Here is a 230,686-nt window from a genome sequence, read left to right on the forward strand (position 1 = left end):
TGCGCCCAGGCGACGCGAACGAGGTCGCATACGCGTGGCTCGAGTTGCTCAAGCGTCGAGGCGGCCCCACGGGAATCGCCCTCACACGCCAGAACATCGCGGTGTTCGAGCGCGGCGACGGCGAGGCATCCGGCGACACGTTCGCCTCGGCCGCGAACGTGTCGAAGGGCGGATACGTGCTGGCCGAGGCGCCGAACGGCACGCCAGACGTCATCATCATCGCGACAGGCTCCGAGGTGCAGCTTGCCGTGAATGCGCGCGAAGCACTCAAGGCCGACGGCGTCAACGCCCGTGTCGTCTCCATGCCGAGCCAGGAGTGGTTCGAGGAGCAGAGCGCCGAGTACAAGGAGTCGGTGCTGCCGGCATCCGTGACGGCCCGCGTCTCTGTGGAGGCCGGCCGGTCGCTCACCTGGCGTCCGTACGTCGGAGACAAGGGCAGGAGCGTCTCGATCGAGCACTTCGGCGCATCGGCCGACTACAAGACGCTGTTCCAGAAGTTCGGCATCACGACGGAGGCCGTCGTGAACGCTGCCAAGGAGACGCTCGCCGCCCAGTAGGCGCGAGCGGACGGCAGACGAGAAGAAAAGCCAGAGAAGAAGAGGCGAGAGAAATGACCGAATCCAGCACCGCACGTCTCGCGGCTGAGGGCGTGAGCATCTGGCTCGACGACCTGTCGCGCCAGCGCATCGCATCGGGTGGCCTGCAGAAGCTGATCGACACCCGCGACGTCGTCGGCGTCACGACGAACCCCACGATCTTCGCAACAGCGCTCTCCAAGGGTGAGGCGTACGACGAGCAGGTGCGCCAGCTCGCCGCCGAGGGCAAAGACGTGCACGACGCCGTCTTCGAGATCACGACAACGGATGTCCGCAACGCGGCAGACGTGTTCGCTCCCGTCTACGAGGCATCCGGCGGGCAGGACGGCCGGGTGTCGATCGAGGTCGAGCCCGGACTCGCGCACGATGCGGCCGGAACCACCGAGGAGGCCAAGCGCCTCTGGGCCAAGGTGGACAAGCCCAACGCGATGATAAAGATTCCGGCGACCGTCGAGGGTCTCGAGGCCATCGCGGCGGCCACGGCGGTGGGCATCAGCGTCAACGTCACGCTGATCTTCAGCCTCGAGCGCTACCGCCAGGTCATCAACGCGTACCTGACCGGTCTCGAGCAGGCGAAGTCGGCGGGCATCGACCTGTCGACGATCCGCTCCGTCGCTTCGTTCTTCGTCTCGCGTGTCGACACCGAGATCGACAAGCGACTCTCGGCGCTTGGCACGGAAGAGGCGAACACGCTCAAGGGCAGGGCCGCCGTCGCCAACGCCCGGCTGGCCTACCAGGCCTTCGAGCAGGCGTTCGACTCGGAGCGCGCCAAGGTGCTGCTGAACGCGGGCGCCAACAAGCAGCGCCCGTTGTGGGCGTCGACCGGTGTGAAGGACCCGTCGTACTCGGACACCATGTACGTCACCTCGCTCGTTGCGCCCGACGTCGTGAACACGATGCCTGAGAAGACTCTCGAGGCGACGTTCGACCATGGCGAGATCACGGGCAACACGATCGCCGGCACGTACGACGAGGCCAACGAGGTGCTCGACAAGATCGCCGCCGTCGGAATCTCGTACGACGACGTCACGCAGACGCTTGAAGACGAGGGCCTCGAGAAGTTCAACGTGTCGTGGAAGGAACTGCTCGACACCGTGACCACCGCGCTCGAACAGGCCGGCGCGAAGGAGACCGTGCAGTGAGCTTCAGGATCCACGTAACGGGCGAGGCGGAAGCAGCCGTCAAGGCGGTCGTTCCGGGCCTCGTCAAGGATCTCGTGGCCTCAGGCATCACCGCGCAGGACGCGGCGCTCTGGGGGCCAGACGCGGAGTCCGAGGCGGGCATCCGTCTCGGATGGACGGAAGCGGTCTCGATCTCGCGCCCGCTCGTTCCGCAGATCGTCGCACTTCGCGAGAAGTTCCTCGCCGCCGGCGTCGACCACTTCGTGCTCGGCGGCATGGGCGGTTCGTCGCTCGCCCCCGAGGTGATCACGCGCACCGGCAACCTCGAGCTGACCATTCTCGACACGACCGACCCCGGCCAGGTGCTCGCCGCACTGAACGACCGGCTCGAGACCAGCGTGCTCATCGTCTCGTCCAAGTCGGGTTCGACCGTGGAGACCGACAGCCACCGCCGCACCTACGAGAAGGCGTTCCGCGACGTCGGCATCGACCCCGCCGAGCGCATCGTTGTCGTCACCGACCCGGGCTCGCCGCTGGACAAGTCCGCTCGCGAAGCCGGTTACACGGTGTTCAACGCGGACCCGAATGTGGGCGGCCGCTATTCGGCCCTGACCGCGTTCGGACTCGTGCCTTCCGGGCTCGCCGGATTCGACATCGAGGAGCTGTTGCAGGAGGCCGAGACGATCTCGCTCGAGCTCGCCATCGACGACGAGACCAATCCCGGTCTCATCCTTGGTGCGGCAATCGCGGGCACCAAGCCGTTGCGCGACAAGCTCGGCATCATCGCCGACGGCACCCACATCGTCGGGTTCGCCGACTGGGCCGAGCAGCTGATCGCCGAATCGACGGGCAAGGAGGGTAAGGGACTCCTCCCCGTCGTGCTCGACACGACATCGCCCGAGCTGGAGGAGAAGCTCCCCGACCTGCAGGTCGTGCGCCTCGTGGACAACGCGGGCGCCCACCACCTCTTCCCTGCCGATCGCCACAAAGGCGAGATCCTGGTGTCCGGTTCGCTTGGGGCGATGTTCCTGGTGTGGGAGTACGCGGTAGCGGTCGCCGGCCGCGTCCTCGGGATCAACCCGTTCGACCAGCCCGACGTGGAGTCCGCGAAGAACGCGGCCCGTGGTCTGCTCGACGCCCGACCGGAGCCGACGGAGCCGGCATTCGTCGACGGAGGCATCGAGGTGCGCGGCGACGCAGCACTGCTCGGCGACGCGACGACGGTCGACGCCGCAATCGGGAAGCTCCTGGCGCAGCTGCCGAGCGACGGCTATGTGGCCGTGCAGGCCTACGTGAACCGGGTGGCGCTGCCGCAGCTTGCAGGCATCCGCGACCTTCTGGCGGCTCGCTCGAAGCGGCCCGTCACGTTCGGCTGGGGACCCCGCTTCCTGCACTCGACCGGCCAGTTCCACAAGGGCGGACCCGCCGTCGGCGTGTTCCTCCAGATTCTGGCGCGCGAGTCTGACGACCTCCAGGTACCCGACCGCCCATTCACGTTCGGCCAGCTGATCAATGCTCAGGCGAACGGGGATGCCGCGGTGCTCGCCGATCACGGACGTCCGGTTCTCACGCTCACGCTCACCGACCCCGCCGCGGACATCGAGACGCTGTTCGGCGACGTGGACGACTGAACCGACACGAGGAGATTCATGTCACCGGTGGAGATCACCAAAGACTCCAATCCGCTCAGGGTGCCGGAAGATCGCCGGCTCAACCGCATTGCCGGCCCGAGCAGCCTCATCATCTTCGGCGTAACGGGCGACCTGTCGCGCAAGAAGCTGATGCCGGCGGTCTACGACCTTGCCAACCGTGGCCTTCTTCCCCCCGGGTTCGCCCTCGTGGGCTTCGCCAGGCGCGACTGGGAGGACCAGGACTTCGAGAAGGTCGTCTACGACGCCGTGAAGGAGTACGCCCGCACTGAGTTCCGTGACGAGGTGTGGCGTCAGCTTGCGCAGGGCATCCGCTTCGTTCCGGGCGAGTTCGACGACGACGCTGCGTTCCAGCGGCTCAAGGACACGGTCGACACGCTCGACAAGGAACGCGGAACCATGGGAAACCACGCGTTCTACCTGTCGATCCCGCCGAAGGCCTTCCCGCTCGTGACCGAGCAGCTGCGTCGCTCGGGCCTGGCCGATCAGGACCACGGGTGGCGACGCGTCGTCATCGAGAAGCCATTCGGAAGCGACCTGAAGACGGCGCGCGAGCTGAACAAGGTGGTCGAGACGGTCTTCCCGGCCGACTCCGTGTTCCGCATCGACCACTATCTCGGCAAAGAGACGGTGCAGAACATCCTGGCGCTGCGCTTCGCCAACGAGCTTTACGAGCCGATCTGGAACGCGAACTACGTCGACCATGTGCAGATCACGATGGCCGAGGACATCGGCGTCGGCGGTCGGGCCGGCTACTACGACGGCATCGGAGCGGCCCGCGACGTCATCCAGAACCACCTGCTGCAGCTGCTCGCCCTGACCGCGATGGAGGAGCCGGTCTCGTTCGACGCCGCCGACCTTCGCGCCGAGAAGGAGAAGGTGCTGAAGGCCGTCCGCGTGCCGAAGGACCTGTCCACCGCCACTGCGCGCGGACAGTACTCCAGCGGTTGGCAGGGCGGTCAGAAGGTGGTCGGCTTCCTCCAGGAAGACGGCATGAACCCGCAGTCCACGACCGAGACGTATGCCGCCATCAAGCTGGGCATCGGAACGCGTCGCTGGGCAGGAGTTCCCTTCTACCTGCGGGCGGGCAAGCGACTGGGCCGTCGGGTCACCGAGATCGCGGTGGTGTTCAAGCGCGCACCCCAGCAGCTCTTCGCCGAGTCTCAGACGAGTGCACTGGGGCAGAACGCTCTGGTCATCCGCGTGCAGCCCGACGAGGGCGTGACGATCAGGTTCGGCTCGAAGGTGCCCGGCGCAGGCATGCAGGTGCGCGACGTGAGCATGGACTTCGGTTACGGCCACGCCTTCACCGAGGCGAGCCCCGAGGCGTACGAGCGACTTATCCTCGACGTGCTGCTCGGCGATCCGCCGCTGTTCCCGCGGCACGAAGAGGTGGAGTTGTCCTGGAAGATCCTCGATCCGATCGAGGAGTACTGGGCATCCCACGGCGCCCCGGAGCAGTACCGTCCGGGAACGTGGGGTCCGACATCCGCTGACGAACTACTCGCCCGCGACGGACGCACCTGGCGGCGCCCATGATCTGGAGAACACTGTGATCGTCGATCTTCCCGACACAACCACCAGCAACGTCTCGAAGACGCTCATCAAGATCCGCGAGGAAGGCGGGGCGGTGGCGCTCGGCCGCGTGCTGACGCTGATCATCGCCACCAGGCTCGGCCAGGAGGAAGAGGTCATCGAGGCGGCGAACGAGGCGTCGCGCGAGCATCCGATGCGCGTCATCGTCGTCTCGACGGCCGACCCCGATCATCCGCATGCTGACGCAGACAGCCGACTGGATGCACAGATCCGGGTCGGCGGCGACGCCGGTGCGAGCGAGGTCATCGTCTTGCGCGCCTACGGAGAGACGGCCAGCGACGAGGAGGGCCTGGTCACCGCGCTCCTCCTGCCGGATGCGCCCGTCGTGGTCTGGTGGCCGGGTACAGCGCCCGACGTGGTCTCGACCTCGGCGCTTGGCCGGATCGCCACGCGCCGCATCACCGACTCGTCGTCCGCCGGCGACCCTCACGAGGCACTTCTGCACCTCGCTGAGACGTACGCCCCTGGCGACACGGACTTCGCGTGGACACGTCTCACGCTGTGGCGCGCGCAGCTCGCCGCGGTGCTCGACCAGCCGCCGTATGAGTCCGTCGATTCCGTCGAGGTGTCAGGCGCTCCCGATTCGCCGTCGACCGTACTGCTCGCCGCCTGGCTGCGGCTGCAGCTGGATGCCCCCGTTCAGCACGATCTCACGGCACGTCAGCGGGCGCTGAGCGGCATTCACGGTGTGGAGCTGCGCAGGGCGACGGGCACCATCAAGCTCGTGCGCGACATGCCCGATCTGGCTACGCTGTCGCAGCCGAACCAGCCGATGCACGATCTCGCGCTGCCGCGCCGGAACCTCCGCGACTGTCTGGCGGAGGAGCTGCGCAGACTCGACCCGGACGAGCTGTACGGCAAGGTGCTGACGAAGGGACTCCCGCTGCTCGAGTCGGAGGAACGGGAAGCCGTTCGATGACCGGCGAACGACGGGTGCTCGTCTACCCGGAGCGTGACGCCCTGGTGGCATCGGTCGCGCGTCGCTTCCTCACCAAGACGGCCGATGTCGTCTCCGACAAGGGCCGCGCGCACGTGTGCCTGACCGGCGGCACGGTCGGGATCGCCGTGCTCGCCGCGGCGGGCCAGGCGGCCGGCCACGAGTCCATCGACTGGTCGAAGGTGCATTTCTGGTGGGGTGACGAGCGCTGGGTGCCGAGCGACTCGGACGACCGCAACGACAAGCCAGCTCGCGAGGCTCTTCTCGACCGCCTCGATCTCCCTGCATCGAACGTGCACGCATTCCCGGCATCCGATTCGGGCCTCGAGCTGGATGAGGCCGCGGATGCCTACGCCCGAGAGCTGGCACGCTTCCCGTCGAAGGAAACCGAGTTCCCGCGTTTCGACATCACGTTCCTCGGAGTGGGTCCTGACGGCCACATCGCCTCGCTGTTCCCGGATCGTGCGGGCATCAGGGAGAGCGAACGCACGGTGATCGCGGTGCGGGACTCCCCCAAGCCGCCTCCTGAGCGTCTGAGCCTCACCAGGCCGGTACTCAACGCGTCCGCTCGCATCTGGCTCGTGTTGGCCGGCGCCGATAAGGCGTCCGCACTCGGACTCGCCCTCGCCGGCGCCAGCTATACGGAGGTGCCGGCGGCGGGAGCCAAAGGCAGGAAGCGCACAGTGTTCTTCGTGGACCGCGACGCGTCGGCGGAAGTGCCGGAGAACCTCATCGCACCTGAGTACTGATCACGTGCTGCGCCGCCCCGGGAGCGAACGCGGAGGTAGCGGCACGAACAAAGGGCGGGACCGAACGATCGTGTTCGGTCCCGCCCTTTTCGCTTGGACTGTGGACGGCTCGGCCGCCTCTGTCGTCAGTTGGTGGCGGTGAGGCGGCCCCGGCGCTCCCGGAGCTGCCGCAGGGCCTCCTCGAGGAGCTGCGCTGCCTCCTCTTCGGTGCGGCGTTCCTTGACGTAGGCAAGGTGCGTCTTGTACGGCTCGAGCTTGGCCACCGCCGGCGGGTTCTCCTTGTCCCGGCCGGCGGGAAGACCCGACGTCGGGCAGTCGATGATATCCGGGATCTCCTCGTCGGGGAGGTTCGCCGCGAAGTAGCGAACGGTCTCGTTGCCGAGCGCATCCCAGTACCGCACCGCGATGCGGTCGGCGTGGTAGCCGTGATCCTGCTCCCCCATGGGGCCGGACCCGACGCGGGATCCCCTGATCGCGCTGCCGCCAGATGACATGAATCCTCCTAGATAGCGCCGCAGTGGCGACGGTGCGCTGCTACGCGCTGAACTTCGTGATGAGTCCGAGCACCACGATGCACGCGATCCAGATGAGACCGAGAATGATCGTGATGCGGTTGAGGTTGCGCTCGGCCACACCCGACGCCCCGAGGTTGGACGTCATGCCGCCTCCGAACATGTCGGAGAGGCCGCCGCCACGTCCCTTGTGCAGCAGGATGAGGAGGGTCAGCAGGAGGCTCGTGATGCCGAGCAGCACCTGGAGAACGACCGTGAGAATCTGCACGAGGTAGAAGCCTTTCGGGGTTGTTGTCCGGTAGGGCGAACGGGTCGCGGGACCGAGGATCAGTATATCGGTACCGCGCGGCCTGGCCACGAGTCGTGCTCACCGACCATCGCATCAGGTCGAAACGCTCCACGTCGCGGCGCGTGTACCGCGCGGCGGATGGCTTCAGAGGGGCAGGTTCAAACGCCGACGTGCTTCTGGTAGCGCACGATGGCCGAGAAGCCTTCCACGTCGAGGCTGGCGCCGCCCACGAGCGCGCCGTCGACATCCGGCTGGCGCATGAAGCTCGCGATGTTGTCCGCCTTCACCGAGCCCCCGTAGAGGATGCGTGTGGCCGCGGCCGCCTCATCGCCCAGCCGCGCAGCGATGGCGCCGCGCAGAGCGGCGGCGACCTGCTGCGCCTGATCCGGCGTCGCGGCCTGCCCCGACCCGATTGCCCACACGGGCTCGTATGCGACCACGAAGTCGGAACCCTTGGGAATGGACTCCAGCACCACGTTCAGCTGCGAAACGGGCACGGCGCTGGCGCCGTGCGTCTCAAGGTCTTCGGCGGTCTCGCCGACGCAGATCAACGGAACCAGTCCGGCAGCGATGGCGGTAGCGGTCTTCGCGGCCACGACGTCATCGCTCTCGGCGTGCAGCGTGCGGCGTTCGGAGTGACCGATGACCACGTACGAGCAGTCCAGCTGGGTGAGGAAGGAGGCCGCGATCTCGCCGGTGAACGCCCCGGGTGCGTGCGCGCTGACATCCTGTGCGCCGTAGACGATCGGCAGCTTGTCCCCAGCCACGAGCGTCTGCACGCTTCGCAGGTCGGTGAAGGGCGGGAAGACGGCGACCTCCACGGCGCCGAAGTCGTGACCGGCATCCTTCAAGCTCCAGGCGAGCTTCTGCACGAATGCGATGGCCTGCAGGTGGTCGAGGTTCATCTTCCAGTTGCCTGCGATGAGCGGGCGGCGTCCGGAAAGGGCCGCCCCGCCGTTCTTGGCCGTCATGCCTGCCATCCGAGTACCTCCAGGCCGGGTAGAGACTTTCCTTCAAGGAACTCGAGGCTCGCTCCCCCGCCGGTCGAGATGTGACCGAACTGGTCATCGTCGAAACCGAGGGCGCGCACTGCGGCAGCCGAGTCCCCACCGCCGACCACGCTCAGACCACGTGTTTCGGTGAGAGCCTCGGCGACGGCGCGCGTGCCCGCCGCGAACGGCGCAAGCTCGAACACGCCCATCGGACCGTTCCAGAACACCGTCACAGACTCCCTGATGACCTCGGCGAACTCGGCCGCGGTGTCCGGACCGATGTCGAGGCCGAGGCCCGACGATCCCCAGGGCGAATCCTCGATGGAGTCGGCTGGGCGCACCTCGTGCTCTGCGTCGGCGCCGAACTTGGACGCGACGACGACGTCGGTGGGCAGGATGATCTCAACTCCGAGTTCGTGCGCCTTCTGCAGGTAACCCTTGACGGTCTCGATCTGATCTTCCTCGAGCAGGCTGGAGCCCACCTTGTGGCCCTGTGCGGCGAGGAACGTGAACAGCATCCCGCCGCCGATCAGCAGCGTGTTGACGCGCGGAAGCAGGTGGCCGATGACACCCAGCTTGTCCGACACCTTCGAGCCGCCGAGTACCACGGTGTATGGCCGCTCGGGAGTGTCGGTGAGACGCTCGAGCACGTCGAGTTCGGCGGCGATCAGGAGGCCTGCGGCGCTGGGGAGCGCCTTGGCCAGCTCGTAGACGCTCGCCTGCTTGCGGTGCACGACGCCGAACCCGTCCGAGACGAACGCATCTCCGAGCGACGCGAGCTTCGCGGCGAACGCGGCACGCTCGTCCTCCGACTTGCTGGTCTCCTCCGGATTGAAGCGGAGGTTCTCGAGCACCGCCACGTCGCCGTCGGCGAGGGATGCTACGGCATCCTTCGCCTCGTCGCCGACCGTGTCGGCCGCGAAGCGCACCGGCTTGTCGAGCAGCTCGCCCAGCCTGGCGGCAACGGGCGCGAGACTGTACTTCGGGTCCGGAGCGCCGTCCGGGCGCCCGAGGTGCGAGACGACGACGATGCGGGCTCCCTGCTCGATGAGGGCGCGCAGGGTGGGCAGCGACGCGCGGACACGGCCGTCGTCGGTGATCTCGCCGTCCTTCAGGGGGACGTTGAGATCACAGCGGACGACGACCGTGCGACCGGCGAGCGAACCCAGTGAGTCGAGAGTGCGAAACGTCAACCGAGTTCCTCCGCCCGGGTCAGAGACGCTCGGCGACGTACTCGGCGAGGTCGACCAGGCGGTTCGAGTAGCCCCACTCGTTGTCGTACCAGCTCGACACCTTCACGAGGTTGCCGATGACGTTGGTCAGACCCGAGTCGAAGATCGACGAGTACGGGTTCTGCTTGATGTCGCTGGAGACGATCGGGTCTTCGGTGTACTGCAGGATGCCCTGGAGACGACCCTCTGAGGCGGCAGCCTTGTATGCGGCGTTGATCTCATCGACCGTCAGGCCTTCACGGGTGACGACGGTGAGGTCGACGATCGACCCGGTGGGAACCGGCACGCGGTACGAGGTGCCGTCGAGCTTGCCCTTGAGCTCCGGCAGCACGAGGCCGATCGCCTTCGCTGCGCCTGTGGACGTGGGCACGATGTTGATGGCGGCGGCGCGGGCGCGACGCAGGTCTTTGTGCGGGCCGTCCTGCAGGTTCTGATCTGCGGTGTAGGCGTGCGCGGTCATCATGAAGCCGCGCTCGATGCCGAACGTGTCGTTGAAGACCTTGGCCAGCGGTGCGAGGCAGTTCGTCGTGCACGACGCATTGGACAGGATGTCCATGGTCGCCGGGTCGTACGTGTCTTCGTTCACGCCGATCACGAACGTGCCGTCTTCGCCCGTGGCGGGAGCGGAGATGATGACCTTCTTGGCGCCGGCCTCGATGTGCTTGCGCGCGTCGTTGGCGTTGGTGAAGCGTCCGGTGGACTCGATGACGATGTCGACGCCCAGGTCGCCCCAGCCGAGGTTGGCCGGGTCGCGCTCCTCGAGAACCTTGATGGGCTTGCCGTTCACGACGATGCTGTCGCCCTCGAGCTCGACGGTCGCATCCAGCGGCCCGCCGACGGAGTCGTACTTCAGAAGCTGCGCGAGGCTCGCGTTGTCGGTGAGGTCGTTCACGGCGACGATCTCGAGGTCGCTGCCCTTGGCAAGCGCTGCGCGGAAGTAGTTGCGGCCGATGCGGCCGAACCCGTTGATGCCGATCTTCACGGACACGAAAGGACTCCTGTTACTGGGGCGCCGTTCGGCGCTGAATTGCGATGAAGGGAACGAACGGACGACGGTGTCCCGGGCGGATCCCGTCCGGGACACCGGCCCGATTACGACAGTAGCAGCAGGCCAGAGGTCTTCTCGCGCGCCCTCGTGAAGCGCTCCTGCACGTCTGCCCAGTTGGTGATGTTCCAGAACGCCTTGACGTAGTCGGCCTTCACATTCTGGTAGTCGAGGTAGAAGGCGTGCTCCCACATGTCGAGCAGCAGCACCGGGACCGTCGCGGCCGCCAGATTGCCCTGGTGGTCGTAGAGCTGCTCGATGATCAGCTTCTGCCCGAGCGAATCCCAGGCCAGAATCGACCAGCCGGAGCCCTGGATGCCCAGTGCCGAGGCGGTGAAGTGTGCGCGGAACTTGTCGAACGATCCGAAGAACTCGTCGATCGCGGCCGCCAGTTCGCCCGTGGGCTTGTCTCCCCCGTCCGGCGAGAGGTTGTTCCAGAAGACCGTGTGGTTCACGTGCCCGGCGAGGTTGAACGCCAGGTCCTTCTCGAGCTTGTTCACATAGGTCAGGTCGTCGGCGTCGCGCGCTTCCTGGAGCTTGGCGATGGCGGTGTTCGCCCCGTCGACGTATGCCTTGTGGTGCTTGTCGTGGTGGAGCTCCATGATCCTCCCGCTGATGCTCGGCTCGAGCGCCGAGTAATCGTAGGGAAGTTCAGCGAGCGTGTAGTCAGCCATTCACTCTCTCCTCGTGATCGAGCCGCGACGCGACGGCCGCACCGCGGTCTGAGCAACCCTTCCACTCTACTGAGGCGGCACGGGATGCGAGGCCGAGGACCTACAGGTCGAGGTCGGCGGGAAGGCTGGCCTCTGTACCGGGGATGCCGAGCTCGGAGGCGCGCTTGTCGGCCATGGCGAGGAGGCGGCGGATGCGCCCTGCGACGGCATCCTTCGTCATGGGCGGGTCTGCGTGGTGACCGAGCTCGTCGAGGCTGGCGTCCCGGTGAGCCAGTCGTAGCTCGCCTGCGTAGCGCAGGTGCTCGGGAATGGTGGGGCCGAGGATCTCCATCGCACGCTCGACTCTGGCGCACGCTGCGACGGCGGCCTGGGCGGATCTGCGCAGGTTGGCGTCGTCGAAGTTGACGAGGCGGTTCGCTGTGGCGCGCACCTCGCGGCGCTGCCGCAGCTCCTCCCAGGTGCGAACGGTGCCTGTGGCCCCCATGCGGCTGAGCATGGCACTGATGGCCTCGCCGTCGCGCACCACCACCCTGTGCACCCCGCGCACCTCGCGGGCTTTCGCCGGGATGCCGAGCCGGCCGGCGGCGCCGACCAAAGCCATCGCCGACTCGTTGCCAGGGCACGTGATCTCGAGTGCGGCCGAACGGCCGGGGTCTGTGAGCGATCCGTGAGCGAGGAACGCGCCGCGCCATACCGCAGCGAGGTCTTCCTTCGAGCCTGTGGTCAAGCGATTCGGCAGACCCCTGATGGGCCTGCGATGCTGGTCGAGGAGGCCGGTCTGGCGTGCCAGGGTCTCTCCACCGTCGACGACACGCACCGTGTAGACGGTGTTCTTGCGGATGCCGCCAGCCGACGTCACCGACACCTCGCTACGTACGCCGTAGAGCTCGGCGAGAGCCTTGCGCACGTGCCTTGCGAGTTCCGGCGAATCCAGCTCCGCCTCTACGGCGATCCGTCCCGAGATCAGGTGCAGTCCCCCGGCCAGGCGCAGGATCGTGGCCAGTTCGGCCGCGCGCACGGTGTTCTTGCCCGCCTCGACGCCGAGGAGCTCTTCTTTGACGTCAGCGGTCAGTGCCAATCCCGTTGTTCCGTTTCTGTGTCGATCGTGTGCTGCCCGACGGGGAAGCACAGCGGCAAGGAGCGCAATGCGTCATTCCCGACCGAGGTCACGGTGCTTGATCGCCACCGCAACGCCTGGAGCATCGCGAAGACGAGCGGCAAGCGCTTCCGCGATGGCCACTGAGCGATGCTTGCCCCCAGTGCAGCCTACCGCGATGGTGGCGTGGCGCTTGTTCTCGCGCCGGTAGCCCTCGAGCACCGGGCGCAGCGCTTTCGAGTATCCGTCGACGAATTCCGTTGCTCCCGGCTGGTCGAACACGAACTCCCGCACCTCGGGGTCGAGCCCGGTCAGCGGCCTCAGTTCAGGCTGCCAGAACGGATTCGGAAGGAACCGGGCGTCTGCGACCAGATCCGCGTCGGGCGGCAGGCCGTACTTGAAGCCGAAGCTCATCAGCGTGAGCTGGATGTCTGCAGAGTCTTCACCCGCGAAGATCTCGTTGATCTCGACGGCGAGCTGGTGGATGTTCAGGTCGGACGTGTCGATGATGATGTCGGCCGACTCGCGCAGCTCCCTCACGCGGCCCCGTTCGGCCGTGATGCCGTCGAGGATGGTGCCGGTGCCCTGCAGCGGGTGCGGCCGGCGCACGGATTCGAAGCGGCGCACGAGTGCGGCATCCGTTGCATCGAGGAAGATCACACGCACCTGCACGCCACTGCGGAGCGACTGGATCATCTCCTGCAGGTCGGAGAAGAGCCCGCGCCCGCGCACGTCGACGACGGCGGCGATCCGCGGCAGGCGGGATCCGGCGCGACCTGCGAGGTCGATCAGCGGCCGCAGCATCTGCGGCGGCAGGTTGTCGACGACGTACCAGTCCAGGTCTTCCAGAGCATTGGCGACGGTGGAGCGCCCGGCACCTGACATGCCAGTGACGATCAGCAGCTCCTGGTGCTGGTTGTCTTCCTCGGGTTGTGGGTCGGACATCCTTCGCCTCGGGTCGTGGGTGTGCTGAAACCCCAGCCTATGGGGTAGCCGGTTCTTCGGCCGTGTCTGCGCCCGCCTCTGCACTGCCGGCCTCTGCGCTCCCGGCTTCAGCAATGCCGGCTTCAGCGCCGCCGACTTCAGCTCCACCGGCCTCAGTGCCACCGGCCTCTGGGCTTCCCTCAGCGTGCAGCGCGGAGTAGACGGCTTCGGCCAGGGACGGCCCGATGCCCTTCACCTCAGCGATGACCGTGGGATCGGCCTGCCGCAGGCGGGCTACCGATCCGAAGTGCTTCAGCAGTTCTCGAACGCGTGCCGGACCCAGGCCAGGGATGTCCGCCAGCGTCGACGAGATGTCGCGGCGGCGCTTGGCGCGCTGGTAGGTGATCGCGAAGCGGTGCGCTTCGTCGCGGATGCGTTGCACGAGAAACAGCGCGTCGCTGTTGCGCGGCAGGATGACCGGGAAGTCGGAGTCGGGAAGCCACAGCTCCTCCAGGCGCTTGGCGATGCCTGCGAGTTGGATGCCCGTCACGCCCGATTCCTCGAGCGCTCTGCGTGCCGCCGCCACCTGCGGCTGCCCCCCGTCCACCAGCAGCAACTGCGGCGGGTAGGAGAACTTGCGCGGCCGCTGCGCCACCTCGATCTCGTCGCCCACGCCGTTCTGCGGCGCCGTGGCATCCGTACCGGCGTGGTCTTGGGAATGTGCGGCACGGTCCACGTCGGTGTCACCGACTGCTTCGTGGTCGCCTGTGCCTGAGCGGAGGTAGGCGAGGCGGCGGGTCAGAACCTGGTAGATCGACTCGGTGTCGTCTGTTGAGGCCGGGATGCTGAACCTGCGGTACTGGTCTTTGCGCGGCAGGCCGTCTTCGAACACCACCATCGAGGCGACGATGTTCGTGCCGGAGAGGTGCGAGACGTCGTAGCACTCCATGCGCAGCGGCGCCTCCGACATGCCCAGCGCGTCTCTGATGTCTTCGAGTGCCTGGGACCGCGCCACGAAGTCGGCGCTCCGCCTCGTCTTGTACAGCATGAGGGCGTTCTTGGCGTTGGTCTCGGCGGTCTGCGCCAGTGCAGCCTTCTCACCGCGCTGCGCGACGCGAAGGTGCACCCTTGACGGTGCCACTCCTCTGCTGCGGACTCCCTCGGCGCCCTGCGTACGGCGCGTGCCGAGCCAGCGCTCGAGCTCGGCGGCGTCCTCCGGCAGAACGGGAACGAGGATCTCGCGTGGCGGAGGGAACTCCCCGTCGTATGCGTTCTCGAGGACGGTCTCGATGAGCTCAGCCACGTCGACGTCGAGCTCCTTGTCGACCACCCAGCTGCGGGTTCCGCGGATGCGTCCGCCGCGCACGATGAACTGGTGAACGGCCGCGGCGAGTTCGTCATCCGCAATGCCGAAGACGTCTGTGTCGACGTCGTCGGAGAACACGACGGCCGTCTTCTCCATGACGGCTCGCATGGCCTGGATGCTGTCGCGGTAACGGGCCGCCGCCTCGTACTCCTGTGCCTCTGCTGCTTCGCGCATCCGTTGCTCGAGCGCACGGACGTACCTGGTGTCGTTGCCCGCCATGAACGACACGAAGTCGTCGGCGACCTGACGGTGCTCGTCGAGCGTCACCCTCCCGACGCACGGCGCGACGCACTTGCCGATGTCGCCGAGCAGACAGGGCCGGCCGGTCAGCTCGGCTCGGTGGTAGACCCCGTCCGAGCAGCTGCGCATCGGGAAGGCCTTGAGCATGAGGTCGAGCGTCTCGCGGATAGCCCAGACCTTCGTGTACGGGCCGAAGTAGCGGGCGCCCTTCATGGTGTGGTTGCGCGTCACCATGGCTCTCGGCACCTCGTCGGCCAGCGTTACCGCGAGATAGGGATACGTCTTGTCGTCGCGGAACTGCACGTTGAAGGGAGGGTTGAACTCCTTGATCCACGTGTACTCGAGCTGGAGCGCCTCGAACTCGTTCGCGACGACCGTCCACTCGACGCTCGCCGCCGTGGTGACCATGCGCCTCGTGCGTTCGTGCAGGTTGCGCAGCGGCTGGAAGTAGTTGCTCAGGCGGGCGCGCAGATTCTTCGCCTTGCCGACGTAGAGAACGCGCTTCTTCGCATCCCGGAATCGGTATACCCCTGGCCCGGTTGGGATCTCGCTGGTTTTCGGACGGTACGCGACGGTGTCGGCCATCGCGCGTCAGGCGCTCTTCTGCTCGGCGGGCGCCTCGGCATCCAGAATCTCACTCAGGAACACGCCCGTGTGGCTGCCCTTCACCCTGGCCACCTTCTCGGGAGTTCCCGTCGCGACGATCCGGCCGCCGCCCGAGCCGCCCTCGGGTCCGAGATCGATGATCCAGTCCGCCGATTTGACCACATCGAGGTTGTGCTCGATGACGATCACGGTGTTGCCCTTGTCGACCAGACCGTTCAGCACCTCGAGCAGCTTGCGCACGTCTTCGAAGTGCAGGCCGGTCGTCGGCTCATCGAGCACATAGACGCTGCGCCCGTTGCTGCGGCGCTGGAGCTCGGTCGCGAGCTTGACGCGCTGCGCCTCGCCGCCCGAGAGCGTGGTCGCGCTCTGTCCGAGCCGCACGTAGCCGAGGCCCACATCGACCAAGGTCTGCAGGTAGCGGTGGATCGCAGAGATGGGCCTGAAGAACTCGGCAGCCTCCTCGATCGGCATGTCGAGCACCTCGGCGATGTTCTTGCCCTTGTAGTGCACCTGAAGCGTGTCCCGGTTGTAGCGCGCTCCCCCGCACACCTCGCACGCGACGTAGACGTCTGGCAGGAAGTTCATCTCGATCTTGATCGTGCCGTCGCCTGAGCACGCCTCGCATCGACCGCCCTTGACGTTGAAGCTGAATCGTCCGGGCAGGTAGCCGCGAGCCTTCGCCTCTCCGGTCTCGGCGAACAGCGTGCGGATGCGGTCGAACACGCCGGTATACGTGGCGGGGTTGGACCGCGGAGTGCGGCCGATGGGCGCCTGGTCGACGTGCACCACCTTGTCGAGCTGCTCGGTTCCGGTAACGCGGCTGTGCTTGCCCGCGACCTTACGTGCACCGTTCAACCTGTTGGCGAGCACTCGGTAGAGGATGTCGTTGACCAGGGATGACTTGCCCGAGCCGCTCACACCCGTGACGGCCACGAACACCCCGAGCGGGAAGTCGACCGTGAGGTTGTGCAGGTTGTTGGCGTTCGCGCCCACCACGCGGAGCATGCGTTCCGGGTCGATCGCCCTGCGTCGCGCCGGCGTCTCGATCGCACGACGTCCCGCCAGGTAGTCACCGGTCAGCGACTCCCGATTGGCCAGGAGCTCGTCGTATGTGCCCGAGTGCACGACCCGGCCGCCGCCCTCGCCCGCGCCCGGGCCGATGTCGACGATCCAGTCTGCGGTACGAATCGTGTCTTCGTCGTGCTCGACGACGATCAGCGTGTTGCCCAGGTTACGCAGCGCCACGAGCGTGTCGATGAGGCGACGATTGTCGCGCTGATGCAGTCCGATGCTCGGCTCGTCGAGCACGTACAGTACGCCGGTGAGGCCGGAACCGATCTGGGTGGCCAGCCTGATGCGCTGCGCCTCGCCGCCGGAGAGCGTCGCCGCGGCCCGGCCCATGCTCAGGTAGTTGAGACCCACCTGGATGAGGAAGTCGAGGCGTACCTTGATCTCGCGCAGCACCTGAGCAGCGATGGTCTGCTCGCGATCGGTGAGCTCGAGTTTGTTCATGAAGGATCTCGCGTCGGCAAGGCTCAGGTCGGCGACGTCGGCGATGCTGTGCCCGTGGATCAGCACGGCGAGCACTTCGGGCTTGAGACGCTTGCCCTGGCACACCTGGCACGGAACCTCACGAAGATACTCGGACCAGCGCTGACGCTGCGTGTCGGACTCCGCTTGCAGATACTGGCGCTCGATGTACGGCACGACGCCCTCGAAGCCAGACGTGTAGCTGAGCTCGCGGCCGTACCTGTTGCGCCACTTGACCTTGACCTTGAAGTCCTTGCCGCGCAGGATCGCCTCCCGCACCGAACGTGGCAGCTCGTCCCAGGGCGTCTCGAGGTCGAAGTCGAGATCGCGTGAGAGACCGTCGAGCAGCTTGTCGTAGTACTGGTACAGGCCCTTGCCCTGGGTGCTCCAGGGCAGGATGACGCCCTCCGAGATGCTCTGCGAAGTGTCGCCGAGCAGCAGTTCCTCGTCCACCGACATGCGTGTTCCGAGGCCCGAGCACTCGGGGCATGCACCGAACGGGGCGTTGAAGGAGAAGGTGCGGGGCTCGATCTCGGTGAGCTGGATGGGATGCCCGTTCGGGCACGCGAGCTTCTCGCTGAAGTTGCGCGTGGCATCCGGTCCCGACTCGTCCACGAAGTTGATCGTGACGAGGCCGTCGGTGAGGCGCAACGCCGTCTCGAGCGAGTCGGTGAGGCGGGTGAGGATGTCGGGCCCGGCCACCAGCCTGTCGACGACGACGGAGATGTCGTGCTTGTACTGCTTCTTCAGGATGGGCGGGCTGGACAGCTGGATCTGCTCGCCGTCGACCTGCGCGCGGGAGTAGCCGGATGCCGAGAGTTCGGCGAAGAGGTCGACGAACTCGCCCTTCTTCTGCTTCACAACCGGGCTGAGCACCAGGTACCTGGTGCCGGGCTCGAGCTCCATGAGCTGGTCGGCGATCTGCTGCACCGTCTGACGTTGGATCATCTCGCCGCACACCGGACAGTGCGGAATGCCGATGCGTGCCCACAACAGACGCATGTAGTCGAAGATCTCCGTGATGGTGCCGACGGTCGACCGTGGGTTGCGGTTCGTGGACTTCTGATCGATGGAGACGGCGGGGCTAAGGCCCTCGATGAAATCGACGTCTGGACGATCGACCTGTCCGAGGAACTGCCTCGCATATGCGGACAGCGACTCGACGTAACGGCGCTGCCCTTCGGCGAAGATCGTGTCGAACGCGAGCGACGATTTGCCCGATCCGGAAAGGCCCGTGAACACGACGAGAGAGTCGCGAGGGATCTCCACGTCGACGTTGCGGAGGTTGTGCACGCGGGCACCGCGAACGCTCAGTTTGGAGTGGGCTTCCACTTTCGAGATCGACACCCGAAAAGTCTAGGTAAACCCCCTGACAAACGAGTGAGGTGAGAGCGATGGATGCTTGCATCCATCGCCGAGGCGATTGAGTTTGTCGCAGCGGCGAAGCCGCGACCACAAACGAGTGAGGTGAGAGCGATGGATGCGTGCATCCATCGCCGAGGCGATTGAGTTTGTCGCAGCGGCAGGGCCGCGACCACAAACGAGTGCGCCCAGAGCGATCAGGTCTCCGCCCCGCGATTCAGTGTCGGAGGGTCGCACTACCGTTGCCACATGGCAGCGATGGCGGATGACGGGTTGCGCATCGACGAGGATGCCTACGACGCAGAGGTGGAGCTCCACGGCGGCAACATGACGGCCGTGCATCGGCGGGGCGATGTCGTGCTCAGGCAAGCCGGCCCGTGGACCGAGACCGTGCAGGAGGTGATGCGGCGCGCACGCGAGGCGGGAGTCGCAGGCATCCCTGAGCCCCTCGGGTTGGCAGAGGACGGTCGTGAGGTCGTCGCCTTCGTTCCGGGCGAGGTGCCGCAGTATCCGATGCCGTCGTGGGTATGGCACGAGACAGTGCTGCGGCAGGCGGCTCGCCTGCTGAGGGCATGGCACGACGCGACGGCGGACGTGCGGCCGGTCGACCCGGTCTGGCGGCTCCCCGCACACGAGCCGGAGGAGGTGGTCTGCCACAACGACTTCGCGCCGTACAACCTCGTGTTCGACGCCGCGGCGGATCCGCCGCGCCTCCTCGGAGTCATCGACTTCGACACGATGTCGCCCGGCCCGCGCATCTGGGACCTCGCCTACCTCGCTTACCGCCTTGTGCCGTACCTCGACGAGAAGGATGATGAGGCGCCTGCGGCGGAACATCGGGATGCCAGGCTCGATCTGCTCATGGATGCCTACGGTGCGGACTTCGCGCGCCGCGACCTGTTCACGGCGATGTCGCGCAGGCTCGTGGAGCTGGCGGACGCGAGCGAGGAGCAGGCGGAGCGGATGGGAAGGAACGAACTCGTCTCAGACGCCCGGATGTATCGGGAGGACGCCGAGCGGGTGAGCGCACTCGCACTCACCTCCTCCGGATGACGAGCACGACGAGTGCCGCAACGCACAGCGCCGCGATCGCGGCGAAGATCCCGGGAAGCGGCAGGTGCGGCGCGCCCGATCCGGCGACGAGGAGCGCGGCGGCCAGCACGCACTGCGCGGGAAGCTGAATCGCCGCCCAGCGGAGCAGTGGCCTACGCAGCGCCCGCAACTGTAAGACGCCTCCTGGTTCGACCACGATTGCGAGAGCCCCGAGCACATGCAGCAGGTGTGCAACAGCGAGCATCAGATACGGGTGCCAGTCCGTGACGGACGGCGACCTGGCCAATTGCGCCAGCACGATCACGAGGGCGCAGCCCCACGCGCCCAGCGTGCCTGGGAAGAGCGCTCCGAGGATTGCCAGCGCAACGCCGACGTAGCCGAAGGGTCCTGGTACGAGCGTGAGCGCCGCGGAGCATCCGATCAGGGCGACGGCGAGTCGCGGCGCGAATCCCGGGATGCAGACACCGGCCGAAACTGTTGCGTGCAGGCGTTCGCTCATGGCCGCCTCACCCGGGTGAGCGAACGCAGATCGGCGGCGAGCTCCGACGGAGCGCGATGCCACGCCACGACGTCGGCTCCCACGGCGCGCAGATCCTGCAGCCGCTCTTCGCGGTGTCCGAGCACCACACGCAAAGCGAGTTGCTGACGGCGGTTCAGAGCGCCGCTGTCTGGCGCCGGGAGCGTGTCGACGACGAGCACGCGGTGGCCGGCCGCCCGCCACAGCGTTGCCAGGCGCACCGGGTCGGAATCAAGAAAGGCGGACAGCAGCACGATCATCGCGCCAGGTGCCACCAGGGGTGTGCGTGCCCGCGTGAGGAACCGCGGATGCGGTGCTGTCCGCGCGATGGCTGCACGCAAGCGCTCCCGCTGTCTGCCGCCCGAGCCGCGTGGCACAGCACCGCCCGCCCTCGACAGCACCTGGAACGACACCGAATCACCCGCGTCGAGATAGGCGGAAGCGAGGCTCCAAGCAGCGTCGCGGGCGACATCCATCGACGTGGTGCCGCTGAGCGTCGGATCGCCGAGGGGCCACTCCGCGACGGACTCGCCGACGTCGTCGGCGTCGTCGAACACGATGGCGACGTCGACGTCCGAGGTTGCGTACGTGCGCCGTACGTACAGGTCGCCGGGCTGCCTGGCCAGGCGTGCCGTAGCCTTCCAATCCACTCGGCGCAGCCGGTCGCCCGTCGCGAACGGGTGGATGTCCCTGAACTCACCGCCGTCTCCCGGCCGTGCCGACTGGTGCCCGCCGGTGAGGCCACGCAGGCGCCCCGGAACGGGAAGGTAACGGATGGGCGCGAGTTGCGGATCGACCATCACCCGCAAGGATGCCCGTGGCCCGGCGTCGGAGACGAACGAAGCGTCGCTCGCGACTCCGCGCTGCTCCACGGCGATGAGTTCCTGCTCGCCCGAGTGCGCCAGCGGCACGCGAACGGTCAACGTCGCAGGGGGACGGACCGCGAGCTGCTGCACCTCGAAACCCAGAGCCGTCACCCTCAGCAGAACGGCGTCGACGTCGTCGGCGGCCGTCACCGATAGGCGAACCGGTGCAGGCGAGCGGTCGCCTTCTTCCGCACGCTCTTCGGCCAGCGCCACCTGCACGGCATCACCGGCTTTCGGCCTCCTCATTCCCACGGCGACGGCGACGAAAAGTGCGACGCCGACGATGGCCACATCCGCGCGTCCGAACACCACCGCGGCCGCGCACACGATGAGCGCGAACAGTGTTCCTGCTGCCGGAACGGCGGTGCGGCGCCAGACTGTCACGGACGGGTCCCACTGCGCGCGACCGTTGGGGGTCCTGGCACGATGTCGACGAGCGCGGCGACGATGCGAGCCGCGTCCGTGCCCGCCGCCCAGGCGGCCGGTGTGAGCGTGAGCCGGTGTGCCAGTGCCGGAACGGCGACGCGCTTCACGTCGTCGGGCGTCACGTAGTCCCTGCCTTCCATCACCGCGAGGGAACGCGCCACGAGCATCAGAGCCTGGGAACCGCGAGGAGAAGCGCCCACTTCGACCGAGCGTTCGGCACGCGTGGAGGCCGCCAGGTCGACGCAGTAGCGCAGGATGTCGGCATCCACGTGCACGCGCTCAACGCCGGCCTGCATGGCCAGCAGACCAGCGGCATCCGTGACGGGGTCGACACTTGCCACCTCCGTGCGTCGTGCCAGCCGGTTGGCGAGCACGCGCTCCTCCTCTCCGCGATCCGGGTACCCGACGCTCAGACGCACCAGGAAGCGGTCGAGCTGCGCCTCTGGCAACGCATAGGTGCCCTCGTATTCGATCGGGTTGGCCGTAGCGATGACATGGAACGGCGCGGGCAGTGCGAAGCTCATGCCCTCGACGGTGACCTGGGCCTCTGCCATGGCCTCCAGGAGCGCCGACTGGGTCTTCGGAGCGGTGCGGTTGAGCTCGTCGGCGAGCAGGAGCCCGGTGAAGACGGGCCCGGGGCGGAACACGAAATCTCCACTGGAGGGCGCATAGACGTATGAGCCTGTGATGTCGGCAGGCAACAGGTCGGGCGTGCACTGCAGCCGCCGGAACGGCAGTCCCATGGCCGATGCGAGGCTCCGGGCGGCTAGCGTCTTTCCGAGCCCTGGTACGTCTTCGAAGAGCACGTGGCCGCCGGCGAGGATGCTCGCCATGGCGATGCGCAGCGGCTCCCCCTGGCCGATCACTACGCTCTCGACCGCCGAGAGCACAGCGGCCGATGTCTCAGCGATCGCCGAGATGCCAGCGGGCTCGACCGCCGCCCGTGCTGCGGCCGCGCGCTCGGCGCTCACTGAGCGGGGGGCGGGTTCGACGGAATCGCGGGGCGTTACGGCATCGTGTGTCACGTTCGGTCGCGTCCTTTCGGTTCTGCGGTGATCGGGGCGATGGTGGGGGCGGAGGAGATGGTGTGCGATTTCGGGAGCCGGTCGAGGGTATCCAGGCACAGTTGCAGCTGCTGCGACGACGGCAGGATGCCGCTGGCCGGGTTGAGCGCGGCGTACGCCTGCTCCCCGATCAGGGCGACGACCGAGGCTCTGTCGCCCGCGGACGAAAGATCGAGACCGAACCTGGCGAGGCGCAACACCGCCAGCTCGCGCACAGCCTTGAACGCCGGCTCCCGCACTGAGCCCCTGTGCATCTGGAAGGCCCACGCCAGTCGCGCCACGTCGGAGCGGGCTCCCGGACGTGGCGCAGGACGCTCAAGCGGCCAACGCACGGCGCTCGGGCCGCTGTAAGCGGCCCAGGCGAGGCCGATGGCGACCGCAAGCACACCGACCGCGCAGGCGAATCCGAGATCCACTCCGAAGTACCACAGGAGGGCCGCGATGATGACCCCGGCTACCGCCGATGCTGTTGCGCGCCCGCCCGTGACTCCACGTTGGCTGGCCGAGCTGCTCATCGGGTACTGCCTTGGTCTGTGCGCTGCGCTGCCTCGTCGTGCCAGGAATCGCGCAGCCTGGCCAGGCACGAGCGTGCGAGGTCGACGGTGTTGCGGTCGGCGGGATGCCCGCCGAAGCGCACTCCCTGATACAGGTCGAGGAGGGTTCTGGCCGCGTCACGATCGGTGCCGAACCTGGCGACGATCCTGGCCGTGTACTCACCTGGCGTCTCCGCGGGCCGTCTGCCTGCGCCCGAGGCCTGAGCCGCCTCTTGGAGGCCCAGCCACGCTCTCACGATCGCGTCGTGCGGTTCTCTGGCCTCGTCGAGAAGACGGATCGCCTTGGCGATCCCGCTCGCCATGACGGGCGCCACCGGGTCATCCGTGCGGGCAGGCGGGGCGGTGGCTCCGACGGCCGACATCGCGCCATCGCGCTCTTCGGACAGCAGCCGCGAACGTCGGAGCAGGCGGCGGAGCAGGTACACGAGGATGCCCGCGGCGACGACAGCGACGAGCGCGGCCCACAGCAACCATTGCTGCAGTTGCGCCGGAGAAAAGTGCTCCTGCGGGAGGGGCGCAGGCGTCGCGGTTTGGACCGGACCTGGCAGGGCCGGGCGCGGGATGCCTCTGCCTGCCGTAGGGAGCCAGAGCGGGCTTCCAGCGCGAAGCGGGCCGGAGACCATGGTGCCGACGACGAGCGCGAGCCCGAGCACCGCGACGGTGACGACCAGACCGACCGTCGACCGCCGACGAGCATCGCCGCCCTTGTCCATTGGTTCACGCTAGCGCCAAGGCGCGACAGGTGGTGACGACCCAACGGCACGCGAAGGACACGCTTTCCCGCGTCCCGCGGAGTCCCGGAGCACGAACGCCGCGGAGGTGCCGAGGCCGACCCTCAGGCGTGTCCGGCCTTCTCCATCTGACGAAGGTCGCGCTTCAGGTCTGCCAGTTCGTCGCGCAGACGGGCCGCCAGCTCGAACTTGAGCTCCCCGGCGGCAGCGAGCATCTGGTCGTTCAGGTCGGCGATGATCGATTCGAGTTCGGCAGCGCCCTCGGCGGCTATGCCATCGCGACGCAGGTTGGGTGTCGGCGACTTCTTCTTGGAGGAGGCGTCTCGCTTTGCCAGAAGCTTCTGGGTATCCGCGCCCTCTCTTGCCAGCACATCGGTGATGTCGGCGATGCGCTTGCGCAGCGGCTGAGGGTCGATGCCGTTCGCCGTGTTGTACTCGATCTGCCGATCGCGACGTCGGTTGGTCTCCTCGATCGCCTGCTTCATGGAGTCGGTGAGCACATCGGCGTACATATGCACCTCACCGGAGACGTTGCGGGCCGCGCGCCCGATGGTCTGGATGAGCGAGGTCGACGACCGCAGGAATCCTTCTTTGTCGGCGTCAAGGATGGCCACGAGCGATACCTCGGGCAGGTCGAGGCCCTCTCTCAGCAGGTTGATGCCCACGAGCACGTCGTAAACGCCCTGCCGGAGCTCGGTCAGCAGCTCCACGCGTCGCAGGGTGTCGACATCGGAGTGCAGGTAGCGAACACGCACCCCGGCCTCCGCGAGGTAGTCGGTGAGCTCCTCCGCCATCTTCTTGGTCAGCGTGGTCACGAGCACGCGCTCGTCCCGCTCGACCCGCACCCGGATCTCCTCCAGCAGATCGTCGATCTGGCCCTTCGTGGGCTTGACGACGACCTGCGGGTCGACGAGCCCGGTCGGGCGGATGATCTGCTCGACGATGCCGTCGGCGATCCCGAGTTCGTACCGCCCAGGCGTCGCGGACATGTAGACGGCCTGGCCGATGCGCTGCGTGAACTCCTCCCACTTGAGAGGACGGTTGTCGAGCGCGCTCGGCAGCCGGAAGCCGTGCTCCACGAGCGTGCGCTTTCGCGAGGCATCCCCCTCGTACATCGCGCCGATCTGCGGCACCGTCACGTGCGACTCGTCGATGATGAGCAGGAAGTCCTCTGGGAAGTAGTCGAGCAGGCAGTGCGGCGCCTCACCGGGTGCGCGTCCGTCGATGTGCCGCGAGTAGTTCTCGATGCCCGAGCAGAAGCCGATCTGTTCCATCATCTCGATGTCGAACGTGGTGCGCATGCGCAGACGCTGGGCCTCGAGCAGCTTGCCCTGGCGCTCGAGCTCTTCGAGTCTTTCTGCAAGCTCGATCTTGATCGTTCCGATGGCACGCTGCATGGTCGCCGGGCTCGCCGCGTAGTGGGTGGCAGGGAACACCGATACCGAGTCGAGCTGCTTGATGACCTCGCCCGTGAGCGGATGCAGTGAGTACAGCGCTTCGACCTCGTCGCCGAACAGCTCGATGCGGATGGCGTGCTCTTCGTACATCGGGATGATCTCGATGGTGTCGCCACGAACCCGGAACTTGCCACGCGAGAAGTCGATGTCGTTGCGCTGGTACTGCATGTTGACGAACATGCGGATGAGGTTGTCGCGCCCGATCTGCTGGCCGACCTGCACGGCGGCCATCGCATCCAGGTACTCCTCGGCGGCACCGAGGCCGTAGATGCACGAGACGGTGGACACCACGACCACGTCGCGGCGGCTCAGCAGGGAGTTGGTCGTGGAGTGCCGCAGCCGCTCGACCTCGGAGTTGATGGACGAGTCCTTCTCGATGAAGGTGTCCGTCTGCGGCACGTAGGCCTCTGGCTGGTAGTAGTCGTAGTACGAGACGAAGTACTCGACGGCGTTGTGGGGCATGAGCTCACGGAACTCGTTGGCGAGCTGTGCTGCGAGGGTCTTGTTGTGCGAGAGCACGAGCGTCGGCCGCTGCACCTGCTCGACGAGCCATGCGGCTGTTGCCGATTTTCCGGTGCCGGTGGCACCGAGCAGCACGACGTCGGTCTCCCCCGCGTTGATGCGTGCGGCCAGCTCCTTGATCGCCTGCGGCTGGTCGCCGCTTGGCACATACTCGCTGACGACCTGGAACGGCCGGACGACACGGGTGGGTTGCATGCGTTCAAGTGTAGGAACGGCGTACGACACTCGCGCGCCGACGACGAGCCCCCGACGCCAGATGGTCGGGTCTTCCAGTGGGCCGCGACCTCCGCCTGACCTCAGGCGACGCGGGCCATGGTCGTGACGCCCAGCTCGACGACATGCTCCGCACCTTCGGCTTCCGCGGCGTCGTGCGTGACCAGCACGGTCGTACGGTCGCGAAGAGCGACGCGCAGGTCGGCCATGAGCCGGGCGGATGCCTGCTCGTCGAGCTGCGCCGTCGGCTCGTCGAGCAGCACGACGTCGCCCCCGGCCAGAAGCGTTCGCGCAACCGCCACGCGCTGGCGCTGCCCACCCGAGAGCCGCTCCCCCGCCGAACCGATCCGGGTGTCCAGGCCGAGCGGGAGGGTGGCGACGAGAGGCGCGAGGCCGACGCGCGCGAGGGCATCCATCAGTTCGCCGTCCGTCGGAGCCGCCGAGCGTGGCCGGGCGATCACGAGGTTCGCGCGCAGCGTCGAGTCGAACAGGTGGCCCTCCTGAGGGCACCATGCCACGCGGGTGCGGAGGGCGTGCGGCGATATCTCGCGGGCATCCAGTGAACGACCGGACTCGTCGAGCAGATAGCGTCCCGAGTCCGGGTCGGTGAATCGCAGAAGAAGGGCGAGCAGCGTCGACTTACCGGATCCGCTCGGTCCGGTGACGGCGAGCCATTGCCCGCTGCGCACGTCGGCCTGGACCTGCGAGAACACCGGTCTTGGCGCATCCGGATACCTGAACGCGGCGTTCTCGAGTCGGAGCCCTACGATCGCGCCCGGCTCGTCGGGTCCCGGACCGGGGAGACCCTGCTCTGAGACTCCCGGAGCGATGTCCGTCGCAGCTCTCACATCGTCGAGCACCCCCAGCAGGGCCGGAGCCCGCGACGCTGCCGTGACGGCATCCAGAAGCGGCTCGGTGAGCGCAAGCGGTACGAGCGCGAGCACCGCGACCAGCTCGGGCCTCAGCGCGCCGGATGCCACGGCGCCGCCCGCGAGGGCGAGCATCGCGACGCTCGCGCAGCAGCACGCGAACACCACGAGTGCCGATGCCGCGCCCTCTGCGTACGAGGTGCGACGCTCCCCGCGCGCGGCCTCGGCTCCCGCCAGATCGATGCGACCGATGATCCGATGGGATGCCGCCGGGGTGAGATCGTCCCTGGCCACGAGCAGGTCGGTGAACGAGGTGAGCACGTCAGCCCGCGCCGTCTCCGAGCGCCGTGCGGCGCGGCGTCCGGCGAGGAAGGCGATCGCAGGGGCCAGAAGCAGTGCGATGGCGGCGATGCACGCCACGACGGCGGCAGCCTGCGGGCGGATGAGTTCGAGCGCTACCGTCGCTCCGGCGAGGAGTGTCGCTGCTACCGCGGGAGGCTGTACGACGCGGGGAACGAGATCGCGCACCCGGTCGGCCGAATGCACGAGCGTGGAGAGCGCGCTCGCCGGGGAGAGCGCATGTCGACCGGCGGGCCCCGCGTTCGAGAGCCCGCTCCAGAGCCGGAGCCTGAGTGACGTGGTCGCGCGGAACACCGCGTCGTGGGTCATGAGCCGTTCGGCATACCTGAGCACCGAACGACCGATGCCGAAGAACCGTACGCCCACGATCGCGACCAGCAGGTACATGATGGCCGGCTCCTGGCTGGCGCGCACGATGAGCCATCCCGACAACACCGTCAGGGCGATGGCGAACGAACTCGACAGCATTCCGAGGAGCACGGCCGCCGTCATCCGCCAGCGAATCGGCCGCAGGACGGCCCTCAGTTCGAGGAGTGGATGTCCGGCCGCCTGCGGTGAGTCTGCGCGCCGAGGCAGCGCCCGGGTTTCCGGCTGTCCGTCCGCGTCTGCGTCGGGAGTGCCGTCACCTGCCGATGTTCCCTGGCCCTGCACGACTCCGGGTCGGACGCGCCCGTCGTCGACGGGGCGCTCGAAAGGCTCCGACTGCGACCCGGCTGTCGTGACGGCGACGACCCGGTCGGCGAGCGTTCGCAGCTGCGCGTCGTGCGATGCCACCACGACGGTCACCCGCTCCCGCAGCCGTGCGATCTCGCGCCGGATGCCCGCGGCGGAGTCTGCATCGAGGTGCGCCGTCGGTTCGTCGAGGAGTACCAGCCGGGCACCCGCGTCGACCGCGGCGAGCACGCGAGCGAATGCCAAGCGGCGCGCTTCGCCCGGACTGAGCTCCGCTGGGTCGGTCATGGCGAGCCGCCTCAGGCCCACCCGATCGAGCACCGTGAGGACACGGCCGTGCGGCGATGTCGCTGACGTCGCCATCGACTGGTGCGGCGGCTCCTGCGGCGCTGCCGCGTCGTAGGTCTCCACCTCGTCGTGCACGGTGCGCGACGAGAAGTGCGGATGCTGCGGCATCCAAGCCACGTGCGGCGCTGGGGGTGTCACGATGCCCCCGGTACACGCGGCGTCGGCGTCGAGGAGGGCGCCGCGCCCGGCAAGCACGGCGAGGACGCTGGACTTGCCTGCACCGCTCTCGCCGGTGAGGAGCGTGACACCGCGTTCCGGTGCACGGAACGACAGTCCTGCCACGGCCGGCCGCGTGCGGCCCTGGTAGCGGATCGTCAGGTCGTGCACCACGACGCTCCTGCCCTCGCGTCGACGCAGGCCGGGCGCGACGGGGGCTCCCGCCAGCGCCCGTCTGACCCGCCGCAGCGCCTCCCTGCCGGTATCGGAGGCATGGAACGCCGCGCCCACCTCGCGCAGCGGCGCGTAGCATTCCGGCGCGAGGATGAGCGCCACCAGTCCGGCGTGCAGCCCCAGCTCTCCGTGCAACAAGCGGATCCCGATGATCACGGCGACGACGGCGACCGAGACGCTGGCGAGCAGATCGAGTGCGAGCGACGACAGGAAGGCGACGCGCAGCGCTGTCATGCTGCGCAGACGGTGGGCGTCGGAGATCTCCTCGAGCGCCTTTGCCTGCTCCCGGTCTCGGCCGAGGCCGACCAGCACGGGCAGTCCTCGTGCGAGTTCCACGAGATGGTCGGAAAGTCGGCCGAGTGCATCGAGCGACGCTGCGACGCGGCTCGATGTGTGCATGCCGATGAGCGCCATGAAGAACGGGATGAGCGGAACCGTCGCCACGATCACTGCCGCGCTGACCCAGTCGGCAGCAAGGATGCGCGCACCCACGAGCAGCGGAACCGTCGCGGCACTCACCAGTGACGGAAGGTACGACGTGTAGTACGCGTCGAGCTCGTCGAGTCCGGTGGCGGCGAGCGAGGCATCCGCACCCACCGCTCCGCCGGTTCGCCGCAGATAAGAACGGGCGAGACGGATCCGCAACTGCTGTTTGACCCCGGCCGCTGCGGACTGCGACCCGACGCGCAGCCCCCACACCGCCAGCGCCCGTACGAGGGCGCCCGCGAACCCCTCCGCGACGAACGGACCGGTGTCGGCATGTGCGATCACGGCGACGACACCCGCGGCCAAGGCATCTGCGACGAGCACGAGCCCAAGCGCCTTGAGCGCTCCGAAGAGTCCGAGCAGCATCAGTCGCCGCTTTCCGACCTCGCCGAGACCCTCCACCGTGCCTGCCCTCCGGACCGTGCGCACCTCGGCTTCACCGCCGCCCCTCACCTCGGCTTTACCGCCGCGCCTCACCTCGGCTTCACCGCCGCCGCGATGGGGTGCGCCGCGGGGATGCCGCTACTCGCGATCCGCTTGCGGAACACCCAGTACGTCCAGCCCTGATAGGCGAGCACGAGCGGTATGCCGAAAGCGGCGACCACGCTCATGACTCCGAGGGTGTACGGCGAGCTCGACGCGTTCGAGACCGTCAAGTCGAATGCGTGGTCGATCGTCGACGGCAGCACAACGGGGTACACATTGGCGAAGATCGACGCCGCGCAGAGCACGAGGAAGCACCCCAGGCCCGCGAAGGCGCGCCCTTCACTGCCACGCCTGGCGGCCCGCCAGCCCCACACTCCCGCCACGACGGCTGCGATGACGATGGGCCACGTGTATGCCTTGCCGTGCATGTACTGCACCGACACCGCCCATGCCAGGAGGGGAAGCAGGAGAACCGGCATCCAGTGCGACGCGAATCGCCCTGCGCGGTTCCTCACGTCGCCGTCGGTCTTGAGGGCGAGGAAGGCGGCGGCGTGTACCAGGCAGAATCCAACGACCGCCAGGCCGCCGACCACGGCCCAGCCCGTGAGCCAGCCGAACGCGCCCGCCGCACCGTCGCCGTTGGCGTCGAGGGGAAGCCCCGTGGTCGTGAGACCCAGCAGTGCGCCGACACCGAACGCGGTGACCAACGAGCCGAGAGCGAGGGCGAGGTCCCAGCCCCTCCTCCATCGGCGGGTGTGGCCCTTGCCCCGGTATTCGATGGCCACTGCGCGGAAGATGAGACCGAGCAGCACGACGATGAGCGGTAGGTACATCGTCGAGAGAAGCGATGCATACCAGAACGGGAATGCCGCGAACGTCGCGCCGGCGGCCGTGATGAGCCACACCTCGTTGCCGTCCCAGACGGGGCCGATGGTGTTGAGCATCACGCGGCGGTCGGTCTCCGAACGCGCCGAGACGAGCACGTGCATGCCCACGCCTAGATCGAAACCCTCGAGAAAGAGGTATCCCGTCCAGAGCACGGCGATCAGGATGAACCACAGTGTGGGAAGGAAGTCCATGGTCGTACCTCGGTTCTTACAACGACGGTGGGCGGGTCAGTAGGCGAACGCGAGCACGTCGTCATCAGCAGGGGCATCCGGGTCCTTCGGCTTCTCCGCCAGCTCGGGAACCGCGCTCGCCACTCCACCCCTGATGTACTTCGTCAGGAGCCGCACCTCGACCACCATGAGAGCGGCGTACACGAGCGTGAACGAGCAGAGCGAGAACAGGATCTCGCCGAAGCTCACACCTGGAGATACCGCGGCGGCGGTGAACATGAAGACGCCGTCGACGCCGCCGGGCGTCGGGTTGGGTGCCACCACGAACGGCTGACGTCCCATCTCGGTGAAGATCCAGCCGGCCGAGTTGGCGGCGAAGGGCGAAAGGATGCCTGCCACAGCGAGCCACATCACCCACCTGAACCTCGGAACGGTCCCCCGCCTGGTCAGCCACAGGGCGACAGCCGACGCGAAGGCGGCAAGCGACCCGAACAGGATCATGAGCCGGAAGCCCCAATAGGTGACGGCCATGATCGGCACGTAGTTGATCGCCTGACCGGCACGAGAACCGAGCTTGGGGTCGTCTGGAAGGTGCGTGCCGTACTTCTGCTGGTACTCGGGAACCAACTCGTTCACACCCTTGACGGGAGTGTTGAAGTCGCCATTGGCGAGGAATCCGAGTACGCCGGGCACCTCGAACACGCCGACGACGCCCTTGCAGTCCTTCGAGCCTGGATCGCCGATCGAGAGCACCGAGAAGCTCGTACCCGTGTGGCAGGCCGCCTCCGCGGCCGCCATCTTCATGGGCTGCTGCACGAACATGAGCCGGGCCTGCGCGTCGCCGGTGATCGCGACCCCGGCGAACGCGATCATGGCCGTGACCGCGCCGATCCGAAGCGAGGTCAGCCAGACCTTGTGGTCGGCCTTGTCCCGTCCCGGCAGCTCCGGTGCCTCGCCGACGATCACCCGCTTGTCGGCTCCCACCGTGTCGATGCCGTCACGGCGACGCTGCCACAGGTGGTACCAGGCGACGCCGAGCAGGATCGCGCCGCCGACCGACAGCGCGCCGAACATCGTGTGGCTGAAGGCGGCGACCGCCGTGTTGTTGCCGAGCACCGCCCAGACATCAGTCATGACCGGCCTGCCATGGAGGAGCTTCACCCCGACCGGATGCTGCATCCACGAGTTGGCAGCGATGATGAAGTACGCAGACACCACCGACCCGAGCACGGCGAGCCACAGACATGCGAGATGGATGCGCCGCGGCAGCTTGCCCCAGCCGAAGATCCAGGCGCCGAGGAACGTCGACTCGACGAAGAACGCGAGCAGCGCCTCCATTGCGAGCGGGGCTCCGAAGACATCCCCGACGAATCGGCTGTACTCGCTCCACGCCAGCCCGAACTGGAACTCCTGGACGATGCCGGTCGCAACGCCCATGATGAAGTTGATCAGGTAGATCTTTCCCCAGAACTTCGTCATGCGGTAATACCGGTCGTTGCCGGTGCGAAGCCACAGCGTCTGCATCAGCGCGACCAACGGGCCGAGGCCTATCGTGAGCGGGACCATCCAGAAGTGGTAGACGGTCGTGATGCCGAATTGCCAGCGGGCGATCAGGAGCGGATCCAGCTCGGTCGCGATATGCACGTCCCCTCGATTCCCTTCTACGCTGCGTAGAATTCTACGCGCTGTAGAAAGTTCTAGCACTGTCGCCCGAAGTTTTCTACACGCGGTAGAATCGGGTCATGGCAAGCCGCACTGTCGTCAAACTCGGGGAGCTCGAACGCGCGATCATGGACGTCGTGTGGGATGCTCCTGCCCCCATTGCGGCGACCGACCTGCGCGACGCGCTGAAGGCATCCGGACCCGCAGACAAGGATCCCGCGATCACAACCGTCATGACGGTGTTGTCGCGCCTGGAGGCCAAGGGCTTCGTCGTGCGCGACAGGGATGCCCGTCCGCACCTCTACAGGGCCGCCATGAGCCGCGAAGACCACGTGGCCGAACTGATGCACGAGGTGCTCGGATCGGCGTCGGACCGTGACGCCGTGCTGGCTCGCTTCGTCGGTCAGGTCACGCCGCACGATGCGGAGAGACTGCGCAAGCTACTGGAGGCGTAGGCGACATGCTCGCCGTCGCTGCATCGTTGGCGCTGCTGGCCTTCGCCCTGGCGTGGCCGGTGCCGGTGGCGCTGGCGAGGGCGGCGTGGCCTAGGCGGATGCCAGGTGCGGCCCTCGTTCTCTGGCAGGCCATTGCTCTGGCCGGCGGCCTTTCGATGATCGGTGCTCTGCTCGTTTTCGGGCTGATCCCGTTCGGAGAGGATCTGCCGCACGCTGCAGGCTCGTTCGGCGCGGACATCCTGGCCGGGCGGCTCCCACCGCACGCGAACTTCTTCCAGATGTTCGCCCTCGCAGGTGCTGTGCTGCTCGGCGTGCACCTGCTGCTGAACCTGGTGCGCACATCGTGGCGTGCCGAGCGTCAGCGCCGCCACCACGTGCAACTGCTGCGTCTGCTGTCCGATCCGATTCCGGAACGTCCGGACATGCGTCTGATCGACCACGCTATCCCTGTGGCGTACTGCCTGCCGGGAGCTCCTCGCGCCACGACGGTGTTGTCGGCCGGTTTGCTCGAGCTGCTCAGCGACGAGGAGCTCGCGGCCGTCGTGGCGCACGAGCGCGCCCACGTCACGCAGCGCCACCACGTGCTGCTCGTGGCGTTCAGCGCGTGGCGCAGCGCGCTTCCCTGGTTCCCCATCGCGACGAGGGCGTTCGAGGCCGTCGGGTTGCTCATCGAGCTGCTGGCGGACGATCAGGCCAGGCGCACGGTCTCCGAGCGCAACCTCTCCCGTGCTGTCGCACGTGTCGCCCTCGCGGGGGCCGCGTCGTCGGACGAACGCTCGGTGCAGCTGACCGCTGTCGGGCTGCCCGGCTCCCCCGGCCCATCGGCCGATTGGGCGGATGCCCGGCTCGCGCGCCTCACCGATCTCGCCGCCCCCGTCGCACCGGCCTTCCGCGTCGCGGTGCTCGGCGGTGCGCTGGCTCTCGTGGTCGTGCCGACGCTTCTGCTCCTCGGCCCCGGGTTTCACTGACGGAGCTTCGGCTCGACGGCCGGGCGCTACGTCTAACGCGACGAAGCGGCCGAAGCCGTCGATGCTCGCTAGGCCCACACGGTCATTGCGCGCGCAGGTTCTGCCAGAGCTCGTCGACCCGTCGAAGCAGGTCTTCTCTGCTGCCGTTGTTGTCGAGCACGACATCCGCGACCGCCCTGCGCTGGTCGTCGTGGGCCTGCGCACCGATCCTGCGAACGGCATCCTCTTCGCTCATGCCTCGCTCGGCGACGAGCCGCCGGATCCGCTCAGCCCTGTCGGCTTCCACGACGACCACGCGATCGAACTTCAACGGCCGATCGGCCGAGGCCTCGACCAGCAGCGGCACGTCGTAGACGACGATCGAGCCCGGGTCGGATGCCTGAGCCTGCCAGAACCGCTCCGTCGCCGCTCGCCAGACGGCGGGGTGGGTGATGGAGTTGAGGTCGGCGAGCGCGGCGCGGTCGCTGAAGACGATGCTGCCAAGCGCCTGACGGTCAAGTGATCCATCGTCCGCGATCACGGCGTCGCCGAACCGCTCCCGGATGGCAGCGAGGCCGGGGGTGCCAGGCTCGACCACTTCGCGAGCAAGCCTGTCGGCATCCACGATCACTGCGCCGAGCTCGGCAAGCCTGCTCGACACGGTCGACTTACCGGAGGCGATGCCTCCCGTGAGGGCGATGATCTGCACCGTGCGAGCCTATCGGCGCTGCTGGAACTCGGTGCCTCCGCGGCGGCAGTCCGCGGCGCGCCGGCATCGGTTGCTAGACCGGCTGAAGGCCGACCTGTTCTCCGCTTGGCAGCTCGACACGGATCGGGTCGCCTGGACGAACGGTTCCCCCTGCGATCACGACGGACATCACACCGGTCTTTCGCACGACCGTGCCGTCGGGCTTGCGCTGCACCATCTCCTTCAACAGCTGCGGGGCGAGGCCGTTGATCTGATCGCACGGATTCCGCAAGCCGGTCACGCGCACCTGCGCGCTCTCACCGATGTGCAGAACGGTGTCGGCAGGCAGCGTGAGAAGATCAAGGCCCGTCGTCGTGATGTTCTCCCCCAGCTCTCCTGGGCGCACCGTGAAGCCGTGCTCGTGCACGTCGTCGAACAACTCGGCGTGGATGAGATGCACCTGACGCAGGTTGGGCTGCGAGGGGTCGCGCGCCACCCGCGAACGGTGCTGCACGGTGACTCCGGCGTGAGAGTCTCCCTCGACGCCCCAGCCCTCGATCAGTCGGATCTCCTGGACGGGTGGCTTGCTGAACCGGTGTCCGTCGTCACGACTTACGGAGACCACTTTGGGGGTTTCGGTGGAACTGGCTCGACTCACGCTCACCATTCTGCATCGATGCCGCTGCAGATACGACGAAGCGGCCGGGCCCCCATGGACCCGGCCGCTTCGTGTTGCGACTTCAATCAGCTGTGTTCGCGCTTCGCGCTCAACAGCTTCAATCGGCTCGGCCGAGCGAGCTTTCTCGCTCTACCGAGGCTCAATCAGCTGTGTTCGCACTTCGCGCTCAACAGCTTCAATCGGCTCGGCCGAGCGAGCAAGCTCGCTCGGCTCTCGCCTCAATCAGCTGTTGCTGGAGAGCTTCTCGCGCAGAGCTGCGAGCGAAGCGTCGTCGGCGAGCGTGCCGCCGGCGTTCGAGTCGCTCGAGTAGGTCGGGGCGCCCTGAGCGGCGGCCTCGGTCTGCGTCGACTCCTCTTCGAGACCCTTGGCCACCTGGCGCTTGTGCGCCTCCCAGCGTGCCTGAGCCTCGGCGTACTCCTGCTCCCACTTCTCGCGCTGAGCGTCGGACCCCTCGGTCCACTCGCCCGTCTCGGGGTCGAAGCCCTCGGGGTACTTGTAGTTACCCTGCTCGTCGTACTCCGTGAGCATGCCGTAGAGGGCCGGGTCGAACTCGGTTCCCTCCGGGTCGACGCCCTCGTTCGCCTGCTTCAGCGAAAGCGAGATGCGGCGACGCTCGAGGTCGATGTCAATGACCTTGACGAACACCTCGTCGCCGACCGACACGACCTGCTCGGCGAGCTCGACGTGCTTGCCCGACAGCTCGGAGATGTGCACGAGCCCCTCGATGCCGTCTGCCACGCGCACGAACGCACCGAACGGCACGAGCTTCGTGACCTTGCCCGGCGCGAACTGGCCGATGGCATGCGTGCGGGCGAAGACCTGCCACGGGTCCTCCTGCGTCGCCTTGAGCGACAGGGAGACGCGCTCGCGGTCGAGCTCGACGGAGAGCACCTCGACGGTGACCTCCTGGCCGACCTCGACGACCTCGCTGGCGTGCTCGATGTGCTTCCAGGACAGCTCGGAGACGTGAACCAGACCGTCGACGCCACCGAGGTCGACGAACGCGCCGAAGTTGACGATGGACGAGACGACGCCCTTGCGCACCTGACCGGGGTGGAGGTTTGCGAGGAAGGTCGAACGGCTCTCGGACTGCGTCTGCTCGAGCAGTGCGCGACGCGACAGCACGACGTTGTTGCGGTTCTTGTCGAGCTCGAGGATCTTCGCCTCGATCTCCTGACCCAGGTAGGGCGTGAGGTCGCGCACACGGCGCAACTCGATCAGGGATGCCGGCAGGAAGCCGCGCAGTCCGATGTCGACGATCAGGCCGCCCTTGACGACCTCGATGACCGAACCGGTCACCACGCCATCGGCTTCCTTGATCTTCTCCACGTCGCCCCATGCGCGCTCGTACTGCGCACGCTTCTTGGACAGGATGAGGCGGCCTTCCTTGTCCTCCTTCTGGAGAACGAGCGCCTCGACGGTGTCGCCGACCTTGACGACCTCGCTGGGGTCGACATCGTGCTTGATGGAAAGTTCGCGGGAGGGGATAACACCCTCGGTCTTGTAACCGACGTCGAGGAGCACCTCGTCGCGGTCGATCTTCACCACGGTGCCTTCGATGAGGTCACCATCGTTGAAGAACTTCAGAGTCTTCTCGACCGCGGCAAGAAAGTCGTCAGCAGAGCCGATGTCGTTGATCGCGACCTGCTTGGGTGCCTTGTCGGTCGTTACGGTTGTCATTGAGTGGGTACTCCAGATATGGACATGAATCAGGCCCGGAGCTTTGCTTCAGTTGGATTTGCCGCCGGGCAGACGGATAGGAACGTCACAAAAGTGACTCTCCAGACTACCGTCGCACGGCAGCCTCATGCAACAACGCCAGGTGTGTGAGCGGTATTCCTGTCGCTGCCACACAAGGACCGGTCCTCCGCGCTCACTCGGCCTCTGCTGCAACGGGCAGCGCGGCGAGGGCATCCGGGCGCCGGGGCGGGTACACCCAGGTCACCAGAACGACCGAGATGATCATGAGCAGAAACCACGAGACGAGCTTCACGGGTGACACCGGATGCCACGCGGACACCTGGTCGGGATAGGTCCAGGCGTGCGAATACGTGGCGATGTTCTCCGCCAGCCAGATGAAGAACGCCACGAGCGCGAAGGCGGCGACGAGGGGCATCCGCAGGGTGTGCCGGAACACGCGGAAATGCATGCCGGTGGCACCGAAGGCGAGCAGCACGCCTGCCAGAAGCACCCACCGAAGGTCGACGATGAAGTGCTGTGTGAAGAAGTTGACGTAGATGGCGGTGGCGACGATCGCGGTCAGCCAGAGCGGCGGATAGCGGGTGAATCTCAGGTCGAACAGCCGGTAGACGCGCACCATGTAGGAGCCGACCGCGCCATACATGAAGCCAGTGAACAACGGCACGCTCAGGATGCGAAGCACGCCGCCCGGATCGTAACTCCACGAGCCCACATCGGTCTTGAACAGCTCCATGCCCGTGCCGACGACGTGGAAGACGACGATGACGCGAAGCTCGCTCCAGGTCTCCAGGCGCCCCCAGACCATGGCGATCTGGATGACGATGGCAGCGATGGTGAGCGCGTCGTTGCGTGCCAGCGCCGCATCCTGGGGATACCAGAGCCGTGCCGCGACGATGACGGCGAGCAGGGCGGCGCCGAAGACGCAGGCCCATGCCTGCTTGGCTCCGAACACGAGGAACTCGACGACGCCGCTCCAGATCCGGCTGCCTGGAGCTCGGTCCAGGAGCCGGCGGGCGGCGTCGTCGAGCCGGCGCTCGACCGACGTGAGGTCAGGACGGCGCGCCATCAGGAACGGGGCTTGTCCCTGCTCGGTTCGGCTGACACGGCTGGAAACGCTGCTAGCCGAGGAGCGCCGTCTTCAGCGTGTCGAGGCCGACGCCTCCGATGTCCAGTGCCTTCTTGTGGAACGCCTTGATATCGAATGCCTCACCCTCGCGACGCTTGTACTCGTCGCGGATCTGCTCCCAGATGCGCTGGCCGATCTTGTACGACGGCGCCTGTCCGGGCCAGCCGAGGTAGCGGTTCACCTCGAACCGCACGAAGGGCTCGTTCATGTTGACGTTCGACTTCAGGAAGTCGAATGCGTAGTCACCCGTCCACTGTCCCTGGCCGTCCGGGCGCTGCTTGCCGAGGTGCACGCCGATGTCGAGCACGACGCGGGCCGCGCGCATCCGCTGGCCGTCGAGCATCCCGAGCCGGTCCGCCGGGTCGTCGAGATAGCCGAGCTGCTCCATGAGCCGCTCCGCGTACAGCGCCCAGCCCTCGGCGTGACCGGACGTGCCCGCCACGCGCCGCCAGCTGTTCAGCTGCGCCTTGTTGTACGTGGCGGTGGCGATCTGCAGGTGGTGTCCTGGTACCCCCTCGTGGTAGACCGTGGTCAGTTCGCGCCACGTGTCGAACTCGGTCACGCCCTCCGGCACGCTCCACCACATGCGTCCCGGTCGCGAGAAGTCGTCAGCGGGGCCGGTGTAGTAGATGCCACCCTCCTGCGTGGGGGCGATCATGCACTGCAGCTGCCTGATGGGCTCTGGGATGTCGAAGTGCGTGCGACCGAGCTCTTCCACGGCACGATCACTGGTCTCCTGCATCCAGCGCTGCAAGGCATCGGTACCGTGCAGCTTGCGTGAGGCGTCGCCGTCGAGGAATTCGATCGCCTCGCCGACCGATGCGCCCGGCTTTATTTCGCGGGCGATGGCCTCCTGTTCGTCCACCATGCGCCGCAACTCCTCGACACCCCACTCGTAGGTCTCGTCGAGATCGACGGTGGCGCCGAGGAAGCTGCGGGACGCGAGCGCGTAGATTTCGCGGCCGACGGCATCCTGCTCCGAAGCGTGGGCGGCGAGTTCGTCTTCGAGGAAGACCGCCAACTCGCCGTACGCCGCTGCCGCTTCGGCTGCGCCCTTCTGCAGGTCGTTCTTCAGCGACTCCGGCAGCTCGCCGTTCTCGGCCTTCGCGTCGCGCGCCAGCCCGAAGAAGAAGCCGTTGCCGCCGACCTGCTTGTTCGCCTGAGCGACGCCTTCGCGCACCTGACGGATGGCAGGAACGTTGCCTGCCTGGATGCCCGTGCGCAGCGTGGCGATGTAGCCCCGCATCGCGTCTGGCAGGTTGTGGAGACGCTTGGCGATCGCCTCCCAGTTCTCGACGGTGGTCGTGGGCTCCAGATCGAAGATGTCGCGAAGCTCCTGCTCGGGCGATGCGATCACATTCAGGTTGCGCTGGGCGAACCCGGCCTCGTGCTTCTCCAACTCGAGCTCCAGCTCTCGGGCCAGGTCGAGCTTGGTGACCACGTCGACATCGTCGACGGGCTCGGTCGCCTGCACCCGGCGCAGCATGTCTGCCTGCGCTTCAGCGACGCGCTCGTGACCCTCGGGCGAGAGATCGCTGTATTCGCCTTCGCGACCCGGCCGTCCGAGCCAGACGTGCCACTCCGGCATGAGCTCGAGCTGCGTGTCGACCCACTCTTCGGCGAGTGCGTCGATGGGCGTTGGGGTTCTCTGCTGTTGCTGCTCAGTCATGCTCGCCAGCCTATGGGCGATTGAGGGTTGGAGACGCGAGCTCGCTCGCGTCTCCGAGCCGATTGAGCCCGTGAGCAGCGCCAGCCGCAAAGCGGCGGGTACGCGTCACCTTGCGCGCTAGTTTGGGCGCGTGGGTGAGTGTATCGAGAAGTTCCTCGACAATCTGGCGGCGCCGGGACCATTCGGCGGTGGGGGCAAGGATCTTCGAGCCCTATGGAACGCTGTCCCGCACGTCGAAGACCCGAAGCATTCCGAAGACAAGGACTGGTCCACGAGCGAACCGGATCCCGAAGCGCCGTAGCGACGAACGAGGCCCCGCCTCAGTGCGCGGCCGCGTCCCAGTTCTCGCCTCGGCCGAGCTGCACGGTGAGCGGAACGCGAAGTTCCGCGGCGGTGGACATACGACGCGAGACGATCTCGGCGACGGCATCCCACTCCCCCGAACTCACCTCGAAGATGAGTTCGTCGTGCACCTGCAACAGCATGCGGGAAGACAGCTGCTCGGCCCGCATGTCGGCATCGATGCCGATCATCGCGATCTTCATGATGTCGGCCGCAGACCCCTGGATCGGGGCGTTGAGCGCAGCGCGTTCCGCGTTGTCGCGCAGCACGCGGTTGGTGCTTGTGAGGTCGGGGAACGGGCGGCGGCGCCCGAAGATGGTCTCGGTGAAGCCGTCGACCCGCGCCTTCTCGACCACATCACGTAGGTAGTCGCGCACGGCACCGAACCTTGCGAAGTAGTCGGTCATCAGCTGACGGGCCTCTGCCGTTTCGATGCGAAGCTGCTTCGACAAGCCGAACGCGCTGAGACCGTATGCCAGACCGTACGACATGGCCTTCACCTTGGTGCGCATGATCGGAGTCACGTCTTCCGGTGCGACGCCGAAAATGCGGGCACCCACGAAGCGGTGCAGGTCTTCACCTGCGTTGAACGCCTCGATCAGGCCGGCGTCTTCGCTCAGGTGCGCCATGATGCGCATCTCGATCTGCGAGTAGTCCGCTGTGAGCAGCGTCTCGTAGCCTTCGCCGCGCACGAACGCCGAACGGATCTGCTTGCCCACCTCGGTGCGCACCGGGATGTTCTGCAGGTTCGGGTCGTTGGAGGAGATGCGACCCGTGGAGGTGCCGGTCTGGTCATAGGTGGTGTGGATGCGAGCATCCGCTCCCACAGACTTCTCCAGCGTCTCGATGATCTGCTTGAGCTTCGTGGCGTCGCGATGCTGCAGAAGCAGGTCGAGGAACGGATGCGGGTTCTTCTCCTGCAGGTCGGCGAGGGATCCGGCATCCGTCGAGTAGCCGGTCTTCGTCGACCTGGTCTTTGGCATGCCGAGCTCGTCGAAGAGCACCTGCTGCAGCTGTTTGGGTGAACCGAGGTTCACCTCGTGGCCGATCTCCGTGTAGGCGGCTTGGGCAAGGCCGTCAGCGCGCACCGTCAGCTCCTCGCGCTGGGTGCGGAGTATGTCTCGGTCGATCGCGACCCCGTTGCGCTCCATACGGGCGAGCACTCCGGTGATGGGCAACTCGATCGTCTCCAGCACCCGTCGCGTGTTCTCTTCCAGCGCGACGGACACCGCGTCGGCGACCCGGTGTACGTACCACGCCTCCGTGCCGGCGCCCACCGGCTCGACCTCGGGAACGAGTTGCGCGGGGTCCGACTGCGGCATCTGCTCGCCCAGCACCTCGTATACCTGGTCCGCGAGCCCGGAGGGTGTGCGGTTGGGGTTCACGAGCCAGATCGCCACGCGCGCATCGCAAGCGAGCCCGCCCACCTGGATGCCTGCGGCATGCAGGGCCTTGAGCTGATTCTTCGCGTCGTAGAACCACTTGGGCGATTCGGATGCCAACCACTCGGTGAGCGCGCCGTCGAGCGCGTGGTTCTCCCCGGCCTTGACGTACGCAGAGGCATCGTCGGTGGAAAGGCCGACGCCGGCAAGCCAAGGGCCCGCGAGGTCGAGCTGCACCGCGATGGCACGTGACCCATCCGCGGATGCTTGCGACAGCCATCCGCGCAGCTTCTCCCCCTCGAGCTCCTGCGGTTCGGGCGTCACGATCGTGCCCAGCTGTGCGCCGGTGACCGCTCCCGTGTCGGATCCGTCGCCCTCGATCAGCTTGAACACTCGCTCCAGCAGGGTTCGGAACTCGAGCCGCGCGAACACGTCTCGCACGGCTTGCTCGTTCATCGGACGACGGGCCAGATCGGAAGGGCCGACCGGAAGCTCCACGTCGCGCACCAGTTCGTTGAGTCGCCGGTTGCGCAGGGCGTTTTCTTTCTGGTCGCGGAGGTTCTGCCCGACGACGCCTTTGATCTCGTCCGCGTGCGCAAGAAGGTTCTCGACGTCGCCATACTGCAGCACCCATTTGACTGCGGTTTTCTCGCCGACCTTGTCGATGCCAGGCAGGTTGTCGCTCGTTTCGCCGACGAGGGCAGCGACCTCGGGATATTTCTCGGGTGGAATGCCGTACCTGTCGAACACGGCCTGCTTGTCGTACCGCTTCAGTTCGGAGACGCCCCGCACGTTGGGGTACAGCAGGGTGGTGTCGTCGTTGACGAGTTGGATCGTGTCGCGATCGCCGGAGACCACGAGCACTCGATAGCCCTGCGCAGCTCCCTGTGTCGCGAGCGTTGCGAGAATGTCGTCTGCCTCGTAGTCATCCTTCTCGAGAATCGGGATGTTCATGGCGACGAGCGCCTCCTGCAGGAGGGGCACCTGGCCGGAGAACTCGGGCGGCGTCACCCCGCGCGTTCCCTTGTAGTCGGCGTACTCCTTCGTGCGGAACGAGTATCTGGAGACGTCGAATGCGACGGCCAGGTGGCTCGGCCGCTCGTTCTGCAGAAGGAGGAGCAGCATCGAAAGGAAGCCGTGGATGGCGTTCGTGTGCTGGCCGTCACGCGTCGTGAAACTGTCCACGGGCAGCGCGTAGAAGGCCCGGAAAGCCAGCGAATGGCCGTCGACGATGAGAAGGGTAGGCTTTTCCGAGTCCGACACGCCTGCCAGCCTACAAGCGGCCACAGACACCCGATTGAGGCTCCGACACGGATGCTTGCATCCGCGGTGGGGCCGATTGAGGGTGTCGAGCGGCGCGACGCGAACACACCCGATTGAGGCTCCGACACGGATGCTTGCATCCGCGGTAGGGCCGATTGAGGGTGTCGAGCGGCGCGACGCGAACACACCCCTAGATCCCGCCGAGCATGACCAGGAGCATCATGTCGCAGACCCACGGAATGGATGCCGCAGCCGACGCTCTCGCCTACGTCACGGAGCGCGGAATGGGAGCCCTTGCCGCCAAGATGGGCATCGAGATGATCGAGTTCTCGATCGATCGGGCGGTGGCGACGATGCCGGTGGATGGCAACACGCAGCCGGCGAATCTCCTGCACGGCGGCGCCTACGTGGTGCTCGGCGAAAGTCTGGGATCCATGTCGGCGAACCTCTGGGCGGGCGAAGGCAGGCTGGCAGTGGGTATCGAGATCAACGCGACGCACACGCGGTCGGCGACGAGCGGCATCGTCACCGGTGTGTGCACGCCCATCCACCTCGGACGAACCCTCACGACCCACGAGATCGCCGTCTCGGATGACCGCGGTCGGCGCTGCTCGACCATCCGGATCACGAATCTGATCAAAGACCTGGGCTAAGCCTCAAGTCTCAACGCTTCGCATTGAGCTCTCCAGCGGAGATCTCGACCGCTGCACCTGCGGTGCGGCTGCTCGATCTGAGTCCTCCGAGCTCAACGCTTCGCATTGAGCTCTCCGGACTCACTTCTTGGGGGCGAGCTGGTCGATGATGGCTTTCGCGACGTCATGCATGGTGAGTCTGCGGTCCATGGATGCCTTCTGGATCCAGCGGAACGCCTCCGGCTCCGTGAGCCCCATCTTCTCGTTGAGCAGACCCTTGGCCCGGTCGACGAGCTTGCGTGTCTCGAAGCGTTCGTTCAGGTCGGCGACCTCGGACTCGAGGGCGATGATCTGCGCGTAACGTGCCAGCGCGATCTCGATCGCTGGCAACAGGTCGTTGGGCGTGAAGGGCTTCACCACGTAGGCGAGTGCGCCTGCCTCGGTCGCACGCTCGACGAGTTCCTTCTGGCTGAATGCCGTCAGCAGCACGACCGGCGCGATGTGGTTCTTGGAGAGGCGCTCGGCGGCGGAGATGCCATCGAGCTGCGGCATCTTGACGTCCATGATGACGAGGTCAGGGCGCAGCTCGGTGGCGAGGGCGACGGCCGTCTCGCCATCGCCGGCTTCGCCGACCACCTCGAACCCGTTGTCTCGCAGAATCTCCACGATGTCGAGACGGATCAGCGACTCGTCTTCCGCGACGACGACTCGGCGCGGTGCAGCGGTGTTCTCAGTGTCGGTCACGGTGAACAAGCCTACGGTATGGGCGATTGAGGTTCGGTGCTCCGGGCCCGCTCTCGTCTTCGAACGCAATGGGCCGATCAGCGGAGAAGCCGCGGTGTGGGCGATCGAGCGGATGAGCGGCGAAACCCGGACCGCGGCGGAGCGAGACGCTCGGGCTCACGTCGCGTCGCGCGAGAGCATCCACCTGCGCAATTCAGGAGGACAGGCGGTTCGACCGCATACTCGGGTCGAACCCGGGCTGGTCCTGAATTGCGTCGGAGGTGGCGCGGAGGTGGCGTTGCTGAACATCCCGGCCTCGGGGTGTTCGAGGCCATGGGGCTAGGATCATTGGCTCGATACGACAAGGGGCTGGGCCGCGATAAGGTGAACAACGGCAGTCGCGCCGGTGTGGCGGAATGGCAGACGCGGAGCACTCAAAATGCTTTGTCCGAAAGGGCGTGTGGGTTCGAGTCCCACCACCGGCACTGCGATGTGGGGAGCGCCTGAGGGCGCTCCCCACATCGCATATGCGACGGAGCGGGACTCGAACCGCGCGCGGCGCGCGCGAGTTCGATGCGGCGAGGTCGCGAACACGCGCGATTGAGGCGAGAGCGGCCCGAGCTCGCTCTGGTTGCTGCCAGACCCCTGCTCCCCCGCCGCCCGGCTCAGATGAGCAAAGCTGGCGAACGGTTCTGGCGATCGGCGCATCCCGTCGATACGGTGCACGGAGGCCCCCGTAAGGGGTGTATCAGCGGCAGAGGGCGGCCTTGCTGCACAAGGCCTGGCACGAGGGGTGTGCGATGCAATCCGATCACGACGTGATCACGACGAGGCGGCGCGGGAATCGCGTCGCAGGCAGGATGCTCGCGGGGGCGGCAGCGATCGCCGTTGCTGTCGGGGTGGCGCTGGCCGGAGCGGCTCCGGCGCAAGCATGGGACGGTGGCGGCTGGGGCAACGGCACCCAGCTCGCGCCTCGCACCCAGTTCACGATGGCGCCTGACGGGTCGAGCGGCGCGACACAGGGTGGCGACGGCATCCCGAACATCGATTCGGTGAAGAAGACCATCTACACCTACTACGGGGACCCAGGCGCTGGCATCGCGAACAAGAATGCCTCCCCCTACATCACCGAACTGCAGGGCATCGTCGCCAAGGCGACCGCCCAGTTGAAGCCCGCGTATGACGCCGCGGTTGCCAAGGGCGAGAAGCCCGCCGTCGTCTTCGACGCCGACGACACCACGCTGTGGACGTACGACATGGAAGTCGGCGACATGCACTTCAACTACAACCCTGCCGAGCAGGATGTCTGGGTGCAGGGCCAGCGCTTCCCCGCGGTTCCAGGCATGGTCGCTTTCGTGAACGCGGCGGCGGCCGTCGGATACACGGTGTTCGGCCTGACCGGACGCAACGACGACCAGAAGGCGGCGACGCTCGGCAACCTCGCCAAGGTCGGGTACACGGCCTTCACGTCCGACGACTCCTTCACCAAATGGACGGGCAAGGGCGCTTCGCAGCAGCCGCCGTACGTCACCTGTGCAACCACCAGTTGCACCACCGTCGAGTACAAGGCGCTCACGCGCAAGCACATCGAGCAGGACCTGGGCTACACGATCACGCTCAACGTGGGCGACCAGTGGTCCGACCTGCAGGGCGGATTCGCCGACAGCATCCTCAAGCTGCCCAACCCCACCTACTACCTGCCATCCCCCGACCTGCCAGGAGTCTCGGAGCCCAAGCTCGCGCCGCGCACGCACTTCACCATGAAGCCGGACGGCTCGAGCGGAGCAACGGAAGGCGGTGAAGGCATTCCGAACATCGACTCGGTGAAGAAGACCATCGCCACCTACTACGGCGACCCCGGAACGGGCATCGCGAACAAGGACTCCTCGCCGTACATCTCCGAGATGCGTCGCATCGTGGCTCTACAGACGCCTGTCGTGGCCGCGCAGTGCTTCATCGAGAAGAAGCTGCACAGGAACCCGGCCATCGTGCTCGACGCCGACGACACCACGCTGTGGACGTACGACATGGAAGTCGGCGACATGCACTTCAACTACAACCCCGCCGAACAGGATGTCTGGGTGCAGGGCCAGCGCTTCCCCGCCGTTCCAGGCATGGTCGCGCTGCAACGCGCCGCGCAGAAGGCCGGCTGCACGGTCATCGGCCTCACGGGTCGAAACGACAACCAGAAGGATGCAACGCTCGGCAACCTGGCGAAGGTGGGTTACACGGGCTTCACGGCCGCGAACTACTACACGAAGTGGACGGGGCAGGGCGCCTCGCAGCAGCCCTCGTACATCCATTGCGCCGCGGCGAGTTGCACGACCATCGAGTACAAGTCGCAGACCAGAGCGCACGTGGAGTCCTCGGCTGGCGGCAAGTACGACGTCGTCGCCAACTTCGGTGACCAGTTCAGCGACCTCATCGGTGGCCACGCCGACCGCACCATCAAGCTCCCGAACCCGACCTACTACCTGCCGTAAGGCACTCGCGGCGTGGAGGCCGCTACCCGAACCCGACGGCCCGGTGCATTCCTCGCACCGGGCCGTCGGCGTGTGCGCGGACGGGCGCGACGCCGATGCGTCACGCTGGTCGCGACCGACGACAAGGAGACCACGTGGACTGGCCAGTCTTAGCAGATTTCGGCACCGCGATCGGAACGCTCGTTCTGGCAGTGGCCACGTTCGTCTCGACGCGGTCGGCGAACCGGTCGGCACGGCTTGCGGAGCGGGCGCTTCTCGAGGGCCTGCGGCCACTACTGCTGCCCTCCAGCTTCACCGATGACCGGCAGAAGGTTCGTTTCATGGACGGACGGTGGCTCGTCGTCGAGGGCGGGCGCGCAAGCATGGAGGTCGACGCGTCGGTGGTCGCGCTCGTGATGTCGGTGCGCAACGTCGGCTCGGGCATCGCGGTGCTGCACGGCTGGAGCATTCCGGAAGGCCCGTCTGCGCCGCCCGCCTCGCCTTCGGACTTCCACCGGCTGACGCGCGACATCTACGTTCCCACGCAGTACGCGGGGTTCGTGCAGGTGGCCATCCGCGACCCGCAGTCGGAGGCGTATCGCCGCGTGGCCGAGCGCGTGCGGGCAGACGACTTCGTGCTGGTCGATGTGCTCTACGGCGATGCCGAAGGCACCCAGCGCGTCATCAGCAGGTTCAGTGTGATGAAAGGCCCGGCAGAGCACGATTCGTCACTGGAGGAGTACTTCGTCACGGTGTCGCGGCACTGGAACATCGATCTTCCCGCGCCGCGCTGACGAGCGCAGAGCCGGTACGGCTTCGGCGCCGCGATAGTCTGCCGAGCATGTCAGAAGTCCGCACTTCTTCCACCTCGCCTGCCCGGGTAGAGCCCGCGCAGGCATCCGCTCATCCGACCGCGAAACCGGCCAACCTGCCGCTGTCGAAGCGGCCGATCGACATCTTCTTCCTGGTCATCTTCTCCGCGTTCATCGTGACCTGCATCATCAGCGACTCGGTCGAGGGCCTCGGGCTGGACCAGGTGAAAGACTCCCCCAACATCCTCGTGCAGTGGAACTACTGGTATGCGTCGAACTTCGATCCGCTGTACCAATCGCATCCGGTGTGGCTGCGTTTCATCAGCGGCACCTCGGCGTTCATCTACGTCGCGTTCTATGTGCTGCTGATCATCGCCATCGCGCGCAGGTGGAACTGGATCCAGCTTCCGAGCGTCATCTACGCCACCATGATCATCTCGCTGACCGGCATCCCGATCTTCGGCGTGGAGTTCTTCGGCTCGGCGGCCGAGCGTACTCCCAACCCTGCGGTCTTCCTCGCGTTCAACCTCCCGTACATCGTGGTCCCGCTGCTTCTGCTCATCCGCATGCGCAAACCGCTGCCGTTCACCAGGCGCTTCTGACCGCACACGCCGCAGACGACACGACCCGGATGCCCACTGCAGGCACCCGGGTCGCTCGCGTTACGAGGCTGCGTATCAGGCGAAGACCTTCACACCGTTGGCCAGCTTGAACGTGGGAGCGATCAAGACGGCGAAGAACGGGACGGCGATGCGCAGGAAGTAGACGAGCGGCACGATGTGGCCGAAGTCTCCGAGCGCGAAGCCGGCTACGGCGATCAGCGCGAACAGGAGCGCAAGCCCGAACCCCTTCACCGTGCTCAGGAAGGGTGCCGCCACGCCGACGCTCGCTATCACGATGCCGATGTCGACGATGAACGGCTGCCACGCGCCCGCGTTGCCGAGGGCCGTGCCCGCGACGATCCAGGCCGCGATGGCGACGATCCAGAACAGCACGAACACAGCGCCGGCGATGCGCTTGTCGAGTTCACCCTTCGGGGGCCGAGCGATCATCTTCGAGTATTCCTTCCGAGGGCTTTGAGAAGCGGGTGGTCAGATGTTGGTCTACGGGCAGGGCCGGCCGGGCGAAAGCGTCCGCCCTGAGATCCTCTCGATAGTACCGCCGGGTGGCGCTCGTGCCGGTGGGTCCCATGAGCGCGGATACGGTTGAGACATGTTCACCAGCTTCGTCGCGATCGGAGACAGCTTCACCGAGGGTGTAGGGGACGAACTGCCGGACGGCAGGGTTCGCGGCTGGGCGGACCTCGTGGCTGCCGGCCTGGCTGAGGCTGCCGGAGAGCCCGTGCTCTACGCGAACCTCGCCATCCGCGGTCGCAAGCTCGACTCGATCGTCGGAGAGCAGCTGGATGCCGCGATCGGCATGCATCCACAACTCATCAGCATCAACGGGGGCGGGAACGACATCATGCGTCCCCGTGTCTCGGTCGATGACGTGGCGGCTCGCACAGCAGACGCGGTGCAGAAGGCCGCGGCGGCCGGGATCCACGTTCTTCTGCTGAGCGGAGCGAACCCGAGCGACAACCTGCCCGGCGGCCGCACGGTGCAGCGCAGGGGCGATCTGCTCGCAGAGCGCGTTCGCGCATTCGTGCACGACAGCGCGACGGATGACGCGCGGGTCACGTTCGTCGACAACTTCGCCGACCCCGTTCTGCGTGATCTACGCTACTGGTCGCTGGACCGTCTGCACCTCAACGCCTTCGGCCATGCCCGCGTCGCCTCGAATGTTCTGACGGCACTTCGCGCACCCGTCCCGCCCGAGTGGCGCGTCGACGAGGTCGCGTCGCAGCAGCCGATCGGGAGGCGCAGGCCGTCGCTCGGCTACTACCGGGAGTACGTACTGCCCTGGATCGGTCGCCGGCTCACGGGGAGGTCGTCGGGAGACGGTCGTACGGCCAAGTTCCCCACGCTGACCTCGGTGGCTCCCGACCTCGGATAGCACGACCTGGCCCGTTGCGGAAGCGCAGTGCAAGGGGTTGAAGTGCGCATTGCGCTGCTCGTAGCGTCACGGCTGTCTGCCGAGGAGGACGCATGACCGCACACGAGCTGAGAACGATCCGCACGAGCATCCCATCCAGAATGGACCGGCTGCCGTGGTCGAAGTGGCACTGGATGGTCGTGGTCGGCCTCGGCACGGTGTGGATCCTGGACGGACTGGAGGTGACCATAGTCGGTGCCATCGGCAGCCGGCTCACCGAGAAGTCCAGCGGCCTGGGTCTGACCCCGGGCGACATCGGACTCGCCGCAGCGATCTACGTCGCCGGGGCGTGCGTCGGAGCGCTGGTGTTCGGCTACCTGACGGACAGGTTCGGGCGCAAGAAGCTGTTCATGATCACGCTCGGCGTGTATCTGGTCGCCACCGTGGCGACGGCGTTCTCGTTTTCACCGGTGTGGTTCTTCGCCTGCCGCTTCTTCACGGGTGCCGGCATCGGCGGGGAGTATTCGGCGATCAACTCGGCGATCGACGAGCTGATCCCGGCGAAGCGGCGGGGCGTCGTCGATCTCGCCATCAACGGGTCGTACTGGCTGGGCACCGCGTTCGGTGCGATGCTCACGGTGCTCCTGTTGAACACCTCGATCTTCGCTCCCGAGCTGGGCTGGCGCCTCGCGTTCGGGCTCGGAGCCGTGCTGGGGCTCACCATCCTGCTGGTGCGGCGCAACGTTCCGGAATCGCCCAGATGGATGTTCATCCACGGGTTGGACCGCGAGGCCGACACCGAGGTGGCCGACATCGAGAAGCAGGTCGAAGAGGACACCGGCGAGAAGCTGCCCGACGTCGCCGGCGACGAGACGATCGAGATCAAACAACGCAAGTCGACCGGGTTCGGCGAGATCGCCCGCGTGGCGGCCACGAAGTATCCGAAGCGGTTCGTGCTCGGCCTTTCGTTGTTCATCGGACAAGCGTTCCTCTACAACGCGGTCTTCTTCACCTACGCGCTCGTTCTGACGAAGCTCTTGCACGTTCCCGACGATGTGGCACCGTGGGCTCTGGTACCGATCGCGGTCGGAAACTTCCTCGGACCGCTGTTGCTCGGCAGGCTGTTCGACTCCGTCGGCCGCAAGGTGATGATCTCGCTGTCGTACATCGGCAGCGGCGTGCTGCTCGTCGCCACGGGCATCCTGTTCGACGCCCGGATCCTGGATGCGACGTGGCTCACCGTCTGCTGGGTCGTCGTGTTCTTCTTCGCTTCGGCGGGCGCGAGCGCCGCCTACCTCACGGTGAGCGAGATCTTCCCGATGGAGACGAGGGCCATGGCGATCGCATTCTTCTACGCGGTCGGCACAGGCCTTGGCGGAATCGTAGGTCCGCTCTTGTTCGGCCAGTTCGTCTCTATGGGGATCAGCGCCGTCGCCCTTGGATACTTCATCGGCGCCGGACTCATGATCGCCGCTGGCCTCGTCGAAGTCTTCCTCGGGGTGAAAGCCGAGAACAGGTCTCTGGAGGACATCGCCGATCCGCTCTCCAAGACCGGATCGCCGCAAGAGGCTCGCGCTTCATGACCGTTGCCGTCCAGTCGGCGGCAACGCGAGGGAGTTGGCATGATCTTCCAGGACCGACTGGATGCCGGACGCAGGCTTGCGACTGCCTGCCTGCCGTACCGCGAGGCATGGCAGGGAACGGTCGTTCTCGGAATTCCCCGGGGAGGAGTTCCCGTCGCCGCGCCCGTTGCCGAGGCGCTAGGAGTTCCGCTGGACGTGATCCTGGTGCGCAAACTCGGCCTGCCACGCAACGAGGAAGTCGCGATGGGTGCGATCGGCGAGGGCGTTCGCGTACTCGACCAGACGCTCATCCGCGTCATGGGCGTGACGGACGAGCAGCTGGCTCGGGTCGAGCAGCGCGAGCGTGCCGAGCTGGAACGGCGCGTGCACAGGTACCGGGAGGGCAGGCATCCGGTCGAGCTGCGCGGCACCACGGCCGTCGTCGTCGACGACGGCCTGGCGACGGGAGCGACCGCCCGCGCTGCGTGCGCAGTCGCACGAGCGCACGGCGCGGCATCCGTCGTGCTTGCGGTTCCCGTCGCTCCCCCGGACTGGCAGCCGCGACCCGGCGTCGACGCGGACGCCGTCGTGTGCGTCGCACGGCCACCGGGCTTCTTCGCGATCGGCCAGTGGTACCGCGACTTCACTCAGACGACGGATGCCGAGGTGCGCAAGCTCCTCGGGCTGCCGAACGACTAAGCGGTTACCTCAGAGCGGCGTATGCCGGCGCGGCCTCGTTGTGCACGTCGCCGACGACATGCACGCGCACGTCGTTGGTCGAGCCGGAGATTCCGGGAGGCGAACCGGAGATCACCACGACCTTGTCGCCGACCTGTGCAAGGTTCTTGCCGATGAGCACGTCGTCGACCTGCCCCATCATCTGATCCGTGTGCGTCACCCGGTCGACGAGGAACGACTCGATTCCCCAGGTGAGTGCCAGCCGGCGGCGGATGCTCTCGTTGGTCGTGAACGCCTTCATGGGGATCTTCGAGCGCAGGCGTGACATGCGGCGCGCCGAGTCGCCGGACTCGGTGAAGACGCAGAGGTACTTGGCTCCGACGAAGTCGGCGACCTCGGCAGCGGCGAGCGTGATGGCGCCGCCCTGTGTGCGCGGAGTGGTGCCGAGCGGCGGGATGCGCTCCAGCCCGTGCTCCTCCGTCGACTCGATGATGCGTGCCATGGTCTGCACGGTCACCACCGGGTACTCCCCCACGCTGGTCTCGCCCGAGAGCATGACGGCGTCGGTGCCGTCGAGCACGGCGTTGGCGCAGTCGGATGCCTCAGCACGCGTCGGCCGCGGGCTCGTGATCATCGACTCGAGCACCTGCGTCGCGACGATGACCGGCTTGGCCATGCGGCGAGAGATCTCGACGGCGCGCTTCTGCACGATCGGCACGGCCTCGAGGGGAAGCTCCACACCGAGGTCGCCACGGGCCACCATGATGGCATCGAACGCGTCGACGATCTCTTCGAGCGCGTCGACCGCCTGCGGCTTCTCGATCTTGGCGATGACGGGCACGCGGCGGCCCTCCTCGTCCATGATCTCGTGCACGCGCTCGATGTCGCCCGCGTTGCGCACGAACGACAGAGCGATGTAGTCGGTTCCGAGTCGGAGTCCCCACCGCAGGTCGGCCTCGTCCTTGTCGCTGAGCGCGGGAACGTTCACGGCGACGCCAGGCAGGTTGATGCCCTTGTTGTTCGAGACGGGGCCGGGCACGACCACCTGGGTCTTCACGCGTGGCCCGTCCACCTCGAGCACGCGCAGCGTCACTTTGCCGTCGTCGATGAGGAGGGGGTCGCCCGCCTTCACGTCGTTCGGCAGGCCCTTGAACGTGGTCGACGAGGTCTGCTGGTCACCGACGATGTCGTCGGTCGTGATCGTGAAGATGTCGCCCTCTGCCAGCTCGTAGGGTCCCCCCTCGAACTTGCCGAGGCGGATCTTCGGACCCTGCAGGTCGACCATGACGGCCACAGCTCGCCCTGAGTCCTCCGCTGCCCGCCGCACGTTGGCGTAGACGGCCTCGTGCACGTCGTAGCTGCCGTGGCTGAGGTTCATGCGGGCGACGTCGACGCCGGCATCGATGATGGCACGGATGTTCTCGTAGCTGGATGTCGCAGGACCCAGCGTGGCGACGATCTTGGCTCGTCTCATTGGCTTTCTTCGTACTCCTGAGTTTTGTGCGCGTGCGTGAGTGATCACGCCCTGAAGGCAGGGAATGGACGCGAGCGCTAGATCGTGATGCCGCGGTCCGTCGGCCTGACGGGCGAAGGGAGCGCGGTCTCTCCTTCAAGATACCGGTCGACCGCGGCAGCCGCAGCCCGGCCCTCGGCGATCGCCCAGACGATGAGGGACTGGCCGCGGCCGGCGTCGCCCGCCACGAACACTCCAGGCTCCTGCGTCTGGTAGTCGCCGTCGCGACCCACATTGCCTCGCTGGTCGAACGGCACGGCGAGCTGGCCAGACAGCGTGTCCTGCTCGGGGCCGGTGAAACCCAGCGCAAGCAGCACGAGGTCCGCGGGGATCTCGCGCTCGGTGCCCGCCTTCGGCACGCGCCGGCCGTCGAGGTATTCGGTCTCGGCCACGCGGATCGCGATGACCTCGCCGACGTCGTTTCCGACGAACTCGACGGTGGAGGCGAGGTATTCGCGTCGCCCGCCCTCCTCGTGCGCCGTCTGCACCTCGAACAGCGTCGGGGTGGTCGGCCATGGCTGGTGCGCGGGCCGCTCGTTCGGCGGTTGCTTGCCGATCGCGAGGTTGGTGACGGATGCCGCCTTCTGCCTGTGCGCGGTACCGATGCAGTCCGCACCGGTGTCGCCTCCGCCCAAGACGACGACGTGCTTGCCCTCAGCGGAGATCTGCATGGGAACCGAGTCCCCGGCGCCGACACGGTTCTGCTGCACGAGATATTCCATGGCGAAGTGCACGCCGGCGAGATCGCGCCCAGGGATGGGGAGATCGCGCGGAACCATCGCACCCGTCGCGACGACGACGGCGTCGTACCGGGCCTTGAGGTCGGACCAGCTGATGTCGACACCGATGTTGACGCCGGCGCGGAATCTGGTTCCCTCCGCCGTCATCTGCGCCAAGCGCGCCTCGATGTGCTTCTTCTCCATCTTGAAGTCCGGGATGCCGTACCGCAGCAGACCGCCGATGCGGTCGTCGCGCTCGTACACCGCGACGGTGTGTCCGGCCCTGGTGAGCTGCTGGGCGGCGGCGAGACCGGCAGGGCCGGAGCCCACAACCGCGACGGTCTTGCCGGTCAGCCGCTGAGGCGGGTGCGGCTGCACCCAGCCGTTCGACCACGCTTGGTCGATGATGGTCTGCTCGACCTGCTTGATGGTCACGGCCGGCTGATTGATGCCCAGAACGCACGAGTCCTCGCAGGGCGCAGGGCACAGCCGCCCGGTGAACTCCGGGAAGTTGTTCGTGGCATGCAGCCGCTCGATCGCCTGGCGGCCCTCGCCGCGCCACATGAGGTCGTTCCACTCGGGAATGAGGTTGCCCAGCGGGCAGCCTTGGTGGCAGAACGGGATGCCGCAATCCATGCAGCGTCCAGCCTGCTTGCGCAGTGTCGCGGAGTCGCCGGCCTCGTAGACCTCTTTCCAGTCCATGAGGCGCACCGACACCGGCCGGCGCTTGGGCACTTCACGTTCCGTGACCTTGAGGAAGCCCTTGGGGTCAGCCACCGGTCACCTCCAAGATTCTGTTCCACACGATGTCGCCGTCGGGGTCGAGCCCCTCGTCGACGGCGTTCTTACGGGTCTCGAGCACTGCCGCGTAGTCCCGCGGCAGCACCTTGGTGAAGCGAGCGGATGCCGCTTCGAGGTCGGTCAACAGCCCCTTCGCCACGGCCGAGTCGGTCTCGGCGACGTGCTGTTCGAGTAGGTCGCGCACGATCTCGATGTCGCCACTGCCCAGGGCCGACAGCTCGAGCTCGCCGCTGGTCAGCGCGTCGCGGTTCACGCGCTCCTCTCGCAGGTCGAGCACATACGCGGTGCCGCCCGACATCCCGGCGCCGAGGTTGCGTCCCGTGGTGCCGAGAATGAGTGCGAGACCGCCCGTCATGTATTCGAGTGCGTGATCACCGACACCCTCGACGACGGCCGTTGCTCCCGAGTTGCGCACCAGGAAACGTTCACCCACTGTTCCGCGGATGAACATGCTGCCCTGCGTGGCTCCGTATCCGATGACGTTGCCCGCGATGACGTTGCGCTCCGCGGGGAACACGCTCGTGCGGTCGGGCCGAACGACGATGCGTCCGCCGGAGAGGCCCTTGCCGACGTAGTCGTTCGAGTCGCCCTCCAGTCGCAGGGTGATGCCGCTAGGCAGGAACGCACCGAGGGACTGGCCGGCCGAACCGGTCAGAGTCACGTCGATCGAGCCGTCAGGCAGCCCGTGCTCGCCGTGGCGCACCGTCACCTCGTGACCGAGCAGGGTGCCGACGGCACGCTCGGTGTTGCGGATCGGGAGGGAGATCTCCAGGCGCCCGCCGTGCTCGAGCACGCTCGCCGCACGCTCGATGAGCTGGTTGTCGAAGTGCTTCTCGATCTCGTGGTTCTGGTTTCTACGGTGGCTGCGCGGGGCATCCTCAGGGAACTCAGGTCCGTGCAGCACGGGCGCGAGGTCGAGCCCCGAGGCCTTCCAGTGCTCGATCGCACGGTCCGCATCGAGAAGCTCGGCGTGGCCGACGGCTTCTTCGATCGAACGGAATCCGAGTTCGGCCAGGTACTCTCGCACCTCTTCCGCGATGAATTCGAAGAAGTTGACGACGAACTCCGGCTTGCCGCTGAACCTGCTGCGCAGCACGGGGTTCTGGGTCGCCACGCCGACCGGGCACGTGTCGAGGTGGCAGACGCGCATCATGACGCACCCAGAGACCACGAGTGGCGCCGTGGCGAAGCCGAACTCCTCTGCGCCAAGAAGAGCGCCGACGATCACGTCGCGTCCGGTCTTGAGCTGGCCGTCGACCTGCACGACGACCCGGTCGCGCATACCGTTGAGCATGAGCGTCTGCTGCGTCTCTGCGAGACCCAGCTCCCATGGCGTTCCGGCGTGCTTCAGCGAGTTGAGGGGGCTCGCGCCCGTTCCGCCGTCGTGTCCGGAGACCAGGATGACGTCGGCCAGAGCCTTCGCAGTACCCGCGGCGACCGCACCGATGCCCGTCTCGCTCACGAGCTTGACGTGCACCCGTGCTTCAGGGTTGGCCCGCTTGAGGTCGTAGATGAGCTGTTTCAGATCTTCGATCGAGTAGATGTCGTGGTGCGGGGGCGGCGAGATCAGTCCGACGCCCGCCGTCGCATGCCTGGTCCGCGCAACCCACGGGTACACCTTGGTGGGTGGCAGCTGGCCGCCCTCGCCGGGCTTCGCGCCCTGCGCGAGCTTGATCTGCAGGTCGGTCGCGTGCGTCAGGTACATGCTCGTCACACCGAAACGTCCAGACGCCACCTGCTTGATGGCGCTGCGTCGTTCGGGGTCGAGCAGGCGGTCGATGTCCTCGCCGCCCTCACCCGTGTTCGACTTGCCGCCGAGCCGGTTCATCGCGATGGCCAGCGTCTCGTGCGCCTCCCGCGAGATGGAGCCGTAGCTCATCGCACCCGTGGAGAACCGCTTCACGATCGATGAGACCGGCTCGACCTCGTCGAGCGGCACGGGCGGACGGATGCCCTTGCGCAGCGCGAACATGCCTCGCAGCGTCATGAGCTGCTCGGCCTGGTCGTCCACGAGCTTCGTGTACTGCCGGAAGACGTCGTACCTGCGCGTGCGCGTCGAATGCTGCAGCCGGAACACGGTCTCCGGGTTGAACAGGTGCGGTGCGCCGTCGCGACGGTACTGGTACTCGCCGCCCGTCGCCAGGCGCTCGTGCGCAAGTGCTGCGCCTTCCTCCGGGTACGCCGCACGGTGCCGAGCGCGGCTCTCGGCCGAGATGACCTCGATGCCGACGCCGCCCAGCTTCGAGCTGGTGCCCGTGAAGTACTTGTCGACGAATCCCTGCGACAGCCCGATCGCCTCGAACGCCTGAGCGCCCGCGTACGACGACACCGTCGAGATGCCCATCTTCGACATGATCTTCAGCACGCCCTTGCCGAGAGCCTTGATCAGATTCCGCACGGCCTTTTCGCTCGAGATGCCCGTGATCATGCCGCTGCGCACGAGGTCTTCGCACGTCTCCATGGCCAGGTACGGGTTCACGGCGCTCGCGCCGTAGCCGATCAGCAGCGCGACGTGGTGCACCTCGCGCACGTCGCCCGCCTCGACCACGATGCCGACCTTGAGGCGGTCCTCGGTGCGGATGAGGTGGTGGTGCACGGCTGAGAGCATCAGCAGAGAAGGAATGGGAGCGAGCTCGCGCGTCGAGTCCCTGTCGCTGAGCACGATGAACTTCGCACCCTCGGCGATCGCCTGGCTCACCTCGTCGCACATGGCTTCGAGGCGGCGCTCCATGGCGTCCTCGCCCGCATCGGCCCGGTACAGTCCGTGGACGGTCACGGTCGTACGGCTGCCTGGCAGCGGGTCGACGTGTTGGATCTTCGCCAGCTCGTCGTTGTCGATGACCGGAAAGTCCAGCACGACCTGATGCGTGTGCTCAGGCGTCGGCTCCAGGAGGTTGCGCTCAGGGCCCAGGCCCAGGCTCAAGGAGGTGACGACCTCCTCGCGGATGGAATCCAGCGGCGGGTTCGTCACCTGGGCGAACTGCTGGGTGAAGTAGTCGAAGAGCAGGCGCGGCCGCTTGGACAGCACCGCGATGGGCGTGTCCGATCCCATGGCTCCGAGCGGCTCAGCACCGGTCTTCGCCATCGGAGTGAGCAGGATGCGCACCTCTTCTTCCGTGTAGCCGAACGTGCGCTGACGCCTGGTCACGGAGGCCGGAGTGTGCACGATGTGCTCGCGCTCCGGGAGGTCCTTGAGGTTGATGCGGCCGGCATCCAGCCATTCGCCGTACGGCTCGGCGGCGGCCAGCGACGACTTGATCTCGTCGTCTTCGATGAGACGGCCCTCGACGGTGTCGACGAGGAACATCTTGCCTGGACGCAGCCGTCCCTTGCGCACGACATGGCTCGGGTCGATATCGAGCACTCCGGTCTCGCTGCCCAGTACAACGAGGCCGTCGTCGGTGATCAGGTAGCGGCCGGGGCGCAGGCCGTTGCGGTCCAGCGTGGCGCCGACGAGCGAGCCGTCGGTGAACACGAGTGCGGCCGGGCCGTCCCACGGCTCCATGAGCATCGAGTGGTACTCGTAGAACGCGCGCCTGGCCGGGTCGATCTCGGTCTGCTTCTCCCACGCCTCCGGCACCATCATCATGACGGCGTGCGGGAGCGACCGGCCGCTGAGCGTGAGCAACTCGACGACTTCGTCGAAGGATGCCGAGTCGCTGGCTCCGGGCGTGACGATCGGGTAGAGCGGCTTCAGGTCGCCGAGCAACTCGCTGTGCAACTGGGACTGCCGTGCGCGCATCCAGTTGCGGTTGCCCTGCACGGTGTTGATCTCGCCGTTGTGCGCGATCATGCGGAACGGCTGAGCGAGCGGCCACGACGGGAACGTGTTCGTCGAGTACCTGGAGTGCACGAGAGCGAGCTTCGAGGCGAACCGCTCGTCGGAGAGGTCCGGGTAGAACGGCTCGAGCTGGAGCGTCGTCACCATGCCCTTGTAGACGAGCGTGCGCGCGGACAGCGACGCGAAGTACACGTCGAGCTCCCGTTCGACACGCTTGCGCAGCCGGAACGTGAGCCGGTCGAGGGCGATACCCGAAAGGGGTGCTCCGTTCTCGCCTGTGCGCTCGGTGTCGACGTAGAGCTGCTCGATGGCGGGCATTGCGTCGCGTGCGAGCGTGCCGATCTCGTCCGGGCGCACCGGTACGGCGCGCCAACCGAGAACCCGGAGGCCTTCTTCATCAGCGATCTGCTCGATGACCGACTTCACGGATGCCCGCTGCGGCTCGTCGAGCGGAAGGAACGCGTTGCCGACGGCGTACCTTCCCACCTGCGGGAGCGGGAAGTCCACGACCTCGCGCAGGAAGGCATCCGGGATCTGGGTGAGGATGCCGGCACCGTCGCCTGTGCCTGCGTCGGAGCCGACCGCTCCCCTGTGCTCGAGATGACGGAGAGCGCCGAGCGCGTTGTCGATGATGTCGTGACCGGCGGTGCCGCGCAGCGTCGCCACCATGGCGAGACCGCACGCGTCGCGCTCGGCGCTCGGGTCATAGAGGCCCTGGGCTTGCGGAACGCTGCTGAAGCGGGAGAACGGAGAGCTGTTCTTGGCGCGCTCGGGCGCCACACCGCGCTGCGTCGTTCCAGCGCCCTGTGGTGACTTCGGGCTCGGTGCCATGGGTACCGTCCTCACATCGATCGGGGAGCGGGACGACGTCGGCCCGTGGACAGGGAGGGATTCTATTGTCGTCCGCCTGATGGTGGGGAGACGTACGAAGAACGTGAACTGCCGAGTGTGCCGTGATGCGGCGGGAGTCAGTTGCTGGACTGGTGTTCAGGCCCGGCCGGCAGAGCTTGTGGCTTCGGCCTCGGCTTCACTCGATTCGCTCGTCATGGAGGCGTCGTCATCGACGTTGCCCTCGTCATCCGAATCGGTGTCGAACGATTCTACCGCGTCATCCGAGCGCTTCCATTCACGGCCGGGGAGGTACACGCTCGTCTCGACGCCCGGGTGTCTGCGCGACTGAACGACGAACAGCACGACTCCGAGCACGAATGCCAGGATCGCCGCCCAGACGTTGAACGGGATGCCGACGATCGAGTACTCGCTCGGGTCGATTCGGATCGACTCGAGATAGCTGCGGCCGAGTCCGTACCACATGAGATATCCGGCGAACATCTTGCCCCAGCGCCAGCCGAACCGCTTCTCGAGCGTGACGAGCACGATCACGCCGATCACGTTCCAGATGATCTCGTAGAGGAAGAGCGGCTGGAACACGGTGCCGTCCGGAAGTCCCGTCGGATAGGCGGCGTTAGTGCTCTCGATCTGCAGGCCCCACGGCAGATTCGTCGGCAGGCCGTACAGCTCGTGGTTCACGTAGTTGCCGAGGCGGCCGATGGCCTGCGCGAGCAGGAGGCCGGGGGCCAGGGCATCGGCGAACGAGAGGAAGCGCACGCCCGTCTGCCTGCTGGCGAAGTAGGCACCGATCGCACCGCCGAGGAGCGACCCGAAGATGGCGTTGCCGCCCTCCCAGATGAACAGCACGCGCCACGGGTTCGCGCCCGGGTAGAAGAAGTCGTTCGGGTGCGTCACGACGTGGTACAGGCGCGCACCGATGAGGCCGAGAACGACACCCCAGATCAGGAAGTCGATGGCGACACCCGGCTCGCCCCCGCGCTTCGTGAGGCGGCGGGACGTCCACAGGGTGGCGATGATGATGCCGACCAGGATGATCAGCGCGTAGGTGCGGATGTCCCAGTGCAGACCGAAGAGGTCGATCGGGATCGACTGCCATGCCGGCGGCGGGCTCGGAATGCTGAGCGGTGCGATCACCTGTCGGGTTCCCTTTCGTTCAGACGACGTGCGTCGTCCGTTGCACATGCGCGCGGCCGCGCTCTGGGCGGCACGGCCAACCTAGTCTAAGAGATCGTGTGCCCTGCGCCGGTTCGCCGGCTCAGGCCGCAGCACCCTCGGCGAGGCTCCGCGCCGTGGCGGCGACTCCTGCCACTCCGCCGTCGGCGAGGGCGTGTACGAGCGCCGACCCGACGATGGCGCCGTCGGCGTAACCGAGCACCTCCTGCACCTGGTCACCGGTGGAAATGCCGATGCCGACGCACGCCACTTCCGCCCCCGCCGCGCGCAGCCGGGAGACGAGCGTGCGCGCCGCCGCGTCCACGTCGGCCCGCTCCCCCGTGATGCCCATGGTCGAAACCGCGTAGACGAAGCCGCGCGAGGCATCCGCTGCCATGCGCAGACGCTCGTCGGTGGACGTGGGAGCTGCGAGGAACACGCGGTCGAGACCTGTGCGATCGCTGGCGGTGATCCAGGCCGCCGCGGAGTCGGGCGTGATGTCGGGCGTGATGAGGCCGCTCCCACCCGCCGCGGCCAGCTCGTCTGCGAACCGGTCGACGCCGAACTGCACGACGGGGTTCCAGTAGGTCATGACGAGAGCAGGCACGTCGACCCGCGACCGGATCTCGCGCACGGCTGCGAAGACGTCGCGCACCCGGAATCCGTTCTGCAGCGCCGTCTGCGTCGCTGCCTGGATGACCGGCCCATCCATCACTGGATCGGAGTACGGCAGGCCGAGCTCGAGCACGTCGGCGCCGTTCTCGGCGAGAGCGACCGCCGCGTCGATGCTCGTCGCAAGGTCGGGGAAGCCGACCGGCAGGTATCCGATCAGGGCGCCTCGTCGTTGGGACGCGGCGGTCGCGATGGCCGTGCCGGCGTGCGGAACTGCCGACTCGTCGCTCACTTCTGCCGGCCGTTCTGCTCCAGCAGGCCGAAGTACGCGCCAGCGGTCTCGACGTCCTTGTCGCCGCGACCTGACAGGTTCACCAGGATGAGGGCATCCGGACCCAGGCGCTTGCCGAGGTCGAGCGCGCCGGCGAGGGCGTGCGCGGATTCGATGGCGGGCAGGATGCCTTCTGTGCGGCTGAGCAGCCGGAACGCCTGCATCGCTTCGTCGTCCGTAATCGGCAGGTAGGTGGCGCGCCCGATGTCGCGCAGCCAGGCGTGCTCCGGCCCGACCCCCGGGTAGTCCAGCCCCGCCGAGATCGAGTGCGACTCCATGGTCTGGCCGTCTTCGTCCTGCAGCACGTACGTCTTCGTGCCGTGCAGGATGCCCGGTGTGCCCTGGCTCAGCGTCGCCCCGTGCTCGCCGCTCGCGATGCCGTGACCGCCCGGTTCGAAACCGTAGAGTGCCACGTCGGTGTCGTCGAGGAATGCGTGGAAGATTCCGATGGCGTTCGAGCCGCCGCCCACGCACGCGGCGACGGCGTCCGGCAGGCGCCCGGTGAGGTCGAGCACCTGCTGCCTTGCCTCCTCGCCGATGACCTTGTGGAAGTTGCGCACCATGGTCGGGAACGGATGCGGACCGTTGACCGTGCCGAGGAGGTAGTGCGTGGTGTCTGCGTTGGCGACCCAGTCGCGGAATGCCTCGTTGATGGCATCCTTCAGCGTGCGCGAACCCGTGGGGACGGGAATGACCTCGGCGCCGAGCAACCGCATGCGAGCAACGTTGAGCGCCTGCCGCTTGGTGTCGACCTCGCCCATGTAGATGGTGCACTGCATGCCGAAGAGGGCAGCGGCGGTGGCCGTGGCGACGCCGTGCTGACCCGCCCCGGTCTCGGCGATCAGCCGCGTCTTGCCGAGCCTGCGAACCAGCAGCGCCTGCCCCAGCACGTTGTTGATCTTGTGGGATCCGGTGTGGTTGAGGTCCTCCCGCTTGAGGATGACGCGGGCGCCCCCCGCGTGCTCGGCGAAGCGCGGCACCTCGGTGATGATGGACGGCCTGCCGGTGTAGGTGGCGTGCAGGCTCGCGAGCTCCTCGGCGAAGCCCGGGTCCTGTTGTGCCGCCTCATACTCGGCAGACAGCTCGTCGAGCGTCGCGATGAGGGACTCCGGCATGTATCTGCCGCCGTAGTCGCCGAAGTCGGGACCGATCTGGTCGCGTAGGGCCATGGTCACTTCCCTTGTGGGATGGGCCGGTCTGACGACCGGCGGAATCGTTGTCTGGCCGTTCTCACACGGCGAGGAACTCGGCCAGCCGTGCCGTCGGATCGCCCGTGACGAGCGCCTCGCCGACGAGCACGACGTCTGCGCCGGCCTCGCGGTAGTGCGCGACGTCTGCTGGGCCGAGCACCGCGGACTCCGCCACCCGCGTAACGCCGGCGGGGATGCCGTCGGCAAGCGTGCCGAACAGGTCGCGGTCGAGCTCGAAGGTGTCGAGGTTGCGTGCGTTCACGCCCACGACGCTCGCCCCCGCATCGAGCGCCCGTGAGACTTCTTCTGCGGAGTGCGTCTCGACGAGGGCCGCCATGCCGAGTTGCGTGGCGAGCGTGTGCAGCGAGACGAGAGTCTGCTGGTCGAGCGCGGCGACGATGAGCAGCACGATGTCCGCTCCCGCCGCCCGTGCTTCGTACACCTGGTACGGATCGGCGATGAAGTCCTTGCGCAGCACCGGGATGCCGACGGCCTCCCGCACCGCGCGCAGATCGTCGAGAGACCCGAGGAACCTGCGCTGCTCGGTCAGCACGCTGATCGCACTTGCACCGCCCTGTTCGTACAGCGAAGCGAGCGCTGCCGGATCGGGGATCTCGGCAAGCCTGCCGCGCGACGGGCTTGCGCGCTTCACCTCCGCGATGATCTTCACTCGCTCGGCGGGCGCCAGTGCTGCGCGCGCAGCGAGCGGAGGCGCCGCCTGTTGCGCGGCCGCGGCGACGCGGTCGAGAGGCGTCGTCGCTGCGCGGGCACGGGCATCCTCGAGGGCGCCGCCGACGAGTTCGGCGAGCAGCACGCGCTCAGTGACCCTTCGGGCGGTACTTCGGGCCGTTGGCGCCGTAACCGGCCTTGGACATGATCGCGCCCACGATGGGTCCGATGATGACGACCACGGCACTGCCCACGACCACCCACGGCTGGTCGAACCAGAAGGCGAAAGCGCCGATGACGACGCCGATCAGCATGATGACCACAGCCGTCCATGCTGCAGGCGAATGACCGTGGCCCGGCTCCGAGGACTCAGCGCTCATGACTCTCTTTCGGTTCTTGCTGGTGGGATGCCTCAAGTCTATCTATCGCGCGGTCGGGTCGTCGCCGCGGCTCAGGTCGTCCCAGTCATCGATCGCGGCATCGCGCGCGCGTGCCCGCTCGTCCACGGCCGAGGCCTGCTCTTCGCCCGGCGCGGCCTCCGCATCTCCCGGGGCTCGCGCCGCCGGGTCCGCTGCCGTCGCATCGGCCGTCGCAGCGTAGCGACGGGACGTCGCGGGCCAGAGGTGCGACGTCGCAGCGACCAGCAACGCGGAGAGCGCGAGCGCGATGCCGCCGGCCAGCGCTATGTCGGGCCAAGGCGTGGCATCCGTGCGGGCGACGATGGCGCGCACACTGCTGTCGCCCGCGATGCCTGTCGCCTTGCTGATCACGGTGATGCCGGTGCCCACCGGGTCGGCGATGGCCGTGGCTGCAGAGCCGATGATGCCGATGGCCAGCACGAGCCCGAGAACGGCGAGTACGTAGCGCAACACCCGCCCAGCAAGGGCCAGGGCGCCGGCGAACGCAACTCCGGCCAGCGAGAGCGCCGCTATGGCCGGAGCGGCGGCTGAGCCGGTGACGGCAGGGGCTCCGGAGTGCCCTGCCGTCGTGGCGAGGTGCAGTGTGTACCAGGTCTGTGTGGATGCCGTCAGCACGAGGCCGCTCGCGAGCACCGCGAGAAGGATGGCCGAGTACTTGAGGCGGCCGCTGAGCGGGGAGGTGGTCGCCATGCTCAGACCACGCGTTCCAGTGCGTTGGCGATGGCGACGGCGCGCAATGGAGCGGCGGCCTTGTTCTGCGACTCGATAAACTCGCTCTCCGGCACCGAATCGGCCACCAGCCCGCCACCGGCTTGAACCCTCGCGACGCCGTCCATGATGGTGGCCGTGCGAATGGCGATGGCGAGGTCGGCGTCGCCACCGAATCCGAAGTAGCCCACCACTCCCCCGTACACGCCGCGCTGAGCCGGTTCGAGCTCGTCGATGATCTCGAGCGCACGCGGTTTCGGTGCTCCCGACAGTGTTCCGGCGGGGAACGTGGCACGGAACACATCGACGGCCGTGGCGTCGGGGCTGAGGTCGCCCTCGACCGACGAGACGATGTGCATGATGTGGCTGAACCGCTCGACGCGCATGAACTCGGTCACTTCTACGCTTCCGGCGACGCACACGCGTGCCAGGTCGTTGCGCGCGAGGTCGACGAGCATCAGGTGCTCTGCACGTTCCTTGTCGTCGGCGAGCAGCTCGGTCTCGAGCTCCGCGTCGTCCTCGGGCGTCGCGCCTCTCGGCCTCGAGCCGGCGATGGGATGCGTGTACGCACGCCTCTCCTGCACCTTCACGAGTGCCTCTGGGGACGACCCGACGACCGTGTACGGTTCGCCGTCTGCCCGCTCGAGTTGCAGCAGATACATGTACGGGCTCGGGTTGAGGCTGCGCAGCACCCGGTAGACGTCGAGAGGATCGGCCGTCGTCGGCAACTCGAAGCGCTGCGAGATGACGACCTGGAAGATGTCGCCCGCCCGGATGCGTTCCTTCGCCGTCTCGACCGACGCCAGGAAGTCCTCCCGCTTCGTGCGGGAGACCGCCGCAGGCTCCACCGTGAAGTCCGCTCGCTCGAGGTGGGCGTCTGCAGGCTTGGAGAGACCGGCCTGCATGCGATCCAGGCGCGCTTGGGCATCCGCCCACTGCGCGTCGGCATCAATCCCATTGCCGGAGAGCACATTGGCGATGAGCTGCACCGTGCCGAACCTGTGGTCGACGGCGACGAGGTCCGAGACGAAGCACAGGGCCTGGCCCGGCACGTCGAACTCGGCAGGCGGTTGATCGACCAGCCGCTCCAACTGCCTGATGGCCTCCCAGCCGATGAACCCGACGAGTCCTCCCGTGAGCGGCGGAAGGCCCTCGACCGGGTCGGAACGCCAGCGCTCGTACAAAAGTGCCAACAGGTCGAGCGAAGGCTTGGCGGCGAGCCGTGCTGCGGCATCCTGCCCGAACGCTCCCACCGCGTCCAGGCCGTAGTCGAGCCACAGCGACTCGTCGTGCCTCTGCGTCAGCACGCCGAACGCTGCGACCCCGACGAACGAATACCTGGAGAAGATGCCGCCCTGCTCTGCGGACTCGAGGAGGAACGTGCCAGGCCGGCCGCCGGCGAGTTTGCGGTAGATGCCGACCGGTGTCTCTCCGTCCGCGAAGAGCTCGCGAGCGACGGGGATGACCCTGCGTGTGCCGAGCAGCGCGTCGAACTGTTCTCGCGTGGTGGTTCCGGCGGTCACGTCGTTCCCCCGGCATCGATCACGACGGGGTTCAGCAGGTCGGCGTCGAAGCACGTGCGCGTGCCGGTGTGGCATGCTGCCCCGATCTGCTCGACGCGCACCAGCAGGGTGTCGCCGTCGCAGTCGAGGGCCGCGCCGCGCACGTACTGCACGTGGCCGGACGTGTCGCCCTTGCGCCAGTACTCCTGCCGCGAACGGGACCAGAACGTCACACGCCCCTCCGTCATGGTGCGAGTGAACGCCTCGGCGTCCATCCAGCCCACCATGAGCACCTCCTTGCTGTCCCACTCTTGGATGACAGCCGTGAGCAGACCCTTCTCGTCGAACCTCACCCGGTCGAGGATGCCGGATGCGGCTTCCCGGGTGAGCGCACCGCTCGCGAACGCACCGGTCGCGCCCGTCTGCGCAGGAGTCTTCGCATCGATGCCGTCACCGCTCGCACTCATCGCCTTACCTCCTCGCCCGCCGACTGGAGGGCATCCTTCACGTCGCCTATCGTCATCAACCCGTCATGGAACACGCTGGCCGCGAGCACGGCGTCCGCGCCGGCCTCGACGGCAGGTGCGAAGTGATCGAGCGCACCCGCACCGCCCGACGCGATGACCGGCACCGTTCCCGCCTCCCGCATCAGCCGGATGAGCTCGAGGTCGAAGCCCTGCTTGGTGCCGTCCGCGTCGATCGAGTTGACGAGGAGTTCTCCGGCACCGAGCTCGACCGCCTGTACCGCCCATGCGACGGCGTCGAGGTCGGTCTCGGTGCGGCCCCCGTGCGTCGTCACCACGAAACCGGACTCGGTGCGGGGCGACCGCTTGACGTCGAGTGAGAGCACGAGCACCTGGGCGCCGAAGCGGTCGGCGATCTCCGCAATGAGCGGTGGTCTGGCGATGGCTGCGCTGTTGACGCCCACCTTGTCCGCCCCGCTCGCGAGCAGCAGTGCGACATCGTCGACGCTGCGTACGCCTCCACCCACGGTGAGCGGGATGAAGACCTGCTCGGCAGTGCGCCGGACGACCTCGTAGGTCGTGGCGCGGCCCTCGACCGTGGCGGTCACGTCGAGGAAGGTGATTTCGTCTGCGCCCTGCTCGTAGTAGCAGGCGGCCAACTCGACCGGGTCACCTGCGTCGCGCAGATCGCGGAAGTTGACGCCCTTCACCACGCGGCCGGCGGCCACGTCGAGACACGGGATGACGCGGATCGCGAGCGACATGTCGGCTCCTCGTCCTCTCAGAGTCTCGCGGCGTGGATCGGCGTGACGAGGATGGCGCGGGCACCGAGCTCGTACAGGTCGTCCATGATGCGGTTCGTGCTCGTTCTCGGCACCATCGCCCGCACGGCGACCCACCCGGAGTCGCGCAGCGGAGAGATCGTGGGCGACTCGACACCCGGTGTCAACGCGACCGCCTGCTCGATGAGGTGCGAAGGAAGGTCATAGTCGATGAGCACGTACTGCCGTGCAACCATGACGCCCTGCAGCCTGCGGTGCAGGGTGCCGAGCCCCGGGTGACCGTCCCCGTCGCGGGCATCCGTCGGCGCGCCGATCAGCACGGCCTGGGACTGCAGGATGACGGGTCCGAAGATGTCCAGTCCCTGCTTGCGCAGAGTGGAGCCCGTCTCGACGACGTCGGCGACGGCATCCGCGACGCCGAGCCGCACGGCGGACTCAACGGCGCCGTCGAGCCTCACGAGCGTGACGGAGACACCCGCGTCGCGCAGGTACGCCCCGACGAGTCCGTCGTAGCTGGTGGCCACCCGGTGGCCCTCGAGGTCGCCGACCGCCGAGAACCGGCCGGCCGGGCCAGCGAAGCGAAAGGTCGATGCCGCGAAGCCGAGCTCGTCGATCTCCTCGGCGGGCGAGCCCGAGTCGAGCAGCAGGTCGCGTCCCGTGATGCCGACGTCGAGTGCGCCGCTTCCGACGTACGTGGCGATGTCGCGCGGGCGCAGGTAGAAGAACTCGACGTCGTTCGCGGGGTCGGCGACGATGAGTTCTTTGGGGTCTTTGCGCCCGTTGTAGCCGGCCTCTGCCAGCATCTGGGCTGCGGTCTCGGAGAGCGAGCCCTTGTTGGGCACGGCGATCTTCAGCATGGTGTGCAGGTCTTCCTCGTGGTGTCGTGACGTCGGTGCCGGTGGGTTCCGATCACAGATGTCGGTACACGTCCTGCAGCGCGATGCCCTTGGCGAGCATGAGCACCTGGAGGTGGTAGAGCAGCTGGGAGATCTCTTCAGCAGTCTCGTCGTCGCTCTGGTACTCGGCGGCCATCCACACCTCGGCGGCCTCTTCGACGATCTTCTTGCCGATGGCGTGGATGCCCGCATCGAGCTCGCCCACAGTGCCTGATCCCGCCGGACGGGTCTCGGCCTTCTGCTGCAGCTCGGCGAACAGGTCGTCGAAGGTCTTCACCCCACCAGGTTAGTGGCGATTGAGATGAGAGCCGCGCGAGCCTGCTCGCGGGGGCCGAGCCGATTGAGCCATTGAGTGGCGCGGCCGCGATAGTGGCAGCGATACGTGTGCTTGCTGCCGGTGCTCAGTGCACGTGACTGCTCGCCCTGTCGCGCAGCAACGCGATCTGGGCGGCAGGATCTTCGGCCTTGAACACACTGGAGCCGGCGACGAAGGTGTCCGCGCCGGCATCCGACGCCGTGACGATGGTCTCCTCGGTGATGCCGCCGTCCACCTGAAGCCAGACGTCCAGCCCCCGCGCGGTCACGGCATCCCTCAGCCGCCGGAGCTTCGGCATGGTCTCGTGCATGAAACTCTGCCCGCCGAAGCCCGGCTCCACCGTCATCACGAGCACCTGATCGAACTCCTCGAGAAGCTCGAGGTAGGCATCCGGCTGCGTCGCAGGCTTGAGTGCGATGCCTGCCCGTGCGCCCATGTCGCGCAACCGCCTAGCGAGCGAGACCGGGTCGGCCGCGGCCTCGGCGTGGAACGTCACCGAATAGGCGCCGAGTTCTGCGTAGCCGGGTGCCCATCGATCCGGGTCGTCGATCATGAGATGCACGTCGAGCGGGATCGGCGAAACGTCTTGGATGCGCCCCACCATCTGCGGCCCGAACGTGAGGTTCGGCACGAAATGGTTGTCCATCACGTCGACGTGCACCAGGTCGGCTGATGAGATGCGCTCGATGTCGCGCTGCATGTTCACGAAGTCTGCGGCGAGGATGCTCGGATTGATTCGTGGCATGCGTTCCACGGTATCGGTGCCGTCACACCTTCTCGAGCAGGGCGATGAACATGGCATCCGTGCCGTGCCTGTTCGGCCACAACTGAACCTGCGCGGGATCGCCCGCGAGTTCGAGCTGGTTCACGGCGAAGTCCTGCACGACGTCCTGGGTCGGCAGCTCCCGCAGTTCGCCGGGATGCCGCTTCAGCGCGTCGCTGACCTGCACGCGCGTCTCCGCCAGATGCGGCGAACACGTCACGTAGCACAGCAGTCCGCCGGGCCGCAGCGACTTCACCGCGGAGTCGATCAGCGCGGCCTGCAGCCTCGCGAGCTCTGGCACATCCCCTGGCATCTTGCGCCAGCGGGCCTCGGGTCGCCTCCGCAGGGCGCCGAGACCCGTGCACGGTGCGTCCAGGAGGACCCGGTCGTACCTGGCGGGCTGGGCGTCTCCGATGGTCGTGCCGTCGCGTTCGGTGAACTCGACCACGGATGCCGCCGCGACCACTGCGCGCCGCACGAGCTCCAGCCTCGCCGGCACGATCTCGTTCGCCACCAGCCGTGCACCGGATGACTTCGCCGCGGCCGCGAGGATGGCCGCCTTGCCGCCGGGGCCTGCGCACAGGTCGAGCCAGAGCTCACCCTCCGTCACCCGGCGCGCGTGCACCAGGGTCTGCGCGGCGAGCTGTGAGCCTTCGTCCTGCACGCGAACGGCGCCGTCCGTCGCCCTCACGATCGACGTGGGGTCGCCGCCTTTCCATGCGAATCCGATCGGCGAATACCTGTCGAGCTCGGAACCCTCCGGTCGCTGTGCGAGGCCGGGCAGTGCGGCGAGGTTCACCCTCGGGGCCTCGTTGTCGGCTTCGAGGAGGGCTTCGAGCTCGTCTTCGCGGTTCTCGGCCGCCAGTGCATGCCTGAACGCCCGCACGATCCATGCCGGGTGGGAGTGCAGTACGGACAGCCGCGCGTCTTCGGTCTTCGCGGTCTCGGCGACCCTCTGCTGCCAGACGTCTGGCCTGGTGCGGCCTATGGTGCGCAGCACGCCGTTGGCGAAGCCCACCGCGGAGCGCGAGGCCGATCGCCGCACGAGCTCGACGGTCTCGTTGACGGCGGCATGGCCTGGTGTGCGCAGGGTGAGCAGTTGGTGGCAGCCCAGGCGGAGGGCGTCGAGCACGGGGTCGTCGATGCGGTCGGTGGGTCTGCCGGCGGCGAGTTCGATCACGCGGTCGTAGTACCCGCGCATCCGCAACGTTCCGTAGGTCAGCTCGGTGGCCAGGGCCGCGTCGGAGTGCGAAAGGCGCGCGCGCTCGAGGCGGGTGGGGAGCAACAGGTTCGCGTAGGCATCCGACTCGGCGACCGCTCGCAGCACGTCGAATGCGACGGAGCGGGCGGATGCCTGCCCGCCCTGTGCGCGTTCGCTCACGACGCGCGCTCCGCGGTCTCGTCGTCCGCTGCTCGGCCGGTGTCTCCACTGGCTCCGGCCGGCAGCCCGCGCAGCCAGTCGGCGGCCGGCATCTGGCGCTTGCCCGCGGGCTGAACAGTGACGAGTTCGAGCGGGGCTGTTCCCGTTCCGAGGTAGGCGTGGGCGCCGTTGAGCCTGAGCGTGCCGGGCGGGACCGGTTCGGCGGCTGACCGAGCGGCCCGAAGCACCTTGACCCTTACCCCGCCGACGGTGATGAAGGCGCCCGGCTCCGGAGTGACGCCGCGCAGCCGCGCGTAGACGGTTCGTGCGGTCTGTGCGAGATCGAGACGGGCGTCCTCGATCGTCAGCTTCGGAGCGAGCGTGGGCTGCCCGTGCTGTGGCGAGGCGGCCGCCGTGCCGTTTGCTACGCCGTCGACGACCCTGGCAACCAGTTGCGAGCCCTCGACCGCGAGCGACTCCAGCAGCTCCCCGGCCGTCTCGTCCGGGCCGATCGCACGCTCGACGACGTCGTACACGTCTCCAGCGTCGAGCTCGGGCACGAGCCGGAACACCGCCGCGCCGGTTCGTTCGTCGCCGGCTATCAGCGCTCGTTGTACGGGCGCAGCTCCCCGCCACCTGGGCAGAAGAGAGAAGTGCAGGTTGATCCAGCCGTTCGCGGGGGCGGACAGGAGCGGCTCGCGCACGAGCGCACCGTACGCCACGACAACACCGAGTTCCGGTTCCGCGGCCAGGATGCGCTCTGTCGCCTCGTCATCGAGCCGCGCGGTCTTAAGCACCTCGATTCCCAGCTCGGTAGCAGCTTGCGCAACCGGAGACGGCGTCAGCACGCGCTTGCGACCGAGCGGGGCATCCGGTCTGGTCACAGCCATGACCACCTCGTGGGGTCCGTCGGCGAGTGCACGCAGTGTGGGCACCGCGGCGTTCGGCGTTCCGGCGAACACGATCCTCATGCGGCGCTCTCCTTCGCGGTTCGGCGTTGTGCTCCGGCGCCTTCTAGCGGAAGCCGCGGCCGGATCACGAGACTTCGGGGTCGTCGAGTCTGACTTTGAGTGTAGGCGGGGGCCGGTAGCCGCGATCGCCCCTCGGGCGCCTGCCCTTTGCGGCCGCGCGAACCACGGCGGAGCGCAGGGCGGAGGCGACCTGAGCTCCGTGGGCGTAGTCGAAGCGCACGATCGCGCGCACGGCATCGGGATGGATGCCGGCAGCGCGCCTTGCCCCAGACCGCTCGCCGTTCTGCGAAGCCTCGACGGGTGTGGGTCCGAGCACATCGATGAAGGCACCCGGCTCGAGCGATGCCGTCGCGTCGGCCACCGCCTTCGCGGTTCCCGTGACGGTTGCGATGCGCACGGCCGGCGGAAACCGCAGGGCACGGCGGTCGGCGAGCTGCTCGGCTGCGTAGGCCGGCTGACGCCACGTGGCCAGTGTCTGAGCCAGGTTGCCTGCGACGCCGACGAGCACGACCGGAGCGCCTGGCGCGGCAAGAGACGCCGCGTTCGACCACCAGCGGAGGCAGTCCTGCGCGACGTTGAGGGACTCGCGTGCGAGCATCCGGTCGCCGTCGAGCAGCAGCACCGCACGGTACCCGCCAGGGACGATCGGCTCGGCTCCCCTGGTGGCGACGACGAGCGCTGGCCTGTCGTCGAGGGAAGTGACTCTGCGCTCTCCGTCTGAGATGACGACTCGTGCACCGGGAAACGCCCTGCCGAGCTCTTCAGCCGTGCGGGAGCTCCCCCTGCTGACGAGCCGTACCTTGGTTCCGCCGCAGTGTGAGCACGCCCAGCCGGTGGCTATTGCGCCGCACCAGCGGCAGGACGGCGCGGCGCCGGCCCTGTCGAGCCCGAGCGGGCCTCCGCAGCGTGCACAGCGCGCGGCCTCCCGGCACGTGGCGCACGCGACAACCGGCGCATAGCCAGGGCGAGCCACCTGCACGAGCACAGGACCCTGAGCGAGGCCGTCCTTCGCCGCGCGCCACGCGCCCTCGGGAACACGGGAAGGCGCGCCGTCACCCGCTTGCGTGGCAGTCACGACGACCTTGGGCGTCACTCGCGGCTGCGGTGCGTGAGCGTCGAGCCAGCCCAGCTCGACCAGGCGCTGCACCTCCAGACTGCGAGTGTGAGACAGGAATGCCAGGCCGCAGTGTTCCTCCTCGGCCCGCACGAGCGCGACGTCGCGTGCGTGCGCATAGGGCGCGAGTGGCTCGGCGTGCAGCGGGTCGGAGTCGTCCCAGAGTGCGATCAGGCCGAGGCGATGCGCGGGGGCGTACACGGCAGAGCGGTTTCCGATCACCACGACTGGCCGGGGTTCGAGGCAGCGCAGGAAGGCCCGGTAACGGTCCTGGTTCGGCTGCGCCGCATCCAGCCGCGCGACGGCATCCGGGTCGACGACGCCGGCGAGTGCGGCCTGCAACTGGTCCAGGTCGCGATAGTCGGGAACGGCGATGATGCTGCTGCGCCCGGATGCCAGGCTGCGCGCCGCGAGCTCGGCCAGCGTCACGGCCCACGCACCGACCCATTCCCCGCCGGCCGTGCGAACGAGCCGCGGCACGGCATCCACGGCGACGCGCCCCCCGTCGTCCACTGCTCTTCCAAGGCTCTCGGGATAGCCGCCAACAGGCGAAGGCTCACGCTCGGTGGGCGCGGGAGCAGGATGCTCGGTGGGCGCGGGAGCCGGATGCTCGGCCGCGAGCCACGCCTTCTCCACCCGCACCATGCGTGGCGGTATCGCCAGGCGCAGCACGTCGCTCGCGCTGCCTGCAGCACGGTCGGCGACGCGCCTGGCCAGCCGCGCCACCTGGGGTGTGAGAATGCGGGCGGCGGAGACGACCGAGTCGAGTTCGCTGAGCTCTCCCTCGAAGTCGGCGTGGTCGGTGACCTCCACCAGGTAGCCGTCGGCCAGCCTGCCGACGGACCTGAGCGGAACGGTCACCCGCACGCCGGGAACCGCCGCGTCGCGCATGCGCTCCGGAATGGCGTAGTCGAACAGGCGGTCCAGCTGCGGGAGCGGCGTATCGACGATGATGCGTGCGATTCGTGCCTCGGCCATCAGCTAACCGAACCGATCATGGCCGGTACCGTCAGAGGCCGGCGGCAGACCGCAGGTCGTCGACGCGGTCCAGCCGCTCCCAGGTGAAGTCCGGCAACTCGCGGCCGAAGTGACCGTATGTGGCCGTCTTCGCGTAGATCGGTCGGAGCAGGTCGAGATCGCGGATGATCGCAGCAGGACGCAGATCGAACACCTCGCGTACCGCCGCGGTGATGCGCTCATCGGGCACGTGCCCAGTGCCGAACGTCTCGACGTACAGTCCAACGGGCGAGGCCGTTCCGATCGCGTACGCGACCTGCACCTCCAAGCGGTCGGCAAGCCCGGCCGCGACCGCATTCTTCGCGACCCAGCGCATGGCATAGGCGCCGGAGCGGTCGACCTTCGACGGATCCTTTCCGCTGAACGCTCCCCCGCCGTGCCGTGAAGCGCCGCCGTAGGTGTCGATGATGATCTTGCGCCCCGTGAGACCCGCGTCACCCTGCGGTCCGCCGATTTCGAACCGCCCCGTGGGATTGATGAGCAGTTTCACGTCGCGTGAGTCCAGTTCGACCCGCTCGAGCAACGGGCGGATGATGTGCTCGGCCACCTCGGCTCGCAACCGCTCGGTGGGGACGGCAGGAGAATGCTGCGTGGACAGCACGACCGTGTCGATGGTTCGCGGGGTGATGCCCTCGTATCCGATGGTCACCTGGGTCTTGCCGTCCGGACGCAGATAGTCGAGCTCGCCGTCTTTGCGTGCCTCGGCGAGGCGTTCGGCAAGGCGGTGGGCGATCCAGATCGGAACGGGCATGAGCTCAGGGGTCTCGGTCGTGGCGTAACCGAACATGATGCCCTGGTCGCCGGCCCCCTGACGGTCGAGCAGGTCGACGGATGCCCCTTCGCGCGTCTCGTATGCGGTGTCGACGCCCTGCGCGATGTCGGGCGACTGACCACCGATCGACACGGAGACGCCACAGGATCGCCCGTCGAACCACACGTCGGAAGAGGTGTATCCGATCGACGTGATGGTGTCACGCACGATCGCGGGGATCTCGACATAACCGCTCGTGCTCACCTCGCCGGCGACATGCACGAGGCCGGTCGTAACGAGCGTCTCCACGGCAACGCGACTGTACGGGTCGACCGTGAGCAGGGCATCCAGGATGCCATCGGAGACCTGGTCGCAGATCTTGTCCGGGTGTCCCTCTGTCACTGACTCGGACGTGAAAAGACGCAGAGAACTCAAGGATGCTCCATCGGTTGGAAGCCCGTTCCATGGGTGTCTGGCGCCGTTCGGGCCGGGCTCGGTGTGCTCGACGCGTGCCTCGTCAGGCGGGAGTGATGACGTCGAGAATACGGTCGGCCACCGACGCTTTCGTGCCTGAGGCCTCCATCACGATATCGCCGCCTCCGTCGAGCACGACGACCTCGTTGTCATCTGCGGAAAACCCGGTGTGCCATCCCACGTTGTTGATGACCAGGTAGTCGCATCCCTTGCGAGCGAGCTTCCGTCTGCCCAGCTCGATGAGTTCCTGGGGGTCGTTCTCGGTCTCGGCCGCGAAGCCCACCACGGTCTGGTCGGCTCGCTTGCCGGCAGAGAGTTCGGCGAGGATGTCTGGATTCGCGACGAGGGACAGCTCGAGAGCGTCGCCCACCTTCTCCTTCTTGATCTTCGCCTCGCTCGGGGCGGTCGGGCGGAAGTCGGCCACAGCCGCTGCCATGATCACGACGTCCGCCTCCGCGGCAGCTTCGGTCACGGCATGCTGCAGTTCGAGCGTGGTGGACGCCGTGCGCGTCTCGACGCCGTCGGGCGCCGGCACGTCGAGGTGCGCGGCGATGAGCACGACATCGGCACCGCGGTCACGGGCTGCGACCGCCAGGGCGACGCCCTGCTTGCCGCTCGACCGGTTGCCGAGGTACCGCACCGGATCGAGCGGCTCGCGTGTGCCGCCTGCCGTGATCACGAAGCGTCGCCCGGAGAGATCGCGGCGCGCGGCATCCCCTTGCGCGCGCGTGGAGGCGGGCCTGTCGCGTCGAGCGGTCTGGCGCGCAGCCAGGGCCAGCGCCGTCGTCACGATCTTGTCCGGCTCTTCCATGCGGCCGGGTCCGGAATCGGTGCCGGTGAGCGCTCCGACACCAGGACCCACGATCGCGACGCCGCGTGATCGCAGCGTCTGCACGTTGGCCCGCGTGGCTGGATGCTGCCACATCTCCGTGTGCATAGCCGGCGCGAGGAGTACGGGGGCCGTGGTCGCGAGCACGGTGTTGGTGAGCAGGTCGTCGGCCAGCCCGTTGGCGAGCTTGGCGATCGTGTTCGCCGTCGCCGGTGCGATCACCACGAGGTCGGCGCGCTTGCCGATGCCGACGTGTCGAACCTCGGAGACACCCTCATAAAGGTCTGTGTTGAGCGGGTTGCGGCTGATCGCCTCGAAGGTGGGCGCTCCCACGAAGCGCAGCGCGGCATCCGTCGCGATCACGTGCACATCGTGCCCTTGAAGCACGAGCGCGCGGATGACCGAAACGGCCTTGTACGCGGCAATGCCGCCGGTCACGCCCACGACGATCGTCATTGGCGTGCTCACGGCGGCACTCTCGCTGGTCGTCACTCGTCGATAGGACGGACGACGAGCTTGTCTTCGTTGATCTCGTGCAGGGCGACGGACAGCGGCTTGTCGTCGATGGTGGAGTCCACCAGCGGGCCGACGTTGTCGAAGAGGCTTCCTTCGTGCAGGTCTGCGTAGTAGTCGTTGATCTGGCGTGCTCGCTTGGACGCGAAGATCACGAGTGCGTACTTCGACTCGACTCGTGAAAGCAGCTCGTCGATCGGCGGGTCGATGATGCCCTTGGCTGCGGTTGACATGAATGCTCCTTATGTTGCGGCCGCCGGGCGCCTGGCCGTGCGAAATTGCTGCGTTCGCCGGCGGCGAGGAAGGCTGACCTCGACGTTCAGCGACCGGATGACGTGGCGGCGCGGCGCGGACGGCGCGCCTGCACCTCCATCAAGTCTACGACCTCGCGCGCAGCCTCGGCCACGGTGCTGTTCACCACGCGTGCATCGAACTCGTCCTGTGCCGCCAACTCCACCTTCGCGGTGGCCAGCCTGCGGTGCTGTTCCTCCTGCGACTCGGTACCGCGGCCGACGAGCCGTCTCACGAGTTCTTCCCAGCTCGGCGGTGCCAGGAACACGAGCACGGCGTCGGGCATTGCCGCGCGCACCTGCCGCGCGCCCTGCAGGTCGATCTCGAGCAGCACGTTCCTGCCTTCGGCGAGGGCGCGCTCGATGGGTGCGCGCGGCGTGCCGTAGCGATGGCTGTTGTGCACCTTCGCCCATTCGAGCAGCTCGTGGTCGGCGATCATGCGATCGAACTCCGCGTCGTCGACGAAGTAGTAGTCGACGCCGTGCACCTCGCCTGGCCGCGCGGGTCGCGTGGTGGCCGACACCGACAGCATCACTGCCGGGTAGTTCTCCCTGATGTACCGCGCGACAGTGCCCTTGCCAACGGCGGTCGGCCCTGCGAGCACGGTGAGCCTGGTGCGTCGGCCGCCCGCCGGACGCTCGAACCGTTCGATCAGGAATTCGCGCAGGCGGGTGCGCTGATGCTTGCCGAGCCCGCCGAGTCGCTTCACCGGCGCTATTTCGAGGCGCGACAGGATGTCAGCGGTCTTGGTCGCACCGATGGCCTTGAGACTCATGAGGAAGTCGGTGACGCGCAGGGTGCCTTCCGGCCCTGTGGGATCGGCGGCCGCGGCATCCAGAACCTCGACGGGTGAGCGTGCGCCGGCCGTGATGGCGGCCTTGACCGCTGCGCGGGCGCGCCTGGCGGCCACGGCCGCGCGGGATGCGGCGACGCGGTCGACTTCGGGCGGGCGGATGCTTTTGATACGAGTCTCTGAGTCGGGCATGGCGTCTAAGGGGGCGGCGGTGCGGGCGAGCCGCGCCGGATGATCAGACAAGGTCGGTTGATACCTCAGCGGTGCGAGAGGGAACGGTGTCGACGATATTCGTTTGCGCGCGCGGAGACGGCATCGGCGATCCCGTCTCGACCGGCCGACAGGATGCTGCGGCTCTCGCTGGCGACGACCCACGGCTCGGCCCGGCCGAAACGGCCGAGATCCGCGATGTCGGCGCCTTGGTGGCCGAACCCGGGGGCGAGGATGGGAGCGGGTGGCGAGTACGCCTCGAGGCCAGCATCCGCCAAGTCTACGGTCCCTCCGATGACGAATCCGAGACTCGCCCACTCGCCCGCAGGGGTGTGTTCGGCGTTGCGGGCGGATACCTCGGCCACGATGTGGGCCGAGACCGTGCTGCCGTCTGCGAGGCGGGCGCGCTGACCGGCCAGGGCATCCGGATTGCTCGTCGCGGCGAGCACGAAGACACCCTTGTCGTGGGCCTCGGCGAGCTCGAATGTGTGCGTCAGCGCGCCGGTGCCCAGGAACGGGTTGGCCGTCATGGCGTCCGCCTCGAGGGGCGAGCCGGGGGTGAGCCAGGCGTCGGCGTATGCATCCATCGTCGTGCCGATGTCGCCGCGTTTGGCGTCGGCGATCACGAGCAGCCCGGCGGCTCGGGCAGCCGCCAGCACCTCCTCGAGGGCCGCGTAGCCCGCCGATCCGTATCGCTCGTAGAAGGAGACCTGCGGTTTCACGATCCCCGTCGACGGTGCGACGGCTTCCACCACGCGCAGTCCGAACTCGCGGGCACCCGACGCGGAGGCATCCAGTCCCCATTGCCCGAGAAGGGCGACGTGCGGGTCGATGCCGACGCAGAGCGGCCCTCTGTCGTCGAGCACCGCCCTGACGCGTTCACCGAACCGTGTCACAGGCGCCCCGCCCGGTCGATGGCGTACTCCTGCAGCGACCTCACGTCGAAGCCCTCGCGAATCGCGTCGATGGATGCCACCGCCGCGCTGAGCTCGGCGATCGTGGTGAACAATGCGATGTCCGCAGCGACCGCCGCGGCCCTGATCTCGTACCCGTCGGCACGTGCCGAACGTCCGCTCGGCGTGTTCACGACGATGTCGATCTCACCCGCGTTGATCAGGTCGACGATGCTGGGCTCGTCGCCCGATGGCGCGTCGCTGTACTTGCGCACGGTCTCCGCCGCGATGCCGTTGCGTGCCAGCACCTCTGCGGTGCCCTCGGTGGCGACCAGCCGGTAGCCCTGCTGCGCGAGCCGGAGCGCCGGGAGCACAATGGACCTCTTGTCGCGGTCGCTGACCGACACGAAGACCGTGCCGGAGAGCGGCATGCCGCCGTACGCAGCGGTCTGGCTCTTCGCGAACGCGCGCGGGAAGTCGCGATCGATGCCCATGACCTCACCGGTCGAGCGCATCTCGGGGCCGAGCACCGAATCCACCATCTGCCCGTCCTTGGTGCGGAACCGCTTGAAGGGCAGCACCGCCTCCTTGACCGAGATGGGGGCGTCGAGCGGCACGACCGAGCCGTCGTCTGCTGGCAGCAGGCCGGCATCCTTGAGGTCGGCGATCGACTCGCCCACCATGATGCGGCTGGCAGCCTTGGCCAGGGGGATGCCGAGCGCCTTGGACACGAACGGAACCGTGCGGCTGGCCCGCGGGTTCGCCTCGAGCACGTAGAGCACGCCTGCGGCGACGGCGAACTGCACGTTGAGCAGTCCTCGAACGCCGATGCCCTCGGCGATCTTCACCGTGGCCACGCGCACGCGGTCGATCTCCGCCCTGCCGAGCGTCACGGGCGGCAGCGTGCAGCTGGAGTCGCCGGAGTGGATGCCAGCCTCCTCGATGTGCTCCATCACTCCGCCGATGTAGAGCTCCGTGCCGTCGTACAGCGCGTCGACGTCGATCTCGGTCGCGTCGTCGAGGAACCGGTCGACGAGCAGCGGATGCCCCGGCCCGATGATCGCCTGGTCTGCAACCCGCTCGAAGTAGTCCTCCAGAGACGGTGAGTCGTACACGATCTCCATGCCGCGCCCGCCGAGCACATAGCTCGGCCGCACGAGCACGGGGAAGCCGATCTCGGCCGCGACGGCCTGCGCTCCCGCCACGTCGTAGGCGGTCCCGTTACGCGGGGCGAGCAGCCCGGCGTTGTCGAGGATGCCGGCGAACAGCCCGCGCTCCTCCGCGAGGTCGATCGCACTCGGCGACGTGCCGAGGATGGGCACGCCCGCCGCCTCCAGGCCCTTGGCCAGGCCGAGCGCCGTCTGCCCGCCGAGCTGAACCACAACGCCGACGAGCTCGCCGGACTGCGATTCCGCATGGATCACCTCGAGAACGTCCTCGAGCGTGAGCGGCTCGAAGTAGAGCCGGTCGCTCGTGTCGTAGTCGGTGGAGACCGTCTCGGGGTTGCAGTTGATCATGATGGTCTCGAACCCCGCGTCGTGCAGGGCGAACGAGGCGTGCACGCACGAGTAGTCGAACTCGACGCCCTGTCCGATGCGGTTTGGTCCGGAACCGAGGATGACAACCTTGCGCTTGTCGCTCGGCTCGACCTCGGTCTCCGCGTCGTAGCTCGAGTAGTGGTACGGGGTGAGTGCCGGGAACTCCCCCGCGCACGTGTCGACGGTCTTGTACACCGGACGCACGCCGAGGATGTGGCGCACCTCGCGCACCTCCGCCTCGCCGAAGCCGCGCAGTTGGCCGATCTGGGCATCCGAGAACCCGTGGTCCTTGGCGAGCCGCATGGTCTCGGTGTCGAGCATGCCCGCATTCGCGATCTCGTCCGCCACCTCGTTGATGAGCACGATCTGGTCGAGGAACCAGGGGTCGATGCCTGTCGCCGTGTAGACGTCGTCGATGCTCGCACCCTTGCGCAGCGCCTGCTGCACCGTGACGATTCGGCCGTCGGTGGGCGTGACGGATGCCTGCACCAGCTCGTCGACGCTGCGCGCCTCGTCGCCCCAGTGGAACGACGAGCCGTTCTTCTCCAGCGATCGCAGAGCCTTCTGCAGGGCACTCGTGAAGCTGCGGCCGATCGCCATGGCCTCGCCGACGGACTTCATGGTCGTGGTCAGCGTGGGATCGGCTGCCGGGAACTTCTCGAACGCGAACCGCGGCACCTTCACGACGACGTAGTCGAGCGTCGGCTCGAAGCTCGCAGGCGTGACCTTGGTGATGTCGTTCGGGATCTCGTCGAGCCGGTACCCGATGGCCAGCTTCGCCGCGATCTTCGCGATCGGGAAGCCCGTGGCCTTGGACGCAAGCGCGCTCGATCGTGAGACGCGCGGGTTCATCTCGATCACGATCACCCTGCCGGTCTCCGGGTTCACGGCGAACTGGATGTTGCATCCGCCCGTGTCGACGCCGACGGCCCTGATGATGTCGATGCCGATGTCGCGCAGCCGCTGGTACTCGCGGTCGGTGAGAGTGAGCGCAGGGGCGACGGTGATCGAGTCGCCTGTGTGCACACCGACAGGGTCGACGTTCTCGATCGAGCAGACGACGACCGTGTTGTCGGCCGTGTCGCGCATCAGTTCGAGCTCGTACTCCTTCCAGCCCAGGATCGACTCCTCGAGCAGCACTTCGTGCGTCGGCGAATCGTGCAGGCCGGCACCGGCGATGCGACGCAGGTCGTTCTCGTCGTAGGCGAATCCGGAGCCGAGGCCGCCCATGGTGAAGCTGGGGCGCACGACGAGCGGGTAGCCGAGCTCGGCCGCGCCCGCCAGCACCTCGTCCATGGTGTGGCAGATGCGGGATGCCGCGACATCCGCTCCGCACTCGATGACGAGTTCCTTGAAGACCTGGCGGTTCTCGCCCTTCTCGATCGCCTCCACGTTCGCGCCGATGAGCTCGACGCCGTACTTGTCGAGCGTGCCCGCCTTGAACAGCGCCATCGCGGCGTTCAGCGCGGTCTGGCCGCCGAGCGTGGGCAGGATGGCATCCGGCCGCTCTTTCGCGATGATGGTCTCGATGACCTCTGGCGTGATCGGTTCGATGTAGGTGGCATCGGCGAAGTCGGGGTCGGTCATGATCGTCGCCGGGTTGGAGTTGACGAGGATGACCCGCACGCCGTCCTCGCGCAGCACTCGACACGCCTGCGTGCCCGAGTAGTCGAACTCGCACGCCTGGCCGATCACGATCGGACCGGACCCGATCACGAGAACGCTGGAGATGTCTTCTCTTTTCGGCATGACTCAGGCTTCTCCGCTCTCGTCGTTCTCGCTGTCTGGCCCCGGGTCTGAATTCGCGGCTTCACCGCCACCCGACGTGCGTCGCTCGTGCTCCCGCACGAGCTCGGCGAACCTGTCGAACAGGTAGTTCGCGTCGTGCGGTCCGGCAGCCGACTCTGGGTGGTACTGCACGCTGAACGCGGGGATGTCCAGGCAGTTCAGGCCCTCCACGACGTTGTCGTTGAGGTCGTAGTGGCTCACCTCGACGCGCCCGAAGCCTGCAGCGGACTCGCTCACCGAGTCGATCGGCGCGTCGACGGCGAACCCATGGTTGTGCGCCGTGATCTCCACCCTTCCGGTCGACCGGTCGAGCACGGGCTGGTTGATGCCCCGGTGCCCGAAGGGCAACTTGTAGGTCCCGTACCCGAGCGCACGGCCGAGCAGCTGGTTTCCGAAGCAGATGCCGAAGTACGGCACCTCGTTGCGCAGCACGGTGCGAAGCAGCTCGACGTGCTGATCTGACGCGGCGGGGTCGCCCGGCCCGTTCGAGTAGAACAGCGCGCTGGGCTTGAGGGCCATGATGTCGTCTGCGGTCGCCGTCTCCGGAACGACGATCACGTCGAAGCCCCGTTCCGCCAGGTAGTTCAGCGTGCTCGTCTTCACACCGAGGTCGAGAACCGCGACCGAGCCGACCCGCTCCCCGTTCGCCGGAATCGTATACTGCTCGGGCGTGGACACGACCGAGGACAGGTTCAGCCCGCGCATGTCCGCGCTGCCGCGCACGGCATCCAGCTGCTCGGAGTGGCTGAGCGAGGCATCCTGCCCGGAGAAGATGCCTGCGCGCATCGCGCCGGCCGAGCGCAGATGACGTGTCACGGCTCGCGTGTCGATGCCGCTGATCCCGACGACGCCGTTATCGGCCAGGTCGTCGTCGAGGCTGCGCTGCGAACGGAAGTTGGAGACGATCCGGGCTGGCTCGCGCACGGCGAAGCCTGCCACCCAGATTCGCTTCGATTCCATGTCGGTGTCGTTCATGCCCGTGTTGCCGATGTGCGGCGCCGTCATGAGCACGATCTGGCCGGCGTACGAGGGGTCGGTCAGCGTCTCCTGGTACCCCGTCATGCCCGTGGCGAAGACGGCCTCACCGAGCGTGTGGCCGAGCGCGCCGTAGCCGCGGCCCTCGTACCGTGTGCCGTCTTCCAGCACCAGAACGGCGGGCTCGCGGCGCGAGGCGATGGCACCGGCCGATGGAGTTGCGACCTCGACCCGCGGGGCGCTCGGGGCTTCGACGGGAGTGGTAGCGGCAGCCTGGTCCTGGGGCTCCTGCCCGGTGCCCTGGTCGCCGTTCTCCTGCTCGCCGTTCTCCTGCTGGCCGTGCTCCTGCTGGTCGTTCTCCTGCTGGTCTGGGGTCTGCTCCTGGGCGAATTCGTCGTCTGACATCTCAGGCCTCGCTTCCGGTGGTCGTATCGGTGGCGACGTCGTCGGCGCCGGTTGTGTCGTTGGGTGCTTGCGTCATCGAGCGGATGGCCGCAACGAGCCTGCCTTGCTCTGCGGCGTCGGCAAGGCGCAGGTAGGTGTCGAGTGCGGCGGCAGCGGGATCCGTGCCGCCTGCGGCTGCCTCGGTGTGCCAGGCGACGAGCACCAGTCCGTCGCGCTCCACCGAGCGATCGATGGTCCAGGTCGCGGTGCCCGCTCCGAGGATGGCGCATGCCGAGATCGCAACGCTGGTTTCGCCCGGAGCAGTGAGAGTCACTCCCCCGGTCGACACGGTGACAGTGGCGTTGGCCCGGAACGCCAGCCCGGGCACCACAACGCGATCGAGCGGTCGCTCGTGGTGCGTCGTGGCGACATGCACGGCCTGCGTCGTCAGGATCGTCTCACCGGGTGCCCGGAGCACCGACGGCACGACCAGCCCTGAGTCCCGTCTCGCACGTCGTCTCCAGCCCCACCACATGCCGACGAAGACGAGGGCGAGGATGACGATGATGAGCACGGTGGGCCAGAACTTATCCATTGAGCACCTGCTCTCTTACCGCCTCGGCGGCCAACGTCGCGGCCTCGTCGACAGCGATCAGCGCACCGTCGCGGAGCGTCGCGGTTCCGCTGTGGAACGTCCATGCAACACGCCCTGGCAGTTGGCGCCCCAGGTAGGGCGAATTCACACCCTTGCCCGCGAGGCGGTCCGCGTCGAACACGCCTTTCGTGTTCGCGTCGTAGAGCGCCAGGTCGGCGCGCGACCCCGTTCGTACCCCCGCACCGCGCGGTACGCGTCCGATCCTCGCGGGCGCCTCGCTCATCACGCGCGCGACGTCCGCCCAGTCAAGGAGACCAGTGGCGACGACGGCCTGGTGCACGACGCTCAGAGCCGATTCGAGGCCGACCATGCCATTGGCTGCCGCGTCCCACTCGCAGTCCTTGGCTTCGATCGGATGCGGCGCGTGATCGGTGGCGACGATGTCGATGGTGCCGTCCGCCAGCGCGGCGCGGAGCGCGAGCACATCCTCCTCGCGTCGCAGAGGCGGGTTGACCTTGAACCGCGCGTCGTAGCCGGAGACGAGCTCCTCGGTCAGGAGCAGATGGTGCGGGGTCACCTCCGCCGTCACGTCGATGCCGCGCGCCTTTGCCCACCTGATGATGTCGACGGACCCCGCGGTCGAGACGTGGCACACGTGCAGGCGGCTGCCGACGTGTTCTGCCAGCAGTACGTCTCGGGCGATGATCGACTCCTCCGCGACGGCCGGCCAGCCCGCAAGCCCGAGCGTTCCAGAGAGCGCACCCTCGTTCATCTGCGCTCCGACCGTGAGCCGCGGCTCCTGGGCGTGCTGTGCGATGACGCCGTCGAAGGCCTTGACGTACTCGAGTGCCCTGCGCATGAGCAGTGGGTCGGCGACGCACAGTCCGTCGTCGGAGAATACCCGGACCCGTGCGCGCGAGGATGCCATGGCGCCCAGCTCGGCGAGCCGCTCCCCCGCGAGACCCACGGTCACCGCACCGATGGGCTGCACGGTCGCGTAGCCCGCGATCTGGCCGAGAGTCAGTTCCTGTTCCACGACACCGGCTGTATCGGCCACCGGTGACGTGTTGGCCATGGCGAAGACGGTGGTGTAGCCGCCGGCCGCGGCCGCGCGCGTGCCGGTGAGCACGGTCTCGCTCTGCTCGTAGCCGGGCTCGCGCAGGTGGGTGTGCAGGTCGACCAGGCCGGGCAGGGCGATGAGTCCAGAGGCGTCGATGTGCGTGGCATCCTTGGCTCCGTCTCGCGCGTCATCGCCGACCGTAAGTCGGCCGTCGGCGACGAGGATGTCGGTTGCCGAGCCGTCGACGAGTGTCGCGCCCTCGATGAAGAAACGTTCGCTTGACACCTAACCGACCTCCCGATCGCCTGACAGCAGCAGATAGAGCGCAGCCATGCGCACGGAAACGCCGCTGGCGACCTGGTCGCGCACCAGCGAGCGCGGCGAATCGGCGGCTGCGGCGGAGATCTCCAGACCTCGGATCATCGGGCCCGGATGCATGACCATCGTATCCGGACGCAACCTGCTCGAACGCTCAGCGTCGAGCCCCCAGGTGCGGGAGTACTCTCGCGCGTTCGGGAAGAAGGCGGCGTTCATGCGTTCGGCCTGGATACGCAGCATCATGACCACGTCCGGGTCATCTGCGATGGCGGTGTCGAGGTCGTAGCCGATGGCAGCCGGCCATGACGTGGTGTCCACAGGCAGCAGGGTCGGTGGTGCGATGAGCGTGACGTTGGCACCGAGCGTGTCGAGAAGCCAGACGTTCGACCGGGCGACCCGAGAATGCAGGATGTCGCCCACGATCACGACGCGCAGACCGGAGAGATCCCTGCCGCGACTCGCGTCGCCGTGCAGGCGTTTCCGCATGGTGAACGCGTCGAGCAGCGCCTGCGTCGGGTGTTCGTGCGTGCCGTCGCCGGCGTTCAGGATGCCTGCGTCGATCCAGCCGCTGGAGGCTAGCGTGTGCGGGGCACCCGATGCCGAGTGGCGCACGACAACGGCGTCGGCGCCCATTGCGGCGAGCGTCTGTGCCGTGTCCTTGAGGCTCTCGCCCTTCGATACACTCGACCCCTTGGCGCTGAAGTTGATGACGTCGGCCGAGAGGCGCTTGGCCGCTGCTTCGAACGAGATGCGGGTGCGTGTCGAGTCTTCGAAGAACAGATTGACCACGGTCTTGCCGCGCAGGGTCGGGAGCTTCTTCACCTCGCGAGTGGCGACATCCGCCATGTCTTCGGCCACATCGAGAATGCCGACCGCGGTGGCGCGGTCCAGGTCACGAGTGGAGAGCAGGTGGCGCATCAGTTCTCGCCTCCGTCGATCGTGACGGCATCCTCGTCGTCGACCTCGGTCACGCGCACATTGATGCGTTCCCGCGTCGAGCTCGGCAGGTTCTTGCCGACGAAGTCGGCGCGGATCGGGAACTCGCGGTGCCCTCGATCCACGAGCACGGCGAGGCGCACAGCCCTCGCCCTCCCCAGGTCACTCAGAGCGTCGAGTGCGGCGCGGATGGTGCGTCCGGAGAACAGCACGTCGTCGACGAGCACCACGGTCTTCCCGTCGATCGACACGGGAACGCTCGTGGGCGAAGGCGCCCGAGTGGGATGCTTCGCGAGATCGTCGCGGTACATCGTCACGTCGAGCGATCCCACCGGCGGTGTTGCGCCGTCTTCGATGCGTGCGATCGCGGCTCCGATGCGGTGCGCGAGCGCGACTCCGCGTGTGGGGATGCCCAGGAGCACGAGATCGGCGGATCCCCGGTTGGACTCCAGGATCTCGTGAGAGATCCGAGTCAACGCCCGGGCGATGTCAGCCTGGTGCAGCACGGTGCGTGCCGTCATGCCGACCCCCTTCCCCGCCTCACAGGACGGCCCTTAAAGGTTGCCAAACTCGCACAAGCCTATCAGGCACGCGGATGTGCTCGTGTGCAGGGTGGCGGCTTCTCTCCGCTCGGTTCTCCGCGCCCATTTCCGTAACCAGCCTTCTCTACCGCTTCGGTTTCCGCAGTCGGCAGTTCTGGCCGCCTCGTTTCCATTCTTTCCGTCGCTGTCCCTCTTCTTGCGCTCGGTTCTTCCGCTGCTGCGTTTCTTCGCGGCCCGGTTGTGCATGGGGGCGCCGGTGTGTCGGTGGTGGGGCGTAGGTTCGAAGGTATGTACGAACCCGATGTGATTGTTTCCGCGGAGGTTGAGGAGGTGCCGTGGTGGGAGGATCCGGAGTTGCCGTCTTCGGCCGCGGAGATGGCGTGTTCTGCTGCGCTTGTGTCTGCGGAGGTGGTGTTGGGGTTCGTGTTGGGTGATGCGGTGGGGTCGCAGACGGTGGTGTATCAGCAGGCGGCCAGGCAGGTGTTCGCGATCCGGGACGCGTTTCAGATTGCCCGGCAGAATCCGCGCATTTATGTGCCGGTCGGCATGAGGGATCGGGATCCGCGGGTGGATGAGGTGGATTTCGCGCAACGGTCGGTCGCGTTCGATCTGGCGCAACGGTTGCAGGTGAGTGAGAACGTGGTGCGTTCGATGGCGTTCCAGGGCGAGGTGTTGTCGGCCTCTTTGCCCGGTCTGTGCGGGCTGTTCATGGCTGGTCTCATCTCGCCGCAGCATGCCAGGGCTGCGGTGGAAGCCTCGGTCGGGCTTCCGGATCGGGCGGCGTTTGAGGCGTTTGACGCGAAGCTGACCGGGATCGCGGAACGGGTAAGGGCAGGTGAGTTCGCCCGTCGCTGCCGGTTGTTGCGGGAACGGTTGTGTGCTGACACGGTGCAGGAACGGCATCAGGAAGCGGTGCGGTGCCGCCGGGTGGTGGTGGAGCCGGCCGAGGATGCCATGGCCTGGCTGCACCTGTACGGGCCGATCGTGCAGATCGCGCAAGCCGAAGCCGCACTCACCGCCGCAGCACGCCGCCTCCACGCGAGGGAGGGTGAGTCGCGCACCCTTGATCAGTTGCGGGCCGACCTCGCCCTGCACTTCCTCACCGCCAACGGCGGCGCAGGTGCCGGTAGCACGGGCGGCACGGGCAGCAGCGCTGGTGTCAGCGGCCGGAGCGGCACGGGCGGGTCTGCCGGTAACGGTGTGCAGCCGGTGGTGTTGATGGATGCTGACGGCCGGTTCGCGGAACTCCTCGGCTACGGGCCGATCCCAGCCCAGACCGCGGGTCGCGTGTTACGGGATGCTCCCGCGTTCCGCAAAGTGGTCGCTGATCCGGGCTCCCCGGCCGGGTTGAACCTGGATGCCAGACGGTACCGGCCAACCCCTGACCAGAAACGGTGGCTGACGATCAGGTACGGGCTCGACGACGACGCCGCACCCTACCTGGCTACCGGGGTCACCAGCGGGGGTGAGATCGACCATGTCGTCGAATGGCAACACGGTGGCACCACCGAGGTGACCAACCTGGTCCCACTGAAACCACGACTGCACCGACTCAAAACCGTCACCCGGATCCGCATCGACCCCAAACCCGACGGCGGCATCCGAGTGCGAACACCCACCGGCCACGACACCGACCCACCACCCTTCTAACAGCGGCCTACGCTGCACGCGCTCTTCGCTGCACGAGCTTTACGCTGGCCGAATGCATGCTGCAGTGAGACTGGCGGATTCCGGCGACCGAGACCTGCTCGATCGCATGATGCAGTCCTATCTGCGCGGCTTCTCCGCGGTCGATGGCCGAGTTCCCGACGCGGACGGGCGCTATCCATATCCGTGGCTGGATGCCTATTGGAGCGACGAAGACCGCCGCCCCTACCTCATCGACGTCGATGCGGTCCGCCGGATTCGCGCTCGTGCGTCTGACCCGTCCCATCGAGATGGCGGAATTCTTCATCGACCCGGCGCGGAGGCGGGAGGGCGTTGGCCGCTGTGCGGTAGAACGCTTGTTCGCGCTTCACCCCGGCGAATGGCGGGTGTCGCAGATGAGGGAGAACGAGGGCGCCGCTGCGTTCTGGCGGGCGGTCATCCCCGTCCCATTCGAGGAGAGCGTGCTATCGGATGGCAGGACCGAGCAGCGCTTCCGGGTGCCCGCTACTACTTGCCACCCGAGGCGATGAAGGCAAGCAGAGCCTTCGTGTCGGTGATGTCGCCCGAGTAGGAGTGCCCATTCACGAGAACCGTCGGAGTGCCCTTGATCGACTTGATGTCGGCTCCGGGAATCGGCCCGTTCAGCGCATTCTCCGTGTTCCTGGTCAGCCAGCCGGCATACTTATGCGACTTGATGCACGAGTCGACGGATGTCGCACCGACACCGTGCGCGAGCGAGACGAGCTTGGCGTCGGTGAGGCCGGACGACTGCTCCCCCGGCTGGTTCGCATAGAGCGCCGAGAGGTAGGTCAGCGTGGCCTTCGGATCGGATGCCGCCACGCACGTAAGCGCACTCCCGGCGCGCGACGAGTAGTTCGTGCCCTGCGAGTTGGGGTCGAGGAAGTTGAGCGGATGCACCCGCAGGGTGATGGTGCCGTCGTTCACCTTGCCGGCAAGCGCACGGCCGTTGGCACGCTCGAACTGTCCGCAGTACGGGCACATCGGGTCGATGTAGGTGTCGACCGTCGTCTTGCCGTCGCCGACGACGAGCGCGCCCTTGTCGAAGTCCGCGGCGCCCGTCACGCCCTTCGGAATCGCCGCCGAACCGTGGCCACCGCCCGTGGTGGTGGTCGGCGCGGCCGTGCAGGCGGCGAGGACCACCGCGACGGCTGCGGTGAGAAGGGCGGTGACGATGGTGCGCGTGAGGGGGCGTCTCATGACTGAAGGCTTCCAGGAGTCGAGGGTGGGGTGACCGTCTCGTCAGTGCGCGACAGCGGAGCCGATCTTCGCGAGCAGGCCGTTCACGAACTTCGCCGAATCATCCGTCGACAGGATCGTGGCCTGCTCGACGGCCTCCGAGATCGCGACACCGTCGGGGATCGCGGGGTTGAAGAGCAGCTCCCACACGCCCATCCGCAGGATCGCACGGTCCACCGCGGGCATCCGTTCCAGGGTCCAACCCTGCGCGTACGTCTGGATGAGCTCATCGATCTCGTCGCCGTTGTCGATGACACCGTCGACGATCTCGCGAGCGTAGAGCCAGGACGCCTCACGTGCAGGCTCGTTCGCCGCGCGCTGCGCCTCGTCCGCGAGAGCCCGCGCGAACGGGATGCCCCGCAGGTCGGCGCTGTAGAGGATGTCGATGGCGCGCTTGCGTGCCTTGCTTCTGGCGCTCACTAGTTGACGCGGCCGAGGTACTCGCCCGTGCGGGTGTCGACCTTGACCTTCGTACCGGTCTCGAGGAACAGCGGCACCTGGATCTGGTAGCCCGTCTCGACCGTTGCGGGCTTCGTTCCTCCGGTGGAGCGGTCGCCCTGCAGTCCCGGCTCGGTGTAGGTGATCTCCAGCACGACGGATGCCGGCAACTCCACGTAGAGCGGGTTGCCGTTGTTCATGGCGATGGTGACGTTCTGGTTCTCGAGCATGAAGTTCGCAGCATCGCCCACGATCGTTCCAGGCACGGTGAACTGGTCGTAGTCGCTCGTGTCCATGAACACGAACCCGTCGCCGTCGCTGTACAGGTACTGGTACTCGCGACGGTCGACGTTCTCGAACTCGAGCTTGGTGCCCGCGTTGTACGTGCGGTCGACGACCTTGCCGCTGACGACGTTCTTGAGCTTGGTGCGCACGAACGCGCCGCCCTTGCCCGGCTTGACGTGCTGGAACTCGATCACTGTCCAGAGCTGGCCGTCGATGTTGAGGACGGCGCCATTGCGAATGTCGGCGGTGTCGGATGCCATGCGTGAAGATCCTTAAGTAACGATGGGGAAGTCGAGTGGTCACCACGCGCCCGCGCGGACCATCGAGACATTCTACCGGGAGCGGGCGGTGAACTCGCAGAACGTCAGCCGTCTGTTCGACCGGCGATGACCTCGATCAGCTTCGATACGGCCGTCGCGTACCCCGCGACGCCTTCCCCGATCACGTGCACGACGGCGACGTCGCGCACGTAGGAGAAGTGCCTGAAGTCCTCGCGTTTCGTCACATCCGAGATGTGCACCTCCGCGACCGGCAGCGCGACGCCGGAGAGGGCATCCCGCAACACGACGGACGTGTGTGTGAGGCCGCCGGGGTTGATGACGATGCCCGCGCAGTCGAGCCTTGCCTCGTGGATGGCGTCGATGAGCACGCCTTCGTGGTTCGACTGCAGAGCGCGAACCTCGAACCCCCACACTGCCGCGGTCTTCGCGGTGAGGGCTTCCACGTCTGCGAGCGTCTCGTGTCCGTAGATCTCCGGTTCCCGCACGCCGAGCAGGTTGAGGTTCGGTCCGTTGACGAGGAGAAGCCGGCGAGATGGCGGCGGCTCGGTCACGATGCGACCTCCTGATAGGCGGCGAACAAGAGGCTGGGGTCGGGCGCAGGCATCACAGTGGGACGCGCGATGTCGTCGAGCACGATGAACCGCAACGTGTTTCCCCTCGTCTTCTTGTCGCGCTGCATCGCAGCGAGAAGGGTCTGCCACCTGCCGGCCGGGTAGCTGACGGGCAGCGTGAGCGACGTCAGGATGCTTCTGTGCCTGTCTGCGACGTCGTCGCGCAGACGCCCGCTCAGCCTGGCCAGCTCGGCCGCGAACACCATGCCAACCGAGACCGCCGCGCCGTGGCGCCACTGGTAGCGCTCGGTGTGCTCGATCGCGTGCCCGAGCGTATGGCCGTAGTTGAGGATCTCCCGAAGCCCGGCCTCACGGAAGTCCTCGCTCACCACCTTCGCCTTCATGTCGATGGCGAGTTCCATGTTGCGCCGGAACACCGGGCTGTGCGTGTCGGTGGCGGCCTCCTGGTCCGACTCGATGTTGTCGAGGATCTCGGGCGCCCAGATGAAGCCCGCCTTGACCACCTCCGCGTAGCCCGCGAGCAGGTCGTTGCGCGGCAGCGCGTCGAGCGTGTCGAGGTCGCAGAGCACTCCGGCCGGTGCATAGAAGGCTCCGACCAGGTTCTTGCCCTCAGCGGTGTTGATTCCGGTCTTGCCGCCGATGGCGGCATCCACCATGCCGAGCACGGTTGTGGGGATCTGCACCAGCTTCACTCCGCGCAACCACGTGGCCGCAACGAACCCGGCGAGGTCGGTCGCCGCTCCGCCGCCGAAGCCGATCACGGCATCGCTCCGGGTGAAGTCCGCCTGCCCCATGATCTGCCAGCAGAACGCAGCAACCTCGATGCGTTTGGCCGCCTCGGCGTCGGGTATCTCGGCCAGCAGCACCTCGTAGCGGTCGGTCAGGCTTTCTCGGAGCTCGGCGGCCGCCGCCGCCAGCGTGGGCTGATGAACGATGAGCACACGCCGCACCTCTGGGCCGAGCAGCTCGCCCGCATCGAAGCGGATGCCTCGCCCGACCCGGATGCCGTACGCGTTCGCCCCCGAGACCCGCAGCTCGGTCGTCTCCTCGCTCATGCATCCTCCTCTTCCTGCTGCTGCAGCCACTCCGCGATCTCTTCAACGATCGTGGAGATCGGACGCCGCGACGTGTCCGCACGGTAGTCGGCGAGCGACTCGTAGAGCGGCATCCGTTTCGCCACCAGCTGCAGCCACGATTCGATCCCCTGCACGAGCGGTCGTTTACCGTCGTCGATGCGAGCCGCAACGGCCTCAGGGCTCACGGTGAGCAGCACGACACGCGCGCGCTTCAGGTCCGCCTGGGTGCGCGGATCGAGCACGGCTCCCCCGCCGACCGAAACGATGCCGTGCGTCGCCAGCGCCGTCACGACGGCTTCCCGCTCCAGTGCCCGGAATGCGGGCTCGCCTTGTTCCGCGAAGATCTGGGAGATGGGTCCGTGGTCGCGCACGATGACCGCGTCAGTGTCGGTGAAGGGCAGGTCGAGCCGGCGCGCGAGACGCCTGCCGACCCTGCTCTTGCCTGCGGCGGGCGGCCCGATGAGCACGACCGTCACGCGCGCGCTGTCTCGGTGTGCAGCGCAGACGGCATGGCATCCAGGTAGCCGCGCAGATTGCGCTGCGTCTCGGCAAGCGAATCTCCACCGAACTTCTCCAGCACCGCGTCGGCGAGCACAAGCGCGACCATCGCTTCGGCGACGACACCCGCCGCGGGAACGGCGCAAACGTCCGAGCGCTGATGGTGGGCTGGTGCGACGTCGCCTGTTGCGACGTCGACGGTGCGCAGCGCGTGGGGAACCGTGGCGATGGGTTTCATGCCCGCCCGAACGCGAAGCAGTGAACCGGTCGTCATGCCGCCCTCCGTGCCGCCGGCCTTGTCACTCGTTCGCGAGATCGCGTCCCCGTCGATGACGAGCTCGTCGTGCGCCTCGGAGCCGCGCCTGCGGGTGGTCTCGAAGCCATCGCCGACCTCGACGCCCTTGATGGCCTGGATGCTCATGAGCGCTTGCGCAAGCCGCCCGTCGATCCGGCGGTCCCAGTGCACGTGCGAACCCAGGCCCACCGGCACCCCGTACGCGAGCACCTCGACCACGCCGCCGAGCGTGTCGCCGTCTTTGTGCGCGGCATCCACCTCGGCCACCATGAGCGCGGAGGTGGCAGCGTCGAAGCACCGGAGCGGGTCGGCGTCGAGCGCGTCGACATCCGATGGCCTCGGTAGCGCCGTCCCATCGGGGACGCGCACCGGCCCGATGGCAAGCGTGTGACTCACGAGCTCGACCCCGAGCTCTGCGAGGAAGGCCTTGGCGACCGCGCCGAGCGCGACCCGCGCCGCGGTCTCGCGCGCGCTGGCCCGCTCGAGCACGGGCCGTGCCTCATCGAAGCCGTATTTCTGCATGCCGACGAGGTCCGCGTGTCCCGGCCGCGGGCGAGTCAGCGGCGCTCCCCTTCCGGTGGCGAGCTTCTCGGGATCGACCGGCTCCGGATTCATCACTTCGACCCACTTGGGCCATTCCGTGTTTCCGATCCGCAGCGCGATCGGGCTGCCCATGCTGAACCCGTGGCGGACGCCGCCGGAGAGCGCCAGCTCGTCCTGCTCGAACTTCATTCGCGCCCCGCGGCCGTAGCCGAGCTTGCGGCGCGCGAGGTCCGCGCGCACGGCATCCAGTGAAACGGGGACCCCTGCGGGCAGCCCCTCCAGGATCGCCACGAGTTCAGGGCCGTGCGATTCCCCTGCGGTGAGCCAACGAAGCATGCGTCAATTCTGGCATGCAGCGACGGGGCGTCCCGATGCGTCGAGCCCGACGGCGGTGAGCATGGCGGCGAGTACGGACTCCTCGTGCGGCAGCTCCAGCTCCGGATCGCCGAAGACGAAGATCCGCACCTGCAAGAGAGCCTGATGCACAAGCATCGCGAGTCCGGAAAGCACGTTGGACCGTGCGCCTGCCTGCCCGGCCATGGCGCTCCATGCGCTCACGATCTCGGTCGGCCACGGGTCGTATGCGACGTCGAGCAGAAGGATGCCTTCGGCAGCGGCCCGCGCGACCCCCTCCCCCTGCAGAATGCCGCGGCTCGCGCCGGCGGCTAATGCCGTTCCGGGCAGCGTGCTGATGACGAGGTCGGGCCGGTCGACGACGGGTTCGCCGAACGTGCGGATGCCCACCCGCAGGCCGACCGCGTGCCCGAGTTCGGTCAGATGCGCTGCCCGAGAGGGCTCGCGCACCTGCACGATCACGTCGTGAGCGCCAAGCTCTGCCGCGGCGACCACGGCAGACGCTGCGGTGGCACCGCCGCCCCAGATCAGCACAGACCGCGCCGAGCCGGTTCCTGCGGCGGACAGGGCACGCACGATGCCAGGCACGTCCGTGTTGAACCCGCGCAGCACAGGCCCGCCCGCGCTGTCCGAGTCGAACAGGATCGTGTTCGCAGCTCCGGTCAACCGCGCGAGCTCGTCGAGAGTGGAGACCAGCGGCAGCACCGATTGTTTGAGCGGCATCGTCAAAGACAGACCGCGCCAGGCATCCGGTCTGCTGAGCACGAAGCCCTCTAGGGCATCCGGCGTCAGCTCTTGGCGCCCATAGCGCCACGGCAACCCGAGCACGGAGTACGCGGCCTCGTGCAGAACTGGCGATTTGGAGTGCGCAATGGGCGAGCCGAGCACGGCCAGCTCGCGCTCACCGTCACTTGCAGTAAGCATCGTTCTCGGGGCTCGCATTGCACCAGTCCTGCAACTGCTGAACGGCCTGGTCGTGTTCCTCAGCCGTCTGCGAGAACACGGTCGTGCCGTTCTTGAGGTCGACCGTCACGAAGTAGAGCCACCCACCTGGCGTGGGGTTGAGGGCTGCCTTGATGGCGTCGTCGCCAGGGTTCGAGATCGGGCCGACGGGCAGACCCTGGTGAACGTAGGTGTTGTAGGGATTCGACGCGTCTCCGCGCTGGGCGTCCGTCGTGAACACGGTCTTCACCCCTGCCCCGTACGCGACGGTGGCGTCAGACTGCAGGTCCATTCCCTGGTCGAGACGGTTCTGGAACACTCTCGCGACCTTGCCCATGTCGTCGACGCTGCCCGCCTCCTTCTGCACGATGGATGCCAGCACCACGGTGTTGTACCGCTTGTCGGCGGGCACGCCGGCCTGGTCGAGCGATTGGAACGCGCGGTCGACGAGCGTCTTGATCACCGTCTTGGCGTCGACGCCTGGGTCGAACGTGTAGGTGGCGGGGAATAGGAATCCCTCAAGGCTCGGCGCCTGGGCGGGCACGCCGTAGTCGGCCGGCTTCGCGGCAGCGGCCTGCAGGTCGGCCAGCGGAACGCCCGTGGTCTTGGCGAGCGCCTGCAGGATGTCCGCCTCGGTGTCACCCTCGGGGATCGTGAGCGTGCGCGCCAGCTTGTTCTTCGGATCCTGCAGCGCCGTCAGCGCAGACTTCGCGCTCATCTGCTTCTTCAGCTTGTACACGCCGGGCTGGAACACGGGGTCGGGCTTCGTCTGCAGCAGGAGTGTGTAGAACGCGTCGGAGGTCTTCACCACGCCGGCCTTCGCGAGCGTGGACGCGACGTCGGACCCGTTGTCGCCCTCGTGGATCGTGATGTCGACGGGAGTCGTGCCCGAGCCTGTGTAGTCGGTGGGTTCGTTGATGGCCAGCAGCTTGCGCACCTCCGGCTGGAACGCGTTCCAGACGTAGGCACCTGCACCACCGAGCAGGCCGAGGATGACCACGGTCACGATGGTGGCGACCAGCCAGCGGCGCCTTTTCCTCGGTCTCGGCTCGCGGCGCGGCGTCTCCTCCTGGAGAGTGGACCACGCGTGCGGTGGGCGGCGGCCGCCCGCCCTCTCCCCTGCACCGCGGTCAGCGGTTGCATCGTCAGCGGGTTCCCGGTCGGAGTTCAGCGCACCCCAGAACGATTCCTCGACGGAGGGTGCCTCGCCACCGTCGAGCGCCTCAGACGTGGGCTCGGAGTTCGGCGGCTGTCCGTTCGCCTGCTGCCCGTTGGTTCGTTCCCCTTCGGCCCTCTCCCGGGCCTCTCTCTCCCTGGCCTCTCTGCGGGTGAGTGGGGGTCGCTCGCCATCGAGCGAAGAGTCCGGTCGCGACGAACCGGGCGGGAAGGGCTGGGTCACGTGGGGGTCCTTATCAGGTGGCGAGCTCGCCGGGAGGCCTGCCGCTGGAGCGCTCGGCGTCGAGCGCGTGTTGCAAAATTACCGTGGCAGCCGCCTGATCCACGACAGAACGGGAGTTCCGAGTGGTTCGGCCCGAGGCGTGGAGGGCCGACTGCGCCGACACAGTCGACAGCCGTTCGTCCACGAGCCGCACGGGGATGCCGCACGTGGTCGCAATCCGGGAGGCGAATTCCACGGCGTCGTCCGTCGAGGCGGTATGCGCACCGGAAAGCGACAACGGGAGTCCGACGATAGCCTCGACGGCTCCGAATTCCGTGACAAGTGCCTGGATGCGAGCGATGTCGCTGCCGTCCTCCGCGCGTTGCACGGTCTCGACAGGCAGCGCGAGCATTCCGTCCGGGTCGCTGCGGCTCACGCCGATGCGCACTCGTCCGACGTCGACGCCGAGGCGGACCCCCGATCGCACGCGGGCTATCCGATCGCGGCGCGCACGGATGCCAGTGCGGCGTCGATTGCGGATGCGTCGGAGCCGCCGCCCTGGGCCAGGTCGTCCTTGCCGCCTCCTCCGCCGCCGAGCACGGATGCCGCACGCTTCGCCAGCGGGCCCGCCTTGACGCCCGCCTCACGCGCACGCTGGTTGGTTGCCACGATCACGACAGGCCGCTCGCCGACGACTGCGGCCAGGGCTACGACGGCAGGGTCGGAACCGAGGCGCTCGCGCAGGGTCGTTGCGAGCATCCTCACGTCGTCGGCCGAGCCGAGCGAGCCTGCGTTCTGAGCGAGGACCCGAACGTCGCCGACGCGTTCCGCGCTCTCCAGCAGCCCGGGCACGCGGTCGAGCACCGCGCGTGTTTCGAAAGCGGCGATCCTCTTCTCCGCGGCCTTGAGGCTGGACACCAGGTCGTCGATGCGCTGCGGCAACTGTTCCCTCGGGGTCTTCAGCATGCCGCTCAACTGCGAAACGATCGTGCGCTCGGCGGCTAGATCCTTGAATGCCTCCAAGCCCACCAGGGACTCGACACGGCGGTTCGTCGACCCGACCGATGACTCGCTGATCAGATTGATGAGGCCGATCTCGGAGCTCGACGAGACGTGGGTGCCCGCGCAGAGCTCACGAGACCAGGGGCCGCCGATGTCGACCATGCGCACCACGTCGCCGTACTTCTCGCCGAACAGCGCCATGGCGCCCATTTCGCGCGCCTGGTCGAGCGGCAGCTCGCGCGTGACCACCTCGAGGTCGTCGCGGATCGCGTTATTGGCGATCTCCTCGACCTCGGTGCGGGTCTCGGGCGACAACGCCTGATTCCAGGAGAAGTCAAGGCGCAGGTAGCCGGCCTTGTTGTACGAACCGGACTGGTGGGCGTTGGGGCCGAGCACCTGACGCAGAGCCGCGTGGATGATGTGCGTTCCGGAGTGCGCCTGACGCGCGCCGCGACGATAGTCGGCGTCCACGACACTCGTTGCCGGGGCATCCAGCCCCACCTCGCCGTTCGTGACCTGCACGGTGTGGCTGATGAGGCCCTTGACGGGCTTCTGCACGTCCAGAACCTCGAGTTCGTAACCGGGGCCGACGATGACGCCCTGGTCGGCGTCCTGACCGCCGGACTCGGCGTAGAGCGCGGTCTCGGCCAGGATGACCTCGGCGATCTGACCCTGCGACGCCCGCGGCACCGAGACCCCGTCGACGATGATGCCGAGCACTCGTGACTCGGTCTGCAGGTCGGTGTAGCCGGTGAAGACGGTCTCGCCCTTGCCGCGCAACTCGCTGTACACCGACAGATCGGCAAGCGCCCGCTTCTTCGCCTTGGCGTCGGCTTTCGCGCGCGCCTTCTGCTGGGCCATGAGCGAGTCGAACGCCGACCGGTCGACCGTGAGGCCGGCCTCCTCAGCCATCTCGAGGGTGAGGTCGATGGGGAACCCGTAGGTGTCGTGCAACAGGAACGCCGTGTCGCCGGCGAGCTGCTTCTTGCCAGAGGCGCGAGTGTTCTCGACGGCGGTGTCGAGGATCGTCGTTCCGCTCACAAGCGTGCGGAGGAAGGTGTCCTCCTCGGCGAACGCCAGGTGCGAGATGCGGTCGTAGTCCCTCTCCACCTCGGGATACGTGGACTTCATCGCGTCCCGCGACGCCGCGAACAGCGTGGGGAACGTCGCGGCCTCGACTCCGAGCAGCCGCATGGAGCGCACGGTGCGGCGCAGCAGCCTGCGCAGGATGTAGCCCCGCCCTTCGTTCGACGGCGTCACGCCGTCGGACATGAGCATGAGCGCGCTGCGTACGTGATCGGCGACCACGCGCATCCGCACGTCGTCCTCATGGTCTGCGCCATAGGTCTTGCCGGAGAGCTGCGCAGCCTGGTCGAGGACCGGCCGGATCTGATCGATCTCGTAGATGTTCTCGACGCCCTGCTTGAGGAAGGCGACGCGCTCGAGCCCCATCCCAGTGTCGATGTTCTTCTTCGGCAACTCACCGAGGATCTCGAAGTCCGCCTTGCCTGTGCCCTCGCCACGCAGGTACTGCATGAACACGAGGTTCCAGATCTCAACATACCTGTCGTCGTCGGTGGCAGGACCCCCGTCCACGCCGTAGGCGGGACCGCGGTCGAAGAAGATCTCAGAGCACGGTCCCGCCGGCCCCGGCACCCCGGTCGACCAGTAGTTGGTGTCCATGCCGAGGCCCTGGATGCGCTCGTCCGGAAGTCCGGCGACCTCTTTCCAATAGCCGCGCGCCTCGTCATCGTCTTTGTAGACGGTGACCCAGAGGTCTTCCGGGTCGAAGCCGAGGCCGCCCTGGTCCTCCGGGCTCGTGAGCAGTTCCCACGCGTACTGGATGGCCTCACGCTTGAAGTAGTCGCCGAAAGACCAGTTGCCGAGCATCTGGAAGAACGTTCCATGCCGAGGGGTCTTGCCGACCTCGTCGATGTCGAGCGTGCGGATGCACTTCTGGGAATCGGCGGCACGCGGGTACGGCGGCGGAACGAGACCGGTGAGGTACGGGACGAAGGGAACCATGCCGGCGATCGTGAACAGCAGAGTGGGGTCGTCGCTGACGAGCGAAGCCGACGGAACGATGGTGTGTCCGCGCGCGGCGAAGTAGTCGAGGAAGCGGCGGCGGATCTCCGCTGTCGTCATGGGGGCGGTCTGCATGGTTCCGTTCGTTCAGGGGTCGTGTGACGCCGCGATGGCGTTCGGCGGGTCGGTCAGGACAGGTCGGAGATGGTGTCTTCGGCCCGGTCGATCGCTTCACGCAGCTCGGCTTCGCGCTTGTGGTAGCCATCGCTGACGGCCGCGCCGAAGTCATGTGCCTTGCGGTCGAGTTCACCGAAGAACTGCTTGCCCTGCTCGGTCTTGTTCAACTGGTGAGCGATAGCGAAGCCGCCGACGATGCCTGCGACGAACCAGAGGAAGCTCTTCATGGCGGATCTCCTAATGGTCGTGAGCGTGGTGGATGGGGGGAGAGTTTAGTGCCGCATGCCGAGCCGCGTCTCCGCTCACTCGCTGTCTGAGGGCTTACGTGGCCGGCCGAAGCGGAAGGCCGCCCGAACGGCGGCACTGAAACCCGCGAGCTTGATGAGCGGGCCGCCTACCGTGGCGGCGAACAACGCCACGAGGGCCGAGACGTTTCCCGTGACGTCCTGCACGTTGCGGGTGATGGCATCCACTCGGCCGAGCTGCTTGTTCGTCTCGCGAAGTGTCTCGGTGGTCTCCTCCAGGATCGGCGTGATCCCGTCGCTCACCTCTTTGATCGACTCGGTCGTCTGATCGAACACTTTGCCCAGCTTGACGAGCGGAACCGCCAGCAGCGCGACGAGCACAGCGAAAACGCCTGCGGCGATCAGCCCGGCGATGTCTCCACCAGTCACGGCGCACCATCCATTCCTTGAGGGGAATACGTCGAAGGGCGGGCCGTTGAACGACCCGCCCTCCAGCGTATCGGTATGCCTACCGAGTGATGCTCTTTATCGAGCTGCGTAGGCTCTGCCCACGGCCGCTTCGCGGCTGTACTCCGCGGCGCTAGCGCGCTGCGTAGGCTCTGCCCACGGCCGCTTCGCGGCTGTACTCCGCGGCGCTAGCGCGCTGCGTAGGCTCTGCCCACGGCCGCTTCGCGGCTGTACTCCGCGGCGCTAGCGCGCTGCGTAGTACTCCACGACGAGCTGCACGTCACAGGTCACGGGGACCTCCGCGCGCTTCGGACGACGCACCAGGCGGGCCTGGAGCTTGTCGAGCTCGACGTCGAGGTAGACCGGAGTCTTGGCAAGCACATCGGAGTGCGCGCCGGCAGCCGCGACCTGGAAGGGCTCGCTGCCCTCGGAGCGCGCCTTGACGTGCACGAGCTGCCCGGGCTTCACCCGGAACGAGGGACGGTCGACGATCCTGCCGTCGACGAGGATGTGGCGGTGCACCACGAACTGGCGGGCCTGTGCCATGGTGCGGGCGAAGCCGGAGCGCAGCACGAGAGCGTCGAGACGCATCTCGAGCAGCTCGACCAGGTTCTCACCCGTCAGACCCTGCGTGCGGCGGGCCTCCGCGAACGCGATCCGGAGCTGCTTCTCGCGGATGCCGTACTGTGCGCGCAGGCGCTGCTTCTCACGCAGACGCACGGCGTAGTCGCTGTCGGCCTTGCGCTTGGTGCGGCCGTGCTCGCCGGGGGCGTACGGACGCTTCTCCATGATGCGAGCGGCCTTCGGGGTCAGTGCGACGCCGAGGGACCGCGAGAGGCGGGTCTTGCTGCGGGAACGTGAAGCCACGTCTTTCCTTTCGTAGGTTCTTCTCACTTGTGCTGCCCCTGCCCGTTGAACCCGGGTGGGCAGCCATTGACTGATCCGGCGACGCGCACCATGGGGGCACGCACGGTGTCTTGCCATTCGGCATGACACCGCCACTGTCGCTTTCGCAATGGGAGGGATTGGCCGGGGATGCTCGGCTAAAGAGCACTTCCCTCTCGATCGGATGCCCGCAGCCGCACGGAATCCAGATCTCGGCCCACCAATCCTAGCAGAGCGCGATGGCCGATCCTGCCGGCTACTCGCCCCTGGTGATCCGCCGCAGCTTCGCCAGCCGCGTTGCGATGTCTCGCTCGTTCCCGTGCTCAGTGGGCGTGTAGTACGTGGCCTTCTTGAGCGCGTCGGGCAGGTACTGCTGACGCACGACGCCCAGGTCGTCGTCGTGCGGATAGACGTACCCCTTGCCGTGCCCGAGGCGCTTGGCGCCCGGGTAATGCGCGTCGCGCAGGTGCTTGGGAACCCGGCCGATCTTGCCGGCCCGAACATCGGCGATCGCGGCATCGAGTGCCATGTACGCCGCATTCGACTTCGGAGCGGTGGCCAAGTGCACGACGGCCTGGGCGAGTGGGATGCGGCCCTCGGGCATCCCTATGTACTGCACGGCGTCCGCAGCGGCCACGGCAACGCCCAACGCCGTCGGATCCGCCATGCCGATGTCCTCGGAGGCCAGCACGATGATGCGTCTGGCGATGAACCGCGGGTCTTCGCCCGCCTCGATCATGCGTGCCAGATAGTGCAGTGCTGCGTCCACGTCCGAGCCGCGCACCGATTTGATGAAGGCGCTGATCACGTCGTAGTGCTCGTCACCGTTGCGGTCGTAGCGCAGCAGGGCGCGGTCGACGGCGGATGCCACGAGCTCGGCGGTCACGACCGGCTTCGCCTCGGCGCCGTCTGCCTCACGCTCTGCGTCCTCGCTCGCCAGCGCGTTGTCGAAAGCGGAGTTGGCGGCCGCCTCGAGCGCGGTGAGGGCACGCCGCGCGTCGCCGGACGCGAGTCGGATGAGAGCTGCGCGCGCTTCGGGCGCAACCGAGACGGCGTCCTTCAATCCGCGCTCGTCGTGCACGGCGCGATCGATGAGCGTGCCGAGATCGTCGTCCGACAGCGGCTCGAGGGTCAGCAGGAGCGACCGCGAAAGCAGCGGCGAGATCACCGAGAACGACGGGTTCTCGGTCGTCGCTGCCACGAGGATGACCCAGCCGTTCTCGACACCCGGCAGCAGGGCATCCTGTTGCGCCTTGGTGAAGCGATGGATCTCGTCGAGGAACAACACAGTCGAAAGGCCGTAAAGATCGCGGGTGGACTGCGCCTCCTCCATGACGGCGCGAACGTCTCTGACGCCCGCCGTCACCGCCGACAGTTCGACGAAGCGGCGACCGGAGGAATGCGCGATGACCTGGGCGAGCGTGGTCTTGCCCGTGCCAGGCGGACCCCACAGGATGACGGACACCGAGCCGCGCTCCCCCGTTTTGTCCGCCGCGAGCGTGACGAGCGGAGACCCCGGGGTCAGGAGATGACGCTGCCCTGCGATCTCGTCGAGCCGGCGAGGACGCATCCGCACAGCCAGCGGAGTGGCGCCCGCGCGCAGACCCTGCTGTGTGCTCGGCATGCCGTCCAGGATAGAAGGTAGGTCCGACACTAAGGGTGCTCGTCTCCGCTCGCTTTCGCGACCGAACCGGTTGAGCTTCTTAGCGGCGAAGCCGCGATAGAGTTCGTAGCTGGGATCGGCCCGGCCTCGGTCCCGGGCCCAGATCGGCCCCCGAACACCCTGACTCGGCGCATGCACGTGCCGAAGTGGAGGATGCCTGTGTCCGCGAAGAAGCAGAACGACCGAGAGGCGCGCGAAGCGCGCGAACGGCTCCGCGCCTACCAGGCGCGGCAGGCCGTGCACGAGCACGGCAAGAAGCGACGTGTTCGCGACAACGTGATCGCGGGAATCGTCGTGGCCGTTGTGCTTGCGCTTGCCGTCGTTCTGCAGCTCACGTACTTCACCGGCGGGCCGGGCAAGCCCGTCGCCTCGCCCAAAGCGTCCGCCACGGCGACACCGACCCCTGCTGCGACCGGTCAGAACCAGGGCGACGTGCCGTCGAAGTCGCTGGCAGGCGGGCGCACATGGACGGGTGCGCTGGACATCAACGGAATCTCCCTCGGCGTATCGCTCGACGGTGCGAAGGCGCCCCAGGCCGTCTCGTCCATGATCTCGTTGACCAAGAAGAAGTTCTTCGATGGCACGGCATGCCACCGTCTCACCACAGGGGCGACGTTCAAGGTGCTGCAGTGCGGCGATCCCAAGGGCGACGGAACGGGTGGACCGGGCTACAGCTTCGGTCCGATCGAGAACGCGCCTTCCGACGGCAAGTACGCAGCAGGAACCATCGCCATGGCCAGGCAGAGCGGAAACGCGTACAGCAACGGCAGCCAGTTCTTCATCGTCTACGGCGACACGACCATTCCGAACGACAGTGCGGGCGGCTACACGGTCATCGGCAAGGTCACGAGCGGGCTCGACAAGCTCGTGTCCGAGGTCGCCGACAAGGGGGTCCAGGGCGGCGCAGACGACGGCAAGCCCGTGGTGACGCCCAAGATCGAATCCTTCACCCTCAAGTGACCTGACGCCGCTGTCGGCCGAACGGGCGGCGGGCGGTGCAATAGGCTTTGTAGTCAGCAAACGACGGCCCTTCTCGGGGCGTCTTCGAACAGGTGAGGCTCGTGTCAACTACTGATCAGCATCCGTGGGGTCGTGTCGACGAAACCGGTGCCGTCTACGTCCGCACGCCGGACGGCGAGCGCGTCGTCGGCGAGTATCCGGATGCCACGCCCGAGGAGGCTCTCGCCTACTTCGAGCGCAAGTACGCGGACCTAGCCGGCCAGGTCGGCCTGCTCGAACAGCGTGTTCGCCGCGGCGCTCCGGCCGCCGATGTCGCCAAGGCTGTCGCGTCGTTGCGCCAGTCCGTGGCGTCAGCCAACGCCGTGGGCGATCTAGCTGCTCTCGACGCCAGGCTCGCGAAGCTCGGCGGAACGGTCGAGGAGCTCACCGAGCAGCAGGTCGCCGAGGCGAAAGCGGCGGTGGAGCAGGCCATCGCCGAGCGCACCGCCATCGTCGAGCAGGTCGAGGCGCTTGCGGCGGAGGACCCGGCCAAGACGCAGTGGAAGCAGGCGGGCGCCCGGCTCGACGAGTTGTTCTCTGCCTGGCAGAAGCACCAGCACGAGGGCCCCCGCATCCCGAAGAACGAGGCCAATGAGCTGTGGAAGCGGTTCAGGGCGGCGCGGACGACCATCGAGCGCAACCGCAAGGCCTTCTTCGCGGAGCTGGACTCGCAGCACAGAGACGTGCGCACGCGCAAGACGGAGCTGATCGAGCAGGCCGAGGCGCTCTCTTCGCTCGGAGCCGACGGCGTGCAGCAGTACCGTGCCCTTCTCGACGAGTGGAAGCGCGCGGGACGTGCAGGCAAGCGCACCGACGACGCCCTGTGGGCCAGGTTCAAGGCCGCCGGTGACGTGCTGTACGCGGCGAAGGCAGAGACCGACGCCGTGGAGAACGCGGAATACCAGCACAATCTCGAGCAGAAGCTGGCCCTTCTCGAGGAGGCCGAGCCTCTGCTGAAGGAGAAGGACCGCAACACGGCGCGTTCGGCACTGCTCTCGATCCAGACGAGGTGGGACGCGATCGGCAAGGTTCCGCGTGACCAGGTGAAGTTGATCGAGGAGCGCCTGCGCAAGGTGGAGACGGCAGTGCGCAGGCTCGATGACGAGCACTGGGAACGCAGCAATCCCGAGAAGAAGGCGCGTTCCGAAGGACTCGCGGCACAGCTGGCTGATGCCATCGCGAAGCTCGAGGACGAGCTCGAGGCGGCGAAGGCATCCGGCGACGCGAAGGCCATCAAACAGGCACAGGAAGCCCTGGACGCCCGAAAGGCGTGGCTGTCCGCCATCCGCTGACGCGCTTCGCTCTGCTCGGTTCCGGTTCCTGACCGAGTTGTCCACCGTTCGCCCTTCAGAGGTCTTGTCCACCGATCACGTCCATGCGAACGGATGCCGTCACCTTGCGCGCGACCATGGGGACATGACGCACGCGATGGCATCCGTACTCGGCCCGGGCGCGCTGGCGCTTGCCGAGCTGTACGCCGCGCGGCTCGATGGGGAACTGTTCAGCATCGACGAGCGCTTCTCCCCCGTCGACGAGGCCGATACGATCTGGCTGCGCGCGACCGCACTGCGCAGCATCGCCGGCATCCGGATGATCGCGGAACTCGACAGCGCGCTCTGGGTGCACGGCCTGTTCGCGTTTCCGCCCCGCGTGCACACCATGTGCGTCGCACGCTCCGATCGCGTGAAGTTCCCGCCATCACCGCGCTTCTCACTGAGGGAGGTCACGCACGCGGCGGGTGACACGGCTGAGATCGCGGGCCTGAGGGTCACGGCGCCCGCACGCATTCTGCATGACCTGGCCTTCCGCGAGCAGCGCGGGACGGCAGAGGCTGCACGGCGCATCCTTGCCAGGTGGCCGCAGCTTGCCGAGTCCTGCTCCCGGCGTATCGCCGACGCGGCCAACCTGCCCGGCAAAGGGCTGGCGTTGCAGAGGATCGCAACCTGGTCGTCGTCGGTCGGCGACGTGGATCCTCGGCCCTCGCCGGCGCTTGAGCCCGCGCTGGCGTCTCAGCCCGCGCCGACCCCTCAGCCCGCGCTGACGCGGTACACGTCGTAGACCGCGTCGATGCGGCGCACGGCGTTGAGCACGCGATCCAGGTGGGTGGTGTCCCCCATCTCGAACACGAACCGGCTCAAGGCCAGGCGGTCGCTCGAGGTCGACACGGTGGCGGAAAGGATGTTCACGTGGTGCTCGGAGAGCACGCGGGTGACGTCGGAGAGCAGGCCGGCCCGATCGAGCGCCTCGACCTGGATCTGCACCAGGAACACGCTCTTCGACGACGGCGCCCACTCCACGTCGATCATGCGCTCCGGCTCGCGCATGAGGTCTTGCACGTTATGGCAGGTGGCCTGGTGCACGCTCACGCCCGAACCGCGCGTGATGAAGCCGACGATCGGATCGCCGGGAACCGGTGTGCAGCACTTGGCGAGCTTGACCAGGATGTCTGGGGCGCCGCGCACGAGCACGCCCGAGTCGCTGTTGCTGAGGCGATGACCGCGTACGCGTGCGGGCGGCGGGAGCTCGGTGACGTCGCTCTCGGTCTCGGATTGCAGCGATGCGACGACCTTCTCCAGCACGGACTGCGTGCTGACGTGGCCCTCGCCGATCGCCGCATACAACGCCGAGACGTCGTCGTACTTCATCTGCGCCGCGACTTCGCCGAGGGAGTCCTGCGTCATCAGCCGCTGCAGCGGGAGGTTCTGCTTGCGCATGGCTCGAGCGATGGCATCCTTGCCCTGCTCGATCGCCTCGTCCCGACGTTCTTTCGTGAACCACTGCCGGATCTTGTTACGCGCCCTCGGGCTCTGGACGAAATTCAGCCAGTCCTGGCTTGGGCCCGAATCCGGGTTCTTCGAGGTGAAGACCTCGACCACATCGCCTGTCGACAATGGGGACTCCAGCGGCACCAGGCGGCCGTTGACCTTCGCTCCCATGGTGCGGTGTCCCACCTCGGTGTGCACCGCATATGCGAAGTCGACGGGCGTTGCCCCGGAGGGCAGGCCGATCACCCTTCCCTTCGGGGTGAAGACGTACACCTCTTTGGCGCCGATCTCGAACCGCAGCGAATCGAGGAACTCGCTGGGGTCGGCGGTCTCCGCCTGCCAATCCGAGATGTGGGCGAGCCACGCCATGTCGGTGTCGACCTTGCCGACATCGTCCGACTTACCACCCGCTACGCGTTCCTTGTACTTCCAGTGCGCCGCCACGCCGAACTCGGCCCGCTGGTGCATCTCGTCGGTGCGGATCTGGATCTCGACCGCGCGGCCCTCCGGCCCGATCACGGTGGTGTGGAGCGACTGGTACAGGTTGAACTTGGGCGTGGCGATGTAGTCCTTGAACCTGCCGGGCATAGGCGTCCACCTGGCGTGGATCTGCCCGAGCACCGCGTAACAGTCGCGCACCGAGTTCACGATCACCCGGATGCCCACCAGGTCGTAGATCTCGTCGAACTCACGTCCGCGCACGACCATCTTCTGGTAGATCGAGTAGTACTGCTTCGGTCGCCCGACGACCCTTCCGCGGATTTTGGCCGACTTCAGGTCGTCGTTGATGGCATCCGTCACCTGCTGCACGACGCGCTCGCGCTCCGGAGAGCGCTGCTTGACCAGGTTCTCGATCTCCACGTAGAGCTTCGGGTAGAGCACGGCGAACGAGAGGTCTTCCAGCTCCCATTTGATCGCCTGGATCCCGAGCCGGTGCGCGAGCGGCGCGTAGATCTCGAGGGTCTCCGTTGCCTTGCGGGTTGCTGTCGCGGCCGGGACGAAGCCCCAGGTGCGGGCGTTGTGCAGCCTGTCGGCGAGCTTGATGATGAGCACGCGGATGTCTTTCGACATCGCGACGATCATCTTGCGCACCGTTTCGGCCTGTGCGCTTTCGCCGTACTTGACCTTGTCGAGCTTGGTGACGCCGTCCACCAGCATGGCGATCTCGTCGCCGAAGTCCGCCCTGAGCTCGTCGAGCGAGTACTCCGTGTCTTCGACGGTGTCGTGCAGCAGCGCGGCCGCGATCGCCTTCGAACCGATCCCGAGATCGGCGAGGATCTGCGCGACGGCCACCGGATGGGTGATGTAGGGCTCGCCGCTGCGCCTCGTCTGGCCCGAGTGCGCCCGTTCGGCTGCCGCGTACGCGCGCTCGATCAGCGCCAGGTCGGCCTTGGGATGATGCATCCGCACGGTCTTCAAGAGGGTGTCGACGGCGCCGGCGGGCTGCTGGGCACGGGAGAAGATGCGCGGCACCAGTCGGCGCAGCGAAGCGGTCTGCTGTGTTGTGGTATCGACCATCAGCATCCCCTCCCGGATCTCATTATCGCGGTTGGGGTGCAGCCCCGTCGCGCGGTCCGCTCACAGCGCACCAGGCGGCTACCCGGCCCGGCCGGAGTCGTCCGGCACGACGACCATGCCGCCCGACGCCTGCCAAGCAACCATGCCGCCCGCAACATCGACCGCGTCGTATTCGGCACCGACGAGTGCATCGGTGACCATGCGCGATCGTTGCCCGAGGTGGCAGATCACAGCGATCCTGACGTCTTCGGGCAGCTCATGCTGCCGGAGCCCGAGTTCCCCGAGCGGTATGTGGTGTGCGGCCGGAGCGTGCCCGGTGTTCCACTCGTACGCCTCGCGCACATCGAGAAGCCAGAGCGCGCCGGACTCGACGAGCGGAACGGCTTCGCCCGCAGGAATCGACTGCCCTGGCTCGTGCGTCACTCGGCGGCGACCGCCTCGGCAGCCGGCGCCTTCGACCTGGCCGCAAGTACCTTTCTGTCGTGCTTGACGATCTCCTTCTCGCCGCGCCGGAAGTCCGCGTAGAGCGGGGCGGCGATGAAGATTGTCGAGTAGGTGCCGATCAGGATGCCGATGAACAGCGCGAGCGAGATGTCTCGCAGAGTGTCGGCGCCCAGCACGAAGGCTCCGATGAACAGGATGGCCGCGACGGGAAGCGCGGCGACCACCGCGGTGTTGATGGAGCGGACGAGCGTCTGGTTCACCGCGAGGTTCACGGACTCCGCGAAGGTGTGCTTGACGGCATCCTTGTCTTGGCGTGTGTTCTCGCGGATCTTGTCGAAGACCACGACGGTGTCGTAAAGCGAGTAGCCAAGGATCGTGAGGAATCCGATCATGGTCGCCGGGGTGATCTCGAAGCCGACCAGCGCGTACACGCCCGCGGTGATGATCAGGTCGTGGAAGAGCGAGACTATCGCTGCGGCGGACATCTTCCACGTGCGGAAGTACAACGCCATGGCGACGAACGCGAGCAGCAGGAAGACGACGAGACCCTGGATGGCCTGCCTCGAGACGTCGGCACCCCAGCTCGGGCCGATGTAGGTGGACGCCACGTTGCTCTGCGACACCCCGTATGCCGACGCGAGGTTTGCGGCAACGGTCTTGGTCTGGTCGGTGGTCAACTGATCCGTCTGCACGCGCACGCCCTGGCCGCCTGTGCCGTTGGTGACGCTGACCTGAACCACGGCGTTGGGCTTGGCGGCGTGCACTGCCTTCTCGGCCAGCGACTGGTCGGTCGTCTTGACGTCCGAGACCGTGAACTGCGATCCGCCGCGGAAGTCGATGCCGAAGTTGAAGCCGCCCTTGGCGATCGGGATGATCACGGCTGCGATGATGAGCACCGCAGCGATGATGTACCAGATGCGTCGCTTGCCGACGAAGTCGATCGATCGTGCACCGGTGTAGAGGTCGTTTCCGAACCTCTGGAAGCGTGTGGCGGCCATCAGGACTCCTTCTCGTCCTTCTCGGTCTTGCTGCCGCCGGCGGCGACGAGCTCCGCCTGCTTGCGCTCGGCGATGGTCTGGCGCTTGGCCGCCTCACGGCTGCTCGATGCTCGCTTCGACTCGCTGACGGATGCCGCCGTGCGGAACTGCGCGCCGCCTCGGTATACCGCGCCAAGCGCCTGAGGATCGAGCCCGGACCACGGGTTCCCACTGGAGAAGAATCGCGTGCGCGCCAGCAGTTGCAGCGTGGGATGCGTGAACATGATCACGATCAGCACGTCGAGCACTGTCGTGACACCCAGAGTGAAGGCGAAGCCCTGCACGTTTCCGACCGCGAGCACGTACAGCACGATCGCGGCGAGCAGGTTCGTCGACTTCGAGGCGTAGATGGTTCTGCGTGCTCGCTTCCAACCGGCCTCCACGGCGGATTCGAGACTCCTCCCGTCTCGCAGTTCGTCGCGTATTCGCTCGAAGTACACGATGAACGAGTCTGCGGTGAAGCCGATGGCCACGATGAGGCCGGCGACGCCGGCGAGCGACAGGCGGTAGTCGATGCGCCAGGACAGGATGGTGATCACCAGATAGGTGAGCAGCGCGGCGACGACGAGCGAGGTGATGGTGACGAATCCGAGCAGCCGGTACTGGAACAGGGTGTAGATCACCACGAGGAGCAGACCGATGGCACCCGCGATGAGTCCGCTCAGCAGCTGGGCGGATCCGAGGGTCGCCGAGATGGTGTCCGAACTCTGCACCTTGAAGCTGACCGGCAGCGCTCCGAACTTCAGCGAGTCGGCGAGCGATTGGGCGCTCTTCTGGTCGAAGTTACCCGTGATCTGCGGCTTGCCGTCCGTGATCGCGCCCTGCATCGCCGGAGCCGAGAGCACCTTGCCGTCGAGCACGAAGGCGAACCGCGCCTTCGGGTCGCTCGAGTCCTTGCTGTAGAGCCCGTAGAGCCGCTCGCTGACCTTGGCGAAGTCCTTGGTGCCCTGGCCGTTGAAGACCAGGTTGACGGCCCACTGTCCCGTCGAGTTTCCACTCGAGTCCGTGACGATGCCCGCTGTCGCGTTCGAGATGTCCGAGCCCTGGACCTCGACCGGGCCCAGCAGGTATTTGGCCGTCAGGCCGTCGTCGCACGTGATGAGCGGCTTGTCTGCTGCGGCGACGTTCGTCGTGCTGTTCTTCAGCGACGAGCAGTCGAAGGCGTTGTACTGCGCCTGCAGAGCAGGTGTGAGCCAGGCGCTGTCGCTGCCGTTCGACGGTTTCGCGGTGGGCGTGGACTGCAGCGTCGGTGCCGGCGACGGGTATGGCGTGGTCTTGCCGTTCGAACCGACGAAGGTGTTCGTCGGCGAGCCGGTGAGGAGCACCGGTCGCAGGTCCATTTTCGACGACGACTTGATGCGATTGAGGGTGGACTGGTCCGGCTGTCCCGGGATGGACACGACGATGTTGTCGCTGCCCTGCGTGCTCACCTGTGCCTCTGACACGCCAGAGGCGTCGACTCGCTCGCGGATGATCGACACGGCCTGGTTGAGCTCGTCGCTGCTGATCGTCTGGTTCCCCTGCAACTGCGGGGTGAGGATGATCTCCGTTCCGCCCTCGAGATCAAGACCGAGCTTGGGCACCCAGCTGGCATTCGAGAACAGCACGCCTCCGCCCAGAACGAGCACCAGCGCGACGACGATGACGCCGAGCCAGATCAGCGAGCGCGACGCACTCTGGGCGGGAGACGACTTTGCCACGGAAGAACTCAGCTTTCTATGCTCGTGGGGCGACCGTCATCGGTCACCCCACGGAGGGAATGACTACTCGTCTGTCTTCTTCGAGGGGGTGGTGTTCGAAGCCGGACCGGCATCCTCGATGCGCTCCCCGAACTGGGGCTTCTCGTCGACGGTGTCGGTCGTGGTCTCGGACGCGTCAGCCGTCGTGGTCGAGGGCTCCGCAACCTCGGGCGACGTCTCCACGCGGCCGATGGTCTGACGGTGCACGGTGAGGATGTGACCCGGGCTGGTCTCGAGCTCGACCTTGTTGGTCTCCTCGTCGATGGAGACGATGGTGCCGTAGACGCCGAAGTTCGTCATGACGGTCGCGCCAGGCACGACCTGCTTCTGGAGGTCTGCCTGCTGCTTCTGCCGGCGGCGGCTGCTGCGGAACATGAAGAAGATGAGGACCGCCAGAATGACGACCATGACGATGGTCAGGATGTTCTGATCCAAGGGGAAAGACCTTCCGAAATGAGGGGGTGTGACGACAACCACCTCATGGTGCATGGGGGCTGCAGGCTGAACAAGAATTATAAGTCATCCGAGAAGAGCGCTTGCTGCGCTGCAGCCGTGCTCTTCCTCGGTATTCCAAGGTGATCCCACGCCATCGGGGTGGCGACGCGTCCGCGCGGTGTGCGTGAGAGGAGTCCGATGCGCACGAGGAACGGCTCGACGACCGACTCGATGGTATCGGCCTCCTCCCCCACGGAGACGGCGAGGGTGTTGAGCCCGACTGGGCCGCCGTCGAACCTCGTGAGGATGGTCTGCATCACGGCGCGGTCGATGCGATCGAGCCCGAGCTCGTCTACGTCGTAGAGCTCGAGCGCGGCACGCACGGCTCTGCGATCCGCTCTGTCGCCGTGCACGAGCGCATAGTCGCGCACGCGGCGCAGCAGCCTGTTCGCGATGCGAGGAGTGCCGCGGCAGCGTCCTGCGATCTCGGCGATGGCATCCCTGTCGACCTCGAAATCGAGCAGCGCAGCTGCCCGCACGAGTACCTGTTCGAGCTCGGGCTCGTCGTAGAACTCCAGGTGCGCGGTGAAGCCGAAGCGGTCGCGCAGCGGGTTGGGCAGGAGACCCGAGCGGGTGGTGGCGCCCACGAGCGTGAAGGGCGCGAGATCGAGGGGAATGGAGGTGGCTCCAGCCCCCTTGCCCACCATGATGTCGATCCGGAAGTCCTCCATCGCGAGGTAGAGCATCTCCTCGGCCGAGCGGGCCATGCGGTGGATCTCGTCGATGAATAGCACTTCACCTGGCACCAGCGACGACAGCAGAGCCGCGAGATCCCCGGCGTGCTGGATGGCCGGTCCGCTCGACAGGCGCAACGTGCGGCCGCTTTCGTGCGCCACGATCATCGCCAGCGTGGTCTTGCCGAGCCCTGGAGGACCGGCGAGCAGGATGTGGTCGGGCGTGCGTTCCTGCATCCTGGCTGCGGTCAGCAGCAACTGCAACTGTCCGCGCACCTTGGACTGCCCGACGAACTCGGCGAGGGATTTCGGTCGCAACGCGCCCTCGAACGCGAGCTCCGCCTCCGACTGAGCATCCGGGGCGGTGAGGTCGTCGGTCATGCCTGCTGCCTCGCTGTGGGCCCGAGCCGGCCAAGCGCGAGCCGCAGCAGCGCCTGCACCGTCTCACGCTCGGATTCCGGATGCTCGTCCACCAGTTCCCGAACGACCTCCGTCGCGGTCTTCTCGGCCCAGCCGAGCCCGACGAGCGCAATGACGACGCTGTCGGAGACATCCGTGCGTGGGATCTGCGCCACCGTCTGCACTGGCTTGGCGGGCGCGAAGAGCTTGCCGGTGAGGGAGACGACGATGAGTTTCGCGGTCTTGGGCCCTATTCCGCTCACCTTGCGGAACGCCGCGTCGTCGTCGGATGCGACGGCGAGGGCGATCTCGTCGGGAGACAGCGCGGCAAGAACTCCGAGCGCCGACTTCGGGCCGACGCCGGACACACCGATCAGCGACTCAAAGACCCCGAGGTGTTCGCGACCGGGGAATCCGAACAGGGCGACCGATTCCTGGCGCACCACCATGGCGGTGTGCACCCTGGCCTCCTCTCCGACCCGCAGGCTGCGTGCGTGATCGGGTGTGACCTGCACCGCGTATCCGACGCCGCCGACATCGATGACGGCGAGGCCGTCGGATGCCTGCAGCACGGTTCCGCGGAGAGAAGAGATCACCTCGCAAGCCTAGGGGCGATTGAGGCGAGAGACGTTGAGGGCTTGCCCTCAACGGCCGAGCCGATTGAGTCCGTGAGCGGCGTGGCCGCGATAGGGGCGATTGAGGCGAGAGACGTTGAGGGCTTGCCCTCAACGGCCGAGCCGATTGAGTCCGTGAGCGGTGTTGGCGGCGATACGGGCGATGGGCGACGTACCCCTGGACTTCTCGGCGGCGCGCCACGCCTGCTGAGCGGGTGTGAGGGCGGATGAGTCGGCATCCTTCGATGCGAAGGGTGTGCGCCATGCGTGGCAGATCGCGATGGCGAGGGCATCTGCGGCGTCCGCGGGCTTCGGGATCTCTTCGAGACCCAGCACCCTGGCCACCATGTTCTGCACCTGGCGCTTCTCGGCAGTGCCGTAACCCGTTATGGCGGCCTTCACCTCGCTCGGGGTGTGCAGCCCGACCCGCAGCCCGCGCGAGGCGGCGGCGTGCAGAGCGACCCCGCTGATCTGGGCGACGCCCATCACGGTGCGGACGTTGTGTTGCGCGAAGACGCGTTCGATCGCGATCGCGTCCGGCCGGTGTTCGTCCATGAGCGCTGCGATGCCGTCCCCGATGGTCAGAAGTCTGCGCTCGAGCGCTACGTCGGGCTCCGTGCGGATGACGGTCACGGCCACGAGAGTCGCCCGCCTATCCGCGGCGACGTCGACGACACCCACGCCGCAGCGCGTCAGTCCTGGGTCTATCCCGAGTACCCGCACCGCGCCCCCGTTCCGAAGCCGCCTCGCGGCCCCGCTCTACTCGTCGTCTTCGAGTTCGGCCTGCACCTCAGGGCTGAGGTCGAGGTTGGTGTAGACGTTCTGCACGTCGTCGGAGTCTTCGAGCGCATCGATGAGTCGGAAGACCCTTCGTGCGGTCTCCGCCTCGACCTCGACCTTGACCTGCGGCACGAACTCGACGTCTGCCGAGTCGTAGTCGATGCCTGAGTCCTGGAGGGCCGTACGCGTTGCGACAAGGTCGCTCGGCTCGGTGAGCACCTCGAACGTGTCGCCCTGCTGGTTCACCTCTTCTGCGCCGGCGTCGAGTACGGCGGCGAGGACGTCGTCTTCGGTGGTGGACTCCGCCGGTACGACGATGACTCCCTTGCGGTGGAAGTTGTAGGACACCGAGCCAGGGTCGGCCATGGTGCCACCGTTACGCGTCATGGCTGTGCGAACGTCTGCCGCCGCCCGGTTCTTGTTGTCCGTGAGGCACTCGATGAGCAGGGCGACACCGTTCGGACCGTAGCCCTCGTACATGATCGTCGTGTACTCGACTGTCTCGCCGGTGAGTCCAGCACCGCGCTTGATCGCGCGGTCGATGTTGTCGTTCGGCACGGAGGTCTTCTTGGCCTTCTGAACCGCATCGACCAGGGTTGGATTGCCCGAGAGATCGGCACCGCCGATCTTTGCGGCGACCTCGATGTTCTTGATCAGCTTCGCGAACGACTTGGCACGGCGCGCATCGATGACCGCCTTCTTGTGCTTCGTGGTCGCCCACTTGGAATGCCCTGACACTGTGCTCCCTGCTTCGTGAAAAGATCCCGTTCATTCTAGAACAGGCGATCGGGCGGGCTCGGTCCGGCCGCCGACGCGCCGACACGGCCAGCCGCGCTCCCGGCGTAACACGTCGGCGTTTGCCATTGTTGGACCAGGCGCGCATCTCCGACCGGCGCACTGAGCGGGGTTCTGCGTGCAGCCTCCGGGCGACATGCGGGCGTGGAGGGGGAACAGGCGGACATGCAGGACGACCGATTCCGGGTGCTCGTGGTCGACGACGACCCTGATGTTGCGCTTTTCGTGACGACAGTCCTCAGGAAGCGGGGCGGACTCGAGGTCCTCTACGTCCCAGATCCTCTGTCCGTCGAGGAGACGGTCGGCCGGTTCTCGCCCGATGTCGTCGTCGCCGACATCGAGATGCCCGGTATGAGCGGTCTGGAGTTGGCAAGCAGACTCAAGCACGCACATCCCGAGCTGCCCGTCGTGATCATGACGGCTCACGTCTCCGTCGACTACGCGGTCGCGGCCCTGCGTAGGCAAGCGGACGAGTTCCTCACCAAACCCATCGCCTCCGCGGAGCTCGTCGCCGTTGTGACGCGCCTCGCCATGGCCCACCGTGAACGCGTCGCGGCCAGCAAGGCCTCCTGCGTGCTCGCCATCGGCGCTCACCCCGACGACGTCGAGATCGGGGTCGGCGGCACGCTGTCGGCGCACCGCTCCGCAGGAGACGACATCGTGATCCTCACGATGTCGCGCGGGTCGAGGGGCGGCGCAGCAGACGACCGCCAGAACGAGTCGCTGGCCGCCGCCGAACTGCTCGGCGCAAGGTTGTTCCTCGAAGATCTCACCGACACCGAGATCACGGCGACGGGCGACACCATCGGGATCATCGAGCGCGTCATCGGCGAAGTCGGCCCCTCCATCGTGTACACGCATAGCGCCAATGACCGGCACCAGGACCACCGCGCCGTGCACCAAGCCACCACGGTCGCGGCACGTGGCGTCGACATGGTCGCCTGCTACCAGAGCCCTTCCGCCACCATCGATTTCCGGCCGACCCGATTCGTATCGATCGACGGCTATCTCGAGGCCAAACTCGAGCTGCTGTCGCAGTTCCGCTCTCAGGCCGGCATCCGCCGTTATCTGGAGCCGGAGATCGTCGCCGCCACAGCCCGCTACTGGTCACGGTTCTCCTCGGCCAGCGATACGTGCGAGCCGTTGGAGATGGTCAGGGACGACGCTGATCTGACTCCGGGCGGCCGCAGAACGTCGACCGCCGCGGAAGACGACCGGATGAGGAGATCGCGATGACGAGAGTACTGGTGACCGGGGCCGGCGGACCGGCGGGAGTCGCGGTCATCAGATCGCTCTTGCGCAGGAGCGACGTCCAGCTCTTCGCGAGCGACATGGATGGGTGGGCGAGCGGCCTCTACCTGGTGCCGCAGAACCGCAGAAGGCTGGTGCCGCCCGCCGCCTCCGACGAGTTCTTCGACGAGGTCGACTCGCTCTGCAGGGCCGACGGCGTCGATGTGCTCATCTCGACCGTCGATGCCGAACTGCCGTCCCTGACGCGTCGGCGTTCCGAGCTCTCGGCCGTGCTCGCCGCGCCCGCGGCCGACACGATCGACGTCGCGCTCGACAAGTGGCAGCTGGTCCAACGCTGCGCCGGATCACTCGCCGTCCCGCGCACTCGCCTTCTCGACGCCGAGGTCGTCGACGCGGAGTGGGACTTCCCCGTGATCGTGAAGCCGCGCAGGGGCGCCGGCTCCCGTGGAGTCCGCGTCGTGACCTCCCGCGCTGCTCTGGCCGCTCTGGGTACCGATCACGACCTCATCGTTCAGGAGTTCTTGCCTGGAGACGAATACTCGGTCGATGTGCTTGCGGATGCCCGCGGGCACGTGGTCGCGGCCGTTCCGCGCACTCGCACCAGGGTCGACTCTGGCGTTTCGATCGCGGGTCGTACCGTGCGCGACGAGCACCTCGAGAGCGCGGCGGCCGCTGCTGCCGTGGCCATCGGCCTCACGGGCGTCGCCAACGTCCAGCTGCGCCGCGCGACCGACGGCACGCCGAGCCTGCTGGAGATCAATCCCCGTTTCCCTGGCGCGTTGCCCCTGACAATCGCAGCGGGAGTCGACATGCCGTCCCTCGTGCTCGATCTCGCGCTCGGCCTGCCGCTTCCCGACAGCGTTCCCTTCCGCGAGGTGGCGAACGTGCGCTTCCTCGAGGATGTCTTCATCGAACCCGCCGAGGTGCTTCAGTCCCCGTACGCTGCGCACCAGGACGAGGTCGTGAGCGCGTGAACGACCACCATCCGAGGCTCTCCGGCGACTTCCACGTGCACTCGACGTTCTCGGACGACGCCGTCAGTTCACTCGAGGAGAACGTCGCAGCTGCCGTCGCGGCCGGACTGACAGACATCCGCTTCTGCGACCACGTGCGCGTCGACACGGCCTGGGTGCCGGATTATCTCGACGCCTTGGCCGCCCTGCCGGTACCTGACGGGCTCTTGGTCACCAGGGCGGTGGAGACCAAGATGCTGGATGCCTCCGGTCGGCTGGACCTGCCGCCAGGGCTACATGTCGGCCCCGGCGGCCTGGACGCCGTCGTGATCGCCGATCATCGCTTTCCCGGCACCGACGGCGCTTGGACGCCAGACGAGACGAAGCAACGACTCGCCGATGGGCTCGGTACCGCCGACGCACTGGACCTGCTGATCGGAGCGCTTGTCGGTGCCATGAACTCCGTGGATGGCGGCCAGTTGGCGCACTGCTTCTCGATACTGCCCAAGGTCGGCCTCTCGGAAGACGATCTGACCGACGAGCAGCTGCGCGCGTGGGCGGGCGAGGCCGCCAGAACCGGTACGGTCGTCGAGGTCAATGAGAAATGGGGCTGCCCGGGGCCGCGTGCCGTACGGGCCGCGGTGGAGGCCGGTGCGCGAGTCGTGGCAGCCAGCGACAGCCATAGGGCAGCAGATGTCGGCCGTTACGAGCGCGTGGTGCGCATCCTGAAAGAGGCCGGAGTATGACGGGCGCAGACTGGTCCGCGACGTTCGAGACGGTGCTCATCGTTGTTCTCCTCGTCTTCTGCGCGACGGGCATCATCCCTGTGCTCGCGGCAGCGGTGTCGTTCCTCGCCATCCCCTTCCACGCCTTCTCTAATCACTACACGCAGGCGAAGCCGCACCTGCCACGTGTCGTCGTCGTCGTACCCGCGTGGAACGAGGCTGCGGTGATCGGGGCATCCGTCGACCGGCTCATGGCGCTCGACTATCCGGCCGATCGGCTGCGGATCTTCGTCGTGGACGACGCCAGCACGGATGCGACGCCCCTCGTCGTGCAGGAGAAGGAGCGCCAGTATCCGGGTGCAGTTCGCCATCTGCGGCGCGAGCAGGGCGGACAGGGAAAGGCGCACACGCTCAACCACGGCATCGATGAGGCCATGCGCGACGACTGGATGGAAGCGCTGCTCATCATGGATGCGGACGTCATCTACCGACCCGATTCGCTGCGGAAGATGACCCGTCATCTCGCCGATCCGGCCGTGGGCGCCGTCTCCGCCTACATCAGGGAGGGTAGTCGCGACAAGAACTACCTGACGCGCTTCATCGGACTCGAGTACGTGCTTTCGCAGCCGGCGGCGAGGCGGGCGCAGAACGTTCTGGGTGCTCAGGCCTGCCTGGCTGGGGGCGCTCAGCTGCACAGCCGGGAGAACCTTGACGCACTTGGAGGGCGGGTCGACACGTCGACTCTTGCCGAAGACACGATCACCACTTTCGAGACCCAGTTGCGCGGCAGAACGGTCATCTTCGAGCCGCACGCCGTGGTGCTGGCGGAGGAGCCACGCACGATCGATGCGCTCTGGAAGCAGCGTCTGCGGTGGGCGCGCGGGAACGTGTCGGTGACGGGCAGGTACGCCCGCATCTGGTTCCGCCCGTGGAAGAGCTCATCTCTCGGATCGCTCGCCTTCGGCATCGTCTGGTTCAGCCTCTGGCTGTTGCCCGTTGCGATGGTGCTGTCTTCGATCGGTCTGATCGGGCTGCTCCTTCTCGGGTCGCCGCTGGCGACGGACGCGTTCCGCGTGCTGTGGATCGCCGCCGCACTGACCTTCGTCTTCACGCTCGCACTCGGCGCGCAACTCGACGGCCCGCTCACCATCCGGGCCTGGCGTGAGCTCCTGACGTTTCCGGGCATCCTCTCGATGGTGGTGATGGTCACAGCGTTGTTCCCCCGGCTCGTCGAAGTCGACCTGCCTCGGCTGTTTGGAGCAACGCTTTCGGATACAGCCTTGTTCTGGCTGACGCTGGCGGTGTACCTATGGATTCCGGTATCCATGCTCGGTGCGTGGCTCGCAAGGAGCGTGGAGCGAACGTGGGCGGGACGAGTGCTCGCCCCCGCACTGCTCTACCTCGTCGGTTACGGCTCGCTTCTGTGCGCCATCACGTTCGACTCGTACGTGAAAGAGCTCAGACACGCGGAAGCGCGATGGGACAAGACGGTGAAAACGGGAAGGGTGTCGTCATGACGGATGCCGAGCACGCTCAGCTCGCTGAGCTGGAGGTCGACCGCGTCGTGCGGGATTCGGCGGCGGAGACCGAATTGGATCGTCGCTCGGAGTATCGGCTGATCTACAAGACCCTGATCGCGTTCGCGATCGTCGCGGCGATCGTGGTCGTCCGACAGGCGTTCTTCGCATGACAGGCACGAGCGAGCGTGCCCAGGTGCTGGTGGTCGAGGACGACGAGGACCAACTCGCCCTCATGACGGCGATGCTCGAGCGAGCCGGGTGCGACGTGCTTGGGCTGCGGACGGCCGAGGATGCCATCGAGGAGCTGCGCAGACGAGAACCGGATGTCGCCATCGTCGACTTGCTCCTGCCGGGGATCGACGGCTGGGAGCTGGTGAGCACCATGCGCGACGCGGTGCCGGAGTGCCCGGTCGTCATAGTGTCCGTGCTCGAAGAGCGGCGGTTCCCGCCCGGAGTGCCGAGCCTGCCGAAGCCCTTCACGCGCGACCAGTTGCTGGCCGCGCTCGAACAGGCTGTGCCCGGCCGGAGGTGGTCGTAGATGCGCGCCGTGATCGCCGACGATGATGACGACATCCGTACGCTCGTGCGGATCGCGGCAGGCAGGGCCGGAGTGGACGTCATCGCCGACGTCGCGGACGGCACCTCGGCATGGGAGGCCATGGAGTCCTTGACCCCGGACCTGGCGATCCTCGACGCCGCCATGCCGGGAATGAGCGGGCTGGAGCTGTGCCGCAAGGCTCGTCAGCACCCCGTCTTGCGCGACATTCGCCTCGTGCTGCTCACCGCTGCGGCCGAGGCGCCGGCGAGGGAACGCGGGCTTGCCGCCGGAGCCGACGAGTACCTCACAAAACCGTTCAGTCCTCGTGAACTCGTGAGCGCCATCGCGGCGCAGGAGTTCTCGCGATGACGGGCCATCCGAAGACGTGGTTGCGTAGCCTGGTCGCCGACGAGCCGTCACCGCTCGTGAAGCAGGCGCCAACGGGCGCGTTCTTCGTGCTCGCACTGCTCGTCGTTCTGTTGGTTCCGCCGCTCGAGTTCACGAACGACGTGCTCGCCGTAGTGAGCGGCGTGCTGTTCGCGGGTGCAACCGGGCTCGCGTGGGCGCTCGGACGACGACCGGCCGCGACCGGCTGGGTGATCGCCGTGCCCCTGCTCGATTTCGTCGCCATCGGAGCCTTCCGGACCGCGACCGGCGGCGGATCCTCCATCTTCGGCGCCATCATCGTTCTGCCCGTGCTCTGGGTCGCCGCGGAACCGGGTCGTATCCACATCCTGCTGGCGGCGGCCGGAACCTCTCTTGCGCTCTTCTTCCCGTATCTGCTCGGCGCAGGCGTCCCCGACTCGGGAGTGGAGGCGATCCGTGCGATCTTCGCTCCCCTGGTCTATGCCTGCGCTGCGGCGATCATCAACGAGCTTGCGAGGCAGTTGCGGTCGAGGCTGGCGGTGGTGAAGAAGATGGGTGAGGAGCAGCAGCGCATGCTCGACCTCTCGACCGAGCACACCGCGCAGCTGGAGGCCAGCGAGGCGGCATACCGTGAGGCGATTCGCATGTTCCGCGGCGTGTGGGATGCCGTGACCGAGCAGGCCGTCATCGGCACCGACGTTCACGGTCTGATCGACGCCTGGAATCCAGGAGCGCAACGGATGCTCGGGCGCAGCGCACACGAAACGGAGGACTCAGCGAAGGTTACGGACTTCCTGCTCGCAGAGGAGCTCGAGGCCAGAGCGGGTGCGATGGATATGGCGAGCGACGCGGCGGACCGCGGATTCATGGCCCTCGTCGCCCGAGCCAAGGACGGGGTCGCCGATACCGCGGAGTGGACGTATGTACGTCTCGACGGCAGCACGTTCCCGGGCGAGGTGACCGTGACCCCGCGCCTCGCGGAGGACGGCTCGATAGTCGGGTATCTCTTCGTGACCACCGACGCCACCAAGGCGCACGAGGCGGCACGGCTCAAGGATGAATTCGTCGGGTTGGTCTCGCATGAGCTGCGCACGCCGCTGTCGTCCATCCTCGGTTACCTGGAATTGATCAGGGACGACGAGGACGAGCCGCTCTCCGAGGAGAAGCTGCACTATCTGCAGGTTGCCGAACGCAACGCGCACCGTCTGCTGAGGCTCGTGGGTGAGCTGCTGTTCACGGCACAGGTCGAGTCGGGCAAGGTGCCCATCGAGGTTCGCGAGGTCGACCTCGAGGAGGTGGTCAGGGCATCCGTGGAATCCGCCAGGCCGGTGTCGTCGACGGCTGGCGTGCGGCTCGAGAGCAGCCTTCAGCACGGCGTGACGCTCAAGGGCGACGCGTCGAGGATCGGACAGGCGTGCGACAACTTGATCTCGAATGCCGTCAAGTTCACGCCTCGCGGTGGCACGGTGACCGTCGAACTCAGCATCGAGGCCGACCACGCAGTACTCGAGGTTCAGGACACGGGCATCGGCATTCCCGCTGCAGAGCTCGACCGCCTCTTCTCCCGGTTCTTCCGGGCGTCCAGCGCGACGCGCAACGCCGTGCCGGGCGTCGGTCTTGGGTTGACCATCACGCGTGCCATCGTCACAGCGCACGGCGGCAGCATGACGGTCGAAAGCGAAGAGGGGGTGGGCACCCGATTCGCGATGTCACTGCCTCTCGCCGGCCCCGAGGGCGGCCTTGTCCTGTCGAAGGGCCTCCCTGTGGACGTGGCAAGATCGAGCGGGTGAAGGTTCTCTCCATCCAGTCAGCCGTCGCGTATGGTCACGTCGGCAACTCGGCCGCCGTCTTCCCGCTCCAGCGCATCGGAGTCGAGGTGCTGCCCGTATACACGGTCAACTTCTCGAACCACACCGGGTACGGTGCATGGCGAGGTCCGCTCATCCCTCCCGTAGACGTTGCCGAGGTGATCACGGGCATCGAGGAACGCGGAGTCTTCTCCGAGATCGACGTCGTGCTCTCCGGCTACCAGGGAAGCGACGGAATCGGAGACGTCATCCTCGACGCCGTCGCTCGCGTCAAGGCCGCGAACCCCGACGCCGTGTATGCCTGCGACCCGGTCATGGGGAATGCGAAATCCGGATGCTTCGTCGCACCCGAGATTCCCGTACTGCTGCGCGATCGCGTGGTGCCATCGGCCGACATCGTCACGCCCAACCAGTTCGAGCTCGGCTATCTCACCGACACACAGCCCGACACGCTCGAGTCGACGCTGGCATCGGTCGATGCGCTGCGCGCCACCGGACCGGACATCGTACTCGTCACAAGCGTCGAGCGTCCCGATCGTGAGCCGGACAGCATCGAGATGCTGGCGGTCGATTCCGAGGGCGCATGGATCGTACAGACTCCCCTGCTGCCCATGAAGGCCAACGGGTCGGGCGACGTGACGGCCGCGCTCTTCACGGCCCACCGCCGCTTGAGCGGGAGTTCTTCTGACGCCCTTGCCCGCACCGTGTCGAGCGTCTACGACCTTCTCGCTCGCACGCACGAACTCGGTTCCCGCGAGCTACTGCTCGTGGAGTCGCAGGAGTTCTACGCCCACCCACGCCTGCAGTTCGCGGTGCAGCAGGTGCGCTGACGCGCACTTCGGCGGGAACGGGACTACCTGGGCCACGCATCCGCTATGGCCTGCCGTACCTCGCCGAGCAGCTGAGGCAGCGCTTTGGTCTTGGCGATGATGGGCAGGAAGTTGGCGTCGGCTCGCCACCTGGGAACGACGTGCTGATGCAGATGCGAGGCGATGCCAGCACCCGCGATCTCCCCCTGGTTCATGCCGATGTTGAATCCGTCGTTGCGTGAGACGGAACGGATGACGCGCATGGCCGTCTGCGTGATCGAGGCGATCTCGTCGGTCTCCTTCACCGTCGCTTCGTCGTACAGCGAGACGTGACGGTAGGGGCAGACCAGCAGGTGCCCGCTGTTGTACGGGAACAGGTTGAGCAGCGCGTAGGCGTCGGCGCCGCGATGCACGATGAGCGACTGCTCGTCGGAGAGTGTCGGCGCTATGCAGAACGGGCAGTCGTCGCCGTGCGGCGCCTGCTGGCCCTGTTCGATGTACACCATGCGGTGCGGCGTCCAGAGTCGCTGGAACTCATCGGGCACCCCGGCGAGGTGCGAGGGATCGTCGATCTCCACGCGCTGGGACTCAGGCCCGTCGACCGGGTCGTAGGAGTCCAGACTCAGGCGGGCCATGCCGTGTCGACCTGCTCGTGCTCGCGGATCGACACGAGGATGCGTTCCACGGCGTCGTCTATCGGCACTCCGTTGAGCTGCGAGCCATCGCGGAAGCGGAAGCTCACGGTGCCTGCCGTGCGGTCCTGCTCCCCCACGATCAGCTGGAACGGGACCTTCTGAGTCGTGGCGTTTCGGATCTTCTTCTGCATGCGGTCGTCCGACCGATCCACCTCGACCCGCACGTCATGACTGCGAAGCCGGCGTGCGACCTCTTCGAGGTACGGCGCGTACTCGTCGGCGACAGGGATGCCGACGACCTGCACGGGGGCGAGCCAAACCGGGAAGGCGCCGGCGTAGTGCTCGAGCAGGATGGCGAAGAACCGCTCGATGGAGCCAAGCAGCGCGCGGTGGATCATCACGGGACGCTTGCGGGTGCCGTCGGCGGCCGTGTACTCCAGCTCGAAGAGTTCCGGTTCGAAGAAATCGAGCTGAACCGTGGAAAGCTGCCAGGTGCGGCCGATGGCGTCCCTCGCCTGCACCGAGATCTTGGGGCCGTAGAACGCCGCCCCGCCCGGGTCGTCGACGAGCTCGAGACCCGACTCGAGGGCCACCTGACGCAGCGTTTCGGTCGCGTCCTCCCACACGTCGTCGTCGCCGACGTACTTCTCCGGGTCCTTGGTCGACAGCTCGAGGTAGAAGTCGCTGAGGCCGTAACCGCGCAGAGTCTCAAGCACGAGCTCGAGTTGCGTGGCGATCTCCGCCTTGACCTGCTCAGGGGTGACGTAGGCGTGCGCATCGTCCTGGGTCAGGCCGCGAACCCGGGTGAGGCCGGACAGGGTTCCGCTCTTCTCGTAGCGGTAGACCGTGCCGAACTCGGCGAGGCGAAGCGGCAGTTCCCGGTAGCTGCGTCCCCTGGCTCTGAAGATCAGGTTGTGCATGGGGCAGTTCATCGGCTTCAGGTAATAGTCCTGGCCGGCTCTGACCACATTGCCGTCGGCATCCGTCTCTTCGTCGACGTGCATGGGCGGGAACATGCCCTCGGCGTACCACTCGAGGTGCTTGCTGATCTCGTACAGGTGCGCCTTGGTGATGTGCGGCGTGTTGACAAGCTCGTACCCGTTGCGCAGCAGCTGCGAGCGGAGGTAGTCCTCGATCTCGTAGCGCACGATGCCGCCCTTGGGGTGGAACACCGCTAGCCCTGAGCCGATCTCATCGGGGAACGAGAACAGGTCGAGCTCTGCGCCGAGTTTTCTGTGGTCTCGCCTGGCTGCTTCGGCCATGCGCTCCTGGTAGGCGCGCAACTCGTCTTTGGTCGGCCACGCTGTGCCGTAGACGCGCTGCAGCTGAGGATTCTTCTCGCTGCCGCGCCAATAGGCGGCCGCGACCCTCGTGAGCGCGAACCCGTTGCCGATCAGACGCGTGTTCGGCAGGTGCGGGCCGCGGCAGAGGTCTTTCCAGACGACCTCGCCGGTCCTCGGGTCGACGTTGTCGTAGATGGTGAGCTCGCCGCCTCCGACCTCGACGTTCTCGTTGTCCTGCCCGAGAGCATCCGCCGACGCGGACCCGCCCTTGAGCCCGATCAGCTCGAGCTTGTACGGTTCGTCGGCCAGTTCTGCTCGTGCCTCCGCGTCGGTGACCACGCGTCGCACGAAGCGCTGTCCCTGGCGCACGATGCGGTCCATGGCCTTCTGCAGCGACTTAAGATCTTCAGGCGTGAACGGCTGCGCCACGTCGAAGTCGTAGTAAAAGCCGTCGGTCACCGGCGGGCCGATGCCCAGCTTCGCCTCCGGGTTGATCGACTGCACGGCCTGTGCGAGCACGTGCGCCGTTGAATGACGCAGGATGTTCAGCCCGTCCGGTGAATCGATGGTGATCGGCACGACATCGTCGTCGGCCGTGATCGTGGTCGCGAGGTCCTTCAACTCGCCGTTGACGCGCATGGCGACAACGGAACGCTCGGGGAAGAGCTCGAAACCGTCCGGCACTGTCCACTCCTGAGTCGGTGGGGGTGAAAGGGATGCCGTTCCACCTTAGTGCGCGCCGGAAGCGCTCACCGACGGGTGGGAGGTCGCGAGGCCGAGCACCTGGGCCAGCTGCGCGAAGCCTTCTGTCAGCCCCGCAGAGAGGTTCTTGCCGACGTGTGCGACGCCCGGGATGGTCAGCAACGACACGTGCATGCCCGCCGCCCTCGCCGCGCCGGCGAGAGACCTCGTCGCCGGCCCGAATGCGGTGTCGAGCGCGCCGGTCGTTATGACCGCGTTCACGCCGGAGTACGAACCGGAGTGGTCCGCGAGGATCGTTTCGGGCTTGTCCGCTTCCCAGGATGAGCGGTCGCCCCCGTAGACCGTCTGGATGACGGTCTGGGAGTAGTGCATGCCCGGGTATTGCTCGGGCGAGACCGAGAGCACGTTTCCGAAGGCTTTCGGGTCCTGCGCAGCGAACTTGACGGCGCACGTCGCGCCATTGGAATAGCCGGCGATCACGACGTAGCGCGGATCCCGGATGATATGCAGATGCGCTTTCGCCCAGTCGAGCACGTCCGTCTTGATGTAGGTGGCGGCGTGACCGAGCTTCGCGGAGTCCGCACACGCGGGGTCACCGTGCTGGCCTATCTGGTCCGCGACGACGACGATCGGGGCGAGACCTTGGTGCTCGCTCGCGAACTTGTTCATCACGGCGGAGATGGGCGCGGGGTTCGGTGTTCCGGGATATCCCATCATCATGATGACGAGCGGCAGCGCCGGTGGGTTCTTGACCAGGGCAGCAGGAGGCAGATACAGCCCGGCGGGCCGCGCCGAGAACTTCGAGACGGTGGCCGGGATGGTGACAGTGCCGACACGGCCGGTCGAGGGCATGTTGGCCGGGGCGACCCAGGTCGCCGCAAGGGGCTGCCCGTCCGTCGGCGCGGCCGTGGCATGCGCCTTCGGGAGTGTGATCGGATGCCGCACCACGACGCCCAGCAGGTCGCCCACGGTCGGATTCAGGTCGAACACCGCGTTGACCTGAACGACGCCGGTGATGGCGAAGACGACTATGCCGACCGCCGCCAGCAGCTTGCGCCGCCAGCGCGACTTCCACAGGCTCGCGATGGCAAGCCCGACGGCAGCGAAGGTTGCGATGCTCCACGCCGCCACCTCGATTGGCAGCGGGATCTCGAACATCGCGGTGGCATCCGCGATCAGCACGAACACGAGCGCCACCAGAGCGCCAGACAGGATGCCTGCCGCGGAGGCGATCATCCAGCGAGGGCTCGGCTTGCGCAGCAGGAGCAGCAGAGCGCACACGGCAGAGAGGGCGCAGAGTATCCACGGAACGGGGCCGCCGATGATCTGCATCGTCAGCAGTGCGTCCATGTGTCCCCCTCGTTGTTCCCGGTCACGCTATGCGATGAGGGTCAACCAGGGCTGCGCAGGCAGGGCTTCGCGGCTGAGAGTTCCATCATCGTGAGCCATGGGCCACCGGTGCGTGGGAGACGAGCAGCCGCAGCCGCTGAAGCAGAAAGCCCCCGGCGTTCACCGGGGGCTTTCGAGTGGTGCGCGATACTGGGATCGAACCAGTGACCTCTTCCGTGTCAGGGAAGCGCGCTACCGCTGCGCCAATCGCGCCTGTCAAGGCTGTTGCTTTATCCGACCGAGGTCGAGAGTGGAGGTGGCGACGGGATTCGAACCCGTGTATACGGCTTTGCAGGCCGCTGCCTCGCCTCTCGGCCACGCCACCGTGTGGGGTTCGAGTGTGGCTTCCCACATTCTGAGTTTTCCACAGCACAGCATCTGCATGCCGTGCGCCGGCTTTGCTGCCGACTCACACTCGAGCGGATGACGAGACTCGAACTCGCGACCCTCACCTTGGCAAGGTGATGCGCTACCAACTGCGCCACATCCGCATTTGCTTCGCATTTCTGCGTGCCTTGAAACTGTAGCCGATCATCCATCCGATGTTCAAACCGGCCTACTGCCGTGTCGGCACCCGCGCGTGTCGGCAAAATGGGACGCGCCCGGGCCCGCTCATCGATGTGCGTGGGGGCGCTCACGTCGGCTAGTATCGGTACCCGCGGTAGTCGAGCAATCGGATGCCCGCGGGCGATTGGCGCAGTTGGTAGCGCGCTTCCTTCACACGGAAGAGGTCATCAGTTCGAGTCTGGTATCGCCCACCAAGATCAGACGAAGCAAGACCTAACGAAGAAGGGGCGCCGCATTCGCGGCGCCCCTTCTTCGCTATAGGAGGTCAGGCGTTCTCGAGCGCGTAGCCTTCCTCGCCGTGAACAATCGTGTCGACGCCGGCGATCTCGTCCTCTGTCTTGATGCGGAAGCCGATGGTCTTCTGGATGACCCAGCCGATGGCGTATGCCAGCACGAACGAGTAGATCATTACGCCGAATGCTCCGACAGCCTGAGCACCCAGTTGCTGGAAGCTGCCGCCATACAGCAGGCTGGTGAACTTGCCGTCGACCTTCGTGAAGCCGAAGATGCCGATGTACAGGGTTCCAATGAGGCCGCCGATGAGGTGAATTCCCACCACGTCGAGCGAGTCGTCGAACCCGAGCTTGAACTTGAGATCGATGGCCACTGCACAGACGGCCCCGGTGATGAGCCCGAGCACGATAGCCCACCCGGGGGTGAGGATGTTACACGCCGGTGTGATGGCGACCAGGCCCGCGACTGCTCCGGAAGCCGCACCGATCGACGTCGGCTTGCCGTCTTTGATCCGCTCGACGACGAGCCAGCCGATGGTGGCAGCAGCGGGAGCGGCCAAGGTGTTGATCCATGCGATCGCCGCGACGCCGTCGACCGCAGCCTCGGAGCCGGCGTTGAAGCCGAACCAGCCGAACCAGAGCAGCGCGGCGCCGAGAAGGGTGAGCGGCACGTTGTGCGGCTTGCTCATCCCCTTCTGGAATCCGACGCGCTTGCCCAGCACCAGCGCGAGTGCGAGACCTGCTGCTCCTGCGTTGATGTGAACCGCCGTGCCGCCGGCGAAGTCATTGACGTGTAGAAGCGACGCCGACCATCCGTCGCTGAGGTTGAACACCCAGTACGCGACCGGGAAGTAGACGACAGTGACCCACACGGCGGCGAAGATCATCCAGGCGCCGAACCGTGCGCGGTCTGCGATTGCGCCGGAGATGAGCGCGACAGTGATGATGGCGAACGTGGCCTGGAAACCGGCGAACGCGAGACCGTTCAAGTCGGGCGTCATTCCGTCTTTGCCGAGAAGGCTTGAGAGCCCCCAGTCGGGCACGCCGAGCCAATGCGGGATCAACGGCTTGCCGAACGAAAGTCCGTAGCCGTACAACACCCACAGCACGGCGACGATGGCGATAGCGCCGAAGCTCATCATCATCATGCTGATGACGCTCTTCGCCTTGACCATTCCGCCGTAGAAGAACGCCACGCCGGGCGTCATGAGCAGTACGAGTGCCGCAGCGACGAGCAGCCACAGCGAGTTCACGCTGCCCTGTGCGTCGTAGGCGGCCGCTGCATGCAAGAACATAGGGGTCTCCCTCTCAGAGTGCCGGTGTCGCCATCACCGCCGGGCTCGGGTGCCGGATATCCAGGTGAGGTTCCGTCAGTCTGCTGCCGACAGATTTCGCCGGGGAGGTTCACGTGTTTCGCGACTGTTACAGGGATCCGCCTCGTGTAAACAGCGTGTTTCGAGCGGCGGGGAGGATGCCGTCGGTTCCTCAGCAGGATGCCGGGCACGGGCATCCCCCGCGGCTCAGTCGTGCGGCGGCAACTCGCCAGAGGTCAGCGCGATCAAGCGGGAAAGAGCTCTCAGGTATTTCTTGCGGTACCCGCCCTGCAGCATCTCGGCGTCGAAGACCTCGCTCAACGGCTCACCAGTCGCCACGATCGGAATCTCCGCGTCGTACACGCGGTCGACGAACGCGACGAATCGCAGCGCCTCCATCTGGTCGTGCAGCTGCTCGACGTCGACGAGGGCGATCACGTCGACGCCCGCGATGAGCTTGATGTACTTCGACGGGTGCACGGTGGCCAGGTGGTCGACGACGTCGCGGAACCGGTCGGCCGTGACGCGTTCACCCCTGGACTCCATGGCTTCGACGACCCGCTCGAGCGTCTGCTCGTCCACGGTTGCGGCGAGTCCGGACACATCGCGTCTGCGGTAGTCGAGGCCGTCGATCCGCAGCGTCTCGAAGTGCGACGACAACGACTGGATCTCCCGGAGAAAGTCTGATGCCGCGAACCTCCCCTCGCCGAGGGCTTGCGGCGGCGTGTTGGACGTGGCCGCGATGCGAGTGCCGCTGTCCACCAGGGCAGACAGCAGTCGGGTCATCATCATGGTGTCGCCCGGGTCGTCGAGTTCGAACTCGTCGATGCAGATGAGCTTCGACCCACGCAACAGGTCGATGGTGGGCTGAAAGCCGAGCGCGCCGACGAGCGCCGTGTACTCGATGAACGTGCCGAAGTACTTGGGCCCGGGTGCCACGTGCCACAACGCAGCGAGCAGGTGCGTCTTGCCGACTCCGAAGCCGCCGTCGAGGTACACCCCGGGCTTGTGCTCCGGCTGCTTCTTGCGTCCCCACCCGAAGAAGCCGCCGGGCTGCGGTGGTTCCCACGTCGTGGCGAATGAGCGGAGGGTCTGCACGGCAGACGCTTGCGAAGGGAAATCCCGATCGGGCCGATACGACTCGAACGTGGCAGTGTGGAACTGAGGCGGCGGAACGAGTTCGGCTGCGATCTCGCGACCCGTGATCGACGGCGTCACATCGGTGAGGCGATCGGCTGCAGGAAGCGCGTGCGCTGTCATGTGTTCCTTTGTGTCGAAGTCTTACAGTGCCCCTGCGATGGTCAGCAGGCCATGCGTAAGTTCGCGTGAGGGACAGGCGACAAGCCTAGAGGCGATTGAGGTGAGAGTGACGCGAGATTGCACGCATCACCCAGCCGATTGAGCCTTTGAGCGGCGCAGCCGCGATAGTCCGAGGGTCTTCCGCCCCAACCGCCGCGTAGTACCCAACCGAGGAGGAAACCATGAGCGTGGGATTCGATGATTCCGCGAAGTTCGCCGAGTACGCACATCCGGAAAAGTTGGTGAGCACGGAGTGGCTCGCCGAGCACCTCGGCGACGACGGTCTTGCCGTCGTGGAGTCCGACGAAGACGTGCTGCTCTACGAGACGGGACACATTCCCACGGCCGTCAAGATCGACTGGCACACGGATCTGAACGACCCCGTGCTTCGGGACTTCGTCTCGGGCGATCGCTTCGCGCGGCTTCTCGGGCAGAAGGGCATCTCGCGCGACACGACCGTGGTGATCTACGGCGACAAGAACAACTGGTGGGCCGCATACGCGCTGTGGGTGTTCACGCTCTTCGGCCACGAAGACGTTCGCCTGCTCGATGGCGGCCGCGACAAGTGGATTGCGGAGGGCCGCGAGGTGACCACCGATGTTCCCTCGCCCACGGCGGTCGAATATCCGGCGGTCGAGCGCGACGACTCGAAGGTCCGCGCGTTCAAGGAGGACGTGCTGACCCACCTCGGGCACGGACCGCTCATCGATGTGCGGTCGCCTGAGGAGTACAGCGGCGAGCGCACCGAGATCCCCGGCTACCCCACCGAGAGCGCCTTGCGCCCAGGACACATCCCTTCCGCAGCCTCCGTTCCCTGGGCTCGCGCGGCGGCACCGGATGCGACATTCAAGACGCGCGAGGAGCTCGAGGCCATCTACAAGGGCGAGGCCGGGCTGAAGGACGGCGACGACGTGATCGCCTACTGCCGCATCGGCGAGCGTTCCAGCCACACGTGGTTCGTGCTCACGCACCTGCTTGGTTTCGGGAACGTTCGCAACTACGACGGATCGTGGACAGAGTGGGGCAGCGCGGTGCGTGTGCCGATCGTAAAGGGATCTGAGCGCGGAGAGCTACCTGCTGCCTGAGCGGGTGAAGACGAGTTGCGCGGCCGCAGGGCTTTCGTCCTGCGGCCGCGGCCGTCTTGAGCGACCGCCGGCAAGGACCACGTGAGAAAATGGATGCCTGATGACGACAGACACACTCCCCGCCAACCTGCAGGAGATCAAGGACGAGTTCCTCGCTCTCGAGCTCCCCGATCGGCTGCAACTTCTTCTCGAGTTCTCCAACGAGCTGCCCGAGTTGCCTGAGCGCTACCTGGAGCATCCCGACCTGTTCGAACGTGTCGTGGAGTGCCAGTCCCCCGTCTTCATCTTCGTGGAGGTCGATGACGACGACATCGTGCACCTCTACGCCACCGCACCGCGGGAGTCGCCCACCACGCGAGGATTCGCCTCCATCCTTGTCCAGGGCCTGGCCGGCTTGACCGCCGATGAGGTGCTTGCGGTTCCAGACGATTACCCGCAGGAGCTCGGGCTCACCGAGGCGGTGTCCCCGCTGCGGGTACGCGGCATGACCGCGCTGCTCGGACGCACCAAGCACCAGGTGACGCTCAAGCGACACTGAAGCGCTTGCTTCCGATCGCGTCGGCGAACTCGTGCATCCCGACGGCAGCGGTCTCTGCAGCGGGTCAGACCGATTCTGCTGGGACCGAGAAAGACGGTTCCAGCGCGTCGAGCCAGCCGCAGATCGCGGAGGTCCAACGCTCGGCGTCGAAGTTCCACAGCTTCGTGTGCTTCGCCTCGCGGAAGGGCACGAACGTGACGATGTCCGGTCGGCGGGCGGCAAGGCGATGGGATGCCCCCGCGGGCACATACCCATCGTCGTCGCTGTGCATGAGAAGGACGGGCGCGTTCAGTTCGTGGGCGCGCAGGGTGAAGTCGAGACCCGCGAATCCGATGGGCGCGTCCTGCCCGACCAGGCTCGTTGCCCATCCGGAGTCGAGCAGCATGAGCGCTCCCTCTGTGACGCGCCGCGGCAGTCGCAGCAGTCGGGCCTGGAAGTCGAGCGTCTCCTTCCAATCGATGACGGGAGAGTCGAGCACGACGCCGCACACGGCATCCGCACGAGGCGATCGCACCGCGGTCTGGAGCACGATCGCACCCCCCATGGACCACCCCACGAGAACGATGCGCCTGGCACCGTTGCGGAGCGCGTAGGCGATGGCGGCATCGACGTCGCGCCATTCCGTGGAGCCGAGTGCGTATCGGCCGTCCGAGCTGGCGGGTGCGTCGCCGTCGTTGCGATAGCTGGCGACGAGACTCGTGTAGCCCTTCTCGTGGAACGAAGGGATCGCCCTCAGCGCCTCCTGGCGCTTCGTTCCCCTGCCGTGCACGTGGATGGCCCACTTCTCGCTCGCCTCGGCTGCGGGGAAGAGCCAGGCGGGTGCACGCCCGCCGTCCACGGGCACGTCAACACTCTGAACCGGCAGGCCGAGGTCGCTCGGCGACGTGTAGTACCAGCCGCTGAGCCGACCGTGCCTCGCCGTCGAAAGGTCTCCCCACACGACACCCTCGACGGCCCTCGTCACGGCTCCGTCGCTTTCGACGCTGAGGATGTCCCCGATGCGTGCGTATCCCCGGTCCTCGGAGAACCAGAGGCCATAGTGCCCTGGAACGTGGAGTGCGTCGCCTTTGCCCGTGAGGGTGATGGCCGACAGGTCATCCGCAACCGATCGGATGTCGACATCTTGCCTCGTGCGTCTGGGCGGCGTCACGACCATCCTCGCGACGGTGGTGGCCGCCGCGGCGAAGCCCGCGGCCGCACTGGCGGCGACCGCGCCGACCACCGCGAGTGGAATCATTACCCTGGCGACGCGGCCCACCGCAACTCCCCTCGTGCCGAGGCACCATCCGGCGCGGCGTGCCTTCTGTGAACTCCCGAGCCGAAACTCTAGTCTGCCAACGTGTCCCCTACACCCGCGGCTCCCGGCATCCCTGCGGAGTTCGCGGCGGCGGCCGAATCCGTTCGGCGAGCCGCCATGCGCCAAGAGCTGAGCGTCGACGAGATTCCGGCGCCAACGGGTCTGGCCCCGTACGCGGTCGCCATGGCCGCGGACGTGACGCCCGCCAGGCACGGGCGAGACTCCGACCTCGGCACCGGCCGATTCGTTCTTCTGTACGATCCGTCGGCGCCAGAGGAATGGGGCGGTCGCTTCCGCGTCGTGTGCTTCGCCCAGGCTCCCCTCGAGACCGACATCGGCCTTGACCCCTTTCTCGCCGACGTCACCTGGTCATGGCTCGTCGACGCCCTGGATGAGCGCGGTGCCGAGTACGCATCCGCGTCGGGCACGGCCACGAAGGTGATCTCGACGGGCTTCGGGGAACTGGCACGTCAGGGCGACGGCGCGCAGATCGAACTCCGGGCCTCGTGGACGCCCACCGGCGCAGACCTGGGCGCGCACGTGGCGGCGTGGGGCGACCTCTTGTGCATGCTGGCAGGCATCCCACCTCTACCTGAGGGTGTTCGACTGCTCAGCCAGCGGAGAGCACCGCGTGACTGAGTACGAGGTAGTCGATTCCCTTTCCCAGTACACGGCCGCGGTCGATGCATTACGTGGCGGCACGGGGCCGGTGGGTGTCGATGCCGAGCGTGCTTCGGGCTTCCGCTATTCGCAGCGTGCATACCTCATTCAGATGTTCCGGCGCGATGCAGGCGTCTTCCTCTTCGACCCTCCCGCACTCGGGGGCGAGTTGCCGGCGCTTCAGGATGCCGTCGGCGACGTGCCATGGATCCTGCACGCCGCCAGCCAGGACCTCGCATGCCTACGCGAGGTGGGGTTGGAGCCGTCGACGATCTTCGACACCGAACTCGGCGCACGGCTGCTCGGCTTTCCGCGCGTCGGGCTGGCCACAATCGTGGAGGAGCTCCTCGGCATCCATCTGGCCAAGGAGCACTCAGCCGCCGACTGGTCGACCCGGCCGCTTCCCGCGTCGTGGCTCACCTATGCTGCGCTCGACGTCGAGCTGCTCGTCGACCTCATGGAGGCGGAGCAGAAGCTTCTCGCCGAGGCGGGAAAGCAGGAGATCGCGGCGCAGGAATTCGCATATGAACTCGCCCGTGAGCCGAAGCCCGCGAGGAGTGAGCCGTGGCGCCGCCTGTCGGGTGTGCACTCGATCCGCGGGCTGCGCAATCTTGCGGTCGCCAGGGAGCTCTGGGCGGCGAGGGACGAACTCGCTCGCAGCAGGGACGTGGCACCGGGGCGACTGCTTCCGGATGCCTCGATCACGGCCGTGGCGCGCGTCGTGCCGTCGAGCAAGCGGGACCTGGCGGCGCTCAAGGAGTTCACGGGACGCGCCAGCCGCACTGAACTCGACCGCTGGTGGGATGCCGTCAGCCGCGGTCGGACCACGGACGACCTGCCGGTTCTGCGCTCCTCGGGAGAGAGCATCCCTCCGCCCAGAGCGTGGGCCGACCGGAACCCCGAGGCGAGCGAGCGGCTTCGCGCGGCACGGGCGGCCCTCGCAGTGCAGGCGGAGGAACTGCGCATGCCGGTGGAGAACCTGCTCTCCCCCGAGACGCTGAGACGCCTTGCCTGGTCTCCGCCCGAGCCGTTCGATGAGGAGACGATAGCGGATGCCCTCCGCGAGGCCGATGCCCGCCCGTGGCAGGTCGAGGCCACGGCCTCCGTTGTCGCCGCAGCCTTTGTGGAGGCGGCCCAATCTCCCGTCGAGGGGCCGGAATCCGCTTCGTAGGTTCGCCCAATCGATTCTTCGCGGTCAGCGCCCATTTCTAGGATCGACGCGTAACACCTGATCATGGGAGGCGAAGTGGCCGAAAGAGCTGACGTTCTGTTCGTAGACGGGGTGCGTACCCCATTCGGACGTGCGGGCGAGAAGGGCATCTACTGGAACACCAGGGCCGATGACCTTGCGGTGAAGTCCATTGTGGGACTGCTCGAGCGCAATGCAGGACTGCCCAAGGACAGGGTCGACGATGTCGCCATCGCAGCCACCACCCAGCAGGGCGATCAGGGTCTCACGCTCGGCCGATCGGCGGCCATCCTCGCCGGACTGCCCACGACCGTGCCCGGGTTCGCCATCGACCGCATGTGTGCTGGTGCCATGACGGCCGTCACGACGACCGGGTCGGGAATCGCCTTCGGCCAATACGACGTCGTGATCGCCGGCGGAGTCGAGCACATGGGACACCACCCGATGGGCCAGGGCGTTGACCCGAACCCGCGGTTCGTCGCCGAAAAGCTCGTGGATCCGGCGGCGCTCAACATGGGAAACACGGCGGAGCGCCTTCACGACAGGTTCCCGGGCCTGACCAAGGAACGCTCCGATCGGTTCGGAATGCGCAGCCAGCAGAAGTTGGCAGCGGCATACGCGACGGGCGACATCCAGGCGGACCTCGTGCCGGTGGCATACCGCACAGAAGAGGGCTGGGGCCTGGCGACGGAAGACCAGGGCATGCGACCCGAGACGACCATGGAGGGGCTCGCCACCCTCAAGACCCCGTTCCGCCCGCACGGGCGTGTGACCGCCGGCAACTCGTCCCCGCTCACCGACGGGGCGACCGCATCACTGCTCGTGTCCTCTCGTGCCGCGAAGGAATTCGGGCTGAGGCCGAAGATGCGCATGGTGTCCTTCGGGTTCGCGGGTGTCGAACCCGAGGTGATGGGCATCGGACCCATCCCCTCCACCGAGCGCGCTCTGAAGAACGCCGGTCTGTCGATCGACGACATCGGCTTGTTCGAGTTGAACGAGGCGTTCGCGGTGCAGGTGCTGAGCTTCCTCGACCACTTCGGCATCGATGACGGCGATCCGCGAGTGAACCCTTGGGGAGGCGCTATCGCCATCGGGCATCCGCTTGCCGCGAGCGGCGTGCGGCTCATGATCCAGCTTGCGCGCCAGTTCGAGCAGCACCCCGACGTGCGATACGGCCTCACGGCGATGTGCGTCGGCCTCGGCCAGGGCGGCTCCGTGATCTGGGAGAACCCCCACCACGCGAAGTACGGAAAGTGAGCACGAGCGTGACCGACTATTCGAAGATCGACTTCTCCGACCTGCTGGCCTTCGCCGACGACGAGGTCGTGACGCACAACCATGTGCACGACGTTCGCCTGGCGTCCGGAAAGGTCCTTGCCCTCGTCACGCTGGACAACGGCCGGGATCACACACGCCCCAACACCTTCGGTCCGGTAGGACTGCTCGAGCTCGGCAAGACATTCGACGACCTGAAGCAGCGCGCCGGCCGGGGCGAGATCCACGCGGTGGCCACGACCGGCAAGCCCTTCATCCTCGCCGCAGGTGCCGACCTCTCGAAGGTCGCCGAGGTTCCGAGTCGTGACATCGCCAAGAAGCTCGCCCAGCTCGGCCATTTCGTGCTCAGCAAGCAAGCGACCTTCGGTGTGCCGAGCTTCGTGTTCATCAACGGCCTGGCCCTTGGCGGGGGGCTCGAGCTCCCGCTGAACGCCGACTACCGCACGATCGACGCATCCGCCGCAGGTATCGCGCTGCCCGAAGTGTTCCTCGGACTCGTGCCCGGATGGGGCGGCACGTTCCTGCTCCCCAACCTGATCGGCATCGAGAACGCGCTCAAGGTGGTGATCGAGAACCCGCTGAAGCAGAACCGCATGTTGAAGGCCCAGGATGCCTTCCAGCTTGGCATCGCGGACCGCATCTTCCCGCCGGTGAACTTCCTCGAGGACTCGATCAAGTTCGTGGACGGCGTGCTGAGTGGCACCGAGAAGGTCGATCGCAAGAACGCTCCGGGGAAGATCGAGCGGATGGCGAAGTGGGACATCGCGATCAAGATCGCGCGCGATCAGGTGGCGTCCAAGCTGGGCACGGTCCCGCTGTCTCCGTTCAAGGCGCTCGACCTGCTCAAGGCGGCGAAGGGCGGCGACAAGGAGGCGTGCTTCGCGCTCGAGGACGACGCCCTCGCTGACCTGATCGCGGGCGACCAGTTGCAGGCATCCATCTATGCATTCAATCTCGTGCAGAAGCGGGCCAAGCGGCCGGCGGGCGCACCGGACAAGGAGCTCGCCAAGAAGGTGACCAAGGTCGGCGTGCTCGGCGCCGGGTACATGGCCAGCCAGTTCGCCCTGCTGTTCCTGCGCCGCCTGCAGGTGCCGGTGGTCATCACCGACATCGACCAGGAGCGCGTGGACAAGGGTGTCGGGCACATCAACGACGAGATCGACAGTCTCCTCGCGAAGGGTCGCATCGGATCTGACGAAGCGAACCGGCTCAGGGCTCTCATCCGCGGCACAACCGACAAGAGCGAATTCGCGGACTGCGACTGGGTGATCGAGGCGGTCTTCGAGGAACTCGGCGTGAAACAGGATGTCTTCGCCGAGATCGAGAGGATCGTCTCCCCCGAGGCGGTGCTCGCCACGAACACCTCCAGCCTGTCGGTGGACCGGATCGGCGCGAAGCTGGAGCATCCCGAGCGTCTGGTCGGATTCCACTTCTTCACACCCGTGGCCGTCATGCCGCTCATCGAGGTGGTCAAAGCCCCCAAGACGGATGACGCCACCCTCTCGACCGCGATGGTCACCGCTGCCAAGCTGCGCAAGAACGCCGTCATCACTGCCGACACGCCGGGCTTCGTGGTCAACCGTGTGCTCGCCAAACTGCTCGGCGAGGCGATGTACGCGGTGGACAACGGCACACCGTTCGAGACGGTCGACAAGGCGATCGCACCGCTCGGCCTTCCGATGGCTCCCTCCGTGCTGCTCGACCTCGTGGGGCTCCGGGTGGGCGCGCACGTGCTCGACACACACCACGAGGCGTTCCCCGACCGCTTCTATCGCAGTGAGAACCTGCACAAGCTGGCGGACTACGGAAAGCTGCTCGACAAGGACGCCAAAGGCAACGTCAAGGGATTCGACAAGGGTGCACTCAAGGTGATCACCGTAGGAAGAAGCCCCATGACGGAGGAGCAGATCCTCGCGAGGGTTCAGGACGGGCTCGCCGACGAGGTGCACAGGATGCTCGCGGACGACCACGTGGTCGCAGCGGCCGAGGACATCGACTTGTGCATGATCCTCGGCGCCGGCTTCCCGTTCCAGATGGGCGGACTGACGCCGTACCTGGATCGAGTCGGGGCGAGCGAGCGCGTGTTCGGCGACACGTTCCACCACCCTGTGATCAAGGGCGTAGGAGCTTAGGGATTCCGCACCGGAACGCGGGCTCCCGACTCATGTCGGGGGCCCGCGTTAGCCTGCGCCGATGACACGGTTCAGGTACTACGTCGCTTCGAGTCTCGACGGGTTCATCGCTGATCGTCACAATGCGATCGACTGGCTCACGGCCTTCGGCTTCGACGAATTCACGGCCGACTACGAGCGGTTCACGGCCGACGTTGGCGCGATCGTGATGGGCTCGTCGACCTACGAATTCATCCTCGGCGAGGGCACCGAGGCGTACGGATACGACGTTCCCGCGTGGGTTCTTACGCACCGCGAGCTGCCTGTCGTGCCGGGCAAGGACATCCGTTTCTTCGCCGGCGACGTGGCGGAGATCGCCGACGAGCTCGTCTCCGTCGCAGGGTCGCGTGACGTCTGGCTGATGGGTGGCGGTGACGTCGTCGCGCAGTTCGCTCAATTGGGCAGGCTTGATGAACTCATCGTGACGGTCATGCCCGTTGTGCTGGGGGCCGGAGCACCGCTCCTGCCCGTCGAAGCCCAGCTCGACCTGCGGCTCACGGAGCGCAGCACCTTCCCCAGCGGGGCCGTCGGGCTGCGGTACGACGTGGTTCGGTGAGCGACGAGCTCAGTCCTCTGCGCGCGCCACGATGGGCTGAGCGCCGGTGTCCCCGCTCACGCCGCGGGCATACGGCAGCTTCGATCCGAGCACCATGCCCATGACGTCGTGCGCGATGTGCTGCGGGGTCATGCCGGCACGTTCCATGATGTCGTTGCGCGCGCCGTGTTCCAGGAACTCGTCGGGCAGTCCCACCTCTGTCACTGCAGTGTCCACGCCCGCTTCACGCAGGTCCTGCCTGATGCGTGTGCCGACGCCGCCGACGCGCACACCGTCTTCGATGCACACGACGATGCGGTGTCCTGCCGAGAACTCGATGACGCTCGCGGGAACGGGTACTACCCAGCGCGGATCGATGACGGAGCATCCGATTCCTTGCGCTGCCAGGCGCTCGGCCACCTCCAGCCCCGTCGAGGCCATCGCACCCACGGTGACGATGAGAACGTCACGTGCCTCGTCTTCGCGCAGCACGTCCACGCCGTCGGAGGTGCGCCGCACGGCTGTGATCGGTGCGGGAACTGACCCCTTCGGGTAGCGGACCACGGTCGGACCCGTCTGCACGGAGACGGCTTCACCGAGTTCTTCCCTCAGTCGCTCCCCGTCGCGGGGCGCCGCAATGCGGATGCCTGGCACGACCTGCAGGGTTGCGAGGTCCCAGATGCCGTGATGGCTGGGTCCGTCCGGCCCCGTGACCCCTGCACTGCTGAGCACGAACGTGACGCCCGCCCTGTGCAGGCCGACGTCCATCAGAACCTGGTCGAACGCGCGATTCATGAACGTGGCGTAGAGCGCGACCACGGGGTGGAGCCCGCCGAACGCCATGCCCGCGGCGCTCGTCGCCGCGTGCTGTTCGGCAATGCCGACGTCGATGACCCTCGAGGGGAAGCGCTCGGCGAACCGGTGCAGGCCGACCGGCCTGAGCATGGCGGCGGTGATGCCGACGAGGCGGTCGTCCTTCTCAGCGAGCCGAACGATCTCGTCCGCGAACACGGACGGCCACGACACGCCGCTCACGGGTTCGATCGGCTCCCCCGTCTCCGGATCGATGGGAGCGACGCTGTGGAACTGGTCTGCCACGTCGCGCAGCGCGGGCTCGTACCCGCGGCCCTTTTCGGTGATGGCGTGCACGATCACTGGGGCGTCGTAGTCCTTCGCCTGTTCCAGCGCCTCCGTGAGCGCGTCGAGGTCGTGTCCCTGTACCGGGCCGATGTACTTGATATCAAGGTTGGAGTACAGCGCCTCGTTGTTGGTGAAGCGGGACAGGAACCCGTGGACGCCGCCGCGGATGCCTCGATAGACGGCTCGGCCTGGCGCACCGAGCTTGTCGAATGCGGCGCGGCTCGTCAGGTAGAGGTTCTTGTACCCCCGACGGGTGCGCACACTGTTGAGGAAGCGCGCCATGCCGCCGATCGTGGGCGCATACGATCGCCCATTGTCGTTCACCACGATGATGAGGCGACGGTCGTTGTCGTCGCTGATGTTGTTCAGCGCCTCCCACGTCATGCCGCCCGTGAGCGCGCCGTCGCCGACCACGGCTATGACGTACCGTTCCCGCTGCCCCGTCATCGTGAAAGCTCTTGAGATGCCGTCTGCCCAGGAGAGCGAACTGGACGCATGGGACGACTCGACGATGTCGTGCTCCGACTCCGCGCGCTGCGGGTAGCCCGCGAGTCCGCCGGTCTGCCGCAGCGTCGAGAAGTCCTGCCTGCCGGTCAGGAGCTTGTGCACGTACGCCTGGTGTCCGGTGTCGAAGACGATGGCGTCGTGCGGCGAGTGGAACACCCGGTGAAGAGCGATCGTCAGCTCCACCACACCGAGGTTCGGCCCGAGATGCCCACCCGTCTTGGCGACGTTGGAGACGAGGAACTCGCGCACCTCGGCCGCCAGTTGCTCGAGCTGTTCCTTCGAGAGAGCGTCGAGGTCGCGGGGGCCCCGGATCGTCTCGAGAAGGGTCATGCGGACCGCCTTTCGTTCCTGACCCACGAGTCTACGCAACGCGACATCCGGGCATCCGGATGCCTGGGCAACCCCTCAGAGCGTGGCGGTGCGTGGCTCGTGTGCCCGGGATCCACGATCTCCGGCACACGAGCCGCCATGCCGCGCTGTGCGGCCGTCAGACGAGGCTGCGGAGCACGTACTGCAGGATGCCGCCGTTGCGGTAGTAGTCGGCCTCACCGGGCGTGTCGATGCGCACCAGGGCGTCGAATTCCACCGTGTCTTTTGCGGGTCCGGAGTGCTCGCTCGGCGTCGCCGTCACGTGGACGGTCTTCGGCGTCTCGCCCTCATTGAGTTCGGTGAGCCCGCTGATCGCGATCTCTTCGGTTCCGTCGAGGCCGAGGCTGGCCGACGACTCCCCTTCCGGGAACTGCAGCGGCACGACGCCCATGCCGATCAGGTTCGAGCGGTGGATGCGTTCGAAGCTCTCGGCGATCACCGCGCGCACGCCGAGGAGCGAGGTTCCCTTCGCGGCCCAGTCGCGGGACGATCCGGAGCCGTACTCCTTGCCGGCCAGGATCACCAGCGGCGTTCCGCTCTTCTGGTAGTTCACCGATGCGTCGTAGATGAACGACTTCGGACCTTCCTCCTGGGTGAAGTCACGCGTGAATCCGCCCTCGACGCCGTCCAGCAGCTGGTTGCGCAGCCGGATGTTGGCGAACGTTCCCCGGATCATGACCTCGTGGTTGCCGCGCCGCGAGCCGTAGGAGTTGAAGTCCTTGCGGTCCACGCCGTGCTCGGTGAGATAGCGGCCGGCGGGACTGTCCGCCTTGATCGACCCCGCGGGGCTGATGTGGTCGGTCGTAACGGAGTCGCCCAGCTTGGCGAGCACGCGTGCGCCCGTGATGTCGACCACGGGCGTCGTCTCGATCGTCATGCCGTCGAAGTACGGGGGCTTGCGCACGTACGTCGACTGCGAGTCCCATTCGAAGGTCGAGCCAGTGGGAGTGGGAAGCGAGCGCCAGCGCTCGTCGCCGTCGAACACGCTCGCGTACTCACGTGTGAACATGTCCTGATTGATGGACTCGTCGATGGTCTTCTGCACCTCAGAGGCCTCGGGCCAGATGTCCTGCAGGTAGACGTCGTTGCCGTCCTTGTCGGTGCCGAGGGAATCCTTCTGGAAGTCGAAGTTCATCGATCCGGCGAGGGCGTATGCGATGACCAGCGGCGGGCTGGCCAGATAGTTCATCTTGACGTCGGGGTTGATGCGCCCCTCGAAGTTGCGGTTGCCAGAGAGCACGGCCGTCACCGCGAGGTCGTTCTCGTTGACCGCAGCCGAGATCTCATCGGGCAGCGGACCGGAGTTGCCGATGCAGGTGGTGCAGCCGTAGCCGACCAGGTAGAACCCGAGGTCTTCGAGGTATCCGGTAAGGCCGGCCTTCTCGTAGTACTCGGTGACGACCTTGGACCCGGGGGCAAGCGTGGTCTTGACCCACGGCTTCGCCTTGAGGCCCTTCTGCGCAGCGTTCCGCGCCAGCAGCCCGGCCGCGAGCATGACCTCAGGGTTGGAGGTGTTGGTGCAGGACGTGATGGCGGCGATCGCCACGGCACCGTGGTCGATGACGAACTGCTTGCCGTCGTTCTCGACCTTGGTCGGCTGCGAAACCGTCGCGGGCGCCCGGCTGGCCAGCTCCGCGTCTGACTCGTGCTGGTGGCTGGCGCCATCGACCTTGCGGTGAGCGGTCTGCTCGTCTTGCGACGTGAACCCGAGCGGATCGGATGCCGGGAAGGTGCCCTCGACCGCCTCGTCAACGAGCGAGACCCCTGGGTCCACGTAGTCATTGAGATCGTGCTCGAACTGCTCCTTTGCGCGGCTCAACTCGATCTTGTCCTGGGGGCGACGTGGGCCGGCGATGGAGGGCACCACGGTGCCGAGGTCGAGTTCGAGGTACTCGCTGTACGCCGGCTCCGTGGACGGGTCGTGCCAGAGGTGCTGGACCTTCGAGTACTCCTCGACGAGCTTCACCTGGTCCTCGGAGCGTCCCGTGAGCCTGAGGTACTCGAGCGTGACGTCGTCGATGGGGAAGATCGCGGCGGTGGACCCGAACTCGGGGCTCATGTTTCCGATGGTGGCGCGGTTGGCGAGCGGCACCTGAGCGACACCGGCGCCGTAGAACTCGACGAACTTGCCCACCACGCCGTGCTTGCGCAGCATCTGAGTGATGGTGAGCACGACATCCGTCGCCGTGACTCCGGCAGGGATGGAGCCGGTCAGCTTGAAGCCGACGACCTTCGGGATCAGCATCGAGACGGGCTGGCCGAGCATTGCCGCCTCGGCCTCGATGCCGCCGACGCCCCAGCCGAGAACCCCGAGGCCGTTCACCATGGTGGTGTGCGAGTCGGTGCCGACGAGCGTGTCGGGGTATGCCTGTAGCGTTCCGTCGACCTCGCGCGTGAATGTCACTCTGGCCAGGTGCTCGATGTTGACCTGGTGCACGATGCCGGTGCCTGGCGGAACGACCTTGAAGTCGTCGAACGCCGTCTGGCCCCAACGCAGGAACTGGTATCGCTCCCCGTTGCGCTCGTACTCGAGTTCGACGTTGCGCTCGAAGGAGTCGAGCGTGCCGAACACATCCGCGATCACCGAGTGGTCGATCACGAGTTCCGCCGGTGCAAGCGGGTTGATCTTCTTCGGGTCTCCCCCGAGTGCACTGACCGCTTCACGCATCGTGGCGAGGTCGACGATGCAGGGAACTCCCGTGAAGTCCTGCATCACCACGCGCGCCGGTGTGAACTGGATCTCCGTGTTCGGCTCTGCCTTCGGCTCCCAATCACCGAGGGCGCTGATCTGGCTCTTCGTGACGTTGGCGCCGTCTTCGGTGCGCAACAGGTTCTCCAGCAGCACCTTGAGGCTGAACGGAAGCTTCTCGTAGCCGGGGACGGCCTCGATCTTGAAGATCTCGTAGTCCGTCGAACCCACCGTGATGGTGGACCGTGCTCCAAAGCTGTTTACCGCAGACACGCTGCCCTCTCCTTCGTCGGCACCGGGAGCGAGACGTCCCGTCTGATGTCCATTCTGCTGACCGGCCCCATAATCGCTCCAGCAAGGCGGGCCTTACCGAAGGAGTTCGACGGGCGTCCCGAACGAACGAATTTATCTTGATGTCGAGATAACTCTAACACCACGAAAGCCGGCTCGGACTGGTTCCGAGGACGTCGCCGGTCCCCTGCGCGACTCATGCAGCCGATGCGGCATCCGCCTTCTTCTGCGGGTAGACGGCGCGGGCGACGAGCCAGGACACCAGAACCAGCGAAGCGTAGAGCGGAACGCCCATCAGGAGCTTGGTGAAGCCGAGGGCGACCGTCGCACCAGTGAAGTAGAGCGGCAACTGCACCGCGAGCCGGGCCGCGAAGAGGGCGAACCAGCACGCCGACAGCACCTGCATCACGCGCAGCTTCGGCCGGCTGGAACGCCAGGCGATGCCGTCTCCCATGAGGTAACCGATCACCAGGCCGAGCAACGGCCAGCGAACCAGGATCGACACCAGGACGACGAGTCCGTAGGCGCCGTCGATCAGGAACCCGAGTATGAAGTTGTTCGCGGCGTTGCCTGTGACGATGGCGAGAATGGCGGATGCCCCGACGCCGATGAGGCCGGCGACGGCCTGAACGATCTGGGTTTTCGTGACGACGCGGATGAGCGTGAAGATCAGCGCCACGAGCACAGACGCGCCAAGCGAGAGCGGCATGGCCCATTGCTGCGCCCACGGATGATGGATGCTCGTCAGCACGGTGAACGGGACGAGGAAGACGAGGCCGGGAAGGACGGTTTCGCACAGGCCACGCAGCCCGCCCATCGCGTCGAACAGCGCGCGGCCGGTGGGAGCGTCGCCAGAGGCGATCGCCCCTAACCCCGATGCGCTTGCCGCCTCGGCGATCGACTTCGCTATGGCAGGTGCTGAGGCGTCAGTCTGCGGTGCCTGGCTGCTCGTTTCGGCTTCGTCGTCGCTTGCGGTCTGATCGCCCGAGCGAGCGGTGGCCGGCCGTGAATCTTTCTCGTTCGTCACGTGTCGCTCGGCGTCGCGGGCATCCGCAGTGGAATCAGGTCGCGCGGCGGCATGGGCTGATTGCCGCGGACCACGACGATGCTGCGGAACAGTTCCTCAATGTCGGCGGCGGCAGCGGGGTCGATGGCGGCGTCGCCGGCGATCACGCCGCGGAGGAACCACCTGGGCCCGTCCACGCCGATGAATCGCGCGATACGGGTCTCGCCAGGCACTCCCGGCTGGGCAACGGGTATCTCGGCGATGAGTTCGGGACCGAAGACGCCGTCACGCTCGCTGGTCCGTCCGCCCTGGCGCTGGATCTGATCAGCGATCTGCTCGCGGATCTCGTGCCAGAGTCCGCTCGAGCGCGGCGCGGCGAACGGCTGGACCTGGAGCGTGGATCCGGCGTAGTCGAGTCCTACAGCCACGACGCGCTGCGTCTCCTCTTCGACCTCGAGTCGCAGTTGCAGGCCGTCGCGTGGAAGCACCTTCACGCCACCGAGATCGATGTAGGGGCGAACCGGGTTGGCCTCGCTGTCGTCGAACGGACCCTCGGTCTCGCGATCCTCCGGAGCCGACTTCTCCCACTCGTCGGGTGCGATGTCGCCTGTGTCGCTCACGCGTTCTCTCCTGACTGAACTGGTGTGTGTGGGGTTGAGGCCGTGTACCCCGTCGACCCGAAGCCGTTCGCGCCGCGCACGCTCTCCGGCAACGCCTCCGTCTGGACGAACCGCGCCCTGACGACCGGCAGCACGACGAGTTGCGCTATGCGGTCGCCCGAGGCGATCGTGTAGGCGGCGCGGGCATCCGTGTTCAGCAGGGTGACTCGGATCTCGCCCCGGTAGCCGGCATCCACGGTTCCGGGGGCGTTCACGACCGTGATCCCGTGCTTGGCGGCGAGGCCGCTGCGAGGCACCACGAAGGCGGCGTATCCCTCGGGCAGTGCGATGGCCACCCCTGTGCCTACCGTCGCCCGCTCTCCCGGCTCGAGAGTCACGGCATCCGTCGAGCAAAGGTCGGCACCGGCGTCGTCGTGGTGCGCGTACCTGGGCGGCTCGAGCGCCGTGGTCAGCACGTCGACGGATTGGATCACGTGTCGAGGGTAGTGCAGAACTCTGGTCGAATAGACCCATGACCGTGTACCGAGAGCGGCTGTGGGCCGCCCCCTGGCTGTTCGTTGCGACTGCCCTCGTGATCCCCGCCTGCATCATCGTCTTCGCACCGATCAACATGTCGGTGGGGATCGTCTCAGCCGTCGTGATCTACGCGGCGTGCGTCGTCGGGCTGATCGTCGGATCGCCGACCATCGAGGTCACGGCCGACGAGTTCCTCGCGGGCAAGGCGCACATCGAACGCAGGTATCTGGGGCTCGCCGAGGGATTCGACGGCACCGAGGCGAGTTTGCAGCGCGGTCGATTGCTCGATGCCAGAGCGTGGCTGCTCATCCGCGGTTGGGTGGGCGGCGTGGTACGCGTGGTGGTCCTCGACGAGGATGACCCGGCGCCGTACTGGCTGGTGTCGACGCGGCATCCGAGCGAACTCGCCCGCGCATTGAACGACAGAGCCGGCGACACGATGCCGCCGGCTCCTCATTCCTGAAACGACGTCAGGCTGCGCACTCCACGCAGATCGGCCCGAGCTTCGTCTCGTGATCGATCTGTGAACGGTGCTTCACCAGGAAGCAGTTCACGCACGTGAACTCGTCGGCCTGCGGAGGCAGGACGACCACGTCGAGGTCGATATCGGAGAGGTCCGCGCCTGGCAGCTCGAATCCACCTGGGTTGTCGGCATCATCGACGTCGACCACCCCGGACATCTTGTCGGGTACCCGCTCTTTGAGGGCCTCGATCGACTCGGAGTCGTCGTCGGTCTTCCGCGGCGCGTCGTAATCGGTTGCCATTCCCATCCACTTCTCGTTGAGCTGTGCCGAAGAAATCGGCGGGCATAGTTTGCACCAGGAGTCCCTGAATAGCAAACAAGCCGCTTCGACTTCTTCAGCCTTCTGACCAGCGCTCCCATCAACTGACGGCGCGCCCCGGTTATTCCCGGGATATCGGCATGTCTCATGGCAGGGTTGGGACGAACGCAACGAGGTCGAAAGAGGCGTTTCGCATGCAGGATTTGAAAGTCATCGGCGTCGAGAACGGCGCACTGCTCGCCGCAAATGACAGCGGTGAGAAATTCCGCATCGCCATCGACGAGATGCTGCAGTCGAGGCTGCGCCAGCTCAAGCCCGACCCGGTCACCGGGCCGAAGGTGTCGCCGCGGGAGATCCAGGCACACATTCGCTCTGGTCTCTCGGCGGAGGAGGTGGCGTCGCTCACCGGCGCCGCCATCGGATACGTCGAACGTTTCGAGGGGCCGATCATCGCCGAGCGCGATCACATCGTCGCCTCGGCACTCGCCGTTCCGGTGCGAACGGGAGCCGACATCGACCCGCTGAGCGAGGGCGACACCTTCGGGTCGGTCATCCGCGACCGCCTGGCGGCGCTCGGCGCTTCCGGCGAGCGGTGGACCAGCTGGAAGGAACCGGAGGGCGGCTGGATCGTCAAGCTCACGTTCACGACCGACGAGGTCGAGCACGACGCACGCTGGACGTTCGAACCGCGCAAGCTCGCGCTCGCTCCGTCGAATGCCGACGCTCACACGCTGTCGCAACAGGGCGAGTTGCAGACGGGCCTCATCCCGCGGCTGCGCGCCGTCTCCCCCGTGCTGCCCGTGCCGGACGAATCGCGCTTCGACAGCGGCGCATTCGCCGTCGACGATGTCAACGCGACGGCCCCACGGCCGGAATCGCCTCTGAGCCGCGCTCCCCAGAATGCGAACAACGCCGTCACCATCCAAGCCATCAAGCGGGCGGATGACGAAGAGCCACGCGACGTGCACCAGACCGCCGACCTGCTGGAGGCTCTGCGCAAGCGTCGCGGGGAGCGCGAGGCGGCGGGCTTGCGGGACTCTCAGCCTCAGGCCGTCGACGTGCCTCTCGACACATTCGACACGCCTGACGTTCAAGGATCCGCCCAGCCGCCGATGATGTCTTCGTCGTCCGATCGTTCGGGAACCGGACCGGTGCGCGGCATGAAACGGGGCCGCAAGTCGATGCCCAGCTGGGACGAGATCGTGTTCGGCGCACGTACGGACGACGATCTGGCCTGACAAGGCGTTCCGCGAAGCCGCCCGCGCTTTGGCGTCAGTCGAAGGCGCCGAGTCGGATGAGTGGAACCTTTTGCTCCTCGGGTGTGAAGGATCCGTGCTGGCCGACCATGGTGCGCGCCTTCGCGCTCTCCGGCTTCGAGTCGTAGTACGCCACGCGGGCCCTCGCTGCCACCAGCACGTTGCCGATCCGCGGCGACACCTCTGCGTCGACCTGTGGACCGAACCACCCGGCCTCGATCGCCTCCGCACGCGTGGCCACCCATGCCCTGTGGCCCTCAGCGCTCTGCCAGGCGTCGGCCAGGCGGCGCTCGTCGGACTCCGTCGCCCGGTTGTGCAGGTAGAGCTGCAGCAGACGAGGGTCACCGCCGACGTGTGCGACGCCATCCGTGAGCTCCGGCACGGTGTCATACAGCACGTGCGAGGAGGCCGGGATGTCGAGGATGCCGTGGTCCGCCGTAACGAAAGCTCCCTCCCCGGCACGCAGCGATCGTGCGAGCGCGGACATGACCGAGTCCAGCTCCTCGAGCGCGACGAGCCAGGCATCCGACTCCCAGCCGGCCGCATGCGCCGCGACGTCGAGCTCCGGAACATAGAGGTAGACAAGACGTTTGCCGCCCTGGTCGAAGAGGTCGCGCACCAGCTCCACTCGTCGCTGCATGCTGCTCGCGCCCACGTACTCGGCGCCACGCAGCACCGCGGCCGTGTACGACGACGACCGGTACCTCTCGGGGCCGACGGCATACGAAGGGATGCCCTCGCGCGCGGCCGCCTCGAACACGGTCTCTGATCGTTGCCAGCGAGCGGGCTCGGGAACGCCTGCCCAGCCGCTGAGGTGGTTGAAGGTGCGGGCCGACGCCGGGTCGAACGCCCGGTAGCCCACGATGCCGTGCTCGCCAGGCATCCGTCCCGTGCACAGCGTCGCTATGGCCGATGCGGTCGTCGTCGGGGCGCCGCTGTCGATGGTGGACGCGCGCGTGAGGCGCGGCCCGAGGAAGCGGGCGTGACCGGCTCGAGCACGGAGGGCGTGGGCGCCCAGGCCGTCCGCCAGCACGACGACGGCTCGGGAGACGGGCGGAACGGAGATGGTGGGACGACCGCCGCAGACCGCGGCGAGGCAACTGGTCAGAACGTCGGCAAGGCTCGTGGCCGACGGGAATCCGGCCGGTAGCATTGTCCCCACTTGGCCAGTCTGACATACCCGAATGGACTGGGATCCGTCCACGGGGCGAGTGCGTCAGCACGTCTTCCGCCCCCACGAGATTGCACGAATGAGCGCAGCAGACAACCGCAGATCACCCCGTGCCTCCGCAGCGGAGAGCACGACTCCCGAGCGCATCGAAGACATCGACGTCTCGTCCGAGATGCAGAGCTCCTATCTGGAGTACGCGTACTCGGTCATCTACTCGCGCGCACTGCCCGACGCACGTGACGGGCTGAAGCCGGTTCAGCGACGCATCCTCTATCAGATGAGCGAGATGGGGCTGAGGCCCGAACGCGCCCACGTGAAGTCCGCCCGCGTAACGGGCGAGGTGATGGGCAAGCTGCACCCGCATGGCGACGCCGCGATCTACGACGCCCTGGTGCGCATGGCGCAGGACTTCACGTTGCGCCTGCCGCTGATCGACGGCCACGGCAACTTCGGTTCGCTCGACGACGGGCCGGCCGCGGCGCGCTACACCGAGGTGCGGCTCGCCCCCGTCGCGCTCACCATGACGGAGGGCATCGACGAAGACGAGGTCGACTTCGTCCCGAACTACGACAATCAGCTGATGCAGCCCGACGTGCTCCCGTCGGCCATCCCGAACCTCCTGGTGAACGGCGCGAGCGGCATCGCGGTGGGCATGGCCACCAACATGGCTCCGCACAACCTGGTCGAGGTTGTGGGCGCGGCACGTCACCTGCTCGAGAACCCCCAGACATCTCTTGACGAGTTGATGGAGTTCGTTCCGGGACCCGACCTGCCGGGAGGCGGCATCATCGTGGGGCTGGACGGCGTCAAGGATGCCTATGCCACCGGCCGAGGTGCATTCCGCACGCGCGCGAAGGTGTCAGTGGAGCAGATCACGGCGCGGAAGACCGGTCTGGTGGTCACCGAACTGCCCTATCTCGTCGGCCCTGAGAAGGTGATCGAGAAGATCAAGGACGGCGTCAACGCGAAGAAGCTGGCCGGCATCTCCGATGTCACCGACCTGAGTGACAGGAGCAGGGGTCTGCACCTCGTCATCGGCATCAAGACGGGATTCAGCCCTCAGGCCGTGCTCGAACAGCTGTACAGGTACACGCCGCTGGAAGACGGCTTCTCGATCAACAACGTCGCGCTCGTGGATGGCAGCCCGCGCACCCTCGGCCTGCGCGAGCTACTGCAGGTGTACCTCGACCACAGGGTCGAGGTCGTCACGCGCAGATCCAGGTACCGTCTGGCACGCAAGCGTGAACGGCTGCATCTGGTCGAGGGTCTGCTGGTGGCGATCCTCGACATCGACGAGGTCATCCAGGTCATCCGCACCAGCGATGACAGCGAACAGGCCCGCAGCCGCCTCATGCAGGTCTTCGATCTCAGCCAGGTGCAGTCCGAGTACATCCTCGAACTCCGCCTGCGCCGGCTGACGAAGTTCTCGCGCATCGAGCTCGAGGCGGAGCGCGACACGCTGCTGACGGAGATCGCCGAGCTGGAGGAGATCTTGGCCAGCGAGGACCGCATCAGGGGCGTGGTCTCGCAGGAGCTGAGCGACGTTGCGGAGAGGTTCGGCACGCCGCGGCGCACCATGCTGACCTCGGCTGCGCCCTCCCGGGCCACGATGGGTGCGAAGACGCAGGCCGTGCTCGAGGTCGCAGACGGGCCGTGCCGTGTATTCCTGTCGGCGACCGGACGTCTCGTTCGGGTGGACCTGCAACCGGATGCCGATGGCGCACCGCCGCGGATCACTCCCCCTTCCAGACGCAGCAAGCACGACGCCGTGCTGTCCTCCGTCTCCACCACGAGCCGCACCGAGGTCGGGGCGGTCACCAGCCGCGGCAGGATCGTGCGGTTCACACCCGTGGACCTGCCGGGCGTCCCGGCCAACTCGGTGCAGTTCGGAGCCGGAGTCCGGGCATCCGACTACGTAGGCCTCACCGACAAGAACGAACGCGTTCTCGCTCTCGTCTCTGCCGACTCCGAGCTTCCGCTCGCCCTCGGAACGGCACAGGGCGTCGTCAAGAGGCTCACCCCTGGTGACTGGGCGAACAAGCCCGAGTTCGAGGTGATAGCGCTGAAGGCGGGAGACGTCGTCGTCGGGGCGCGCGAGGCATCCGACTCCGACGAGCTGGTGTTCGTCACGACGGATGCCCAGCTGCTGCGTTTCGGAGCTTCCTCGGTGCGTCCTCAGGGGCGCGGAGCCGGCGGCATGGCAGGCGTCAAGCTCTCGCCGGGTGCAAGCGCGATCTCCTTCGACGTCGTGCCGGGTGACGCGCAGAACGCCGTCGTCGTCACCGTGGCGACAAGCGAGAGCACGCTGCCTGGGACGAACCCGGGAAGCGGCAAGGTGTCACCTTTCTCCGAGTTTCCGGCTAAGGGCAGGGCGACGGGCGGGGTGCGTGCTCAGCGATTCCTGAAGGGCGAAGACCAGCTTGCCGTCGCGTGGGTGGGCGAGGCGCCCGCACTCGCGGTGTCGGCCGACGGCACGCCGCGGAGCTTGCCGGAGGGCGGAGCCAAACGGGACGCATCGGGCACGCCGCTCGACGCCGTCATCGCAGCCGTCGGAACTCCCGTGGGCTGACGCCAGCCGCACGGTCGCGAGCACCCAAGGGACCCGCCTCAGGCGTCGATGCGTTCCCGGCTCAGCTGGTCACTGCTGGAGATGATGAACTCCTTGCGCGGTGCGACGTCGTTGCCCATCAGCATTTCGAACACGTCTGCCGCTCGCTCCGCATCGTCGAGACGAACCCGGCGCAGCAGCCTGTGCGTGCGGTCCATGGTGGTCGTCGCGAGTTGGTCGGCATCCATCTCGCCGAGCCCCTTGTAACGCTGCGGCGGCTCCTGCCAGCGCTTTCCCGCCTTCTTGAGGTTGCCCAACACAGCGTGCAGCTCCTGGTCGGAGTACGTGTAGACCGTCTCGTTCGGCTTCGAGCCCGGGTTCATCACGATCACACGATGCAGCGGAGGAACGGCGGCGAAGACGCGACCGGCCTCGATCATCGGGCGCATGTAGCGAAAGAACAGCGTCAGCAGGAGGGTGCGGATGTGTGCGCCGTCGACGTCCGCGTCGCTCATGATGATGACCTTGCCGTAACGGGCAGCGTCCAGGTCGAAGGTGCGACCGGACCCCGCTCCGATGACCTGGATGATCGACGCGCACTCCTGGTTGGAGAGCATGTCGGAGATGGATGCCTTCTGCACGTTGAGGATCTTGCCTCTGATGGGCAGCAGCGCCTGGTGCTCGCTGTCGCGGGCGCGGCGGGCGGTGCCGAGCGCCGAATCCCCCTCGACGATGAACAACTCGGTTGTGGCGACGTCTGTCGAGCGGCAATCCACAAGCTTGGCGGGCAGCGAAGATGTCTCGAGCGCATTCTTGCGCCGTTGCGTCTCTTTGTGCGCCCGCGCGGAGATGCGCGACTTCATCTCCGAGACGACCTTGTCGAGCAACTGGGCCGCCTGTGTCTTGTCGTCGCGCTTCGGCGAGGAGAACCGTGCCGTGAGGCCGTCTCCGACCACCTTGGCGACGATGGCGCGCACGGCAGGCGTTCCCAGCACCTCTTTCGTCTGACCCTCGAACTGCGGCTCGGGAAGCCGGACCGTCAGGACGCAGGTCAGCCCGGCGAGGATGTCGTCCTTCTCGAGTTTCTCGTTCGCGCCCACCTTGAGACGTCGGGCGTTCTGCTCCACCTGCTGGCGGAAGAACTTCATCAGGCCCTGATCGAAGCCGGCCTGGTGACTACCGCCCTTCGGAGTCGCGATGATGTTCACGAAGCTGCGGAACACCGTGTCGTAACCGGTCCCCCAGCGCAGTGCGATGTCGACCTCGCACTCGCGCTCCACCTCGCTGGGCAGCATTGCTCCCTTATCGTTCAGAACGGGCACCGTCTCGGTGAAGACTCCGGAACCGGTCAGCCGCCAGGTGTCGGTGATGGCCGTGTCCGGCGCGAGGTACTCGGCGAATTCACTGATGCCGCCCTCGTACGTGAAGTCAGTGCGTTCTGCGGCGTCGCCACGAGCATCCGTGATGCCGATCGTGAGGCCGGGAACGAGGAAGGCGGTCTGGCGCGCGCGGCCCACGAGATCGTCCACGCTGAACTCGACGTTCTTGCCGAAGATCTGCCGATCGGCCCAATAGCGGATACGCGTGCCCGTCACGCCCTTGGCGACCTTGCCGACGACCCGCAGCTCGCTGCCCGACTCGAACGGTGCGAAGGGCGAGTCGGGGGTCGGCTCGCCGGAGTCGGCGAACACCCCTGGCTCGCCCCGGTGGAACGACATCGCCCACGTCTTGCCGCCGCGGTCGACCTCGACGTCGAGGCGCTCGGACAGCGCGTTGACGACGGATGCACCCACGCCGTGCAGCCCGCCGGAGGACGAGTACGAGCCTGAGCCGAACTTGCCGCCGGCGTGCAGCTTGGTGAAGACGACCTCCACACCCGAGAGTCCCGTCTTCGGCTCGATGTCTACCGGGATGCCGCGGGCGCGGTCGCGCACCTCGACGCTCTCGTCGGCGTGCAGAATGACCTCGATGTCGGACCCGTACCCGGCAAGCGCCTCGTCGACGGAGTTGTCGATGATCTCCCAGAGACAGTGCATGAGACCCCGGGCATCGGTCGATCCGATGTACATGCCCGGGCGCTTGCGCACGGCCTCGAGGCCCTCGAGCACCGAAAGGTGTCTGGCGGAGTAATCGTTCGTCGCCACGGGGATCTCCAGTTGTCGGGTGACGGCCAAGTGCCCGTTCGATGGACGAGCGCTGCCGCTGATGGAACGCGGTCTGGCCGTCTTCCAGACTATCGAGCCGGCGGCACGTCCCAGGCGACCGACACCCCTACCCGGACACAGGGAGTCGTGGTGCCTACGCGCACAGCGAAATGCGGCGCCATAGAGCCTGCTCACGGTGCCGACGTGCTTGTATGGATGCGAAGCGCTCGTGAGACGTTCCGGCTTATCCAGAACGTTCGGGTTTTCGAGAAAGGAGCTCAGCATGTCGAACTACGCAGGCCATGTCGCCACCACCGGTGCGGACGAGCTCCCCACAGGCCCGGCACTCACGGCAGCGGACCGCTGCGACGCGTGCGGTGCGCAGGCTTATGTGCGGGTGACCGTGAACGACAGCGAACTACTGTTCTGCGCGCACCACGCGAAGAAGCACCAGGAGAAGCTGTCCAGCATCGCCACGAGCTGGCATGACGAGACCTCTCGGCTGTTCGAGGACCAGAAGGCCTGACGACAGACCGGAAACAGGGCGCCCCACCGCTGCTGCGGTGGGGCGCCGTTTCGTAACCGGAGTCAGTGATAGACGCGAGGGATGCGCCGATCGACCTTGAGCACGATCTCCTCGCCTATCGTGTCGATGGCTTCAGCCCATTCGGTGGCCGTCGGCTCGCCGTCATCGCCCGGGCCGAAGAGCACGACCTCGTCTCCGATCGTGGCGTTCCCGGCTGCCACGGTCATCCAGTCGCGTGCGATCCGGAGCACGTCATGCCGCTCGCCACGCAGGCCGACGCTGACCTTGCCTGCTGCGATGCTCGGCACACCGTTCCACGCTCCGAGTGGAAGCACGGCCTGTCCGTCGCGCACGTCCACGACACGCGTGCGCAGCGACATCACGGGGCTTATCCCAAGATCGTTCTCATGCGGGCCCCCGGCAGGCGAGATGCCGTAGACGAAGGCACCGACCCGCACCATGTCGTATCGGAACTCGGCGCGAAGGAACGACGCGGCGCTTGCGGCGAGGTGGCGGTACTCGGGCGAGAGTCCCGCGCCCTCCGCCGATGCCAGTGCAGCATCGAAACGCAGTCTTGCCGCGTCGTCTTCTTCGTCTGACGCCTCGGAAATGTGGCTCCACACGCCGTCGACGAGGATGCGGCCCTCCGACTGAAGCTGAGCGGCTCTCAGGACGAACGGCCGCCAGTCCTCTGCTCGAACGCCGTTGCGATTGAGCCCCGTGTCGATCTTGAGATGTACGTGCATGGGGCGGGCCGTCGCAGCCGAAGCGGCCGCTTCGAGGACCGCCTGGTCGCCCACGCCGAGGTCGACGCCTGCCTCGCGAGCAGCGGCCAGGTCGTCTCTCGGGCTGAGCAGCCAGGCGAAAACCCGGGTCGCCTCGCCCGCGAGGGAGCGCATCCTCAACGCCGATTCCACGTCGAGGGCGCCGATCCAGCGCACACCTGCGGAGGCTGCTCGCGGCACGAGCACATCGGCTCCATGACCGTACGCATCGTTCTTGACGACGAACATCGTCTCAGCCGGTGCCACTCGACGCCGTACCGCGCGGAGGTTGTCGTCGAACCGCGCGAGGTCCACTCGCGCGTGCGTTAGTCGCTCTGGCGTGCTCATCGCGTATAGCTCCGTACGACTCGGGGACCGATGGAAGTGGCGAGCTCGACAGGATCGAGCCCCGTGATGCTCGCCCACTCCGCCACGCTCGGCTCTCCCTCGCCCCGGTCGCCCAAGAACACCACTTCGTCGCCCGGCCTCGCGGAGGTTTCGCCGAGTTCGATGACGACGACGTCCATGGCGACTCGTCCGATGATGCGTGCGGATCGCCCGTTCACGACGACCGTGGCATGGTTGCCGAGGCTTCTCGGAACCCCGTCCGCGTACCCGCACGTGACCAGCGCGATGGTGCCGTCGCGCGGCGCGCGGTAGATGTAGCCGTACGAGACGCCCTCCCCCGCCCGAATGCTCTTCACGGTCACCACTTGCCCGCTGAGCCTCATGACGCAGACGCCGGTCGGAGTCCCATCGCTCATGGGGATGCCGTAGAGCCCGCGTCCGACTCGCACATACGCGTCGTGTTCGCCGAAACCGGCGAGCACCCCGGCCGTGCCGTGCAGATGTCGGGGCACACCTGGAGCGTTCTCTCCCGCCACATCGAGGGCCTTGGATGCCTCGGCATGCGGCGTCGAGGGATCCGCGACACCCATCAGCGCCGCGATGGGCAGAACCTTGCCGATGCGATGGACCTCCCCTGCGTCATCCGGACGGATGCCGCGCATGGCCGAGCCGCAATCGACGACGACGTGCGCACCGGATGCCCCGAGCCGGGCAGCCGTAAGCGCCTCACCCTCCGTCGCGACGGCCGCGTACACCGCGTCCATGGGGCCGTCGCCCGAGCCGATCAGGGCATGCGGTCGCAGCACCAGGAGCGGGATGGATATGCCCGACTCCCGCAGCCGGCACGCCTCGTCGAAATCGGCGACGGCCAGCATGGCGGCTCCGGCCTCGATGCATGTGCGCGCCACGGGCACGAGACCGTGCCCGAAGCCATCGTGGTCCACGCGGGCGATGAGCCCCGCGCCGGTGGAGGCGAAGGCGCGCACATTCGCAGCCAGTGCGTCGAGCCGCACGACGAGCCTTCTCGACTCGGCCGTCATCCCACCCACCCCGCCATCTCGTCGGTCACTGGATCGTTGTGAACACCGACGAGACGTTGGCCCGCATGCGTTCGGTCGCGCGGTCGGCGAGGCGATCGAAACCGGCCAGCGAGGCATCCGGTGTGTATGAGAGACCGGCGTGCTGGGCTGCGGCGCGAGCGAGATCGTCGGCCAGCCATGGATTCAGGGGTAGCAACGGACCTTGGAGCAGAGTGCCGGTGACGGTATCGGTCTGCACTCCATCCGGGCGAGAGACGTTCCCCGTGACGTCGCGCACGATCGTGGCGAACGGGGTCGAGACATCCGACAGCTCGGTGGCCTGGTCTTCGAAAGCGATCAATTCCCGCTCGCGACGCGTGCTCTGTGCGATGACGTAGCCGACCCGACGCTTGCGTCCGCGGTGGGCTACGGCGCTGAGGAGGCCTAGCCCGTCCAACGATCCGGACGGGTCCTCGACCCGAGTGCAGAGCAGTTCGAGTCCGGCGCCGACGGCGAAGAACGGAACCCGTGCGGACCAGTCGCCCAGCCGGCTGGCGTGCACCATGGCATCCGCGTGCACCCGCCGGAGCGCGGAGAATGGGCCGTTTCCGATCACGATGAGGTCGGGTTCGCATTCCAGCTGCTGGCCTGGACGGTGGAACTCGACGGTGGTGGGAACGCCGGAGCGCTCCAGACGGGTGCGCAGCACGGCAATGTTCCCGGCGTCACCGGTGACTCCGAGCTCGTCCGGGTACAGCTGAAGGATGCGCACTCCCACGGCGTCCGTCACAGGCGGGTCTCCAAATCAGGGAATCCGAGGTGCTTGCGTGCCAGCATCATCTGCTCGTAGTTCACGAACCACAGCTTGCGGTCTCGAGAGGGTGCCGGCAGCTTGCGCATGAGCTCGATGGCCTTCTCGAGGTCTGGCTCGACAGTGGTCACGGGCACGCCGGCGTACGCCAGGCACAGCGCTACCTGCCAGGCCTTCTCCCCCGTCACCACGTCGACGTGGTCGAGTGCTTCGAAGCTGACGTCGTAGATCCACGAGATGTCGGGTGTTCCCTCATCGAGGGCGAACATCACCTGCTCCGGTGGCATCGAGAGCGAATCGAGGTTGAGTTGCAGGCTCGGCCCGTTCTTGAACATGACGAATTCGACCGACTCGTCTCCGAACGGGATCACCTCGCCCCTGCCGTAGGCGGGGCGCATGCCGGCGAAGGCGGCCACCACCCGCTCCGGCTGGAACGAGGCGCCCAGCACGAGGCGTGCGACAGCGGATGCCGCCGCCGCGTCGACCGCATAGTGCAGTCCGCGCGCAGGCAGCTCCACCGTCATGAGATCGTCCGCCACGGCGATGGTCGCCTCACGCCCGCCGAATGCTCGCACCTCCCCCAAGGCGTCGGGCCGGACGGACGCGACGTCGTCACGGAAGTCCGGCGCGTTCAGCAGGCCGTGCTTGCTCGAGGCGAGCACGGCATCCGTTGCTCCGAAGTACGACACATCCGGTACCTGGCGTGAGCCGAGTCGGCTCCCCACCTGGCTCAGAAGGGGGTCCTCGCGGTTCGTGACGATGTGTTCGCTCGCGAGCAGCGAAGCATCAAGCATCATGTCGGCGACGCGCTCGGTCTCATAGAACCTGTAGAGCTGATCGACCTGACAGTTCAGCATGAGTATCGTGCGGGGGCTCAGCAGACGTGCGAGCTCGACTGCGAACGCCTCGTCGACTTCCAACACGGCCACGTCGGCCGGGAGCTTGCCCGACAGGGACACCTCGGACAGCAAGGCCGAGGCGATGCCCTGGGGCAGGTTGGCTCCCGTCGGATTCGTGAAGACCCGCAGGCCGTGGCCGCGCAGCAGCTCAGAGAGCATGTGAGTGGTCGTCGACTTGCCGTTGGAACCCAGCACGAACACGACGCCGTGGCCCCATTGGGCCGAGACATCCTCGATGAAGCGCGGCCACACCTTGCGCACCAGGTAGCCGGGGAAGGCGGAGCCTCCGCCTCGCAAGCGCGTGGCGAACCGCGCGAGGCGGCCGAGCAGGATCGCGAAGAAGCGCCTCACGCGGCCTACTCGAGGTAGTCGCGCAACGACTGCGAGCGGGACGGGTGGCGAAGCTTGGCCATCGTCTTCGACTCGATCTGCCTGATGCGTTCGCGCGTCACTCCGAAGGTGTCGCCGATCTGGTCGAGTGTCTTCGGCATCCCGTCGCCGAGGCCGAATCGCATGCGGATCACGCCCGCCTCACGTTCGGAGAGCGAGTCCAGCAGGCTCTCCAGCTGCTTCTGCAGCATGGTGAAGCCCACGGCGTCGGCGGGAACGACGGCCTCGGTGTCCTCGATGAGGTCACCGAACTCGCTGTCACCATCCTCGCCGAGCGGGGTGTGCAGCGAGATCGGCTCGCGGCCGTACTTCTGCACCTCCACGACCTTCTCCGGCGTCATGTCGAGCTCCTTGGAGAGCTCCTCGGGTGTGGGCTCACGGCCCAGGTCCTGCAGCATCTGACGCTGAACGCGGGCCAGCTTGTTGATGACCTCGACCATGTGCACCGGGATGCGTATCGTGCGGGCCTGGTCGGCCATTGCACGGGTGATCGCCTGGCGGATCCACCACGTGGCGTACGTGGAGAACTTGAAGCCCTTCGTGTAGTCGAACTTCTCGACGGCGCGGATGAGGCCCAGGTTGCCTTCCTGGATGAGGTCGAGGAACTGCATGCCTCGTCCGGTGTAGCGCTTGGCCAGGGAGACCACCAGGCGCAGGTTCGCGCCGAGCAGGTGGCTCTTGGCCCGTTGGCCGTCCCGAGCGACCCAGGAGAGGTCGCGGCCCAGCTGCGATCGCTTCTCCTGCTCGGTCATCTGTCCGAGCTTCTCTTCCGCGAACAGACCGGCCTCGATGCGCATGGCGAGCTCGACCTCTTCGGCCGCGTTCAGCAGCGCGACCTTTCCGATCTGCTTGAGGTAGTCCTTCACCGGGTCGGCAGTCGCACCGGTGATCTGAGCGGAGTAGACAGGGATGTCGTCCTCCTCGTCGGCAGCACGCAACACGATCGCACCGGTCGGAAGCGCTTCTTCTGCCTCCTCGGCAGCGTCGGTCGTCACCTCGGGCTTGGCGTCGTCGTCGGCCGATTCCTCGGCGTCGGCGGGCGCCTCGACGGTCTCGACTTCGGCCTCGTCGACGACCTCGGTGTCATCGAGTTCGGCGGGCTCGACCTCGTCGGGCTCTTCTTCATCGAGCTCGTCCTCGTCTGCTGCCTTCGCCGGCGAGGCCTTGCTGGATGCCTTCGCGGGCGACGCCTTCTTGGCCGTGCTCTTGGACGCAGTGGACTTTGCCGCCGGCTTGGCGGATGCAGTCTTCGAAGCCGCGGACTTCGTCCCGGCCTTGGGCGCGGCGGTCTTCGACGCAGTGCGCGTCGAACTCTTCGCCGTCGTCGTAGTCGTGGGCTCCTCTACCGTGGGGGTCTCAGCGGTTTTGGTTGCCATGGAGTTCACCTTCCAGCCCTCTCGAATGGCACGCGCAGGGGTGCTTGACGAGGGGGTGCGGGTCGCTTGCGGACACTATGAGGACCCATGTCAAGTCCGGCGACGATCCACGCTGCTCGCAGTCGGCCGCTGGCCGATCGTGCTGAGGGTGTTGTGACGGAGATGAACGGGTCCAATCATCGATTATTGCACGATTAGGGCTGCCGGCCGCGCAGCGCCGCGCAGTCCATGACTCAGCGGCGACTCCGGTTCCATCGTGCTATAAGTGCAACCCACAACGGGCCCACATCTATTCCCTCGTCGTCGAGAAGGCGCCTGCGGGTGCGCCGCCGTGCGCGCACGAGGAAGATCACACCGATGCCCACGACGAGGTACTGCACGGCGAATGCTATGCGGAACCCGTCGACGGTGTACGTGGCTGCGCCCGTCAGCCGGCTCCACCAGTCCAGGAGCACGCCCATCAGGTAGATCATCACGAAGCTCGCGGCGAATCCCCCCACGTTGACGAAGCCGTTTGCGGAGCCCAAGGCATGCAGCGGGTTGGACGTGCGTGCGAAGTCGAATCCGATGAGCGACCCCGGTCCGCCTGCTCCGATGACGATGAGCAACAACACGACGAGCCAGGTCGGCGCGGGCCCGGGCCAGAGAAGCAGGATCGTCCAGACGACGGCCATGGCGGCCACGATCGCGAGCACGAGATTGCTCCTGCGGAACGGAAAGCGTGCTGTGAGTATGCCGAGTACGGGTCCGACCACCAGCGCTGCGCCCACGATGACGGTGAGCATCCAGGATGCCTCGCCCGGCGAGTACCCGAGCGCATACACCATGTACGGAAAGCCCCACATGAGGGCGAAGACCGTACCTGAGGATTGCGTCACGAAGTGGGACCAGAAGCCCAGCTGGGTGCCCGGTCGAGCGATGGTGATGCCGAGCTGCCGCAGGGATTGCCGCCAGCTGGCAGGACGAGGCCCCTCGTCGGCATCCGCCGGTCGGTTGCGCACCGTGAGCATGATCGCGACGAGCGCTACGACGGCGACCCCGGCGGCCGAGAGGAACGCGACGGTCCAACCTGCTTCGTGGAGCAGCAGCGCGAACGGCACGGCCGACAGGACCTGACCGAGTTGACCGATGTTGCCGACCCACTGCGAAAGCTGAGGAACCATGCGTCCGGTGAACCAGGAGTTCACCAGGCGGATGAGAGAGGTGAAGACCATGGCGTCGCCCGCACCGACGAGAACACGCCCAGCGATGGCGAATCCGATGACACCCGAGAATCCGACGGTGACCTGGCCGAGCGCCATGAGCGCCGTGCCGGTGAGCATCAGGGCGCGCGGGCCCACCCTGTCGATGAGCACGCCCACCGGGATCTGCATGCCGGCGTACACGATCAACTGCAGCACGGCGAGCGTCGAGAGCAGCGAGGCCGAAGAGTGGAAGCGCTCCGTCGCCGCGACACCCGCCACACCGATCGTGGTGCGCTGCATCACGGCTATGAGATATCCGAAAACGCCCGCGGCGAAGATCAGCCACGAGCGTGCGGAATTCATCCCCACAACATTACGCGCGGCCGGCCGCCGGGTTCGTCGGCGAACGGTCGAGGAAGAGGATGCAGGTCAGCGGCCGGGCGTGTCCTCGTCGCCCCTTCGGCGATAAGCGAGGAAGTTCTCCAACTCGGCCGCTATCTCGTCGGCCGACGGAAGGGCGCCGTCCAGGTGAGTCAGCGGAGACTTCACCGGGCTGTCCTGCATGTAGGCGTCGTGCCGCTGTTCGAGCGCCCCGACAAGCCGTTCAAGTTCGGGGTTGCCTGCGACCTGCTCATCGATGTTGGCGACGAACTCGCGATCGGATTCCCGCAGCTTGTCCGTCGGGAAGATCAAGCCGGTGGCGGAGCTGATGCATTCGATGGCTGCGACCGCGGCAGCCGGGTACTCGGTGTCGCCGAGGTAATGCGGAACCAGCAGCACGAACCCGATGGTGGATGCGCCCACCTCCTGCAGGCGGTACTCGATCAGGTGCATGGCAGTCGCCGGCGCCTGGGTGGTCGGCCGCCATACCGACATGGCGTCGGCGAGCCCCTCGCGGTTGCCGCTCACGGTCACGCCGATCGGGCGGGTGTGCGGCACGGGCATCGGAATGGCATGTACCCAGATGGTCGAACGAACCTTGAGCAAAGCGACGAGGTCGAGAACGGCGCTGCTGAATCGCTCCCATTGGAAATCCGGCTCATATCCGGTCAGCAGTAGGAACTGCTGGCCGAGTTCGTCGCGCATCAGATACAGGCTCAGCTGAGCCGGCCGGTAGTCGGTCAGGTGGTCCTGGTCGAACGTGATGACGGGTCGGCGTGCTCGGTAATCGAGCAGGGCATCCGCGTCGAATCGCACGATCTCCTGCGCCTCGAGCGTCTCCAGCATGTACGCATTCAGCTGGGACACAGCGCTTCCGGCATCCGCGAAACCGGTGAGCGCAGCGACGAGGTACAGCCCTTCCGGCACCGTGTCGAGCGCCGTGTGGACGTCGTAGAGCTCCCGCGGATCCTGCATCATTCCATGCTAGTCAGGGGCCCCCGGCGCGCCCCGCGGGTCGCGCAAGCCCTCAGCGAACACCTGACAACGGCCACCGTACGATTCCTTCATGCCATCCTCGAGCCGTCAGCCCGCCTCCACTCATCCTTCGGTGCCGTTCAATCTCAGCGTCGTCCCCGACCGTCCGGCGCCAGAGACCGGCGACGTGGTCGTGCTCTTCGTGCGTGGCGGCGACGGCGGTCCTGTGGCGCTCGGGCGCGACGCGGGCGACGTGCTCGCTCAGGTGAAGGCGAAGGGCGGTGCTGATCAGGTGGTTCGGCTCCCCGCCGGAGTACTCGACGACTCCCCCGTCCTCCTCGTCGGCATCGGTCCCGAGGCCAGCGCTCCTGCGCTCCGTGCCGCGGCCGGAACGGCGGCCCGCTTCTCTGGCGGCGACCAGCGTTTGATCCTCCAAGTTCCTGACGAGGGGCAGATGGCATCCGAAGCGTCCGGATGGGAATCCGACGACCTGCTTTCCGCGATCCTCGAAGGCGCCGCGATCGGCGGTTACGTCTATGAAGGCAGGCCACGCAGCGAGGACGACACCGCGCCGGCCCCCGAGATCGTCGTCGTCGGTCGCTCGCAGTCTTCGGCCGACCTCGTGCATCGTGCCACGGTCATGGCAAGTGCGGTGCGGCTGACGCGCGACCTGGTCAATACGCCGCCATCGGCACAGGGACCGGACGAGCTCGCACGTGCCGCAGTCGAGGCCGTCGCCGGCCTGCCCGTTCAAGTGCTGGTGTGGGAGGAGGCCGAGCTCGAGAAGGACGGATTCGGCGGGATACTCGGGGTCGGCAACGGCTCGGCCCGCCCCCCTCGACTCGTGCGACTCGACTACGCGCCCGAGGGCGCAGCTGCGCATGTCGCGTTCGTCGGCAAAGGCATCACCTTCGACTCCGGCGGTCTCTCGTTGAAGCCCCCGGCTGGAATGGTCGGGATGAAGTACGACATGGCGGGCGCGGCATCCGTGCTGGCCGTGGTGGTGGCATCCGCTCGACTCGGCTTGCCTGTGCACGTCACCGGCTGGATGTGCATCGCCGAGAACATGCCGTCCGGGTCGGCCATCCGGCCCAACGACGTGCTCACCATCAGGGGCGGCACGCGGGTCGAGGTGCTCAATACCGACGCCGAGGGCCGGCTGGTTCTTGCCGACGGCCTCCGCGCCGCCACAGAGGAGCATCCGGATGCCGTGATCGACATCGCCACTCTCACCGGCGCCCAGGTCGTGGCGCTCGGCACACGCTACTCGGCCGCGATGGGCGACGACGACCTGGTCGGGAGGATCACCGATGCCGCTGATCGCACGGGTGAGCTGGTCTGGCCCATGCCGCTCCCTTCGGAGTTGCGTGCCAGATTGCGCTCGGAGGTGGCGGACCTCACGAACGCCACGCCGGGCAACACGGCAGCCGGAATGCTGCTCGCCGGAGTCTTTCTGCGGGAGTTCGTGGGGCGCGCTTCCGATGAGCCAGGTGCGCCCGCGGTTCCGTGGGCCCACCTCGACATCGCCGGGTCGGCCCAGAACGACGGCGCACCGTATGGATACACCGGCAAGGGGGCGACCGGTGTGCTCGTGCGCACGCTCGTGGCCCTGGCCGAGGACTTCGGAGCTCGGTAGTAAGGTCGTATGGGCAGGAAACGCCTGCCAACATGACGGCCTCCTGCGTACGAAGACACACACTCGCTCGCAGTTGGTGACGTCCCACCGTCGGCCAACCCGAGGAGTGAATGGGTGTCTGAGCAGAACTTCGACGTCGTTGTTCTGGGAGGCGGGAGTGGGGGTTACGCTGCGGCATTGCGCGCGAGCGAACTCGGCTTCTCCGTCGCCCTGATCGAGAAGGACAAGGTCGGAGGCACCTGTCTCCACCGGGGATGCATCCCGACGAAGGCGCTGCTCCACTCGGCAGAGGTGGCCGACGCGGCGCGGGACTCGGCGAAGTTCGGGGTCACGACGACCCTCGAGGGCATCGACATCGCTGCCGTTACCGCATACCGAGAGGGTGTCGTCGCCAAGAAGTACAAGGGCCTGCAGGGTCTGGTCAAAGCCAGGGGCGTGACCACGGTCGAGGGCGAAGGGCGCCTGGTCGCGCCCAAGACCGTCCGGGTCGGCGACGTCGACTACGTCGGTAAGAACGTGGTGCTGGCGACGGGCTCGTACTCGCGCTCCCTGCCCGGTCTGGAGGTCGGCGGCCGGGTCATCACGAGCGAACAGGCACTGCAGCTCGATTTCGTGCCCAAGCGTGTCGCGGTGCTCGGCGGCGGCGTCATCGGCGTGGAGTTCGCCAGCGTCTGGAAGTCGTTCGGTGCTGAGGTGACGATCATCGAGGCGCTCCCGCACCTCGTGCCCAACGAGGACGAGTCGATCAGCAAGTCCCTCGAGCGCGCGTTCCGTCGCAGGGGCATCGACTTCCGTCTCGGCGTGCGCTTCCAGGGCGTCACGCAGAACGACGATGGAGTCGTGATCACGCTCGAGAACGGCGACACCGTGGATGCCGAGCTGCTCCTGGTGGCCGTCGGTCGCGGTCCGCTGACTGCCGGGCTCGGTTACGAGGAAGCCGGGATCACCATCGACCGGGGCTTCGTGATCACCGACGAACGTCTTCGCACCGGGGTCGATGGCGTGTACGCCGTTGGCGACATCGTGCCAGGTGTTCAACTGGCGCACCGCGGATTCCAGCAGGGCATCTTCGTCGCAGAGGAGATCGCCGGTCTCAACCCGATCGTGGTCGACGACGTGAACATTCCGAAGGTCACGTACTGCGATCCAGAGGTCGCCTCCATAGGGCTGAGCCAGGCGAAGGCAGAGGCGCAGTACGGCGAAGAGAACGTGAGCGCCTACGACTACAGCCTTGCCGGGAACGGCAAGAGCGAGATCATCGGCACCACGGGATCTGTGAAGGTCGTGCGGGTGAACGACGGCCCGATCGTCGGTGTGCACATGATCGGTGCGCGAGTAGGCGAACTCATCGGCGAGGCGCAGCTCGCGGTGAATTGGGAGGCCTACCCGGAGGACATCGCACCGTTCATCCATGCCCACCCCACGCAGAACGAGTCGCTGGGCGAGGCCTTCCTGTACCTGGCGGGCAAGCCGCTTCACACCCTCTGACGCACGGCACCGCCGTAGTCACTGCAATAAGCTTTCGTAACGAATCGCATTCTTGAAGGAGACATGGTCATGAGCGAATCCGTCAGCCTCCCGGCACTCGGCGAGAGTGTCACGGAAGGCACGGTAACCCGCTGGCTGAAGCAGGTGGGAGACCGCGTCGAGGTAGACGAGCCTCTGCTCGAGGTGTCGACCGACAAGGTCGACACGGAGATCCCGTCGCCGGTTGCCGGCGTCGTGGAGCAGATCCTCGTGCAGGAGGACGAGACGGTCGAGGTGGGCACACCGCTCGTGACGATCGGCGACGGCTCAAGCGCTGGCGCCGCCGCCCCTGCGCCGGCCGCCGAGCAGCAGGCTGCACCCACGGAGGCTCCCGCGGAGCAGCAGCCCGCGCCTGCGCAGCCGGCAGAGCAGCAGTCGACACCCGCCCCGGCGCCGGCACCCGTGCAGCAGCAGGATGTCTCGCAGCAGGCTGAGGTTCCTTCGACAGCCGCTGAGACCCCGGAGCAGGCACCCGCCCCGGCAGCGCCCGTGGACCAGCCACCTGCCGCCTCCGAGCAGCCTCAGCAGGCTCAGGCTCCAGCCGCTCCGCAGGCGCCCGCGCCGAGTGCACCCGCGCCGGCAGCAGCGCCCGCGGCCCCTGCGCCCACGACGTCCGAGCCCGCGGCCCCTGCTGCAGGCGGCCAGCAGGCATCCGGTTCGCACGCCGGATCCGGTTACGTCACCCCGATCGTGCGCAAGTTGGCCAACGAACAGGGCGTCGATCTTTCGACCCTGACGGGCACCGGCGTCGGCGGACGCATCCGCAAGGAGGACGTGCTGAACGCGGGTGCCACCGCGAGTGCACCCGCCGCTCCCGCAGCGGCGAGCACGAAGCTGGAGACGTCGCCTCTGCGCGGCACAGTTCAGCCGATGTCGCGTCTGCGCAAGGTGGTGGCTGATCGCGCCGTCGTCTCGATGCAGAACTCCGCACAGCTCACGACCGTCGTCGAGGTGGACGTCACCAAGATCGCCTCGTTCCGCAACCAGGTGAAGGGCGACTTCGAGAAGGCGACAGGCACGAAGCTCTCGTTCCTGCCGTTCTTCACGCTTGCAGCCGCCGAGGCCTTGAAGGCCTACCCCGTCATCAATGCCACGGTCGACGGCGACAACATCGTGTATCCCGACCACGAGCACATCTCGATCGCGGTCGACACCGAGCGGGGCCTCCTCACCCCGGTGGTGCGGGATGCCAGCAGCCTCAATCTCGCCCAGCTCTCGCAGCAGATCGCAGACCTGGCGCAGCGCACGCGGGACAACAAGCTGAAGCCGGACGAGCTCGCAGGCGGAACCTTCACGGTGACCAACACCGGGTCTCGTGGTGCTCTCTTCGACACGCCGCTCGTGTTCCTGCCGCAGGTGGCGATTCTCGGCACCGGCATCGTGACGAAGAAGCCTGTCGTCGTGCAGGCCGACGGCACGGACTCTATCGCCATCCGCTCCACGGTCTACCTCGCACTGTCGTACGACCACCGCATCGTCGACGGTGCGGATGCCGCCCGCTTCCTCGTAGCGGTCAAGAACCGTCTCGAGGAGGGCGCCTTCGCCGGCGATCTGGGCATCTGACCCGAGGGGCTTGGCCTCAGCTCTCGTAGAGGGCACGAAGACGCCAGCCGGCTTCGGTCTTGATCAGCAGGACCGAAGCCGGTTTCGTCGTCTCCGGGCTTCGCGAGTTGGCACCCGCGTCGCCAGTTGTCGCGCCATCGGTGGTGTTCGTCTCTGGGGCGACCGCGATCAGGGCCGCGTCACCGATGGTCTCGGCCAATGACAGTCGCGACAAATCGGGAGCCGGTGCCAGCTTGCCGCCGGCGACGATGAGAGCGCCGTCGGCGGTGAGAAGCGGCGAGCCAGCCTGCTCCACTGCCGTGAGGCACGCGGCGTCTCGGTCCGCCAGGCACTCGGACCTCGCTTTCAGTAGGCGGAAGGCCGCACTGACCGGATCCTCGGCTCCCGAAGTCGCAGATCCCCGCGGAGCGGGTGTGGACGGTGGGCTGGTGATGGGCCCCGTGGGTCTTGCGTCGCCTGACTCGCGCGTGATCGTCGGCGTGGCCGGTGCCGTCGCCTCGGCGTGCCCGGCAGGTGCGCTGGGCGTTGCCATTAGTGCCACGACCGTAAGCACGGCGGCGGCAGCGATTCCCACGGCGACGGCTCGTCTCCGACCGGAAACCAGGCCGCGCACGCGCTGCGCTACCTGGGCACCGACCCCGTGCTCCATTGCAATCGCCGCCGCCTTCAGAAACCGGGCTCGCGAGGAGTGCCGACGTCGGTCGGATTCTCGAGACGTTTGATCGCCTTCCCCTCCGCCCGAACTCCAGTCCGCGTCCGTGGAGGAGCGCACGGGTGGGCGGGTGAGCGCCCCGCGTTCTGCCGGCCGCATTGCGAGTGGCGAAGGAGGACCGAGCGCGAACAGGGCGAGTTCCACTTCGTCCACCACGGATCCCTCGTGCGCGTAGCGCTCGGCCAACAGCGATAGGACAGCCGAGACGGCTCGCACCTCGTCGGGTTCGAGGGTCTCCGCGCGGGCCAGGATCGCGTCGACGACGTTCGCACACCTGGACCAGTCGGCTGCCAGCCCCTCGGGAGTCGCGGCCCGCGCGTGCCCAAACGAGAGCAACACAGGGCGGCCAACTTCGTCGAAGCGGATGCTCGTGGCGGAGAGGTCTCCGTGCACCCATCCCGCAGCGTGCACGGCCCGTACCGCTCGCAGCGCGGATACCGAGGCCGTGATGATCTCTCCCGTGTCCAGGACCTCCCGGCTTCGAAGCCAGTCCGCAAGGGTGCCGCCGGAGAGGCGCTCAAGTACGAGGCATGGGGGCCGACCGGGGGTCAGCGATGTGTCGATCAGCCGCACCACATGGGGAGAGCGGATGCTCGCCAGCACGCCGACCTCATTCCCGATTCGCTGACGGTCGACGTCCTCGTGGTACGCCTTCACGACCACCTGTTCGCCTTCGTCCGCCCCCAGGTACACATCGCTGTGGTCGCCTCGGCCGATCACGCGCAACAGCCGGTATCCGCCGAGTTCATCCCACACGACGGCGGGGCGGACGGCATCGGGCCGGGCGGCCGTCTCCCGCCCGGCCTTGCCCTTGTGCAACCCACCGGATCTTCTGCGCACCATGCAACCAAGCGTCCTGCGCGGAAGAGCTCTTCCGAGGCCGTGCCGTCCGAGGTGTGCACGCGTGGTCGTTTGCGCCGACTGTGGAGGGACGGAACCCGTAGACTCGGCGGGTGATCGACTACGTCGTCACGGGGCTAAGCGCCAACTCCGTGCCGTATCTCGACGCCCTCGAACAGCAACGTGCAGTGCACGCTGCCGTGGTCGACGGGCGGGCGCCAGACACCGTCATCCTTCTCGAGCACGAGCCCGTGTACACGGCGGGCAAACGCACAGAACCCGATGAGCGACCCAGCGACGGAACGCCGGTGATCGACGTCGACCGGGGAGGCAAGATCACCTGGCATGGTCCTGGCCAGCTCGTGGGGTACCCCATCCTGCGGCTTCCTGAGCCGATCGACGTCGTCGGGTACGTGCGCAGGCTCGAGGCCATGCTGATCGAGGTGCTCACCGAGGTCGGTGTCGACTGTCATCGTGTCGAGGGCCGCAGCGGGGTGTGGGTGTCCACAGACGGGCCCGACGCGAAGATCGCGGCCATCGGCATCCGGGTCGCCTCCGGAGTCACCATGCACGGATTCGCATTGAACTGCAGCAACGACCTGCGGCCGTACGACGACATCGTGGCGTGCGGCATCCGCGACGCCGGGGTGACGACGATCTCCAAGGTTCTCGGCCGTACGGTGACGCCGCAGGATGTCGCGCCTATCGTGCAGGCGCATTTCGACTCGGTGGTAGGAGTAGCGGCATGAGCGCAGCGCCTGACGGACGCAAGATGCTGCGGCTGGAGGCTCGCAACGCGGAGACTCCGATCGAACGCAAGCCGGAATGGATCAAGACCCGCGCCCGAATGGGACCGGAGTACACACAGCTACAGGGCCTGGTGAAGGACGAGGGACTGCACACCGTCTGCCAGGAGGCCGGCTGCCCGAACATCTACGAGTGCTGGGAGGATCGCGAGGCGACCTTCCTCATCGGCGGAAGTCAGTGCACGAGACGTTGCGACTTCTGCCAGATCGACACCGGCCGACCGGCCGACTTCGACGCGGACGAGCCGAGGAGGGTCGGCGACTCGGTGTCCCGGATGGGGCTGCGCTACGCCACCGTCACCGGAGTCGCGAGGGACGACCTGCCCGATGAGGGCGCGTGGCTGTACGCAGAGACGATCAGGCAGATCCACCTGCAGGCACCAGGGACCGGCGTCGAGATCCTCGTTCCCGACTTCTCCGGCCGCCCCGAGCATCTGCGCCAGGTCTTCGACGCGCAGCCCGAGGTGTTCGCGCACAATGTGGAGACGGTCCCCCGGCTGTTCAAGCGCATCCGGCCGGCGTTCCGCTACGAGCGGTCGCTCGATGTCATCACCCAGGCGCGCGATGCTGGCATGATCACCAAGTCGAACCTGATCCTCGGTATGGGCGAGGAGCGAAGCGAGGTGAGCGAGGCGCTGCGCGATCTGCACGACGCGGGCACCGACATCCTCACCATCACGCAGTACCTTCGTCCCAGTCCCCGTCACCTTCCTGTTGCCAGATGGGTGAGGCCCGAGGAGTTCGTCGAGCTCAAGGCGGAGGCGGAGGCCGTCGGATTCCTCGGCGTGCTCGCCGGCCCGCTCGTGCGTTCTTCGTACCGCGCGGGCCGACTGTGGGCGCAGTCGATGACCGCAAAAGGCCGAACGATCCCCGACGAATTCCGAGCTCTGGCGGATGCCTCGCTCGGCTTCGCGCAGGCCGTCTGATGACGGTCGGCGCGCCTCGTCGGCGCCCGCCGTCCGGGCGCTGCTGAGCCGGTATCCTGGTGACCATGGCACGCAAGGACACCGCAGCGACGAAGGAACCCGGCCGCATCAAGCAGATGTGGCAGGTGTTCCAGATGACTCGCCGCTACGACTCCAGGGCGACCTGGTACATGCTGGGCACCCTCTTGCTCGGTGTCGTGCTCGGCGTGGTTCTCGCCTTGACGATCACCGGCGGAAACGTGTTCTCGATCGTCCTGTGGATCGTCGCCGGTGTACTTGCCGGCGCCCTTGGCGCGATCCTCGTACTCGGCCGTCGGGCGGAGCGCGCCGCATACTCGCAGATCGAGGGCCAGCCCGGTGCCGTCGGGGCGGTCCTGCGCAGCTCGCTGAAACGCTCGTGGCGTGGCAGCGAGATGCCCGTCGCCGTGAATGGCCGCACCCGCGACGCGGTGTACCGCGCCGTCGGACGTGGCGGGGTCGTCTTGATCGGCGAGGGACCGGAGTCCCGCACCAGGAGGATGGTGGAAGACGAGCGACGCAAGGTCGCTCGCATCGTTCCCAACGTTCCGATCACCGTCTTCAACGTCGGGCCCGATGCGGATGCCGTGCCCCTGCACAAGCTGGCCGGCCGTATGGCGAAGATCAAGGTCGCGCTGACGAAGCCGGAGGTTCTGGCAGTGGACAACAGGCTGACCTCGCTCGGCACGCAGATGCCCATTCCGAAGGGCGTCGACCCGCTCAAGGTTCGCCCCCAGCGCGCTCGCTGAGTCGCAGCGCGCGAAGGGTCGGGCACAGCGCGAAGAGTCGGGCCGCTCGCAGAGCTGGCTCAGGCGCGCATCAGCACGGTTCCGGCAACCTTGTCGTGGAACCCGCGCTGGTCGGAGTCCCAGACCAGCGCCGGGATGACGATGCACAACAGCACGGTGCGCACGAGCGGGCGCCACAGGCCGACCCATCCGCCGTTCAGAGCGACGATCCGAAGTCCCACTACACGGTGCCCGATGCTCCCCCCGATGGTCGGGATGAAAATGTACTGCAGCAGCGCGAAGAGGCCGAGCGTGGCCCAACTGTCGTAGCGGAAGAACGCGAACGACAACAGGCTCGCGATCGCCCAGTCGATGAGCAGCCCGAGGATGCGCCGTCCGGGGCGTGCCACCGAGCCAGAGCCGGTCTCGGGCATCCCCAGTCGTTCGCCCGGGTATCGACTTGGAGCGAGGTCGCCGAATCGGGGCGGCGTCGTGGAGCTGGGCACCGGCCGAGTCTATCCGGGCGGTCCGCGTAACCTGCCGGAAACAATTGCGATACGGCCGGGAAATGGCCGGAGCCTAGCCTGACCTCGGCTGCTTGCGCAGTCCTACCGACTCCCCGTCACTCGCTTGGAGAAACCACATGTTCAGTGATTCTTCCGAGGTGCTGAAGTTCATCAAGGACACGGACGTCAAGTTCCTCGACATCCGATTCACCGATCTCCCCGGTGTGCAGCAGCACTTCAACATTCCCGCATCCACCGTCGACGAGGAGTTCTTCTCCGTCGGGCAGCTCTTCGATGGATCCTCGATCCGCGGCTTCGCCTCGATCCACGAGTCGGACATGCAGCTCATCCCCGACGTCTCCACCGCATACGTCGACCCGTTCCGGGCCGAGCGCACGCTTGTGATGGTCTTCGACATCTTCAACCCTCGCAACGGCGAGGTGTATGGCAAGGACCCGCGCCAGGTCGCCAAGAAGGCCGAGAAGTACCTCGCCTCCACCGGTATCGCCGACACCGCGTTCTTCGCCCCAGAGGCCGAGTTCTACATCTTCGACGACGTGCGCTACGAGGTGAAGCAGAACACCGCATACCACTTCGTCGACTCGGAAGAGGCGGCCTGGAACTCCGGCCGTGAAGAAGAGGGCGGCAACCTGGCGAACAAGACCCCGTACAAGGGCGGTTACTTCCCGGTCTCCCCCGTCGACAAGCAAGCGGATCTGCGCGACGACATCTCCCTGAAGCTCATCGACGCCGGACTCATTCTCGAGCGTGCGCACCACGAGGTCGGCACCGGCGGCCAAGCGGAGATCAACTACCGCTTCGACACGATGGTGCACGCGGCCGACGACATCCTGAAGTTCAAATACATCGTCAAGAACACTGCGGCGGAATGGGGCAAGACGGCGACGTTCATGCCGAAGCCCCTGTTCGGCGACAACGGTTCGGGCATGCACACGCACCAGTCGCTGTGGAACGACGGCAAGCCGCTGTTCTACGACGAGGCAGGCTACGGCGGACTGTCGGACCTCGCACGCTGGTACATCGGCGGGCTGCTGAAGCACGCGGCGAGCGTGCTCGCCTTCACCAACCCGACGGTGAACTCCTACCACCGTCTGGTTCCGGGCTTCGAGGCCCCCGTCAACCTGGTGTACTCGGCCGGAAACCGCTCGGCGGCGATCCGCATCCCCATTACGGGAACGAACCCCAAGGCCAAGCGCATCGAGTTCCGGGCGCCGGATGCCTCGGGCAACCCGTACCTGGCCTTCGCAGCCCAGCTGATGGCGGGCATCGACGGCATCCGCAACCGCATCGAGCCGCACGAGCCGGTCGACAAGGACCTCTACGAGCTCCCGCCCGAGGAAGCGAAGTCCATTCCGCAGGTCCCCGGAACCCTGGAGGCCGTGCTCGACGCTCTCGAAGCCGACCACGACTTCCTCACCGCGGGCAACGTGTTCACGCCCGAGCTGATCGAGACGTGGATCGACTACAAGCGCGAGAAGGAGATCAAGCCCCTCGCGCAGCGTCCTCACCCGTTCGAGTTCGAGCTCTACTACGGCGTGTGACACGCGTCTGAAGCGCATGAAGAAGCGGGCCGCCCCTTGGGGCGGCCCGCTTCTTTCGTCTTCGCGGCTACGAAATGAGCGCCGCGGTCGCTTCTTCGGGACGTGCGGTGATGCCGGCGTCTTCAGCGTCGGGGATCATGGTGGCGACGAACTCCTCGAGCCACGGAATCAGGTCGGGACCGAGGTCTGGGCGATCGGCCGCCAGCTGAATGATCGCCTTGATGTAGTCCAGGCGATCGCCCGTGTCGTAGCGGCGCCCGCTGAAGATCACCCCGTGCACGCCTCCTGCCCAGGGGGGTCCGTCGGCGAGCCCCTGGAGGGCATCCGTCAGCTGAACCTCGCCACCCTTACCCGGTGCCGTCGTCTCCAAGATGTCGAAGATCTCCGGCCTCAGCACGTACCTGCCGATGACGGCGTAGCACGAGGGCGCGTGCTCGCGATCGGGCTTCTCGACGAGTCCGACGATGCGCACGACATCCGGCTCATCTGTCGCCTCCACTGCCGCGGCGCCGTAGAGATGTATCTGGCTGGGATCGACCTCGAGGAGGGCGACGACGCTCGTGTTGCGCTCCTGCTGAACGTCGAGCATCCTTCCGAGCAGCTTGTCTCTGCTGTCGATGATGTCGTCGCCAAGCAGCACGGCGAAAGGCTCATGGCCTACGTGCATCTTGGCGCGGAGAACAGCGTGGCCGAGGCCTTTGGGATCTCCCTGGCGCACGTAGTGCATGTCGGCGAGCCCCGTCGACTGGTTGATCTTCTCCAGTCGGTCGACGTCTCCCTTGCGCGCCAGCGTGTCCTCGAGCTCGGTCGCGCGATCGAAGTGATTCTCGAGCGCGTTCTTGTTGCGGCCGGTGACCATGAGGACGTCGCGAAGGCCGGAGGCCACTGCCTCCTCTACGACATATTGGATCGCCGGCTTGTCGACGACGGGAAGCATCTCCTTCGGCATGGCCTTGGTCGCAGGCAGGAACCTGGTGCCGAGTCCCGCTGCGGGAATGACGGCCTTTGTTACGCGTGGTCGTGTGCTCACTGGAATTCCTCCTGGTGCTCTGGTCGTCAACGTGCCGATGCGAAGTCGGCGAACTCTTCGGGATAGGCGGCCGCCTCCGGAAGCCTGCCCATGCCCCTCACCGACCAGCCGGCACTCGCCCACACGCGACTGTCGAGGCAGTTGCGGGCATCGATCACGGTGCGCCTGCGAACGATGCGTGCGGCGGCAACCGGGTCGATGGCGACGAACTCCGGCCATTCCGTCAGGACGACCGTGAGGTCTGCGTCGCGGATCGCGGCATCCACCGAGTCCTCGAACGCGAGGGTCGGGAACATGCGTCGCGCCGTGCCTTCGGCCTGCGGATCGTAGACGACGACCTGTGCACCGCGCAGGTGCAGCGCAGCGGCGACGTTCAGCGCCGGGGAATCGCGCACGTCGTCGGTGTGCGGCTTGAAGGCCGCGCCCAGGACGCCGATCTTGCGATTCAGAACGGAGCCGCCGCACGCAGCGAGGGCGAGGTCGATGACCCTCTGGCGGCGTCCCATGTTAATCTCGTCGACCTGCTGGAGCAGCCCGACAGCAGAGTGCACACCGAGCTCGCCCGCTCGGTGCATGAGCGCACGGATGTCCTTCGGCAGGCATCCACCGCCGAACCCGAGCCCCGCATCGAGGAACCGCCGCCCGATGCGTGCGTCGTGGCCGAGGGCATCCGCGAGCAGTGTCACGTCTGCGCCGGCGGCGTCGCAGACCTCGGCGATGGCATTGATGAACGAGATCTTCGTGGCCAGGAACGCGTTGGCGCTGACCTTGACGAGTTCCGCGGTGGGCAGGTCGGCCACCAGTACAGGTGTCCCAGCCGAAATCGGCTTCTCGTACACGCGGCGCAGGATGGCCTCGGACCGGGGCGATGTGCCGCCGAACACCAGTCTGTCGGGCGACAGAGTGTCTTCGACCGCCTTGCCTTCCCGCAGGAATTCCGGGTTCCACACCACCTCGGCGGTGATGCCGCCCCGTACCGCGTCGGCGACGATGGCACGCAGTCGCGCTCCTGTTCCCACGGGCACCGTCGACTTGCCCACGATCAGGCCGTCGTGCGTGAGGTTCTCGGCGATCGAACGCGCCGCGCCCTCCACATAGCTGAGATTCGCCGCGAAGCTTCCCGACTGCTGCGGAGTACCGACGCAGATGAAGTGAACATCGGAGAGGGCGGTCGCCTCCGCGATGTCGCTCGTGAAGCGCAGGCGGCCGGATGCCACGTGTCGCATGATCAATTCGGGCAGGCCTGGCTCGAAGAACGGGGTGCGTCCCTCGCTCAGCTCCTGGATCTTCCGCGGATCGACGTCGACGCCGATGACGTCGAATCCGAGCTCGGCCATCGCCGCTGCGTGCGTCGCCCCGAGATATCCGGTGCCGATCACGCTGATGCGGGGTGCCGGCGTCGGGCGTGAAGATGTCTTCATCACGGTTCCTTTCATGATGCTGGGATGAGATCGAAGCGGTCTTCGGGTCTGGTCAGACCTGCGATGAACGCGGCCAGGGTGTCTGCTCGTGAGTCGATGCGCCAGTCGTTGGTGGCTCTCACGCCCTCGACGTAGGAGGTGACCGCGGTGTTGAACCACGCGAAGCCGAGGATGTCGTCGTTCTTCGGATCTCCGAACGCTTGGAAGAGCGAGGTGATCCACGTCGCCTTGTGCCCGCCCGTTTCGGATGCGCCGATCTCGGAGAGCATGATCGGCTTCTTCGTCAGAGCGCGCAGCTGGTCGAGGCTGGTGCCGAACGTGTAGTCGAACGTGAAGTCGTTGTCGGCCTTGTAAGGCGGCCGCAGGTACCCGGACAAGCCCACCCAGTCCACGTAGTCGTCGCCCGGATAGAGCGAAGCCAGATATCCGGGGCCCTTGTGAGCCGCGGGCAGGTTGTTCACGATGTTCGGCGACCAATCCCAGATGACGAGGTCATTGGCGCCCTCTTGCTGGAAGATGTCGTGCACGTGGCGCCACATCTTCACGTAGTCGCCCACGTTGTTTCCGTTGATCGACGCCCCGGATCCGTCGGTCTCGGCCCATGGGTACCAGATTCCGTTCATCTCGTGGTCGAGCCTGATCACGAGGGGCAATCCAGTGGAGACGATGTCGCGCGCGTACTGGTGCAGGTAGGGGTCGAAATCGCCCGCGATGATCTTCGGGAGTGAATAGTCCGGAGCCGACGTCGTGTCATTGCCCGCGTCGATCGGCCTGGACTCCCAGGTCATCATGGGCAGGCGTCCCTTCTCCCACGAGCGCGTCACCGCGTTGGCCCTGAACGATTGGTCCCAGCCGCTGAAGTAGCCGACGAGATCGGGTTGCACCCCGATGTTCGCGCTCGTCGCGTCGAGGGTGGCCCAGTTGAACGGAGCCTGATCGGTGTACATGCCGAAGTATCTCGACGCCGGTTGCAGAAGCTCGCTCTTCGTGGGCGCCGTGATCGAGACCGCTGCCTCGCCATCCCCGGAGGCGGATCCCCCTGATGGCGCAGGAACGCCGACCTTGACCGTCGAGCTCCCCCGCTTCGATGCCGAAGCCGCGGTCGCTGCTGCGAGGGCGGACTCGGCCGCTTTCGCCTTCTGCTGCGCGTCGGCGAGCTGCTTTGCGGCAGCCGCCTGTGCCGTCGCCGACGCACTCTTCGTGTTGCTGAGCAGCTGCTTCTGCTGCTGCAGTGCGGCCTGGGCCGTCGCAAGACGCTGCTTCAGTTTGGCGTTCTGCGCTGCGACCGGATCGATGGCTGTGACGGCCGAACCCACCGCCTGGGTGACGGGGTTGCTCGGCGACGACCACACATAGAACGAGATGCCGCTCAAGACGACGACCAGGGCGAGGAAAGCCGCGATCGTGCCCTTCGAGCGCGTGGTGCTTTCTGCCCACCAGGTGGCTGCTTTGTCAGACAAGGAAGATCGCCTCCAGGGTCAGGATCGCGAAGCCGACGAGATACGGGATGGCAGCGAGCGGGTTGAGCCTGCGACGCGCCGGCCTGGACGCCGTCGCGGTCTGGGCGACCCGGCCCTGCACCTGGGCTCGCGTAAGGGTCTGCGTCTGGAGGGCCGTGTTCGTGGACACGCCCCCGACGGCATCCGGGAGCAGATTCGGCGCGGGCTGCGCACCGATCAGGTCGTCAGCGGTGCTCTCGGTCGGACCTCCCGCGTACGCGCCGGCACGTGTGCCCCACCCGCTCGCGTGTGCCATTCGGAAGAAGCCGAGCAGTCGGATCGGCATGAGGAAGAACGTCGACACGATGATAAATACCGGCAGTCGGAAGAAGTCCGTCGGTTTCTCCGAGAGGTGCCTGATCTGGCGGATGGCCATACTGATGACGGACGACACCACCATGAGCACGACGATCGTCACGACTCCGGTCTTCACTCCGTAGGCGTGAAGGAAGCCCTGGTAGAGGTTCTCGCCCTGGCCGGTCAGCCCTCGGTAGACCCAGCCTGCGATGACGCCGAACAGCACGAACGGCAACAGGATGTCCGTCACGAAGAAGAACGCAAGGAGAGGGGCGTGGCCGAGCATCCAGGGCAGCATGCGGAGCGTGTTGTACTGACTGCCTCGCGCCCACCTCAGTTGCTGCTTGAACAGCTTCTTCACCTTCAGCGGGGCGTCGGTGTAGACGAGGCTCGTGTGCTGGTAGACGGTGCGGTAACCCTCCTTGAGGGTGAGGTTCGTCAGCGTGCGGTCGTCGGACACCTCGAGAAAGACGCCGAGGAACTTCTCGGTCATGAACTTGTCCATGACGCGCATCAGGATCGAGCGGCGGAAGGCGATCGTGCGTCCTGGAAGGCATCCGATCTGACCGACCACACTCTGCGCGGGCATGGAGTACAAGGCTCTGGAGTTCTCCAGCCAGTCGGCCCATCGCGTGATCCAGCTGCGCGTCGGTTCGAGGATGCGCTGCCTGGTGGTCACGCCACCGACGCGCTGGTCGGCGAAGGGCTTGACGAGCTCGCTGAGGGCTTCGGGCGTCCACACGGTGTCGGAATCGACGAGCACGGTGATCTCGCCCTTCGACAACTTCGTGCCGATCATCACCGCGTTTCGCTTGCCGGGGATGGGCGTGTGCACCCACCGCACAAGCGGTGCGAACTCCTCGCAGACTTCAACGAGGGCCGGATTGGGTGCGCCGTTGATGACGACGATGATTTCACCTGGCCGCTGCTCGACCATTCGGCCGAGCACGTCGCGGAACAGGTCGACGGGCTCGTCGACGACCGGTACGACGACGCTTGTCCCTACCTCGTACGGCTCGGCGTACGGCCGGTATCGCCGTGACAACAGCACCTTGATCAGCCAGATCAACCAAATGAAGGCCGAGTACACGGCGAACAGATAGACCTCTGCATGCCCTTCGAGCATGTGGCGGATCTGAAGGATGAAGATGAACACGAATGACCTTTCGCGATCTACGGGGATGGCATCCGCGACGCTGGGGATTCGGATTCATTCGGGCTGTGCTTGTTTCTAGCGCCGGAGGTGAACCGAGCACAAGACAGCGCCCGCCGGCGCGTCGGCCTGGTGCAACGTGTGTCGGAGCCCGCGTCGAATGAGCGCGAAACCGTTCTGTCCCCCAGTCCGCCGACATCCGCCTCTCCCCTGTGCGAGGCCGCTTAGGCGACGGGATCGGTGCACCGAATTCCCGATCAGAGCGGGAAACGGTCCTGCACCGATTCGTCCGAGTCGTCCACGTAGGGGTACAGCGTCACCGTGGACGCGCATGGTCGATGGCGACCTGAGAATGGCCCCGAAAACGGGGGCCACGCAGGGTGAGAAACCTCTGAGATTTTACTCGGCGGACATGGGCCGGTTACCGCCCGGGGTCGACTCGGTCGCCACGTCGAAGACGAACGACACAGGCTGCGAGCACTACTGCTCGCCGTAGAAGAGGCGCTCGAATACCGCTCGAGCTCGCCTCGTGACGCCCAGGTAATCCTCTTCGAGCCGGGTGGCGGATCCTGGCGGGTACTCGAGCAGACGTGCGACTCCGTCGAGCGCCTTTCGGTCCGAGGGCAGGAGGTCCGAGGTCTTGTTGGTCCAGAGAGTCGCGGCACTGCGCGCCCTGGACGCGAGGATCCACGCTTCGCGGAGGCGTTCGGCATCCGCCTCATCGAGCAGGCTGAGGTCGACGCATGCGGCAAGGGCGCCGAGTGTCGATGTCGTGCGCAGAGCCGGTGACTTCGCGGCGTGCTTGAGCTGCTGGAGCTGCACGAGCCACTCCACGTCGCTCAGTGAGCCGCGGCCGAGCTTGAGGTGCCTCGTGGGGTCTGCTCCTTGCGGAAGCCGTTCGTTCTCGACTCGAGCCTTGATGCGCTTCACCTCGCGCACGTCCCGGTCGGAGATGGACGCTGGGTACCGCACCGAATCGGCCAGCTCCGTGAAGTCGGCGAGGAGCCGTTCGTCGCCGGCCACTCCCCTGGCTCGCAGCAACGCCTGCGCCTCCCACGTCAGCGACCACCGTTCGTAGTAGGCCCGATACGACTCGAGCGAACGCGCGGGTGTGCCGTTCTTGCCCTCGGGTCGCAGATCCATGTCGAGCTCGAAGGGCAGGCGCGCGTCATCTGTGAGCCGATTGAGCTCGGCAACGATCGACAGGGCCGCCCGATGCGCCGCGTTCGTGTCGACGCCGTTGAGGGGCCGGAAGACGTAGATCACGTCGGCATCCGATCCGAAGCCCAGCTCTCGACCACCGAACCGCCCCATGGCGACGACGGCGAACTCGAGTTGTCGCGGCTCGCCCTCGCGGATGGCGGCCAGGATGCCCGCGATCGCCGCCTCGGAGATGTCGCTCAGGCCTTCGGCGAGCTCCCCGACGGTCGCCACGCCCAGGATGCCTGCGAAGGCCAGCCGCAGAATCTCGCGTCTACGCACGCCGCGGATCGCCTTGGCGGCGGCGTCCCGGCTCTTGTGCCGGTCCAGGATGGCGGCCATCTCGTCGTCGAGTGCCGCACGGGGCCGCGCTCTGAGCTCGGCATCGTCGTCGAGCCACGCGACGCTCTCCGGGATCAGCCCGAGCAGCTCGCCTGCGAAGCGCGAGCCGGACAGCACCCGAGTCAGCCGTTCGGCAGCGCCAGACGAGTCACGGAGCATCCGCAGGAACCAGTGCGTGCTGCCCAGGTCCTCGCTCAGCCGCCTGAAGGTGAGCAGCCCGTAGTCGGGGTCCGCGCCGTCTGCGAACCACTGCAGCATGACGGGCAAGAGGGTTCGCTGGATCGCCGCGCGTCGTGACACTCCCGCGGTGAGAGCGGCGATGTGGCGAAGGGCGCCGTGCGGATCCACGAATCCGATAGCCGCGAGCCGAGCCTCCGCCTGCTCGCCCGTGAGCGTGGCGTCCGCCCCGGGAAGCGCGGCAACAGCGGCGAGCAGGGGGCGGTAGAAGAGGCGTTCGTGCAGACCACGAACCCTGCGTTTGATGTCAGCCCATACGCTCAACAGCTCTTGGGCGCTGTTCGCGAGGCCAGTCGCCCGGGCGAGCACTCGTAGGCGTTGCTCGTCTCTCGGCATCAGGTGGGTGCGCCTCAGCTCCGACAGCTGGATGCGATGCTCGAGCAGGCGCAGAATCCGGTAGTCACGGGCGAATTCCGCGGCCTCCGCTCTACCGATGTACCCAGCGGCCGCCAGCGCATCGAGCGCAGGGAGCGTGCCCGCGACCCGTACCGCTGGATCGCTGTGACCGTGCACGAGCTGAAGCAGCTGCACGGTGAACTCGATGTCTCGCAGCCCGCCCGGGCCGAGCTTGAGCTGCTGGTCGACCTCGTCTGAGGGGATGTTCTCGGTCACCCGCTCGCGCATGCGCTGCACCGACTCGACGAAGTTGGCCCTTCCCGCGCTGGCCCACACGTACGGCGCTATCGCCTCGGCATAGCGGCGCCCGAGGTCCAGGTCGCCGGCGATGGGCCGCGCCTTGAGCAGCGCCTGGAATTCCCAGCCCTGGGCCCAGCGGTCGTAGTACGCAATATGCGACTCGAGCGTGCGAACAAGCGCGCCGTCCTTGCCCTCGGGCCGAAGGTTGGCGTCGACCTCCCACAGGGGCGGCTCGATGGTGAAGGAGTCGATGCCCCGCATCATCAGGTTGGCCAGCCTTGTGCCGATGGCGACGGCCTTCGCCGGGGTGACCCCGGCGTCATCGTCTCCTTCGACGACGAAGATCACGTCGACGTCGCTGAGATAGTTGAGCTCCTCGGCGCCCGTCTTGCCCATGCCGATGACGGCCAGCCGGGTTCCCGCGACATCTGAAGCCGGAAACGTTCCCGGCCCGCTCGCGGAGGCGGTGGCCCTGGCAACCGCCAGCGAGGCATCCATGGCCGCCCCGGCAAGCGCAGCGAGGGCTCCGGCCACCTCCGAAACACCGGCTACCGGATCCGGCTGTTGCAGGTCGTATGCCGCGATCTCGGTGAGCCGCACGCGGTAGCGGGCGCGCAGCTCGATCCAGGCATCCTCTCCAGCCAAGGACGCCACGCCTCCTCGAGCCCCGACGGCATCGAGCAGGTCCTCCCGCAGCTCCTTCTCGCGCGGTAAAGCGACCGTCGGCCGGCGCAGCACGTCAAGCGCCTCCGGTCGGCGCATCAGGAACTCGGCAAGCCCGCTGGACGCTCCGAGCACGAGCAGCAGGCGATGCAACGCCGCCGAATCCGCGCAGAGCGCGACCGTCTCTTCCGGCCGACGTCGGATCAGGGCGAGCATGCGCTCCAGGGCGGCGTCCGGATCGGCGACGTCTGCGACCAGCTCGAGCGTGAGCTCAGGTGTTGGCCCGCCCAGCCCGGCAAGTTCGTCGAGGCGGGCGCGAGCATCCGACAGCCCGACGAAGCCCGACCTGGCGAGGGCGGTCAGGGTGATGGGCGGCATACGTACGAGTGGGACGGGTGGCGGAAGCTAGAGGATCTCGAGGTTGGTGCGCAACTCGTACGGCGTCACCTGAGCACGGTACTCGCGGTAGTCACGCTGCTTGTTGGCGAGCACGTAGTTGAAGACCTGCTCCCCGAGCGTCTCGGCGACCAGTTCGGACTCCTCCATGCGCTGTACCGCCTGCTCGAGACTGGCCGGCAGCGGGTTGTAGCCGAGTGCGCGGCGCTCGGCATCGCTGAGCGCCCAGACGTCGTCTTCGGCCTCGGGCGGAAGCTCGTACTCCTGCTCGATGCCTTTGAGCCCTGCCGCGAGGAGCAGCGAGAACGCCAGGTATGGGTTAGCGGCCGAGTCGATGCCGCGGTACTCGACACGGGCGCTCTGCCCCTTGCCCGGCTTGTACAGGGGCACGCGTACGAGCGCCGAGCGGTTGTTGTGCCCCCAGCACACGTAGCTCGGCGCCTCGTCTCCACCCCAGAGACGCTTGTACGAGTTCACGAACTGGTTCGTGACGGCCGTGATCTCCGGGGCGTGCTGCAGTACTCCGGCGATGAACTGACGAGCGACCTTCGAGAGCTGGTACTGCGCGCCTGGCTCGAAGAACGCGTTCGTGTCGCCCTCGAAGAGCGACAGGTGCGTGTGCATTCCGCTGCCCGGATGCCCCGTGAGCGGCTTGGGCATGAACGTCGCGTACACACCCTGCTCGATCGCGACCTCCTTCACCACGGTGCGGAACGTCATGATGTTGTCCGCCGTGGTGAGTGCGTCTGCATACCTCAGGTCGATCTCGTTCTGACCGGGACCCACCTCGTGATGGCTGAACTCGACGGAGATGCCGAGATCCTCGAGCATGCGCACCGAGCGACGACGGAAGTCGTGCGCTGTGCCACCCGGCACGTTGTCGAAGTACCCTGCCGAGTCCACGGGCACCGGTCCGCCTTCGCCGAACTGCGACGACTTCAGGAGATAGAACTCGATCTCCGGATGCGTGTAGAACGTGAACCCGCGGTCGGCGGCCTTCTCGAGCGTGCGCTTGAGCACGTTCCGGGGGTCTGCCACTGCGGGTTCGCCATCTGGTGTGGTGATATCGCAGAACATACGTGCGGTCGGGTCTATCTCACCGCGCCATGGCAGGATCTGGAATGTGGTGGGGTCGGGGTGGGCAAGAAGATCGGACTCGAAAGTGCGCGTCAGGCCCTCGATCGCCGACCCGTCGAAACCGAGCCCCTCGGTGAATGCACCCTCCACCTCTGCGGGTGCGATCGCCACCGATTTCAGCGTCCCCACGACGTCGGTGAACCATAGCCGCACGAACTTCACTCCACGTTCTTCGATGGTGCGGAGCACGAAGTCACGCTGCTTGTCCATCTGATCCCTTTCCCCGTGCCCGATCACGTCCCGGCTGGCGTTCCGCTCGGTTCTTAGGCTAGTGGTTCCCGTGCGCTGACGGCTTCGGACGGCGCCGTGTGAAGCCCGTGAGAATACCGGTGTGACGGTACAGCCATAGACTGGCCGGCATGGCTGACGACGCAAGCGAACCGACACCCGCGGCGGCCGAGGAACGGCCATACGGCGGTTCCTCGGAGGGCGGACCGAGACGGGTCCGCACGCGTCACTTCCAGAATGCGAAGGCCGACGGCATCAAGATCACAGGCCTCACGAGCTATGACATGCTCAGCGCCCAGATCTTCGACGAGGCAGGGATCGACTTCCTGCTCGTCGGTGACTCGGCAGGAAACAACGTCTTCGGATACGACACGACGCTGCCCGTGCGCGTCGACGACCTCATCCCGTTGACGCGGGCGGTGGCCCACGCCGTCAGGCGAGCGTTCGTCGTCGCAGACATGCCCTTCGGTTCGTACGAGACCGACGTGCAAGACGCTTTGCACACGGCGGTGCGGTTCATGAAGGAGACCGGAGCGCACGCCGTGAAGCTGGAGGGCGGCCGACGTAGCGCCAAGCAGATCAGGCGCATCGTGGATGCGGGCATCCCCGTGATGGCGCACATCGGCTACACGCCGCAGAGTGAGCACCAGCTGGGCGGGCACATCATCCAGGGCCGTGGCGAGTCGGGCGTCGAGGCGCTGCTGGCCGACGCGCATGCCGTCGAAGAAGCCGGCGCCTTCGCCGTCGTGCTCGAGATGGTGCCCGCGGATGCCGCGGCGCAGGTCACGCAGGAGCTGTCAATTCCGACCATCGGCGTGGGCGCCGGGCCGCACGTCGACGGTCAGTTGCTGGTCTGGACCGACTGGGCGGGCTTCACGACCGGCCGCATTCCCCGTTTTGTGAGGCAGTACGCCGATCTGAAGGGTGTGTTGGGCGACGCAGCACGGCGCTACAAGAGCGACGTCGAAGATGGCGAATACCCCGGCCCCGAGCACAGCTACTGACGCACGGCTCCTGACGCGGTTCAGCGCGCAGGGTCAGCCGAGCCGAGGGCGATAAAGCCAGACCTCAACGATCGGCTTCGTCGTCCGCCGCCCACTTGGCGCTGTTCTCGCGGAGCTTTTCGAGGGCGTGCTCGGCTTCTTCGTGCGTGTCGAATGGTCCGACCCTGCTGGGGGCGGGCGAGCGGAAGCCCTGCTCCACCTGACCGGTCTTGACGTTGTACCAGTACTTGTGCTCGATGTCGTTCTCGTACGGCTCCGCCATAAGGTTGATTCTATGCCCAAGGACCCTGCCGGCCACCTGCTCGCCGGTCGCATCAGCCCGCGACGCCCCGTTCCCGACTCCATTCCCCGACCGGAATATGTCGGCAAGCCCGGCCCGGCCCGGGACGGCCGCGGCGACGTGTACACGCCAGACGAGATCGAGGCGATCAGGGAATCCGGACGAATCGCGGCGATGGCTATCGCACTCGTGGGTGAGCATGTCGCGGCAGGGGTCACGACCGACGAATTGGATGCCATCGCGCACGAATTCCTGATCGGTGAGGGCGCATATCCCTCGACACTGGGCTATCGCGGCTATCCGAAGTCGAGCTGCACCTCGGTCAACGAGGTGATCTGCCACGGCATCCCCGACGACACGGTGCTCGACGACGGCGACATCGTGAACATCGACATCACGGCGTACAAGAACGGCTTCCACGGCGACAGCAACCAGACGTTCTTCGTCGGCCAGGCATCCGAAGACGTCGCGTTGCTTGTGGAGCGCACTCGCGAGGCCATGAACCGCGGCATCAAGGCGGTTGCGCCTGGTCGCCAGGTGAACGTGATCGGCAGGGCCATCGAGTCCTACGCAAAGCGGTTCGGCTACGGGGTGGTGCGCGACTTCACCGGCCACGGTGTCGGGCGATCGTTCCACTCGGGCCTGATCATCCCGCACTACGACTCGGCACCCGCTTACGACACCGAGATGGTTCCCGGCATGGTCTTCACCATCGAGCCGATGCTCACGCTCGGCTCGCCCGACTGGGACATGTGGGCCGACGACTGGACCGTGACCACCAAAGACAAATCGATCACAGCCCAGTTCGAGCACACGCTCGTCGTGACCGAGGCCGGCGCAGAGATCCTCACCTTGCCGTGACCCGCCCGGCCGGTATTCGTTCGCAGCCGGGGGCGCGACACGTTCGGCTACGCGTGGCAGGTAGATTTCCCTCATGACCTCCACGACGGCAATCGGCATCGACATCGGCGGAACGGGGATCAAGGGCGGCATCGTCGACCTCGAATCCGGCGAGCTGGTCAGCGAGCGCGTCAAGCTCGCGACGCCGAAGGGCGGCAAGCCGGACGACATCGTGGAGACCGCGCGGGAGGTGCTCGATTCCCTGCCAGGGCACGACCCGAACACGGCGGTGGGCGTCTGCTTCCCGGCCATCATCAAGAACGGCCGCACAATGTCGGCCGCCAACGTTTCGAAGAAGTGGATAGGTCTCGAGGCCGAGAAGCTCTTCGAGAACGTTCTGAAGCGAGACATCCTCTTCGTCAACGACGCGGATGCCGCCGGATACGCCGAGACCGAGTTCGGCGCCGCGAAAGACGTAGGAGGCCTCGTCATCCTGACGACGCTCGGCACCGGCATCGGCTCCGCCTTGATCTACGACGGCGTGCTCGTGCCGAACGCGGAGCTCGGCCATCTTGAGATCGACGGCCACGACGCGGAGAGCAAGGCCGCATACTCCGCCAAGGAGCGCGACGACCTCGACTGGGAGCACTGGTGCAAGCGGCTGACCAAGTACTACCGCACCGTCGAGTTCTTGTTCTCCCCTGACCTGTTCGTCGTGGGCGGCGGAGTGTCGAAACACTGGGACGAGTTCGGCTCCCTGATCGACATCGACACGAAGATCGTGCCTGCCGTGCACCGCAACAACGCAGGAATCCTCGGCGCCGCCGCGCTGGCCGCTCGAGGGCACCACAAGCGGCCGGTGGCCACGGCCTGACTTCGGACTGGTCGCAGCGTGTCGCGACTCTGGTGGGAACGGGCCGGCTGATACGCCGGGTTCTGTCCAGACGACGAAGCGTCCTGGACGGCCATCTATCTCGGGACCGCGTTGCCACGGCCCTCTAGCGGTCTACCCGGAAACGAGGCGAGCAGCCTCATGGTTCCCTGTCTGACCTTGCTCCGGACGAGGTTTGCCTAGCCGGCCGGGTCACCCCGGCCGCTGGTGGTCTCTTACACCGCCGTTTCACCCTTACCCCTGCTTGCGCAGAGGCGGTCTGTTTTCTGTGGCACTGTCTCGCGGGTTACCCCGGGTGGGCGTTACCCACCGTCCTGCTCTGCGGAGCCCGGACGTTCCTCGGCGGCGTCCCCCGGAGAGGATGCCGACGCGACCGTCTTGCCGACCCGTTCCGTCGTCAAGGCTACAGCCGCATCGCCGCGGCCCGGTTCACGAGTTCTCGTCGCGGATGAGGATGGCTCCGCTGTCCGGGCACAGCACGACCTCGTCGTCGGCGGCAGAGTGCACGTCGGCGAGATCGGAAGGAGAAAGCTTCATGTTGGAGGCGAGAGAGACGCCGCCGACCAGCCTTGCTGCGCCCACACCGTAGCGCGCGCGCTGCTTCTCGTACAGCGCGACGAGGTCTTCGGGGAGGGCCGCGACGATAGCGGCGCGATCGGCGACGGCATCCGACCGCTTGCGCTCCCATGCCTTCACCTCGGCCGCTCGCTCCGCCTCCAGGCCGGCGACCCTTTCGCCCACTTCGGAAGCCTCGGCGTCGATTCCGGCCAGCGTCGCCTCGAGCGTCTCGACGCGCTCCATGATCGCCAGTTCGATGTCTTCGAGGTCGCTGCGGCGCTTGCGCAGAGCGTTGAGTTCCGCTTCGAGGGCGGCGACATCCTTCACAGACGCCGTGTGCTGTGCCCGGTCGGCGTCGCGCTCCATGCGCGCTTCGACGACCTTGACATCCGACTCGAGCCTGGCCAGCTCCGCCTTGGCATCCTCCAGCTCTCCGGAGACCGCGAGTCTCCTGCTGCGGATCTCGGCCGCCTGCGGCTCCAACTGCGCCAACTGCTTGGCTTGCGTCGGGCTGGCGATCGAACGCGTCGCCTTGGCGATCGCGTCGTCCAGCTCCTGAACTCGGAGCAGCTCGCGTTGAACCCCTGGATCAGCCTTCACAGCACTCTTTTCTCGCCAATATTCGTGTCTTTCGGGCGGCCGTCTTCAGCGCTGCCGTGTCGGTCTACGTTATTCCACCGCGTCCGTACGGGTCGGCCTCATTGCACGACGACGAAGTCCCATGGGTCGGTGCGCAGGTCGCTCACTTCCACGGTGAGGGCGGGAAGCGCTTCGCGCAGTTGCGCGGCCGCGGTATCGAGCCATAGCCATTCAGAAGCCCAGTGCGACACATCGATGAGGGCGGGACCACCAGACAGGCGCGCCTGCTCGAGCGCTTCCGACGCCGGGTGGTGACGCAGATCGGACGTGATGTAGACATCCGCCTCCCGCACCGCGGGTTCGCTGAGGAATGCGTCGCCAGCTCCGCCGCACAGCGCCACCGTCGAAACGGCCCGGGTGTACTCGCCTGCTGCGCGGATGCCGCTGGCGGTCGCAGGGAGAAGAACGGCGAGTTCGCGAGCGAGCGCGCCGAGGGTCGTGGGCTCCGGCAACCGGCCGACCCTTCCCAGGCCCGAACGGGCATCCACACCCGGAACGAGCGGCCGCGTGTCCACCAGGCCGAGCCGTTCGGCGAAGACGTCGGAAACGCCAGTCGGCACGACGTCTGCGTTCGTATGTGCGGTGAGAAGGGCGCACCCTCCCCGAATGAGGTGCGTGACCAAAGCGCCCTTGTAGCGATCCTCGGCCAGGCTCGTGACACCGCGCAGCAACAGAGGGTGGTGGGCGAGCATCAAGTCGAATCCGCCCGACACGGCCTCGTCGACCGTCTCGGCGACGGCATCCACCGTGAGCAGTACGCGTGTCACCGATGCCGCAGGATCCCCCGTCACGAGGCCGGGGGCATCCCATTGCTCCGCTCCCGAAACCGGCCAGAGCCGCTCGACAACGGAGAGGATTTCGGCGATCGTCGGCACCCGTCGAGCCTACCCGGCACTGGGTTCTCGAGGTGCCCGCCATGCTCCCGTGACGATGCCGACGCAGAGCGGGATGAAGCCGAGCACGATGACGACGACCACGGCGATGAGCATCGGAACCGGATCGAACCCCGCCATGACGAGGCCGACACCGGAAACGATCGCCAGCACTGTCAACGCGAGGGCGAACCACAGCCAGAAGAGCCGTCGGCGGCGACGTGGGCGCTCCGGCTGGTCTATGGCCTGCGCCACCGGGGTCCGTTCGCTCTGGCTGTCGGGCGCGTACGGGATCGGGGCCGTCTCGGTTGGCGGGTTCGTCGCTGAACCGATCGCCGCGGGAAGTGTCGAAGCGTGTTGCGCGGCGAGCAGCGCCTCAAGCCGCTCTATCGCGGCCAGGGTGTTGCCTGTGTCGGCCTCGTGCGCTATCTCCAGCTCTGCTTCGCTGCCGGAGTGGGTTGCCTGCACGGGCGCGGGTGTCGCGCCGAAAAGCGATGCCGGAACGATCGGGAGCGATGCCGTGAGCAGCGAGATCTCGTTCTCCAGCGCGATGGCGAGCTCTTCGTCATCGTGCACGTCTGCCGCATCGTGTTCGAGAGCTTCGTCGTGTACGAGGCTGCTCCTGGCGGTCGTCGACGGGCGGGAACGCGACAGGTAGGTGGACCGGCGCCTGACCGGTTCGGGCGCGTCGAGTTCGTCGGGCTCGGCTGCACCCGTTGCGCCCTCGTCGGTCCCCATAGCCGGAGCCTATTCCGTGCGCAGAGCGGGCGACCATTGTCCACAGGTCACGTGGAGCCGAGGTGCGGCGGGGCATCGTCGCAGACGGCGGCGACCACGTACGATCTTCACATCATGGATGCGGCGATCCCCACCCCATACGAAGACCTGCTCCGCGACGTTCTCGAGCATGGAACGCCCAAATCCGATCGCACGGGAACCGGTACACGCAGCGTCTTCGGACGCCAGCTGCGGTTCGACCTTTCCAAGGGCTTCCCGCTCATCACGACCAAGCGCGTGCATTTCCGCTCCGTCGCGTACGAACTGCTGTGGTTTCTTCGCGGGGAATCCAACGTGCGCTGGTTGCAGGATCACGGGGTCAGCATCTGGGACGAGTGGGCCAACGAGAACGGCGATCTTGGGCCGGTCTACGGGGTGCAGTGGCGGTCGTGGCCGGCTCCAGACGGCCAGCACATCGATCAGATCTCGGCGCTCCTCACCACGTTGCGGGAGGATCCCGACTCGCGCCGCATGATCGTCTCGGCATGGAACGTCGCTGAGATCCCAGGCATGGCACTCGCTCCCTGCCACGCGCTGTTCCAGTTCTATGTTGCCGACGGCAAGCTCTCATGTCAGCTCTACCAGCGCAGCGCAGACATGTTCCTCGGGGTGCCCTTCAACATCGCCAGCTACGCGCTGCTCACGCACATGATCGCCGACCAGGTCGGCCTCGGCGTCGGTGAATTCGTGTGGACCGGCGGCGACTGCCACATCTACGACAATCACGTCGACCAGGTGGTCGAACAGCTGTCGCGCACGCCGTTCCCTGCGCCGCGCCTGGCGATCACGAGGCACCCGGAGAGCATCTTCGACTACCGGTTCGAGGACTTCGAGGTGGTCGGGTACCAGCATCACCCTGCCATTCGCGCGGCTGTCGCCGTATGACCGTCGCACTCATCTGGGCGCAGACGCGCTCGGGTGTGATCGGCGCGGGCGGGGGCATCCCCTGGCGCCTCCCAGAGGACGGCAGAAGGTTCCGTCAGCTCACGTTGGGCGGTGACGTGGTGATGGGACGGAAGACCTGGGATTCCCTGCCGGAACGGTTCCGCCCTCTGCCGGGTCGCCGGAACATCGTGATCACGCGCGACCCTGCATGGGCCGCAGACGGGGCCGACCGCTCCGAGTCCTTGGACGATGCGTTGCGAAAGGCGGGCGACGAGGTCTGGGTGATCGGCGGGGGTCAGGTCTACGCGGCGGCCATGGAGCGAGCCGACCGCATAGAGGTCACCGAGATCGATTCCGACCTCCCAGGCGACACTCTGGCCCCGCCCGTAGGCGAGGAGTGGATGCTCGCGAGTACCGACCCGCACAACGGCTGGGCGACATCCGAGTCCGGCCTTCGTTACCGGTTCCTCACCTACCTGCGGCGCTGACTACCACGCTGGGCGACTGTCCAGCCGGCGAGGGCCGGCCGTAACGCTTCAGCGCGAACGGTAGGGCGAGCGGGCCATCTGGATGGCTGCTGCAACCCCGAGAATCACGCCGACAGTGCCGACGAGACCGATGAACCCCCAGAGCAGCGCTTCAACCATGTGGTCCATTATCCCATCACGATGGGCAGCCTTCGTCGCTCTCAACCGGTAACCCGGAATTCACCGGGCTCCGTTGCCGCCCACAGGGCACCGGTGACAGACTCAAAGCGGGGCCGTGCGGCTCCGGGCACGGTGGCATACATGGGACACGCGGAAGCAACCGATGAACGGTCTGCTACGCCTGTGCGCCGATGGCGCATTCGGCGCACCGCCATAGCCTGCGTCCTGCTCCTCGCTGCAGGAACGTCGGGCATCGGGGCGGTTCGCACAGACGACTGCGGCACCGGCTGCCAGACGGGCACGCCTTCGCCCACTTCCACCCCGGATCCGACGCCGTCTCCCACGACTACTCCCGATCCGACGCCCACCCCCGTACCGACGGACACGGGCACGCCCGGTCCCAGCGGCACGCCCACTCCGCCCGTCACGCCTCCGCCCGACGATGGGTCGACGCAGGCACCAGCGCCGGATGGAACTGCCGCCGACGGTGATACCACCGGAGCGGCGACCGGCGATTCGCAGGTGAGCGATGACGCGATGGCGAACCTGCAGACCGCCATCGACAAGGCGCAGAACGCCGTCGACGCGGCTCAGTCGCTCCTCGACGCGGCCGGCAGCGACTACGACGCAACGAAGACCGCGTACGCGAACGCCAAGGCTCTCGCAGCTTCTGCCGAGGCGATTGCCGAGGCGGCGTCGAGTGCAGCGAAAGCCGCGGCTGCCAAGCTCATGGTCGCTCTGCATCAGACGCACACTGACGACGCGACCACCACGTTGGGTGCGCTGCTAGGCGACGACGCAGGCGGGAACGCGAACCTGCTGCAGCGCCTGACTGCCGCCCATGAGCTCGGCAGCCTCCACGGGCCTCTCGGGACGCTGACCAGCAGGGCCGAATCCACCGCAAAGCGAGCCCAGAACACGAAGGATGCCGCGGCCAAGGCGAAAGACGCAGTGGCCGCCATTCCGCTGGCCGAGAAGCGTGCTGCGAAGAACACGGCACAATCGGCCGTCGACGCGGCACAGGCATCCCTCGACGCAGCGACCAACGCCATGGTGGCGGCCTCAAGCGGCGGCGCCGACCAGAGCTTCACGGACAACTTCACGCTGGCACCCGGCACCTGGGTCGATCCGGTGAAGGGACCGATCACCGATGTCTTCGGGCCGCGGCCCTCGCAGCCGGCCGGCACACCGGTGTTCCACCCTGGAGTCGACATCGGAGCGTCCTGCATGACGGTGATCGTCGCCTCCGCGGACGGCACCGTGAGCTACGCCGCTCCGTACAGCGGTTACGGCAACTTCATCCTCATCGATCACGGGGATGGCGTGCAGACGGCGTACGGCCACATCTCGGACGGCACCATCATGGTCTCCCCTGGGGACCACGTGACAGCTGGCCAACCCATCGCCCGCGTGGGGAGCACCGGGGAATCGACCGGATGCCATCTGCACATCGAGGTGCGAGTGAACGGCACCGCCGTCGATCCCATGCCGTTCTTCTTCGATCGCGGGGTGGCGCTGGGACAGTGACGCGCGGCGCACCCACACGCGTTGAGCCCATGGCAGTCGAGCTAAGCCTGAGAGCATCAGGCGCGATCCGCAAGCCCGCCCCGTATCCGTCGTCGACGTGAAAACTGGCACGCATCCAGCAGGAGCATCGGAAGCACAACCGCCGGCTGAGACCGTGACCGGTCCTGCCGTGAGCCAGGAAAGGGGGCGCTGAATTGGGATCGATGATCTACGAAGTCGCGCCGGCACTCGCTATTCGAGACCGTGCGTTGCGACACCTCCAAGCGGTGATCGTGGGGAGGCTGCGGCGGCACGAGTCGTGCTGCTTCGCCTGGGACGACGAACCCGACATCGGAGGAGACGACAGCGACAAGGCAGCAGGGCCCGGGCTCCATGGCGCGGTCTGGATCTCGCCCAGCTCGTCGCTCTACTTCAGCTACGAGTCGCCCATGACCGAGCCGCTCAAGAGGGAATGGCTCGAGGCGCTCGGCGGTGCCGCGGCATCCGGCACCCTTCGTATGCTTCCCGAACCCTGACCATCGGCCAACGTAGAGGAGATTCGCATGCCAGGACGGGAACAGATTCCCTCGACCATCCGACGCTCTGACCAGCATGCTCAGGACCTGTGGGCCAAGACCCACGACTCGGCCGTTGACGAGTACGGCGAAGGGCAACGAGCGCACCGGACCGCCTTTGCCGCCCTCAAGAACGAGTACGAGAAGGTCGGCGATTACTGGGAACGCAAGAAGGAAAGCGGACCCTCCGATCGGCAAGCGGCAGGCGGGCGCGACACCGACCGGCCCACCGCGGGCGGAGTCGACGCAAACGCTTCGAAGCAGCATCTGCTCGAGCTCGCTCGTCGCCTGAACATTCCTGGCCGCAGCTCGATGAACAAGCACGAGCTGGTCGCGGCGATCGAGAAGGCCAACGATCGGGCCACGGCCAGAAGCAGATCCTGAGCGGCCGGCGCGCGGCAATTGGGTCAACCGCTCACCCGAAGGTCGAACCACGACACTCGCAGTGTGAACGTGGTTGCGCGATGGTCTCGGACCGGCCGCACTTTCGGGCACTTGCCTGTAAACCGCTGGCATCCGGGCGGGCCCTCATGATGTCAGATGCAAGAGTTGCGGTGCCGAGTTATGTGCCGTCGCCGTGGTCTGCGAACGGGTCGGTGAGGAGTTCGAGGTGGCCCATGTGGCATGCGGTCTCCTCGAGCATGTGCACGAGCACCCAGCGCAGCGTGACTGGCCCCTTGCCGAAAGACGAGCGGGATGCCTTCGTATCCAGACTGAGAATCGACGCGGCCACAGCACGGCTGCGCTGACACGCCGCCACGTATAGCGCAGTGATCTGCTCGACGGTGTCGTCGACAGCGGAGTCGAAGTCCCAGTCGGGCGATGCAGCGAACGGTGCTGACGCCCAGGGCTCTGGAAGCTCGCCTGGACCCATCCGCGCGGTGAACCAGTGATCCTCCATGTGCGCGAGGTGCTTGACGACCCCGCCCGCCGTCAGCTTCGTGGCCGGCAAGCTCACCATTCGCGCCTCGGCAGCGGACAATGCGGAGAACCTCGTCATCACGCGCTTGCGATAGAGGTCAAGAAATTGCGTAAGGGTCGTGCGCTCGTCGCCATCAAGATCCGGATAGCTCGACGGTTGGGCAACCTGACTCATGGCCGAACACTAAACTCCAGTCGCGCGACATGCACCATAGAAGGCCGGACCGCTGTCAGACGGCGGCCCATGCAGTCCGCGCCATCGGGCGACGTTCCGCCAGACCCAGGATCCAGCCCACCCAACGCCGCTTCGCACTCCGGCTGTCGTAAAACCGGCCCGCACCCCAAGAGGCGGCGTATCGCGGGTGGGCATCAGGCGCACGGCGCCACCGAGGTCATCGGGCCGCCTGAGCTCGCAGAAGCGTTCGCGCAGCTCGAAGCGGCCATCACGAACGTTCTCTACGAGATGAAGGGTTGATCGTCGACGGCGTCACCCCGAGCAATCGCACTCTTCGATATGGATGAGGCATCGTCTCAGTGCCAGCCGCGGAGGACGCCCTGGCCATAGCGTGTCGCGACCAGGGTTCTCTATCGGGTGGGCCCTGCCGGGATCGAACCGACGACATCCACGGTGTAAACGTGGCGCTCTACCAGCTGAGCTAAAGGCCCTCGGCTGTGAAGTCTACCGAGGCCTGGCGGGCGGCCAAGGTCAGGCGGCCTTCAGTTCCTCCAGCGCAATGCGGTACGCCTCCAGCGTTCGGGCCTCGCCTGGAGCGGTGATGAAGCTCTCGCGGATGATGCCGTCAGCGTCGATGAGGAACGTCGCGCGGTTCGCGAACCCCTTCTCCTCCAGGAACACGCCGTACTGCTTGGCGGTGTCGCCGTGGGGCCAGAAGTCGCTGAGCAGCCGGAACTTGTAACCCTCCTGCTCGGCCCAGGCGCGCAGAGTGAACTTCGAATCTACGGAGATGCCGAGCAACTCCACATCGTCCGCACGGAACAGCTCGAGGTTGTCTCGCAACTCGCAGAGTTCTCCGGTGCAGGTGCCCGAGAAGGCGAGCGGGAAGAAGACGAGAGCGACGGCGCTCTTGCCTCGGTAGTCGCTGAGCCGGACGTGCTCGCCGAACTGGTCGGGCAGTTCGAAATCGGGCGCCTGGGTGTCGTTCTCCAGAGCCACCGTCTTCTCCTTCCACGTGGGCGAAGCCCGCTTGAATGCGCCGTGCCCGCGAGGCAGCGCGCACGGTACGACAGCATAGACCGCGGGTCGCTGAAGCGGACCGCAGCGGCACGACAAGACGGCTATCGTGACTAGGCTTGCCTACGGTGCCCAGACTGTCGCAACCCGACAGCATCGGACGCCGCCCACGATCGATACACACAAAGAAAGAGGTCGCGGTGACTGTCAACGACCAGGACCCGTATTCGGTGAACTACATCGACTCGGACCCTGACGAGACCGCCGAGTGGCAGGAGTCCCTCGACGCGCTCGTAGCGGCGGAGGGCCGCGAGCGTGCTCGCGAGATCATGCTGAACCTGCTGAAGCGGTCGAAGGAACTCCACCTCGGCGTGCCGATGGTTCCCACGACGGACTACATCAACACCATTGCGCCCGAGAACGAGCCCGACTTCCCCGGCGACGAAGAGATCGAGCGGCGCTACCGGGCGTGGATCCGTTGGAACGCAGCCATCCTCGTGCACCGCGCCCAGCGGCCGGGCATCGCGGTCGGCGGTCACATCTCCACGTACGCGTCGAGTGCGGCGCTCTACGAGGTCGGCTTCAACCACTTCTTCCGTGGGCAGGACCACCCGGGCGGCGGGGACCAGATCTTCATCCAGGGGCATGCATCCCCCGGGCCCTACGCACGCGCTTTCCTCGAGGGCCGGCTCACCGCCGAACAGCTCGACGGCTTCCGCCAGGAGAAGTCGCACGCCCCGAACGGGCTCTCCTCATACCCCCACCCGCGCCTGATGCCCGAGTTCTGGCAGTTCCCGACGGTCTCGATGGGGCTCGGCCCGATCAATGCCATCTATCAGGCGCAGCTCAACAGGTACCTGACGAACCGCGGCATCAAGGATGCATCGGACCAGCACGTCTGGGCGTTCCTCGGCGACGGCGAGATGGACGAGGTCGAGAGCCGCGGACAGCTCCAGGTGGCGGCGAACGAGGGCCTCGACAACCTCACCTTCGTGATCAATGCCAACCTGCAGCGCCTCGACGGCCCGGTACGCGGAAACGGCAAGATCATCCAGGAGCTGGAGAGCTTCTTCCGCGGTGCCGGCTGGAACGTGATCAAGGTCATTTGGGGCCGTGAGTGGGACGACCTCCTCGCCCGCGACGTCGACGGCGCGCTGCTCAACATCATGAACACCACGCCGGACGGCGACTACCAGACCTACAAGGCCGAGAGTGGCGCATACGTGCGTGAGCACTTCTTCGGCAAGGACCCTCGGGCGCTCGAGCTCGTCAAGGACTACTCGGACGAGCAGATCTGGAACCTCAAGCGCGGTGGCCACGACTACCGCAAGGTGTACGCGGCGTTCAAGGCAGCCGTCGAGCACAAGGGCCAGCCCACCGTCATCATCGCGAAGACCATCAAGGGATACGGGCTAGGCCCGCACTTCGAGGGCCGCAACGCGACCCACCAGATGAAGAAGATGACGCTGGACGACCTCAAGAAGTTCCGCGACGCCATGCACATCCCCATCACTGACGACCAGCTCGCGGAGAACCCGTACCTTCCGCCGTACTACAACCCCGGCGAGAACGACGAGGCCATTCAGTACATGCTGGAGCGCCGTCGTGCTCTGGGCGGCTTCCTGCCGGAACGGCGTTCGAAGTACACGCAGATCCCGCTGCCAGACGACTCGGCCTACGCCATCTCGAAGAAGGGCTCGGGTACGCAGGAGATCGCAACGACCATGGCGTTCGTGCGCCTGCTGAAAGATCTGCTGCGGGCCAAGGACTTCGGTCACCGCATCGTGCCGATCATCCCTGATGAGGCGCGCACCTTCGGCATCGACGCCTTCTTCCCTAACGCGAAGATCTACAACCCCAACGGCCAGCACTACACGTCGGTCGACCGGGAGCTGCTGCTGTCGTACAAGGAGAGTCCGCAGGGTCAGATCATCCACGTCGGAATCAACGAGGCCGGCGCTATGGCGGCTTTCACCAACGTGGGCACCTCGTACGCCACGCAGGGCGAGCCTCTGATCCCGGTCTACGTGTTCTACTCGATGTTCGGGTTCCAGCGCACGGGCGACGCGATGTGGGCCGCCGGCGACCAGATGGCGCGCGGCTTCATCATGGGCGCCACCGCGGGCCGCACCACGCTCACGGGCGAAGGCCTGCAGCACGCCGACGGTCACTCCCCCATGCTGGCCGCCACCAACCCTGCGGTGGTCACCTACGATCCGGCGTACGCCTACGAGATCGGGCACATCGTTCGCGCCGGCATCGAGCGAATGTACGGCGGCTCGCACCCAGACCCGAATGTCATGTACTACCTCACGGTGTACAACGAGCCAATGGTGCAGCCGGCCGAGCCCGAGAACCTCGATGTCGAAGGGGTGCTGCGCGGCATCTACAAGCTGCGCAGCGCAGAAGGTGACGGACCGCGTGCGCAACTGCTGGCATCCGGCGTCGCTGTCCCGTGGGCACTCGAGGCGCAGGAGCTTCTTGCGAACGACTGGGGCGTACGAGCGGATGTCTGGAGCGTGACGAGCTGGAACGAGCTTCGCAGAGACGGGCTGGCCGCGGACGAGCACAACTTCCTGCATCCTCAGGAGGAGAAGCGCGTTCCATACCTGACGACCAAACTGGCCCAGGCACAGGGCCCGTTCATCGCGACGACCGACTACGCGCACGCGGTACCCGACCAGATCCGCGCCTACGTTCCCGGCGAGTTCGCCACGCTCGGCGCCGATGACTTCGGCTTCTCCGACACGCGCGCAGCCGCCCGCCGGTTCTTCAAGATCGACGGACCTTCGATGGTCGTGCGTACGCTCGAGCTGCTGGCGGGCCGGGGCGAGGTCGATCCCGGCGCTCCCGCGCAGGCGATCGAACGCTACCGGCTTTACGACGTGAACGCCGGCACGACCGGGGTCGCCGGCGGAGAGAGCTAGGCAGCGCGAGCGTGGCGAAGCCGAGGACCAAAGAGGAGACGCTCGCCTGGCTGCGCAAGATCTCGGGTGAGCTCGCGACTGCAACGCTGAAAAGGCTCGAGGACACGCTGCCGTGGTACAGCGACATGCCGCCTGGGCGGCGGTCGGCCGTGGGTCTCGTCGCGCAAGCGGGCATCACGTCGTTCATCTCGTGGTTCGACGACCCCCGCTCCACGCCGTGGATCGCTGCCGACGTGTTCGGCGCGGCGCCGCGGGAGTTGCTGCGTTCGGTTTCGTTGCAGCAGACGCTCCAGCTCATCCGCGTCACCGTCGAGGTGGTCGAAGATCGGGTGCGTACCGGAGGCAATGAGGAGCTGCGCGAGGCCATCCTGCTCTATTCACGTGAGATCGCCTTCGCGGCAGCGGACGTGTACGCGAGGGCAGCCGAGGCTCGCGGCCTCTGGGACGCCCGCCTCGAGGCGCTCGTTGTCGACTCGATTCTCACCGGCGAGTACGACGATGAGCTCCCCAGCAGGATCGCGGCCCTCGGATGGCACGGACACGGCGAGGTCAGCGTGCTCGTCGGCACGGCTCCGAAGCAGCTCGATGTCGACCAACTGCGCCGGATCGCCAGGCACATGAGTGCCGACGTGCTCATCGGCGTGCAGGGCTCTCGGCTCGTTCTGGTCATCGGTCGCGCGCAGCCGCGTGCCACCGAGCAGGAGGAGATGGGGCCCTCCAGCACAACGAGCTTCATGGAGATCGCTCGGCAACTTGAGCCGGGATTCGGACCCGGCCATCTCGTGCTCGGCCATGAAGTACCAGGGCTGGTGGACGCATCCAAGAGTGCCAGGGCGGCCCTCGCCGGTTTCGCTGTCGCGAAAGCGTGGCGCAACTGCCCCCGGCCCGTGCATGCCGACGACCTGCTGCCCGAGCGCGCCTTCGCCGGAGACGCGCTTGCCAGGAGCACCCTCGTGAACCGCATCTACCGCCCGCTCCAGGCGCACTCACCCGAACTCCTCAACACGCTGTGGAGCTACCTCGACAACGGCCGGTCTCTGGAGGCCACCGCCCGAGAGCTCTTCGTGCACCCCAATACCGTGCGCTACCGGTTGAAGCGTGTGACGGATGTCATCGGCTGGGATGCCACGGGAGCCCGGGAGGCCCTTATTCTGCAGGCCGCACTCATCGTGGGCTCGATCAACGAGCCGGATGCGCCGGCCCGGCGCCGCTGAGGTGGAACGATGTACGACACCGACAAACGATTACGCAGTAGTTCATCGACTATCGACACGGGGGCCCTCGAGAGCATTGGCAGACTAGAACGGTGATTGTCGTCGCCTGCCCCGGTCAGGGCTCGCAAACCCCTGGTTTCCTCGAGCCGTGGCTCGCCGACGACGCCTCCCGCCGTCTCGTCGGGCGCTATTCCGAGGTCACTGGCGTCGACCTGGTGAAGCACGGCACGGTTTCGGATGCCGAGACCATCCGTGACACGGCACTCGCCCAGCCGCTCATCGTCGCCGCGAGCCTCCTCGCACTCCGTGCACTACGCCAGGCGATGCCCGAAGCCGCGATCGGCGGAATCGCCGGGCATTCGGTCGGCGAGGCAGCGGCGGCGGCCGGAGCGGGCATTCTTTCGGACGACGACGCACTCCGTTTCGTCCGTTCAAGGGCTCTACTCATGGCCGAGGCCGCAGCGGCGACCCCGACGGGCATGAGCGCTGTGCTCGGCGGAGATCAGGATGCCGTCGTCGAGCACGTCACGGAACTCGGGCTCGAGCCAGCGAACTACAACGGAGGCGGTCAGATCGTCGTCGCAGGTGCCCTGGATGCCCTCGCCCGCCTTTCCGACGAACCGCTGCGTGGCACGAGGGTCGTGCCCCTTCAGGTGGCGGGCGCGTTCCACACCCGGTACATGCAGCAGGCACGGGACAGCCTCGCCAAGGAGGCCGGCGGGTTCACGGCGAACGATCCGGCACTGACGATCTGGAGCAACCGGGACGGCTCCGTCGTCGAATCGGGCGCTCGATTCCTCGAACTGATGGTCGGCCAGGTTGCGTCGCCGGTGCGGTGGGACCTGTGCATGGAGTCGTTCCAGAACGCAGGCATCACCGGTCTCATCGAGCTCACCCCAGGCGGAGCGCTGACCGGGCTCGCGAAGCGTGCCATGAGGGGCGTTCCCACCGTGGCCATCAAGACGCCTGACGACCTTTCCGCGGCGGTCGAGTTGCTGACGTCCGTCGCGGTGGGCGACGCCTCATGAGCACCCTCCGTCTGAAGCAAGCGACCGGTCCGCAGTACACGCGAATCCTGTCCCTTGGTGCTGCCAGAGGAAGCATCGCTGTTCCGAACGACGACCTCATCGGGCCGATCAACTCCTCCGATGAGTGGATCCGGCAGCGCACCGGCATCGTCACGCGCGCCCGGGCTCCGCGCGACGTACTCGCCCTCGATCTCGCAACGGATGCTGCCCGCGAGGCCGTCGAGAAGTCGGGTGTGGCGCCCGCCGAGATCGACCTCGTGCTCATCGCGACTATCAGCAATGTGCAGCAGACGCCGTCGATGGCGGCGGTCGTGGCGGACCGTGTCGGTGCAAATCCCGCCGCGGCATACGATCTCAACGCCGCGTGTGCGGGTTATGCGTATGCCATCGCTCAAGCCGATGCTCTGATCCGGGCGGGCGCCGGCCACTACGCGCTGGTCGTCGGCGCCGAGAAGCTCTCCGATGTCGTCGACCCAGCCGATCGGAGCATCTCGTTCCTGCTCGGCGACGGTGCGGGTGCGGCTGTGATCGGCCCGAGCGACGTGCCGGGGATAGGCCCGACCGTGTGGGGCTCTGACGGCTCGAAGGCCGACACGGTGGGCATGGACCACACTCTCATCGAGTATCGCGAGGGCGAGGCATCCTGGCCGACGCTGCGCCAGGATGGGCCGTCCGTCTTCCGCTGGGCGGTGTGGGAGATGGCCAAGGTAGCGCGACGGGCCATCGAAGCCGCCGGCATCACGCCCGCCGACCTCTCGGCCTTCGTTCCGCACCAGGCGAACATGCGCATCATCGACGAGTTCGCCAAGCAGCTGAAGCTGTCGGACAGCGTCGTGATCGCGCGCGACATCGAGACGACGGGCAACACGTCTGCCGCCTCGATCCCGTTGGCAGCGCATCGGCTGCTGACGGAACATCCCGAGCTGAGCGGCACTCTCGCTCTGCAAATCGGCTTCGGCGCCGGCCTCGTCTTCGGAGCGCAGGTCGTCGTGTTGCCCTGAACGACACCCTTCGCCGGGCGAGCACGCCCGCCCGGCCATTCCCTCAATCGCACCTAGACTGTTCTGCTGTCACCTGACACCCCAAGGAGAAACGAACCAATGGCACTTTCCCGCGAAGAGGTCCTGGCCGGTCTGGCCGAGCTCATCAACGACGAGACCGGCATCGCGACCGACACGGTCGAGCTGGACAAGTCCTTCACTGACGACCTCGACATCGACTCGATCTCGATGATGACGATCGTGGTCAACGCCGAGGACAAGTTCGACGTCAAGATCCCCGACGACGAGGTCAAGAACCTCAAGACCGTCGGCGACGCCGTCGACTTCATCGTCAACGCCGCCCAGGCGTAGCGTCTCGTCGGCGCGGCGTTCCGCGTCGCGCCGACACCCGTTCTGTTCCCATCTGCATCCAACGGCGCCCAGGCGCGCTCGGAGTTCGGAATCACATGAGCAAGAAGATCGTCGTCACCGGTATCGGTGCGAGCTCGCCGATCGGCGGAACCGCCACGGACAGCTGGAACGCTCTCCTGGCCGGGGAATCCGGCACGCACACTCTGACGCACGAGTGGGTTGAGAAATACCAGCTGCCGATCAGGTTCGCCGCTGAGGCGTTGGTGCGCCCGGAAACCGTGCTTGAGCGGCCGGTGGCCAAGCGTCTGGACCCCGCCTCGCAGTTCGCGCTGGTCTCCGCCAAGGAAGCGTGGGAGGATGCCGGTTCGCCCGAGGTAGACCCGGACCGCCTCGGCGTCGACTATGCGACCGGCATCGGTGGTGTGTGGACGCTGCTGGATGCCTGGGACACGCTTCGCGAGCGCGGACCGCGCCGCGTGATGCCGCTGACGGTGCCGATGCTCATGCCGAACGCGCCGGCGGCGGCCGTGTCGATGCACTTCGAGGCACGCGCATTCGCTCGCACGACGGCATCCGCCTGCGCCTCGAGCACCGAGTCGATCGTCAACGCGTACGAGCACCTGCAGCTCGGACTCGCCGACGTCGTCATCGCGGGCGGCACCGAGTCCGCGATCCACCCCATCACCATGGCCGCGTTCGCATCGGCCCAGGCGATGTCGAAGCGCAACGACGACCCGGAGCATGCGTCACGTCCGTACAGCATCGACCGCGACGGCTTCGTGATGGGCGAAGGCGCAGCGAGCCTCGTGCTCGAGACCGAAGAGCACGCGCTGGCTCGCGGTGCCCGAATCTACGCGGAACTCGCGGGCGGCGGCGTGACGGCGGATGCCTACCACATCACCGCCAACGACCCAGAGGGTAAGGGAGCACGACGTGCTCTGCTGGCCGCACTGGAGCGCGCGCAGGCGACGCCAGACGACGTGACGCACATCAACGCCCACGCCACCAGCACGCCCGTCGGCGACATCGCTGAGTACGTGGCACTCCGGTCGGTCTTCGGAGACCGGGTGGACAGCATCCCAACCTCGGCGACCAAGGCGGCCACGGGGCACCTCCTCGGCGGCACAGGGGGGCTCGAGGCGATATTCAGCGTGCTTGCACTCCGAGATCACGTCGCTCCACCGACGATCAACATCACGACACAGGATCCGGACATCCCGCTGTCGGTTTCCGGCGAGCCCCAACCGTTGGGTGACGGTCCGCAGCTGGCAGTCTCGAACTCGTTCGGATTCGGCGGCCACAACGCCGTTGTGGCGTTCCGCAGCATCGACTGATCGCCGGCCTGGGCTCGTTCGGACTCGGGCCACCTCGCTCCCGTTAGTGGGAACTGAGAGCGAGGGAGTTCAGCCGACCTTGTGCAGCCAGATGACGGGCGCGTCGTCGCTTGCGTGCCGGAACGGCTCCAGCTCGTCGTCCCAGGCCTGACCGAGTGCGAGACGGAGTTCGTGCTGCAGGTCGAGGGCGCTGGAACCGGCCAGCTCCATCGCATACCTGACGCGATCTTCCGGGATGACCGTGTTTCCTGCCGTGTCGGTCTGGGCGTGGAAGATTCCGAGCGACGGCGTGTGGATCCAACGGCCCCCGTCCGTGCCGAGGCCGGCATCCTCTGTCACCTCGAATCGCAGGTGCTGCCAGCCGAGCAGCGCCGACGCGATGCGTGCGGCCGAGCCTCGGTCGCCCTCCCAGTAGAACTCGGTGCGAAGGGCGCCGGGCAGAACCGGCTGATCCTGCCATTGAAAGTTCACGGCACGCTGAAGCGCACGTCCCACCGACCATTCGAGATGGGGGCAGAGCGCGCGAGGAGAGGAGTGCACATACAGCACCCCTCGAGCCTTTATTGACGCCATGAGGTTCTCCGTTCGGTGTGGTGCGTCTTCCCCTACGACCACTGAACGGAAACCACGTAACCGCGATACCGCTGACATCTCGGCGCCGAAACGCCGACGGGAGCATTATCTCCCGATGAGCTGTGGAATAACAAGAGTGTCATTCCCCGGCGCGCCCTTTTGACAGCTAGGCCTGCCGCAGCGGAGTCCCGACTCGAACCGCAGCTGCCCCTTCGCGGACCGCCGCGGTCTGAAAGAGCATTGCAGATATTGGACTGCTCCCCTATTCTGAAATGGTCTTTCAGAAAGGATCAGCGTGGAAGAGAAGCGCGTCGCGCTCGACGATCCCCGCACGGTTGCCGCGCTCGCGCATCCGGTGCGCCTCGACCTGCTCGGCTACCTGATGAGCGAGGGGCCCGCGACGGCATCGGAATGCGCACGCGCAATCGGAGACAATCCGTCGAACTGCAGCTATCACCTCCGAGTTCTCGGCGGGCTCGGACTCGTCGAAGACAGTCCTTCGGATGACGGGCGTGAGAGGCGCTGGCGAGCGACGATCACGGGCTTCACGACGGACCCTGCAACGGCTGGATCGGACGAGCTGTTCGCCGCGTCGATCCAGTCCGATTACCAGGCCGCGCGACAGTACCTTCGAGAACGTGCCCGGCTGGATGAGAGGTGGCGCGAGGCAGACGCACACGCTCACTACGGGCTCCGCGTGACCCCGGACGAGCTCTCGGCAATCACCCGTCGCATCGACGCCATTGTGCGTCCCTACATCGCTGCGGTGCGAGACGATGCCCCGCCGGACGCGGAGACGGTGAACCTCTCGCTGCTGGCGCTGCCTCGCCCGCGGCCCGGTGCGCAGGGCTCAGGCGCCGAGCCAATGGACGAGCGGAAGACAGATACGCGCTCGCCGAACGCGTGGCAGTCAGGCGGCGCGCGATCGTGAGCTCGGCACTGCGCTCCCCCGTCTTCGTGCGGGTGCTGTTCGCCGGATTCGTCTCAGACACGGGCGACTGGATGCTGTTCGTGGCTCTCCCGCTCGTGGTCTACCGGCTGACGGGCTCAGCGCTCGGAACGTCGGTGGCTTTCCTGCTCGAGCTGATCCCTGCCGTGGTACTCGCACCGCTCACGGCACGGCTCATCGCCAAGATCGACCGACGCAGACTCCTCGTCGCCGTGTCGCTGGTGCAGGCCGTCGCCGTTGCGCCCCTCTTGCTCGTGCGGAGCGCGGACGCCGTGATCGTGCTCTACGTCGTGATCGTGCTGCAGGCATCCTGCTCCGCGATCTTCGAACCGGCCAAGGACTCATGGATGCCCGAGCTCGTGCCTGCCGAGCGACTGGTGAGCGCCAACGCACTTATCGGCCTGGCGCAGAACGTTGGACGACTGGTCGGAGGCCCGCTCGGCGGCGCGCTGCTCGCGTTCGGCAGATTGGACGTCGTCGTCGTGGCCGACGTCGCAAGCTTTCTGATCGCGGCGGCGCTGCTCTGGAGCGCACCGCACGACAGGAGGAAGGTGCACGAGGCCGCCGGCAATGGAGCACGGCCCATCGCCGACCGACGGAGATCCGGTGTGATTCGCGCGCTTCGGCAGCCCGGCCTGCGTGCGACGTTCGTCTCGGTGGGGCTCGCGGCCGTGTCGCAGGGACTCTTCCTCGTGCTGTTCGTGCTGTTCGTGACGGGGAGCCTGCACGGCTCGGACGCGGAGGTCGGGCTTCTGCGGGGCATCCAGGCCGTGGGGTCCATCGCCGCAGGAGCGGCGCTCGGGCTGTTCGCCGTCGCCACGCGCCCTCGTCGTCTTGTGATGCTCGGAGCCGTCGCGTTCGGCGTCATCTCGCTTGTCGTGTGGAACCTGCCTGTGCTCACGATTGCGTCATGGCCGTACGTGCTGCTCTTCGTGCTCGTCGGCGCGCCCGGCGTTCTGCTGAGTACCGGCTACATCAGCCTCATCCAGACCGCCGCCGGCGATAGAGGTTCGGCGTTCGCCGCGTTCGGGCTCGTGAACGCCGTCGGGCAGGGCATCGGGCTGCTCGCCGCCGGTCTCGTGCAGCCCGGTGCGGGACTCCTCGCGCTTCTCGAAGTGCAGGGCGTGCTCTATCTGCTCGCCGGCGTCGTGATGTTCCAGTGGCGGCGACCGAAAGGCGTGTTGAGAACGGCGGCTCCTCCCATTGGTGCTACGGATGCTTCTGCGCATGTCGAAAGCGGTCCGCTCCGTTCGACGTCATGACGAGAGCGCGGATGAAGCGCACTACAACGCCGCAAAGGCGAGCCGACGTGCATGCTGGTGGTGCGGCATCCGAGAAGGGGCGGTTGTCGTGAACAGGAGCGAGTTGAGAAGAGGATGGCGTGACGAACTCGGACGTGGCGGCCGTCTCGCGTGAGATCGACGTCGTGTGGCGCATGGAGGCCGCGAAGGTCATTGCGACGCTGGCGAGGATGGTCGGGGACCTCGGCAAGGCCGAGGATCTGGCTCAGGACGCGCTCGTGGAAGCCATGCGGTCGTGGCCTCGCTCCGGCGTGCCACGAAATCCAGCCGCATGGCTCACGGCGGTCGGCAAGCGCCGAGCCATCGACGCATGGCGCCGCGACGAACGCGCCGCTGAGAAGTACGCCTTGATCGCCTCTGCCGATTCCGGAGACGACGACGCGCTCGAACCCGACGAGACTCGCATCGACGACGACCTGCTCCGCCTGGTGTTCGTGTGCTGCCATCCCGTGCTCACACCCGCTTCGCGGGTCGCACTCGCACTTCGAGTGCTGTGCCGCCTCTCCACTGAGGAGATCGCGCATGCTTACCTCGTGCCACCCGCGACCATCGGACAGCGCATCACGCGCGCGAAGCGCACCCTCGCTGCGGCGAACGTGCGCTTCGAGGTGCCGGATCGCAGCGAGTTCGACGAACGGCTTGGTTCGGTGCTCGAGGTCGTGTACCTCGTGTTCAACGAGGGCTACGCGGCGACGTTCGGCGAGGAATGGATGCGACCAACCCTCGCGGACGAGGCCATGCGGCTCGGCCGTGTGCTCGCCGAGCTGGTGCCAGACCACGCCGAGGCCCACGCATTGGTAGCGCTCATGGAACTGCACGCCTCCCGGTTCTCGGCCCGCCGTGCACCCGACGGCGCTGCAATTCCCCTGACCTACCAAGACCGCGGTCGCTGGGATCGGCTGCTGATCGCGCACGGGCTCTCGGCGCTGCAGCGGGCGGACGCCCTTGGTGCCGAACGGGGACCGTACGCATTGCAAGCAGCGATCGCCGCGTGCCATGCCCGTGCCGCCACGGCCGACGACACCGACTGGACCGAGATCGCCGGACTCTACGACGCGCTCGTCGCGCACACGCCCTCGCCCGTCGTCCAACTCAATCGCGCCGTGGCGGTCGGCATGGCATACGGGCCGGAGGCCGGCCTGGAGGCACTGGAACCACTCGAGGCGGAGAAGTCGCTTGCCACGTACGCGCTGCTGCCCGCGGTACGCGGAGACCTCCTGGAACGGATCGGACGGTTCTCGGAGGCGCGAGAGGCATTCCTGATCGCGGCCGGGCTCTCCGCCAACGAACGCGAGCGCGACGAACTGTTGCGCCGCGCGACGGCCGCCGACCCGCTCTGAACCGGCACTGGCATCCTCGCAAGAAGCCCGCGGGGCGTCAGACCTCGTGCAGAAGCGATCCGTCTTTCTTCAGCACGTTCTTCTCGCCCGCCTCGATGCGAACCGCGAAACGGTTCTGCTTGGGAGGCATCGGGCAGTTGAACGCGTAGCTGAAAGCGCACGGCGGGAGAATCGCGCGGTTGAAGTCGAGCGTGATCGTGCCGTCGGGGTTCGGCGCGACGAACAAGAACCGGCCGACCGAATACGTGTCATCGCCGCTCGTCGCGTCGGAGAACACGAGCTGGAGGGCTCGCCCGGCTTTGAAGGCGGCGAGGTTATAGTGCAGGCCCTCCTTGCTGAACGTGATCTCTCCCGGGATGGCGAGCTCGCGCGTCGCGCCTTCGTCTTTGATGTGTTCGAAGCCAACCGAAAGCCCCTCGACCGGTGTGAAAGCGGCCTGGATGACCCACTCCGGGTTGTACGGGAAGACATCGATCGAGCCGAACTCCTGGATGCCCTCCGACTGCGCATCCCACACCCGGAGCGCGTACTCGCCCGCCTCGTTCCCGATCACGGTGCCGGTGACCGTTTCGGAAAAGGCGATCGTGCTCGGATCGTCGGTGTCCTTGCCTCGTGCGATCGCTTCGCCGTCGACCAGTTCGCCGTCCACGATCACGCCGTCTGCAGCCGACGCCGTCACCTTGAGCCCGGACTCGCCTGCAGGCAGGGGGGACCACAGGCCGGCCGCACCCCACACGGGTTGCGGTGCGGCATCCGTGATCCATTGCGTGTTCACCAGCGCGAGGCCGCCATTCGCCTGCACGACCGAGTACTCCCTGCGACGGTGGAACGTCTCCAGGAGCTCGGCAGGGTCGGTCGTGGATGCTGCAGCGGTGTCGGTCATGCGTCTATCCTCCGATACTGCGCCGCAGGTTCGCAGCGCGTCGCCAGGGTGTCACCGTCTCACTTCGCCTGGTCGTAGCTGTCGACGATCGCAACGCTGAGCGGGAACTCGCCGGGAAAGCCTCCGAACAGCAGTCGTCCCGCAGCGGCTGCCGACTCCCTCACCGCATTTGCTGCCTCTTCCGCCACTGCCGCCGGGGTGTGCACGACCACCTCATCGTGGAGGAAGTAGACCAGGTGGGGACTCACGTCGAACGGCGGTGCCGCACGGGACGGCTGCTCACCGGCAAGGGAGACGAGGCGGTTGCGAAGCTCTGCCATCCAGCACAGCGCCCATTCGGCCGCCGTGCCCTGCACCACGAAGTTGCGGGTGAACCTGCCCCAGTCGCGGGCTCTTCCCCGCGCGCGTCGCTCCTGGTCGGCTGTGGCCCCTGGCAGGGATGCCTCGTGCTGCCCCTCGAACCACTCGTGAGACGGGAGCGGCGACGTGCGGCCGAGCAGTGTGCTCACTGTCTCGCCGCGCTCCCCCGCGGCAGCGGCGTCGGAGACGAGAGAGAGCGCGAGCGGGAACGCGCGTGCCAGCCGCGGAAGAACCCGCGCCCCGTCGCCCGTGGTGCCGCCGTACATCGCCGCCAACATCCCCACCTTCGCGTGCTGCCTGCTGTCCACGACGCCCGACGACACCAAGCCGTCGTACAAGTCCCGCCCTCGTCCGGCAGCTGCCATGCGTTCGTCGTGCGAGAGCCCCGCCAGGATGCGCGGCTCCAGTTGCGCGGCATCCGCGACGATGAGCTTCCATCCCGGATCCGCGACCACCGCTCCCCTGATCTGCTTCGGCAGCTGCAGCGCGCCGCCTCCGCTGGTTGCCCAGCGTCCCGTGACCACGCCACCCGGCAGGTAGTCGGGACGGAACCGGCCGTCGTGCACCCAGGCATCCAGCCATGCCCAGCCGTTCGCTGTGTAGAGCCGAGAGAGCTTCTTGTATTCGAGCACTGCCGGCATGGCAGGATGCTTCACCTCGCGCAACTCCCACGCCCGTGTGCTCGACGCGTTCACGCCCGCGCGTTGGAGCGCCTTCATGAGTTCACCCGGCGAGTCGGGATTCAGCGTCGGCGCATCGAGCTCGCTGCGGATCTGCGCGACGAGCTGCTCCATGCGCTGCGGCCGGCCGCCGAGCGGATCGCGTGGGCCGAGCAGTTGCGTGAGCAGCCGGTCGTGCACGTCGCCACGCCACGGAAGGCCTGCGTGTCTCAGCTCCGCGGCCACGAGGGATCCTGCGGATTCGGCGGCAAGGAGCAGGCGAAGGCGGGATGCCGTGCCTGCATCGGAGACAGCTGCGACGGCGTGGACCTGGGCACGCAGCTCCTGCACCTCGTCGGCGTCGGTCGATGCGGCGGCCGGTTCATCGAGGCTGAACAACACTGCGTCGTCGGATTGTTGCCCTGATGGGACGTGTTCGGCCCACGGCGGTGGCGCGCCGTGCAGCCGGGTGTGAGCGGTAGCGGCTGCCCCGCGCAGGATCGTGCCGCAGAGCGCTAGATCGACGCAGCGCTCGACACGGATGCCGTCCGCAAGCAAGCGCGGATACCACGCTCGGGTGCTGCGCCAGGCCCAGCGCGGATGCTTCCGCTCCGCACCCGTCACGTACTCCGGCCACTCCCCTGAGTCGACGCGGGTGTCGGCGGTCGTTTCACCGTTCCTGTCGACCGCGGTCACGACCACGTCGTGCGAGTCGCGCCGCACGACCAGATTCCCGCTCGTCGGGCCGGCTTGCGGCGCCGCGGGTGCGGACTCGGACATCGCTCCCCTCGCCTGCTCCCGAGCTCCTGGCATCTCAGCCGAGGCAGCCCTCCTGATCGAAACTGTCTTCGATCCTACTTGGCCGCGACGGGCTCCCCGCGCTGGCGACCGAGCAGAGTCATGGCGTCGCGCACCGTTAGGCCGGGGAGGTAGGCGCGGAGCAGAGCAAGCCCGATGACGGGGAGCGAGACGGGATCCGGATACGCCAGCAGCAGCGGACGCAACTCCGGCTGGAACTTGCGCTTGAACGCCAGCAGAGACCGGAATCCGTACATCGCCTCGAGGGAAGAGGCGAGCAGCGCGAGCACGGCCTCGATCGCGCTTTCGGGGGCATCCGCTGTCGTCGTGCGTGCCAGCGGAGCGGCGGAGAGGCTGAGGTATTCCATGCCGTCGTCGCGGGCACGCTCCGCGGCGCCGGCTATGACGTACTCCATGACCCCGTTCGGTCCGTCGATGCGGCGTCGCATGAAGTCCAGCGTCCAGCCGCGTACTCGGCCGCCGCCGAAGCCAGGCATCCAGCTTGTGACGGCCTGGATCGCCCCTTCGCCGTCCCTGGCGAGCAGGAGCGCCACATCGCGATCGCGAAGTTCGTCGAGCCCGCCGAGCGTGAACCCCATCTCCGGAAGCTCCTTCTGCGCGACCCACTGCTCTGACAGATCCGCGATCTGGGCGGCGGTCTCCCTCGGCAGGTCGGCGTACCTGGTCCACTCGAGGCTGAACCCGTCGCGCTTCGCCCGGTTGATTGCGGTGCGGATGTCTTGCCACTTCTTGCCCGTGGTGCTCCACGACTGCGGATCGATCACGGCCTCTTCTGCGACGACCAAACGGTCCCATCCGATGCCGTCGAAGTAGGCATCCCACTCCCCCGCGTCAACACTGTAGAAGACGGGTAGCCACCCGCGCTCGTCGCAGAACCTCGCGAAGCCGGCCATGGCATCCGCTATCTGCTCACGGGCGCCGAACGCAGCACCGATCGTGATGGCCACACCGCCCACCACCCGGTACCCGACGGCGGTTCGCCCATCCGGTCCGAACCAGTAGGAGGTCATGGGCCACGTGGTCATGAACGAAAGGTGGTCGCCGCCATGCGTGCGAAGGATTCTCCTCGCACGTTCGGCGTCGTGCGCCGAGGACGCGGGGCGGGTCAGCAGCGGTGGCACGGCTGCGATGATCGCTACGAGCCAGAACAGGGGGCCAACGCCGTGGTAGAGGATGCGGCCGGCAGGCGATGACGGCAGGAAGTCCGGTATCTCTCTGTGCAGGAACTCGACGGGGACGAATCGTTCCACCGCATCCAGCAGAAGGTCCGCGATGGTGATCGGCCGGTCGAAGGCGACCCCACGAAGAGCCCAGCCGACGCCCACGTAGAGCACGATGAGCGCGACCACGCCGACCGCGACGATGGTCAGATACCGCATAACCGAACGCCGCGTGGGCATCACTGTGAAATTGCGCCTAGTCGCGAAGAGCAGGACCGCCGTCGCCACTGGCGCGATCACCGTGGCGCCTAGCGTGGCCACGACCCCCCACGATCCGTGGTCGGGTAGGCGCTGAACACCTGAGATGCCGGTGCGCGGCAGGAAGCCCAGGTAGTAAGCGGCGCAGAACGCGAGCAGCGCGTTCATGGCGATGCCGAGGCCGACCGCGAAGCGCCGGCCACGAGCGAGGCCCCAGCTCACGAGAATGAGCATCAGGAGCGGCAGAACGCTGAGCACGATGGGCCCGAACGACCCGATGCGCTCCAGTGTTATCGCCTGCACGCAGGAGTGGCTGACCGCGTACACGCTGCAGGCTCGTAGGCCCTGGGGATCCGCTGACGACCCGTTGTCGAGCAGCAGCGAGATCGGGGCGAGGAGCCCGTGCGGATTCCTGGACAGCGCAGCGATGATCGGCCCGATGGCTCCCGTGGCGACGACGGACGCCATGAAGACGCGCACCTCGTGGTGGGAACTCCAACCCCACGTGCGCGCGCGGCCGGACGGCGCCAGTACGAGACCGAGCGCGAAGCCGACAAGTACAGCGAGTGAGCGGTAGATGTCCTCAGGTCCGCCTCGATAGAGCAGGAACATCAGGACCATGACCGTGGTGAGCACGCGGATGCGCCGTCGAGTGCGTACCGAAGTGAACGCGCTGGCGGCCATCACAGCGCCCGCGACGCCGGTCAGCGGGTCGAGCACGAGTGTGTCGCGCACCGACTCGCTCCAGATGCCGCCGGCCGATCCGACCACGGCCTGGAACGTGGCGCCGAGAACATCGGCGGCCGCCGCGGTCACGAAGAATGCGAAGACGGTTCGCAGCGTGCCCATGCTCCGCTCACTGATCACCAAGCCGATCCCGCCGAGCACGAGCGCGAAGGCCAGCGCGAGGTAGTCCGGAGCGATGAACAGGGAGGTGAAGGGACTCCACCAATGGCCGGACAGCCCGAGAGGGTCGAAGCCGGTGGCGAGCATCCGCTTCACGGGCATCCCTACGCCCGACGGGGTGCTGACGAGGACTGTGCCGAGAGTCACGACGACGAGGAAGACGATCGTGAACGGCACGTGCGCTGCCGCGTCGACGACGCCGTTCATCATGGGTCGCCGTGGCTTGGTAGCGGTGTCGGCGGGGGAAGCGGTCATGCTGGCGCCCTCCGTTGACGATTTCTCTAGCGGCCGAAAGCGATTCTGCTCTATTCGGGATCGGGCGGTGGGCGGCTGAGTGCCCCATTCAGGAAGGTGACAGCCGCTCCACATGACGCCGACGGGCAACACACGGGCTTTGCCTGCCTTGTGAAGGGGCTCACAGGTTGCCTCGAACCTGGCTCGTCGTTCGTCAGCGACGCCCCTGAGGTCGAAGACCGTCGAGGAGGATGTCGAGTAGCCGGTCGGCTGCGACCGCGTGACCGGGCTGGTGCGCCACTGTGAAGATGCCGATGAGGCTGGCCGAGACCTCCTCGGCCGTGACGTCGGAACGAAGGTCTCCTGCTGTGCTGCCCGCATCGAGGATGGCAGAGATCGCGTTCAGGAGTTCATCCCGCGTCTGCGCGTGGGCGAGATCGCCGGACTCGACCATCGACAGCAGAGTGGCGAGCATTCCGTGCTTCGTGGCGATCCAGTCGCCGAAGAGGTCCATCCATCGCCGCAGCGCCACGGCCGGCGTTTCACGATCGAGCAACTCGTGAGCACCGTTCGTGAGCCGGATGACCTGGTCTCGGTAGACCGCCTCCACAAGGGATTCGCGGGTTGGGAAATGGCGGTAGAGCGTTCCGATGCCAACACCGGCTTCCCGCGCGATCGCGCGCATCGAAGGCTCGGCGTCTGCCGATGCGAGCACCCGGGTGGCGACGGCGAGCAGTTGCTCCCGGTTGCGCGCGGCATCCGATCGTGTTGCTCGGGATTCAGGAATTGGCAAGCGGATCACGCTCCGGTTAGGCTGAGTGGATAACCGGAGCATAGTCCGGATCGGGACGGCTCGTCATGACGACAGATGAGGAAGTATGCAGGAGTACAGCCGGGCGGTACTGCTCGAGACATTCGGCGGGCCGGAACACCTCAGCGTTCGGAACGTGGCAGAGCCACACGCGGGGCCGGGACAGATCAGGGTTCGGGTCACCGCCGCCGGTTTGAACCCGATGGACTGGTTCATGACGTCGGATGCCGCCACGGCGGCGAGGTTCGGCCTGACACTGCCGTCCGGCTTCGGAACGGACTACGCGGGTGTCGTCGATGAGGTCGCCTCCGACGTCACCGGCTACGCCGTGGGCGATCGAGTATTCGGCGCGGCGCTCTCCCGAGCGATAGCAGACCACGTCGTGGTCGACGCGAATGGCGACATCTCGACCGGAGTCGCCCACCGCACGCCCGATGGCGTCGGTGACCGGGTCGCCGCGACGCTGTCCATCGCTGGCAGCACCGCGGCCGCGGCTCTCGCGGTGCTGGATCTCGGACCGGACGACACGGTGCTGATCGGCGGCGCCGGCGGCGGGGTCGGGGTTTTCGCGGTCCAGCTGGCGCGCATCGCAGGCTCCCGCGTCATCGGCACCGGCTCTGCCTCGTCGGCGGACTACCTCCGGAGCCTCGGCGCCGAACCCGTGACATACGGCGACGGTCTGGCCGGTCGGATCCGCAATCTGCACGGGGAGCCGGTGACCGCGGCGCTGGACCTACACGGGACGGACACGGTTCAGGTCGCGCGTGAGCTAGAAGTCCCCGACAATCGCATCTGCACCATCGCGGCTCTCGTCGAAGGCGTGACCGCGGCCAACGGCGCCAATGCCGGGCCCGAAGCCCTCGACAACATCGCACGTCTCGTCGCAGCCGGTCGAATCCAGGTGCCGATCGCGGCGAGTTTCCCGATCGACGAGATCCGAACGGCGGTGGAACTACAGGCGAGCCGACACGTCCGGGGCAAAGTCGTCATCGACCTCTAGCCAACGGTCTTCATCTCATCACCGGCGGCCAGCGATGAGCGATCCATTCGTACCAGTCGCCGAAGCCGACGGGTGGATCACCGATCGGATCACTCCCGTCGAGCTCGCCTGGCGTTGGGGTATCGAACTTCGCGGCATACTCGGCAAGCTCGTCGTCAGACATGGGCCACGTGGCGTGGGGCCGTTCTTCCAGGCGGGCGTCGAGGCGCTTGCGCTGCTCGTCCGGGGTGAGCGTGAAGTACAGGATCGTGACGGCGGCTCCAACATCTGCAGCTGCTTGTCGTAACGCCGACCGTTCGTCCCGACTCCAGAGGCCGAAGTCGATGATGACGTTGATGCCGAGCTCAAGTGCTCGTAGGCCGATGTGGACCAGCCGGCCTTCGATGACGTCTGAGGCCAGCTCCGGGTGCTCGAGGCCATAGAGAGCCTTCATCCACTCGTCCTTGGTCAGACGAAGTGCGCTGTGCTCGACCTCGAGACGTCGAGCCGTCGTGGTCTTGCCGGTACCCGGCAATCCGACCGTCAGGAAAAGCGTTGGTCTTGTCATTCAGTGCCCTCGCTGCGAAAGTACGGCGGTGCTAGCTGTCACCGGGCTGCCCACGACCATCTGCCGTCGGTCGGCGTCCAAAACCGCTGGTATGCCGAGCGGGGTGGTGACCAGGTCCTCGACGTGACCGAGTGCGAGCCCACCAACGATCGGCACGTTCAGGCCATCGAGATGGTGGTGAAGTACGTCGAGGATGCTCCACCCGCGGTCCTCGAAGCCCCGAAACTGATCGATGCTTCCAATTGCGAGACCGGTGATGCCGTCCAACGCTCCTGAATAGATCAGCTGCGTCAAGGCTCGATCGACCATCCCGAGGCCGGCCGCCTTGTTGATCTCGAGGAGCAGGATGCAGCCGGCAAGGTCGAAGGGTACGACTCCTACGGCACGCGCGAGCATTTCCAAGTTTCCCCCGAAGACGATGCCCTCCGAACGTCCTCGTGTAGTCAGGTCCGCGGAAAGGGCGCCAGGCTCGCTGGTCACCGTTGTCGTCCCGCCGTCCATGAGAATTCGGCGCACATCGTCCCTGTGCTTGCCCGAGATTGCTCCGTGCAGCGACGGCACCTGCACCGTGTGCCACAGGTGGTGCAGAGCAGTAATGTCGCTGAACCCTACGATGGGTTTCGGATCCTTGACGAGCGCGACCAGGTCCACTCCTTTGGTGAGGCGGAAGCTCCCGCATCCTCCCCGAGTCGCTACGATCGCCCTGATCTCCGGATTTCGGATCGCCGCATTCAGGTCCTCAAGCCGGTCTTCATCAGTACCGGCGAGGTAGCCGTGGTGATCCAAGACGTGTTCACCAACGGACACGCGCAAACCCCATGATTCGAGTTCCTTCGCCATCGCCGCGGCCTCGGAGTCGTGCGGCCAGCTCGCGGGTGAAACCAAGGCGACTCCATCACCAGGAGAGAGCCGAGCGGGCATGAGGGCGTTGGCATCCACGAGAACTGACCATAACTCGAGGCACCGTCTCGACGACGGAAGCCGTCTCCACTTGAGTCGATCCGACTGAGTCGGGAACGCGCCGGTGGTTCGTCGCAGTTGCGGAGCGGCTGATACTGAGCCGCGCACGAGCCCTTCCAGCTGCAGGATGAGCCGCTAGCGCGGGGAATACGCGGTTCCAGCCGATCTGTACGCTACGGTGGGCCGACATTCCCCGATGCGCGGGGACACTTCATGGAGACAAAGAGTGTCCGACTTTCCACCTCCCGTTGCCCCACCCCCAGTACCTGCACCACTACATGACCAGCCCGCATCGGTGCCTTTGTTGGACAAGCCGTATTACGGCGCATCGTTGCGCGTTTCGTTCACGAGGTTTTGGAAGAAGTACGTCACGTTTACTGGCCGTGCGAGTCGTTCCGAATTCTGGTGGTGGACGCTCGCCTGGGTCGTGGTGTCCGCTCTACTTGGCACCGGTGCCCTCGGGGCCGGCCCGCTGGCCGTGCTCTCGGGCATCCTCCACTATGCGTGGCTGGCCGCCACTATCGTTCCGTTCGTCGCGCTGACGTGGCGTCGCCTGCACGACTCCAACTTGAAGGGGTGGTGGGCGCTTCCCTTCCTGATCGCAACCGTCTACATGAACGCTGCGACAGCTCTCGGTTGGGAGACACTCGCATCGAGGGCGCACCCCATGAACCCCGGAACCGTTGTCGCCGATCTCATCAGCGCCGCCGTTAGCATCTACTTTCTGGTTCTCGTGCTCCGGGCATCGAACCCGAACGGAGCGCGCTTCGACGTGTGACCATTGCCCGGTCGAAGGCGATCGGGGTTTGGCCAGCGCTTCAGGCGATCTTCTGCAACGTCCGCGGGCGGGGCTCCGTACTCGTGCAGGCATGCCCCGCGAGTCTCGCGTTCAGTTCACACACGGGATCGATGCCGAGGACATCACTCCATTGGTTCCGAACGTGTTCGACGGCGCCGGGGTCGCCGCGGGCGAAGCATCAGAGCGACCAGATGATGGCTTTGACGACCCCGAGGGATCCGACGATGGCTTGGGGCTCGGTGTCGACGAGGCGTCCGAGGCGGCAATCAACTGCGCTGTGGTCGTGCGCACCTGGCCAAGGTCGACGACGTTGACGTCCTGACCTTCTTCGACCCCGAACGATGAGATCGGCAGGGTCTCGAAGCTCACTCCGCCTCCACCGAACCTCTTCGCATCGGAGGCGAGGCTGAGCAGATCGAGGTTGGAGTCCACAGCGATGTCGTTCTTCACTGTGCCGAGCATCTTCTCCATCACACTGAAGTCGTCGAACACGTTCTGGTGCTCCAACTTGTTGGCCAGGGAGATGATGAACGCCTGCTGTCGCCGTTCCCGGTCCAAGTCGGTCAGATTCACATCGGAAGTTGTCGTGTCGCGCCTCTGACGCACGAACGCGACCGCCTGCTCTGCCGTGAGCTGCTGAAGTCCCTTGACGAAGTTCGCGCCCGAGTACGTATCCGCGGTCGCCGCGTTGAGGCAGACCTGAATCGGCTGCACCGCTTCGGCAAGTTGATAGAACGCGCCCATCGTCACCTCCACGAAATGGTTGATCTTCACGTTCAGGAACTGGGAGACGGTATTCACCTCCTCCACTCGGGCGGCCGAGCGTGCCTGCTGGTACGCATCCGCGTGCGAGAGGTTGGGCTGCGTCTGTGTCAGGCGAGTGAGCGTTTGATCGAGTTGCAGGCCGTATGCCTGTTTGATCTTGCCCATCGACGCGCCGTCCGGCGCCCCGGGGAGGCTCACCCAATCGTCGCGGGGAATGGAGATGCCCACTGGATGCCCGGCACCGGCAGGTATGTGCAACAGCATCAGAACGTTCGAGTTGTATCCGCCGTCGTCGGCGGTGCCGGCGTGCAAGGCGTTGTACACGTCCGCAGGTAACGCGTCCCCGTTCTCATCCACGCGGCTGTCCAGCCCCATGACAAGGATGTTCGTCTCCTCCGTGTTCTGAGTGGGCCCCAAGCTCGTGCGGTGGATACCGCTCGACAACTGCTGGTACTGCGCGAACACGACGACCCCGCCGGCGACAAGCATGAGCACCACCGCTACAGCCAGTCCTGCGATAATCCGTCTGCGCCGATACTTGCGGTTTCGCCCGACTGCTGACGGCCGAATGGCTGGGTGGTCCGGCATCCGCGACGGTGCGCGATCGTCGGAACCGACCGGCTTATTCGCCGCAGTCTGCTTCGACGTGTCGACGCGTGCGATCTTGCGCGGGTCGATCGGCCTGCCGTTCTTGTAGTAGGTCACGCGCCACCTCTCTTGCCACAGCTCGCTGCAGCATCCGTGCGGAGGATCCGACCGTAGGCATCCGTTCTGAAGGAGCGATGAACCAGCATGAGCGAACTCGCAGCGACACGCTGTCCGAACCGCTGCGTGCTTGTATGGCTGCCGAGGTAGCCTCCTCGTGGCTCACTTCACGGAGCACAAGAGGGGGATGCGCCTATCGGGGCGCCTCGCCAGGTTCGATTTCCTGGATCCTCCACTGGCGTCCTAGATGCATTCCAACGTCGGCCTCTGGGCGTGACTCCCTAGGCTCCAGCCGCACTGATGATGAAGTCGGTGGCGAAGCCGGCGACCAGTCCGACCAAGATGCCGATATAGAGCACGTACCCGCGATTCATCTTGAGGGCGACGCCGACCAACTGCACGAGCACGTAAACGATGGATCCCGCGGCGAGAGCGAGGAAGACGAGACCGAGGGCGTCGTTGACCACGACGCTGCCGAGCAACGTTCCGATGAGCGTAGGTCCGCCACCGATCACGCCTAGGACTGCCAGCTGCCGCCATTTCGGCCGTGTTGCCGAGGCGGCCATCGGAGCGGTGATGCCGAAACCTTCGGTCGCGTTGTGCAGGGCGAAGCCGACTACGAGCGTGACCGCCAACTGGAGTTGGCCCGCCGCCGCCGATTGCCCGATCGCGAGCCCCTCCGAGAAGTTGTGCATGCCGATTCCGACCGCGATGAGAAAGGCGAGCCGGCTCGCCGGTGCGCCGAGCCTGAGCACGCCATGGACGGGCCTGTGCTCGTCGGTGGGCCTGCCCGCGATCCAGCGGTCGTACGCCACAAGGCCGAGAAGACCGACGGCGAGCCCGATGAACAACAGCGCTGAGAGCCCGGCGAACGGCCACCAGGATCGGCCGCCGCTCGAGGCTGCCGTGAGCGCGGCATCCACAGGTTCGACCGCGTGCGCCAAGACGTCCCAGAGCAAGAAGAGCAGAACACCCACCGTGATGGCGTTGAGCAGAGCCCTTAGGCCCGCACCGCGTGCTCGAAGCCGGCCGATCGGCAAGCCGATGAAGATCGTGCCACCCGCGATGATGCCCATCACGATGACGGTTCCTGTGGTCACGCACGCTCACTCTCGACTCGGATACTTAGGCATACCTAACCTAATGGACGGAATGAGCCACTCCCGACGCCCTGTTGAATCATGAAGTGCGGCGCGCGTGCCGTCGTGCATTTCCCTCGCTTAGGAGCCGCCTTGGAGTCGGTTATGGACCCTCCTCCGGGCGTCGAATCTTGACGGTTCCTGGGTGGTGGAGGCGTGCGATCGAAGCATGACGGTTCTCGTCCCTGGCAGCACTCGGTCGCCGGTCAGTGGCCCGGAGAGCGCCCCGGAAGCGCCGGTTCGCAGGCTGTGGGATCGCGCACTCCTGCGTCTTTCGGTGTTCGGCGCGGCTACCGTCTGTGCGGCCCTGCTGGGGTGGTTTCGTCTTCCTTCGGCGGCTCGCGATACGGTCTGGGCCGAAGACGGCAGGCTGTTCCTTGTCGGCGCGGAGCAGCATGGGCTCTTCGGCGCGGCGTTTCTCCCGTACGCGGGTTATCTGCAGTTCGTGCCCCGCTTGATCGCCGGCGCTGTGGTGCAGGTGCTTCCGGCGTCCCAGTGGGCGCTTGGGATGACCGCTGGCGCCTGCCTCGCTGCCGGCATGATTGCGTGCGTCGTGTTCGTCGCCTCGCGCGACGTGCTGGCGAGCCGCATAGTTCGAGCGGTTCTTGCGTCAGTCGTCGTGCTGATTCCGCTCGGTCCCCGCGACGTGCTGGGTACGCCGACGAACCTGCACTCCATACTCATGTGGATGCTGTTCTGGCTGCTCTTGTTCTCGCCGCGCAGTCGACGGTCCGCAACAGCGATGAGCATGATCGGTCTCGTCGCCGCACTGAGCGAGATCCAGGCCGTCTTCCTCGTACCGCTTCTGATCCCCGCGGCCCGCAGACGACATGGCTGGCTTCTCGTCGCCGGTCCAGCCATCGGCATGGCGGCGCAGCTCGTGGTCACCGCCCTTGCACCACGAAGCCTGCCATCAGCACCCCAGGACTCACCCCTTTCGATCGCCGAGGGATACCTCATCAACGCGGTCGTGTCGAACGCGCTGCCGCAGAGCCTGGTCGGCCCGTTCGTCGCGAACGGCGGTCTTGCCGGCGCCATCGTCGTCCTCGCCCTGCTCGCCGGGCTGCTGGCCATCGCCTGGGGTCACACCACCGCACGGCAACGCCTTGGCATCCTGGCTGCGACCGCGCTCTCGACGCTGATCTGGACAGCATCCGTCGTTGACAACCCCGCGTCGTTCTACGACTACGCCACCCTGACGCACAGCGAGGCGATGCACCTTTGGCTCACCAGATACGGGGTCGTCCCGGCGATGCTTCTCTTCGGTGCCGCTCTGCTCGCCGCGGATGCCCTGCTCCGGGCAGGCGGCCCGCGGTTCCGGCGAGCGCTGGCGATCGTGACGATCCTCTGCGTCGCCACCTGCCTGACGATCAACTACATGCCGACCTGGACGCGACGATCATCGGGGCCGAGCTGGTCGCAGCAGATCCCCGCGGCACAGGATGCCTGTGCCGACGCACCCGATTTGAGAACGGTCGCCCTGCACGAGACCCTCGGGTGGCAAGTGCCCGTCCTGTGCAGATACCTCCACGACGCCGAGTGAAGAGCCTGGCGGTGGCAACGCCGAGACCAGCGGTACCAGGAGTGCGCGGCGCGGTCGTGCCGCGCAATCGAGGACCTCAGCTGCCGACTCTTGTGGTCTCAGGGACCTCCGCCGCGGCAGGCTCTGCTGGGACGCGCCCGCGCCGGTTCTTCAGGCGTCGGAGTAGTGCGGTCACGACGATGGGCAGTACCGACACCACCACGACAAGCACCATGAGCACGTCGATATTGCTTACGACGAACGGTATGCCGCCGAGGAGAAGTCCCAGGACCACCATGACGATGCACCACGCAGCAGCACCTGTCACGTTCCAGAGCAGGAATCTGCGGTACGGCATCCTCGCCACGCCTGCCGCCAGCGGCACGTACGTGCGCACGATTGGCACGAACCGGCCTAGAAGCAGGGACGGAGCCCCGTATCTGGCGAAAAACGCTTCCGCACTCTCGAGATGCTCCGGTTTCAAGATGCGCGCGCCCGGCTTGAAGAGACGCCTGCCGAAGCGCTTACCCAACCAATACCCGGCCTGATCGCCCGCTATGGCCGCCACGATCCCCACGACCGCGACCATCCACGCCTGGATGCCCAACTGAGGAGCCAGGATCGCTGCGGTGATCAAAAGCGAGTCACCGGGCAGGAACGGAAACAGCAGCCCCGACTCCACGAATACCAGCACCCCGATGCCCAGCAGCACCCAGGGGCCGAAGGCGTGCAGCCAACCGGAAGCATCCAATAGCGGGATGCCGGCGTGAAGAATCATCTGGTGCCTTTCGAACTCGTGAACCGTCTCTCTCCACCGTGGCTGGAGGCCACCAAGAACCCGCACAGTTCAGCGCCGGCGAGCATGTGGATCGGCGGTGAATTCGCCGAGAGCTCCGTCGGGTGGCCAACGGCTAGGCCGCTTCAAACCCCGTGCGCGGCCCCGCTGGTGAATGGCGGCAGCTCTAGGTGCGCGCGGCCGACTACCCGCGATGCGCTCGTGAGCGCGGCGTGTGGTTCAGGACGAACGTACGAGGATGGTGCTGCGTGCACCGGTGATGTCGGATGTGATCGACTTGGCCATCGGCTGCGCTGGCGGCATGACGAGATCGGCCAGGCGGCACTTGCGTGTCCGCAATCCTCGAGTGAGATCGTCCTCACCACCCAATTGCCGGCTGAGCCGAACTGGCTTGTCCGTGACGCCGTTGCCGCTGCAAAGGAGATCGAAGCGGCGGGTGGCCGGATCATCGAGCCGAGCATCCCGATCCCCGTTGGCCATGTCTCGATCGCGGAAGATCCTTTCGGAAACAGGCTCGTACTGGTCGACCTCGGCAACGGCCTCTATCAGACCGACGAATCCGGGCTAGTCACCGGAGTCCAGCACAAAGACTGAACGATTGCGGATCCGCCAGCGGTCGAAGTCTGGCGTCACGCTCTCGGGATTTTGTCGCCTTCTCGAGGATCGCGAAGGATTGTGTGTGTGGACATGATCCCGCTGCGGGCATCGACTTCGAGCGCCGCGGTACTGTGCACCTGTCGATGGTGAGCCTGGACTGCCATGCCGGACCTTGGGTCTTCGATCTTGATGTCAGCATCGGCCGGCGTCACGCGAATGGTCGGGCCTAGGGTGAGTGGCGTGGAATACGCCCCGCGCACTGACCCTGCTGCGATCGAAGATCTGCGTCGCCGGCTGCGCGCGACGCGTTGGCCGGCGTTGCCCGGCGACCCCGAGTGGAAGCTTGGCGTCGACCCGGCCTATCTTCGTGAGCTCGTCAGCTATTGGGCTGACGGCTTCGACTGGGAAGCGCGCGAGGTGGAGTTGAACCGTTTTCCGCGCAGGTTCGTCGAGATCGACGGGCAGGGCATCCATGTGGTTCATTCCGTTGCTGGCCCTGAGGCGCCTGCGTTGCTTTTGGCTCACGGCTGGCCCGACTCGTTCTGGCGCTACCTGAAGGTCATTCCGCTGCTGGCCGCCGATTTCAATCTCGTCGTCCCCGACATGCCGGGCTACGGGTATTCGGATGCCCCGGTCGGCGAGCCGTTGGACGCACGTCAGGTCGCGGCGCTGTGGGCCGGTCTCATGACCAGGCTCGGCTACGAGAAGTTCTTCGTTGCCGGCGGCGACATCGGATCCGGCGTCGCCGGGTTCCTCGCGCTTGATAACCCGGAACGGGTCATCGCTGTGCACCGTATGAGTGCCGGGTTGCCCGCGCCCGGGATCGATCCGACGACGCTTAGCGCTGCCGAGCGCGAATGGCTTGCCTCAGTCTTCGCATGGAATGCGGCCGAGGGCGCCTACGCGCAACTGCACCGCACCAAGCCGGACACGCCCTCGTTCGCGCTGACGGATTCGCCAGCCGGTCTTGCCGCGTGGATCGTCGAGAAGCTCAACGGCTGGAGCGAACGGGGCATCAGCGCGTACACGATGGACGAGGTGCTCACCAACGTTTCGATCTACTGGTTCACAGGCACGATCGCCACCTCGATGCGCATGTACCAGGCGATGGCGCAGACCTCGCCGGAGCAGGCCGCGCGTCGCATCGAGGTTCCCACCGGCTACTCAATCTTTCCCGGCGACATCAACCAGCCGCCGCGCGAGTGGGCCGAGCACACCAGCAACCTCACCCGATACACCCGGCCGGAACGCGGCGGCCACTTCGCCCCATTCGAAGTGCCCGAGCTCTACGCGCAGGAACTGCGGGACTTTTTCGGCATGTTCTCGTAACGCGACGTGCCCGCTGTGCTGGGCAGTGCAACGCATGCTCGGTCACGCCTCCCCGGCCATGGCTCTCGACGCCTACAGCGACCTCTTCGACGAGGACCTCGACGTGCTCAAGACGTCCGGCAAGCTAATGCGGCCAAACCGCTTCTGAAACGCACGAACGGCAGCCATCCAATGACTGCCGTCCCCAGTGTTTACAAGGGAAGTAGGGCGGACGGGACTTGAACCCGTGACCGGCGGATTATGAGTCCGATGCTCTAACCAGCTGAGCTACCGCCCCTCGAGCGCCCCCGCGATCATTCCGTCGCAGCAGCAGGCGCGACATCGTCATCGACGAGATCGGGCACCGGTTCCCCACGATACAGGCACTCGAACGTGTTCAACGTGCGCTGGATGTCGTGGGCTGCGATGAGGCGCAACGACTCCTTCTTCATCGCCGTGAGGTCGTCGTCGGACATGCGGAAGATCCTCGCCAGCTTGTCAGCGAGGTCCTGCGCGTTGCCCGGCTCGAACAGGTAGCCGTTCTGGCCGTCGTGGACGAGATGCGGGAGAGCCATCGCGTTCGCCGCCACGACCGGCAGAGCGGATGCCATGGCCTCCATCGTCACGATGGACTGCAATTCTGCGATCGAAGGCATCGCAAGAACGGTCGAGCGTGTGTAGGTGGTTCGGAGATCGTCTTCGGAGACGTACCCGGTGAACGTGACGTTGCCGGATGTCCCGAGCTGCTCGGCAAGCTGCTCGAGATTCTTGCGCTGATCGCCGTCACCGACGATCTCGAGCTTCGCGTCGAGATCGGGCGGGAGCAGAGCATGCGCGCGCAACAGCACGTCGATGCGCTTCTCGCCCGTGATGCGCCCGACGAACACGATGCGATTCTCGGTGCGGGGCGCGAACGACGGCTTGTACTCGTGCGCGTCGATGCCGCAGGACACTGCGTAGACGTCGCGCAAGCCCGTGTGCGCCTCGAGAAATTCGGCGGCTCGATGCGTCGGCGTGGTCACGGCCTCGGCGCGCTCGAACGTGCGCCGAACCGACTTCCACGCGATGCGCACAGACCAGTCCTGAAGCCGTTCGGGGATGAGCGAGAACTCGAGCATGTTCTCCGGCATCAGGTGGTTCGTGCCGATGACGCGGATGCCCCGCTTCTCGGCTTCGATCGTCAGACCGCGCCCCACGATGACCGGAGACTGGAAATGCACGACGTCGGGCTTCACTTCGTCGAGAACGCGAGCGCTGTTGCGCTTGATGCGCCACGGCAGAGCGAAACGAAGCCAAGGGTGTGGTGGCCAGCGCCAGCTGTGCAGCCGGTGCATGACCATCCGCTGACCGTCATGCTCCTCGATCCAGGTGCCATACCGTCGCCCAGCCGATGGCGCCATCACGTGCACCTCGTGACCGCGAGCGACGAGACCGGCTGCCAGCCGCTCCGCGAAGCGTGCAGCGCCGTTCACGTCGGGGGTGAAAGTGTCAGCGCCGATCAGAACCTTCAGGGGCTTGCGCTGCGCCGCAGGGGGAAGCGGAGGTTCCGCAGCCGCGTCGCGTGAGTCCGTCAAGGAGCCGTCCTTTTCATATTGGGGCTGGCACGATCATCGCACCGGGAGCCGAGCCCGGGCGGGGTACAACGCCCTAGTCTATGCAGCCCCTTCACCGGCCGGCCGCTCAGAAGTGCTCGCGTCGCCATTTGACGGGAGCCCCGGATGCACACGAGCGAGCAGGAACACCCCGACGATGGCCACGGCCCCGGAGACAAGGAACGCGATCACCTGCCACAGCTCAGCGCCTGCCGCCTCGTTCAAGATGACGATACCGACGGTGACCGCGACGAGAGGATCGATCACCGTCAGACCGGCGATCACCAGGTCCGGCGGCCCGGAAGCGTAGGCGTTCTGCACGAAGTACGCGCCCAAGCCGACCGCCGCGAGGAGTGCGATCACGCAGAACAGCGTCAGGGCGTCGAACTCCTGCTGCTCGAGGCGCGAGATGACCGACTTGGCCAGGGTTGCGACGAACCCGTAGAGCACGCCAGCGCCCACCACGTAGCTGATGGCCGGCAACTTCTTGCGAAAGAAGCCGAACGCGAGCCCGAAGAGCACGAGCACTACGCCGAGCACGATGAGGATCTCGATCAGATCTCCCTCGGTCACCGGCACTTCCCGTGCAGCGAAAGCCGCGATGAGCACGAAGGCGCCCACTCCCCCAACGCAGAGGCAGATCGCGAGGATGGAACGCTTGTTCAACCGGTTGCCGCTCACCCTGACATTGATGATCGACGTGATGACGAGCGAGACGGCGCCGAGCGGTTGCACGACGATCAAGGGAGAGAACGCGAGGCTGGTGAGCTGCAGGGCGATGGCCAGACCGAGCAAAGCGGTGCCGAGCATCCATGACGGCCGTGCGAGCAACAGGGTCAGCTGTCGCACCTGGAGCCCTCCACGACGCCCGTCGTGGTCGGTGCTCCGCTCCACCTTGGTGACGCCCCTGTGCTGCAGTTGAGCGCCGAGTGAGAGGAACACAGCGCCGAGCAGTGCGATCGGGATGCCGATGAACTGCCGGGGCTGGAGGGCCGTGAGGTCGTTCGACGATGCGGCAAGGTCGAAGATCACGCAACGACACTAACGGCAATGCGCGCCGATACCCTGGTCGAATGGCCGTTCTTCCGATCCGCATCTGTGGTGATCCCGTGCTGCACTCCCCCGCCGCGGAGGTCACGGAGTTCGACTCCGGATTGGGCGACCTGGTGCAAGACATGTACGAGACCATGGCTGCGGCTCCCGGTGTCGGACTCGCCGGCCCCCAGGTCGGAGTTGCCAGACGCCTGTTCGTGTACGACTGGACGGACGAGTCCGAGGCCAGGCACCGCGGCGTCGCGATCAACCCGGTGCTCTGGATAGCACCGGTGCCCGCGGGCGATGCCGACCCCGAGACCGAGTCGGAAGGATGCCTTTCCTTCCCTGGCGAGCGTTTCCCGCTCCGCCGCTCCGCGGGCGCCATCCTGCAGGCCGTCGATCTGGACGGCAACCCGTTCGAGGCGCGAGCGGACGGATGGCTCGCCCGCATCTTCCAGCACGAGTACGACCATCTCGACGGCCTGCTCTACGTCGACCGCCTCACGGACGGATACGCGAGGACTGCAGCGAAGGTGGAACGGAAGCGGGGCTGGGGCATTCCCGGACAGAGCTGGCTTCCCGGGGTCGACGACCTCGACGCCTGACGCGGGTCATCGCGGACTCGGGCCAGGACGATTGGCACGAAGCACCTCGAGGCGCTTGCGGTACTCCACCTCGTCGATGTCACCTTGCGCGAACCGCTCGGCCAACGTCGCCTCCGCATTATTGCTCGCCGCCCATGGTCCGTACTGACCGTACCCGCCGTGCTCACGCCAGAAAGCGCGCCGACGGCGTCCGACGAGGAACACGATCAGACCGATCACGAGGATCCAGAAGATCGGAATGAAGAACAAGAACGGAAAGAACCCGAATCCCCACGGGCCACCCCAGTGGGCGACGACCGCGGCTGACGACAATGCTGCCGTACTGACTGCACCGAACATGATGCTGAACCTTTCTCTGCTGACGACTCGCTTCGAGCCGATTCCAGGTTCGCGCTGGCCGATCGTGCGCGCGTCCGCCGCCGGGAGGCATCCGACTGCTCCCTGGGGAGCAGTGCGTGCGGTGGGCGTGCTCTCGTCTGATCAACGATGCGGACGCCGTTGCGCGTTATCGCGTGGCGAGGTCAGAACCGACCGGGTGTGACGAGGCCGGACTCGTAGGCGATGACGACCAGATGTACGCGATCGCGCGCCCCGAGCTTGGTGAGGATGCGCGACACGTGCGTCTTGGCCGTGAGGGGGCTCATGAACAGCCGCAGCCCGATCTCCGAGTTGCTCAGGCCCTCTGCAACGAGCACGAGCACTTCGCGCTCTCGCTCCGTCAGCGGTTCGAGCACGGATGCCTTCACCTCAGGCCGCGGAGTTGCCGCCAGTCGCGAGAGCAGTCGCCTGGTGACTCCTGGCGAAAGCAGCGCGTCGCCCGCCGCGGCGACGCGGACCGACCTGATGAGTTCGACCGGCTCGGTGTCTTTGACCAGAAAGCCGCTCGCGCCCGCCCTGATGGCCTCAGAGACGTACTCGTCGAGCTCGAAGGTGGTCACGATGACGACGTGGACGCCTTTCAAAGCGTCGTCGCCGACGATGCGCGCCGTGGCCTCCAGTCCGTCGCCGTCCGGCATACGGATGTCCATGAGCACGACATCGGGACGCTCCCGTCGCACAAGGGCAACCGCTTCGTTGCCGGTGGAAGCCTCGCCTACCACGGTGATGTCCGGCTCGTGATCCAGCAGCGCACGGAACCCCGCACGCACGAGTTGCTGATCGTCTGCAAGCGCGACCCTGATCACGACATCTCCCTCCCGGCCGCGAGCGGCAGTATGGCCAGCACCACGAATCCACCCCGAATGGTCGGGTGAGCCTCGAGCGTGCCGCCGAGTGCCGCGGCTCGCTCTGTCATGCCGAGAATGCCGCGGCCGCCTGTCTCGCGCGACCCACTACCGGCGATCGTTGTCTCGGGCACCTGCGTCGTTCCAGGGCCGCCTCCGCTGGGTACCGGGCCGTTTTCGACCCGGATGGTCACGGCATCCGATCCCAGGTCGACCTCCACGGCGACGGCGGCCGAAGCCGCGTGCCTGAGCACGTTCGTCAGCGCCTCCTGAACGATGCGGTACGAGGCGGCGTGCACTGCCGCGGAGACGGTGCCGTCGTCGTACCACGTGCCCGTCGCGACGTTTCCGGTCACGGTGATCTCCAGCCCGTCGCGCCGTGCATCGTCGAGCAGAGCCGGGATGGTCTCCAGGGTCGGCTCCGGTCTGCGGGGAGCCACGTCGGCGTTCGGATCATCCGGACTTCGAAGCATGCCGAGGACTCCGCGCACCTCGTCGAGGGCGGTCGCGCTGGTTTCCCGGATGGAGCGCAGGCTGCGTCGCGCGCTCTCCGGGTCGTCGTCGAACAGGTGAAGCCCGACGCCCGCCTGCACGCTGATCTGGGACAGCGAGTGCGCGAGCACGTCGTGCAGCTCTCGCGCGATGCGCAGGCGTTCCTCTTCGGCGGCTGAGCGTCGACGGGATGCCGCCTCCCGCGCCGCAGCCCGGAAGCGCTCCCTCCGAGTGCTGGCACCGTTGACGGCCGCAGCGACGACACTCGAGAACAGGGTCGCGACGAGCAATCGGATGCCCGACCCAGCTCCGCCTGGTACGAGCACCCACACGACGCCGGCCACGCCCATAACGGCGATCGTGCACCACGCCCAGACGGTCGTGCCGCTCACCACGGCCCGCGCGACCGCGAACGCGACGGCGAGGGCCGCTGTTGGCGGCCCAGGGGCCAGCGCGATCGCGGGGATCGCCAGCGCGGCCACCGTGACGACCGATGCCTTCGGCCACGGCAACAGCAGCAAACAGGCGCCGGCGATGCCCAGCAGCACCGCCCCCACCGACCAGAGATCGACGCCGGTTTTCGCTCTATGCCAAGCGCCGGCCGTGGCGAACGCGAGCCCTGGCAGCTGCACCGCGATGCTCAACACGGTAGTGAAGAGGCGCATCCGCCAGGAGCGGCGCGCGTATCGCCCCGGCTCGGGGTCTGGCCCGGTGCGCAGCCAGGGCGGGTACGGCATCCCCTCATGCTAGCCAGGCACCGGTCCGCGGCCATCGGCCGGGGAGCGCGCCCGCCTACTCCGCGAGGAGTACGACCCAGGACCGGCGAAGGGTGCGACTGCTGTCGTCACGACGACGAAGGCTCCCACCGCGAACGATGGGAGCCTTCTGCTGCTCCCCCACTTGGACTCGAACCAAGAACCTGCCGGTTAACAGCCGGCTGCTCTGCCAATTGAGCTATGGAGGAATACCCCCTGCGGGGCTCACCTACTTTACCAAAGCGCCGCCCCTGGACAAATCGAGCGACGGCGCCCGAGGCCGCTTGCCACGCGCATCACTCGCTCAGCCGCAAAGCCTCGGCCAGTTGAGCGACATACGGATGTGTGGGGTCGGTGAAGACGTCTTCCATCGTGCCGTAACCGACGAGCGAGCCGGACTGCAGAACCGCGACGGTCGCCGTTGCATTGCGCAGGACGCGGGCGTCATGGCTCACGATCACGGCGGCGAAGTCGTGCTCACCGTGCAGCTGTGCGAGGAGGTCCACGACCGAATCCCGCACCGTCACGTCGATGCCGGCCGTCGGCTCGTCTGCGACGAGCACGCTCGGGCCGAGCACGAGGGCCTGTGCGATGGCCACCCGCTGACGCTGTCCACTGCTGAGCTCGTACGGGTACTTGTCGAGCACGCCGAGCGGCAGTTGCACCGAGTCGAGCATGGATGCCACGCGCACGCCAGCCTCGCGCCTGCTGAACCGCTTGTCGCGCTCGTAAATGGGGGCAGCGACCAGGTCGGAGACCGTCATGCCGCGGTCGAGGCGGGCACCGGCATCCTGTCTCAGATATCCGACATGGAATGTGAGCACGCCGCGTTCTCGTGAGCGCAGCTTGCGTATCGAGTGGCCCATCACAGTCGCGTCGCCGCCCGTGATGCGAGGGGCGGGACTGCCCTCCGATCCCGTTCGGGCGGAGATGATGCGGGCCAGGGTGCTCTTGCCCGAACCGCTCTCGCCCAGGATGCCGAGGACTTCGTCAGGTCTCACGTGCAGGCTGATGCCGCGCAGCGCGACGCATCCTGACGAGGCGCCGTGCGGCGGGTACTCGGCCGACAAGTCGTCGAGCACGATGGGGTCACGGTAGTCCTGGGCGGTCATGCTGCGACTCCGCTGGGTGTGCGGCTGGCTCCGGCGGGCATGACGTTCAGCCTATTAGCCGGGTCACGGCGAGTAGCGGTCACTCGCCGCGAAGCGCAGCCCGCTGGGAATCGATCTGCACGAGCTCGCGCTGGATGCCGGCAACCGCCTCGCGATCGGACGGATCCGTTCGCTGCAGCCGGCCCAGCGCATTCGCCTTGCGCCGCAACAGGTCGCGATCGAGCACGGATGCCGTCACCGACGTTGCGAATGCGGCGGCGCCCTCCTCGTCTCGTGCCGGGATCGGCGCGACGCTGAGTTGCCGCACCAGGCTCGCGAAAGGGGCAGGCACGTCGTCTGCCACGTGTTCCGCCCAGCCCTGACCACCGTACGACTGGATGTTCGCGGCGACCGCGTCGCGCACGACGGCGAGCGACGCGTTGGCGAATGCCGCGTGCGCGACCGCCGTCGCCCGCTCCTGGCCGACGTGCTGCGGGTATTGCAGCACCGCCATCAGTGCTTCGCGTTCGAGCCGTGTCGCCGGGTCGGATCCGATGCCGGCCAGCGTCACGTCAGGCTGTTGCGGAGCCTGCTGCTGCGGTTCGCCACGCCGATCTCGCTGGCTCTGTTCTTCCCCGCGTGCACCGCGTGCGTTCTGACCTGAGGATGCCGCGCGCACTGCCGCCTGCACCTCGCCGAGCTCGAGGCCGAGCATCCGCGCCAGCTGCCGGGTGTATCCAGGGCGCAGTGCCGGATCGCGGATTCCG

At 66.8% G+C, this 230,686-nt stretch carries 204 protein-coding genes, 8 tRNA genes and 1 other RNA gene (2 of these 213 only partly in view); 74 read left to right on the forward strand and 139 right to left on the reverse strand.

The genetic code is table 11. From position 1 onward, the window contains the following. The 6 genes in view from tkt to pgl are tightly spaced (at most 53 nt apart) and all read left to right on the forward strand, a layout consistent with a single transcriptional unit that may run on beyond the window. Positions 1-557, forward strand: partial view of a transketolase gene (tkt, locus tag ACO2Q7_RS01095; RefSeq protein WP_423353803.1) — the end only. Its footprint begins 1,537 nt before the window's first position; the window shows 557 of its 2,094 coding nt (coding positions 1,538-2,094); the start codon falls outside the window, past its left edge; its stop codon occupies positions 555-557. Between the two features lie 53 nt (positions 558-610). Then, positions 611-1,738, forward strand: a complete 1,128-nt coding sequence (tal, locus tag ACO2Q7_RS01100; protein WP_423353804.1) for a transaldolase — start codon at positions 611-613, stop codon at positions 1,736-1,738. Continuing rightward, on the forward strand, positions 1,735-3,348 hold the full coding sequence (locus ACO2Q7_RS01105) for a glucose-6-phosphate isomerase (protein ID WP_423353805.1): 1,614 nt from the start codon (positions 1,735-1,737) through the stop codon (positions 3,346-3,348). The genes tal and ACO2Q7_RS01105 overlap by 4 nt, the downstream gene beginning before the upstream one ends. 18 nt (positions 3,349-3,366) lie before the next feature. Next, positions 3,367-4,905 carry a glucose-6-phosphate dehydrogenase gene (gene zwf, locus ACO2Q7_RS01110; RefSeq protein ID WP_423353806.1) on the forward strand — a complete coding sequence of 513 codons (1,539 nt, stop codon included), beginning with the start codon at positions 3,367-3,369 and terminating at the stop codon, positions 4,903-4,905. Between the two features lie 13 nt (positions 4,906-4,918). Then, the gene (locus ACO2Q7_RS01115; protein WP_423353807.1) at positions 4,919-5,881 is read left to right on the forward strand and encodes a glucose-6-phosphate dehydrogenase assembly protein OpcA; all 963 of its coding nucleotides are present in this window, start codon (positions 4,919-4,921) and stop codon (positions 5,879-5,881) included. Next, on the forward strand, positions 5,878-6,648 hold the full coding sequence (pgl, locus tag ACO2Q7_RS01120) for a 6-phosphogluconolactonase (protein WP_423353808.1): 771 nt from the start codon (positions 5,878-5,880) through the stop codon (positions 6,646-6,648). Before ACO2Q7_RS01115 ends, pgl begins: the two co-directional genes overlap by 4 nt. A 125-nt stretch (positions 6,649-6,773) precedes the next feature. Here the strand turns inward: pgl and ACO2Q7_RS01125 are convergent, their stop codons facing one another. The 10 genes from ACO2Q7_RS01125 to uvrA all read right to left on the reverse strand — a co-directional run bounded on the left by ACO2Q7_RS01125 (position 6,774) and on the right by uvrA (position 18,501). After that, on the reverse strand, positions 6,774-7,142 hold the full coding sequence (locus tag ACO2Q7_RS01125) for an RNA polymerase-binding protein RbpA (protein WP_423353809.1): 369 nt from the start codon (positions 7,140-7,142) through the stop codon (positions 6,774-6,776). A gap of 40 nt (positions 7,143-7,182) precedes the next feature. Then, complete coding sequence (gene secG, locus ACO2Q7_RS01130) at positions 7,183-7,428, reverse strand: preprotein translocase subunit SecG (RefSeq protein WP_423353810.1); 246 nt, start codon at positions 7,426-7,428, stop codon at positions 7,183-7,185. A 179-nt stretch (positions 7,429-7,607) separates the two neighbouring features. Continuing rightward, positions 7,608-8,429, reverse strand: coding sequence for a triose-phosphate isomerase (tpiA, locus tag ACO2Q7_RS01135; protein WP_423353811.1), 822 nt, complete (start codon positions 8,427-8,429; stop codon positions 7,608-7,610). Further along, entirely contained in the window at positions 8,417-9,634 is a 1,218-nt protein-coding gene (locus tag ACO2Q7_RS01140) for a phosphoglycerate kinase (RefSeq protein ID WP_423353812.1), read from the reverse strand. The genes tpiA and ACO2Q7_RS01140 overlap by 13 nt, the downstream gene beginning before the upstream one ends. Before the next feature lie 19 nt (positions 9,635-9,653). Then, positions 9,654-10,661 carry a type I glyceraldehyde-3-phosphate dehydrogenase gene (gene gap, locus ACO2Q7_RS01145; protein ID WP_423353813.1) on the reverse strand — a complete coding sequence of 336 codons (1,008 nt, stop codon included), beginning with the start codon at positions 10,659-10,661 and terminating at the stop codon, positions 9,654-9,656. Positions 10,662-10,765: 104 nt separating this feature from the next. Continuing rightward, a complete protein-coding gene (locus ACO2Q7_RS01150; protein WP_423353814.1) occupies positions 10,766-11,392 on the reverse strand; it encodes a superoxide dismutase in 627 nt (208 codons plus the stop codon). 100 nt (positions 11,393-11,492) lie between these two features. Beyond that, positions 11,493-12,470, reverse strand: a complete 978-nt coding sequence (gene whiA / locus ACO2Q7_RS01155) for a DNA-binding protein WhiA (RefSeq protein ID WP_423353815.1) — start codon at positions 12,468-12,470, stop codon at positions 11,493-11,495. A 72-nt stretch (positions 12,471-12,542) separates the two neighbouring features. Continuing rightward, on the reverse strand, positions 12,543-13,433 hold the full coding sequence (gene rapZ, locus ACO2Q7_RS01160) for an RNase adapter RapZ (protein WP_423353816.1): 891 nt from the start codon (positions 13,431-13,433) through the stop codon (positions 12,543-12,545). 37 nt (positions 13,434-13,470) lie between these two features. After that, a complete protein-coding gene (gene uvrC / locus ACO2Q7_RS01165; RefSeq protein WP_423353817.1) occupies positions 13,471-15,603 on the reverse strand; it encodes an excinuclease ABC subunit UvrC in 2,133 nt (710 codons plus the stop codon). Positions 15,604-15,609: 6 nt separating this feature from the next. Then, positions 15,610-18,501 carry an excinuclease ABC subunit UvrA gene (uvrA, locus tag ACO2Q7_RS01170; RefSeq protein WP_423353818.1) on the reverse strand — a complete coding sequence of 964 codons (2,892 nt, stop codon included), beginning with the start codon at positions 18,499-18,501 and terminating at the stop codon, positions 15,610-15,612. 264 nt (positions 18,502-18,765) lie between these two features. Between uvrA and ACO2Q7_RS01175 the strand changes: the two genes are divergently transcribed. Next, complete coding sequence (locus ACO2Q7_RS01175; RefSeq protein WP_423353819.1) at positions 18,766-19,569, forward strand: aminoglycoside phosphotransferase family protein; 804 nt, start codon at positions 18,766-18,768, stop codon at positions 19,567-19,569. Here the strand turns inward: ACO2Q7_RS01175 and ACO2Q7_RS01180 are convergent. The 9 genes from ACO2Q7_RS01180 to ACO2Q7_RS01220 form a co-directional block, all read right to left on the reverse strand. Then, positions 19,553-20,068 (reverse strand): hypothetical protein, encoded by a 516-nt coding sequence (locus tag ACO2Q7_RS01180; protein ID WP_423353820.1) that lies wholly within the window; start codon positions 20,066-20,068, stop codon positions 19,553-19,555. The genes ACO2Q7_RS01175 and ACO2Q7_RS01180 overlap by 17 nt on opposite strands. Further along, complete coding sequence (locus ACO2Q7_RS01185) at positions 20,065-21,336, reverse strand: DUF58 domain-containing protein (protein WP_423353821.1); 1,272 nt, start codon at positions 21,334-21,336, stop codon at positions 20,065-20,067. The genes ACO2Q7_RS01180 and ACO2Q7_RS01185 overlap by 4 nt, the downstream gene beginning before the upstream one ends. Beyond that, positions 21,333-22,298, reverse strand: coding sequence for an AAA family ATPase (locus ACO2Q7_RS01190; RefSeq protein ID WP_423355928.1), 966 nt, complete (start codon positions 22,296-22,298; stop codon positions 21,333-21,335). The genes ACO2Q7_RS01185 and ACO2Q7_RS01190 overlap by 4 nt, the downstream gene beginning before the upstream one ends. Before the next feature lie 101 nt (positions 22,299-22,399). Next, positions 22,400-22,957 carry a hypothetical protein gene (locus ACO2Q7_RS01195; protein WP_423353822.1) on the reverse strand — a complete coding sequence of 186 codons (558 nt, stop codon included), beginning with the start codon at positions 22,955-22,957 and terminating at the stop codon, positions 22,400-22,402. After that, positions 22,954-23,709 carry a DUF4129 domain-containing protein gene (locus tag ACO2Q7_RS01200; RefSeq protein WP_423353823.1) on the reverse strand — a complete coding sequence of 252 codons (756 nt, stop codon included), beginning with the start codon at positions 23,707-23,709 and terminating at the stop codon, positions 22,954-22,956. The genes ACO2Q7_RS01195 and ACO2Q7_RS01200 overlap by 4 nt, the downstream gene beginning before the upstream one ends. Before the next feature lie 122 nt (positions 23,710-23,831). Next, positions 23,832-25,901 carry an excinuclease ABC subunit UvrB gene (gene uvrB, locus ACO2Q7_RS01205; protein ID WP_423353824.1) on the reverse strand — a complete coding sequence of 690 codons (2,070 nt, stop codon included), beginning with the start codon at positions 25,899-25,901 and terminating at the stop codon, positions 23,832-23,834. A gap of 101 nt (positions 25,902-26,002) precedes the next feature. Further along, positions 26,003-29,473, reverse strand: a complete 3,471-nt coding sequence (gene cydC, locus ACO2Q7_RS01210) for a thiol reductant ABC exporter subunit CydC (protein ID WP_423353825.1) — start codon at positions 29,471-29,473, stop codon at positions 26,003-26,005. Between the two features lie 44 nt (positions 29,474-29,517). Then, positions 29,518-30,549: a cytochrome d ubiquinol oxidase subunit II gene (gene cydB, locus ACO2Q7_RS01215; protein ID WP_423353826.1), complete on the reverse strand. Its 1,032-nt coding sequence runs from the start codon at positions 30,547-30,549 to the stop codon at positions 29,518-29,520. A 36-nt stretch (positions 30,550-30,585) separates the two neighbouring features. Beyond that, entirely contained in the window at positions 30,586-32,154 is a 1,569-nt protein-coding gene (locus ACO2Q7_RS01220; RefSeq protein WP_423355929.1) for a cytochrome ubiquinol oxidase subunit I, read from the reverse strand. 116 nt (positions 32,155-32,270) lie between these two features. Here ACO2Q7_RS01220 and ACO2Q7_RS01225 point away from each other — a divergent pair, with 116 nt between their 5' ends. Further along, positions 32,271-32,645, forward strand: a complete 375-nt coding sequence (locus ACO2Q7_RS01225; RefSeq protein ID WP_423353827.1) for a BlaI/MecI/CopY family transcriptional regulator — start codon at positions 32,271-32,273, stop codon at positions 32,643-32,645. A 5-nt stretch (positions 32,646-32,650) separates the two neighbouring features. Beyond that, complete coding sequence (locus ACO2Q7_RS01230) at positions 32,651-33,613, forward strand: M56 family metallopeptidase (RefSeq protein WP_423353828.1); 963 nt, start codon at positions 32,651-32,653, stop codon at positions 33,611-33,613. Between the two features lie 82 nt (positions 33,614-33,695). On the opposite strand, the gene coaE is transcribed toward ACO2Q7_RS01230, so the two are convergent. The 5 genes from coaE to ACO2Q7_RS01255 form a co-directional block, all read right to left on the reverse strand. After that, positions 33,696-34,301: a dephospho-CoA kinase gene (gene coaE, locus ACO2Q7_RS01235; protein WP_423353829.1), complete on the reverse strand. Its 606-nt coding sequence runs from the start codon at positions 34,299-34,301 to the stop codon at positions 33,696-33,698. Positions 34,302-34,374: 73 nt separating this feature from the next. Continuing rightward, positions 34,375-34,938, reverse strand: coding sequence for an MOSC domain-containing protein (locus tag ACO2Q7_RS01240; RefSeq protein WP_423353830.1), 564 nt, complete (start codon positions 34,936-34,938; stop codon positions 34,375-34,377). 243 nt (positions 34,939-35,181) lie between these two features. Beyond that, positions 35,182-36,639 (reverse strand): 30S ribosomal protein S1, encoded by a 1,458-nt coding sequence (gene rpsA / locus ACO2Q7_RS01245; protein WP_423353831.1) that lies wholly within the window; start codon positions 36,637-36,639, stop codon positions 35,182-35,184. Positions 36,640-36,832: 193 nt separating this feature from the next. Beyond that, the gene (locus ACO2Q7_RS01250) at positions 36,833-37,726 is read right to left on the reverse strand and encodes a DUF817 domain-containing protein (protein ID WP_423353832.1); all 894 of its coding nucleotides are present in this window, start codon (positions 37,724-37,726) and stop codon (positions 36,833-36,835) included. 52 nt (positions 37,727-37,778) lie between these two features. After that, the gene (locus tag ACO2Q7_RS01255; RefSeq protein WP_423353833.1) at positions 37,779-39,455 is read right to left on the reverse strand and encodes a DUF885 domain-containing protein; all 1,677 of its coding nucleotides are present in this window, start codon (positions 39,453-39,455) and stop codon (positions 37,779-37,781) included. 130 nt (positions 39,456-39,585) lie between these two features. Between ACO2Q7_RS01255 and ACO2Q7_RS01260 the strand changes: the two genes are divergently transcribed. Continuing rightward, on the forward strand, positions 39,586-39,756 hold the full coding sequence (locus ACO2Q7_RS01260) for a hypothetical protein (RefSeq protein WP_423353834.1): 171 nt from the start codon (positions 39,586-39,588) through the stop codon (positions 39,754-39,756). A gap of 19 nt (positions 39,757-39,775) precedes the next feature. Here ACO2Q7_RS01260 and polA read toward each other — a convergent pair whose 3' ends face one another. Beyond that, positions 39,776-42,442, reverse strand: a complete 2,667-nt coding sequence (gene polA / locus ACO2Q7_RS01265) for a DNA polymerase I (RefSeq protein WP_423353835.1) — start codon at positions 42,440-42,442, stop codon at positions 39,776-39,778. 221 nt (positions 42,443-42,663) lie between these two features. On the opposite strand from polA, the gene ACO2Q7_RS01270 reads away from it, so the two are divergent. Next, entirely contained in the window at positions 42,664-43,095 is a 432-nt protein-coding gene (locus tag ACO2Q7_RS01270; RefSeq protein WP_423353836.1) for a hotdog fold thioesterase, read from the forward strand. Positions 43,096-43,215: 120 nt separating this feature from the next. Here ACO2Q7_RS01270 and ACO2Q7_RS01275 read toward each other — a convergent pair whose 3' ends face one another. Further along, positions 43,216-43,818, reverse strand: a complete 603-nt coding sequence (locus ACO2Q7_RS01275; RefSeq protein ID WP_325451657.1) for an ANTAR domain-containing response regulator — start codon at positions 43,816-43,818, stop codon at positions 43,216-43,218. Between the two features lie 381 nt (positions 43,819-44,199). Between ACO2Q7_RS01275 and ACO2Q7_RS01280 the strand changes: the two genes are divergently transcribed. The 4 genes from ACO2Q7_RS01280 (at position 44,200) to ACO2Q7_RS01295 (ending at position 47,673) form a co-directional block, all read left to right on the forward strand. After that, positions 44,200-44,282: transfer RNA gene (locus tag ACO2Q7_RS01280), tRNA-Leu, on the forward strand. Positions 44,283-44,597: 315 nt separating this feature from the next. After that, the gene (locus tag ACO2Q7_RS01285; RefSeq protein ID WP_423353837.1) at positions 44,598-46,280 is read left to right on the forward strand and encodes an HAD family acid phosphatase; all 1,683 of its coding nucleotides are present in this window, start codon (positions 44,598-44,600) and stop codon (positions 46,278-46,280) included. Between the two features lie 134 nt (positions 46,281-46,414). Continuing rightward, on the forward strand, positions 46,415-47,053 hold the full coding sequence (locus ACO2Q7_RS01290) for a hypothetical protein (protein ID WP_423353838.1): 639 nt from the start codon (positions 46,415-46,417) through the stop codon (positions 47,051-47,053). A 47-nt stretch (positions 47,054-47,100) separates the two neighbouring features. Then, positions 47,101-47,673 carry an EXPERA domain-containing protein gene (locus tag ACO2Q7_RS01295; RefSeq protein ID WP_423353839.1) on the forward strand — a complete coding sequence of 191 codons (573 nt, stop codon included), beginning with the start codon at positions 47,101-47,103 and terminating at the stop codon, positions 47,671-47,673. Between the two features lie 75 nt (positions 47,674-47,748). On the opposite strand, the gene ACO2Q7_RS01300 is transcribed toward ACO2Q7_RS01295, so the two are convergent. Then, positions 47,749-48,123: a hypothetical protein gene (locus ACO2Q7_RS01300; RefSeq protein ID WP_423353840.1), complete on the reverse strand. Its 375-nt coding sequence runs from the start codon at positions 48,121-48,123 to the stop codon at positions 47,749-47,751. 160 nt (positions 48,124-48,283) lie between these two features. Between ACO2Q7_RS01300 and ACO2Q7_RS01305 the strand changes: the two genes are divergently transcribed. The 3 genes from ACO2Q7_RS01305 to ACO2Q7_RS01315 all read left to right on the forward strand — a co-directional run bounded on the left by ACO2Q7_RS01305 (position 48,284) and on the right by ACO2Q7_RS01315 (position 51,306). Continuing rightward, the gene (locus ACO2Q7_RS01305; protein ID WP_423353841.1) at positions 48,284-49,066 is read left to right on the forward strand and encodes an SGNH/GDSL hydrolase family protein; all 783 of its coding nucleotides are present in this window, start codon (positions 48,284-48,286) and stop codon (positions 49,064-49,066) included. A 92-nt stretch (positions 49,067-49,158) separates the two neighbouring features. Further along, complete coding sequence (locus ACO2Q7_RS01310) at positions 49,159-50,628, forward strand: MFS transporter (protein WP_423353842.1); 1,470 nt, start codon at positions 49,159-49,161, stop codon at positions 50,626-50,628. A 39-nt stretch (positions 50,629-50,667) separates the two neighbouring features. Continuing rightward, positions 50,668-51,306 carry a phosphoribosyltransferase gene (locus tag ACO2Q7_RS01315; RefSeq protein WP_423353843.1) on the forward strand — a complete coding sequence of 213 codons (639 nt, stop codon included), beginning with the start codon at positions 50,668-50,670 and terminating at the stop codon, positions 51,304-51,306. Between the two features lie 4 nt (positions 51,307-51,310). Here the strand turns inward: ACO2Q7_RS01315 and pyk are convergent, their stop codons facing one another. The 29 genes from pyk to pyrR form a co-directional block, all read right to left on the reverse strand. Continuing rightward, positions 51,311-52,759 (reverse strand): pyruvate kinase, encoded by a 1,449-nt coding sequence (gene pyk / locus ACO2Q7_RS01320; protein ID WP_423353844.1) that lies wholly within the window; start codon positions 52,757-52,759, stop codon positions 51,311-51,313. A 77-nt stretch (positions 52,760-52,836) separates the two neighbouring features. After that, a complete protein-coding gene (locus ACO2Q7_RS01325) occupies positions 52,837-54,294 on the reverse strand; it encodes a glutamate synthase subunit beta (protein WP_423353845.1) in 1,458 nt (485 codons plus the stop codon). Then, complete coding sequence (gene gltB / locus ACO2Q7_RS01330) at positions 54,287-58,930, reverse strand: glutamate synthase large subunit (RefSeq protein WP_423353846.1); 4,644 nt, start codon at positions 58,928-58,930, stop codon at positions 54,287-54,289. The genes ACO2Q7_RS01325 and gltB overlap by 8 nt, the downstream gene beginning before the upstream one ends. Positions 58,931-59,086: 156 nt before the next feature. Then, positions 59,087-60,085 carry a prolipoprotein diacylglyceryl transferase gene (lgt, locus tag ACO2Q7_RS01335; protein WP_423353847.1) on the reverse strand — a complete coding sequence of 333 codons (999 nt, stop codon included), beginning with the start codon at positions 60,083-60,085 and terminating at the stop codon, positions 59,087-59,089. A gap of 121 nt (positions 60,086-60,206) precedes the next feature. After that, complete coding sequence (gene trpA / locus ACO2Q7_RS01340) at positions 60,207-60,968, reverse strand: tryptophan synthase subunit alpha (RefSeq protein ID WP_423355930.1); 762 nt, start codon at positions 60,966-60,968, stop codon at positions 60,207-60,209. Between the two features lie 35 nt (positions 60,969-61,003). After that, positions 61,004-62,215, reverse strand: a complete 1,212-nt coding sequence (trpB, locus tag ACO2Q7_RS01345; RefSeq protein ID WP_423353848.1) for a tryptophan synthase subunit beta — start codon at positions 62,213-62,215, stop codon at positions 61,004-61,006. A 61-nt stretch (positions 62,216-62,276) separates the two neighbouring features. After that, positions 62,277-63,047 carry an indole-3-glycerol phosphate synthase TrpC gene (gene trpC, locus ACO2Q7_RS01350; RefSeq protein WP_423355931.1) on the reverse strand — a complete coding sequence of 257 codons (771 nt, stop codon included), beginning with the start codon at positions 63,045-63,047 and terminating at the stop codon, positions 62,277-62,279. 7 nt (positions 63,048-63,054) lie between these two features. Further along, entirely contained in the window at positions 63,055-63,285 is a 231-nt protein-coding gene (locus ACO2Q7_RS01355; RefSeq protein ID WP_423353849.1) for a DUF6704 family protein, read from the reverse strand. Between the two features lie 42 nt (positions 63,286-63,327). Next, complete coding sequence (locus ACO2Q7_RS01360; protein ID WP_423353850.1) at positions 63,328-64,014, reverse strand: Trp biosynthesis-associated membrane protein; 687 nt, start codon at positions 64,012-64,014, stop codon at positions 63,328-63,330. A 2-nt stretch (positions 64,015-64,016) separates the two neighbouring features. Then, positions 64,017-65,555 (reverse strand): anthranilate synthase component I, encoded by a 1,539-nt coding sequence (locus ACO2Q7_RS01365; protein ID WP_423353851.1) that lies wholly within the window; start codon positions 65,553-65,555, stop codon positions 64,017-64,019. After that, on the reverse strand, positions 65,552-66,001 hold the full coding sequence (gene hisI, locus ACO2Q7_RS01370; RefSeq protein WP_423353852.1) for a phosphoribosyl-AMP cyclohydrolase: 450 nt from the start codon (positions 65,999-66,001) through the stop codon (positions 65,552-65,554). The genes ACO2Q7_RS01365 and hisI overlap by 4 nt, the downstream gene beginning before the upstream one ends. After that, the gene (hisF, locus tag ACO2Q7_RS01375) at positions 65,998-66,762 is read right to left on the reverse strand and encodes an imidazole glycerol phosphate synthase subunit HisF (protein ID WP_423353853.1); all 765 of its coding nucleotides are present in this window, start codon (positions 66,760-66,762) and stop codon (positions 65,998-66,000) included. Before hisF ends, hisI begins: the two co-directional genes overlap by 4 nt. Positions 66,763-66,779: 17 nt before the next feature. Continuing rightward, positions 66,780-67,637, reverse strand: coding sequence for an ATP phosphoribosyltransferase (gene hisG / locus ACO2Q7_RS01380; protein WP_423353854.1), 858 nt, complete (start codon positions 67,635-67,637; stop codon positions 66,780-66,782). Between the two features lie 52 nt (positions 67,638-67,689). Next, positions 67,690-67,953: a phosphoribosyl-ATP diphosphatase gene (locus ACO2Q7_RS01385; RefSeq protein WP_423353855.1), complete on the reverse strand. Its 264-nt coding sequence runs from the start codon at positions 67,951-67,953 to the stop codon at positions 67,690-67,692. Positions 67,954-68,077: 124 nt separating this feature from the next. Beyond that, on the reverse strand, positions 68,078-68,737 hold the full coding sequence (gene rpe, locus ACO2Q7_RS01390; protein WP_423353856.1) for a ribulose-phosphate 3-epimerase: 660 nt from the start codon (positions 68,735-68,737) through the stop codon (positions 68,078-68,080). Positions 68,738-68,759: 22 nt separating this feature from the next. After that, a complete protein-coding gene (locus ACO2Q7_RS01395) occupies positions 68,760-70,136 on the reverse strand; it encodes an RsmB/NOP family class I SAM-dependent RNA methyltransferase (RefSeq protein ID WP_423353857.1) in 1,377 nt (458 codons plus the stop codon). Then, complete coding sequence (gene fmt / locus ACO2Q7_RS01400; RefSeq protein WP_423353858.1) at positions 70,133-71,086, reverse strand: methionyl-tRNA formyltransferase; 954 nt, start codon at positions 71,084-71,086, stop codon at positions 70,133-70,135. Before fmt ends, ACO2Q7_RS01395 begins: the two co-directional genes overlap by 4 nt. Positions 71,087-71,150: 64 nt before the next feature. Beyond that, entirely contained in the window at positions 71,151-73,178 is a 2,028-nt protein-coding gene (locus ACO2Q7_RS01405) for a primosomal protein N' (protein WP_423353859.1), read from the reverse strand. Positions 73,179-73,209: 31 nt separating this feature from the next. Next, the gene (metK, locus tag ACO2Q7_RS01410) at positions 73,210-74,403 is read right to left on the reverse strand and encodes a methionine adenosyltransferase (protein ID WP_423353860.1); all 1,194 of its coding nucleotides are present in this window, start codon (positions 74,401-74,403) and stop codon (positions 73,210-73,212) included. A gap of 82 nt (positions 74,404-74,485) precedes the next feature. Beyond that, positions 74,486-75,727, reverse strand: a complete 1,242-nt coding sequence (gene coaBC / locus ACO2Q7_RS01415) for a bifunctional phosphopantothenoylcysteine decarboxylase/phosphopantothenate--cysteine ligase CoaBC (RefSeq protein ID WP_423355932.1) — start codon at positions 75,725-75,727, stop codon at positions 74,486-74,488. 32 nt (positions 75,728-75,759) lie between these two features. Then, a complete protein-coding gene (gene rpoZ, locus ACO2Q7_RS01420; protein ID WP_423353861.1) occupies positions 75,760-76,017 on the reverse strand; it encodes a DNA-directed RNA polymerase subunit omega in 258 nt (85 codons plus the stop codon). Between the two features lie 86 nt (positions 76,018-76,103). Beyond that, on the reverse strand, positions 76,104-77,060 hold the full coding sequence (gene gmk, locus ACO2Q7_RS01425) for a guanylate kinase (protein WP_423355933.1): 957 nt from the start codon (positions 77,058-77,060) through the stop codon (positions 76,104-76,106). A gap of 65 nt (positions 77,061-77,125) precedes the next feature. After that, positions 77,126-77,974 (reverse strand): orotidine-5'-phosphate decarboxylase, encoded by an 849-nt coding sequence (pyrF, locus tag ACO2Q7_RS01430; protein ID WP_423353862.1) that lies wholly within the window; start codon positions 77,972-77,974, stop codon positions 77,126-77,128. Beyond that, positions 77,971-81,258 (reverse strand): carbamoyl-phosphate synthase large subunit, encoded by a 3,288-nt coding sequence (carB, locus tag ACO2Q7_RS01435; RefSeq protein WP_423353863.1) that lies wholly within the window; start codon positions 81,256-81,258, stop codon positions 77,971-77,973. Before carB ends, pyrF begins: the two co-directional genes overlap by 4 nt. A gap of 3 nt (positions 81,259-81,261) precedes the next feature. After that, complete coding sequence (gene carA / locus ACO2Q7_RS01440; RefSeq protein ID WP_423353864.1) at positions 81,262-82,677, reverse strand: glutamine-hydrolyzing carbamoyl-phosphate synthase small subunit; 1,416 nt, start codon at positions 82,675-82,677, stop codon at positions 81,262-81,264. 1 nt (position 82,678) lies between these two features. Further along, positions 82,679-83,251, reverse strand: coding sequence for a hypothetical protein (locus ACO2Q7_RS01445; RefSeq protein WP_423353865.1), 573 nt, complete (start codon positions 83,249-83,251; stop codon positions 82,679-82,681). After that, on the reverse strand, positions 83,244-84,596 hold the full coding sequence (locus tag ACO2Q7_RS01450) for a dihydroorotase (protein WP_423353866.1): 1,353 nt from the start codon (positions 84,594-84,596) through the stop codon (positions 83,244-83,246). The genes ACO2Q7_RS01445 and ACO2Q7_RS01450 overlap by 8 nt, the downstream gene beginning before the upstream one ends. Then, a complete protein-coding gene (locus tag ACO2Q7_RS01455) occupies positions 84,597-85,547 on the reverse strand; it encodes an aspartate carbamoyltransferase catalytic subunit (protein ID WP_423353867.1) in 951 nt (316 codons plus the stop codon). It abuts the gene before it with no gap. Beyond that, the gene (gene pyrR / locus ACO2Q7_RS01460) at positions 85,547-86,086 is read right to left on the reverse strand and encodes a bifunctional pyr operon transcriptional regulator/uracil phosphoribosyltransferase PyrR (protein ID WP_423353868.1); all 540 of its coding nucleotides are present in this window, start codon (positions 86,084-86,086) and stop codon (positions 85,547-85,549) included. The genes ACO2Q7_RS01455 and pyrR overlap by 1 nt, the downstream gene beginning before the upstream one ends. A 309-nt stretch (positions 86,087-86,395) precedes the next feature. On the opposite strand from pyrR, the gene ACO2Q7_RS01465 reads away from it, so the two are divergent. Then, positions 86,396-87,757, forward strand: coding sequence for a DUF222 domain-containing protein (locus ACO2Q7_RS01465; RefSeq protein ID WP_423353869.1), 1,362 nt, complete (start codon positions 86,396-86,398; stop codon positions 87,755-87,757). A 504-nt stretch (positions 87,758-88,261) separates the two neighbouring features. Here the strand turns inward: ACO2Q7_RS01465 and ACO2Q7_RS01470 are convergent. The 15 genes from ACO2Q7_RS01470 to ACO2Q7_RS01540 form a co-directional block, all read right to left on the reverse strand. After that, positions 88,262-88,972 carry a DsbA family protein gene (locus tag ACO2Q7_RS01470; RefSeq protein WP_423353870.1) on the reverse strand — a complete coding sequence of 237 codons (711 nt, stop codon included), beginning with the start codon at positions 88,970-88,972 and terminating at the stop codon, positions 88,262-88,264. A gap of 42 nt (positions 88,973-89,014) precedes the next feature. Continuing rightward, positions 89,015-89,431, reverse strand: a complete 417-nt coding sequence (gene nusB / locus ACO2Q7_RS01475) for a transcription antitermination factor NusB (RefSeq protein ID WP_423353871.1) — start codon at positions 89,429-89,431, stop codon at positions 89,015-89,017. Beyond that, positions 89,431-89,994 carry an elongation factor P gene (gene efp, locus ACO2Q7_RS01480; RefSeq protein WP_423353872.1) on the reverse strand — a complete coding sequence of 188 codons (564 nt, stop codon included), beginning with the start codon at positions 89,992-89,994 and terminating at the stop codon, positions 89,431-89,433. The genes nusB and efp overlap by 1 nt, the downstream gene beginning before the upstream one ends. Before the next feature lie 104 nt (positions 89,995-90,098). Then, positions 90,099-90,566: a type II 3-dehydroquinate dehydratase gene (locus tag ACO2Q7_RS01485; RefSeq protein WP_423353873.1), complete on the reverse strand. Its 468-nt coding sequence runs from the start codon at positions 90,564-90,566 to the stop codon at positions 90,099-90,101. Beyond that, on the reverse strand, positions 90,563-91,642 hold the full coding sequence (gene aroB, locus ACO2Q7_RS01490) for a 3-dehydroquinate synthase (protein ID WP_423353874.1): 1,080 nt from the start codon (positions 91,640-91,642) through the stop codon (positions 90,563-90,565). Before aroB ends, ACO2Q7_RS01485 begins: the two co-directional genes overlap by 4 nt. After that, entirely contained in the window at positions 91,639-92,139 is a 501-nt protein-coding gene (locus tag ACO2Q7_RS01495; RefSeq protein ID WP_423353875.1) for a shikimate kinase, read from the reverse strand. Before ACO2Q7_RS01495 ends, aroB begins: the two co-directional genes overlap by 4 nt. Further along, positions 92,136-93,335, reverse strand: a complete 1,200-nt coding sequence (gene aroC / locus ACO2Q7_RS01500; protein WP_423353876.1) for a chorismate synthase — start codon at positions 93,333-93,335, stop codon at positions 92,136-92,138. The genes ACO2Q7_RS01495 and aroC overlap by 4 nt, the downstream gene beginning before the upstream one ends. A gap of 3 nt (positions 93,336-93,338) precedes the next feature. Then, positions 93,339-94,277: a shikimate dehydrogenase gene (locus tag ACO2Q7_RS01505; protein WP_423353877.1), complete on the reverse strand. Its 939-nt coding sequence runs from the start codon at positions 94,275-94,277 to the stop codon at positions 93,339-93,341. Next, positions 94,261-95,694, reverse strand: a complete 1,434-nt coding sequence (gene mltG / locus ACO2Q7_RS01510; protein WP_423353878.1) for an endolytic transglycosylase MltG — start codon at positions 95,692-95,694, stop codon at positions 94,261-94,263. The genes ACO2Q7_RS01505 and mltG overlap by 17 nt, the downstream gene beginning before the upstream one ends. Positions 95,695-95,707: 13 nt before the next feature. Beyond that, complete coding sequence (ruvX, locus tag ACO2Q7_RS01515; protein WP_423353879.1) at positions 95,708-96,160, reverse strand: Holliday junction resolvase RuvX; 453 nt, start codon at positions 96,158-96,160, stop codon at positions 95,708-95,710. Between the two features lie 5 nt (positions 96,161-96,165). Then, complete coding sequence (alaS, locus tag ACO2Q7_RS01520; RefSeq protein WP_423355934.1) at positions 96,166-98,820, reverse strand: alanine--tRNA ligase; 2,655 nt, start codon at positions 98,818-98,820, stop codon at positions 96,166-96,168. A 68-nt stretch (positions 98,821-98,888) separates the two neighbouring features. After that, positions 98,889-99,104 carry a hypothetical protein gene (locus ACO2Q7_RS01525; protein WP_423353880.1) on the reverse strand — a complete coding sequence of 72 codons (216 nt, stop codon included), beginning with the start codon at positions 99,102-99,104 and terminating at the stop codon, positions 98,889-98,891. 75 nt (positions 99,105-99,179) lie between these two features. After that, positions 99,180-99,551: a DUF948 domain-containing protein gene (locus tag ACO2Q7_RS01530; protein WP_423353881.1), complete on the reverse strand. Its 372-nt coding sequence runs from the start codon at positions 99,549-99,551 to the stop codon at positions 99,180-99,182. A gap of 261 nt (positions 99,552-99,812) precedes the next feature. Next, positions 99,813-100,436 carry a 30S ribosomal protein S4 gene (rpsD, locus tag ACO2Q7_RS01535; RefSeq protein ID WP_423353882.1) on the reverse strand — a complete coding sequence of 208 codons (624 nt, stop codon included), beginning with the start codon at positions 100,434-100,436 and terminating at the stop codon, positions 99,813-99,815. 274 nt (positions 100,437-100,710) lie between these two features. Next, positions 100,711-102,078: a replication-associated recombination protein A gene (locus ACO2Q7_RS01540; RefSeq protein ID WP_423353883.1), complete on the reverse strand. Its 1,368-nt coding sequence runs from the start codon at positions 102,076-102,078 to the stop codon at positions 100,711-100,713. Between the two features lie 192 nt (positions 102,079-102,270). Here ACO2Q7_RS01540 and ACO2Q7_RS01545 point away from each other — a divergent pair, with 192 nt between their 5' ends. The 3 genes from ACO2Q7_RS01545 (at position 102,271) to ACO2Q7_RS01555 (ending at position 105,174) form a co-directional block, all read left to right on the forward strand. Then, positions 102,271-103,077: a peptidylprolyl isomerase gene (locus ACO2Q7_RS01545; RefSeq protein ID WP_423355935.1), complete on the forward strand. Its 807-nt coding sequence runs from the start codon at positions 102,271-102,273 to the stop codon at positions 103,075-103,077. A 101-nt stretch (positions 103,078-103,178) separates the two neighbouring features. Beyond that, positions 103,179-104,408: a DUF349 domain-containing protein gene (locus ACO2Q7_RS01550; RefSeq protein ID WP_423353884.1), complete on the forward strand. Its 1,230-nt coding sequence runs from the start codon at positions 103,179-103,181 to the stop codon at positions 104,406-104,408. A 124-nt stretch (positions 104,409-104,532) separates the two neighbouring features. Beyond that, positions 104,533-105,174 (forward strand): hypothetical protein, encoded by a 642-nt coding sequence (locus tag ACO2Q7_RS01555; protein ID WP_423353885.1) that lies wholly within the window; start codon positions 104,533-104,535, stop codon positions 105,172-105,174. Here ACO2Q7_RS01555 and ACO2Q7_RS01560 read toward each other — a convergent pair. The 9 genes from ACO2Q7_RS01560 to ACO2Q7_RS01600 all read right to left on the reverse strand — a co-directional run bounded on the left by ACO2Q7_RS01560 (position 105,144) and on the right by ACO2Q7_RS01600 (position 114,319). Then, the gene (locus tag ACO2Q7_RS01560; RefSeq protein ID WP_423353886.1) at positions 105,144-107,399 is read right to left on the reverse strand and encodes a RelA/SpoT family protein; all 2,256 of its coding nucleotides are present in this window, start codon (positions 107,397-107,399) and stop codon (positions 105,144-105,146) included. The two genes, ACO2Q7_RS01555 and ACO2Q7_RS01560, sit on opposite strands and share 31 nt — an antisense overlap. 78 nt (positions 107,400-107,477) lie before the next feature. Continuing rightward, entirely contained in the window at positions 107,478-107,822 is a 345-nt protein-coding gene (locus ACO2Q7_RS01565) for a rhodanese-like domain-containing protein (RefSeq protein ID WP_423353887.1), read from the reverse strand. Further along, positions 107,819-108,841, reverse strand: a complete 1,023-nt coding sequence (gene secF / locus ACO2Q7_RS01570) for a protein translocase subunit SecF (protein WP_423353888.1) — start codon at positions 108,839-108,841, stop codon at positions 107,819-107,821. Before secF ends, ACO2Q7_RS01565 begins: the two co-directional genes overlap by 4 nt. After that, positions 108,841-110,580: a protein translocase subunit SecD gene (secD, locus tag ACO2Q7_RS01575; protein ID WP_423353889.1), complete on the reverse strand. Its 1,740-nt coding sequence runs from the start codon at positions 110,578-110,580 to the stop codon at positions 108,841-108,843. Before secD ends, secF begins: the two co-directional genes overlap by 1 nt. A 63-nt stretch (positions 110,581-110,643) precedes the next feature. After that, positions 110,644-111,054 carry a preprotein translocase subunit YajC gene (gene yajC / locus ACO2Q7_RS01580; RefSeq protein WP_423353890.1) on the reverse strand — a complete coding sequence of 137 codons (411 nt, stop codon included), beginning with the start codon at positions 111,052-111,054 and terminating at the stop codon, positions 110,644-110,646. 77 nt (positions 111,055-111,131) lie between these two features. Beyond that, entirely contained in the window at positions 111,132-112,169 is a 1,038-nt protein-coding gene (gene ruvB / locus ACO2Q7_RS01585; protein WP_423353891.1) for a Holliday junction branch migration DNA helicase RuvB, read from the reverse strand. Next, on the reverse strand, positions 112,166-112,783 hold the full coding sequence (gene ruvA, locus ACO2Q7_RS01590; protein WP_423353892.1) for a Holliday junction branch migration protein RuvA: 618 nt from the start codon (positions 112,781-112,783) through the stop codon (positions 112,166-112,168). Before ruvA ends, ruvB begins: the two co-directional genes overlap by 4 nt. Before the next feature lie 129 nt (positions 112,784-112,912). After that, positions 112,913-113,524, reverse strand: coding sequence for a crossover junction endodeoxyribonuclease RuvC (gene ruvC / locus ACO2Q7_RS01595; protein ID WP_423353893.1), 612 nt, complete (start codon positions 113,522-113,524; stop codon positions 112,913-112,915). A gap of 36 nt (positions 113,525-113,560) precedes the next feature. Then, entirely contained in the window at positions 113,561-114,319 is a 759-nt protein-coding gene (locus ACO2Q7_RS01600; protein ID WP_423353894.1) for a YebC/PmpR family DNA-binding transcriptional regulator, read from the reverse strand. Positions 114,320-114,541: 222 nt separating this feature from the next. Between ACO2Q7_RS01600 and ACO2Q7_RS01605 the strand changes: the two genes are divergently transcribed. The 9 genes from ACO2Q7_RS01605 to pdxY are packed head-to-tail and all read left to right on the forward strand — an operon-like array spanning position 114,542 to position 122,367. Beyond that, the gene (locus ACO2Q7_RS01605; protein ID WP_423353895.1) at positions 114,542-115,612 is read left to right on the forward strand and encodes a response regulator; all 1,071 of its coding nucleotides are present in this window, start codon (positions 114,542-114,544) and stop codon (positions 115,610-115,612) included. Further along, positions 115,609-116,601, forward strand: a complete 993-nt coding sequence (locus ACO2Q7_RS01610; protein WP_423353896.1) for an ATP-grasp domain-containing protein — start codon at positions 115,609-115,611, stop codon at positions 116,599-116,601. The genes ACO2Q7_RS01605 and ACO2Q7_RS01610 overlap by 4 nt, the downstream gene beginning before the upstream one ends. Continuing rightward, on the forward strand, positions 116,598-117,326 hold the full coding sequence (locus tag ACO2Q7_RS01615; RefSeq protein WP_423353897.1) for a PHP domain-containing protein: 729 nt from the start codon (positions 116,598-116,600) through the stop codon (positions 117,324-117,326). The genes ACO2Q7_RS01610 and ACO2Q7_RS01615 overlap by 4 nt, the downstream gene beginning before the upstream one ends. Beyond that, positions 117,323-118,822: a glycosyltransferase family 2 protein gene (locus tag ACO2Q7_RS01620; RefSeq protein WP_423353898.1), complete on the forward strand. Its 1,500-nt coding sequence runs from the start codon at positions 117,323-117,325 to the stop codon at positions 118,820-118,822. The genes ACO2Q7_RS01615 and ACO2Q7_RS01620 overlap by 4 nt, the downstream gene beginning before the upstream one ends. Continuing rightward, on the forward strand, positions 118,819-118,995 hold the full coding sequence (locus ACO2Q7_RS01625; protein ID WP_423353899.1) for a hypothetical protein: 177 nt from the start codon (positions 118,819-118,821) through the stop codon (positions 118,993-118,995). Before ACO2Q7_RS01620 ends, ACO2Q7_RS01625 begins: the two co-directional genes overlap by 4 nt. Continuing rightward, positions 118,992-119,363 (forward strand): response regulator, encoded by a 372-nt coding sequence (locus ACO2Q7_RS01630; protein ID WP_423353900.1) that lies wholly within the window; start codon positions 118,992-118,994, stop codon positions 119,361-119,363. Before ACO2Q7_RS01625 ends, ACO2Q7_RS01630 begins: the two co-directional genes overlap by 4 nt. Beyond that, positions 119,364-119,732: a response regulator transcription factor gene (locus ACO2Q7_RS01635; protein WP_423353901.1), complete on the forward strand. Its 369-nt coding sequence runs from the start codon at positions 119,364-119,366 to the stop codon at positions 119,730-119,732. Next, positions 119,729-121,519, forward strand: coding sequence for a sensor histidine kinase (locus ACO2Q7_RS01640; protein ID WP_423353902.1), 1,791 nt, complete (start codon positions 119,729-119,731; stop codon positions 121,517-121,519). The genes ACO2Q7_RS01635 and ACO2Q7_RS01640 overlap by 4 nt, the downstream gene beginning before the upstream one ends. Continuing rightward, on the forward strand, positions 121,516-122,367 hold the full coding sequence (pdxY, locus tag ACO2Q7_RS01645; RefSeq protein WP_423353903.1) for a pyridoxal kinase PdxY: 852 nt from the start codon (positions 121,516-121,518) through the stop codon (positions 122,365-122,367). The genes ACO2Q7_RS01640 and pdxY overlap by 4 nt, the downstream gene beginning before the upstream one ends. A 23-nt stretch (positions 122,368-122,390) precedes the next feature. On the opposite strand, the gene ACO2Q7_RS01650 is transcribed toward pdxY, so the two are convergent. From ACO2Q7_RS01650 to ACO2Q7_RS01675, 6 genes are all read right to left on the reverse strand, one after another. Further along, positions 122,391-122,981 (reverse strand): HIT family protein, encoded by a 591-nt coding sequence (locus tag ACO2Q7_RS01650; RefSeq protein ID WP_423353904.1) that lies wholly within the window; start codon positions 122,979-122,981, stop codon positions 122,391-122,393. Then, a complete protein-coding gene (gene thrS / locus ACO2Q7_RS01655) occupies positions 122,969-124,903 on the reverse strand; it encodes a threonine--tRNA ligase (RefSeq protein ID WP_423355936.1) in 1,935 nt (644 codons plus the stop codon). The genes ACO2Q7_RS01650 and thrS overlap by 13 nt, the downstream gene beginning before the upstream one ends. 90 nt (positions 124,904-124,993) lie before the next feature. Next, positions 124,994-126,316, reverse strand: a complete 1,323-nt coding sequence (locus tag ACO2Q7_RS01660) for an alpha/beta hydrolase (RefSeq protein ID WP_423353905.1) — start codon at positions 126,314-126,316, stop codon at positions 124,994-124,996. A 177-nt stretch (positions 126,317-126,493) separates the two neighbouring features. Further along, positions 126,494-126,568 (reverse strand) — tRNA-Val (locus ACO2Q7_RS01665). 38 nt (positions 126,569-126,606) lie between these two features. Then, positions 126,607-126,680 (reverse strand) — tRNA-Cys (locus tag ACO2Q7_RS01670). A gap of 93 nt (positions 126,681-126,773) precedes the next feature. Further along, a tRNA-Gly gene (locus ACO2Q7_RS01675) sits at positions 126,774-126,846 on the reverse strand. A gap of 194 nt (positions 126,847-127,040) precedes the next feature. Between ACO2Q7_RS01675 and ACO2Q7_RS01680 the strand changes: the two genes are divergently transcribed. After that, a tRNA-Val gene (locus ACO2Q7_RS01680) sits at positions 127,041-127,116 on the forward strand. A gap of 71 nt (positions 127,117-127,187) precedes the next feature. Here the strand turns inward: ACO2Q7_RS01680 and ACO2Q7_RS01685 are convergent. Together ACO2Q7_RS01685 and zapE are read right to left on the reverse strand one after the other, a co-directional pair. Beyond that, positions 127,188-128,450: an ammonium transporter gene (locus ACO2Q7_RS01685; protein WP_423353906.1), complete on the reverse strand. Its 1,263-nt coding sequence runs from the start codon at positions 128,448-128,450 to the stop codon at positions 127,188-127,190. Positions 128,451-128,675: 225 nt separating this feature from the next. Beyond that, positions 128,676-129,728 carry a cell division protein ZapE gene (gene zapE, locus ACO2Q7_RS01690; protein ID WP_423353907.1) on the reverse strand — a complete coding sequence of 351 codons (1,053 nt, stop codon included), beginning with the start codon at positions 129,726-129,728 and terminating at the stop codon, positions 128,676-128,678. 221 nt (positions 129,729-129,949) lie between these two features. On the opposite strand from zapE, the gene ACO2Q7_RS01695 reads away from it, so the two are divergent. Both ACO2Q7_RS01695 and ACO2Q7_RS01700 read left to right on the forward strand, forming a co-directional pair. Next, positions 129,950-130,852 carry a sulfurtransferase gene (locus tag ACO2Q7_RS01695; protein WP_423353908.1) on the forward strand — a complete coding sequence of 301 codons (903 nt, stop codon included), beginning with the start codon at positions 129,950-129,952 and terminating at the stop codon, positions 130,850-130,852. 100 nt (positions 130,853-130,952) lie between these two features. Next, complete coding sequence (locus ACO2Q7_RS01700) at positions 130,953-131,390, forward strand: SufE family protein (RefSeq protein ID WP_423353909.1); 438 nt, start codon at positions 130,953-130,955, stop codon at positions 131,388-131,390. A 64-nt stretch (positions 131,391-131,454) separates the two neighbouring features. Here the strand turns inward: ACO2Q7_RS01700 and ACO2Q7_RS01705 are convergent, their stop codons facing one another. After that, positions 131,455-132,627, reverse strand: a complete 1,173-nt coding sequence (locus tag ACO2Q7_RS01705; RefSeq protein WP_423353910.1) for an alpha/beta hydrolase family protein — start codon at positions 132,625-132,627, stop codon at positions 131,455-131,457. A gap of 102 nt (positions 132,628-132,729) precedes the next feature. On the opposite strand from ACO2Q7_RS01705, the gene ACO2Q7_RS01710 reads away from it, so the two are divergent. The 5 genes from ACO2Q7_RS01710 (at position 132,730) to ACO2Q7_RS01730 (ending at position 138,538) form a co-directional block, all read left to right on the forward strand. After that, complete coding sequence (locus ACO2Q7_RS01710; protein WP_423353911.1) at positions 132,730-133,326, forward strand: DUF3000 domain-containing protein; 597 nt, start codon at positions 132,730-132,732, stop codon at positions 133,324-133,326. Then, positions 133,319-134,518 (forward strand): HRDC domain-containing protein, encoded by a 1,200-nt coding sequence (locus tag ACO2Q7_RS01715; protein WP_423353912.1) that lies wholly within the window; start codon positions 133,319-133,321, stop codon positions 134,516-134,518. The genes ACO2Q7_RS01710 and ACO2Q7_RS01715 overlap by 8 nt, the downstream gene beginning before the upstream one ends. Before the next feature lie 75 nt (positions 134,519-134,593). After that, entirely contained in the window at positions 134,594-135,793 is a 1,200-nt protein-coding gene (locus tag ACO2Q7_RS01720) for a thiolase family protein (protein WP_423353913.1), read from the forward strand. An 8-nt stretch (positions 135,794-135,801) separates the two neighbouring features. Further along, on the forward strand, positions 135,802-137,943 hold the full coding sequence (locus ACO2Q7_RS01725; RefSeq protein WP_423353914.1) for a 3-hydroxyacyl-CoA dehydrogenase NAD-binding domain-containing protein: 2,142 nt from the start codon (positions 135,802-135,804) through the stop codon (positions 137,941-137,943). Between the two features lie 61 nt (positions 137,944-138,004). Continuing rightward, positions 138,005-138,538 (forward strand): dihydrofolate reductase family protein, encoded by a 534-nt coding sequence (locus ACO2Q7_RS01730; RefSeq protein WP_423353915.1) that lies wholly within the window; start codon positions 138,005-138,007, stop codon positions 138,536-138,538. Between the two features lie 9 nt (positions 138,539-138,547). On the opposite strand, the gene dxs is transcribed toward ACO2Q7_RS01730, so the two are convergent. The 5 genes from dxs to dut form a co-directional block, all read right to left on the reverse strand. Further along, the gene (gene dxs / locus ACO2Q7_RS01735) at positions 138,548-140,494 is read right to left on the reverse strand and encodes a 1-deoxy-D-xylulose-5-phosphate synthase (protein WP_423353916.1); all 1,947 of its coding nucleotides are present in this window, start codon (positions 140,492-140,494) and stop codon (positions 138,548-138,550) included. Between the two features lie 157 nt (positions 140,495-140,651). Then, complete coding sequence (locus ACO2Q7_RS01740) at positions 140,652-143,495, reverse strand: aconitate hydratase (protein ID WP_423353917.1); 2,844 nt, start codon at positions 143,493-143,495, stop codon at positions 140,652-140,654. Positions 143,496-143,709: 214 nt separating this feature from the next. Beyond that, entirely contained in the window at positions 143,710-144,540 is an 831-nt protein-coding gene (locus ACO2Q7_RS01745; protein WP_423353918.1) for a DUF3159 domain-containing protein, read from the reverse strand. After that, the gene (locus ACO2Q7_RS01750; protein WP_423353919.1) at positions 144,537-145,139 is read right to left on the reverse strand and encodes a DUF3710 domain-containing protein; all 603 of its coding nucleotides are present in this window, start codon (positions 145,137-145,139) and stop codon (positions 144,537-144,539) included. The genes ACO2Q7_RS01745 and ACO2Q7_RS01750 overlap by 4 nt, the downstream gene beginning before the upstream one ends. Continuing rightward, positions 145,136-145,612, reverse strand: coding sequence for a dUTP diphosphatase (gene dut, locus ACO2Q7_RS01755; RefSeq protein ID WP_423353920.1), 477 nt, complete (start codon positions 145,610-145,612; stop codon positions 145,136-145,138). Before dut ends, ACO2Q7_RS01750 begins: the two co-directional genes overlap by 4 nt. Before the next feature lie 38 nt (positions 145,613-145,650). Here dut and ACO2Q7_RS01760 point away from each other — a divergent pair, with 38 nt between their 5' ends. Then, on the forward strand, positions 145,651-146,118 hold the full coding sequence (locus tag ACO2Q7_RS01760; RefSeq protein WP_423353921.1) for a DUF3093 domain-containing protein: 468 nt from the start codon (positions 145,651-145,653) through the stop codon (positions 146,116-146,118). A gap of 7 nt (positions 146,119-146,125) precedes the next feature. On the opposite strand, the gene ACO2Q7_RS01765 is transcribed toward ACO2Q7_RS01760, so the two are convergent. Continuing rightward, entirely contained in the window at positions 146,126-146,419 is a 294-nt protein-coding gene (locus ACO2Q7_RS01765) for a DUF4193 domain-containing protein (RefSeq protein ID WP_325452007.1), read from the reverse strand. 212 nt (positions 146,420-146,631) lie between these two features. Here ACO2Q7_RS01765 and sepH point away from each other — a divergent pair, with 212 nt between their 5' ends. Further along, positions 146,632-147,675, forward strand: a complete 1,044-nt coding sequence (sepH, locus tag ACO2Q7_RS01770; RefSeq protein WP_423353922.1) for a septation protein SepH — start codon at positions 146,632-146,634, stop codon at positions 147,673-147,675. Between the two features lie 34 nt (positions 147,676-147,709). Here sepH and ACO2Q7_RS01775 read toward each other — a convergent pair whose 3' ends face one another. Then, positions 147,710-148,846 carry an alkaline phosphatase family protein gene (locus tag ACO2Q7_RS01775; protein ID WP_423355937.1) on the reverse strand — a complete coding sequence of 379 codons (1,137 nt, stop codon included), beginning with the start codon at positions 148,844-148,846 and terminating at the stop codon, positions 147,710-147,712. Between the two features lie 97 nt (positions 148,847-148,943). On the opposite strand from ACO2Q7_RS01775, the gene ACO2Q7_RS01780 reads away from it, so the two are divergent. Next, positions 148,944-151,433: a DNA gyrase/topoisomerase IV subunit A gene (locus ACO2Q7_RS01780; RefSeq protein ID WP_423353923.1), complete on the forward strand. Its 2,490-nt coding sequence runs from the start codon at positions 148,944-148,946 to the stop codon at positions 151,431-151,433. 38 nt (positions 151,434-151,471) lie between these two features. On the opposite strand, the gene ACO2Q7_RS01785 is transcribed toward ACO2Q7_RS01780, so the two are convergent. Beyond that, a complete protein-coding gene (locus ACO2Q7_RS01785; protein ID WP_423353924.1) occupies positions 151,472-153,556 on the reverse strand; it encodes a DNA gyrase/topoisomerase IV subunit B in 2,085 nt (694 codons plus the stop codon). A gap of 283 nt (positions 153,557-153,839) precedes the next feature. On the opposite strand from ACO2Q7_RS01785, the gene ACO2Q7_RS01790 reads away from it, so the two are divergent. Further along, the gene (locus ACO2Q7_RS01790; RefSeq protein ID WP_423353925.1) at positions 153,840-154,082 is read left to right on the forward strand and encodes a DUF7455 domain-containing protein; all 243 of its coding nucleotides are present in this window, start codon (positions 153,840-153,842) and stop codon (positions 154,080-154,082) included. A 62-nt stretch (positions 154,083-154,144) separates the two neighbouring features. Here ACO2Q7_RS01790 and ACO2Q7_RS01795 read toward each other — a convergent pair whose 3' ends face one another. From ACO2Q7_RS01795 to ACO2Q7_RS01825, 7 genes are all read right to left on the reverse strand, one after another. Continuing rightward, a complete protein-coding gene (locus tag ACO2Q7_RS01795) occupies positions 154,145-155,194 on the reverse strand; it encodes an alanine racemase (protein ID WP_423353926.1) in 1,050 nt (349 codons plus the stop codon). Continuing rightward, positions 155,191-156,234, reverse strand: a complete 1,044-nt coding sequence (alr, locus tag ACO2Q7_RS01800; RefSeq protein WP_423353927.1) for an alanine racemase — start codon at positions 156,232-156,234, stop codon at positions 155,191-155,193. Before alr ends, ACO2Q7_RS01795 begins: the two co-directional genes overlap by 4 nt. Positions 156,235-156,259: 25 nt before the next feature. Next, entirely contained in the window at positions 156,260-157,003 is a 744-nt protein-coding gene (locus ACO2Q7_RS01805; protein WP_423353928.1) for a cobyric acid synthase, read from the reverse strand. After that, positions 157,000-158,274: a MurT ligase domain-containing protein gene (locus ACO2Q7_RS01810; protein WP_423353929.1), complete on the reverse strand. Its 1,275-nt coding sequence runs from the start codon at positions 158,272-158,274 to the stop codon at positions 157,000-157,002. Before ACO2Q7_RS01810 ends, ACO2Q7_RS01805 begins: the two co-directional genes overlap by 4 nt. A 5-nt stretch (positions 158,275-158,279) precedes the next feature. Beyond that, on the reverse strand, positions 158,280-159,689 hold the full coding sequence (locus ACO2Q7_RS01815) for an RNA polymerase sigma factor (RefSeq protein ID WP_423353930.1): 1,410 nt from the start codon (positions 159,687-159,689) through the stop codon (positions 158,280-158,282). A gap of 233 nt (positions 159,690-159,922) precedes the next feature. Next, entirely contained in the window at positions 159,923-161,236 is a 1,314-nt protein-coding gene (locus ACO2Q7_RS01820; protein WP_423353931.1) for an MFS transporter, read from the reverse strand. Positions 161,237-161,302: 66 nt separating this feature from the next. Beyond that, a complete protein-coding gene (locus ACO2Q7_RS01825; protein ID WP_423353932.1) occupies positions 161,303-162,229 on the reverse strand; it encodes a proteasome assembly chaperone family protein in 927 nt (308 codons plus the stop codon). Between the two features lie 91 nt (positions 162,230-162,320). Between ACO2Q7_RS01825 and ACO2Q7_RS01830 the strand changes: the two genes are divergently transcribed. The 3 genes from ACO2Q7_RS01830 (at position 162,321) to sucB (ending at position 166,955) form a co-directional block, all read left to right on the forward strand. Then, positions 162,321-163,865, forward strand: a complete 1,545-nt coding sequence (locus tag ACO2Q7_RS01830) for a leucyl aminopeptidase (protein ID WP_423353933.1) — start codon at positions 162,321-162,323, stop codon at positions 163,863-163,865. 114 nt (positions 163,866-163,979) lie between these two features. Next, a complete protein-coding gene (gene lpdA / locus ACO2Q7_RS01835) occupies positions 163,980-165,353 on the forward strand; it encodes a dihydrolipoyl dehydrogenase (protein ID WP_423353934.1) in 1,374 nt (457 codons plus the stop codon). Positions 165,354-165,422: 69 nt separating this feature from the next. Then, positions 165,423-166,955 carry a 2-oxoglutarate dehydrogenase, E2 component, dihydrolipoamide succinyltransferase gene (gene sucB, locus ACO2Q7_RS01840; protein ID WP_423353935.1) on the forward strand — a complete coding sequence of 511 codons (1,533 nt, stop codon included), beginning with the start codon at positions 165,423-165,425 and terminating at the stop codon, positions 166,953-166,955. 16 nt (positions 166,956-166,971) lie between these two features. Here sucB and ACO2Q7_RS01845 read toward each other — a convergent pair whose 3' ends face one another. Then, positions 166,972-168,510, reverse strand: coding sequence for a serine/threonine protein kinase (locus ACO2Q7_RS01845; protein ID WP_423353936.1), 1,539 nt, complete (start codon positions 168,508-168,510; stop codon positions 166,972-166,974). Positions 168,511-168,620: 110 nt separating this feature from the next. Between ACO2Q7_RS01845 and lipB the strand changes: the two genes are divergently transcribed. The 3 genes from lipB to ACO2Q7_RS01860 all read left to right on the forward strand — a co-directional run bounded on the left by lipB (position 168,621) and on the right by ACO2Q7_RS01860 (position 171,006). Continuing rightward, the gene (gene lipB, locus ACO2Q7_RS01850) at positions 168,621-169,256 is read left to right on the forward strand and encodes a lipoyl(octanoyl) transferase LipB (protein ID WP_423353937.1); all 636 of its coding nucleotides are present in this window, start codon (positions 168,621-168,623) and stop codon (positions 169,254-169,256) included. After that, positions 169,253-170,239: a lipoyl synthase gene (lipA, locus tag ACO2Q7_RS01855; RefSeq protein ID WP_423353938.1), complete on the forward strand. Its 987-nt coding sequence runs from the start codon at positions 169,253-169,255 to the stop codon at positions 170,237-170,239. Before lipB ends, lipA begins: the two co-directional genes overlap by 4 nt. 65 nt (positions 170,240-170,304) lie before the next feature. Beyond that, positions 170,305-171,006: a DUF4191 domain-containing protein gene (locus tag ACO2Q7_RS01860; RefSeq protein ID WP_423353939.1), complete on the forward strand. Its 702-nt coding sequence runs from the start codon at positions 170,305-170,307 to the stop codon at positions 171,004-171,006. 59 nt (positions 171,007-171,065) lie between these two features. Here the strand turns inward: ACO2Q7_RS01860 and ACO2Q7_RS01865 are convergent, their stop codons facing one another. Continuing rightward, the gene (locus tag ACO2Q7_RS01865; RefSeq protein WP_423353940.1) at positions 171,066-171,491 is read right to left on the reverse strand and encodes an RDD family protein; all 426 of its coding nucleotides are present in this window, start codon (positions 171,489-171,491) and stop codon (positions 171,066-171,068) included. A 137-nt stretch (positions 171,492-171,628) separates the two neighbouring features. Here ACO2Q7_RS01865 and glnA (ACO2Q7_RS01870) point away from each other — a divergent pair, with 137 nt between their 5' ends. Then, complete coding sequence (gene glnA / locus ACO2Q7_RS01870) at positions 171,629-173,053, forward strand: type I glutamate--ammonia ligase (RefSeq protein ID WP_423353941.1); 1,425 nt, start codon at positions 171,629-171,631, stop codon at positions 173,051-173,053. Between the two features lie 67 nt (positions 173,054-173,120). Here glnA (ACO2Q7_RS01870) and ACO2Q7_RS01875 read toward each other — a convergent pair whose 3' ends face one another. The 6 genes from ACO2Q7_RS01875 to glnA (ACO2Q7_RS01900) all read right to left on the reverse strand — a co-directional run bounded on the left by ACO2Q7_RS01875 (position 173,121) and on the right by glnA (ACO2Q7_RS01900) (position 183,274). Further along, positions 173,121-174,002, reverse strand: a complete 882-nt coding sequence (locus tag ACO2Q7_RS01875) for a UTP--glucose-1-phosphate uridylyltransferase (RefSeq protein ID WP_423355938.1) — start codon at positions 174,000-174,002, stop codon at positions 173,121-173,123. A 107-nt stretch (positions 174,003-174,109) separates the two neighbouring features. After that, positions 174,110-175,504 (reverse strand): UDP-glucose dehydrogenase family protein, encoded by a 1,395-nt coding sequence (locus ACO2Q7_RS01880; RefSeq protein WP_423353942.1) that lies wholly within the window; start codon positions 175,502-175,504, stop codon positions 174,110-174,112. Between the two features lie 11 nt (positions 175,505-175,515). After that, positions 175,516-176,964: a glycoside hydrolase family 26 protein gene (locus ACO2Q7_RS01885; RefSeq protein WP_423353943.1), complete on the reverse strand. Its 1,449-nt coding sequence runs from the start codon at positions 176,962-176,964 to the stop codon at positions 175,516-175,518. Next, entirely contained in the window at positions 176,957-178,456 is a 1,500-nt protein-coding gene (locus tag ACO2Q7_RS01890; RefSeq protein ID WP_423353944.1) for a glycosyltransferase, read from the reverse strand. Before ACO2Q7_RS01890 ends, ACO2Q7_RS01885 begins: the two co-directional genes overlap by 8 nt. Positions 178,457-178,933: 477 nt before the next feature. Next, a complete protein-coding gene (locus ACO2Q7_RS01895) occupies positions 178,934-181,909 on the reverse strand; it encodes a bifunctional [glutamine synthetase] adenylyltransferase/[glutamine synthetase]-adenylyl-L-tyrosine phosphorylase (RefSeq protein ID WP_423353945.1) in 2,976 nt (991 codons plus the stop codon). A gap of 27 nt (positions 181,910-181,936) precedes the next feature. Further along, on the reverse strand, positions 181,937-183,274 hold the full coding sequence (glnA, locus tag ACO2Q7_RS01900; RefSeq protein WP_423353946.1) for a type I glutamate--ammonia ligase: 1,338 nt from the start codon (positions 183,272-183,274) through the stop codon (positions 181,937-181,939). 149 nt (positions 183,275-183,423) lie between these two features. Here glnA (ACO2Q7_RS01900) and panB point away from each other — a divergent pair, with 149 nt between their 5' ends. Continuing rightward, positions 183,424-184,296, forward strand: a complete 873-nt coding sequence (panB, locus tag ACO2Q7_RS01905; RefSeq protein ID WP_423353947.1) for a 3-methyl-2-oxobutanoate hydroxymethyltransferase — start codon at positions 183,424-183,426, stop codon at positions 184,294-184,296. A gap of 64 nt (positions 184,297-184,360) precedes the next feature. Here the strand turns inward: panB and ACO2Q7_RS01910 are convergent, their stop codons facing one another. Further along, entirely contained in the window at positions 184,361-184,558 is a 198-nt protein-coding gene (locus tag ACO2Q7_RS01910; protein WP_423353948.1) for an SPOR domain-containing protein, read from the reverse strand. 12 nt (positions 184,559-184,570) lie between these two features. On the opposite strand from ACO2Q7_RS01910, the gene map reads away from it, so the two are divergent. Continuing rightward, on the forward strand, positions 184,571-185,437 hold the full coding sequence (map, locus tag ACO2Q7_RS01915; RefSeq protein ID WP_423353949.1) for a type I methionyl aminopeptidase: 867 nt from the start codon (positions 184,571-184,573) through the stop codon (positions 185,435-185,437). Between the two features lie 73 nt (positions 185,438-185,510). After that, a complete protein-coding gene (gene ppgK, locus ACO2Q7_RS01920) occupies positions 185,511-186,290 on the forward strand; it encodes a polyphosphate--glucose phosphotransferase (RefSeq protein ID WP_423353950.1) in 780 nt (259 codons plus the stop codon). 35 nt (positions 186,291-186,325) lie between these two features. On the opposite strand, the gene rnpB is transcribed toward ppgK, so the two are convergent. From rnpB to ACO2Q7_RS01940, 4 genes are all read right to left on the reverse strand, one after another. Then, positions 186,326-186,697: RNase P RNA component class A (rnpB, locus tag ACO2Q7_RS01925), an RNA gene on the reverse strand. Positions 186,698-186,737: 40 nt separating this feature from the next. After that, positions 186,738-187,466 carry a zinc ribbon domain-containing protein gene (locus ACO2Q7_RS01930; protein ID WP_423353951.1) on the reverse strand — a complete coding sequence of 243 codons (729 nt, stop codon included), beginning with the start codon at positions 187,464-187,466 and terminating at the stop codon, positions 186,738-186,740. A gap of 98 nt (positions 187,467-187,564) precedes the next feature. Beyond that, the gene (locus ACO2Q7_RS01935) at positions 187,565-188,380 is read right to left on the reverse strand and encodes a Nif3-like dinuclear metal center hexameric protein (RefSeq protein ID WP_423353952.1); all 816 of its coding nucleotides are present in this window, start codon (positions 188,378-188,380) and stop codon (positions 187,565-187,567) included. Positions 188,381-188,389: 9 nt separating this feature from the next. Further along, positions 188,390-189,115, reverse strand: coding sequence for a hypothetical protein (locus ACO2Q7_RS01940; RefSeq protein ID WP_423353953.1), 726 nt, complete (start codon positions 189,113-189,115; stop codon positions 188,390-188,392). A 114-nt stretch (positions 189,116-189,229) separates the two neighbouring features. Here ACO2Q7_RS01940 and ACO2Q7_RS01945 point away from each other — a divergent pair, with 114 nt between their 5' ends. The 5 genes from ACO2Q7_RS01945 to ACO2Q7_RS01965 all read left to right on the forward strand — a co-directional run bounded on the left by ACO2Q7_RS01945 (position 189,230) and on the right by ACO2Q7_RS01965 (position 193,151). Further along, the gene (locus ACO2Q7_RS01945) at positions 189,230-190,039 is read left to right on the forward strand and encodes a thymidylate synthase (protein WP_423353954.1); all 810 of its coding nucleotides are present in this window, start codon (positions 189,230-189,232) and stop codon (positions 190,037-190,039) included. Then, positions 190,036-190,527: a dihydrofolate reductase gene (locus tag ACO2Q7_RS01950; RefSeq protein ID WP_423353955.1), complete on the forward strand. Its 492-nt coding sequence runs from the start codon at positions 190,036-190,038 to the stop codon at positions 190,525-190,527. Before ACO2Q7_RS01945 ends, ACO2Q7_RS01950 begins: the two co-directional genes overlap by 4 nt. A gap of 681 nt (positions 190,528-191,208) precedes the next feature. Continuing rightward, entirely contained in the window at positions 191,209-192,213 is a 1,005-nt protein-coding gene (locus ACO2Q7_RS01955; RefSeq protein WP_423353956.1) for a M23 family metallopeptidase, read from the forward strand. A gap of 203 nt (positions 192,214-192,416) precedes the next feature. After that, positions 192,417-192,728, forward strand: a complete 312-nt coding sequence (locus ACO2Q7_RS01960) for a hypothetical protein (protein WP_423353957.1) — start codon at positions 192,417-192,419, stop codon at positions 192,726-192,728. 27 nt (positions 192,729-192,755) lie between these two features. Beyond that, complete coding sequence (locus tag ACO2Q7_RS01965) at positions 192,756-193,151, forward strand: ChaB family protein (protein ID WP_423353958.1); 396 nt, start codon at positions 192,756-192,758, stop codon at positions 193,149-193,151. Positions 193,152-193,329: 178 nt separating this feature from the next. Here ACO2Q7_RS01965 and ACO2Q7_RS01970 read toward each other — a convergent pair whose 3' ends face one another. Next, the gene (locus ACO2Q7_RS01970; protein WP_423353959.1) at positions 193,330-193,863 is read right to left on the reverse strand and encodes a DinB family protein; all 534 of its coding nucleotides are present in this window, start codon (positions 193,861-193,863) and stop codon (positions 193,330-193,332) included. 69 nt (positions 193,864-193,932) lie between these two features. Between ACO2Q7_RS01970 and ACO2Q7_RS01975 the strand changes: the two genes are divergently transcribed. Beyond that, positions 193,933-194,163, forward strand: coding sequence for a hypothetical protein (locus tag ACO2Q7_RS01975; RefSeq protein WP_423353960.1), 231 nt, complete (start codon positions 193,933-193,935; stop codon positions 194,161-194,163). Positions 194,164-194,281: 118 nt separating this feature from the next. On the opposite strand, the gene ACO2Q7_RS01980 is transcribed toward ACO2Q7_RS01975, so the two are convergent. Beyond that, positions 194,282-194,354 (reverse strand) — tRNA-Val (locus ACO2Q7_RS01980). Between the two features lie 40 nt (positions 194,355-194,394). Continuing rightward, a complete protein-coding gene (locus ACO2Q7_RS01985) occupies positions 194,395-194,862 on the reverse strand; it encodes a peroxiredoxin (protein WP_423353961.1) in 468 nt (155 codons plus the stop codon). 218 nt (positions 194,863-195,080) lie between these two features. Between ACO2Q7_RS01985 and aceE the strand changes: the two genes are divergently transcribed. From aceE to ACO2Q7_RS02015, 6 genes are all read left to right on the forward strand, one after another. Beyond that, positions 195,081-197,807 (forward strand): pyruvate dehydrogenase (acetyl-transferring), homodimeric type, encoded by a 2,727-nt coding sequence (gene aceE, locus ACO2Q7_RS01990; protein WP_423353962.1) that lies wholly within the window; start codon positions 195,081-195,083, stop codon positions 197,805-197,807. An 11-nt stretch (positions 197,808-197,818) separates the two neighbouring features. After that, the gene (locus tag ACO2Q7_RS01995; protein ID WP_423353963.1) at positions 197,819-199,021 is read left to right on the forward strand and encodes a PucR family transcriptional regulator; all 1,203 of its coding nucleotides are present in this window, start codon (positions 197,819-197,821) and stop codon (positions 199,019-199,021) included. A 92-nt stretch (positions 199,022-199,113) separates the two neighbouring features. After that, positions 199,114-200,049, forward strand: a complete 936-nt coding sequence (locus ACO2Q7_RS02000) for an ACP S-malonyltransferase (RefSeq protein WP_423353964.1) — start codon at positions 199,114-199,116, stop codon at positions 200,047-200,049. Further along, a complete protein-coding gene (locus ACO2Q7_RS02005) occupies positions 200,046-201,050 on the forward strand; it encodes a beta-ketoacyl-ACP synthase III (RefSeq protein WP_423353965.1) in 1,005 nt (334 codons plus the stop codon). The genes ACO2Q7_RS02000 and ACO2Q7_RS02005 overlap by 4 nt, the downstream gene beginning before the upstream one ends. 99 nt (positions 201,051-201,149) lie before the next feature. Beyond that, positions 201,150-201,401 (forward strand): acyl carrier protein, encoded by a 252-nt coding sequence (locus ACO2Q7_RS02010; RefSeq protein ID WP_423353966.1) that lies wholly within the window; start codon positions 201,150-201,152, stop codon positions 201,399-201,401. Between the two features lie 95 nt (positions 201,402-201,496). Then, positions 201,497-202,735, forward strand: coding sequence for a beta-ketoacyl-[acyl-carrier-protein] synthase family protein (locus ACO2Q7_RS02015; RefSeq protein WP_423353967.1), 1,239 nt, complete (start codon positions 201,497-201,499; stop codon positions 202,733-202,735). 69 nt (positions 202,736-202,804) lie between these two features. Here ACO2Q7_RS02015 and ACO2Q7_RS02020 read toward each other — a convergent pair whose 3' ends face one another. Next, a complete protein-coding gene (locus tag ACO2Q7_RS02020; RefSeq protein WP_423353968.1) occupies positions 202,805-203,308 on the reverse strand; it encodes a DUF3145 domain-containing protein in 504 nt (167 codons plus the stop codon). A gap of 295 nt (positions 203,309-203,603) precedes the next feature. Between ACO2Q7_RS02020 and ACO2Q7_RS02025 the strand changes: the two genes are divergently transcribed. The 3 genes from ACO2Q7_RS02025 (at position 203,604) to ACO2Q7_RS02035 (ending at position 206,898) form a co-directional block, all read left to right on the forward strand. Continuing rightward, positions 203,604-204,239, forward strand: coding sequence for an ArsR/SmtB family transcription factor (locus ACO2Q7_RS02025; protein WP_423353969.1), 636 nt, complete (start codon positions 203,604-203,606; stop codon positions 204,237-204,239). Continuing rightward, entirely contained in the window at positions 204,236-205,519 is a 1,284-nt protein-coding gene (locus ACO2Q7_RS02030) for an MFS transporter (RefSeq protein ID WP_423353970.1), read from the forward strand. The genes ACO2Q7_RS02025 and ACO2Q7_RS02030 overlap by 4 nt, the downstream gene beginning before the upstream one ends. A 173-nt stretch (positions 205,520-205,692) precedes the next feature. Then, entirely contained in the window at positions 205,693-206,898 is a 1,206-nt protein-coding gene (locus tag ACO2Q7_RS02035; RefSeq protein ID WP_423355939.1) for an RNA polymerase sigma factor, read from the forward strand. Between the two features lie 37 nt (positions 206,899-206,935). Here ACO2Q7_RS02035 and ACO2Q7_RS02040 read toward each other — a convergent pair whose 3' ends face one another. From ACO2Q7_RS02040 to ACO2Q7_RS02055, 4 genes are all read right to left on the reverse strand, one after another. Further along, a complete protein-coding gene (locus ACO2Q7_RS02040; RefSeq protein ID WP_423353971.1) occupies positions 206,936-207,781 on the reverse strand; it encodes a DUF1684 domain-containing protein in 846 nt (281 codons plus the stop codon). A gap of 59 nt (positions 207,782-207,840) precedes the next feature. Beyond that, positions 207,841-209,580 (reverse strand): bifunctional 3'-5' exonuclease/DNA polymerase, encoded by a 1,740-nt coding sequence (locus ACO2Q7_RS02045; RefSeq protein WP_423353972.1) that lies wholly within the window; start codon positions 209,578-209,580, stop codon positions 207,841-207,843. Between the two features lie 74 nt (positions 209,581-209,654). Beyond that, positions 209,655-212,198: a bifunctional lysylphosphatidylglycerol flippase/synthetase MprF gene (locus tag ACO2Q7_RS02050; protein ID WP_423353973.1), complete on the reverse strand. Its 2,544-nt coding sequence runs from the start codon at positions 212,196-212,198 to the stop codon at positions 209,655-209,657. A gap of 193 nt (positions 212,199-212,391) precedes the next feature. Beyond that, complete coding sequence (locus ACO2Q7_RS02055) at positions 212,392-212,970, reverse strand: TetR/AcrR family transcriptional regulator (protein ID WP_423353974.1); 579 nt, start codon at positions 212,968-212,970, stop codon at positions 212,392-212,394. Positions 212,971-213,124: 154 nt separating this feature from the next. On the opposite strand from ACO2Q7_RS02055, the gene ACO2Q7_RS02060 reads away from it, so the two are divergent. Beyond that, on the forward strand, positions 213,125-213,988 hold the full coding sequence (locus tag ACO2Q7_RS02060; RefSeq protein ID WP_423353975.1) for an NADP-dependent oxidoreductase: 864 nt from the start codon (positions 213,125-213,127) through the stop codon (positions 213,986-213,988). Positions 213,989-213,998: 10 nt separating this feature from the next. Here the strand turns inward: ACO2Q7_RS02060 and ACO2Q7_RS02065 are convergent, their stop codons facing one another. Then, entirely contained in the window at positions 213,999-214,535 is a 537-nt protein-coding gene (locus tag ACO2Q7_RS02065) for an AAA family ATPase (RefSeq protein WP_423353976.1), read from the reverse strand. Next, positions 214,536-215,474 carry a S66 peptidase family protein gene (locus tag ACO2Q7_RS02070; RefSeq protein ID WP_423353977.1) on the reverse strand — a complete coding sequence of 313 codons (939 nt, stop codon included), beginning with the start codon at positions 215,472-215,474 and terminating at the stop codon, positions 214,536-214,538. It lies immediately after the preceding gene. A 316-nt stretch (positions 215,475-215,790) separates the two neighbouring features. On the opposite strand from ACO2Q7_RS02070, the gene ACO2Q7_RS02075 reads away from it, so the two are divergent. Further along, positions 215,791-216,273: a DUF805 domain-containing protein gene (locus tag ACO2Q7_RS02075; protein WP_423353978.1), complete on the forward strand. Its 483-nt coding sequence runs from the start codon at positions 215,791-215,793 to the stop codon at positions 216,271-216,273. A 111-nt stretch (positions 216,274-216,384) separates the two neighbouring features. Here the strand turns inward: ACO2Q7_RS02075 and ACO2Q7_RS02080 are convergent, their stop codons facing one another. Together ACO2Q7_RS02080 and ACO2Q7_RS02085 are read right to left on the reverse strand one after the other, a co-directional pair. Further along, positions 216,385-217,764: an LCP family protein gene (locus ACO2Q7_RS02080; RefSeq protein ID WP_423353979.1), complete on the reverse strand. Its 1,380-nt coding sequence runs from the start codon at positions 217,762-217,764 to the stop codon at positions 216,385-216,387. A 281-nt stretch (positions 217,765-218,045) separates the two neighbouring features. Further along, on the reverse strand, positions 218,046-218,864 hold the full coding sequence (locus ACO2Q7_RS02085; protein WP_423353980.1) for a ZIP family metal transporter: 819 nt from the start codon (positions 218,862-218,864) through the stop codon (positions 218,046-218,048). Positions 218,865-219,072: 208 nt separating this feature from the next. Between ACO2Q7_RS02085 and ACO2Q7_RS02090 the strand changes: the two genes are divergently transcribed. After that, entirely contained in the window at positions 219,073-220,446 is a 1,374-nt protein-coding gene (locus ACO2Q7_RS02090) for a hypothetical protein (protein ID WP_423353981.1), read from the forward strand. A 76-nt stretch (positions 220,447-220,522) separates the two neighbouring features. On the opposite strand, the gene ACO2Q7_RS02095 is transcribed toward ACO2Q7_RS02090, so the two are convergent. Next, on the reverse strand, positions 220,523-221,203 hold the full coding sequence (locus ACO2Q7_RS02095; RefSeq protein WP_423353982.1) for a DedA family protein: 681 nt from the start codon (positions 221,201-221,203) through the stop codon (positions 220,523-220,525). Between the two features lie 3 nt (positions 221,204-221,206). Here ACO2Q7_RS02095 and ACO2Q7_RS02100 point away from each other — a divergent pair, with 3 nt between their 5' ends. Both ACO2Q7_RS02100 and ACO2Q7_RS02105 read left to right on the forward strand, forming a co-directional pair. Next, on the forward strand, positions 221,207-221,815 hold the full coding sequence (locus tag ACO2Q7_RS02100; RefSeq protein WP_423353983.1) for a VOC family protein: 609 nt from the start codon (positions 221,207-221,209) through the stop codon (positions 221,813-221,815). Positions 221,816-222,058: 243 nt separating this feature from the next. Continuing rightward, entirely contained in the window at positions 222,059-223,147 is a 1,089-nt protein-coding gene (locus tag ACO2Q7_RS02105) for an epoxide hydrolase family protein (protein ID WP_423353984.1), read from the forward strand. Between the two features lie 203 nt (positions 223,148-223,350). Here ACO2Q7_RS02105 and ACO2Q7_RS02110 read toward each other — a convergent pair. From ACO2Q7_RS02110 to ACO2Q7_RS02120, 3 genes are all read right to left on the reverse strand, one after another. After that, a tRNA-Ile gene (locus ACO2Q7_RS02110) sits at positions 223,351-223,424 on the reverse strand. A gap of 16 nt (positions 223,425-223,440) precedes the next feature. Continuing rightward, positions 223,441-224,700, reverse strand: a complete 1,260-nt coding sequence (locus ACO2Q7_RS02115) for a glycosyltransferase (RefSeq protein WP_423353985.1) — start codon at positions 224,698-224,700, stop codon at positions 223,441-223,443. Positions 224,701-224,778: 78 nt separating this feature from the next. Then, positions 224,779-225,750 carry a DMT family transporter gene (locus ACO2Q7_RS02120; RefSeq protein ID WP_423353986.1) on the reverse strand — a complete coding sequence of 324 codons (972 nt, stop codon included), beginning with the start codon at positions 225,748-225,750 and terminating at the stop codon, positions 224,779-224,781. 41 nt (positions 225,751-225,791) lie between these two features. Here ACO2Q7_RS02120 and def point away from each other — a divergent pair, with 41 nt between their 5' ends. Then, a complete protein-coding gene (gene def / locus ACO2Q7_RS02125; protein WP_423353987.1) occupies positions 225,792-226,358 on the forward strand; it encodes a peptide deformylase in 567 nt (188 codons plus the stop codon). A gap of 6 nt (positions 226,359-226,364) precedes the next feature. Here def and ACO2Q7_RS02130 read toward each other — a convergent pair whose 3' ends face one another. The 6 genes from ACO2Q7_RS02130 to dnaG all read right to left on the reverse strand — a co-directional run. Then, positions 226,365-226,697 (reverse strand): SHOCT domain-containing protein, encoded by a 333-nt coding sequence (locus tag ACO2Q7_RS02130; RefSeq protein ID WP_423353988.1) that lies wholly within the window; start codon positions 226,695-226,697, stop codon positions 226,365-226,367. A 182-nt stretch (positions 226,698-226,879) separates the two neighbouring features. Further along, a complete protein-coding gene (locus ACO2Q7_RS02135) occupies positions 226,880-227,542 on the reverse strand; it encodes a response regulator (protein ID WP_423353989.1) in 663 nt (220 codons plus the stop codon). Then, on the reverse strand, positions 227,539-228,810 hold the full coding sequence (locus tag ACO2Q7_RS02140; RefSeq protein WP_423353990.1) for a sensor histidine kinase: 1,272 nt from the start codon (positions 228,808-228,810) through the stop codon (positions 227,539-227,541). The genes ACO2Q7_RS02135 and ACO2Q7_RS02140 overlap by 4 nt, the downstream gene beginning before the upstream one ends. 154 nt (positions 228,811-228,964) lie before the next feature. Then, positions 228,965-229,037: transfer RNA gene (locus tag ACO2Q7_RS02145), tRNA-Asn, on the reverse strand. Between the two features lie 87 nt (positions 229,038-229,124). Beyond that, complete coding sequence (locus ACO2Q7_RS02150; protein WP_423353991.1) at positions 229,125-229,940, reverse strand: ATP-binding cassette domain-containing protein; 816 nt, start codon at positions 229,938-229,940, stop codon at positions 229,125-229,127. 79 nt (positions 229,941-230,019) lie between these two features. Continuing rightward, on the reverse strand, positions 230,020-230,686 hold the final stretch of the coding sequence (gene dnaG, locus ACO2Q7_RS02155) for a DNA primase (protein WP_423353992.1). 1,214 nt of this gene lie beyond the right edge of the window; the window shows 667 of its 1,881 coding nt (coding positions 1,215-1,881); the start codon falls outside the window, past its right edge; it ends in the stop codon at positions 230,020-230,022.

The sequence above is a fragment of the Rathayibacter sp. KR2-224 genome, from assembly GCF_049446075.1.
Lineage (GTDB): Bacteria > Actinomycetota > Actinomycetes > Actinomycetales > Microbacteriaceae > Humibacter.

Coding starts and splice junctions, on each gene's coding strand:
- ACO2Q7_RS01180 (WP_423353820.1), bottom strand. CDS start 20,068: ATGAGCGAACGCCTGCACGCAACAGTTTCGGCCGGTGTCTGCATCCCG.
- aroB (WP_423353874.1), bottom strand. CDS start 91,642: ATGAGCGAGGAGACGACCGAGCTGCGGGTCTCGGGGGCGAACGCGTAC.
- ACO2Q7_RS01895 (WP_423353945.1), bottom strand. CDS start 181,909: ATGCCGCCCATCACCCTGACCGCCCTCGCCAGGTCGGGCTTCGTCGGG.
- rpsA (WP_423353831.1), bottom strand. CDS start 36,639: ATGACAACCGTAACGACCGACAAGGCACCCAAGCAGGTCGCGATCAAC.
- ACO2Q7_RS01640 (WP_423353902.1), top strand. CDS start 119,729: ATGACGGGCCATCCGAAGACGTGGTTGCGTAGCCTGGTCGCCGACGAG.
- secF (WP_423353888.1), bottom strand. CDS start 108,841: ATGGCCGCCACACGCTTCCAGAGGTTCGGAAACGACCTCTACACCGGT.
- ACO2Q7_RS02130 (WP_423353988.1), bottom strand. CDS start 226,697: ATGTTCGGTGCAGTCAGTACGGCAGCATTGTCGTCAGCCGCGGTCGTC.
- ACO2Q7_RS01295 (WP_423353839.1), top strand. CDS start 47,101: ATGTCAGAAGTCCGCACTTCTTCCACCTCGCCTGCCCGGGTAGAGCCC.
- ACO2Q7_RS01760 (WP_423353921.1), top strand. CDS start 145,651: ATGACCGTGTACCGAGAGCGGCTGTGGGCCGCCCCCTGGCTGTTCGTT.
- ACO2Q7_RS01700 (WP_423353909.1), top strand. CDS start 130,953: ATGACGACAGACACACTCCCCGCCAACCTGCAGGAGATCAAGGACGAG.
- rpe (WP_423353856.1), bottom strand. CDS start 68,737: ATGCCACGAATCAATCCGAGCATCCTCGCCGCAGACTTCGTGAACATG.
- ACO2Q7_RS01860 (WP_423353939.1), top strand. CDS start 170,305: ATGGCACGCAAGGACACCGCAGCGACGAAGGAACCCGGCCGCATCAAG.
- cydB (WP_423353826.1), bottom strand. CDS start 30,549: ATGGACTTCCTTCCCACACTGTGGTTCATCCTGATCGCCGTGCTCTGG.
- ACO2Q7_RS01445 (WP_423353865.1), bottom strand. CDS start 83,251: ATGGATAAGTTCTGGCCCACCGTGCTCATCATCGTCATCCTCGCCCTC.
- ACO2Q7_RS01125 (WP_423353809.1), bottom strand. CDS start 7,142: ATGTCATCTGGCGGCAGCGCGATCAGGGGATCCCGCGTCGGGTCCGGC.
- ACO2Q7_RS01540 (WP_423353883.1), bottom strand. CDS start 102,078: ATGCCGAGCACACAGCAGGGTCTGCGCGCGGGCGCCACTCCGCTGGCT.
- carA (WP_423353864.1), bottom strand. CDS start 82,677: ATGTCAGACGACGAATTCGCCCAGGAGCAGACCCCAGACCAGCAGGAG.
- ACO2Q7_RS01820 (WP_423353931.1), bottom strand. CDS start 161,236: ATGAATTCCGCACGCTCGTGGCTGATCTTCGCCGCGGGCGTTTTCGGA.
- ACO2Q7_RS01825 (WP_423353932.1), bottom strand. CDS start 162,229: ATGCAGGATCCGCGGGAGCTCTACGACGTCCACACGGCGCTCGACACG.
- ACO2Q7_RS01970 (WP_423353959.1), bottom strand. CDS start 193,863: ATGAGTCAGGTTGCCCAACCGTCGAGCTATCCGGATCTTGATGGCGAC.
- rpoZ (WP_423353861.1), bottom strand. CDS start 76,017: ATGTCAACCGCAGCCAAGGGCATCATCGACCCGCCGATCGACGAGCTG.
- hisF (WP_423353853.1), bottom strand. CDS start 66,762: ATGTCGCTCGCGATCCGCGTCATCCCGTGTCTCGACGTGGCCGCCGGC.
- ACO2Q7_RS01230 (WP_423353828.1), top strand. CDS start 32,651: ATGCTCGCCGTCGCTGCATCGTTGGCGCTGCTGGCCTTCGCCCTGGCG.
- ACO2Q7_RS01775 (WP_423355937.1), bottom strand. CDS start 148,846: ATGCTACCGGCCGGATTCCCGTCGGCCACGAGCCTTGCCGACGTTCTG.
- ACO2Q7_RS02015 (WP_423353967.1), top strand. CDS start 201,497: ATGAGCAAGAAGATCGTCGTCACCGGTATCGGTGCGAGCTCGCCGATC.
- ACO2Q7_RS01685 (WP_423353906.1), bottom strand. CDS start 128,450: ATGTTCTTGCATGCAGCGGCCGCCTACGACGCACAGGGCAGCGTGAAC.
- ACO2Q7_RS01505 (WP_423353877.1), bottom strand. CDS start 94,277: ATGCTTACTGCAAGTGACGGTGAGCGCGAGCTGGCCGTGCTCGGCTCG.
- ACO2Q7_RS01470 (WP_423353870.1), bottom strand. CDS start 88,972: ATGAGACGCCCCCTCACGCGCACCATCGTCACCGCCCTTCTCACCGCA.
- ACO2Q7_RS02140 (WP_423353990.1), bottom strand. CDS start 228,810: ATGCCGTACCCGCCCTGGCTGCGCACCGGGCCAGACCCCGAGCCGGGG.
- glnA (WP_423353941.1), top strand. CDS start 171,629: ATGTTCAGTGATTCTTCCGAGGTGCTGAAGTTCATCAAGGACACGGAC.
- tal (WP_423353804.1), top strand. CDS start 611: ATGACCGAATCCAGCACCGCACGTCTCGCGGCTGAGGGCGTGAGCATC.
- ACO2Q7_RS01880 (WP_423353942.1), bottom strand. CDS start 175,504: ATGAAGACATCTTCACGCCCGACGCCGGCACCCCGCATCAGCGTGATC.
- rapZ (WP_423353816.1), bottom strand. CDS start 13,433: ATGTCCGACCCACAACCCGAGGAAGACAACCAGCACCAGGAGCTGCTG.
- ACO2Q7_RS01660 (WP_423353905.1), bottom strand. CDS start 126,316: ATGGACGCACTGCTGACGATGCAGATCATCGGCGGCCCCGTTCCGTGG.
- ACO2Q7_RS01465 (WP_423353869.1), top strand. CDS start 86,396: ATGTACGAACCCGATGTGATTGTTTCCGCGGAGGTTGAGGAGGTGCCG.
- map (WP_423353949.1), top strand. CDS start 184,571: ATGCCCAAGGACCCTGCCGGCCACCTGCTCGCCGGTCGCATCAGCCCG.
- ACO2Q7_RS01635 (WP_423353901.1), top strand. CDS start 119,364: ATGCGCGCCGTGATCGCCGACGATGATGACGACATCCGTACGCTCGTG.
- ACO2Q7_RS01945 (WP_423353954.1), top strand. CDS start 189,230: ATGGATGCGGCGATCCCCACCCCATACGAAGACCTGCTCCGCGACGTT.
- ACO2Q7_RS01765 (WP_325452007.1), bottom strand. CDS start 146,419: ATGGCAACCGATTACGACGCGCCGCGGAAGACCGACGACGACTCCGAG.
- ACO2Q7_RS02050 (WP_423353973.1), bottom strand. CDS start 212,198: ATGACCGCTTCCCCCGCCGACACCGCTACCAAGCCACGGCGACCCATG.
- ACO2Q7_RS01795 (WP_423353926.1), bottom strand. CDS start 155,194: ATGAGCACGCCAGAGCGACTAACGCACGCGCGAGTGGACCTCGCGCGG.
- panB (WP_423353947.1), top strand. CDS start 183,424: ATGGCTGACGACGCAAGCGAACCGACACCCGCGGCGGCCGAGGAACGG.
- ACO2Q7_RS01780 (WP_423353923.1), top strand. CDS start 148,944: ATGAGCGCAGCAGACAACCGCAGATCACCCCGTGCCTCCGCAGCGGAG.
- ACO2Q7_RS02005 (WP_423353965.1), top strand. CDS start 200,046: ATGAGCACCCTCCGTCTGAAGCAAGCGACCGGTCCGCAGTACACGCGA.
- zapE (WP_423353907.1), bottom strand. CDS start 129,728: ATGACAGCGCACGCGCTTCCTGCAGCCGATCGCCTCACCGATGTGACG.
- ACO2Q7_RS01630 (WP_423353900.1), top strand. CDS start 118,992: ATGACAGGCACGAGCGAGCGTGCCCAGGTGCTGGTGGTCGAGGACGAC.
- ACO2Q7_RS01625 (WP_423353899.1), top strand. CDS start 118,819: ATGACGGATGCCGAGCACGCTCAGCTCGCTGAGCTGGAGGTCGACCGC.
- ACO2Q7_RS02150 (WP_423353991.1), bottom strand. CDS start 229,940: ATGACCGCCCAGGACTACCGTGACCCCATCGTGCTCGACGACTTGTCG.
- ACO2Q7_RS01560 (WP_423353886.1), bottom strand. CDS start 107,399: ATGGTCGATACCACAACACAGCAGACCGCTTCGCTGCGCCGACTGGTG.
- glnA (WP_423353946.1), bottom strand. CDS start 183,274: ATGGACAAGCAGCGTGACTTCGTGCTCCGCACCATCGAAGAACGTGGA.
- ACO2Q7_RS02010 (WP_423353966.1), top strand. CDS start 201,150: ATGGCACTTTCCCGCGAAGAGGTCCTGGCCGGTCTGGCCGAGCTCATC.
- ACO2Q7_RS01200 (WP_423353823.1), bottom strand. CDS start 23,709: ATGGACAAGGGCGGCGATGCTCGTCGGCGGTCGACGGTCGGTCTGGTC.
- ACO2Q7_RS01620 (WP_423353898.1), top strand. CDS start 117,323: ATGACGGGCGCAGACTGGTCCGCGACGTTCGAGACGGTGCTCATCGTT.
- fmt (WP_423353858.1), bottom strand. CDS start 71,086: ATGAGGATCGTGTTCGCCGGAACGCCGAACGCCGCGGTGCCCACACTG.
- ACO2Q7_RS01960 (WP_423353957.1), top strand. CDS start 192,417: ATGATCTACGAAGTCGCGCCGGCACTCGCTATTCGAGACCGTGCGTTG.
- ACO2Q7_RS01555 (WP_423353885.1), top strand. CDS start 104,533: ATGACGCACGCGATGGCATCCGTACTCGGCCCGGGCGCGCTGGCGCTT.
- ACO2Q7_RS01150 (WP_423353814.1), bottom strand. CDS start 11,392: ATGGCTGACTACACGCTCGCTGAACTTCCCTACGATTACTCGGCGCTC.
- ACO2Q7_RS02065 (WP_423353976.1), bottom strand. CDS start 214,535: ATGACAAGACCAACGCTTTTCCTGACGGTCGGATTGCCGGGTACCGGC.
- ACO2Q7_RS01315 (WP_423353843.1), top strand. CDS start 50,668: ATGATCTTCCAGGACCGACTGGATGCCGGACGCAGGCTTGCGACTGCC.
- ACO2Q7_RS01875 (WP_423355938.1), bottom strand. CDS start 174,002: ATGCCGAAGGAGATGCTTCCCGTCGTCGACAAGCCGGCGATCCAATAT.
- ACO2Q7_RS02095 (WP_423353982.1), bottom strand. CDS start 221,203: ATGATTCTTCACGCCGGCATCCCGCTATTGGATGCTTCCGGTTGGCTG.
- ACO2Q7_RS01270 (WP_423353836.1), top strand. CDS start 42,664: ATGTCGCAGACCCACGGAATGGATGCCGCAGCCGACGCTCTCGCCTAC.
- ACO2Q7_RS02090 (WP_423353981.1), top strand. CDS start 219,073: ATGACGGTTCTCGTCCCTGGCAGCACTCGGTCGCCGGTCAGTGGCCCG.
- dxs (WP_423353916.1), bottom strand. CDS start 140,494: ATGACCCTTCTCGAGACGATCCGGGGCCCCCGCGACCTCGACGCTCTC.
- ACO2Q7_RS01225 (WP_423353827.1), top strand. CDS start 32,271: ATGGCAAGCCGCACTGTCGTCAAACTCGGGGAGCTCGAACGCGCGATC.
- ACO2Q7_RS01605 (WP_423353895.1), top strand. CDS start 114,542: ATGCAGGACGACCGATTCCGGGTGCTCGTGGTCGACGACGACCCTGAT.
- hisI (WP_423353852.1), bottom strand. CDS start 66,001: ATGAGTGCGAGCGGTGACGGCATCGATGCGAAGACTCCTGCGCAGACG.
- uvrC (WP_423353817.1), bottom strand. CDS start 15,603: ATGGCCGACACCGTCGCGTACCGTCCGAAAACCAGCGAGATCCCAACC.
- ACO2Q7_RS01910 (WP_423353948.1), bottom strand. CDS start 184,558: ATGGCGGAGCCGTACGAGAACGACATCGAGCACAAGTACTGGTACAAC.
- ACO2Q7_RS01255 (WP_423353833.1), bottom strand. CDS start 39,455: ATGACTGAGCAGCAACAGCAGAGAACCCCAACGCCCATCGACGCACTC.
- pyrR (WP_423353868.1), bottom strand. CDS start 86,086: ATGACGGCACGCACCGTGCTGCACCAGGCTGACATCGCCCGGGCGTTG.
- ACO2Q7_RS01845 (WP_423353936.1), bottom strand. CDS start 168,510: ATGGTGCGCAGAAGATCCGGTGGGTTGCACAAGGGCAAGGCCGGGCGG.
- gmk (WP_423355933.1), bottom strand. CDS start 77,060: ATGCCCGACTCAGAGACTCGTATCAAAAGCATCCGCCCGCCCGAAGTC.
- ACO2Q7_RS01650 (WP_423353904.1), bottom strand. CDS start 122,981: ATGGCCCGCCTGAGTCTGGACTCCTACGACCCGGTCGACGGGCCTGAG.
- ppgK (WP_423353950.1), top strand. CDS start 185,511: ATGACCTCCACGACGGCAATCGGCATCGACATCGGCGGAACGGGGATC.
- ACO2Q7_RS01405 (WP_423353859.1), bottom strand. CDS start 73,178: ATGGCCGAGGCACGAATCGCACGCATCATCGTCGATACGCCGCTCCCG.
- ACO2Q7_RS02045 (WP_423353972.1), bottom strand. CDS start 209,580: ATGTCCGAGTCCGCACCCGCGGCGCCGCAAGCCGGCCCGACGAGCGGG.
- tpiA (WP_423353811.1), bottom strand. CDS start 8,429: ATGGCAGGCATGACGGCCAAGAACGGCGGGGCGGCCCTTTCCGGACGC.
- ACO2Q7_RS01940 (WP_423353953.1), bottom strand. CDS start 189,115: ATGGGGACCGACGAGGGCGCAACGGGTGCAGCCGAGCCCGACGAACTC.
- trpB (WP_423353848.1), bottom strand. CDS start 62,215: ATGGCCCTACGCGACCAGATCGGTCCCGACTTCGGCGACTACGGCGGC.
- ACO2Q7_RS01610 (WP_423353896.1), top strand. CDS start 115,609: ATGACGAGAGTACTGGTGACCGGGGCCGGCGGACCGGCGGGAGTCGCG.
- sucB (WP_423353935.1), top strand. CDS start 165,423: ATGAGCGAATCCGTCAGCCTCCCGGCACTCGGCGAGAGTGTCACGGAA.
- ACO2Q7_RS01525 (WP_423353880.1), bottom strand. CDS start 99,104: ATGAAGAGCTTCCTCTGGTTCGTCGCAGGCATCGTCGGCGGCTTCGCT.
- ACO2Q7_RS02020 (WP_423353968.1), bottom strand. CDS start 203,308: ATGGCGTCAATAAAGGCTCGAGGGGTGCTGTATGTGCACTCCTCTCCT.
- hisG (WP_423353854.1), bottom strand. CDS start 67,637: ATGCTGAAGATCGCCGTGCCCAACAAGGGCTCGCTCTCCGAGACCGCA.
- ACO2Q7_RS01360 (WP_423353850.1), bottom strand. CDS start 64,014: ATGGCGACCACCTCCCCGCTCAGCGGCCGCCTCAAGTACTCGGCCATC.
- ACO2Q7_RS01355 (WP_423353849.1), bottom strand. CDS start 63,285: ATGAGCGCTGAGTCCTCGGAGCCGGGCCACGGTCATTCGCCTGCAGCA.
- uvrB (WP_423353824.1), bottom strand. CDS start 25,901: ATGCAACCCACCCGTGTCGTCCGGCCGTTCCAGGTCGTCAGCGAGTAT.
- ACO2Q7_RS01195 (WP_423353822.1), bottom strand. CDS start 22,957: ATGAGCAGCTCGGCCAGCCAACGTGGAGTCACGGGCGGGCGCGCAACA.
- ACO2Q7_RS01310 (WP_423353842.1), top strand. CDS start 49,159: ATGACCGCACACGAGCTGAGAACGATCCGCACGAGCATCCCATCCAGA.
- ACO2Q7_RS01175 (WP_423353819.1), top strand. CDS start 18,766: ATGGCAGCGATGGCGGATGACGGGTTGCGCATCGACGAGGATGCCTAC.
- aroC (WP_423353876.1), bottom strand. CDS start 93,335: ATGCTTCGTTGGCTCACCGCAGGGGAATCGCACGGCCCTGAACTCGTG.
- ACO2Q7_RS01545 (WP_423355935.1), top strand. CDS start 102,271: ATGCCTGTGTCCGCGAAGAAGCAGAACGACCGAGAGGCGCGCGAAGCG.
- def (WP_423353987.1), top strand. CDS start 225,792: ATGGCCGTTCTTCCGATCCGCATCTGTGGTGATCCCGTGCTGCACTCC.
- carB (WP_423353863.1), bottom strand. CDS start 81,258: ATGCCGAAAAGAGAAGACATCTCCAGCGTTCTCGTGATCGGGTCCGGT.
- alr (WP_423353927.1), bottom strand. CDS start 156,234: ATGACGGCCGAGTCGAGAAGGCTCGTCGTGCGGCTCGACGCACTGGCT.
- ACO2Q7_RS01285 (WP_423353837.1), top strand. CDS start 44,598: ATGCAATCCGATCACGACGTGATCACGACGAGGCGGCGCGGGAATCGC.
- lipA (WP_423353938.1), top strand. CDS start 169,253: ATGAGCGCAGCGCCTGACGGACGCAAGATGCTGCGGCTGGAGGCTCGC.
- ACO2Q7_RS01455 (WP_423353867.1), bottom strand. CDS start 85,547: ATGCGCCACCTGCTCTCCACTCGTGACCTGGACCGCGCCACCGCGGTC.
- ACO2Q7_RS01965 (WP_423353958.1), top strand. CDS start 192,756: ATGCCAGGACGGGAACAGATTCCCTCGACCATCCGACGCTCTGACCAG.
- alaS (WP_423355934.1), bottom strand. CDS start 98,820: ATGACGACAGCGGAGATCCGCCGCCGCTTCCTCGACTACTTCGCCGCG.
- ACO2Q7_RS02040 (WP_423353971.1), bottom strand. CDS start 207,781: ATGACCGACACCGCTGCAGCATCCACGACCGACCCTGCCGAGCTCCTG.
- thrS (WP_423355936.1), bottom strand. CDS start 124,903: ATGCGCGTCAACGGCGAGTTGAAGGACCTCGCGACCACGATCACGGCC.
- efp (WP_423353872.1), bottom strand. CDS start 89,994: ATGGCATCCGACACCGCCGACATTCGCAATGGCGCCGTCCTCAACATC.
- ACO2Q7_RS01300 (WP_423353840.1), bottom strand. CDS start 48,123: ATGATCGCTCGGCCCCCGAAGGGTGAACTCGACAAGCGCATCGCCGGC.
- ACO2Q7_RS01705 (WP_423353910.1), bottom strand. CDS start 132,627: ATGATTCCACTCGCGGTGGTCGGCGCGGTCGCCGCCAGTGCGGCCGCG.
- ACO2Q7_RS01815 (WP_423353930.1), bottom strand. CDS start 159,689: ATGGCAACCAAAACCGCTGAGACCCCCACGGTAGAGGAGCCCACGACT.
- zwf (WP_423353806.1), top strand. CDS start 3,367: ATGTCACCGGTGGAGATCACCAAAGACTCCAATCCGCTCAGGGTGCCG.
- ACO2Q7_RS01250 (WP_423353832.1), bottom strand. CDS start 37,726: ATGGCGCGCCGTCCTGACCTCACGTCGGTCGAGCGCCGGCTCGACGAC.
- ACO2Q7_RS01830 (WP_423353933.1), top strand. CDS start 162,321: ATGCCATCCTCGAGCCGTCAGCCCGCCTCCACTCATCCTTCGGTGCCG.
- ACO2Q7_RS01695 (WP_423353908.1), top strand. CDS start 129,950: ATGAGCGTGGGATTCGATGATTCCGCGAAGTTCGCCGAGTACGCACAT.
- ACO2Q7_RS01730 (WP_423353915.1), top strand. CDS start 138,005: ATGACACGGTTCAGGTACTACGTCGCTTCGAGTCTCGACGGGTTCATC.
- ACO2Q7_RS01950 (WP_423353955.1), top strand. CDS start 190,036: ATGACCGTCGCACTCATCTGGGCGCAGACGCGCTCGGGTGTGATCGGC.
- coaBC (WP_423355932.1), bottom strand. CDS start 75,727: ATGACGATCGTCGTGGGCGTGACCGGCGGCATTGCCGCGTACAAGGCC.
- sepH (WP_423353922.1), top strand. CDS start 146,632: ATGCAGGATTTGAAAGTCATCGGCGTCGAGAACGGCGCACTGCTCGCC.
- gltB (WP_423353846.1), bottom strand. CDS start 58,930: ATGGCACCGAGCCCGAAGTCACCACAGGGCGCTGGAACGACGCAGCGC.
- ACO2Q7_RS01975 (WP_423353960.1), top strand. CDS start 193,933: ATGCAGTCCGCGCCATCGGGCGACGTTCCGCCAGACCCAGGATCCAGC.
- pyk (WP_423353844.1), bottom strand. CDS start 52,759: ATGAGACGAGCCAAGATCGTCGCCACGCTGGGTCCTGCGACATCCAGC.
- ACO2Q7_RS01305 (WP_423353841.1), top strand. CDS start 48,284: ATGTTCACCAGCTTCGTCGCGATCGGAGACAGCTTCACCGAGGGTGTA.
- ACO2Q7_RS01790 (WP_423353925.1), top strand. CDS start 153,840: ATGTCGAACTACGCAGGCCATGTCGCCACCACCGGTGCGGACGAGCTC.
- pgl (WP_423353808.1), top strand. CDS start 5,878: ATGACCGGCGAACGACGGGTGCTCGTCTACCCGGAGCGTGACGCCCTG.
- ACO2Q7_RS02035 (WP_423355939.1), top strand. CDS start 205,693: ATGGAGGCCGCGAAGGTCATTGCGACGCTGGCGAGGATGGTCGGGGAC.
- ruvB (WP_423353891.1), bottom strand. CDS start 112,169: ATGACCGACGACCTCACCGCCCCGGATGCTCAGTCGGAGGCGGAGCTC.